Source organism: Kangiella marina (genome assembly GCF_039541235.1).
Classification (GTDB): Bacteria; Pseudomonadota; Gammaproteobacteria; order Enterobacterales; family Kangiellaceae; genus Kangiella; species Kangiella marina.
On sequence record NZ_BAABFV010000001.1, the window covers coordinates 691,912 to 922,597 of the forward strand.

At 44.7% G+C, this 230,686-nt stretch carries 203 protein-coding genes, 6 tRNA genes, 2 other RNA genes and 1 pseudogene (2 of these 212 running past the window's edge); 79 read left to right on the plus strand and 133 right to left on the minus strand.

All coding sequences use genetic code 11. The annotated features are described in order from the left end of the window. Together ABD943_RS02935 and ABD943_RS02940 are read right to left on the minus strand one after the other, a co-directional pair. Positions 1-1,902: the 5' portion of a TonB family protein gene (locus tag ABD943_RS02935; protein ID WP_345291693.1), read on the minus strand. Its footprint begins 240 nt before the window's first position; only the first 1,902 of its 2,142 coding nucleotides appear in the window; it begins with the start codon at positions 1,900-1,902; the stop codon falls past the left edge of the window. Further along, on the minus strand, positions 1,892-2,269 hold the full coding sequence (locus ABD943_RS02940; protein WP_345291694.1) for a BlaI/MecI/CopY family transcriptional regulator: 378 nt from the start codon (positions 2,267-2,269) through the stop codon (positions 1,892-1,894). The genes ABD943_RS02935 and ABD943_RS02940 overlap by 11 nt, the downstream gene beginning before the upstream one ends. Before the next feature lie 166 nt (positions 2,270-2,435). Here ABD943_RS02940 and ABD943_RS02945 point away from each other — a divergent pair, with 166 nt between their 5' ends. Both ABD943_RS02945 and ABD943_RS02950 read left to right on the plus strand, forming a co-directional pair. Continuing rightward, positions 2,436-3,758 (plus strand): dicarboxylate/amino acid:cation symporter, encoded by a 1,323-nt coding sequence (locus tag ABD943_RS02945; RefSeq protein WP_345291695.1) that lies wholly within the window; start codon positions 2,436-2,438, stop codon positions 3,756-3,758. A gap of 21 nt (positions 3,759-3,779) precedes the next feature. Then, positions 3,780-4,328 carry a hypothetical protein gene (locus tag ABD943_RS02950; protein WP_345291696.1) on the plus strand — a complete coding sequence of 183 codons (549 nt, stop codon included), beginning with the start codon at positions 3,780-3,782 and terminating at the stop codon, positions 4,326-4,328. Positions 4,329-4,401: 73 nt separating this feature from the next. Here the strand turns inward: ABD943_RS02950 and ABD943_RS02955 are convergent, their stop codons facing one another. The 16 genes from ABD943_RS02955 to ABD943_RS03040 form a co-directional block, all read right to left on the minus strand. Then, positions 4,402-6,318: a S9 family peptidase gene (locus tag ABD943_RS02955; RefSeq protein ID WP_345291697.1), complete on the minus strand. Its 1,917-nt coding sequence runs from the start codon at positions 6,316-6,318 to the stop codon at positions 4,402-4,404. Positions 6,319-7,213: 895 nt separating this feature from the next. Then, positions 7,214-8,329, minus strand: a complete 1,116-nt coding sequence (sohB, locus tag ABD943_RS02970; RefSeq protein ID WP_425559462.1) for a protease SohB — start codon at positions 8,327-8,329, stop codon at positions 7,214-7,216. A gap of 178 nt (positions 8,330-8,507) precedes the next feature. Beyond that, positions 8,508-10,658, minus strand: coding sequence for a hypothetical protein (locus ABD943_RS02975; protein WP_345291701.1), 2,151 nt, complete (start codon positions 10,656-10,658; stop codon positions 8,508-8,510). Between the two features lie 123 nt (positions 10,659-10,781). Further along, complete coding sequence (gene fadR / locus ABD943_RS02980) at positions 10,782-11,501, minus strand: fatty acid metabolism transcriptional regulator FadR (RefSeq protein WP_345291702.1); 720 nt, start codon at positions 11,499-11,501, stop codon at positions 10,782-10,784. Positions 11,502-11,845: 344 nt separating this feature from the next. Then, positions 11,846-13,537: a Na(+)/H(+) antiporter subunit D gene (locus tag ABD943_RS02985; RefSeq protein WP_345292678.1), complete on the minus strand. Its 1,692-nt coding sequence runs from the start codon at positions 13,535-13,537 to the stop codon at positions 11,846-11,848. Further along, positions 13,524-13,868, minus strand: a complete 345-nt coding sequence (locus ABD943_RS02990) for a hypothetical protein (RefSeq protein WP_345291703.1) — start codon at positions 13,866-13,868, stop codon at positions 13,524-13,526. Before ABD943_RS02990 ends, ABD943_RS02985 begins: the two co-directional genes overlap by 14 nt. Next, the gene (locus ABD943_RS02995; protein ID WP_345291704.1) at positions 13,861-15,351 is read right to left on the minus strand and encodes a monovalent cation/H+ antiporter subunit D family protein; all 1,491 of its coding nucleotides are present in this window, start codon (positions 15,349-15,351) and stop codon (positions 13,861-13,863) included. The genes ABD943_RS02990 and ABD943_RS02995 overlap by 8 nt, the downstream gene beginning before the upstream one ends. A gap of 8 nt (positions 15,352-15,359) precedes the next feature. Next, the gene (locus tag ABD943_RS03000) at positions 15,360-16,838 is read right to left on the minus strand and encodes a monovalent cation/H+ antiporter subunit D family protein (RefSeq protein WP_345291705.1); all 1,479 of its coding nucleotides are present in this window, start codon (positions 16,836-16,838) and stop codon (positions 15,360-15,362) included. After that, a complete protein-coding gene (locus ABD943_RS03005) occupies positions 16,835-17,203 on the minus strand; it encodes a cation:proton antiporter subunit C (protein ID WP_345291706.1) in 369 nt (122 codons plus the stop codon). The genes ABD943_RS03000 and ABD943_RS03005 overlap by 4 nt, the downstream gene beginning before the upstream one ends. Further along, entirely contained in the window at positions 17,200-18,267 is a 1,068-nt protein-coding gene (locus tag ABD943_RS03010; protein WP_425559463.1) for a DUF4040 domain-containing protein, read from the minus strand. The genes ABD943_RS03005 and ABD943_RS03010 overlap by 4 nt, the downstream gene beginning before the upstream one ends. After that, positions 18,212-18,616: a monovalent cation/H(+) antiporter subunit G gene (mnhG, locus tag ABD943_RS03015; protein ID WP_345291707.1), complete on the minus strand. Its 405-nt coding sequence runs from the start codon at positions 18,614-18,616 to the stop codon at positions 18,212-18,214. Before mnhG ends, ABD943_RS03010 begins: the two co-directional genes overlap by 56 nt. After that, the gene (locus ABD943_RS03020; protein ID WP_345291708.1) at positions 18,613-18,897 is read right to left on the minus strand and encodes an MrpF/PhaF family protein; all 285 of its coding nucleotides are present in this window, start codon (positions 18,895-18,897) and stop codon (positions 18,613-18,615) included. Before ABD943_RS03020 ends, mnhG begins: the two co-directional genes overlap by 4 nt. Further along, positions 18,897-19,385, minus strand: coding sequence for a Na+/H+ antiporter subunit E (locus tag ABD943_RS03025; protein WP_345291709.1), 489 nt, complete (start codon positions 19,383-19,385; stop codon positions 18,897-18,899). The genes ABD943_RS03020 and ABD943_RS03025 overlap by 1 nt, the downstream gene beginning before the upstream one ends. A 392-nt stretch (positions 19,386-19,777) precedes the next feature. After that, the gene (gene dnaQ / locus ABD943_RS03030) at positions 19,778-20,473 is read right to left on the minus strand and encodes a DNA polymerase III subunit epsilon (RefSeq protein WP_345291710.1); all 696 of its coding nucleotides are present in this window, start codon (positions 20,471-20,473) and stop codon (positions 19,778-19,780) included. Between the two features lie 10 nt (positions 20,474-20,483). Then, the gene (gene rnhA / locus ABD943_RS03035; protein ID WP_345291711.1) at positions 20,484-20,927 is read right to left on the minus strand and encodes a ribonuclease HI; all 444 of its coding nucleotides are present in this window, start codon (positions 20,925-20,927) and stop codon (positions 20,484-20,486) included. Between the two features lie 24 nt (positions 20,928-20,951). Continuing rightward, complete coding sequence (locus ABD943_RS03040) at positions 20,952-21,635, minus strand: methyltransferase domain-containing protein (protein WP_345291712.1); 684 nt, start codon at positions 21,633-21,635, stop codon at positions 20,952-20,954. Positions 21,636-21,739: 104 nt separating this feature from the next. Between ABD943_RS03040 and gloB the strand changes: the two genes are divergently transcribed. Continuing rightward, a complete protein-coding gene (gene gloB / locus ABD943_RS03045; protein WP_345291713.1) occupies positions 21,740-22,513 on the plus strand; it encodes a hydroxyacylglutathione hydrolase in 774 nt (257 codons plus the stop codon). A 16-nt stretch (positions 22,514-22,529) separates the two neighbouring features. Then, a complete protein-coding gene (locus ABD943_RS03050) occupies positions 22,530-24,068 on the plus strand; it encodes a lytic transglycosylase (RefSeq protein ID WP_345291714.1) in 1,539 nt (512 codons plus the stop codon). Positions 24,069-24,140: 72 nt separating this feature from the next. Here ABD943_RS03050 and ABD943_RS03055 read toward each other — a convergent pair whose 3' ends face one another. The 11 genes from ABD943_RS03055 to ABD943_RS03105 all read right to left on the minus strand — a co-directional run bounded on the left by ABD943_RS03055 (position 24,141) and on the right by ABD943_RS03105 (position 35,312). Further along, on the minus strand, positions 24,141-25,337 hold the full coding sequence (locus tag ABD943_RS03055) for an ABC transporter permease (RefSeq protein WP_345291715.1): 1,197 nt from the start codon (positions 25,335-25,337) through the stop codon (positions 24,141-24,143). Between the two features lies 1 nt (position 25,338). Beyond that, positions 25,339-26,136 carry an ABC transporter ATP-binding protein gene (locus ABD943_RS03060; protein ID WP_345291716.1) on the minus strand — a complete coding sequence of 266 codons (798 nt, stop codon included), beginning with the start codon at positions 26,134-26,136 and terminating at the stop codon, positions 25,339-25,341. Positions 26,137-26,150: 14 nt separating this feature from the next. Beyond that, on the minus strand, positions 26,151-27,230 hold the full coding sequence (locus ABD943_RS03065) for a YcjF family protein (protein WP_345291717.1): 1,080 nt from the start codon (positions 27,228-27,230) through the stop codon (positions 26,151-26,153). Further along, positions 27,227-28,651 carry a YcjX family GTP-binding protein gene (locus tag ABD943_RS03070; RefSeq protein ID WP_345291718.1) on the minus strand — a complete coding sequence of 475 codons (1,425 nt, stop codon included), beginning with the start codon at positions 28,649-28,651 and terminating at the stop codon, positions 27,227-27,229. Before ABD943_RS03070 ends, ABD943_RS03065 begins: the two co-directional genes overlap by 4 nt. Before the next feature lie 157 nt (positions 28,652-28,808). Beyond that, the gene (locus ABD943_RS03075) at positions 28,809-30,146 is read right to left on the minus strand and encodes a tetratricopeptide repeat protein (protein WP_345291719.1); all 1,338 of its coding nucleotides are present in this window, start codon (positions 30,144-30,146) and stop codon (positions 28,809-28,811) included. Positions 30,147-30,164: 18 nt separating this feature from the next. Continuing rightward, the gene (locus ABD943_RS03080) at positions 30,165-30,797 is read right to left on the minus strand and encodes an energy transducer TonB (RefSeq protein ID WP_345291720.1); all 633 of its coding nucleotides are present in this window, start codon (positions 30,795-30,797) and stop codon (positions 30,165-30,167) included. A gap of 3 nt (positions 30,798-30,800) precedes the next feature. Further along, positions 30,801-31,202 carry an ExbD/TolR family protein gene (locus tag ABD943_RS03085; protein ID WP_345291721.1) on the minus strand — a complete coding sequence of 134 codons (402 nt, stop codon included), beginning with the start codon at positions 31,200-31,202 and terminating at the stop codon, positions 30,801-30,803. 18 nt (positions 31,203-31,220) lie between these two features. Further along, on the minus strand, positions 31,221-31,733 hold the full coding sequence (locus ABD943_RS03090) for a MotA/TolQ/ExbB proton channel family protein (RefSeq protein ID WP_345291722.1): 513 nt from the start codon (positions 31,731-31,733) through the stop codon (positions 31,221-31,223). A gap of 10 nt (positions 31,734-31,743) precedes the next feature. Then, positions 31,744-33,090: a MotA/TolQ/ExbB proton channel family protein gene (locus ABD943_RS03095; protein ID WP_345291723.1), complete on the minus strand. Its 1,347-nt coding sequence runs from the start codon at positions 33,088-33,090 to the stop codon at positions 31,744-31,746. Further along, positions 33,087-33,863: a DUF3450 domain-containing protein gene (locus tag ABD943_RS03100; protein ID WP_345291724.1), complete on the minus strand. Its 777-nt coding sequence runs from the start codon at positions 33,861-33,863 to the stop codon at positions 33,087-33,089. The genes ABD943_RS03095 and ABD943_RS03100 overlap by 4 nt, the downstream gene beginning before the upstream one ends. A gap of 300 nt (positions 33,864-34,163) precedes the next feature. Then, a complete protein-coding gene (locus tag ABD943_RS03105; RefSeq protein ID WP_345291725.1) occupies positions 34,164-35,312 on the minus strand; it encodes a hypothetical protein in 1,149 nt (382 codons plus the stop codon). Positions 35,313-35,605: 293 nt separating this feature from the next. On the opposite strand from ABD943_RS03105, the gene ABD943_RS03110 reads away from it, so the two are divergent. From ABD943_RS03110 to ABD943_RS03130, 5 genes are read left to right on the plus strand one after another with little or no spacing between them, the layout of a single operon-like run. Beyond that, positions 35,606-37,318, plus strand: coding sequence for an ABC transporter substrate-binding protein (locus ABD943_RS03110; RefSeq protein WP_345291726.1), 1,713 nt, complete (start codon positions 35,606-35,608; stop codon positions 37,316-37,318). Beyond that, positions 37,319-38,278 carry an ABC transporter permease gene (locus tag ABD943_RS03115; protein WP_345291727.1) on the plus strand — a complete coding sequence of 320 codons (960 nt, stop codon included), beginning with the start codon at positions 37,319-37,321 and terminating at the stop codon, positions 38,276-38,278. Next, on the plus strand, positions 38,275-39,150 hold the full coding sequence (locus tag ABD943_RS03120) for an ABC transporter permease subunit (RefSeq protein ID WP_345291728.1): 876 nt from the start codon (positions 38,275-38,277) through the stop codon (positions 39,148-39,150). Before ABD943_RS03115 ends, ABD943_RS03120 begins: the two co-directional genes overlap by 4 nt. A gap of 9 nt (positions 39,151-39,159) precedes the next feature. After that, positions 39,160-40,137, plus strand: coding sequence for an ABC transporter ATP-binding protein (locus ABD943_RS03125; RefSeq protein ID WP_345291729.1), 978 nt, complete (start codon positions 39,160-39,162; stop codon positions 40,135-40,137). Positions 40,138-40,139: 2 nt separating this feature from the next. Further along, positions 40,140-40,928: an ABC transporter ATP-binding protein gene (locus ABD943_RS03130; RefSeq protein ID WP_345291730.1), complete on the plus strand. Its 789-nt coding sequence runs from the start codon at positions 40,140-40,142 to the stop codon at positions 40,926-40,928. Between the two features lie 80 nt (positions 40,929-41,008). Here the strand turns inward: ABD943_RS03130 and ABD943_RS03135 are convergent, their stop codons facing one another. The 6 genes from ABD943_RS03135 to clpX form a co-directional block, all read right to left on the minus strand. Further along, positions 41,009-42,922 carry a SurA N-terminal domain-containing protein gene (locus ABD943_RS03135; RefSeq protein ID WP_345291731.1) on the minus strand — a complete coding sequence of 638 codons (1,914 nt, stop codon included), beginning with the start codon at positions 42,920-42,922 and terminating at the stop codon, positions 41,009-41,011. A 108-nt stretch (positions 42,923-43,030) separates the two neighbouring features. Next, a tRNA-Asp gene (locus ABD943_RS03140) sits at positions 43,031-43,107 on the minus strand. A gap of 51 nt (positions 43,108-43,158) precedes the next feature. Beyond that, positions 43,159-43,234, minus strand: a tRNA-Val gene (locus ABD943_RS03145). Between the two features lie 13 nt (positions 43,235-43,247). Further along, positions 43,248-43,520 carry an HU family DNA-binding protein gene (locus tag ABD943_RS03150; RefSeq protein ID WP_046560743.1) on the minus strand — a complete coding sequence of 91 codons (273 nt, stop codon included), beginning with the start codon at positions 43,518-43,520 and terminating at the stop codon, positions 43,248-43,250. Positions 43,521-43,688: 168 nt separating this feature from the next. Beyond that, the gene (gene lon, locus ABD943_RS03155) at positions 43,689-46,091 is read right to left on the minus strand and encodes an endopeptidase La (RefSeq protein WP_345291732.1); all 2,403 of its coding nucleotides are present in this window, start codon (positions 46,089-46,091) and stop codon (positions 43,689-43,691) included. 76 nt (positions 46,092-46,167) lie between these two features. After that, a complete protein-coding gene (gene clpX / locus ABD943_RS03160) occupies positions 46,168-47,436 on the minus strand; it encodes an ATP-dependent Clp protease ATP-binding subunit ClpX (RefSeq protein ID WP_345291733.1) in 1,269 nt (422 codons plus the stop codon). A 350-nt stretch (positions 47,437-47,786) separates the two neighbouring features. Between clpX and ABD943_RS03165 the strand changes: the two genes are divergently transcribed. Further along, entirely contained in the window at positions 47,787-49,664 is a 1,878-nt protein-coding gene (locus ABD943_RS03165) for a metallophosphoesterase (RefSeq protein ID WP_345291734.1), read from the plus strand. Here the strand turns inward: ABD943_RS03165 and ABD943_RS03170 are convergent. From ABD943_RS03170 to ABD943_RS03200, 7 genes are all read right to left on the minus strand, one after another. Continuing rightward, the gene (locus ABD943_RS03170) at positions 49,661-51,298 is read right to left on the minus strand and encodes an ATP translocase (protein WP_345291735.1); all 1,638 of its coding nucleotides are present in this window, start codon (positions 51,296-51,298) and stop codon (positions 49,661-49,663) included. The two genes, ABD943_RS03165 and ABD943_RS03170, sit on opposite strands and share 4 nt — an antisense overlap. A 190-nt stretch (positions 51,299-51,488) precedes the next feature. Continuing rightward, complete coding sequence (gene clpP / locus ABD943_RS03175; protein WP_345291736.1) at positions 51,489-52,100, minus strand: ATP-dependent Clp endopeptidase proteolytic subunit ClpP; 612 nt, start codon at positions 52,098-52,100, stop codon at positions 51,489-51,491. Positions 52,101-52,179: 79 nt separating this feature from the next. Further along, positions 52,180-53,472 carry a trigger factor gene (gene tig, locus ABD943_RS03180; protein WP_345291737.1) on the minus strand — a complete coding sequence of 431 codons (1,293 nt, stop codon included), beginning with the start codon at positions 53,470-53,472 and terminating at the stop codon, positions 52,180-52,182. 122 nt (positions 53,473-53,594) lie between these two features. After that, a tRNA-Leu gene (locus tag ABD943_RS03185) sits at positions 53,595-53,679 on the minus strand. A 77-nt stretch (positions 53,680-53,756) separates the two neighbouring features. Then, positions 53,757-53,832, minus strand: a tRNA-His gene (locus ABD943_RS03190). 49 nt (positions 53,833-53,881) lie between these two features. Next, positions 53,882-53,958: transfer RNA gene (locus ABD943_RS03195), tRNA-Arg, on the minus strand. A 33-nt stretch (positions 53,959-53,991) separates the two neighbouring features. After that, positions 53,992-54,068: transfer RNA gene (locus tag ABD943_RS03200), tRNA-Pro, on the minus strand. A 177-nt stretch (positions 54,069-54,245) separates the two neighbouring features. Between ABD943_RS03200 and folD the strand changes: the two genes are divergently transcribed. After that, entirely contained in the window at positions 54,246-55,100 is an 855-nt protein-coding gene (gene folD, locus ABD943_RS03205; protein WP_345292680.1) for a bifunctional methylenetetrahydrofolate dehydrogenase/methenyltetrahydrofolate cyclohydrolase FolD, read from the plus strand. A gap of 145 nt (positions 55,101-55,245) precedes the next feature. Beyond that, positions 55,246-55,656 (plus strand): hypothetical protein, encoded by a 411-nt coding sequence (locus ABD943_RS03210; RefSeq protein WP_345291738.1) that lies wholly within the window; start codon positions 55,246-55,248, stop codon positions 55,654-55,656. 53 nt (positions 55,657-55,709) lie between these two features. Here ABD943_RS03210 and ABD943_RS03215 read toward each other — a convergent pair whose 3' ends face one another. The 4 genes from ABD943_RS03215 to ABD943_RS03230 are packed head-to-tail and all read right to left on the minus strand — an operon-like array spanning position 55,710 to position 58,517. Beyond that, positions 55,710-56,264, minus strand: coding sequence for a YqaA family protein (locus tag ABD943_RS03215; RefSeq protein WP_345291739.1), 555 nt, complete (start codon positions 56,262-56,264; stop codon positions 55,710-55,712). A 5-nt stretch (positions 56,265-56,269) separates the two neighbouring features. Then, positions 56,270-56,920, minus strand: coding sequence for a lysophospholipid acyltransferase family protein (locus ABD943_RS03220; protein WP_345291740.1), 651 nt, complete (start codon positions 56,918-56,920; stop codon positions 56,270-56,272). 14 nt (positions 56,921-56,934) lie between these two features. Continuing rightward, a complete protein-coding gene (locus ABD943_RS03225; protein WP_345291741.1) occupies positions 56,935-57,894 on the minus strand; it encodes a phosphatidate cytidylyltransferase in 960 nt (319 codons plus the stop codon). Positions 57,895-57,926: 32 nt separating this feature from the next. Beyond that, entirely contained in the window at positions 57,927-58,517 is a 591-nt protein-coding gene (locus ABD943_RS03230; RefSeq protein WP_345291742.1) for a CDP-alcohol phosphatidyltransferase family protein, read from the minus strand. A 156-nt stretch (positions 58,518-58,673) separates the two neighbouring features. Between ABD943_RS03230 and ABD943_RS03235 the strand changes: the two genes are divergently transcribed. Further along, positions 58,674-59,408 (plus strand): helix-turn-helix domain-containing protein, encoded by a 735-nt coding sequence (locus tag ABD943_RS03235; RefSeq protein ID WP_345291743.1) that lies wholly within the window; start codon positions 58,674-58,676, stop codon positions 59,406-59,408. 38 nt (positions 59,409-59,446) lie between these two features. Here ABD943_RS03235 and ABD943_RS03240 read toward each other — a convergent pair whose 3' ends face one another. Both ABD943_RS03240 and cysS read right to left on the minus strand, forming a co-directional pair. Next, on the minus strand, positions 59,447-59,758 hold the full coding sequence (locus ABD943_RS03240; protein WP_345291744.1) for a hypothetical protein: 312 nt from the start codon (positions 59,756-59,758) through the stop codon (positions 59,447-59,449). A gap of 39 nt (positions 59,759-59,797) precedes the next feature. Continuing rightward, positions 59,798-61,195: a cysteine--tRNA ligase gene (gene cysS, locus ABD943_RS03245; protein WP_345291745.1), complete on the minus strand. Its 1,398-nt coding sequence runs from the start codon at positions 61,193-61,195 to the stop codon at positions 59,798-59,800. 153 nt (positions 61,196-61,348) lie between these two features. On the opposite strand from cysS, the gene ABD943_RS03250 reads away from it, so the two are divergent. Next, positions 61,349-61,855: a peptidylprolyl isomerase gene (locus tag ABD943_RS03250; protein ID WP_345291746.1), complete on the plus strand. Its 507-nt coding sequence runs from the start codon at positions 61,349-61,351 to the stop codon at positions 61,853-61,855. 2 nt (positions 61,856-61,857) lie between these two features. Continuing rightward, positions 61,858-62,580: a UDP-2,3-diacylglucosamine diphosphatase gene (locus ABD943_RS03255; protein ID WP_345291747.1), complete on the plus strand. Its 723-nt coding sequence runs from the start codon at positions 61,858-61,860 to the stop codon at positions 62,578-62,580. 65 nt (positions 62,581-62,645) lie between these two features. Here the strand turns inward: ABD943_RS03255 and pepE are convergent, their stop codons facing one another. The 5 genes from pepE to ABD943_RS03280 form a co-directional block, all read right to left on the minus strand. Then, positions 62,646-63,359 (minus strand): dipeptidase PepE, encoded by a 714-nt coding sequence (gene pepE / locus ABD943_RS03260; protein WP_345291748.1) that lies wholly within the window; start codon positions 63,357-63,359, stop codon positions 62,646-62,648. A 22-nt stretch (positions 63,360-63,381) separates the two neighbouring features. Continuing rightward, complete coding sequence (locus ABD943_RS03265; RefSeq protein ID WP_345291749.1) at positions 63,382-64,017, minus strand: MiaE family protein; 636 nt, start codon at positions 64,015-64,017, stop codon at positions 63,382-63,384. A gap of 79 nt (positions 64,018-64,096) precedes the next feature. Next, entirely contained in the window at positions 64,097-66,061 is a 1,965-nt protein-coding gene (locus ABD943_RS03270) for a transglutaminase TgpA family protein (protein WP_345291750.1), read from the minus strand. Positions 66,062-66,075: 14 nt separating this feature from the next. Continuing rightward, positions 66,076-66,897: a DUF58 domain-containing protein gene (locus ABD943_RS03275; protein ID WP_345291751.1), complete on the minus strand. Its 822-nt coding sequence runs from the start codon at positions 66,895-66,897 to the stop codon at positions 66,076-66,078. A gap of 119 nt (positions 66,898-67,016) precedes the next feature. Beyond that, complete coding sequence (locus ABD943_RS03280; protein ID WP_345291752.1) at positions 67,017-67,934, minus strand: AAA family ATPase; 918 nt, start codon at positions 67,932-67,934, stop codon at positions 67,017-67,019. Between the two features lie 141 nt (positions 67,935-68,075). Here ABD943_RS03280 and ABD943_RS03285 point away from each other — a divergent pair, with 141 nt between their 5' ends. From ABD943_RS03285 to ABD943_RS03295, 3 genes are all read left to right on the plus strand, one after another. Then, positions 68,076-68,615 (plus strand): hypothetical protein, encoded by a 540-nt coding sequence (locus tag ABD943_RS03285; RefSeq protein ID WP_345291753.1) that lies wholly within the window; start codon positions 68,076-68,078, stop codon positions 68,613-68,615. Positions 68,616-68,733: 118 nt separating this feature from the next. Further along, positions 68,734-69,369, plus strand: coding sequence for a hypothetical protein (locus tag ABD943_RS03290; protein ID WP_345291754.1), 636 nt, complete (start codon positions 68,734-68,736; stop codon positions 69,367-69,369). Positions 69,370-69,577: 208 nt separating this feature from the next. After that, positions 69,578-69,736 (plus strand): hypothetical protein, encoded by a 159-nt coding sequence (locus ABD943_RS03295; RefSeq protein WP_345291755.1) that lies wholly within the window; start codon positions 69,578-69,580, stop codon positions 69,734-69,736. Positions 69,737-69,966: 230 nt separating this feature from the next. On the opposite strand, the gene fadJ is transcribed toward ABD943_RS03295, so the two are convergent. After that, positions 69,967-72,120 carry a fatty acid oxidation complex subunit alpha FadJ gene (gene fadJ / locus ABD943_RS03300; protein WP_345291756.1) on the minus strand — a complete coding sequence of 718 codons (2,154 nt, stop codon included), beginning with the start codon at positions 72,118-72,120 and terminating at the stop codon, positions 69,967-69,969. Next, positions 72,120-73,454 (minus strand): acetyl-CoA C-acyltransferase FadI, encoded by a 1,335-nt coding sequence (fadI, locus tag ABD943_RS03305; RefSeq protein ID WP_345291757.1) that lies wholly within the window; start codon positions 73,452-73,454, stop codon positions 72,120-72,122. Before fadI ends, fadJ begins: the two co-directional genes overlap by 1 nt. 217 nt (positions 73,455-73,671) lie before the next feature. On the opposite strand from fadI, the gene ABD943_RS03310 reads away from it, so the two are divergent. From ABD943_RS03310 to ABD943_RS03340, 7 genes are all read left to right on the plus strand, one after another. Beyond that, a complete protein-coding gene (locus ABD943_RS03310; RefSeq protein WP_345291758.1) occupies positions 73,672-74,631 on the plus strand; it encodes an AAA family ATPase in 960 nt (319 codons plus the stop codon). 17 nt (positions 74,632-74,648) lie between these two features. Continuing rightward, complete coding sequence (locus tag ABD943_RS03315) at positions 74,649-75,638, plus strand: DUF58 domain-containing protein (RefSeq protein WP_345291759.1); 990 nt, start codon at positions 74,649-74,651, stop codon at positions 75,636-75,638. A 2-nt stretch (positions 75,639-75,640) separates the two neighbouring features. Next, on the plus strand, positions 75,641-76,177 hold the full coding sequence (locus ABD943_RS03320) for a DUF4381 domain-containing protein (RefSeq protein WP_345291760.1): 537 nt from the start codon (positions 75,641-75,643) through the stop codon (positions 76,175-76,177). Next, positions 76,170-77,189, plus strand: a complete 1,020-nt coding sequence (locus ABD943_RS03325) for a vWA domain-containing protein (protein ID WP_345291761.1) — start codon at positions 76,170-76,172, stop codon at positions 77,187-77,189. The genes ABD943_RS03320 and ABD943_RS03325 overlap by 8 nt, the downstream gene beginning before the upstream one ends. Further along, the gene (locus ABD943_RS03330) at positions 77,182-78,945 is read left to right on the plus strand and encodes a vWA domain-containing protein (RefSeq protein ID WP_345291762.1); all 1,764 of its coding nucleotides are present in this window, start codon (positions 77,182-77,184) and stop codon (positions 78,943-78,945) included. The genes ABD943_RS03325 and ABD943_RS03330 overlap by 8 nt, the downstream gene beginning before the upstream one ends. A 6-nt stretch (positions 78,946-78,951) precedes the next feature. Beyond that, on the plus strand, positions 78,952-80,688 hold the full coding sequence (locus ABD943_RS03335; RefSeq protein WP_345291763.1) for a BatD family protein: 1,737 nt from the start codon (positions 78,952-78,954) through the stop codon (positions 80,686-80,688). 96 nt (positions 80,689-80,784) lie between these two features. Beyond that, entirely contained in the window at positions 80,785-81,543 is a 759-nt protein-coding gene (locus ABD943_RS03340; RefSeq protein ID WP_345291764.1) for an SDR family NAD(P)-dependent oxidoreductase, read from the plus strand. 44 nt (positions 81,544-81,587) lie between these two features. Here the strand turns inward: ABD943_RS03340 and ABD943_RS03345 are convergent, their stop codons facing one another. From ABD943_RS03345 to ABD943_RS03390, 10 genes are all read right to left on the minus strand, one after another. Beyond that, positions 81,588-81,755: a hypothetical protein gene (locus ABD943_RS03345; protein WP_345291765.1), complete on the minus strand. Its 168-nt coding sequence runs from the start codon at positions 81,753-81,755 to the stop codon at positions 81,588-81,590. Positions 81,756-81,923: 168 nt separating this feature from the next. Next, positions 81,924-86,762 carry an NAD-glutamate dehydrogenase gene (locus ABD943_RS03350; RefSeq protein WP_345291766.1) on the minus strand — a complete coding sequence of 1,613 codons (4,839 nt, stop codon included), beginning with the start codon at positions 86,760-86,762 and terminating at the stop codon, positions 81,924-81,926. A gap of 139 nt (positions 86,763-86,901) precedes the next feature. Continuing rightward, positions 86,902-89,523, minus strand: a complete 2,622-nt coding sequence (locus ABD943_RS03355) for an efflux RND transporter permease subunit (protein ID WP_345291767.1) — start codon at positions 89,521-89,523, stop codon at positions 86,902-86,904. Beyond that, positions 89,513-90,541 (minus strand): WD40/YVTN/BNR-like repeat-containing protein, encoded by a 1,029-nt coding sequence (locus ABD943_RS03360; RefSeq protein ID WP_345291768.1) that lies wholly within the window; start codon positions 90,539-90,541, stop codon positions 89,513-89,515. Before ABD943_RS03360 ends, ABD943_RS03355 begins: the two co-directional genes overlap by 11 nt. Before the next feature lie 64 nt (positions 90,542-90,605). Then, entirely contained in the window at positions 90,606-91,982 is a 1,377-nt protein-coding gene (locus tag ABD943_RS03365) for a DUF1329 domain-containing protein (RefSeq protein ID WP_345291769.1), read from the minus strand. An 18-nt stretch (positions 91,983-92,000) separates the two neighbouring features. Then, positions 92,001-93,902 carry a DUF1302 domain-containing protein gene (locus ABD943_RS03370; protein WP_345291770.1) on the minus strand — a complete coding sequence of 634 codons (1,902 nt, stop codon included), beginning with the start codon at positions 93,900-93,902 and terminating at the stop codon, positions 92,001-92,003. Positions 93,903-94,191: 289 nt separating this feature from the next. Next, entirely contained in the window at positions 94,192-94,383 is a 192-nt protein-coding gene (locus tag ABD943_RS03375; protein ID WP_345291771.1) for a hypothetical protein, read from the minus strand. 27 nt (positions 94,384-94,410) lie between these two features. Beyond that, complete coding sequence (locus ABD943_RS03380) at positions 94,411-95,370, minus strand: hypothetical protein (protein WP_345291772.1); 960 nt, start codon at positions 95,368-95,370, stop codon at positions 94,411-94,413. After that, positions 95,367-96,242: an ABC transporter ATP-binding protein gene (locus ABD943_RS03385; protein WP_345291773.1), complete on the minus strand. Its 876-nt coding sequence runs from the start codon at positions 96,240-96,242 to the stop codon at positions 95,367-95,369. Before ABD943_RS03385 ends, ABD943_RS03380 begins: the two co-directional genes overlap by 4 nt. Beyond that, entirely contained in the window at positions 96,235-96,609 is a 375-nt protein-coding gene (locus tag ABD943_RS03390) for a GntR family transcriptional regulator (protein WP_345291774.1), read from the minus strand. Before ABD943_RS03390 ends, ABD943_RS03385 begins: the two co-directional genes overlap by 8 nt. Positions 96,610-96,861: 252 nt before the next feature. Here ABD943_RS03390 and ABD943_RS03395 point away from each other — a divergent pair, with 252 nt between their 5' ends. From ABD943_RS03395 to ABD943_RS03410, 4 genes are all read left to right on the plus strand, one after another. After that, positions 96,862-97,803, plus strand: a complete 942-nt coding sequence (locus ABD943_RS03395; RefSeq protein WP_345291775.1) for a YeiH family protein — start codon at positions 96,862-96,864, stop codon at positions 97,801-97,803. A gap of 14 nt (positions 97,804-97,817) precedes the next feature. Beyond that, the gene (gene nudC, locus ABD943_RS03400) at positions 97,818-98,735 is read left to right on the plus strand and encodes an NAD(+) diphosphatase (protein WP_345291776.1); all 918 of its coding nucleotides are present in this window, start codon (positions 97,818-97,820) and stop codon (positions 98,733-98,735) included. 173 nt (positions 98,736-98,908) lie between these two features. After that, complete coding sequence (locus ABD943_RS03405; RefSeq protein WP_345291777.1) at positions 98,909-99,286, plus strand: hypothetical protein; 378 nt, start codon at positions 98,909-98,911, stop codon at positions 99,284-99,286. Positions 99,287-99,531: 245 nt separating this feature from the next. Further along, positions 99,532-99,885, plus strand: a complete 354-nt coding sequence (locus ABD943_RS03410) for a hypothetical protein (protein ID WP_345291778.1) — start codon at positions 99,532-99,534, stop codon at positions 99,883-99,885. Between the two features lie 4 nt (positions 99,886-99,889). Here ABD943_RS03410 and epmA read toward each other — a convergent pair whose 3' ends face one another. Both epmA and efp read right to left on the minus strand, forming a co-directional pair. Continuing rightward, positions 99,890-100,843: an EF-P lysine aminoacylase EpmA gene (epmA, locus tag ABD943_RS03415; RefSeq protein WP_345291779.1), complete on the minus strand. Its 954-nt coding sequence runs from the start codon at positions 100,841-100,843 to the stop codon at positions 99,890-99,892. 309 nt (positions 100,844-101,152) lie between these two features. Beyond that, positions 101,153-101,716: an elongation factor P gene (gene efp, locus ABD943_RS03420; RefSeq protein WP_345291780.1), complete on the minus strand. Its 564-nt coding sequence runs from the start codon at positions 101,714-101,716 to the stop codon at positions 101,153-101,155. Between the two features lie 26 nt (positions 101,717-101,742). Between efp and epmB the strand changes: the two genes are divergently transcribed. From epmB to ABD943_RS03435, 3 genes are all read left to right on the plus strand, one after another. Next, a complete protein-coding gene (gene epmB, locus ABD943_RS03425; protein WP_345291781.1) occupies positions 101,743-102,783 on the plus strand; it encodes an EF-P beta-lysylation protein EpmB in 1,041 nt (346 codons plus the stop codon). An 86-nt stretch (positions 102,784-102,869) separates the two neighbouring features. Beyond that, entirely contained in the window at positions 102,870-104,645 is a 1,776-nt protein-coding gene (locus tag ABD943_RS03430; protein WP_345291782.1) for a hypothetical protein, read from the plus strand. Between the two features lie 131 nt (positions 104,646-104,776). Continuing rightward, entirely contained in the window at positions 104,777-106,849 is a 2,073-nt protein-coding gene (locus ABD943_RS03435) for a GGDEF/EAL domain-containing response regulator (protein WP_345291783.1), read from the plus strand. 67 nt (positions 106,850-106,916) lie between these two features. Here the strand turns inward: ABD943_RS03435 and serB are convergent, their stop codons facing one another. Beyond that, positions 106,917-107,861, minus strand: a complete 945-nt coding sequence (serB, locus tag ABD943_RS03440; protein WP_345291784.1) for a phosphoserine phosphatase SerB — start codon at positions 107,859-107,861, stop codon at positions 106,917-106,919. 115 nt (positions 107,862-107,976) lie between these two features. On the opposite strand from serB, the gene ABD943_RS03445 reads away from it, so the two are divergent. Then, positions 107,977-109,101: a hypothetical protein gene (locus ABD943_RS03445; protein ID WP_345291785.1), complete on the plus strand. Its 1,125-nt coding sequence runs from the start codon at positions 107,977-107,979 to the stop codon at positions 109,099-109,101. Position 109,102: 1 nt separating this feature from the next. Here the strand turns inward: ABD943_RS03445 and parC are convergent, their stop codons facing one another. The 5 genes from parC to ABD943_RS03470 form a co-directional block, all read right to left on the minus strand. Beyond that, positions 109,103-111,340 carry a DNA topoisomerase IV subunit A gene (parC, locus tag ABD943_RS03450; RefSeq protein ID WP_345292681.1) on the minus strand — a complete coding sequence of 746 codons (2,238 nt, stop codon included), beginning with the start codon at positions 111,338-111,340 and terminating at the stop codon, positions 109,103-109,105. A 26-nt stretch (positions 111,341-111,366) separates the two neighbouring features. Then, the gene (gene parE / locus ABD943_RS03455) at positions 111,367-113,262 is read right to left on the minus strand and encodes a DNA topoisomerase IV subunit B (RefSeq protein WP_345291786.1); all 1,896 of its coding nucleotides are present in this window, start codon (positions 113,260-113,262) and stop codon (positions 111,367-111,369) included. A gap of 162 nt (positions 113,263-113,424) precedes the next feature. Next, a complete protein-coding gene (cpdA, locus tag ABD943_RS03460; RefSeq protein WP_345291787.1) occupies positions 113,425-114,249 on the minus strand; it encodes a 3',5'-cyclic-AMP phosphodiesterase in 825 nt (274 codons plus the stop codon). 42 nt (positions 114,250-114,291) lie between these two features. Further along, positions 114,292-114,747: a DUF1249 domain-containing protein gene (locus tag ABD943_RS03465; protein WP_345291788.1), complete on the minus strand. Its 456-nt coding sequence runs from the start codon at positions 114,745-114,747 to the stop codon at positions 114,292-114,294. 17 nt (positions 114,748-114,764) lie between these two features. Continuing rightward, positions 114,765-115,364 carry an NUDIX domain-containing protein gene (locus tag ABD943_RS03470; protein WP_345291789.1) on the minus strand — a complete coding sequence of 200 codons (600 nt, stop codon included), beginning with the start codon at positions 115,362-115,364 and terminating at the stop codon, positions 114,765-114,767. Between the two features lie 192 nt (positions 115,365-115,556). On the opposite strand from ABD943_RS03470, the gene ABD943_RS03475 reads away from it, so the two are divergent. Beyond that, positions 115,557-116,225, plus strand: coding sequence for a protein-L-isoaspartate O-methyltransferase family protein (locus ABD943_RS03475; RefSeq protein WP_345291790.1), 669 nt, complete (start codon positions 115,557-115,559; stop codon positions 116,223-116,225). A gap of 56 nt (positions 116,226-116,281) precedes the next feature. Next, a complete protein-coding gene (locus ABD943_RS03480) occupies positions 116,282-117,682 on the plus strand; it encodes a TolC family outer membrane protein (protein ID WP_345291791.1) in 1,401 nt (466 codons plus the stop codon). 34 nt (positions 117,683-117,716) lie between these two features. On the opposite strand, the gene waaA is transcribed toward ABD943_RS03480, so the two are convergent. Genes waaA through ABD943_RS03495 form a run of 3 tightly spaced genes read right to left on the minus strand, consistent with a single transcriptional unit; the run spans position 117,717 to position 119,812 of the window. Next, positions 117,717-118,985, minus strand: a complete 1,269-nt coding sequence (gene waaA / locus ABD943_RS03485) for a lipid IV(A) 3-deoxy-D-manno-octulosonic acid transferase (protein WP_345291792.1) — start codon at positions 118,983-118,985, stop codon at positions 117,717-117,719. Positions 118,986-118,989: 4 nt separating this feature from the next. Then, complete coding sequence (locus ABD943_RS03490; RefSeq protein WP_345291793.1) at positions 118,990-119,358, minus strand: RnfH family protein; 369 nt, start codon at positions 119,356-119,358, stop codon at positions 118,990-118,992. Positions 119,359-119,380: 22 nt separating this feature from the next. Further along, a complete protein-coding gene (locus ABD943_RS03495; protein WP_345291794.1) occupies positions 119,381-119,812 on the minus strand; it encodes a type II toxin-antitoxin system RatA family toxin in 432 nt (143 codons plus the stop codon). A gap of 139 nt (positions 119,813-119,951) precedes the next feature. Here ABD943_RS03495 and smpB point away from each other — a divergent pair, with 139 nt between their 5' ends. Then, positions 119,952-120,431, plus strand: a complete 480-nt coding sequence (smpB, locus tag ABD943_RS03500; RefSeq protein WP_345291795.1) for an SsrA-binding protein SmpB — start codon at positions 119,952-119,954, stop codon at positions 120,429-120,431. 89 nt (positions 120,432-120,520) lie between these two features. Beyond that, on the plus strand, positions 120,521-121,504 hold the full coding sequence (locus tag ABD943_RS03505; RefSeq protein ID WP_345291796.1) for a LysM peptidoglycan-binding domain-containing protein: 984 nt from the start codon (positions 120,521-120,523) through the stop codon (positions 121,502-121,504). A gap of 37 nt (positions 121,505-121,541) precedes the next feature. On the opposite strand, the gene ABD943_RS03510 is transcribed toward ABD943_RS03505, so the two are convergent. The 3 genes from ABD943_RS03510 to ABD943_RS03520 are packed head-to-tail and all read right to left on the minus strand — an operon-like array spanning position 121,542 to position 124,608. Beyond that, entirely contained in the window at positions 121,542-123,242 is a 1,701-nt protein-coding gene (locus ABD943_RS03510) for a serine/threonine protein kinase (RefSeq protein WP_345291797.1), read from the minus strand. Between the two features lie 7 nt (positions 123,243-123,249). Further along, positions 123,250-123,804 (minus strand): FHA domain-containing protein, encoded by a 555-nt coding sequence (locus ABD943_RS03515; protein ID WP_345291798.1) that lies wholly within the window; start codon positions 123,802-123,804, stop codon positions 123,250-123,252. A 12-nt stretch (positions 123,805-123,816) separates the two neighbouring features. Then, positions 123,817-124,608: a PP2C family protein-serine/threonine phosphatase gene (locus ABD943_RS03520; RefSeq protein WP_345291799.1), complete on the minus strand. Its 792-nt coding sequence runs from the start codon at positions 124,606-124,608 to the stop codon at positions 123,817-123,819. A gap of 139 nt (positions 124,609-124,747) precedes the next feature. Here ABD943_RS03520 and ssrA (ABD943_RS03525) point away from each other — a divergent pair. From ssrA (ABD943_RS03525) to ssrA (ABD943_RS03535), 3 genes are all read left to right on the plus strand, one after another. Beyond that, positions 124,748-125,097, plus strand: a transfer-messenger RNA (tmRNA) gene (gene ssrA / locus ABD943_RS03525). A gap of 239 nt (positions 125,098-125,336) precedes the next feature. Beyond that, positions 125,337-126,890 carry a serine hydrolase domain-containing protein gene (locus ABD943_RS03530; RefSeq protein ID WP_345291800.1) on the plus strand — a complete coding sequence of 518 codons (1,554 nt, stop codon included), beginning with the start codon at positions 125,337-125,339 and terminating at the stop codon, positions 126,888-126,890. A 139-nt stretch (positions 126,891-127,029) separates the two neighbouring features. After that, positions 127,030-127,379, plus strand: a transfer-messenger RNA (tmRNA) gene (gene ssrA, locus ABD943_RS03535). A gap of 193 nt (positions 127,380-127,572) precedes the next feature. On the opposite strand, the gene ABD943_RS03540 is transcribed toward ssrA (ABD943_RS03535), so the two are convergent. The 3 genes from ABD943_RS03540 to ABD943_RS03550 all read right to left on the minus strand — a co-directional run bounded on the left by ABD943_RS03540 (position 127,573) and on the right by ABD943_RS03550 (position 130,118). Continuing rightward, positions 127,573-128,712, minus strand: a complete 1,140-nt coding sequence (locus ABD943_RS03540) for a 5-(carboxyamino)imidazole ribonucleotide synthase (RefSeq protein WP_345291801.1) — start codon at positions 128,710-128,712, stop codon at positions 127,573-127,575. 10 nt (positions 128,713-128,722) lie between these two features. Next, positions 128,723-129,205 (minus strand): 5-(carboxyamino)imidazole ribonucleotide mutase, encoded by a 483-nt coding sequence (purE, locus tag ABD943_RS03545; protein ID WP_345291802.1) that lies wholly within the window; start codon positions 129,203-129,205, stop codon positions 128,723-128,725. A 262-nt stretch (positions 129,206-129,467) separates the two neighbouring features. Then, complete coding sequence (locus tag ABD943_RS03550) at positions 129,468-130,118, minus strand: 2OG-Fe(II) oxygenase (RefSeq protein ID WP_345292682.1); 651 nt, start codon at positions 130,116-130,118, stop codon at positions 129,468-129,470. 326 nt (positions 130,119-130,444) lie between these two features. Here ABD943_RS03550 and ABD943_RS03555 point away from each other — a divergent pair, with 326 nt between their 5' ends. The 4 genes from ABD943_RS03555 to ABD943_RS03570 are packed head-to-tail and all read left to right on the plus strand — an operon-like array spanning position 130,445 to position 134,727. After that, positions 130,445-132,040, plus strand: coding sequence for a DUF4331 domain-containing protein (locus ABD943_RS03555; protein ID WP_345291803.1), 1,596 nt, complete (start codon positions 130,445-130,447; stop codon positions 132,038-132,040). A gap of 15 nt (positions 132,041-132,055) precedes the next feature. Next, positions 132,056-132,565 (plus strand): Ig-like domain-containing protein, encoded by a 510-nt coding sequence (locus ABD943_RS03560; RefSeq protein WP_345291804.1) that lies wholly within the window; start codon positions 132,056-132,058, stop codon positions 132,563-132,565. Beyond that, complete coding sequence (locus ABD943_RS03565; RefSeq protein ID WP_345291805.1) at positions 132,552-133,625, plus strand: tetratricopeptide repeat protein; 1,074 nt, start codon at positions 132,552-132,554, stop codon at positions 133,623-133,625. The genes ABD943_RS03560 and ABD943_RS03565 overlap by 14 nt, the downstream gene beginning before the upstream one ends. Before the next feature lie 40 nt (positions 133,626-133,665). Beyond that, positions 133,666-134,727 (plus strand): HupE/UreJ family protein, encoded by a 1,062-nt coding sequence (locus ABD943_RS03570; RefSeq protein ID WP_345291806.1) that lies wholly within the window; start codon positions 133,666-133,668, stop codon positions 134,725-134,727. Between the two features lie 25 nt (positions 134,728-134,752). Here ABD943_RS03570 and ABD943_RS03575 read toward each other — a convergent pair whose 3' ends face one another. From ABD943_RS03575 to ABD943_RS03600, 6 genes are all read right to left on the minus strand, one after another. Next, positions 134,753-135,238, minus strand: coding sequence for an RrF2 family transcriptional regulator (locus tag ABD943_RS03575; RefSeq protein ID WP_345291807.1), 486 nt, complete (start codon positions 135,236-135,238; stop codon positions 134,753-134,755). A gap of 236 nt (positions 135,239-135,474) precedes the next feature. Continuing rightward, positions 135,475-137,487 carry an asparagine synthase (glutamine-hydrolyzing) gene (gene asnB / locus ABD943_RS03580; protein WP_345291808.1) on the minus strand — a complete coding sequence of 671 codons (2,013 nt, stop codon included), beginning with the start codon at positions 137,485-137,487 and terminating at the stop codon, positions 135,475-135,477. Positions 137,488-137,542: 55 nt separating this feature from the next. Beyond that, positions 137,543-138,601 (minus strand): aspartate/ornithine carbamoyltransferase family protein, encoded by a 1,059-nt coding sequence (locus ABD943_RS03585; protein WP_425559464.1) that lies wholly within the window; start codon positions 138,599-138,601, stop codon positions 137,543-137,545. 5 nt (positions 138,602-138,606) lie between these two features. Further along, positions 138,607-138,729: a hypothetical protein gene (locus tag ABD943_RS03590; RefSeq protein ID WP_345291810.1), complete on the minus strand. Its 123-nt coding sequence runs from the start codon at positions 138,727-138,729 to the stop codon at positions 138,607-138,609. After that, positions 138,726-140,153 carry a sodium:solute symporter family protein gene (locus ABD943_RS03595; protein ID WP_345291811.1) on the minus strand — a complete coding sequence of 476 codons (1,428 nt, stop codon included), beginning with the start codon at positions 140,151-140,153 and terminating at the stop codon, positions 138,726-138,728. Before ABD943_RS03595 ends, ABD943_RS03590 begins: the two co-directional genes overlap by 4 nt. Before the next feature lie 2 nt (positions 140,154-140,155). Next, positions 140,156-140,710: a hypothetical protein gene (locus ABD943_RS03600; RefSeq protein WP_345291812.1), complete on the minus strand. Its 555-nt coding sequence runs from the start codon at positions 140,708-140,710 to the stop codon at positions 140,156-140,158. A 112-nt stretch (positions 140,711-140,822) separates the two neighbouring features. Between ABD943_RS03600 and ABD943_RS03605 the strand changes: the two genes are divergently transcribed. Continuing rightward, on the plus strand, positions 140,823-142,052 hold the full coding sequence (locus ABD943_RS03605) for a Zn-dependent hydrolase (RefSeq protein WP_345292683.1): 1,230 nt from the start codon (positions 140,823-140,825) through the stop codon (positions 142,050-142,052). Between the two features lie 82 nt (positions 142,053-142,134). Here ABD943_RS03605 and ABD943_RS03610 read toward each other — a convergent pair whose 3' ends face one another. The 3 genes from ABD943_RS03610 to tcdA all read right to left on the minus strand — a co-directional run bounded on the left by ABD943_RS03610 (position 142,135) and on the right by tcdA (position 145,598). Next, positions 142,135-142,608: an Hsp20 family protein gene (locus ABD943_RS03610; protein WP_345291813.1), complete on the minus strand. Its 474-nt coding sequence runs from the start codon at positions 142,606-142,608 to the stop codon at positions 142,135-142,137. A gap of 193 nt (positions 142,609-142,801) precedes the next feature. Continuing rightward, entirely contained in the window at positions 142,802-144,757 is a 1,956-nt protein-coding gene (locus ABD943_RS03615; protein WP_345291814.1) for an alpha/beta hydrolase family protein, read from the minus strand. A gap of 67 nt (positions 144,758-144,824) precedes the next feature. Further along, a complete protein-coding gene (gene tcdA / locus ABD943_RS03620) occupies positions 144,825-145,598 on the minus strand; it encodes a tRNA cyclic N6-threonylcarbamoyladenosine(37) synthase TcdA (protein ID WP_345291815.1) in 774 nt (257 codons plus the stop codon). A 136-nt stretch (positions 145,599-145,734) separates the two neighbouring features. On the opposite strand from tcdA, the gene ABD943_RS03625 reads away from it, so the two are divergent. Then, positions 145,735-146,490 (plus strand): TIGR04219 family outer membrane beta-barrel protein, encoded by a 756-nt coding sequence (locus ABD943_RS03625; RefSeq protein WP_345291816.1) that lies wholly within the window; start codon positions 145,735-145,737, stop codon positions 146,488-146,490. A 38-nt stretch (positions 146,491-146,528) separates the two neighbouring features. Here ABD943_RS03625 and ABD943_RS03630 read toward each other — a convergent pair whose 3' ends face one another. After that, the gene (locus ABD943_RS03630) at positions 146,529-147,914 is read right to left on the minus strand and encodes an AmpG family muropeptide MFS transporter (protein ID WP_425559452.1); all 1,386 of its coding nucleotides are present in this window, start codon (positions 147,912-147,914) and stop codon (positions 146,529-146,531) included. A gap of 37 nt (positions 147,915-147,951) precedes the next feature. On the opposite strand from ABD943_RS03630, the gene msrB reads away from it, so the two are divergent. Further along, positions 147,952-149,211 carry a peptide-methionine (R)-S-oxide reductase MsrB gene (msrB, locus tag ABD943_RS03635; protein WP_345291818.1) on the plus strand — a complete coding sequence of 420 codons (1,260 nt, stop codon included), beginning with the start codon at positions 147,952-147,954 and terminating at the stop codon, positions 149,209-149,211. Positions 149,212-149,213: 2 nt separating this feature from the next. Then, on the plus strand, positions 149,214-149,732 hold the full coding sequence (locus tag ABD943_RS03640; protein ID WP_345291819.1) for a TlpA family protein disulfide reductase: 519 nt from the start codon (positions 149,214-149,216) through the stop codon (positions 149,730-149,732). A 10-nt stretch (positions 149,733-149,742) separates the two neighbouring features. On the opposite strand, the gene ABD943_RS03645 is transcribed toward ABD943_RS03640, so the two are convergent. Together ABD943_RS03645 and ABD943_RS03650 are read right to left on the minus strand one after the other, a co-directional pair. Continuing rightward, a complete protein-coding gene (locus ABD943_RS03645; protein WP_345291820.1) occupies positions 149,743-150,441 on the minus strand; it encodes an SPOR domain-containing protein in 699 nt (232 codons plus the stop codon). Between the two features lie 67 nt (positions 150,442-150,508). Continuing rightward, entirely contained in the window at positions 150,509-151,327 is an 819-nt protein-coding gene (locus tag ABD943_RS03650; protein WP_345291821.1) for an SEL1-like repeat protein, read from the minus strand. Between the two features lie 91 nt (positions 151,328-151,418). On the opposite strand from ABD943_RS03650, the gene ABD943_RS03655 reads away from it, so the two are divergent. Both ABD943_RS03655 and ABD943_RS03660 read left to right on the plus strand, forming a co-directional pair. Beyond that, on the plus strand, positions 151,419-152,030 hold the full coding sequence (locus tag ABD943_RS03655; RefSeq protein WP_345291822.1) for a malonic semialdehyde reductase: 612 nt from the start codon (positions 151,419-151,421) through the stop codon (positions 152,028-152,030). 10 nt (positions 152,031-152,040) lie between these two features. Next, positions 152,041-152,913 carry a BPSS1780 family membrane protein gene (locus tag ABD943_RS03660; RefSeq protein WP_345291823.1) on the plus strand — a complete coding sequence of 291 codons (873 nt, stop codon included), beginning with the start codon at positions 152,041-152,043 and terminating at the stop codon, positions 152,911-152,913. A 61-nt stretch (positions 152,914-152,974) separates the two neighbouring features. Here the strand turns inward: ABD943_RS03660 and ABD943_RS03665 are convergent, their stop codons facing one another. Continuing rightward, positions 152,975-155,401 (minus strand): prolyl oligopeptidase family serine peptidase, encoded by a 2,427-nt coding sequence (locus ABD943_RS03665; RefSeq protein WP_345291824.1) that lies wholly within the window; start codon positions 155,399-155,401, stop codon positions 152,975-152,977. A gap of 189 nt (positions 155,402-155,590) precedes the next feature. Here ABD943_RS03665 and ABD943_RS03670 point away from each other — a divergent pair, with 189 nt between their 5' ends. After that, entirely contained in the window at positions 155,591-157,327 is a 1,737-nt protein-coding gene (locus tag ABD943_RS03670; protein WP_345291825.1) for a M28 family metallopeptidase, read from the plus strand. A 91-nt stretch (positions 157,328-157,418) separates the two neighbouring features. Beyond that, the gene (locus ABD943_RS03675; protein ID WP_345291826.1) at positions 157,419-159,101 is read left to right on the plus strand and encodes a GGDEF domain-containing protein; all 1,683 of its coding nucleotides are present in this window, start codon (positions 157,419-157,421) and stop codon (positions 159,099-159,101) included. Between the two features lie 43 nt (positions 159,102-159,144). On the opposite strand, the gene ABD943_RS03680 is transcribed toward ABD943_RS03675, so the two are convergent. Beyond that, complete coding sequence (locus ABD943_RS03680; RefSeq protein ID WP_345291827.1) at positions 159,145-159,939, minus strand: SDR family oxidoreductase; 795 nt, start codon at positions 159,937-159,939, stop codon at positions 159,145-159,147. Positions 159,940-160,087: 148 nt separating this feature from the next. Here ABD943_RS03680 and ABD943_RS03685 point away from each other — a divergent pair, with 148 nt between their 5' ends. Next, a complete protein-coding gene (locus ABD943_RS03685) occupies positions 160,088-161,380 on the plus strand; it encodes a Glu/Leu/Phe/Val family dehydrogenase (protein ID WP_345291828.1) in 1,293 nt (430 codons plus the stop codon). A gap of 96 nt (positions 161,381-161,476) precedes the next feature. On the opposite strand, the gene ABD943_RS03690 is transcribed toward ABD943_RS03685, so the two are convergent. Beyond that, entirely contained in the window at positions 161,477-162,382 is a 906-nt protein-coding gene (locus tag ABD943_RS03690) for a transcriptional regulator GcvA (protein ID WP_345291829.1), read from the minus strand. 452 nt (positions 162,383-162,834) lie between these two features. Here ABD943_RS03690 and ctlX point away from each other — a divergent pair, with 452 nt between their 5' ends. After that, a complete protein-coding gene (gene ctlX, locus ABD943_RS03695) occupies positions 162,835-163,761 on the plus strand; it encodes a citrulline utilization hydrolase CtlX (protein WP_345291830.1) in 927 nt (308 codons plus the stop codon). Positions 163,762-163,827: 66 nt separating this feature from the next. On the opposite strand, the gene ABD943_RS03700 is transcribed toward ctlX, so the two are convergent. Then, positions 163,828-165,084: a DUF819 family protein gene (locus ABD943_RS03700; protein WP_345291831.1), complete on the minus strand. Its 1,257-nt coding sequence runs from the start codon at positions 165,082-165,084 to the stop codon at positions 163,828-163,830. A gap of 44 nt (positions 165,085-165,128) precedes the next feature. Further along, entirely contained in the window at positions 165,129-165,596 is a 468-nt protein-coding gene (locus tag ABD943_RS03705) for an Mpo1 family 2-hydroxy fatty acid dioxygenase (RefSeq protein ID WP_345291832.1), read from the minus strand. 168 nt (positions 165,597-165,764) lie between these two features. Between ABD943_RS03705 and mscL the strand changes: the two genes are divergently transcribed. Together mscL and ABD943_RS03715 are read left to right on the plus strand one after the other, a co-directional pair. Beyond that, positions 165,765-166,166 (plus strand): large-conductance mechanosensitive channel protein MscL, encoded by a 402-nt coding sequence (mscL, locus tag ABD943_RS03710; protein ID WP_345291833.1) that lies wholly within the window; start codon positions 165,765-165,767, stop codon positions 166,164-166,166. 64 nt (positions 166,167-166,230) lie between these two features. Next, positions 166,231-166,665: a hypothetical protein gene (locus ABD943_RS03715; protein ID WP_345291834.1), complete on the plus strand. Its 435-nt coding sequence runs from the start codon at positions 166,231-166,233 to the stop codon at positions 166,663-166,665. On the opposite strand, the gene ABD943_RS03720 is transcribed toward ABD943_RS03715, so the two are convergent. The 8 genes and pseudogenes from ABD943_RS03720 to ABD943_RS03755 all read right to left on the minus strand — a co-directional run bounded on the left by ABD943_RS03720 (position 166,662) and on the right by ABD943_RS03755 (position 176,415). After that, on the minus strand, positions 166,662-167,534 hold the full coding sequence (locus ABD943_RS03720; protein WP_345291835.1) for a 1-aminocyclopropane-1-carboxylate deaminase/D-cysteine desulfhydrase: 873 nt from the start codon (positions 167,532-167,534) through the stop codon (positions 166,662-166,664). The genes ABD943_RS03715 and ABD943_RS03720 overlap by 4 nt on opposite strands. Before the next feature lie 118 nt (positions 167,535-167,652). Continuing rightward, positions 167,653-168,615: a PstS family phosphate ABC transporter substrate-binding protein gene (locus ABD943_RS03725; RefSeq protein ID WP_345291836.1), complete on the minus strand. Its 963-nt coding sequence runs from the start codon at positions 168,613-168,615 to the stop codon at positions 167,653-167,655. 290 nt (positions 168,616-168,905) lie between these two features. After that, positions 168,906-170,201, minus strand: coding sequence for a phosphate regulon sensor histidine kinase PhoR (gene phoR, locus ABD943_RS03730; RefSeq protein ID WP_345291837.1), 1,296 nt, complete (start codon positions 170,199-170,201; stop codon positions 168,906-168,908). A gap of 11 nt (positions 170,202-170,212) precedes the next feature. Further along, positions 170,213-170,905 carry a phosphate regulon transcriptional regulator PhoB gene (gene phoB, locus ABD943_RS03735; RefSeq protein ID WP_345291838.1) on the minus strand — a complete coding sequence of 231 codons (693 nt, stop codon included), beginning with the start codon at positions 170,903-170,905 and terminating at the stop codon, positions 170,213-170,215. A 57-nt stretch (positions 170,906-170,962) separates the two neighbouring features. After that, positions 170,963-171,700 carry a phosphate signaling complex protein PhoU gene (gene phoU, locus ABD943_RS03740; RefSeq protein ID WP_345291839.1) on the minus strand — a complete coding sequence of 246 codons (738 nt, stop codon included), beginning with the start codon at positions 171,698-171,700 and terminating at the stop codon, positions 170,963-170,965. A 23-nt stretch (positions 171,701-171,723) separates the two neighbouring features. Beyond that, positions 171,724-172,464: pseudogene (pstB, locus tag ABD943_RS03745) on the minus strand (phosphate ABC transporter ATP-binding protein PstB); the annotation flags it as partial. 86 nt (positions 172,465-172,550) lie between these two features. Further along, complete coding sequence (gene pstA, locus ABD943_RS03750; protein WP_345291841.1) at positions 172,551-174,158, minus strand: phosphate ABC transporter permease PstA; 1,608 nt, start codon at positions 174,156-174,158, stop codon at positions 172,551-172,553. Positions 174,159-174,171: 13 nt separating this feature from the next. Next, complete coding sequence (locus tag ABD943_RS03755) at positions 174,172-176,415, minus strand: ABC transporter permease subunit (RefSeq protein WP_345291842.1); 2,244 nt, start codon at positions 176,413-176,415, stop codon at positions 174,172-174,174. A 249-nt stretch (positions 176,416-176,664) separates the two neighbouring features. Here ABD943_RS03755 and ABD943_RS03760 point away from each other — a divergent pair, with 249 nt between their 5' ends. Both ABD943_RS03760 and ABD943_RS03765 read left to right on the plus strand, forming a co-directional pair. Then, complete coding sequence (locus ABD943_RS03760; protein ID WP_345291843.1) at positions 176,665-177,792, plus strand: OprO/OprP family phosphate-selective porin; 1,128 nt, start codon at positions 176,665-176,667, stop codon at positions 177,790-177,792. A 176-nt stretch (positions 177,793-177,968) separates the two neighbouring features. Then, positions 177,969-179,060 (plus strand): mechanosensitive ion channel family protein, encoded by a 1,092-nt coding sequence (locus tag ABD943_RS03765; RefSeq protein ID WP_345291844.1) that lies wholly within the window; start codon positions 177,969-177,971, stop codon positions 179,058-179,060. A 91-nt stretch (positions 179,061-179,151) separates the two neighbouring features. Here the strand turns inward: ABD943_RS03765 and ABD943_RS03770 are convergent, their stop codons facing one another. The 3 genes from ABD943_RS03770 to ABD943_RS03780 all read right to left on the minus strand — a co-directional run bounded on the left by ABD943_RS03770 (position 179,152) and on the right by ABD943_RS03780 (position 181,804). After that, positions 179,152-179,859: a Bax inhibitor-1/YccA family protein gene (locus ABD943_RS03770; protein WP_345291845.1), complete on the minus strand. Its 708-nt coding sequence runs from the start codon at positions 179,857-179,859 to the stop codon at positions 179,152-179,154. A 76-nt stretch (positions 179,860-179,935) separates the two neighbouring features. Further along, on the minus strand, positions 179,936-180,400 hold the full coding sequence (gene ssb / locus ABD943_RS03775) for a single-stranded DNA-binding protein (RefSeq protein ID WP_345291846.1): 465 nt from the start codon (positions 180,398-180,400) through the stop codon (positions 179,936-179,938). Positions 180,401-180,433: 33 nt separating this feature from the next. Then, the gene (locus ABD943_RS03780) at positions 180,434-181,804 is read right to left on the minus strand and encodes an MFS transporter (RefSeq protein WP_345291847.1); all 1,371 of its coding nucleotides are present in this window, start codon (positions 181,802-181,804) and stop codon (positions 180,434-180,436) included. A 260-nt stretch (positions 181,805-182,064) separates the two neighbouring features. On the opposite strand from ABD943_RS03780, the gene uvrA reads away from it, so the two are divergent. Then, positions 182,065-184,896: an excinuclease ABC subunit UvrA gene (gene uvrA / locus ABD943_RS03785; protein WP_345291848.1), complete on the plus strand. Its 2,832-nt coding sequence runs from the start codon at positions 182,065-182,067 to the stop codon at positions 184,894-184,896. A 54-nt stretch (positions 184,897-184,950) separates the two neighbouring features. Here the strand turns inward: uvrA and ABD943_RS03790 are convergent, their stop codons facing one another. Continuing rightward, complete coding sequence (locus tag ABD943_RS03790) at positions 184,951-187,572, minus strand: ExeM/NucH family extracellular endonuclease (RefSeq protein WP_345291849.1); 2,622 nt, start codon at positions 187,570-187,572, stop codon at positions 184,951-184,953. 205 nt (positions 187,573-187,777) lie between these two features. Beyond that, positions 187,778-188,593 carry a TerC family protein gene (locus ABD943_RS03795; protein WP_345291850.1) on the minus strand — a complete coding sequence of 272 codons (816 nt, stop codon included), beginning with the start codon at positions 188,591-188,593 and terminating at the stop codon, positions 187,778-187,780. Between the two features lie 74 nt (positions 188,594-188,667). On the opposite strand from ABD943_RS03795, the gene ABD943_RS03800 reads away from it, so the two are divergent. Continuing rightward, on the plus strand, positions 188,668-189,147 hold the full coding sequence (locus ABD943_RS03800; RefSeq protein WP_345291851.1) for a GNAT family N-acetyltransferase: 480 nt from the start codon (positions 188,668-188,670) through the stop codon (positions 189,145-189,147). A 208-nt stretch (positions 189,148-189,355) separates the two neighbouring features. Here the strand turns inward: ABD943_RS03800 and ABD943_RS03805 are convergent, their stop codons facing one another. After that, a complete protein-coding gene (locus ABD943_RS03805; RefSeq protein WP_345291852.1) occupies positions 189,356-190,990 on the minus strand; it encodes a peptidylprolyl isomerase in 1,635 nt (544 codons plus the stop codon). Between the two features lie 70 nt (positions 190,991-191,060). Between ABD943_RS03805 and ettA the strand changes: the two genes are divergently transcribed. Both ettA and ABD943_RS03815 read left to right on the plus strand, forming a co-directional pair. After that, a complete protein-coding gene (gene ettA / locus ABD943_RS03810) occupies positions 191,061-192,731 on the plus strand; it encodes an energy-dependent translational throttle protein EttA (RefSeq protein WP_345291853.1) in 1,671 nt (556 codons plus the stop codon). A gap of 147 nt (positions 192,732-192,878) precedes the next feature. Then, positions 192,879-193,268 carry a PilZ domain-containing protein gene (locus tag ABD943_RS03815; protein ID WP_345292684.1) on the plus strand — a complete coding sequence of 130 codons (390 nt, stop codon included), beginning with the start codon at positions 192,879-192,881 and terminating at the stop codon, positions 193,266-193,268. Here ABD943_RS03815 and ABD943_RS03820 read toward each other — a convergent pair. Genes ABD943_RS03820 through radA form a run of 4 tightly spaced genes read right to left on the minus strand, consistent with a single transcriptional unit; the run spans position 193,265 to position 196,957 of the window. After that, positions 193,265-193,888 carry a class I SAM-dependent methyltransferase gene (locus tag ABD943_RS03820; protein WP_345291854.1) on the minus strand — a complete coding sequence of 208 codons (624 nt, stop codon included), beginning with the start codon at positions 193,886-193,888 and terminating at the stop codon, positions 193,265-193,267. The two genes, ABD943_RS03815 and ABD943_RS03820, sit on opposite strands and share 4 nt — an antisense overlap. A 12-nt stretch (positions 193,889-193,900) precedes the next feature. Then, positions 193,901-194,356 carry an MgtC/SapB family protein gene (locus tag ABD943_RS03825; protein WP_345291855.1) on the minus strand — a complete coding sequence of 152 codons (456 nt, stop codon included), beginning with the start codon at positions 194,354-194,356 and terminating at the stop codon, positions 193,901-193,903. 33 nt (positions 194,357-194,389) lie between these two features. Then, on the minus strand, positions 194,390-195,568 hold the full coding sequence (locus ABD943_RS03830) for an ion channel (protein WP_345291856.1): 1,179 nt from the start codon (positions 195,566-195,568) through the stop codon (positions 194,390-194,392). Positions 195,569-195,592: 24 nt separating this feature from the next. After that, positions 195,593-196,957 (minus strand): DNA repair protein RadA, encoded by a 1,365-nt coding sequence (gene radA, locus ABD943_RS03835; RefSeq protein WP_345291857.1) that lies wholly within the window; start codon positions 196,955-196,957, stop codon positions 195,593-195,595. Between the two features lie 374 nt (positions 196,958-197,331). Between radA and ABD943_RS03840 the strand changes: the two genes are divergently transcribed. The 4 genes from ABD943_RS03840 to ABD943_RS03855 all read left to right on the plus strand — a co-directional run bounded on the left by ABD943_RS03840 (position 197,332) and on the right by ABD943_RS03855 (position 199,978). Then, entirely contained in the window at positions 197,332-198,726 is a 1,395-nt protein-coding gene (locus ABD943_RS03840) for a 3-deoxy-7-phosphoheptulonate synthase (protein WP_345291858.1), read from the plus strand. Between the two features lie 86 nt (positions 198,727-198,812). Next, the gene (locus tag ABD943_RS03845) at positions 198,813-199,118 is read left to right on the plus strand and encodes a hypothetical protein (RefSeq protein WP_345291859.1); all 306 of its coding nucleotides are present in this window, start codon (positions 198,813-198,815) and stop codon (positions 199,116-199,118) included. Positions 199,119-199,176: 58 nt separating this feature from the next. Then, positions 199,177-199,467, plus strand: a complete 291-nt coding sequence (locus ABD943_RS03850) for a DUF2970 domain-containing protein (RefSeq protein WP_345291860.1) — start codon at positions 199,177-199,179, stop codon at positions 199,465-199,467. A 19-nt stretch (positions 199,468-199,486) separates the two neighbouring features. Further along, positions 199,487-199,978 (plus strand): PD-(D/E)XK nuclease superfamily protein, encoded by a 492-nt coding sequence (locus ABD943_RS03855; RefSeq protein ID WP_345291861.1) that lies wholly within the window; start codon positions 199,487-199,489, stop codon positions 199,976-199,978. Here ABD943_RS03855 and ABD943_RS03860 read toward each other — a convergent pair. Then, a complete protein-coding gene (locus ABD943_RS03860) occupies positions 199,975-200,781 on the minus strand; it encodes a DNA adenine methylase (protein WP_345291862.1) in 807 nt (268 codons plus the stop codon). The genes ABD943_RS03855 and ABD943_RS03860 overlap by 4 nt on opposite strands. A gap of 84 nt (positions 200,782-200,865) precedes the next feature. Here ABD943_RS03860 and ABD943_RS03865 point away from each other — a divergent pair, with 84 nt between their 5' ends. Then, positions 200,866-201,468 (plus strand): alpha/beta family hydrolase, encoded by a 603-nt coding sequence (locus ABD943_RS03865; protein WP_345291863.1) that lies wholly within the window; start codon positions 200,866-200,868, stop codon positions 201,466-201,468. On the opposite strand, the gene ABD943_RS03870 is transcribed toward ABD943_RS03865, so the two are convergent. After that, positions 201,449-201,820, minus strand: a complete 372-nt coding sequence (locus ABD943_RS03870) for a diacylglycerol kinase (RefSeq protein ID WP_345291864.1) — start codon at positions 201,818-201,820, stop codon at positions 201,449-201,451. The two genes, ABD943_RS03865 and ABD943_RS03870, sit on opposite strands and share 20 nt — an antisense overlap. 99 nt (positions 201,821-201,919) lie before the next feature. Between ABD943_RS03870 and ABD943_RS03875 the strand changes: the two genes are divergently transcribed. Beyond that, positions 201,920-202,324, plus strand: coding sequence for a hypothetical protein (locus ABD943_RS03875; RefSeq protein WP_345291865.1), 405 nt, complete (start codon positions 201,920-201,922; stop codon positions 202,322-202,324). Here the strand turns inward: ABD943_RS03875 and bioD are convergent. Beyond that, complete coding sequence (gene bioD / locus ABD943_RS03880) at positions 202,298-202,984, minus strand: dethiobiotin synthase (RefSeq protein WP_345291866.1); 687 nt, start codon at positions 202,982-202,984, stop codon at positions 202,298-202,300. The genes ABD943_RS03875 and bioD overlap by 27 nt on opposite strands. A 101-nt stretch (positions 202,985-203,085) precedes the next feature. On the opposite strand from bioD, the gene ABD943_RS03885 reads away from it, so the two are divergent. Continuing rightward, positions 203,086-203,802, plus strand: coding sequence for a hypothetical protein (locus tag ABD943_RS03885; RefSeq protein WP_345291867.1), 717 nt, complete (start codon positions 203,086-203,088; stop codon positions 203,800-203,802). A 135-nt stretch (positions 203,803-203,937) separates the two neighbouring features. Here the strand turns inward: ABD943_RS03885 and ABD943_RS03890 are convergent, their stop codons facing one another. The 5 genes from ABD943_RS03890 to bioB form a co-directional block, all read right to left on the minus strand. Next, complete coding sequence (locus ABD943_RS03890) at positions 203,938-204,471, minus strand: hypothetical protein (protein ID WP_345291868.1); 534 nt, start codon at positions 204,469-204,471, stop codon at positions 203,938-203,940. Between the two features lie 133 nt (positions 204,472-204,604). Continuing rightward, on the minus strand, positions 204,605-205,456 hold the full coding sequence (gene bioC / locus ABD943_RS03895) for a malonyl-ACP O-methyltransferase BioC (protein ID WP_345291869.1): 852 nt from the start codon (positions 205,454-205,456) through the stop codon (positions 204,605-204,607). After that, positions 205,453-206,229, minus strand: a complete 777-nt coding sequence (bioH, locus tag ABD943_RS03900) for a pimeloyl-ACP methyl ester esterase BioH (RefSeq protein ID WP_425559453.1) — start codon at positions 206,227-206,229, stop codon at positions 205,453-205,455. The genes bioC and bioH overlap by 4 nt, the downstream gene beginning before the upstream one ends. A 21-nt stretch (positions 206,230-206,250) precedes the next feature. Next, positions 206,251-207,396, minus strand: a complete 1,146-nt coding sequence (gene bioF, locus ABD943_RS03905; protein ID WP_345291870.1) for an 8-amino-7-oxononanoate synthase — start codon at positions 207,394-207,396, stop codon at positions 206,251-206,253. 51 nt (positions 207,397-207,447) lie between these two features. Continuing rightward, the gene (gene bioB / locus ABD943_RS03910) at positions 207,448-208,569 is read right to left on the minus strand and encodes a biotin synthase BioB (protein ID WP_345291871.1); all 1,122 of its coding nucleotides are present in this window, start codon (positions 208,567-208,569) and stop codon (positions 207,448-207,450) included. Between the two features lie 120 nt (positions 208,570-208,689). Here bioB and ABD943_RS03915 point away from each other — a divergent pair, with 120 nt between their 5' ends. The 5 genes from ABD943_RS03915 to ABD943_RS03935 all read left to right on the plus strand — a co-directional run bounded on the left by ABD943_RS03915 (position 208,690) and on the right by ABD943_RS03935 (position 212,687). Further along, positions 208,690-209,409, plus strand: coding sequence for a ComF family protein (locus tag ABD943_RS03915; RefSeq protein ID WP_345291872.1), 720 nt, complete (start codon positions 208,690-208,692; stop codon positions 209,407-209,409). 84 nt (positions 209,410-209,493) lie between these two features. Beyond that, the gene (locus ABD943_RS03920) at positions 209,494-210,207 is read left to right on the plus strand and encodes a ZIP family metal transporter (RefSeq protein ID WP_345291873.1); all 714 of its coding nucleotides are present in this window, start codon (positions 209,494-209,496) and stop codon (positions 210,205-210,207) included. Positions 210,208-210,281: 74 nt separating this feature from the next. Next, on the plus strand, positions 210,282-210,608 hold the full coding sequence (gene sugE, locus ABD943_RS03925) for a quaternary ammonium compound efflux SMR transporter SugE (RefSeq protein ID WP_345291874.1): 327 nt from the start codon (positions 210,282-210,284) through the stop codon (positions 210,606-210,608). Then, positions 210,605-211,279: a uracil-DNA glycosylase gene (gene ung, locus ABD943_RS03930; protein ID WP_345291875.1), complete on the plus strand. Its 675-nt coding sequence runs from the start codon at positions 210,605-210,607 to the stop codon at positions 211,277-211,279. The genes sugE and ung overlap by 4 nt, the downstream gene beginning before the upstream one ends. A gap of 79 nt (positions 211,280-211,358) precedes the next feature. Further along, complete coding sequence (locus tag ABD943_RS03935) at positions 211,359-212,687, plus strand: MATE family efflux transporter (RefSeq protein WP_345291876.1); 1,329 nt, start codon at positions 211,359-211,361, stop codon at positions 212,685-212,687. A gap of 11 nt (positions 212,688-212,698) precedes the next feature. Here ABD943_RS03935 and ABD943_RS03940 read toward each other — a convergent pair whose 3' ends face one another. After that, the gene (locus ABD943_RS03940) at positions 212,699-214,102 is read right to left on the minus strand and encodes a Na+/H+ antiporter NhaC family protein (RefSeq protein WP_425559454.1); all 1,404 of its coding nucleotides are present in this window, start codon (positions 214,100-214,102) and stop codon (positions 212,699-212,701) included. 193 nt (positions 214,103-214,295) lie between these two features. Further along, a complete protein-coding gene (locus ABD943_RS03945) occupies positions 214,296-214,769 on the minus strand; it encodes a GNAT family N-acetyltransferase (protein WP_345291877.1) in 474 nt (157 codons plus the stop codon). Between the two features lie 148 nt (positions 214,770-214,917). Here ABD943_RS03945 and ABD943_RS03950 point away from each other — a divergent pair, with 148 nt between their 5' ends. After that, complete coding sequence (locus ABD943_RS03950; protein ID WP_345291878.1) at positions 214,918-215,454, plus strand: hypothetical protein; 537 nt, start codon at positions 214,918-214,920, stop codon at positions 215,452-215,454. Between the two features lie 186 nt (positions 215,455-215,640). On the opposite strand, the gene ABD943_RS03955 is transcribed toward ABD943_RS03950, so the two are convergent. Both ABD943_RS03955 and ABD943_RS03960 read right to left on the minus strand, forming a co-directional pair. Then, complete coding sequence (locus ABD943_RS03955) at positions 215,641-218,022, minus strand: zinc-dependent metalloprotease (protein ID WP_345291879.1); 2,382 nt, start codon at positions 218,020-218,022, stop codon at positions 215,641-215,643. Between the two features lie 49 nt (positions 218,023-218,071). Next, complete coding sequence (locus tag ABD943_RS03960) at positions 218,072-220,612, minus strand: M14 metallopeptidase family protein (RefSeq protein ID WP_345291880.1); 2,541 nt, start codon at positions 220,610-220,612, stop codon at positions 218,072-218,074. 108 nt (positions 220,613-220,720) lie between these two features. On the opposite strand from ABD943_RS03960, the gene nfuA reads away from it, so the two are divergent. Beyond that, positions 220,721-221,299, plus strand: coding sequence for a Fe-S biogenesis protein NfuA (gene nfuA / locus ABD943_RS03965; protein ID WP_345291881.1), 579 nt, complete (start codon positions 220,721-220,723; stop codon positions 221,297-221,299). Positions 221,300-221,486: 187 nt separating this feature from the next. Here nfuA and ABD943_RS03970 read toward each other — a convergent pair whose 3' ends face one another. The 3 genes from ABD943_RS03970 to glnE all read right to left on the minus strand — a co-directional run bounded on the left by ABD943_RS03970 (position 221,487) and on the right by glnE (position 226,014). Continuing rightward, on the minus strand, positions 221,487-222,875 hold the full coding sequence (locus ABD943_RS03970) for an aspartate kinase (protein ID WP_345291882.1): 1,389 nt from the start codon (positions 222,873-222,875) through the stop codon (positions 221,487-221,489). 15 nt (positions 222,876-222,890) lie between these two features. Then, positions 222,891-223,037, minus strand: a complete 147-nt coding sequence (locus ABD943_RS03975; protein WP_345292687.1) for a zinc-finger domain-containing protein — start codon at positions 223,035-223,037, stop codon at positions 222,891-222,893. A gap of 94 nt (positions 223,038-223,131) precedes the next feature. Then, the gene (gene glnE / locus ABD943_RS03980) at positions 223,132-226,014 is read right to left on the minus strand and encodes a bifunctional [glutamate--ammonia ligase]-adenylyl-L-tyrosine phosphorylase/[glutamate--ammonia-ligase] adenylyltransferase (RefSeq protein ID WP_345291883.1); all 2,883 of its coding nucleotides are present in this window, start codon (positions 226,012-226,014) and stop codon (positions 223,132-223,134) included. Between the two features lie 220 nt (positions 226,015-226,234). Between glnE and ABD943_RS03985 the strand changes: the two genes are divergently transcribed. Together ABD943_RS03985 and ABD943_RS03990 are read left to right on the plus strand one after the other, a co-directional pair. Further along, entirely contained in the window at positions 226,235-226,822 is a 588-nt protein-coding gene (locus ABD943_RS03985; RefSeq protein ID WP_345291884.1) for a LemA family protein, read from the plus strand. A 9-nt stretch (positions 226,823-226,831) separates the two neighbouring features. Beyond that, positions 226,832-228,799 (plus strand): M48 family metallopeptidase, encoded by a 1,968-nt coding sequence (locus tag ABD943_RS03990; protein ID WP_345291885.1) that lies wholly within the window; start codon positions 226,832-226,834, stop codon positions 228,797-228,799. A gap of 24 nt (positions 228,800-228,823) precedes the next feature. Here ABD943_RS03990 and ABD943_RS03995 read toward each other — a convergent pair whose 3' ends face one another. Beyond that, positions 228,824-230,353, minus strand: a complete 1,530-nt coding sequence (locus tag ABD943_RS03995) for a CYTH and CHAD domain-containing protein (RefSeq protein ID WP_345291886.1) — start codon at positions 230,351-230,353, stop codon at positions 228,824-228,826. Between the two features lie 245 nt (positions 230,354-230,598). Between ABD943_RS03995 and ABD943_RS04000 the strand changes: the two genes are divergently transcribed. Then, positions 230,599-230,686 carry the 5' end (the start) of a TIGR00153 family protein gene (locus ABD943_RS04000; RefSeq protein ID WP_345291887.1) on the plus strand. It continues 587 nt past the right edge of the window, so 88 of the gene's 675 nt are visible here — the first part of the coding sequence; it begins with the start codon at positions 230,599-230,601; its stop codon lies off the right edge, out of view.

Consider the following 230,686-nt stretch of genomic DNA (forward strand, 5'->3'; position numbering starts at 1 on the left):
TGCTCTAGGCTGATGTATTGGCTCAACTGGACTTGATGCTTTAGGGGGCATGGGCGGTGTACGCGTCATTACTCGCTCGGAAGCTCTCACACGAGTTGGTGCGTTGGCTGCTTTAGGAGGCATGGGCGGTATACGCGTCATTACTCGCTCAGAAGCTCGCACACGAGTTGGAGCGTTGGCTGCTTTTGGTGGCTTAGGTGGATGCGGGATTGCTTTGAACTTTTTATCAAAAAACGCCTTTTCTTCGCTGGTCATTTCACGCTCTTTACCATCGACTTCAATAGAATACTGACCGTTCGACTTGATATAAGTTTTTCCATTATCATCAACTAGCTTGATAATATCGGTGGTACGGCTTGAACCATTTTTAATGATGTTTTCACTGACTACAACGGTTCGATGCGAATCGTTACCTGGGGCACGACTCCGCTGATAGATGCGTTGTTCATGGACATCCTTCTTAGCTTGTTCAAGGTCTTGTCTTGCGCGCTCAATATCAACTCTAATATTTTCTCTATCACGAGCTAACTGCTCTTTTGCACGATGCAAATCTTCTTTATAACGATGCATTTCCTCTTTAGAAAGATTGCCTTTTTCAAACTCAAGCTGAATCTCTTGTTGGGCTTTAGCTATCTCTTCGCGCGCGCTTTCCATTTCAACTTGAGCGAGCTCAATTTCATCAGCATGTAGCTCTAATACTTTATGGGCATCTTCAATTTCTTTTTCAATTTGAATCAACTCATCTTCCGAAAGCGCTAGTTCCTTCATAGCCTCTTCATGCTTACGTTCGAAGTCAACACGCTCAGCTTCGGTCATTTCACGACGCTTACCGTCTTCTTCAATATAAAACTTATCGTTTTCTTGAATATAAAGCGCATCATCATTGTCGTACTGAACCACAAATTGTGCGTGGCGATTCTCATCAACGGTCACATTTTCCGAAACGACAATGTGCTTTTCCGGGCTGTGTTTTACCTCTTTATTTGCGGCGTAAACTGCACAGCAACTTAGTGCGAGCATGGCGCCGAGTGTCATCGTTACCTTACCTTTGCGATTAATAGGTTTAGTTATATTCATAATGCGTTCCTCAAGTTGGTTAAAAACCTTCCATGAGCAAAGCAGACTTACAGAGTGAGTGGCAGAAACTGTTGAAAGCAGAGCATGACCATAGTCTTTCGTCCGTGATTCACTGGTTTTATTCAGCACTAAGTAGTCACAGAATAACTCTTGGTCATGTCGAAAATTTTTGCGGGCGATATAAATCAGCGGATTAAACCAACCGACGCAGACCAACACATCCCACAACAAATTGAGCCACAAATGCTTTTGCTTAATATGCTGTTCTTCGTGCTCAATAATGAGTTGGATTTGTTGTACTGACAGTTGTTTCGCAATGTGCGTCGGAAAATAAATGGTCGGTTTAATAAAACCATACACCGCCGGAGACATATCTTTATGCTCTACGGCAATAACTTGGTAACGCCGAGCTTTAAATAATTCCGCTCCAGGCAAATCATCAAGTGGACGACGAATATCCTTCAAGTTTTTGCGCAGTTCAATGTGCTGAATAATCAGTCGCAATAATAATAATGTCGTGCCTGATAACCATAAAGCGCCCAACCACCAATAATTCTGCAGAGTTTCAACAGGTTTAATGATCATAACGCTCACGGCTTGGCCGATATAACTGGAGTTGGCGCTGGAAAAATCAATGGAAGCAATGACTTTTGCCACCACAAACCCTAAAGGAATCGCCAGCCACAGTAAGTAGGAGTTGTAACTTTTCGTGGTTTTTCGGATAAAAAATCGAACCACTAAAACCGTTAATACAATAACGCTTAGGTCGAGATTAAATTGCCAGAAGGCATCTAACCAACCATTAAACTTTAAATCACTTAACATCGCTGCCTTCCTTGTCGTCAAGTAACCCTTTTAAATAATCCAGTTCCTTTTGTGACAACTGCTTATTTTCAACAAAGGTTGCCAGTAATTCTTTCATATTGCCTTTAAAGACCTTATCAAGAAAACCTTCACTTTCGTCGGCTAAGAACTCTTCTCGCTCTATGGCGGGAGAGTACAAATAACGACGACCATCTTTCTCGTAGGAGACAACACCCTTCTTAACTAAACGATTAAGAAAGGTTTTTACTGTTTTTTCGCTCCACTCTCGAGATTGTAGTTTTTCAACGACTTCAAGACTGGATAATGGAGATTCCTGCCACAGAACATCCATCACATTTTTTTCTGCTTCACTCACTCTGATTGTCATACTCGACTCATATCAGTTTAGGGTTGTTTAAATGAATACTGCATTTAGCAATCAAATTGATTACACATGTAATCCACAACTAAAGATTACACCTGTAATCATTAATAAGCAAGTATAAATTTGCAGTTTTTTTAACAATGACTTAGAGTTCATGAATCTTTAACAAATGACTAAAACAATGAACTTAAGCGTCAAAATTCTAATTTTCATGGTTCTCGGGGCCATCGTTGGGGTACTTTTCCTTCAGTTTGGCGACTATCAATGCGCCAAAAGTTTAGCAGAGGGCGAGTGTCAGGCTCTTCAGGAAAACAGTTGGGCATATACCTATTTCGTCGAAGGCCTGTTTAATATTGGCGGCAGTCTCTTTATCAATGCATTGAAAATGTTGATGGTGCCGTTAGTATTAGTGTCACTGGTTTGTGGTGTGTATTCTCTGGCAGATCCATCAAAACTCGGTCGCTTAAGTTTAAAGTCGATTGGCCTGTACCTTCTAACCACGGCAATAGCGCTTACTCTAGCGTTAACGTTAGCTTCAATTTTCCAACCAGGTGTTGGTATGCCGGTCGGTGAAGCAAATTTTGATGCCAGTGATAAACCACCCCTTTCAGATGTCATTATCAACATCGTGCCGACGAACCCTTTTGAAGCGATGGTCAGTGCCAATATGCTTCAAATCATTGTTTTCGCCATTTTGGTCGGTCTGGCAATCACTTTATCCGGTGAGCAAGGCAAACGCATCGGTAACTGGTTCGAAGATGCCAATAAAGTGGTTATGGAGCTGGTCAACATCATTATGCGATTCGCGCCCTACGGTGTCTTTTTCCTTATCGCTAAAACCTTTTCCACTTTCCCATTCTCCGATCTGGTGGGTTCGTTGGGCAGTTACTTTATTTTAGTGATCGTTGGCCTTCTGTTACATGCTCTATTAACTTACAGCGTTCTCATCACGCTATTTACGCGCCTCAACCCGATTAAGTTCTTTAAAGCGATGTGGCCTGCCATGCTGACGGCGTTCGGTACATCAAGCAGTAACGCGACGCTTCCAGTGACTATGCGTTGTGCAGAAGCTAATTTGGGCGTTCATAAAAACACCTTTTCGTTCACTTTGCCTCTCGGTGCTACCATCAACATGGATGGCACCGCAATCATGCAAGGTATCGCTACCCTGTTTATCGCGCAGGCTTACAGCGTTGACCTCAGCATGGCGCAGTTGCTGACGGTAGTTCTGACCGCAACATTAGCCTCTATCGGTACCGCAGGCGTTCCGAGTGTTGGTTTGATTCTACTCGCAGGAGTACTAACTCAGGTGAATCTACCAGTCGAAGCCATTGGTATGATTCTTGGTATTGACCGTTTACTCGATATGACGCGAACAGCGGTTAACATTACGGGCGACGCTGCGGTAACAACCATCGTCGCTAAATCCGAAGATGAAATTGATATCGAGACCTTTAACGATACTAACAACCGAAGCAATTTCGACGACTAAAAACCCAGACAAGGACGTTGTATGTTTAAAAAAGTTCTGATGATCGCAGCACTGGCATTCCTCGTCAGTGCCTGTTCCCACATTCCTTTATCAACCATGTTAAGCATGTCCTCTTTTGACGAGGAGGACTTCGCTCAAATCACACCAGAGACTATAAGAGCTAAAATTACAACGGATGTTGCTGATAAGTTTGCTGAAGAGAAAACGTCACTAAAGTTTGTGTTGGTCAGTCCGTCCAAAAAAATAGACAAAACACTACCGTTAAAAATTGTTTCTGAGACCCTCGGTAATGAAGAGCATTGGTTTCAAGAAGATTCCATCAAGCATGTCACGGTTTTCAAGCTTTCACCGTCAGCCATTGAGGATTTTAAAGAGATACAACAAACAATAGCCGAGAAGCATCCCACTGGAAGTCGTCAGCTGCATTTTTCAATTCGGTGGGGTATGGATAAACAGAATCCAGGGCCTTACAGATTAACCGCTGAGCTGCTTCTCGATGCAGAAGACGGTTACTTCACGCTCATTGATGACTTTGAAATTGACTATGACAAGATGAGCTCTTCGCCCTAAGCGTCTCATTACCAAAGCCTGCCCCCATACTCCTTTCACCATAGAACAGTATGAGTATGGGGAGATCTTAAGCCTAGATTAGATGTTGCTGGTAAAAAGACAATTCAGCCTCAAAAGCACGGATAATGGTATCGGGCTTCCTAAAGCCATGCCCTTCCCCCTCAAAAGTGATGTACTCGTAAGGCAAACCTTTTTCTTTTAGTGCCTCAACCATGGCTTCTGCTTGGTTGGGAGGCACCACCTTGTCCTCAAGCCCTTGAAGAATCAATATAGGGCAAGATAGCTGATCGGTATGATTGACCGGTGATCGCTGCTGATAAATATCAGCTTGTTCTGGATAGGAACCAACCACACTGTCTAAATAGCGAATTTCAAACTTATGGCTGTCTTGAGATAACGACACCAAGTCAGCCACACCGTAACGGCTCATACCCGCTTTAAAAACATCATGGAAGGTTAAGGCACATAACGTGGTATAACCGCCCGCAGAACCGCCGCGTATGGCCATTCTATCGCCATCAATCAGCCCTTCCGCGGCTAAGTAACGTCCCATAGCGATACAGTCATCGACATCAACTAAACCCCACTGTCCTTTTAGTTTATCCCTGTAAGCGCGACCATAGCCCGTGCTACCACGGTAATTTACATCCGCCACAGCAAAGCCTCGACTGGTCCAAAACTGTACTTTGGAATCCAAGCCACTGTCAGCCATCGCTGTTGGGCCACCATGACTCATCACAATAAGCGGCGGTAGCTCGGAATCAGGGCCTTGGAACTGGCTGTTCGTCGGAGGATAAAAGAAACCATGAGCCGTTTCGCCGCCAGAAGTCGGGAAGCTGACATGTTGCGCTTGGGAGATGTCGCGTTGATCCGTTTTGCTGTCTAAATCTGACAGTACGCACTCACTTATTATCTGGTATCGCTCATCAAGCACCACCTCAATCACTGACTCAGGCTGAGTAGGGTTAGCAGCCAAAAAGTAGACATGCTGCTGATGATTCTGTTCTTGCACCACCATTTGGCCACTAAAAGCCGTCCACTTATCGCTCAGAGTGGTTATAGACTGATCGTTCAAATCAATAAGATACAACGCCTGAGATCCCTTACGAGTACCAATGGCTAGCAATGTACTGGCATCCAACTCATGCCAAATACGGCATCCGAAAACCCACTGCGGCAGCGCAAACTCGATCTCTTCCGCTTTGTGCAGCGGAGCTTCGTGACCTTCCTTGTACAAGTGCCACCAGCCCTCAAAGTCAGCCGCATATACAAGTTCACTGTTGCTAGTCCATTCAGGCTGATACGCTGAGACGTTAGATTGCTGAATCACCGGCTTAGCATTCGTTAACTTGCCATTATTCAGTTCCGCAGACCAAACCTCCGTTTCATCCCACGGCATGTGGGGATGATTCCAGCAAAGCCAGCTAATACGTTTTCCATCAGGACTAATACGTGGGTTTGAGTAAAAGTCATAGCCCTCAGCCACGACATCAATATGTTGCGAGCCATCCAGAGGAACTTTAACTAACTCATTAATCACCTCATTTTCTTCATGACGCTCACGAACACAAATCGTGTAAGACGAGGTTTCATCAATCGTGCCATCGTTGTAACGCCAGCTACGCTTGCTAGGCGGCTCAGGTGTTAAAGCAACGACCTCCAGGGTCTTTAAATCTTGTCGATACAGTTGTTGCTGTTCATCATCGACAAACAGCAAGTAGCGATCATTCAGCCAAAAGTCGCAACCACCGTATTCGTGAACTCTGGTGCGAACATTATAGTCTGCTGGCGTAATATCCTGGCGCTTGCCATCCACACAACGGACAATAACACCACGTCCTTGTTCTTCTGGACGGCCTTCCAGCCAATAGATAGCGTCGCCGGTCGCTTGAATTTGCCCTAAGCGGGTAGATTTACTCGCAAGTTGCTCGGCACTGATAGGAGAGTCCCAAAGCCCGAAAGGTTGTATCGTTTTATTTTCTTGAGTCATACACTGATATCATTAATCTAAATGAATGTCATACAGCACCTCATCCAGACGGCTTAACTGAAGTTCACGCCACCTCGGATGTGAATCTAAGATGCTGATTCGATTGAGTTCTTTGATGCTAGAGTTTGGGAATAGTCGCTCGATTTCTGCGAGACCAACGAAAAATGGCGGCCCCGACATTTCATTTTGATCGTAACTCATAGTGACCAAAAGAATATGGCCCTTTGGCTTCAAAAAACTGAGTAGGTGTGCCGCATAATCTGTTCTGAGCTCTTCTGGCAGGGCGACCAAGGCAGCTCGATCAAAGATTCGCTCAAAGCCTCCCGTATCCTCAACCTTAAGCTCAAAAAAGTCAGCACACCACAGATCAATATTTGGCGCTGAATAATGAGTCTTACTGCTTGCTTGCTCGATGTTTGGTGCTAGACCACTATCGGTGAAAAAAGACTCTACTGCTTTGGGGTTGAATTCCACCCCTACCGCATTGATGCCCTGACTGGCAAGAAAGTTTAAATCTAGAGTCTTACCGCACAGTGGTAGCAGCACCTTTTTCTGATCCGAAAAATAAGATTCAAACTGCTCAACCAAAAAGTGGTGAGGAGCCGTTAAATGAAACAAGTCGGAGGCCAAGCGGTCTTAGGAAGACAAGCTTGACAGGCAACTCCTTGGCTCACAGAACGACATGGCTACGATCCGACTTCTGACTGGCAAGAAAGTTTAAATCTAGAGTCTTACCGCACAGTGGTAGCAGCACCTTTTTCTGATCCGAAAAATAAGATTCAAACTGCTCAACCAAAAAGTGGTGAGGAGCCGTTAAATGAAACGGTTGTGTTGGTCTTCCCCAGCAGTTATCCCAAAACTCAAAGTCCATACGACCTCTAACAGTTGGTCAAAATTACTTAAATAAGTCTTGCTTTGATGAACGATGGATCAGCTTTGTCAGTAATTTTTCAACGCCTCGTGACAAACTGACCGATAAACGTTCGCTGATTGGCTTTTTGATATTGTACTTAACCGCATACACATCTTTGTCTTTAAGCGCTGTCATGATCCAGTCATCACTGGTACCTAACGCATCGACCAAGCCCAGCTCTTTCGCCTGAGACCCATACCAATGTTCACCGGTAGCAACTTTGTCCAAGTCTAGCTGAGGGCGATTTTGATTGATAAAGGACTTAAACAGCACATGCGTCTCTTCTAGGTCCTCTTTAAACTTATCACGCCCATGCGAAGTATTTTCTCCGAACATGGTTAAAGTTCGTTTATAGTCCCCTGCGGTATGCTGCTCGTAATCCACATTGGCTTTTTTCAATAAGCGGTGAAAGTTAGGCAACTCAGCGACAACTCCTATCGAACCAATAACGGCAAAAGGTGCTGCTGTAATATTATCGCCAACACAAGCCATCATATAACCGCCGCTGGCTGCAACCTCATCCACCGCTATCGTCAGCTCATAACCCGCTTGACGTACACGTTGTAATTGTGAGGCTGCTAAACCATAGGAATGCACCATTCCGCCGGGGCTTTTAAGGCGCACCATTACTTCATCGCCTTTATTTGCCGCTGATAAAATGGCTGTTATTTCTTCACGCATTGATTCGACGTCACTTGCCTCAACATCGCCATCGAAGTCGATCACATACACTCTCGCCTTGTCATCAGCAGACGGCGTACTCTCTTCACGAGTGTCATCCGTTTCGGTGGAATTAGTATTTTGCTCAGATTTTTTCTTCGCTTTTAGCTGCTGTTTTTCTTCTTTGTCTTTTTTCTTATCGTCTTGTTTTTCTTGCTTCAGCGCTTGCTTGAATTGATGTTTAGACATCACCTCATTTTTTATCGCTTGGCTATGATCCTTAATCGTTTCACCAAGATTGGTCACTCTTATTTCTCCACGCGTAGCGGGGTGCTGCCTATGCCCAGCATTAATAATCATGGCCAAAATCACAATAATGCCAACAATAATAGTAGCCGTTTTAAGTAAAAACAAACCGTATTCAGCGATAAACTCTATCATAGTACCCTTCAATCAATGCTCGCCATAAACCCCGAAAGTCTTAGCGAAACCATAATGTAAGCAGTGATTCTACTGCAATTTTAGGCAAATTGGATCAGAAACCGTCGCCCATAAAAAAAGCCCTCGAAGTGAGGGCTTTTCATCCTAATGGATAAGCGCTTACGGTTCAATCAGCTTAGGGTTCAATTAGCGATGGATCCGTAATTTCAATCAGAACACCACCTGACGCTATAAACTTCGCGATAGCGTTCTGAATCAGGGTTGTCTGATCGATGAACTGAGTTGCTCCGCCAGGGCCCGCAGGCGTCAAAGGCGTTGCGTGGGTACCTGTAGATACCTTAATAGAGCCACGAGACTGCTGAGCGGTATCTGTCACCACAGGAAGGCCATATAAAGCCGCGTGAGGTGTATTACCCGCTAAAGGCGCACCACTAACAGTATTCGTCACAACCGTATCGCCTTGAACTTGAATACCCAGTGTAGGCTTGTTGTTTGCAATCGCGATCGCCGCATAGTTCACAGGATCTGCTGAGTCGACCACTGTTTGCGCTGCAAACATGAATGGCGCTAACACCTCTGGAACAAAGGCTGGGTCATCAACTGCAACGCCTGTTGAAGCTGAAAGACCGCCGCGAATTACTGGGCCAAACGTTGGCGAACCGTTCAATAACTGAGCGATGCTTCCTGATGTTGTCGCTAAAACGCCCTGTTGAACATTCGCGGACAGAGCCATATAGTCAGAACCTACGATTCCCCCTAACGAATGACCAAAGAAGCTGATGCTTGAAGCATCAAAGTCCGCCATCGTATCGCCATCAACATCCATATTGCCAATCTCAGCTTCTAACGCTAACAAATCAAGTACGCCCTGACGCACGTTGTCACGAGATACTAATAGGTTTTGTAAGTTGATAAAGTGAGCGCCGGACTCATCAACCATACCGTCTTGACCTGGCTGACTCGAAGCATTCACCACGTAATCCACACCGAAAGTACGCTCACGAGTAGCACCAGGAGAGTAACCTTCAAAGATACCAATAAGTCCGCCACTTGCCTGCTGTAAACCTAGGTGTACTTGGTTATCCTCGGCAATACCGTGTAACGGTAAATCCATAGCAACAACAGCCGTACAAGCGCTTGCCATAGTATCAGCGATACCTAACATCGCTGTACGATCACTCGTGATACCGTGTTGGAAAATCATCACAGGATACGGCTTTGGACATGCCGTGTTCTTAGGCAATGACACCAATAAAGGAACGGATTCTTCACCCGTTTTTCGTGGCAAAGGGTTTGCATAAGTAATGTTGCCACCGGCAAATGGGTTAGCCATAAAGCCACCCTGACCGTCTGGAACCATATCCGCACCCACCCACTGTGAATTTAGTGGTGCAATTGGATTTTCCATTGAAGGCGCTGACAATAAATAAGGCAATGAAAACTGACCTTTGTATAAATTCGCTGCACCAATACCAGTGAAAGGAGTGGTGTCCGTCATTAAGCTTGAAAAGCTCGACGCGCCAGCCGTTGCCAAAGGAGAGTCTACATATAAACCTTTAGAGGCAACCAAAGAGTTCGAAACTGACTGCACCGTAAATTGATAAGCAAGAACCACGTCCTCACGAACAACACCAGCACCTTCTGCAGCCGCTAACATGGCGTTAACTAATTGACGCACAGGCTCTAAACCAGAGGTAGGTGCGCCAGATGGAATCGGGTCAGTAGACTTAGCGATTGTAAACTGAGAGTCTGAGATAGTGGCATTACCATTTACATCAGTAATCCCATTAGTGACAACAACCATATAGCTCGCTTGTGGCTCTAAAGGCGCTAATGGCACAACACCGATAGCAGCTGGACCATTAGGCACTGCTACAAACTGACTGCCAGCGGCTAATTCTGCCTCAACACCGGTAACCGGACCTGTTGGGCCTGGGATACCTGGAGCAACTTCACCGCGCGCAGTGGTGACTTTAAAGACACGAACATTTTGGCCTGGTGCAATAGAGCTTGCGTCAATAGCACCACGGAACTCAATGTTAAACGGCGCATGAGTTGACCAACCATCAAGTCCGCTGACAGCGTTTTGAGGGTCAGACATATCCGTTGGGTCTTGTGTTGGGATATTTAGCGTTAAATCAGCTGAGCCACTGAATAACAAATCGTTTGGGACTGGGATTTCACCATCCCCAGGAGCATAGACTGGAGCAACAAATTTTGTACTACCATCGCCAGAGCCGGGTACTTTTGGTTCGGCAGGCCCATCACTACACGCAGTCAGCACGAGGCTACTGATTAGCGCGACTCCGTAAAATGCTTTTTTCATTTCTAACTCCCGTTTTGGTGAAACGTTTTATACGGTTTTAAACCGATAGTTATGTTTATATAAAATTGCTTTAATCCTACTCTGTAAAGCCCCCTATTGGCAAGTGGACTTACCAGCTGGACATTAACCGATTTCGCTAAAGGACTTCATTTCCCCTTTAGCTTTGCTCCATAAGTCACCGCTCTGATGCCCGTAATCCCATAAGATTTCTACGACTTTATCGGCGTCCCTATCCTTAATTGCGGCTGAAAGTTGGCGGTAATAATTGTGAGCAAGTCGACGTGTTTGCTCCCAGCCAAAATAGAAGCGTCCTATTTTGTAATAAATAGCTTCAAAGCCATTCAGCATCAATGTGTAGATAGGGTTGCCTGAAGCGCGCGTTGCTGAGTGGTGAAAGTGCCAATCAAAATCAATATACGCTTCGGCGGTATTGGCGACACTACTGAGGCCTTCCAATACTTCGAGTAACTTTTCAGGATCATTCTTAACCGCATCTCGTAAGAAGATGCTGGCTATTGAAGTTCGCGCTCGCAGCAAATTATCAGCCAGCGTCATGGAACCAGCATCATCCAGTGTCACCAAGGTATCAAGAACATTTAATGTCGCTGACTGCCAGATATCATTCACTTTGGTTGGTTTACCATGTTGAATGGTTAGCCATCCATCACGCGCTAGGCGCTGCAAGACTTCACGTAACGTGGTTCGAGTGACCCCAATAATTTCTGCCAACTCTCTTTCAGCTGGTAAAATAGAGCCTGCAGGAAACTTGCCATTCCAAATAGACTCAACAATGTATTGCTCAGCAAATGCAGCTGGCGTTAGTGCTTTAGCTGTAGAAGCCATCAGCCGTCCCCGTTTAATTTAGTATTGAAATAACTGGTAAGAGGTCAACTCTCACCTCGTTTTTAGCATATAGCGTGAATATTTTCCAGCAACAACAATAAATTGTTACTCCAGTAGGCCTTGGGTGTCCCTGCTCGGGCTTATCTAGCTCTTTTAAAGGCTTATTCTTTATTTATGCAATCGATGTAAAATACCCTAAAAAACAACAAAGATAAACCCTGATACAGTAAGGGTGCCAGCTCGATTCAAGCTGACCGTCAAGGCCTCCAACCCGAGGCTGAGCAACCCTGACGCGTTAGATATAAAAAAAGCTGACCGAAGCCAGCTTTTATTCATGAGTACATCTACCAAAAACTCAGTATCAAAAATACCGCCAATAAGATACTGACCCAAATCACCATACTACCTGATAGTTGTGTTCTAGATAGAATACCGTCTGGCTCATGACGCGCTACTAAACCAAGCACTCCATTCACGCCACGCATAAAGACGCCTCGAACAGCTCTATCGGCAGCCCAGAACATAGCAAAGAACGGTGTTAAGATTGCCGGGAATAATCGACGGTAGAACCAATCGATATCCAAGTTAACTGACGGCAACTCTGGTGGATACATGTTCTTCAAGTTCAGCCAGACAAAGGCCAACGCTGAGAAGAACAACAACTGTGTCTGTGTCAGAACGTGCGTCGCATCGTAAGGGTTATAGCCCGTATCGAATGGTAACAGGCTATACAGAGCCTGTGGATAAACACCTATCGCAACACACAATACAGCCGCAATGCTCATCGCGAACAACATGTTCTTCGGTGGCTCGGAGGTCCGAATACCGGAATCATGCGCAAAGAATGCAAAGTACGGAATCTTGATACCCGCATGGTGGAATACGCCTGCCGCCGAGAACAGCAACAGTAACCAAGCCCAACCATAACCGTTGTTTAGCGCTGCCGACATGACCATCGACTTACTGACAAAGCCGCTAAACAGTGGGAATGCAGAAATCGAAGCGGCACCAACCATACATAAGATCGCGGTTTTAGGCATGGTTTTATACAAGCCACCCAGTCGCGAACCGTCGATTTTGCCGGTCATGTGTAAGACGGCTCCCATCGACATGAACAACAGACCTTTAAACAGGATGTCGTTGAAAGCGTGAGATACGGCACCGTTGACTGCCAAGGCAGTACCGATACCAATACCCACCACCATAAAACCAATCTGGTTGATCATGCTGTAAGCCAACACGCGGCGTAAATCGTTTTCGATCACCGCGAAGAAAATTGGGAAACACGCCATGATAACGCCGATATAAACCAACAGCTCTGTACCAGGGTAAGCGCGAGCTAAAGAATAAACCGCCACTTTCGTGGTGAAGGCGCTTAAGAAAACCGTACCCGTTGGCGTCGCTTCTGGATAAGCATCGGTTAACCAATTGTGTAACATTGGGAAGGCACACTTGATACCAAAGGCGATAAAGATTAACCAGCTTGCGGTATCGTTCAGCCCAATAAACTCGAAGTTAATCGACTGGTGCTTATAAGCATAGAAAACGATGCCTACCAATAAAACCACACCCGACAAGACTTGAATGATTAAATAACGGAGACCCGCAATATAAGCGCGCTCTGTGCGGCGAGCCCAGATCAAGAAGACTGAGGTAACGGCTAGTAGCTCCCAGAAGATAAATAGAGTGATCAAATCCCCTGCAAACACCGCTCCAATCGCACTACCGGCATAGAGTAAACCACTGACTTGCTGTAGCGTGTCTTTAACGTGCAGAGCGAACAGCATGCAAATAAAGGCTGCTATGTGGAAAATATAACCAAATAGTAAGCTGAGCTTATCAACCTCAAAAACTTCGAGTTCAAAGTTCAAGAAACTAAAGCTTAGTACAGTACCCACTGGCACCGTCAGTAAATGCAAGCCGCTCAAGACTGGTGTAATCAATAACACCGCCTGACGAACCTTTCCGGTAGTGACTAAAGCAATCAGCGCACCGATAAAAAATGGTACAAACACTGGTAACTCAGGCATCCACATCATGGCCTCCTTGCGCTTGCTCAGCTTCTGTCTGCTTTTTGTTCGCTGGCTTAGGGTGTTGCTTGCTTTCTAACTTGTCGTAGTAATCTTCGTCACGCATTAAAAAGGTTCTCATCCACTTAGCGACCAACACCAACACAACACAGCCCACAAAACCATAGATTGGGTAAAAGCCAAACAGCTCTTCCCACGAATGGTAAATGTGACGGTGAATCACAAATTCTAGTAAAACCAATACCGCACAGCAGGCATACACAATATACAGCAAACGTTTGACGTTTTTAGGATTATCAAATAAGTACTGTTTCTCGTTATCGTTTTGCTTATCCATTAGTCCCTCCAGCGACGCTTGCAAGCGACTCAGCTAAGCCATAGAAAACTTGAGGCCAGAAAAAGAAAACCATTGTCATAATCGCAGTCATACTCAATGCTAATAAACTGGGCCAAGGGGCTTCTTTGATTTGGTCACGTTGAATAGTTACCACACTACGCTCGCCATCAAAGAAAGCGCGTAATGGAATCGGCAACAAATAAGCGATATTTAACAATGAGCTGATCATCAAAATAATCATCACCGCTAACTGATCCGCCTCCAACGTCCCCATGAATAAATACCATTTGCTCCACATACCCGCAGCTGGCGGTAAACCAATAATACTCATGCTGCCGATAAAGAACGCAATCATGGTAATCGGCATGGATTTACCAAGACCACGCATGTCACTGATCTCCGTTTTGTGCGCAGCGACCATAATCGCACCCGCACAGAAGAATAACGTGATCTTACCGAAAGCATGGGCCACGATATGCAACGCACCGCCTAAAACACCCGCCTGGGTTGCTAACAAAGCACCAATGGTGATGTAACCTAGCTGGCCTACCGTTGAGTAGGCTAAACGCTTTTTTAAGTTATCTTGGCGCATCGCCACCAGCGAGGCTAATAACACACCTGCCGTGGCCAAATACAACAACCAATCGGTCACGGCTAAATCAGCCAATAAGTCGATACCAAAAATATAGACACAGACTTTCAGAATGGTAAACACGCCGGCTTTAACCACCGCTACTGCATGTAATAAAGCACTAACCGGTGTCGGCGCTACCATTGCAGCTGGTAGCCAACGATGGAAAGGCATCACAGCGGCTTTACCGATACCAAAGATAAACAGTACCAAGAGCACCGACAACACTGTTTTGGAAGTCGTGTCGTCAAACACACCACCCGCAGTAAAGGCTAAGGTTCCGGTTTCACTCCAAGTGCCGATAATCGCGAATAGGAAGAATAGAATCGAGGTCGACAATAAGATCGACAAGTAAACGCGTCCACCATGGCGGGCTTTGTCTGTACCCGCGTGAGTGACTAGCGGATAGGTTGAAAGCGTCAACACTTCATAGAATACGAACAGCGTGAACAAGTTATCGGCAAAGGCCAAGCCCATCACGCCTGAAATCGCGATCGCGAAGCAGCAGTAGAATCGTGTTTGATTCGCTTCACCATGGCCACGCATGTAGCCTATGGCGTAAATTGACGTCACTAACCACAAAGAGCCTGCAACTAAGCTGAACAATACACCCAGAGGCTCAGCTCGAAACGCTATGTCCAAGCCAGGCATCAACTCCCACCAATGAACATATGGCGCTTCTCCAGCGTCAAAACCTTGGTAGAAAGCGATAACCGCGATTAACAAAAGCGCACCGACAATCAAGGTCGCTGCTTCTCGTAGATTTGGTTTTTTATGGAACAGTAGAATCCCGGGAATCGCCAATAACGGCAAAACAATGATCCACTGCATCAATACGTCTTGTGTCATCATTGCCCCTTTCATCGAACGCCCCCGAACAAGAGTTCAGCGGTTTTTTCCGAAATACCGGCGGTAAAGCTGGTATCAATACCGAAGTAAATATTCGCTATCACGAAAATCCATGCAGGAATTAAGATGGACAATGGCGCCTCTTTATACGACTGGTTATTTTGTAGCGCAGGCTTAAAGTAAGCGACTTCAACAATGCGCCAGATATATGCCATCGCTAGCAACGAGCCGATTAACACTAACACAGCAACTGGCCACATGTTGCTCTCTAATAACGCCAACACCAAGTACCACTTACTGACAAAACCAACCGTTAACGGCACACCAATCAAGCTCAAGCCACCGATGACGATCGCCGCCATGGTCCAAGGCATTTGACGCCCAAGCCCGGCGAACGCTTTAATATTCACGCTACCCACTCGATACACCACACCTGCTAACGCTAAGAAAATCGCACTCTTCATCAGGGCATGATTAAACAGGTGCAGCATGGTCGCGGTTAACCCTGTTTTAGTACCAATGCCTGTACCTAAAATCATGTAACCAATTTGGCTCACGCTGGAATAAGCGAAAAGACGCTTAACATTGGTTTGGTAAATCGCCACAATCGAAGCCGCAATAACCCCGAGCAAACCAAGGCTGACGAGAATTTCCGTCAACGGCAGGTGAGCAAACGAGAACTCGAAGCCGTATACCGTAAAGATAAAGCGTAGCAAAACGTAGATCGCAACCTTTGTTGCGGTCGCGGCCAGAAAGACGGTGGCAATCGATGGCGCATAAGCGTAAGCATTCGGTAGCCATAAATGCAGCGGGAACAGTGCTAATTTCAAGCAAACACCCACCAAGAAGAACGCGAAAGCCGTGAACACCGTTTTGGTGTGCTCAACTTCAGGCAAACGCTCTGCCAAGTCATTCATGTTCAAAGTACCCGTCATCATGTACATCAAACCGATACCGATCAAAATGAAAGTCGCACCGATAGTCCCCATGATCAGGTATTGATAAGAAGCCCATAACGAGCGGCGGTCATTACCCATAGCAATCATGGTGTAAGACGCCAAGGATGACACCTCTAAAAATACAAACACGTTAAACGCATCACCCGTCGCGACAATGCCGAGCAAGCCCGTAAGACAAAGCATGTAAGCAATGTAGAAATAGGTAATCTTAGACTCAGGAATTTCTTTGGTTAAGCTTTTTCCCGCCGCCATTAAGGTGATGGTGCTGATCGACGTCACCAGTATCAGTAGGTAAGCATTAAGCTCATCAATTCGATACTCGATACCGATCGGTGCTTCCCAACCCCCTAACGAGTACACCAGCGTGCCATGTAGATTGACTTGTTGAAGCAGCATGATACTGATGGCAAAAGCCATGACGTTGGCTATTAATACGAACCAACGCACCAGACGCGCTTCTTTTAGGATGAAACATATTGGAGCTGCAAGTAATGGAATAATTACCTGCAAAATAGGTAAATGTTGAATCACTCTGCAGAACCCTCTTGCTGTAAATCTTTTTCTTGAATAACGTCCTCTTCAACAGTGCCATAAGCTTCTTTTATGCGCACCGCTAAGGCCAACCCTAGCGCTGTTGTAGCAACGCCCACAACAATCGCCGTCAGGATTAGAACATGAGGCAAAGGGTTTGAGTAAATGGTGTATTGATCATCCAGAATTGGCGCGGTTCCGCCAATCACTTTACTGATACTGATGTATAGAATGAACACCGAAGTCTGAAAAATGGTCAACCCCATCAACTTTTTGACCAAATTACCGTGAGCAATCACGATATAAAATCCGCTCATCATGAGCAAAATCACAATCCAATAATTGTACTGTTCTAGAAAACTCATGCCGTCCCCTCCTTCGTACCAGAATTGGGGTTGGATTTGCCAATTCTTCTAGCAAAGGTCAAGAAGATCAAAATCATTGCTGTAGCTACCGTAATACCGACACCAAGCTCAATAATGATGATGCCGACATGCTGTCCGGTAATATCACTCTCAGCAAGCACACTGTAGTTTAGGTAGTTACCACCATTGAGCATACTGACGATACCGACACTGCCGTAAATCAAAACACCCAGCGCCGATAATATTTTGACCACCGGCATCGAAACGGCTTTACGCGTTTGCTCAATGCCAAATAACATCGCGTATAAGATAATACTGGAGGCAAAAATCACACCCGCTTGGAAACCACCACCCGGTCCGTATTCACCATGGAACTGCACATACATCGCGAATAACATGATCGGCGGAATCAAGATTTTACTGACAATACGCAAGATTTTGTGCTGGAACATCGGCGCTGGCGTATTAACCACCTCGTTTTCTTTCCGCGAAAACTCAAGCAATGCCAAAACACCGATCACAGCGGTAAACACCACCACAATTTCGCCAAACGTATCGAAGCCTCGATAACTCGCCAGCACTGAGGTCACGATGTTTGGAATATCAATATCCTCACCCGAATGTGTGATGTAGTAAGGTCCAACATGAACCTGTGCAGGGGCTGTATCAGAACCAAACGCCGGCATATCCATAGTACCGATGATCAGCATCACACCCGTCACAATAACCACACTCAGTGCGATAACAGGATGGTACAACTTACGATTTTCATAGCGGCCCGTTATGGTTAGGGTCGTCACCATCAAGATGGTCGATATACCCGCGCCCACAGCAGCTTCAGTAAAAGCCACATCGACAGCATCCATCAATACAAAAAATGCTGCTGATAGCAGGCTGTATATTCCGGTCAGCATCACCGAGGCGAATAAATCCTTAGTAAACGCTAAGGACAGAGCAGTAATTGCTAAGAACGCCAGCAGGATGACATTAATTAAAATCTCTATGGCTCTACTCCTTATTATCTGTATTGAAAGAACGGCTATCAGTGTCAGACGTCGGCTGATGCCCAAAGTTATTTAACACATCCGCGTCCTTTTCATCTTGCTTGCTTCCAAGTTTAGGACGCAAACCACCGTGTAATGCGGCTTTCGCCAATGCGTGGCTGCCGGTTGGACTGGTAATGAGAATGAACAAGAGCACCAATATTAGCTTCACTAACACCAAGTACTGGCCATCGGTTTGCAGCATCAATCCCATTAAAACCAAAGTCCCGCCAAGCGTATCCGTCACACTCGCCGCATGCATACGACTGAAAAAATCAGGAAAGCGATGCATTCCAATAGCACCAGAAACACAAATAAAGCCGCCGAGAATTAATAGCGCCCAGCTAAATCCGTCGAGAATCGCACTCATGATTGTTCCTCGCTTTCAGCAGGGCTAGGCTCAGCCTTTTTGTACTCAAAGAATCGTAAAATCGCGATCATGGCGATGAAGTTGATCAGGGCATAGACTATAGCAATATCCAAAAACTCAGGGCGCCCCATCAGAAAGCCGAGTATGGCGATAAAAAGCACTGTTTTGGTGCCAAAGACATTAACCGACAAAATGCGGTCGTAAATTGTTGGGCCAATGAATGCGCGCAATAAAGCAAGCACCATAGCCACTAAAATAGCGATAGCAGCAGCTAAAAACATTATTCCTCCAAACGCGAAACGCGACGATCCATCTCACCACCTTGAAGGTAGCTGATTCCCTCGTATGACAAGGCGTAAACAATCAGCGTATCGCCGTCAATATCGAGCGTGGTCGTCCCTGGCGTTAAAGTAATTGAGTTAGCGTAGATTGTCTGGCCCATTTCAGTTTTTTGGCTCGTTGGTATACGAGCGACAACTGGGTTAATTGAGTTAGGGCCGAGCCAAATGCGCTTAATCACGGTGATGTTCGACTGCACTAAAGTTTTCAGCAGCCATAACCAGTAAACGATAATTCGTCTGCTGACATGTAGAGGTTGGGATTCCTCATCGACAATCCCTAAACGGTATGTCATGAAAACGACAAAAGCCACCGAGACAGCGCCGAGCGAAAGTAACAAACCGTTAAAGTAGCCGGAGTTACCCACCCATATGAGCGACAACACAATTATCGAACTGATAATGTAACGAAGGCTGTTATTTTTTTTCATTTAAATTTAATGTACCTAATCTGAACAATAAAAAAGCTCCGCAACTAACAGGAGCCTTCACATCAAATGGTGTGAACTTCACAACAAACTCAAATGATTGTAGCAACCCCCAAAATACCGCGCAAGCAAAGCCCAGACCACTTTCTGAGCAAAAGCGAAGTCTCAATAACTACATAAATAAGCTGTCTAGAATGGCCATTTTTTTCAATTTTTTTGTTGGGTATAAACGATACGTATCGCTATCAACAAGCATTAAAGAAAAAACCGAGTAAAAGCTATAGCAAAGAAAGTGCTCAAGTTTGATTGTTTTTTGAGCGCATTTAAGGGGTGTTTTGCCCTCTTTTTGGCCAAGAAGCATCATTTTTCTTGGCCAAACCATAAGAAAAACTAATCTAACCTTGCTCCCATAAAGGGTCATTCAGGCTTTGTAACTTTTTATGGTGAGCATCAAGCTCCTGCTCAGAGGCTTTAATCACTTTCAAACTTGGTCGGTTAGTCGAAATTTTTCGAACGGGCAACTCACCGGTTTCTGCGCTCGGGCTAGATTGACGACCTAGGGTTAAATTGGTTTGACCGCCCGTCATTCTGAGATAAACGTCAGCCAAGATCTCCGAATCCAGTAAAGCGCCGTGCAGCTCACGGTGACTATTATCAATATCATAGCGCTTACATAAAGCATCCAAACTATTGCGTTGACCTGGGTGCATTTGGCGCGCCAAGACTAAGGTGTCTAATATGGTGCAATAATCCGCCGTTTTACCTTTAGTGGGATCCCATAACTTAAACTCATGATCCATAAAGCCAACATCAAACGGCGCGTTATGGATAACCAACTCGGCACCATCAATGTATTCTAGAAATTGCTCAGCAATATCTTCAAAACGTGGTTTATCTTCAAGAAACTCATTGGTAATGCCGTGGACTTCAATCGCGCCTTCATCAATCTCACGATCAGGCTTAATGTATTGGTGATAATGATTCCCCGTTAGCTTACGGTTAACCAACTCAACACACCCAATCTCAATGATGCGATGCCCATCAGCAGGCTCTAAGCCTGTAGTTTCTGTATCCAGAACAATCTGTCTCATGTTCACCCTATTATTGTTGGTTTAATGCTTTATCAACGCCTAAGTTGGCCAGTTCATCAGCAATCTCATTTTCCACATGACCACTATGCCCTTTCACCCAATGCCAACTAACTTGATGCTTCGAAACCTGCTCATCCAGCGCCTGCCACAAGTCTTGATTTTTAACGGGTTTCTTAGCGGCAGTCTTCCAACCTTTGGCTTTCCAACCTTCAAGCCATTGATTAATGCCGTTTTTGACATACACAGAGTCAGTAGTCAGCTCGACCTTGGATGGTCGCTTCAAAGCTTTAAGCGCTTCAATCGCTGCCGTTAACTCCATTCGATTATTGGTCGTCTCTAATTCGCCACCATATAATCGTTTTTCATGCTTTCCATAACGTAACAGAGCCCCCCAACCTCCGGGGCCAGGATTGCCTTTACAGGCGCCATCAGTAAATATTTCTATGATTTTCAAAACGTTGTGAAGCCTTATTGTTATTTAGATATTAGCTAATCTGCCACCTAAAGCTAATGCCTCTTGCTCAATTGGCCGCAGCGGTGTCATGGTTGACACTTTCTTCTGCGCCTTAACCATGTACGCGATAGGTGCCGATAACCAAGCATTAGGCATGTCTGATTTTCGCTCAAACTCTTTGAAACCACGCCACCAAGGGCAACCAACGACTTCAAGCTCAAGCGTTTTAAAGCCCAGTAAATTGAGCCACTCCTCATATCGATGAATGCCAATGGAGTGTGTAGGCAACTCTTTTCTATTAGCCGTCAATCGAGCCTTTGCTTTCAGCATCCAAGGGCTCAAAGGGGCGTAGAGTAACACGTACAGTATCCCCTGCGGCGCTAGTGAGCGATGGACTTCACCTAACAAAACACTGGGGTTTTCAGCGTATTCGAATACATTACTCAAAACCGCGGCTTGAATAGAGTCCGTCATTATCGGAAGTTCATCCGGTAACGCTTGTACCGAGTGGCCTAAGCCGTCACCTAGTTTGACATGATACTCAAACACATTGACGGGTAAGCTTAAACTTTGAGTCAAACTGTCCAATGTAAGTAAGTAGCCACCATGGTATTCCTCTAGATGCTGCTGCAACCACTCCTGCCACAAGTACCGTAAACGGTTACCTGCGGGTATGTTAGGCCAACTCAACTCAAATAATCGTTCCATTGCTACCTGTTCAGTTGCTAGGTTTTAGCCTGTCTTGTAGAGTATTCTCATGCTAACCTGAGTTATAGACTCAAGCAAACACTACCGACGACCAAGTTAAAACTATGATGAAAATTATTCCACTTAGTGCGTTTAGCGACAACTATATATGGGTCATTCATTCTAGCGACTCGAATACCGTTGCAGTCGTCGATCCGGGTGATGCCACGCCAGTGATTGACTATTTAGAGCAACACAACTTGTCGCTAGAAACCATTTTAATCACACATCACCACAATGACCATATTGGCGGCGTACAAACCTTGAAAAACCGCTATCAGTGCCGCGTTTTCGCGCCAAAACGTGATAACCAGTCATTTTCTGATCAGGATCTCGTCGAGGGTGATGAGGTGAGTATTCTTAACGATGAATACCAATTTTCAGTCATTGAGGTCCCAGGGCACACCATGGGACACATTGCCTTCTATGGGCATGGCTGTCTATTCTGCGGCGATACCCTATTTAAGGCAGGCTGCGGGCGCATGTTCGAAGGAACCCCTCCGGTATTCTTAGAATCGCTGCAAAAACTCGCGGCTTTACCCGCAGAAACAAAGGTTTATTGCGCTCACGAATACACCCTAACCAATCTCAAATTCGCCCTTTCTGTAGAGCCTGACAACCCTGCGATACATAAAGAAATCGAATATTCTCAACGACTTAGAGAGAAAAACAAACCCACTCTTCCTTCGACCATTGGCGAGGAGCTTAGCTTTAACCCCTTCCTGCGTTGCGACCAAGATGCTTTGCAGCAAACTGCTAGCCAAGCCTCAGAAACAAAAACTTTCTCCGATCCCGTGCGAACTTTTGCTACAATCCGGCAACTAAAAGATAATTTTTAAGCAAAATAAATTGTATATGAAGCGCATTGCCATAGTGTCACTACTTGCTTTAACCGCCTGTAGTAGTCTCCAAAAAAACGATTCTGAAATTACTGACAACCACAAAGCTTCCCGTAGCGAGCCTCTTCCAACGCCCGATTTAGCGCAGGATGAAGTATCGCCAGAAGTAGAGTTGGTGACTAAAGACTTAACACCAGCTCAGCCCATTAACTTATGGGATGAGCTTTCAAAAGAGCAAACGCTAACTCATATCAGTAATGCTCGTGTAGCATCGCATCAAAAGCGGTTTCTGCGCCGCACGGATCACTTGATTGAGCGTGCCAATAAAGCTGCGCCCTACCTTCACTACATCATCACAGAGCTTGAGAACCGCGGTATGCCGGTTGAATTGGCCTTTACTCCGATGGTCGAGAGTAACTTTGATCCGCTGGCACACTCGGTGGTACAGGCAGCAGGATTATGGCAGTTCATGCCACGAACAGCCAAAGGCTTTGGACTCAAGATCGATCAATGGTACGACGGTCGTCGCGATGTGGTTGCCTCAACACATGCCGCGCTCGACTATTATGAGTACCTCAACAAATTATTTGATGGTGATTGGTTGCTCACTGTTGCAGCATACAACGTTGGGCAGGGCAATGTTCTCAAGGCTATGAAACGCAATCGTCGCCAAGGCAAGCCAACGGATTATTGGTCCTTAAAGCTACCCCGCGAAACCATGCGTCATGTTCCGAAATGGATCGCACTGTCTAATATTTTCCTAAACGCCAAAAACTTTGGCGTGGATTTACCGTTTATTGAAAATACGCCAGCCTTTAAAGAAGTCACTATTGACGCGCCTGCCAACCTTATGGAGCTGACAAAGATAGCGAATATTGATAAGAATGTTTTTTATCGTCTCAACCCAGCTTACAACAAACTCTTCATTCCTGAGGAGCATGGCCAAGCCAAGATCTTAGTACCGACCAAAAACGTTCAACACTTCCAAAAAGGTATTATGGATATTGAGCCAGGCAAGGCTTTAGGCCTACTCACCTACACGGTTAAGTCAGGTGATAACCTGAGCACAATCGCTAAGAAGCATAATACATCCGTGACTTACCTAAAGAGCCTTAACAAGCTCAACTCAGACTTCTTGAAGATTGGCCAAATTCTAAAAATGCCAGGCTTCGCCAACGCCTCTGAGCATGAGCTTAACTTCATGGCCACGCTTGATAAAAATCGCCAGCGTCGTCGTTATCAAACCTACAGAGTCCGTAGTGGTGATAATTTATGGAGCATCGGCAAGCGTTTTGGTGTCAGCTCTGCACAGGTCGCTCGCTGGAATAACATTAATAAAAACAGCACATTACGCATTGGTCAGCGTTTAAAAGTTTGGCCTAAACGTTACTCGCAGTTTGCCTCAGCTAAGACCTCTTATAAAGTTAGGAGTGGCGACTCTCTCTCCACGATTGCACGCAAATTCAAAGTTAAAGTTAGCGATCTGACGAAATGGAACCGTCTTAACAAGCGTAGCATTATTCGTCCCGGCCAAACGCTAACCATTTATCACTAGAAATTGAACGAGCAATACCTACAAAAAAAGGGCCTCGAAAGGCCCTTTTTTTATTTCTACTTCCACGCCACACTAGCTACGGAACAATACTTTTTCTTTCTTGAAGAACTGCGTAGTGAAATATAATAACGCGCCAGCAATAACAACGGTTGATGCGAGTAAGACCATGATCATACCGTAGTCGACGGTACCTTTGACCAAGTCCTTCATAGCAAGAGCCACGTTAGTAATTGGAATCATCGCCGTCTGAACGTTTAGCTCCATACCCGGAACAAACGCCACAATCACAGGCATAAAACCAATCATGAAAATTGGTGACATGTAAGCTTGCGCTTCCTTCATGTTTTTCGCATAAATAGAAGCACTCAACATAATTGATGCAAATATACTGGTTAATGGCACCAGCAATACGGCAACCAATAATAGATCAAGCCCGGATATATTTGACAAGAAGTCAAGGCCACCCATCTTTCCACCCATGGTGAAAATATAAGTCCATACGAAATAACTGAGCAAGGTGACTATAACGGTAAAGAAGCTTGCTGTGAAAATCACACCAAACTTAGCCATAACAATTTTGCCTTTGGTCATCGGCGTTAACAGTAAAGTTTCGAGCGTACCGCGTTCTTTTTCACCAACACCAAGTTCTAGCGCAGGATACATTGCCCCAGAGACTGCCAACGCAATAAGAATGTAAGCAATAAGCGGCCCGACAAATTCCCCCATGCGCTCGCGCTCTGATGCAAAGTTTTGATTTTCCACGGCGATAGGTTTATTAAATGCCTTAATGTTATCCGTGGACAAATTAAAACGCGCACCTAGCGCCAATCGCTCAGTATTATTATAGGCTTCAATAATATCTTTAACGCGTTGGCTAGAAATGTTGTCTAATTTGGAAGAACCTTTGTAATAAAGATTGATCACTTCTTGCTTGCGACTTTCAGAGGGCAGCGCAGAACCTTCAGGAATCTCTACGATAAAGTCGACATTATCCTCTAAAATTTCTGTTTTATAATCGCTGCTATTGAGCTCAACTTTCTTGAAGTGTTTTTCAGCTGTAAATAACGACGAAAATCCCTCAAATGCAGAGGCATTAACAAACGCAACTTTTAACTCTTTTGTCTCAGCTTCTTCAGTTTTACTTTGTGTAAACTTACCGATACCAAAAAATAATACAGGAAAAATGATTGTCGGTAATAAAATCGAAAAGATGAGTGTTTTTTTATCACGCAGAATTTCTAGCAATTCCTTTTTATAAACTAACCACATATTAAGCCACCTCTTTCTTATTATTGACGTTATTTAAGAAGGCATCATATAAGTTGCCTGATGATGTTTGCGCTGCAAAGTCTTGAGTGCTGCCAAAAAACTTGGTTTCACCCAAATCAATTAAACAAACGTCATCACATAAGCGCTCTACTTCATGCAAGTGGTGGGTTGAGAAAATCACTGACATCTCAGTTTCTTTATAACTTTCGATAAAGTCGAGAACGGTTTTGGCTGAAATGACATCGAGACCGGTTGTTGGCTCATCGAAAACCAATACTTTGGGGTCATGAATGACTGCTCGCGCAATCGAGGCCCGCTGCATCATACCAGTTGATAAGTCATCTGCTCGTTTACCAGAGAACGTATGCATATCAAGCATAGAGAAAATTTTGTCAATACGCTCATCCATTACTTGCTTTGACAAGCCGTGCATACGACCAAAATACTCTACATTCTCACGAACCGTAAGACGATGGTAAAGTCCTGTTTTCCCCGATAAAAAGCCAATTAATTTTTGCGCATACCGTGGCTCTTTAGTCACGTCATGCCCATTAATTAAAATTTCGCCCTCTGTCGGTTGCAGTGCTGTCGATAGCATACGAAGGGTCGTCGTCTTGCCGGCACCATTAGGTCCCAACAATCCGAGTACTTTACCTTTCTCACAACTAAAGCTAACGTTCCGGACCGCGTGAAAGACGCCTTCTCCTTCGCGCGGATCAGTCGCAACCTTCTTTTTCTTCTTTTTTGCTTCTTTCTTATCGTAAGCAAAACTTTTGGCTAAACCTTTAATTTCAATCATTCTGAAATAGTCCCCTACTTTTTATTGTCTTCCGAATCTTTTTTGAGTTCGGATTTACCCGTTGAAACACTTTTGAGTAAACCCACAACTTTTTGGTAAACCGATTTACGAATCTGTCCCAGCCTTGGCTTATCATCCTTTCCAAATGGCACTGGACGACACAAACGCATTGTCTGTAAGCCCATACGAGCGATTAAAACCCCAACACCTATGCCTTGGGCAGCTTTTGCCGAGATCGTCGCTGTTAAGCTTTTCCCAAGCAGCTCTACGCCAGCATCTGCAACAAGTTCACTTGCCCCGGCCAACATCATATTCTTAAAAACACTTTTCGTCATCTCAAATCTACCGAGCGCGGTTTGGGGGCAGCCATATAACTGCGATAGCTGCTCGATCATTTTACTGCTACGCCAAGCCACTAATGCCATATCAGCCGCTGCGAGTGGACTTAAGGCAACCATAGCAGCCGCTTCAGTAGCGTGCTTAGTGATAACGTCAATCGCCATCTTATCTAATCCGCTCAACACGGTACTTGAGTAGATTTCGATCAATTCTTGGTCGTTATGAACTTGTTGTTTTTGTTGTTGATATTTTGACGTTAACCCAGATAAGTCGACATGCTCAGCTATTTGACTATTAACCGTATTGATTAAGTCTGGAGATTGGCCATAAGTGTTTCCGGCCATTAAGCTTGTAAATTCTTGCTGATGGTGTTGACGAGATTTAAACCGTCTGCGAGCTTTCCATCCTCTTATCAGCGCATAGGCCCCGCTTATGACGGCTGCGGCTCCTAAGGTCCCAACACCGAGCCCCAGCAACCAGCTTCTATCCCACAGGTTGGTCACAAACTGATAGGCTTCATAACCAGCCGCTGTCACAATAAACGCGGAAAATGAAGGCCAAAAAAGTTTCTTTAAGATTGATTTATTTTTTTGTTTGAACCTCAATTCTGCGGAACTGCCTGTTGTTAGCACCTTCTCTTCGCCAGACTGAGGTGACATATCTTTACCCGACTGAAGAATGTCTTCACGCAATAATTCTTCTGTACTTTGATGCGCCTTATCACTACTCGAGAATTTTATCGGTTTATCACTCATAAAAATTTATCTCCAATTAAGTATTGAAGCACTTTATCCATTCGAATGTGCGGCAACGGCTCGTCGGCATTAAGCTCAGGGATATCAAAGGGTGAAAAATCAATCTCTAGCTGGTTCCACTGGCTGCGACTGAGTATCGTCTCAGGCACTTTCCCAGGGTAATGGATAACAGAGTTTCCTGAACCCCGATCTTTTCCTTTTACACAATGTAGCTTTTGACCATCATGTTCCGTTATTACAGGTTCAGAAGTACTGATAGCACTGATTGCCATCGTCTCAACGTCCACCCCCTCATAACCAACATTGTTGCGCGCTTGAGCCACCATTTTTTGCATAAAAGACTCTAAAGCGGCATGTTGATCTGGAGGAACTAGGTCAACCTTAGAGGTCGCAATTAAAAGCTTGTCAATAGATGGTGAAAATAGTCGCTTGAGCCAGTTGGAGCGTCCATAACTATAACCATCCAGTAATTTCTCGATTGTTTGCTTGAGATCGATATAGGAGTCATACCCCGACTCAAGAACCGAACAGGTATCGATTAATACAATTTGGCGATCGACTTTTGAGAAATACTCATCAAAAAAAGGTCGTATCACTTCATTTTTATAGTAATTGAATCGCTTCTCTAACACTTTAATTATCGAGTTGGCAGGAACCGTCCCCCAATCCAACGACAAGATATCCTCATTTAATATTGGAAAAAACTCTAAGGTTGGAGCACCTTCAAACTCACCCGGGAGGATAAATCGACCTGGTAAAGCTAAGCTAAAATCATTGTGCTGCTCACGATACTTGAGCAGCGCTTCAGTGTACTTCTTGGCAACGACTCCGAGCTGATTACTGGTAGAGGTCTCATCAACTGCTTGGGTTACATCTAAAGCAGTTATCTCTGACTTTATACGACTGCAGAATGCTTCTCGTCTTTCGCTTGAAAGGTATTTTACGCAAGCTTGGCACCATTCTTTAAAGGACATTCCCAGTAGAGGCAAATCCAATAACCACTCTCCAGGATAGTCAATAATATCAATAGTGACAGTACTGTCGGCCTGCACTTTCTTAACCCATTTGTTTGAAACATGGAAGCGACATTTAATTTGTGCTTGTGACACACCACGCGTTGAAGCCGGCCAAACCGGATTGTTTCCTGTTAACCTATCTATCGCACCATGATAATCAAACCCGGGGATGTGGAGTTCTGGGTGCTGTGCTAATTTACTAGCAGTTAACCTTCCGTCCGCATTTGGCTTAAAGAAAGTCAGTTGATGATAAGTAGGCGCAGTTAAAAGTTGATTAATTAATGATGTAATAAAACCTGTCTTACCTGCACCACTTAAGCCGGTAACAGCTAGACGCACATTGCGATCTAGTCCACGCTCAAGAAGGTGTTGCGATTTTTTCAGTGTTGCATCAAGCCAGCTCATAAGATTCCTAATTTAGTCAACAATTTAGTATATCCCATAACTTTTGTAGCAAATATTAGAAAACGTAATAATTTATTAATGCGCACCTTAAAACCTGAATACAAACCATAAAAAAAGCGCTACAGAAGTAGCGCTTTTAAGATGAAGCTATTTTTGACTATTCGCCACCTTCACCAGGCGGGGTACTCTCTTGAAGTTCCATTGCAGCAATAGACTCTTTCATTTTCTTCAAGTCGCCAATGTACTTAATATAAGCATTAGCATTTCTTGCAACTTTAGGATATTTTGCGGCTTGCTGCATTGTTGCAACGGCGGCATCCTCTTGGCCTAGACGGAATTGAGACATACCTAAGTTCATATAAGCATAACCAAGGTCACCGTCTCTCAGGCCACCTTTGCGTATTGCTGCTTTATATTTAGCAACAGCGTTACGGTAGTCGTCACGGTCTTGATACATAATTCCAACTTTATAGTCATACTTACCAGATGAAGTAAAACTTGAAGCTTTATCATAAGCCTCAACAGCACCTTCTAGATCTTTAGCAAAGAAATAGTTATCGGCTACTCGCTTCCAGTTATCTTCGTTAGACTCAACAACACCAGCCTCAATTCCTTCTTTTAAACGATCTGCTGCTAATTGTGGAGTTTTATTGTTAGCGAAGAGTGCAGCGAGTTGTTTATAGTTAGTTTCACTTGTCCATACTCCATTCATACGGGCAAGTTCAGCTAAAGCCAACATATCTTCATGTTTCCCACGTCTGCTATATACAGCAAATAAATTGTTATAGACAGACTTCTCTGCTGGGAAAAGCTCTACCATTTCTTCACCCACAACTTCAGCACCCGCATTGTCGTTTAGCTTAATGTGGGCGCCGAACAACATACTATAAAGCGGTTTTTTTGAGCTAGAACCTAGTTGCAATGCAATATAAGCAGGGCATATAGACTCTCTAAGGTTACCATTGTTGTAATTTAAACTGGCAAAAGCCGCATACGAATTTGCTGGAGGTTTTATAACATCTTCAAAGTACTTTTTCATCCAGCTAATCGCTTGCGTAAAGTTTTCTTCGATAGTATATGTTTGCGCTATGACTCGACGCATTTGTACAACATCTTGTTTACGCAAAAAACCACTTTCAATCGCTTTCAAGAAAGACGCTCTTGCTGCCTTGTAGTTTTCAGTAGCTTGGTAATTAACACCCAACAGCTGATGAGCACGCCCAACAGCAACTTTGTCACCTGAATTCGCGATCAGATCCTTTAAGATAGCAATCGATTCATTATAATTTCCATCAGCATAAGCTTCATTACCTGCGGTAATCTTCTTAAATGCCGATTGTGAAGTGATTGTTCCAACGCCCTTTGATTCTTCATAATTGCCTTCTGTTGGAGCCAGAGGTTTACATGAAGATGTATATTTCGTTTGTGGTAGCGCAAGAGCACTACCAGCAAACAACAAACCTGTCACGCCTAAAACAATTGGTAATTTTTTCATATTAATCACACTTAAATGTTACTGGTCCAGCTCAAACTCCATTCTGTAACGCATGTTACGTTGTGGAATTGGCTGACCATTCACAATTCTTGGTTTGAATTTCCACTTGCGAATCGCTCGCAGAGCATTTCTTCTAAATACGCCTCGTGGACTTTCATCTTCTACAGAGATATTTGAAGGAGAGCCATCGGGCCCTATATCCATAGTAAACAGAACGTATCCCTCAATACCTTTCAGATTTGCCTGAACAGGATACTGGGCTTGAGGCTGGTAAACAGGTATCGCTTCACCATCACCCATGCCTGAAAAGTCTGTCTGACCTTGGCCTAAACCACCAATATAGATACCAGTCCCATCCATCGACGCATCAATATTATCAATTTTAATATCGACCAACGCGGTAACAACCTTCTGTTGCTTTTGCTGCACCTGTTGTTGAGGCGGTGGTGGCTCTTTTGGTGGTGGTGGCTTTTTAGGAGGACGGCGCTCTTTACGCTGTACCTGTTTGTCTTCTTCAACGAACGCTACTTCTACTTTGATATTTTCAACTTCGTCTTTCGTGCTATCTGTAGAAATCAAAAAGTTCATCAATAGAAATAAGCCAACCACAATACCAAAGGCAAACAGTGCACTTAATATAACTCTCAACATAGTTTACTGTACCTTGTCTGTTGCAACTGAAACCTTAGCGCCAGAACTTTTCGCAAAATCAATGACCTTTAAGACTAGCCCTGCTTTTGCTTCTTTGTCTGCCTGGATGACAACCTCACCTTCTAAGTTTTCAGTACGCAATGATTGGATTTTTGACTTAACTTCAGCAGGCTGAACAGTCGTTTTGTCAATCGTAATCGTGTTTTTTGCATCAATAGCGACAAAAATGTAAGCATTTTTGCGCTCTTCTGCAGTACTCGCTACTGGTTTGACAACATCTACGCCCGCTTGTTTCACAAAAACCGTTGTAACGATGAAGAAAATTAACATGATGAATACGATGTCGAGCATCGGTGTCATGTCAATTTCTACATCTTCTTGTTTTCTTTTGTCTTGAATCGCCATCTAGTCTTCACCCAATAATTAATGGTGTGAAAGGTTATCGGCTAACTGGTGAGTCTTAACATAAGTCGTTTGCTCTAAACGACTGCTGAAGAAGATACCAGATAATGCGGCAACCATTCCCGCCATTGTTGGAATTGTAGCTTTGAAGATACCGCCCGCCATTTGGCGTGCGCTACCTGAGCCTTGACCTGACATACCATCAAATACATCGATCATACCGGTTACAGTGCCCAGAAGTCCTAACAATGGACAAATAGCAATCAATGTTTTAATGAGCAACATTCTTTGGTTCAAAGCTTCCCGAGCTATAGAAACCCAAGCGTCACGGATTTGTTTAGCTTTCCATGACGTTTGGTCGTCTCGTGAGTTCCAACGTGCGATGATTGAGCGAGCTTCTTTTGGATACTGACCATAAATGTACCAGTAACGCTCAATCAAAAATGTCCACATTAGGAAGAGAACAAGTCCTATCCACCATAGGACCCATCCACCTTTACCGATAAACTCTAATATCGTATAGATTAATTCCATAAGGAAATTCCTATGCGTTATTCTCGTCGTGTTGAGCCATCAAACCTGTGCTCTGTTCTTCCAAGACATGAATAATGCTTTTACTTTTACCAGCTACAACAGCGTGCAAGAAGGTTAATGGAATTGCTGCTAACAGACCCCAAACAGTTGTTACCAACGCCTGAGAAATACCGTCAGCCATTAATCGTGGGTCACCAGTACCATGTAATGTAATAGACTGGAATACCTCAATCATACCAACTACTGTACCTAGTAGACCTAATAGAGGTCCCAGTGCAGCAATAACTTTGATTAGGTTAATACCACGCTCAATCTTAGGTGTTTCTTTCAACACAGCCTCATCAAGTTTCAACTCTAGGTTTTCAACATCTTCATCTTTATTCGCAAGATAAACTTTCATCACGCGACCAAGCGGGTTATTACCTGGAGTGCTTGATTTCTTCTGTGAAGCAACTTTCGGACCTGTAACCATGTATAGCGTAAATAGACGCTCTAATGCGATCAGAATACCGATAGCTAAAAGAATCATTACCGTCGAGCCAGCAAAGCCTTTAAACTTCCATAAACGATCTGGAAGGCTCATTTTAAGCTTCTCTAACTGCAAGATACCGCCTTTAGTAGGGTCAATGTAAAGACCTGCGTAGCCAGACGTTGCTGACTCATACTCAGACGCTAAACCACGAACTTCTGCCGATGGCTGAACTTGCAATGTTTTGATTTGGCCTTTTTCGAAGAACAAATAATCTTTACCCGATAGCAAGTTGAAAGTACCGATACGCTCTACAGTTTGAGTTTCAGTACGACCTTCCTCATTCACAACATCAGCAGCAAAACTTGCTGTGTTACCTTGCTCAGAAAGCTCTTGAAGCATAAGTACGTAGAATCCACGTAGATCGTCCATTTTTGGAAGTTCTTCAGCTTCAATCAACTTATTAAGTAATGCGCTACGACCTGGGTATTGTGCACTCACAAGCGATGATGCGATATCACCAGAAAGGCTGTTCGCTGCTTGACGAACGACACCAAACAACTCACCCAAGTTACCTTGCTTAATACGTAAATCTTCAGCAATTTGAGTCAATTGCTTTTCATTTTCGTCAAATGTAGCTTTTAAGCGCTCACTTTTAGCTTCTTCTGCGGCTAGCTTTGCTTTTGCATCAGCTAAAAGGTCAGCTTGACGATTTTTTTGGCGTTGGAACGTTTGAACACGCTGGTTGTTCACCTGCTCTTGGATACGCTCTTTATCTCTTACTTTCTTAAGTAGGTCAGAGTGCGACAAACTTTCAGCAGCATTTGATACCGCTGAAACACTGAACGCGAAGACGCCAGCTAGTGTTAATGCTAAAACGTTTCTCATTGTGCTGCCTCCGTAACTGGGACTGGTACTTTAAATAGTTCTTGAGTTGCGACACCTTTAGCCATGTTAATAGCGTTGCTCACAGAATCTAGATACTCTTCTGGAAGCGCTGCCCACTGACCTGATGTTTTGTCCCAATACGCACCATTTTTACCGTTTACAGTTAGGTAGACATAAGACAAACGACCAACACGTAAGAAGTCTACGTTTAGCTCTTCACCATCTTTATCAATTGTCCCAGAGCTTGCTGATACGGCGTTACCGTACTGCATTTCAATTTGATAAGCTTCTAGGATTTTACGATACTTCTCTGAAACCGTAACATCAGCAGTGTCCATCAAAGCATATAGGTTTTGTACACGCTCTTGACGCTGCTTGATGTTGAATGGAATATCCAATTGAACATATTCATCAAGGGTTTTGATCATTTCGTCCATAAGAGGAAGAACACCCTTCTCAGTTTCGTCAATGGTTTCCATCTCTTTGCTGCTCTCAGCAATCTGTTTATCCTGAGATGCAATTTGTCTTTCAAGTTGAGTGTTGTAGATACGCAAGCTGTCAACTTGTTGTAAAGTGTTTCTGTATTCTAATGCCAAGTCAGTGGTTTGCTCTGCTAGGCGATCTACAGATACTTGTGCGCTTGCTGCTTTGTTATCAATTCGCTTCTCTACTGTCATAGAAGAACCGAACTCGCCAGCCGCCATCGAGCTGCCCATCACAGCAGAGGCAAGAATGGCAACAGCCGTTTTCTTAAAAAGTACTTGTTTTTTCATAAACTTACCCAAATTTCTGTTCAGAAATCGTTTCATTAAAAAGTCGATGCTAAAGAAACTTAGTAGGTTCGAGACCAAAAATCAAGGAATTAAAGGTCCGAACTGTTAAAAGGGTCTCTTTCAGCTAAACTTTAACCAATTGGTGTTTCTCTGGTGAAAGAAATCAACTATAAAGGAGAAGGACTGTAACGGTCAACAAAACATTACAGTTAATTTACATTTAGAAATAGTTTCAGATAACTTTTATTTATCGCTTGATGCGGCAGTGACATTAGTCATAATTATTCCAATTATTAGTCACTAAAAATTGATACTTCCACTGAGCTTTATGTATTTTGGTGTCTCGAAAGTATAAGGGGCAAGACCATTGTTATCGAACGATTGTTGGTGTTCGCCGACAGACTCTGTTCCGAGCAGATTAACCAAATCAATCCGTATGACTAGACCAATATCCTGCCAGCGACCTTGGTATTTCACACCAATGTCTAGGGTCGTACTATCAAAATCTAAACGGTCAGTTTCTTCGCTGATAAGCGATACAATTTGCGGCGAACTTTCTTGGTAACTTTTGTGGCTCAGTCTCGTATCCATTGACCATTCAGAAGAGAAGTCAATTTGACTAAATAATGAAATACCAGTTTCTTTAAGCTCGCTGGCAAAAGACTCCAGATCATTAAACTGATATGGTTGCCAGTCAAACGAAGTGCTGCTTTGATAAAGACTACTGCCTACAGAAATGTAATCACTCACCTGTCGGGTTAAGCGAATTTCGATTCCATCCAGTGCTTTGTTATAGCCAGGAGTGGCTCCTAAGTCAGACATTAAATTAACCGCTTCGGGTAAACCATCCTTATTTAGATCAAACCAATATTGCTGGCTCACTGGCGAGCTGTTGCTGAAGCCGATTGTTGAGCTGTCTACATCCAGCCTTTCTAACTCAGACTTAGTATAACTAATACTTACTGCCCAGTTATCGTTTACATTTTGTTCAAAGCCTAAAGCAATGTCAGAGCCTTCCGCACCTGCTTGATTATAATCTAAGAACTCATCAACTTTGATCGATACGGGAACGCGTTTATTTCCATAGTTGATGTAGAAGGTCGAGTTATCACCCTCAGGAGTGTAACTTGCATTTAAGTGATACTGCTCTTCCGAAAAAAGTGACTCTGGCGACTGATTGAGATCCAACGAAAACTTCCAAAGACCTTCATTACCATCTTCAAGGCCGATCGACAGTTCGTTGTTACTGTTAAACGCAGCATCATTGAAACGTTCAGAATACAGAGGAATCACTTTTGAAGATAAAGGTGAATTTGACTCGCCAGCCCCGCCGTCAAAAAAATAGGGAGTCCAACTGTCGGACGCAGAAACATCTTGAGCCGTAGCAATGCCCGATAGCGACATTAGAACTAATGCAGTAACTACTTTTACTTGGCTGGTCAATTTCATTGTTGTCACTCAAGTCACTAGGCTTTGCCAGTGCTACTTTTATATTTTGGGCCAACTTGGCTTTTTTATGGTGTTTGTTAACGTCTTATTGATGTCACGCTGGCTTCTTAAACGAAGACATGAAACACCTAGAAGTAAACAATCATCGTTATTAAAGTATAGCAGTTTCCCCTGTCCTTTCAACTTGTTACGGGCTAAAGTTGGCGCTTGTTCACAGCTTGTTACAACTCGTCGATACTTGCTGAGATAGGACTTAGACAAAGCAACTCTAGGCACTAGGCAATAAGCTTGTTATGATTAAGAAATCTAACGAAAACAATGACCTGATGATAAATAGCAGTCTGTACAGAGACCTCTCTCGCCGAGCGCGGCTATTAATTTCGCTGGCCGCTTTAGCCTGTTGCTCCTGCGCTCCTAGTGATAATGAGAAGGCTGATGACGCAAAAGACCTCCTCGTCTATTGCTCCGAAGGAAGTCCTGATGGCTTTAACCCACAGCTCGTCACTTCCGGGACCTCTTACGATGCAACTGCAAATATCATTTATAATCAGTTGGTTACCTACAAACCTGGCACTACTGAAATCGCTCCCTCTTTAGCAAAGTCCTGGCACATCAGTGATGATGGTTTGCGTTATACCTTTAATTTAAGGGACGACATTACCTTTCATGGCAGCCAAATTTTCACTCCAAGTCGCTCAATGAATGCCGACGATGTTATCTTCAGCTTTAACCGGCAACGCCTAAGCAGTCACCCTTACCACGGTATTTCAGGCGGGCGCTACCCATACTTTACGGCACAAAGTATGGGTCAACTAATAAAAGATATCCGCAAGACCGGTGAGCACCAAGTTGAGTTCATCCTTACCCGCCCTGAGAGTCCATTTCTGTCAATCTTGGCAACGCCTTTCGCATCCATCTTATCGGCCGAATATGCACAGCAATTAAATCGACTTCACCGTCCAGAGTGGATTGACAGTAAACCTATTGGCACAGGTCCTTTCCGCTTTGAGCGCTACGAACCTGACGCTTATATTCGCTATAAGCGTTTTGATAACTACTTTAACCAGAGCAAGCGGGTGAAGAACTTAGTCTTTGCCATCACTCCCGATGCTGCTATGCGGTTTGCACGTTTCAGTGCTGGCGAGTGTGATGTCATGAGTTACCCGCTCCCCGTCCATTTGAGAGTCGCTCAGAAAAATGACCTTAAAGTAGTACAAACTCCTGGCCTCAATGTGGCTTACTGGGCTTTCAATACGGAAAAACCACCGTTTCACGACGCAAAAGTGAGACGCGCTTTAACCATGGCTATCGATCGTGAAGCGATCCTTCAAACCGTTTACGACCGCCAAGCGACCCTAGCGACCAACCCCATACCTCCATCATCATGGGCTTACAATAAAAATATCCAAAAAGTGACTTATAGTAAGCGCAGAGCGACTGAACTCTTGGCTGAAGCAGGTTATGCCAATGGCTTTTCCATTGATATCTGGGCCATGCCAATCCAGCGAGCATACAACCCTAATGCCCGTAAAATGGCTGAAATGATTCAGCAAGATTTGGCGGATATTAACGTTGACGCTCGAATCATCACTTATGAATGGGGTACTTTTTTATCACGCCTCGCTCAAGGACTTCATCATAGTGTGCTACTGGGCTGGAATGCAGATAATGCCGATCCAAATAATTTTTTCAGCCCGTTACTCAGCTGTAACTCTGCCATTAGTGGCAACAACTACGCCAAGTGGTGCAATAACCAATTCGATGACCTTATCTTAAAAGGACGAACATCCGCCGCGCAGAGCGATCGAACCGAGTATTACCTAAAAGCGCAAGAAGTGTTTAAGCGCGAAGCACCGTGGCTCACCATTGCTCACGCCAACAACAGCGTATTAATCCAACCTGAAATTAGTGGCTTAACCGTTTCCCCGATTGGTAACATTAACTTCGAAGGGGTCACGATTCATGAAGGAAAATCGAAGCCGGCTGAGACAAAGGAGCGCCAATAAATGTTTGCTACTTTGCTTAAACAAATCGGCACACTAATTATCAGTCTTTTGGGACTGACGGTTCTAACCTTTATTCTCAGTTTACAGTCAGACACACCGGTCCACACGTATCAAAGCAACAGCGTCTTTATCCAGTATTTTGAATATTTACAATTTTTACTGGATGGCAACTGGGGCACATCAAGCATTCATAAGCGCAGCGTGCTTAAAGATTTTTTACAGCACTTCCCTGCTACCATTGAACTGATTTTACTGGCCATGGTGTTAGCGGTAACGGCTGGGCTCGGGCTGGGAATTGTCGCCTCAACACGTCGTGGTGGCTGGCTTGATAATACTTTAATGACGTCATCACTGATTGGCTACTCCATGCCAATTTTTTGGTGGGGCATGCTATTGGTATTGCTCTTTTCTTTGACCCTTGGTTGGACTCCGGTCGCAGGACGTATCGACTTTGCCTACGATATTGAACCCTATACCCGTTTTATGCTGATTGACACCCTGCTTCACCACAATCAGTACGGCTTCAGTGCCTTCTTAAATGCGTTACATCACTTGGTATTACCTGCCATCACACTGAGTACCATTCCGATGGCGATTGTTGCTCGGATGACGCGTTCTTCGCTGCTGGCGGTGTTGAAGTCTGAATATATCCGTACGGCGCGCTCTAAAGGAATCAGCAACCAACGAATCATTTGGGTGCATGCCCTTCGTAACGCCCTACAGCCCATTTTGACCATTAGCGGTGTACAAATCAGCATCATCATGTCCGGCGTTATTATTACCGAGTACATTTTTGCCTGGCCCGGTATCGGCAAATGGCTACTCGAAGCAGTGTCTCGCCGTGACTTCGCCAGTATTCAAGGCGGGGTCTTGGCCTTGTCGATTATTGTGATCGCCTTTAACTTGGCATTGGACTTTATCAGTATTTACCTCAACCCACGCCTCAGGAGACCATCATGATAAAGCGGATGGTCAGCGCTAACCAAAAAGCGGCTTGGGTTATTTTCCGTGAAAATAAAGGTGCCATGATTGGCCTCTTAGTGCTCTGCTTAATATTGCTGATGGCGCTCATAGGCCCGTGGGTTGCACCACATGATCCAGCGCATCAGTTCAGCAATAAAGTGTTGATCCCACCCATCTGGGATTCGGCCGGTGACTTTAAGTACTTCTTCGGCACCGATGATCTGGGCCGTGACATGCTATCGAGGCTGCTTTACGGCGCCCGCCTATCGTTGCAGCTTACCTTGGTCGTTGTTTTGATCGCGGCCTTGACTGGGGTTGTGATGGGCGCTGCAGCAGCATTTTTAAACCCAACGTTACGCTCACTATTAATGCGTATCATGGATTTATTATTATCTTTCCCGTCATTATTACTGGCTATCGCCATCGTGGCAATCATAGGCCCCGGACTCCCCAATGCGGTTTACGCCGTGATTATTGTTTTAGTGCCTCAATTTGTGCGCATCACCCAGTCCTCCATTACCGAAGAGCTGAACAAAGATTACGTCATGGCGGCCAAACTGGATGGTGCTAAGCGGCTACGATTGTTAACTCACCATGTTTGGCCAAACATCGTACCAGCATTAATTGTGCAACTGACATTTAGCTTTTCCACCGCGCTTTTGGACATTGCAGCGCTCGGCTTTTTAGGGCTAGGCGCACAGCCACCTATGGCCGAATGGGGAACCATGCTTTCTGAATCACGCGCTTTTATTCAGTTTGCACCCTGGACCATGACTCTACCGGGTTTAGCCATCTTTTTAACCGTTCTTTCTATTAACCTTGTGGGCGATGGCGTACGTGACGCACTTGACCCGCGCTTGAACCGTTAGGTTAACCATATGGGCTTATTGCAAGTAGAAAATTTGAGCGTCGACTTCAAGACTGATAGCGGTATTATTCCCGCTGTCGACAGCGCAAAAATTTCGATTAACTCAGGTCAGGTTCAAGGCGTCATTGGCGAATCAGGATCGGGAAAAAGTGTCATGGCTTTAGCCATCGCAGGACTGCTTTCTCCTGCCGCGACAATGCGCGCCGATCTCTTTAACCTTGATGGTCACGATCTAACTCGAATGAGTCCGACTGAGCGGCAAAAGCTCATTAGTAGTAATATTTCTATCATTTTCCAAGAGCCGACTTCAAGCCTGAACCCCTCCTTGACTATCGGTTACCAGCTTGATGAAACCATCCGCTTTCATGCTGGCGGCACGCGCAAGCAACGCTATGACAAAGCTCAAGAGCTTTTAGCTCAAGTCGGAATTATTGATGGTAAAAGACGCTTTAAAGAATACCCGCATCAGCTATCCGGTGGATTGAACCAACGCGTCATGATTGCCATGGCCTTAGCCTGTGAGCCTAAACTGTTAATTGCGGATGAGCCCACCACAGCTTTAGACGTTACGGTTCAGTCGCAAATCTTGGACTTGCTGCTACGCCTTAACGAAGAACACAACATGGCATTGATGCTGATTACCCATGACTTCTCCATTCTGTCTGAAACGACCGATAAAGTTTATGTCATGTACGGCGGTCAAATTGTCGAGTCCGGTCGGACTTATAATCTTTTGAGCCAACCTTATCATCCCTATACTAAGTCATTGCTAGATAGCGTCCCACATTACGGGATGCACTATAAGAAAGGACGGCGTTTATTTAACCTGAAAGGAAGCACTCCATCTCTGGATCATCTACCGGTGGGTTGTTACTTGGGTCCACGCTGCCCTTATGCCAACAAGCAGTGCGTACAGGCTCCAGTTCTTCGCTCCATTAAAGGACGCAAAGTTCGTTGCCACTTCCCTCTACTGGAGGAGAATGATTAATTATGCCTAACCTTTTCAGCGCCAAAGATATTCGTAAGAGCTATCGAGTCTCCAATAACCCCTTACGCCAAGGGCAGCTTGAGGTTTTGCATGGTGTCGACTTTAGCCTGAATGCAGGGCAGACCCTTGCCGTTGTTGGCGAGTCTGGTTCTGGTAAGTCTACCTTAGCGCGCATTCTGGTCGGCGCTGATCGGCCTGATAGCGGTGAACTATTCTTTGAGGGAAAAGACATTCTCAAACGTAAGCATAAGTTTGAATGGTATAAGAATATTCGAATGATTTTTCAAGATGCTTCAGCTTCACTGAACCCCCGCGCAACAATCAGGCAAAGTATGGAGGAACCGCTGCATAATGGTACCCAGTACACAGCCAGCCAGAGGCGAGATAGAATTATTGAAGTGCTTGAGATGGTCGGTTTACGGCCGGAATATGCCGAACGTTACCCTCATACTTTCTCAGGCGGCCAACGTCAGCGTATCGCCATTGCTCGTGCTTTGTTACTGCGCCCTAAGGTCATTGTCGCCGACGAGCCAGTTTCGGCTCTAGACGTTTCAGTACAAGCCCAAATTATTAATTTACTGCTCGATCTACAAGATCAGCTCGATCTCGCCTACGTCTTCATTTCTCATGACTTAGGGTTAGTGCAGCACTTTAGCAATAAAGTCTTGGTTTTGAATAATGGCACTCAGGTAGAATACGGACGTGTGACTGATGTATTCAGTCAGCCAAAATCTCAGTACACACTGGAATTACTCAATGCTTCAGCAGGTTATAAAAAGTCTGTCACTTGATTAAGGTAAGTCTTTACCGAATAAATTAGCCGTCATAAAAAAAGCCACTCAAAAGAGTGGCTTTTTTGTCCAGCAATAAATTACTGTTTAACCTCTATAGAGTTTCTAAAGTGTTGGATGAGGTTGGCAGTATCTGCCTGCACATTTAGACTCTTAGCTGTTTGCTTAAGTTGTGTCATTGTGGCTTCATCCATCGATGAGACATCAGGGTAATTAACCTCTTTTAACTCAATCACAGCATAGTCGCCATTAAATAGCGGCTTAACTTGCAACTGAGAGTCTTCGCCTTCTGGAGCCGTCATTTGATACACCGCCGAGACCAAAGCAAAATCCATACCAGAATCACGACGCTTCAACGCATCATTTTCTTGCCACTCTAGGCCTTGCTCAGCAATCATAGCACCCGCTGACTCACCACTTTCGACTGCTTCTAACACCTTGTTTGCAAAAGATTCTGCATTTTTTGCAGCTTTCTCTTGGGTTAAAGTCGCCACAATTTGTGGCTTCACTTCTTCAAAAGGCTTCACTTTTTCAGCTTGATAATCTTTAGCGGTGACGTATACGATATCCTTACTGCTAAGGACGATTTTATCGCTGACTTGCTCAGAGTCGATAATTTTTGCAGTAAATGCTTGCTCCACCAACGCTGGCTCAGCAGCGATGCCTGTGCCATTGTCACGGCTAAACATACCCGTTTCCTGCACTTCCAGCCCTACCTGCTCTGCAAAGGTATCGATGTTGTCGCCATACTCAAATAAAACTTCTGCAAGCTTTGATTCTTTGGTATAGAACTCATCGTCCGCAGCTTCTTTCGCTAGACTCTGGACAATCTCATCGCGCATGTCTGATAGTGGTGTTTTTTCAGCTTCACGACGGTCCAATAACTTAATAATGTGGAAACCAAAGTCCGTTTCAACAACTTCTGTGACGTCACCTTTGTTCTCTAAAGCCAGCGCAGCTTTCTCAAATTCAGGAGCCCAACCCGTTCCGGCTGAATTTTCACTTTGTTCAACAGCGTCAACCCAGTCCAGTTGACCACCATCTTCGCCACTGAAAGTATCGCTTGAGTGCTCTTTTGCTAGCTCAGCGAAATCTGCACCACTATTGATTTGCTGTAATAACTCTTCCGCTTTAGCTTGTGCATCATCGACAGAGTTATCAATCAATATGTGAGCCACTTGAATCTCTGCCGGATCACTTAACAGCGACGACTGCTGCTCATAATACGCCTGAATGTCTTCTTCAGTGACATCTGCTTTTTTAGCTTCTACGAGCGCATCGGCAGACAAACGCACGTATTTAAGATTAATTTGCTCAGGCTGCATGAATCGACTTTTATTTTTGTTGTAATAATCTTCCAACTCATTGTCTTCAAAAGTCACGCTCTCAGAGAAGCTAGCCACTGGCACTTTCAGCACACGAACGTTACGCGTCTGCTCTTGCAAGCGGTAAAGGGTTTCGATCTCGTTATTCAAAGCAAAGCCGCTAGAATTCATTGCATTTTGAAGCTGCTCAGCTGCAATACGCTCTTGCGCGTACTCATTCAAGTAGTCTTCTGACCAGCCGTTAGCACGTAAAAATTCTCGAGCTTGAAATGATGAATACTCACCGTTTGACTGAAATGGTTCAAAAGTTCGTATCCATTTTTTGACCTGCTCATCAGAAGCTGTCATGCCGGCATTAGCGATACCCGCATCGACCACTTCTTGGCTGATAAGCTGCTGTGCGATGGATTGGCGCAATTGTTCGCGGCTGGCTTCTGTCGGGTAGCGCTTTTCGAATTCCGCACCATCACGTTGACGCATATTGTCAATACGGCGCTGAACAGCTTGCCCGCTAATTGATACGCCTTCAACTTCTGCAATCTTCTCCGGATCACCACCAAACATATTAGCGCCGAAATAGCCCGCTCCAATGAAAAACACAATAATGATGAACATCAACGCCTTCATTATTGGGCTTTGCATGCTCTGCTGAATTTTTTCCAACATCATGGCTGAAATTACCTTTGGTTTATCTTTTCTATGACTTTTAAACTGACTCTATAACCAGTTTCGTACCCTAGTTATAAAAAACGCGCCATTAAGGCGCGCTCAAAATAATGGCGGAGCGGACGGGACTCGAACCCGCGACCCCCGGCGTGACAGGCCGGTATTCTAACCAGCTGAACTACCGCTCCGAATTTTTGAGTCCTCACTACAAGCGTTCAACAAACTTGTAGTGAAAGACTTGGTGGGTGGTACTGGGCTCGAACCAGTGACCCTCGCCTTGTAAGGGCGATGCTCTCCCAACTGAGCTAACCACCCACAAAAAACGGCGCTAGTTTACCGCGTCTTTAAGCGCTTTACCAGCTTTAAAGCCAGGAACTTTTGCGGCTTTAATTTGGATAGTTTCACCAGTCTTAGGATTACGGCCTTGACGTGCTGCGCGCTCTTTTACAGAGAACGTACCGAAACCAACTAAAGAAACTCCTTCACCTTTTTGAAGAGAATCTGTTACTGCGTCAAGCATTGAGTCTAGTGCACGACCTGCTGCTGCTTTAGAAATATCTGCGCCTGCTGCGATAGCATCAATTAATTCTGATTTATTCACTCACTTTCCCCTTTAATTTTTAGAAAATCTGTGATTAAAAAATATACTGCGTTTCTTAGAGTTTTTATGCATAACTCAAGGTGCTCTGTTATATCAACTGACTGTTAAAACTGTCAAGATAATTTAGAGCAATATGGCTAAAAGTCTCTAAAAATCAGCATTTCCCGCTTAATGTGGTTGAATTTTGTTCGCTTCATCCTTTCCGGAAGAAGTAGATTTAGGGTCAGATTCAACCGGCTTACTGATGGGCTCAGGAAGTCTCTCAAGTGCAATATCAATCACTTCATCGATCCATTTCACCGCAACAACTTTTAGATCTTGTTTGATATTTTTTGGAATATCTTCAAGATTTCGTTCGTTCTCTTTCGGAATAATCACCGTTTTAATACCACCTCGGTGCGCCGCTAACAGCTTCTCTTTTAAGCCGCCAATCGGTAACACTTCGCCCCGCAGCGTAATTTCGCCTGTCATGGCGACGTCTTTCCTAACAGGGATATCGGTAAGGCAAGAAATTAACGCCGTACACATGCCAATACCGGCGCTTGGGCCGTCTTTTGGCGTGGCGCCTTCTGGAACGTGGATATGTAAGTCTTTGGTTTCGTAGAAGTCAGGTTGTATGCCTAAGGCTAGGCATCGACTTCTGACGACCGTCATGGCCGCTTGAATCGACTCCTTCATGACATCACCCAGTTGTCCCGTAAAGACAGGCTTACCTTTACCGTTCACCACAACCGACTCAATGGTAAGTAACTCACCACCAACCGAAGTCCAAGCCAAACCTGTAACCTGGCCAACCTTGTTGCTTTCGCCGGCACGGCCATAATCATGGCGCTGTACCCCAAGGTATTTGTCAATGTTATCTTCCGTAACCTTGATGGTCTTTTGCGCTTTTTTGGCTAACAGCTGCTCTTTGACCGTTTTACGGCACACTTTCGAGATCTCACGCTCTAAGTTACGAACGCCCGACTCTCGCGTGTAATAGCGAATAATGCTACGAATAGCACTCTCAGCAAGGTCCAGCTCATTTTTCTTAAGGCCGGCATTTTTAATCTGTTTTGGCAGCAAGTAACGCTTCGCAATTTCAACCTTTTCGTCTTCGGTATAACCCGGGATACGGATCACTTCCATCCGATCAAGCAACGGTGCAGGAATGTTCATCGAGTTAGAGGTCGCAATAAACATGACTTCAGACAAATCATAATCCACTTCAAGATAGTGATCGCTAAAGGTATGATTTTGCTCAGGATCTAATACTTCTAGCAATGCTGAAGACGGATCGCCACGCATATCCATCGCCATCTTGTCGATTTCGTCCAACAAGAATAACGGGTTTTTGACGCCGACTTTACTCATGCGCTGCATCAACTTACCAGGCATAGCGCCGATATAAGTACGACGGTGACCACGGATTTCAGCTTCATCACGCACGCCGCCAAGCGCCATACGTGTGTATTTACGACCGGTAGCGCGTGCAATAGATTGACCCAATGATGTTTTACCCACCCCTGGCGGGCCAACCAAACACAACACTGGTCCTTTTAGCTTTTTAACACGTTGCTGTACTGCTAAGTACTCTAGGATACGGTCTTTAATCTTCTCTAAACCATAGTGATCTTCATCCAAGACATCCTCGGCTTTGACTAAGTCGTGCTTTACGCGACTGCGCTTTTTCCAAGGAACGCCCAATAACCAATCAATATAGCCTCGAACCACTGTTGCCTCAGCAGACATCGGCGACATCATTTTTAATTTTTTCAACTCGGCCTCAGCTTTCTCCTTGGCCTCTTTAGTCATTCCAGCTTCTTCAATCTTTTTCGCTAACTCTTCATGTTCAGAAGCAGTCTCTTCTCCATCGCCTAGCTCTTTTTGAATCGCTTTGATTTGCTCATTCAAATAATACTCGCGCTGGTTTTTTTCCATCTGGTTCTTTACACGACCACGAATTCGCTTCTCGACTTCCAGCAAATCCATCTCGCTTTCCATCTTGCTCATTAGATGCTCAAGACGCTCAACCACAGACTCCATCTGCAGGATTTCCTGTTTGTCCTCAATATTCAATGACATATGAGCAGCGATGCTGTCCGCTAAACGACTCGGGTTCTCGATTCCCGCAAGCGTGGTCAAAATCTCACTCGGAATCTTCTTGTTCAGTTTGACGTATTTATCAAAGCTGTTCAGTGCAGCTCGAGCCAAAGCATCTTCTTGATCTTCTTCACCAGACTGGTTTTCAACAAAACTAACCTCTGAGATGAACATCGGGTCAGTTTGTACATAATTAACGACCTTCGCTCGCTGCACGCCTTCGACCAAAACCTTGACGTTACCGTCTGGTAATTTGAGCATTTGTAAGATGGTTGCGACACAACCGTAATCATAAACTTGGTCTGTATCTGGCATGTCTTCAGTGGCTTCTTTTTGCGCCACTAACATGACCTGCTTGTCGCCATTGGTTGCTTCTTCCAAAGCCTGAATCGACTTATCACGACCAACAAACAATGGGATAACCATGTGTGGGAACACCACCACATCACGCAGTGGCAATAATGGAAGTTGTTTCGTTTCTAATGGCATGAATTCACTTTTCCTGGGATTTTATGAATCAGTGGGATCAGGCTACGCCATCAAGCAGCGTAGCCAATCGTATTTATTACTCAGATGCAGCTTTTGATTGGTTATCGTAAATCAATAAAGGCTCAGCTTCGCCTTTAACCACCGCACCATCAATACACACTTTGCTTACCCCTTCTAACGAAGGTAAGTCGTACATGGTATCGAGTAAGATTTCTTCAAGTATCGAACGCAAACCACGAGCACCGGTTTTGCGGGCCATGGCTTTGTGCGCGACTGCGGTTAAAGCGTCTTTGCGGAACTCTAACTCCACATTTTCCAGCGAGAACAGCTTGCTGTATTGTTTGGTGAGCGCATTCTTAGGTTCCGTTAAAATACGAACCAGTGCGGTTTCATCAAGCTCTTTTAACGTGGTCAAAATCGGTAAACGTCCGATAAACTCAGGGATTAAACCAAACTTCACCAAGTCATCAGGCTCAACCTTCTGAAGCATTTCTCCAACTTTTACGCTGTCGTTCACTTCTTTGACATCAGCGCCAAACCCAATGCCGCCCTTTTCCGTACGCTCTTGGATAACTTTCTCCAGTCCAGCAAAAGCACCACCACAGACAAACAGAATGCTGCCAGTGTTAACCTGCAGGAACTCTTGCTGCGGGTGTTTACGCCCACCTTGAGGTGGAACCGATGCCACAGTACCTTCGATCAGCTTCAATAATGCCTGCTGAACACCCTCGCCGGACACGTCACGTGTGATTGAAGGGTTGTCTGACTTACGAGAAATCTTATCGATTTCATCGATATAGACAATACCGCGCTCGGCTTTCTCGACGTCATAGTCGCATTTTTGAAGCAGCTTCTGGATAATATTTTCAACGTCTTCACCGACATAACCCGCTTCCGTTAAGGTGGTTGCGTCAGCCATAGTGAAAGGCACATCCAACATCCGCGCCAACGTTTCAGCTAATAATGTTTTACCGCTACCTGTCGGACCGATCAGCAAGATGTTACTTTTACCTAACTCAACGTCCTGATGCTCGCTTGAATGCGGCTCATGTTCCAATCGTTTATAGTGGTTATAAACCGCCACCGAGAGGACTTTTTTGGCATCTTCTTGCCCAATTACGTATTGCTCTAAAAAGTCGGCAATTTCTCTTGGCTTTGGTAGTTTTTCCTTTGCTTCTTTTGAAGCAATGTCTTGAATCTCTTCAATGATGATGTCATTGCATAAATCCACGCATTCATTACAAATAAACACGCGTGGTCCTGCAATCAGCTTCTTAACTTCGTGCTGACTTTTGCCACAAAAAGAACAATAAAGTGTTTTATCATCGGAGTTTTCGTTACTCATCTTCTACCTCAAGCAGGCGCCTTATTTGGCAAGGCGGGGCTTTAGTTATGCTTTTAAACACTGAGTCGTGTAAAGCCAGTTCTCTCTAAATGAAGAAATGAGGCTGATTGTTGATTTTTCAAGTATAAAAGGCGCTTTGCTTTGCTTGCATACTGACAAAATCAGCTTCCCATAGCATAACAGTACCAAATATCTCAAACTAACAAAAGCAAAAAGCCTCGCAATCCCATAACAGCTCTAAACTTAACCAATTATCCTAGATTATTGCTCAAGCTATTTTGAGGTGCATGTCACTCACGATTTATCGCCTGTGGTATACTCAAAATAAGGTTTCCATCTTAATACAGCCCATGAAACTTCTAAAAGCTTACACTCTCTCATCTTTCCTGTTATTTGCTGGATTATTACTTCCTTGGACCAGTTCAGCGGAGCGAACGGTCGCGATTACAGACGTTCATGGCGCTTATCAAGATCTACTTAAGGTCCTTCAGCAAAGCGAAGTCATTGACCATAAGCTGCACTGGACGGGATCCACCGATTCGCTGGTGATTATTGGCGACAATTTAGATCGAGGGCCTGAATCACGAAAAGTCTTAGATTTATGGATTCGGCTTGAAAAAGAAGCTGAAAAGGCTGGCGGTGAAGTCATTGCATTACTCGGCAATCATGAAGCAATGAACATTATGCCCGACCTCCGTTATGTGGCCGATGAGGAGTTTGCGGCCTTCATTCCCGAAGAATCTCAGTCTTACCGCCAAAAGATTTACCAAGACTACCTAGACTACAGTGGCAAAGATGATAACCGCGACAGCAAAAAGGCGTTCTTAACAATGTACCCTCCAGGCTATTTTGGCCTAGTTGCTGCGTTTGCTCCAGATGGCTACTATGGCCGCTGGCTCTTGAGTAAAGATGTCCTTCGAACCGTAAACGGTCGACTTTATGTTCATGGCGGCATTTCACCTCAATTGCTAGCGTTGGAACTTAATGAACATGAGATCAACCAACGTTTTCGCCACGACTTAAAACAATATGCCACTTTATACCACGAGCTCATTGACGCTGGCTTATTTAAACATTACTTCGATAAAGGCGAACGTAAGCAAGTAGCTCAATTACTGCTTGATAACAAAATCAAATCCCGAGCCCTTAACCGCAGAGCGGTACGCGCCAAGGCGAAAGACTTTCTCCAAGTATCTGACTCATTGATGCTAACCACCTTTGGTCCAATTTGGTATCGTGGCAATATTTATTGCCATATATACTCGGAGCAAGAGACTCTAGACAAAGCGCTAGCGCACTTTTCGGCAAAGCAAATCTTGGTTGGCCACACGCCAGACGATAGTCGCATGGTACGCTCTCGATTTGATAACAAACTGATCCTGTTGGACACAGGAATGCTGCGCACTCACTATAATGGGCATCCCAGTGCTGTAGTCATCGAGGATGACGAACTGAACGTTGTTAATATTGATAATAAAAACGCTACTGCACCTTTACCGGACCCCGTTCGCAAGCCTCTCTACCCGAATGGTTATAGTGACGCCTATTTAGCTGACTTTTTTGCCCAAGCATCCGTGGTCAAAGAAAAAAACTTAGATAGTTTTTACAGCAAACCGTTAAAACTCACTTTTGAGTACGGTGGTAAGACTCATAACGCTATTTTTAAATATTTCGATAGCGACCCCAAAATGCAAGACAAAAAGTGGCACCGTCGTCTAGGTAATGTGTCCGACCGATATATTTATGATTTAGCCGCTTACAAGCTTGATCGCTTGCTCGGGCTTTATATGGTGCCTTACACCATGGAATATCAACACAATGATCAATCAGGAATTCTGCAGTACTGGGTCGAGGACTCTATTACTCGTACCGAGCTTATTGATAGTGGAGAATCGCTTTATAGCTTCTGTAGCACCCAGGATGTCGAAGATATTATGCACATTTTTGACTGGTTGATTTATAACGATGATCGAAATACTGGCAATCGTTTATACAGCAAAGATACGGGCTTTTTATGGTTGATTGATCATACTCGTGCATTTCGAGTAAAAAGCGAACTCCCAGAGTACACGCGCTCTATCCCAGGTTATTTATCTCCCAAATACAGAGACAAGCTAGCGTCACTGGATTCCGACACCCTAGAAAAAGTGCTTGGGCAGTATTTGCATAAAAGACAAATCCAGTCGCTCCTTATCAGACGAGATAAGCTCTTAGAGATAATGCGCTAAAGCTCTGCTTTAATAGTGATCTTCCAGTAAGTGCTGACTTCATAACCAGCAAAATCTTTTGCAATCACTTCAAGTTTGAGTTTATTGTCATGCCCGCTCGGAGGCGTTAATGACAGCGTCAGTCGCTCGTGATCAAACTGACACCAGGCCGGAAGTTTTACGCCATTTGCTGCGCGTAACTGGTAACGAATAATATCGCCTGCATCCGGCTCAACAAAAGTATCCTCAGGAATGGTGAGAATGCTTTTCTTGCCAGCCGCTATGGTATGTGGCTTTAGTCCAGAAGCAAGAATGGGGGGATGTCCCTGATCAACATCTCCGTATTGAATTTTATAGCGCTTACGGATTGCCAATGCTGTCCAACAGCAGAGACCCGCCAATAAAGCGTTAAACGTTATAAACTCAAATGTACCGAGCCCAAATACATTAACCCCGATAGCCACACTAGCGCCATACATCAAATCACCAAAACGGTAGAAAAAGGTGTCCATGGTATTTTTGCTAAGGTATTTGTCTTCCCGCGACACTGGCAAAAACAATGCGTGCCTGCTGGTATTCTGTATCGAATAGTTGACGCTGTTCTCCGCAATCAGCGCCCACTTCACTACCGCAAAGAACGGGAAGAATAGGATTAAGCTGTAATTAATCACCATCACGAAAGGCAAAATAAAGATTGAAGCGCCAACGCCAATCCAGCGAAACAAACGTGCCACAACAAATACCTGCAACAGCAGCCCGATTAGCGTAAACCATGCGATGTAATCCGAATAAAACTCTGTCATGAAGAGCTGCTCTTGATAACTGCCTCGCTCGGCGACTTGCCCGGCCTGCGCAATCACAAACTTCGCTAAGACATATTCTCCAACGGAGTTAATCCAGTTATAAAGTAAGATGAAAACGGCAATCAGTAATAGATAGCGGTTATGAAAAAACCTCGACAAACCACGCCACCACACTGGAGTCATACCCGGTTTGAGGTTGCTTTCGTCAGCGCGAGACTCAAGAGGGATCGCTCGATACCCTAACTGTGTCAAAAAGTTCAGGCTTAGTAACAGCACTGCCGACAGGATCATTAATCCAGAGACTCCAATTAATGGGAACAAATAACCACCAAGCTTTGCTCCAACCCAAGCACCGCTAGTACCGCCTACTGCAATCACCGCAAACAGTCGCTTACCACTCATGGCATTAAAGCAATCGGCACAAAAAGCCCAAAACAAAGCCACCATAACCACGCTGAAGACTCCCAGCCAAATATAAAAAGCAATTCCGATGGGCAAAGACAACTGATTAGCGATGATAAAAAGCGTCAGATTGACAAAGAAAAACAGTAACACTTTCCTCAAAAACAAAGACTTATCTTTGTTGCTTGAGTATTTGTAATAAAAGCGACTAAAAAAAGGGATCACAATTAGCAGAATGGTTGCTTGAGCGGCAGTGGTATAACTTTTTAATTCTGCACTACCGTCCGACAAAATCAGTGGGTCACGCATGACCTTAAGAAGGTAATAGGCAAGCATCAGGAGAAAAAGACTGAAGAACATCAGCAGAATGCCCACGCCTTCTCCGGCACGAATCCACACAAAGCGCGCCAGACATCGCTCAATGACATTATAGTGTTGGCGTTCTTCCATCTAGAACCTCCTAATACACTTGCAACAAGCCACCAAGAATCCAACAGCTATATCATTATTATATTTACGACAGACCTAGTCTTTAGACAAGCAAAATCACGAAAAGTGTTATTCTAGTAAGAAAATTTTTAGGCAAAAAAAAGCCACCCAACACTGTTTAGTCTTGGGTGGCTGACAACGCTGAGTTGCGCTATTTACGCGAATTGATAATAGAGTCAACTAGACCATAATCGACAGCTTCCTCTGCAGACAGGAAGTTATCTCGGTCAGTATCTTTTTCAACTTGCTCAATCGGCTTATCACAATGATGCGATAGGATGCTGTTAAGGCGCTTTTTCATCTGACCAATTTCTTGTGCATGGATTGCGATATCAGATGCCTGCCCCTGGAAGCCTCCAAGTGGCTGGTGAATCATCATACGAGAGTTCGGTAAGCAGTGACGCTTACCTGCTGCGCCGCCTGCTAACAACAAAGCTCCCATGCTCGCTGCCTGGCCAACGCAAACTGTCGATACATCTGGACGAATAAACTGCATGGTGTCATAAATCCCCATGCCAGCTGTAACGACACCACCAGGCGAGTTAATGTACAGGTATATATCTTTATCAGGATTATCCGACTCAAGGAACAACATCTGAGCCACGATAGAGTTAGCCATATTGTCTTCAACAGGGCCCACACAGAAAATGACACGCTCTTTAAGCAAACGCGAATAAATGTCGTAAGAGCGCTCGCCACGCGAGGTCTGCTCAACAACCATTGGAATTAAAGCATTGCTGATGGGTTGATCAATTTTGCTCATATTTCGATGATTCCTTCTTTTAAATACAAAAGAAGCGGATTAAATCCGCTTCTGATGTTTATGTGACTTGAGACTAAACTTATTGTTTATTCGTGTTTAGTAACTCGTCAAATTTAACGGCTTTCTCGGTTACTTTAGCTTTTTCTAGCACCAAGTCAACCACACTGTCTTCCAGTACTAGCGACTCAACTTCACGTAAACGCTGAGGGTCGCCATAATACCAGTCAATGACTTCTTGTGGCTCTTCATATACCGACGCCAAGTCTTCAACTTGCGCACGAACTTTTTCTTCGTCAGCTTTAAGCTCTTGAGACTTGATGATTTCCGCAACCACAAGGCCAAGTTTAACGCGACGAGTTGCCTGCTCTTCAAATAAATCCGCAGGAAGGTCAGGAGTTTGATCTTTTGGAGCATTCATACGCTGAGCCATTTCCTGACGCATACGGTCGATTTCTTGATCAACCATAGCCTTAGGCATGTCGAACTCATGCTTCTCGACCAGCTTATCCATCACGGCGCCTTTAACGCGTGACTTAACAGCATTACGAAGCTCACGCTCCATATTTTTCTTAACGTCAGCTTTAAGTGCAGACAAGTCATCAGCACCTAACTGTTCAGCTAACTCAGTCGCTGTAGGCAATTCTTTCTTATTAACAACATGAACGTGCGTTTCAAAAGTAGCTTCTTTACCCTTAAGGTCTTCCACATGGTAGTCTTCAGGGAAAGTGACTTTTACTTCAACATCGCTGTTCGCCGAAGCGCCAACCAGTTGCTCTTCGAAACCAGGAATCATGTTGCCAGCGCCGATTTCCAATGGGAATTCTTTCGCTTCACCACCTTGGAAAGCTTCGCCGTCGATAAAGCCTTTAAAGTCGATAACGATTTGGTCACCTTCTTTGGCTTTACGCTTAACTTCTACCCACGATGCACGTTGCTCACGAAGCGTGTCCATCATTTTAGACAAATCATCGTCGCTCACGTCTGAGGTTGGCTTTTCGATTTCTAGATCAGAAAGATCTGCAACGTCTACTTCAGGATAAACTTCGAAAGTCGCTGAGAACTTTAAGTTTTCGCCATCTTTATTCTCAATCAACTCAAGCTGAGGATAACCTGCTGGCATTAACTCTTCTTTTTGAATAGCTTCAAAATAGTTACGCTGCATCACTTCACCAAGAATTTCTTGACGAACCGCATCACCATAGCGCTTCTTAACTACTTTGAAAGGAACTTTGCCTGGACGGAAACCGTTCATTTTAACGGTACGTGTCATTTCTTGAAGGCGTTTTTGAACCGCGCCGTCAATATTTTCGGCAGGTACATCGATAACTAATTTTCTTTCTAGACCGTTACTGGCTTCAACTGAAACTTGCATTCGCTGATCTCCGATAGGCTACGTTTTCATAGCTATTAATAATATATGACCAGGTTTTCAGATGAAGACTATAAGGGAGGAACCATCTTTCTATACTAGTTTTTATAAACCTAGAAAAAAGATGGTGCGAAAGGAGAGACTCGAACTCTCACGCCTCGCGGCACTGGAACCTAAATCCAGCGTGTCTACCAATTCCACCACTCTCGCGTTTTAGATTGCGGGCCCTGAGCCCTCATCGAACCATATTGTAATTTCTAATTAACTGAATTTCGCTAATAGAAATCTGGGGTGGACGATGGGATTTGAACCCACGACAACCGGAATCACAATCCGGGGCTCTACCAACTGAGCTACGCCCACCATCAACCTTTCTCTTTACTGTTCTCCCCGACCCGCTTGCTCGAAGCAATGGCGCGTCCGGCAGGATTCGAACCTGCGACCCACGGCTTAGAAGGCCGTTGCTCTATCCGACTGAGCTACGGACGCATGTTTATCCTGACGTCGAGGCGAGAAAATAATTGGTCGGAGATGAGGGATTTGAACCCCCGACATCCTGCACCCAAAGCAGGCGCGCTACCAGACTGCGCTAATCTCCGAATTTTGTCGCTAGGGGCTTGCCCCTGCGAGACGCGCATATTACTGATTTCCCCTATACCCGTCAACACTTTTTGTCGCTTTTTTTCTATTTTCTTCGTCACTTACAAAAGCATTGAGTATGTTGCTCAATATTGCGACAATAGCGCCTTTCAAACAATCATTTGAATTTATTTAGCATGACCGCTCAAATCCTTGATGGCAAGGCCATCTCAGCCAAAGTTAAAGACGAATTAGCCCTAAAAGTAAAGGCTCGCCTAGACAAAGGCCTACGTGCGCCGGGGTTAGCCGTAATACTTGTGGGAGTCGATCCCGCGTCACAAATCTATGTTAACAAAAAGGTCGAAGCATGTGAAAAAGTTGGCTTCATTTCACGCAAAATTGTGATGGAAGCAGACACCACACAAGACGCTTTGCTGGAACAGATAGATTTGTTAAATGAAGACCCTGCTATCGATGGTATTTTAGTGCAGTTACCGCTGCCCGATCATCTCGACTCCAACGTCATTTTAGAACGCATTAAAGCGGATAAAGACGTCGATGGCTTCCACCCCTACAACATGGGCCGTTTAGCGCAAAAAATGCCGACCATGCGCCCTTGTACGCCTTACGGCGTGATGGTCATGCTAAAAGAAACAGGGATCGACCTTATCGGTAAAGATGCTGTCGTGGTTGGCGTATCCAATATTGTGGGGCGTCCGATGGGCTTAGAACTGCTGATGGAGCGCTGCACAGTCACCTTTACGCATAGTAAAACCAAAGACTTAGCAAAGAAAGTGTCGGAAGCTGACATCGTCGTCGTCGGGGTAGGAATCCCTAACATGGTCAAAGGCGACTGGATTAAGCCTGGTGCTATCGTGATTGATGTGGGTATTAACCGCCTTGAGAGCGGCAAGCTCGCTGGCGATGTCGAATATGATGTGGCTAAAGAGCGTGCATCATGGATAACCCCTGTTCCGGGTGGCGTCGGACCGATGACCGTTGCCATGCTAATGAGCAACACCTTGTACGCCTGTGAACATCTGCACGATTAAGTGATATTTCTCTAGCCATTCCTGCTTCTGCGGGAATGGCTCCACATAAAGTGTGAATCACCTCACTCTTTTTTAGCAAAAACCTATTTGAGTTCAATGACTTGCGCTAATCTTTAGAAAGCATAATCAATGTAAGGACTCGTAAATGGACATATTGATCCCGCTCTTAGCTATTGTTGGAGGCCTCTTAGCCGCTTCCAGCCTTATTGCACAAAAGTCACAAGATGCTGGCCAAGCACTGAAAAAACTCTCGCCCTACCAAGGCATCATTGGCGTCATTTTGTTAGTTCTTGGGCTTTACTACTTCTTATTTCATAGCTTGCCGCACTTAGGCGCCATGATGAAGTACACCGCAGGGCTTTTCGGTCTTATCATGCAAATACTGATGATTTTGGTCGGCTTCATCCTGTCTTACAACTTACTTTCAGACAAGCTGCTATCCAAAAACCAAACGGCCCAAGAAAAAGGCGCTCAAGCCGCGAAAAAACTCATTTCTATTCAGATTCCTTTAGGTCTCGCGTTAGCAGTTTGTGCATTTATAGTGTTAATTCTATAAAGCATTCATAGAAGGCGTTTCCATGAAAAGTGTACTTCGGTGCACTTTTTTATTTATGAAGGAAACGCCGAAAAGTAAGCCAAATACACGCCAAACCAGACCAAGCCCCACGTCATTACACAACCTCTTTGCTCAAAACCAAACCGCCGTTTTAGTAGATGGCTGATGCCTCTAGCTACGTAGCCAATCAACATAAAGCGCATCACCCGCGCAATTATCGAGATAACAACAAATACTTCTAAACTAATACCCGCATCATACGCTTGGACCGCATAAGTTTTATAGGGTAACCCCTGAAAAGGGCCAAGAATGATCGAAACAGCGCCCTGTGATGTTAGTTGCTGCTCTACGGTATACAACAGCTCAGCATTTATGGCCGGTACTCTCTCTACCCATTGCCAGCTGGTCTCTGGCGAAAGCGTTCCCCAATAATACATGAGCACACCACCAATAATGGCTCCGACCGTTGCCCAAGCAATCAGCGGCAATAAGCTCACTTTCCTTTTAAGCGCGAAGTAACTCAATAGCACGTCGGGTAAAATAAAGAATAATGTCGCTTCAGCAAAGCCCCATCCTCCGCAAGCAGCTTTTCTTGAGTATGGGCTCATGCGGCTTAATCCCATTTGGGCAATTTAATCGAATCTTGCAGCGTCGCGAAACGGTTTTTTACCTCTTCATAAAACGCTGAACCACTCTTGTCGTAGTTCACAGGCTCTGAAAACACCACATCGCAAAAGAACGGCACAAACAGCGCATCACCTTTAGGTAAGGTTTTTCCTAGCCCATGCATATAAATCGGGTAAAAAGGCACTTGGGGGCAGCGTTCGGCCAGCTTGACCACCCCATACTTCAAGTCGGTCATCTTTTCCGGCTCGCCACGCGAACCTTCTGGAAAGAAAATCAATATCTTGCCGCTATCCAATGCTTTTGCGCACTGCTCAATCGGGTTAACACTCTTGTCCTTTCCCTGACGCTCAATCGGTAAGATTCCGATAATGTTTAAAGCAAACCACGCCATAAATTTATTTTTCAGAAAGTAATCCGCTGCGGCCACTGGCTGTACCTTGTGTAGAATCTTTAAGGGTAATAGCGAAATCAACACCATCGTATCCAAGTGGCTGTTGTGGTTTGCGATTAAGACGGCGGGCCCACCCTGCGGGAGAATGGGCTCATTTTGATAACGCAAGCCAATCACAATTTTAACGATCGGCTTGATAATCACCGCAAAAAACAACCACCGTAATGCTAAGTTTATATACTTCATGTTGCTATCCTTCCTTAGAAGTAAAAATAACGCATGACATGGAAGAACAATGGCGCGGTAAAGGTCAGACTATCCAAACGGTCTAGGATACCGCCATGTCCAGGAATTAACTGCCCCGAGTCTTTAATACCAATATCACGCTTAATCGCTGATAAAGACACATCACCAATAAAACCGGCAATGCCAATACCTAAACCGACTAACAACCCCTGCCACCAGATCATTGGCGTCAGCAATCCTGCTAAGATCATTGCCAGAATACCCGTTGTAATCACGCCACCGATCAAGCCTTCACGTGTCTTGTTAGGACTAATGGTCGGCGCGATCGGCGTCGTTCCTAAAATCTTGCCCCAAATGTATTGCGCAACATCATTCAACTGCGTCAACACCACCAAAAACAATAGTAAAGCCGCACCATCACCCGACATGGTTAATGACTGGTACTCACCTTCGCTTGGCAACATCACTAGATACGCCAAGTGGCTTAGCGTAAACACCGTCAACATCAGCCCCCAATGAATGTTACCTACCGCGCGCAAATAGTTTTTTGTTTCGCCCGCTAACACCATTCGAAAAGGAATGAACAAAAAGGTATACACTGGAATAAAGATAATGAACATGCCGTACCAACCAGTGGCGACCCAATAATATTGCAACGGTATCGTCAGGTACGCCCAAAACAACACATTACGATCGACTAACCGAGTTGGCGTCATCGAGAAGTATTCTTTGAGTGCAACAAAGCTCAAAATAGCAAATAATAGTACAGTGACTAACGGCCCCATCAATAACGCTAGACCGAAAATACCAATCATGATCCACCACGAGTTAATACGTTGCTTTAGCTCGGTATAGTCTTTCTTTTTATTAAAAAGTGATAACGCTAGACCGACTAGAGTTGCGATAGACAGTCCAGCCAACAAAAACATAAAGACCTGGGTTACGGTTCGCATACTTTCAAAATCAAATAACATGGTGTTCTCCTTAAATTCTTATTGTTCAGTGCTTACAGCGCTGCTTTAACGCGATTAACCATAGTCACGACTGACAAAATAATAAGTCCCATAAACAGATAATTCAGATACGTACCCACGATCGGCCACAATGGGAGTGTCATTCCCAAAAGCCCCAATACTAACGCACGATCACTCTTCCCCATCGGCCCTTGATATTGACGTTCCTTTCCTACCATCGGAGCTATCACGCCGACAAACTCAACCATCATTGCCATGAAAATAAATCCAGCAAGTAACTCAATAGAAATGCCCGGCAATATCGCTAGCGGTAGCAGTAAAGCAACGTCCGAGATCACGTCACCGAACTCATTCAAATAAGCGCCAAGCGTTGACTTTTGATCATGTTCACGCGCCAACATGCCATCAATAGCATTCAGTGCCATTCGAATAAATAACACAATGGGAAGAAGGTAAAACCAAACCAGACTTTGTTGCCATAAGATCACTGCGCCTGTCGCTATACTCAATAACATCGCAACAACCGTTACCTGATTAGCTGTAACGCCTGCATTGGCAAGTCCGCTTACCAAGGGTCGCAGTAACTGCTGAAACTTGGGTTTTAATTGGTAGACTGAAATCATGTTAAATCCTTTAGCTCTATACTGAGCGATTGTTATCATTCGATGGGGTAAAGTTCCCATAAAGACGATAAAAGCGCCACCAAATATGCTATAGTTGCTTAAAACTAACTGTAAAGTATCAAATAACTATACTTTTAGCGCTCTTACGGAGTCGGGATGAGTCAACAAACCAGTCAGCTGATGGAAACCTTGAAGCAACATCTGCGCAGCCAAAGCATTACTTACAAAGGCTTGGCTGAGCACCTTTCCATGAGCGAAGCCAATGTTAAGCGTATGTTTTCACAAAATAAGCTTTCTTTGGAACGTTTAGAAACGATTTGCAACCTGCTTCACATGGATATTCTGCATTTAGCGCAAAGTGCACAAAATCAACAACATAAGATTTCAGAGCTAACTCTTGCTCAGGAAAAGGAACTTATAAAAGACTACAGGCTGTTATTGGTCGCTCAGTTGTGTTTGTCCGACTGGACCTTTGAGGAAATGCTCGACAAGTACCAGTTCACTGAACATCAATTGATTCAGTATTTAGCTAAACTCGATCGTGTAGACTTTATCGAACTCTTACCCAGCAACCGTATTCGAAAGCGCGTTAGCCCACACTTTAAATGGCAAACTGACGGTCCTGTTCGTCAATTCTTCGCGGAGCATATCCAAAGCGAATTCTTTAATTCACGCTTTGATCAGCCCACAGAGAAAATCCTCTTTATATCAGGCATGCTGAGCAATAAATCCAATAAGAAAATACAAGGCTTAATAGAAGAACTTGGCACCGCTTACCGACAACAGTTAAGAACTGACAAAAATGTTAAATTGGAGAGCAAAAAAGGCACCAGTTTAGTGGTAGGGTTACGCAATTGGGAGTTATCGGTGTTTAATGATTTACGGCGGTAGTCAGCCTGATATCTTTCTCACATAGATTTAACGCAATATCAGATGTTTGGAGAACACGAGTTACAGCGTACCATTACTTGGCCGAAATCACCTGAAATCAAATAGCCGCCATCCACCAAGTCAACATACTCAAACTCGCCAAGTGTTACTGAGTTATCATCAGAATCCCAAAGCAAGTTTAGATGAAGGGTTAAAAACTCCACTTCAACTTTAAGCCCATTACTATTAAAGAAGCGAGCGTTTAAAGTAGAGTACTCTGAGCTTTCTGGTGCTGAAACTACAAATTTTAAATAACTTTCATCAGCCGGTAACTCTATCGCAAGAATATTTTCTCCTTCTAACTCTTTCATCCTCATATTAACACTACCACCCAAAAAATCTCTTCCTTACTATTTCCGACGCCAACTCGTGCCGCCAGCACCATCTTCAAGCTCAATGTTGAGTGCAGAAAGTTGATCACGGATTTTATCGGCAAGTGCCCAGTTTTTGTCGGCGCGTGCCTGTAGGCGTTCTTTGATTAGCGCATCGATATCCTCATCCGACACATCGCTATCTTTAGCGCCCGACTTCAGAAACTCTTCTGGATCTTGCTGCAGTAGGCTCAACACACCTGCAAGTTCTTTTAATGTAACGGCAATGGTTGCTGCTTTGGCCATATCATTGGCTTTCAGACGATTTACTTCTTTAGCCAAATCAAACAGTACCGGCATAGCTTCTGGTACATTGAAGTCATCGTCCATAGCTTTAGTGAAGTCCGCTTGTGCTTTATCCATGATGTCATAAGAAGCATCGGTCGCAGCAGATAGGTCCACGCCACGCAGTGCCGTGTATAAACGCTCTAGGCTGGCGTCTGCTGACTCTAAGTTCGCTTGGGTATAACTCAGTTGACTGCGGTAATGGCCGCTCATTAAGAAATAACGCACCGACTCCGCACGGTATTGTTTCAATACATCGCGGATGGTGAAAAAGTTGCCCAATGATTTTGACATCTTTTCTTTATCCACTTGCACCATGCCCGTGTGAATCCAAGTATTGGCAAACGTACAACCGTTAGCGCACTCCGACTGGGCGATCTCGTTTTCATGGTGTGGAAATTGTAAGTCCGAGCCGCCGCCGTGAATATCAAAAGTTTCACCTAAGCACTTTTTGCTCATGGCTGAACACTCGATGTGCCAACCTGGGCGACCTTTACCCCACGGAGAGTCCCACGAAGGCTCGCTCGGTTTAGATGCTTTCCACAAGGCAAAGTCCATGGGGTCTTTTTTCGAGTCACGGACATCAATACGCTCGCCCGCATTCAATTGCGTTAAATCCTGACGGCTTAACTTGCCATAGTCATCGTAGGCTGGGACATGAAAATACACATCACCGTCTTCGGTGGCGTACGCCGCACCCTTTTCAATCAGGGTTTGGTTCATCTCGATGATTTCAGCCATGGTGGCTGTAGCACGAGGCTCAATATCTGGACGCTGTAGACCAATGGCATCGAAATCTGTGTACATTTCGGCAATATAACGTTTCGTTAACTCATCAAACGCTTCGCCATTTTCATTAGCACGGTTGATAATATTGTCATCAATATCCGTAATGTTACGGACATAAGTCACATCATAACCTTTAAATTTTAAGTAGCGGTTAATGACATCAAACGAGGAATAAGTTCTCGCATGTCCAATATGACACAGATCATAAGTTGTAACTCCGCACACATACATCGACACCTTGCCTTCTTCTAATGGCTTAAAGGGTTCTTTTTGACGGGTTAAGTTATTAAAAATCTGTAACATGCTCACTTCTCTTTTGACTTATTAATGTCGACTATTTTTCGCTAAAATCGCAATTTAATACTAAAATTAGTATCATATGCGCCAAACAGCCTAGCATTGTAACCAGCTACAAGCACTGAGGCTAGCGTAAACACTAATTTTGAGGAAATTCCCATGAGCAATCCTACGGTCACATTCACCACTAACCACGGCGACATCACACTTGAGTTATATCAAGACAAAGCACCTGAAACGGTAAAGAATTTCTTAAGCTATGTCGAAGATGGTCATTATGACGGTACGATTTTTCACCGCGTCATTCCTAACTTCATGATACAGGGCGGTGGCTTTACTGCAGACATGGAGCAAAAAGAAACCAAAGAATCCATCGCCAACGAAGCAAACAACGGCTTAAGCAACGAAGTCGGCACTGTTGCGATGGCTCGTACGATGGAACCTCATTCAGCGTCTTGCCAATTTTTTATCAACGTCAATGACAACGACTTTCTTAACTTCAAGAATGAGTCGATGAATGGCTGGGGTTATTGCGTATTTGGTAAAGTGACTGAGGGGATGGACGTGGTTAATGCAATTAAAGAGGTGCCGACAGGTAGCTACAGCATGCACCAAGATGTTCCTCAAGAAACGGTGTTGATCGAGAAAGCTGAGATTAACGGCTAATTATGACGTTAGTAATTTCAGACCTACACCTTTGCGAAGAGCACCCAGATTTGACGGCGCTCTTTGAGCATTTTATGCAAGAAATCGCGCCACAGTCCAGTGAGCTTTACGTTCTTGGCGACCTGTACGAAAGCTGGATTGGCGACGACGATGATTCAGCTTTTGTTGAATCAACCATCGCTTTATTCAAAAACTATTCTGATAGCGGTAAGCAACTATACTTCCAACATGGAAATCGAGACTTTCTACTGGGTCAGGAGTTTGCAGATAAAACCGGTGGAGAATTACTGCCTGAGGTGTACCCTATCCAACTCGGCGACAAACCAGCGATTATGATGCATGGCGACAGTCTGTGCTGGGACGATAAAGAATATATGCAGTTTCGTGAGATGGTGCGCTCAGAACAATGGCAACAACAGTTATTATCGCAGCCGCTAGAAGTACGCCGCGGAATTGCCGCTGATTTACGCGCCAAAAGTCGTCAGGCTCAAGAAAATAAAGCCAGCGCCATCACTGACGTCCACCCGCAGGCGGTAGAAGAGGTGTTACAAAACAATAATGCCCAAGTTTTAATTCATGGTCATACTCACCGCCCAGACTTTCATGACATTGAAGTCGATGGTAAACACTGTCAACGAATTGTTTTAAGTGACTGGGGCGAACAAGGGCACTATCTTACGATTGAGGGTGATTCGGTGTCAGAGCATTACTTTAAAGCCAGCTAATCGCTGGCTTTTTTATTGAAGGAAGAGTTTTTCAACAAATCCAACCACTTAAGTCATAATTGCAACTAAAGTAGCCAGCTTATGTCAGTGTTGCATTGAATCGAACGAGTTTTCTCGCCATCTCGGAAGACTAGCCCTGGTTTATCACCCATTAAGGTCAAGCGATTATCCTTAAGCTGGAGAGCCGTGCCTTCACGCGTTCCCACCACATAACGATGTGGATTAGCTCGAACATACTCGAACAATCGCTCAGCGCGCGTTTCACCGTTATGGTTTGGCGGCTGATAGTCGGTGTAGTGTGGATTAATCTGGAAATTAACCAAAGCTAAAGCTTTAAAACTGCGTGGCTCAACAATGGGCATATCATTGGTCGTGCAGATCGTTAACCCCGCTACATTAGAGCCAGCGCTCCAGCCCATATAAGGCACCCCTTCACCGACTCGCTTGCGGATGGCATCTATCAGTTCATTGTCATACAGCGCTTTTAAAAGGTGGAACGTATTTCCACCACCAATCGCTATGGCATCCGCTTCTTGTACTGCCTGTACCGGATCATCGAACCGATGGATCGACACGACCGTTTTCCCAATGGTTTTAAATGGCTTATTGACCTTATCTTCATAGGCGTCATAGCCCATCGCAAAGCCCGCATAAGGAATAAATAACACCTTTTTAATGCTGCTATCTAAAAAGGAATCAATGAGTGGTAACGCATGCTCTAAATAGTCAGTCTGCCCTTCACGAGACGAGCTGAGTAATAACAGTTTTTGATTAGCCATAACAAACCTTTAACTTTTGAATTTATACGGGGACACCCGAGTGAAAGCGGAACAAAGGATCCGTTGACTCGATAAGTTCCTGCTCTTTTTGCAAAAAGAACTCCAGCCGCTCATCAATGGGATCTTCTGAATACTGTTTTGCCAGCTCAATGTAGTCCATGAAATGGCGGGACTCGGACTTCAACAAGAAGCGATAATATTTGGCAAGCTCAGGATAATCTCTTTTTAGGTGCGGCACTAAAGCATGAAAGCGCTCACAAGAACGAGCTTCAATAATGCCACCAATAATTAAACCATCGATTAATCGCTGAGGTTCATCTTTTGAAGCAAACTGATGCAAGCCTGCAGCATAACGTGAGGGTTTAATTGCACGATATTTAATATTCTGCTGCTCAATAAACTCTAAGACTTGCTCAAAATGCAGCACTTCTTCTCGAATCAATTGTGATAACTTTTTAAGTAAATCTATGTGCTCCGGGTAGCGGAACATGAGCTTAACGGCTGTGGCGGCAGCTTTTTTCTCACAGTGCGCATGGTCGATAAGTAAGGTTTCTAAATCCGACAGTGCATATTCAAGCCATGCATCGGGCGTTCGGCAATAGAGAAATTGCTGAATAGGAGTGATATCGACGGCTTTCTCCGTCATTGTATCTGCCATAAATAGTACCAGCTTGTATCAGGGCCACTCATTGAATGGCGCACATTATAACGACTCATCCGGCGGATGTCAGTTGGCGCTAAACCCGAGATACTTGTTGCCTAAAGCGCTTCACAGCCTCACTGTCTAGCTGCTCGTTCTGATAACGCATAGCAATGTAGGTTTTGAGTGCTGGCGCAGCTCTCGAGTACACTTTCTGAGAAGTGGCACGCGTCAACTGCAAAACATCCCTTGGCCCCATGGTTCGATCACAGTCAATACCATGGTCACGCAGTTTTTTAAGCAATAACAAATAGTACTTGGTTACAGGCTCTAACCGCTGAGTGCTTCTCAGCACTAGATACCCAAAGATAAAGCCTGCCAACAAGATTGTCGCTAGCAAACCGTACCCTAGATAGCGATACTGATGGCGTTCAATTCCTAGCTTTCGCAACCAGCCAAACTGCATGTCACGGCTATACCCCATTACAGTTTCACTCCAGAAACTTTGCAACGCGTCCCAGCGCAGTGCGAGATTGTTCAAGAAGCCTTGTGGCGCTTCAAACCCGGTATCAGAACCAAACTCTTCCATCCAGCCATCACGAGAACTGGCGTCGCTTCTTAGATCCTCTTCCACTCTAGAGGGATGAATCGCTGCAGTGGGGTCAATTCTGCGCCATCCCTCTCCTTCAAGCCAAACTTCTGTCCAAGCATGAGCATCCGACTGCCTAACAATGTAATAATCACCGTAGGGGTTATACTCAGCCCCCTGATACCCCGTCACGACTCTCGCAGGAATACCTGCCGCACGCATGATATAAACAAAAGCCCCAGCGTAATGCTCACAATACCCCTGTTTAGAGTCCAGCCAAAAACCATCAACCGAATCAACCTCAATAACAGGGGGGGTCAAGGTGTAATAAAATTGACCCTGGTGAATATACGACAACACCCATCGAATAAAGCCTTCATCAGTTTGATGGTTTTGTCGCTGCTCCACTGACCACTCACGCGTATCTTCGTTACTATTATCGGGAAGCTGTAAATAACGGTTTAATTGAAACTCAGTCAGTGGCCTTTGACTAAAGTCAATCTCATACGCTTGTGCAGAGTAAATAAATCGCTGCGTCGTTTGGCGCCGTCGATTCCAAGTAAAGTCACTAAACAAATAAGCGCCATTAGGAGCTTCGGCAAGATCTTCTAAACCAAAAATCCAGTTACGATTGTTGGGCTCCATCTGAATACGATACTCGTAGGTTGGAGTCATAGGTAACTCTAACTCTTGCCTTATTGGACTGTGCTGCTCTTTAAACCAAGTGAACCCATCAAACTCTGAGAGCACTAAGCCGCGCCAATACATTTCAGAGCGCGGTGGAACGTCACCCTCAAAGTCCACCCTAAAAGCAATATCATCAAACGTTCGTAGCGCTCCAATACTACCCGGGTTCATAGTGTCATCAATACCGCTACCGGCTTGGGTATCGCTCGGCATTGACCACAAGGGTGCAGAGCTTCTGGGGAAAAAGAGGAACAACAGCACCATAATCGGTATGGCCTGTAACAAAGTTACTCCTGAAATTTTCCCAATGCGTCCAACCCCCTCGACGCCCTTGGGGCTATTTAACGCCACTAAACCTAACAAAATCATTAAGATGGCCGCTAGTAGGTACAACCCCATCCATATGGCTTCGCTGTAGAAAAAAGCTGTTACTACGATAAAGAAAGAGATAAATAAAATGAGGGATGCATCACGATAGCTTCTGGCTTCTAACAACTTAAATGCGTACATCAGTGTAATCAGGCCAATACCTGCATCGCGCCCATTTAACGTTTTAAATTGCCAAAAAACACCGCCAACACATAACAATACGACGATTAACAGTATCCAACGCGGCGCTTTAGCACCATGCCGATGCATAAAGTATTTGCCCAGTAGTAAAGCGATGGTGACTGCGCTGATCCAAGCCGGGATATAAAACCACAAAGGGAGTAACACAACCGCCTGAACAAGGACCAAGAGAGGAACAATGCCTGGGCGGGTGATCGGAAGCTCTTTGACATTCATATTAAATCACCCCATCACATCAAGGCTAACGCTTTTAAGCAAGAGTGCAAATGCTCAGCACCCTGCCCTTTAGCAATGGTTTGTTGCGGTAACTCAAGCCCATAGACATTCTGGCTATCTTCCGCAGCTAGCACCGCATCCGTTAGATAAGAAATCGCAAGCTCCTTGTCATAATGAGCGACACTGTCCCAAGTTAACGTATGATGTTCACCCACATAATCCTCAAACTCTTTACTATAAAGCCCCCGCTCCCGAGCATAAGCTTTCCACATCACCTGTTTTATCGGATCTCCAGCTTGATAATCTCTCAAGCTCTGAAAGTCTTCACTACCCTTTTCTCGAGTTTGCCCCTCTTCTATGCCTGAGCTCGAAGCGATTAAAGGCTCTGGGCAAGGCAACGGTTTAGGGTAGACCAATATTTGGTAAGGCGTCCTAACCCAGGACCAGGCTTCAAAGATGCCGAAAGGGAACATGGTTGTGCAAGCAATACGAGGCACATCTAGCAACCCTCTGCGCTCCGTAGACAAATATATCACCCCTTCAGATTTAGCCTGCTCGTCAACATCAAGATAAATGACACTCTTCTTCGCTAGCCCGACCCCCACTCCTAAGCGTTGACTTTTAGTGTTGTTGACCAGCTGCACCCGAACCACTGCGTCCTGTGTAGCAAAGACGGCCCCTGACTTTTGACAGCGCACCTCAATTCCTTTGAGATTACGAAAAGTATAAAAAACCGATAAAAAGCCGACAGCGAGCAAAATAAAGCCCGTCATAAACCCCATATTGTTTTGGTAATTGGTCGAGGCAATTAAAATTAATACAAGTATTCCAAGCATTAACCAACCATACCTCGTCGGCAAAATATAAATGTTGTTTTGCTTTAGAGGTGTCAACGTTTGCCTTGGGGAGCGCTTATCTACCCATGCAAAGAATTTTTGCTTAACCCATGTAACCATCAAGCAGGAACTGCCACGTCGTCCATCAACTCTTTAATCAGTTCAATGGTAGAGGCAGAAGACGTTTTAATGGATTGCAAACGATGACGCGCTGAAGCAACGAAGACCTGTTGAATATCTTCTGGTAGGACATAGTCGCGACCATCGACAAAAGCCCAAGCTTTAGCAGCACTAACAATCGCTAAGCCCGCTCGTGGAGAAAGTCCATGAGCAAAATCAGGGCTTTGTCGAGTGACTTGAATTAAGTCCATAACGTACTGCAACAAGTGCTCTGTTACGGTTAATTCAGAAACCTGTTGTTGTAATTTTTTCAGTGTCTCTAAATCCAGCAGCGATTCCAGCGTCGCCATTTTCGTTCGACCCGACTCACCCTTCAATAAAACTTTTTCTAACTCAGGGTCTGGGTAACCTAAATTGATTTTAAATAAGAACCGATCAAGCTGAGATTCGGGTAATGGGTAGGTTCCGATTTGATGCGTCGGGTTCTGTGTTGCTATGACAAAGAATGGATTTGGCAACTCGTAGGTATTCCCCTCTACCGTTACTTGTTGCTCCTCCATTGCTTCAAGCAAAGCACTCTGCGCTTTCGGAGTCGCCCTATTAATTTCGTCAGCTAGAACCAGCTGTGAAAAAACTGGCCCCGGGTGAAACTCAAATGCGGACTTTTCACGATCAAAAATATTGGCTCCAACAATATCTGCTGGAAGTATATCACTGGTGAATTGAATTCTCTGAAAGTCCAAACCAAACACTTTGGCCATGGCTTGTCCAAGCGTGGTTTTACCCATTCCGGGTAAGTCCTCAATCAACAAGTGGCCTTTTGCTAACAGGCAAACAACCGCAAGCTTTACTTGAAACGGCTTGCCTAACACCACTTTATTGAGCTGTTCTAGCACCGGTAAAATAGGAGAATTCATAGTTTTCCTTAGTTTATGGAAGGTTTTGTGAATGGCTTCTCATTAAGATAGAGCAATTAAAGTTTAATTCAGTCAGAATTCAGTTTACTAAAACCATAATACACTTGCATTATTTAACAATAAATTTATGAGGAGACGACAATGTCACTTAAAAAATTATTCATAGCAACAAGTATCGCACTATCTTCAGGTCTTGTAATGGCAAATGGCGTGAGCTATGACTATCTACAAGGTGGTATTCAGGATTATGACGACAACTTTGATGGTCTAGAGTTTGAAGGCTCAATGTCTTTCAACCAAAACTGGTACGGTAAAGCCGAACTATTCAAAGGTGAAACCGACAACTTCGACATTGATGTTGACCGTATTCGCCTAAACGTTGGTTTTCATACGCCAATCAACAACGCTGTCGATTTCGTTGCTGAAGCTGGTTACGAAAACTATGACACAGACGGTGGCTTTGATGACTCAGGTTTTAACGCGTTAGCAGGTCTTCGCGGCATGGCAAGCCAAAACTTTGAACTTGGTGGTTATGCTCAGTACTCTGACGTTCTAGAGTCTACCGACTTAATATTAGAAGGCCGTTATCACTTCAACCGTAACATGTCTGTTGGTGTTGAGATTGGTAATGACGACGAGCTAGACAACCACTTTGGTGCTAACTTCCGTTACAGCTTCTAATCGCTGCAGCACGAAAGGCCGCTTCTAGCGGCCTTTTTAATGCCTTGAACATTTCTCACCTCATAGCTTTGTAGTACACTAAGCTCAAATTTCACACACGAAAAACGACTTCGACATAATGAAAAAACATATAACACTTGCTGTAGCGACGGCGCTCACTATTGCTTTCACGCTATCCGCTCAGGCTAGCGACAAGCTCCGTTATGACTATATAGACTTTGGTTACCTTCACAGCGCAGGCGAGCGCACATCAGACAAAACGGGTTACCAGTTTAACCTTTCCTTAGCTTTTGATGACACCTGGTATGTTCGTAGCACATTGCAATCTCAGTCTGCCGATGTATGGACAGCAGACTCTAAAGGTGACGTAACCGCTACAGAGTACTCTATGGCCATTGGCTTTCACGTCCCGACCTCTCGTACGGATGACTTTTTCTTAGAGGCTGGTTATTTAAAGTTTGATGGTGATGGAATCATCCCTCAGTCCACGTATGGTAACGATGAAGACGGCTTTTTGGTGAATACCGGCTTTCGTGGTCGCTTATCAACCAGCTGGGAATATAAGGTCTTTGCAGGCTATAAGGACTACGACTACTCTGAGTATGTTAACGAAGCTCTTCACGAAGACTCTACCTCAACCACTTACGGTCTAGAAGGACGTTATTACTTGTCAAAAAACTGGTCGTTTGGGATCAAAGTTTCAGAAGAAATCACTGGATTAACGTCTGGGTTTGACTTTAGGTTCAACCTCTAATAGCATTAAAAACAAAAGGTTACCGGGTTAGTAAGAACAAACTTACGTTATTTTAAGACTGTAAGCGTTTCTGACACTCAAAATCCTCCTTTTGCAAACTTGTTCACACAAAATCAAGGTTCTGTGAGACTTATGACACAGAACCTTTTTTATATGTTGTTAAAATTTTAGACAGTCTTAAACGAATCCATTGCGAAAGGTAATAGTCATGAAATACGTGCTTGCTGTAATAGCTGGAGTAGTGGGCATAAAATTCTTAATCGAACAGCCCATGATTCTAGAAAGTGTTCAACAAAATAAAGAGTTATTGGGTGCTTTGGTGCTGACAATCTTAGCAAAGCCTCTATTAAAAAGAATTTTCGAATAACCATTCTACCTATAGTTAAAAGGTTATAATTCAAAGGTGGTTTTATACCACCTTTATTTTTGCCTGGAAGTTTTCTCCCAATACCACTCTCTTACCTTAAATAACCTAAACACCGACACTCTCAACACTGACTCCCAACACTGACTCTCATCGCCGACCGCTTAAATGTAAATGGGCAGAAAAAAAGCCCTAATGCCAAGCAGTTAGGGCTTTCAATGTATCAAGTTCATTTATGAGTGGAAAGACTCACCATTACTCTCCATTTTCACTAAGATGTCGGCTGGTGCAAACCGATCACCATGAAGCTTTTGATAATGCTCAAGTCTGGCCACAACATGGTCAATACCCAAGCTATCCATGTAACGGAATGGCCCTCCTTGAAACGGTGGGAACCCAATACCGAATATAGCACCAATATCACCATCTCTAGCACTTCTAATGATTCCCTCATCCAAACAACGTGCCGCTTCGTTGGCCATCAGTAACATGCCACGCTCAGCAATTTCTTTTCCTTCGACATGCTTGTCCGGGCTCACCCCCAATACGGCATAAACGCTTTCATCGACCTCTTTACTTTTAGATTTACCGTCGTACTTATAGAAGCCACGCTTATTTTTCTTACCCTTGCGATCATCGTCTTTTAACTTTTCGAAAGCTTTAGGTGTCGACATCCGCTCACCAAAAGCATCTTCTAGGATAGGAGCTACCTTGGTCGCAACATCTATACCAACTTCGTCCAATAAGGTAATAGGTCCAACCGGGAATCCGGCGTGTACCATGGCTTTATCCAGCTTTTCAATGGCACCCCCTTCATTGAGCAAAATACCAGCTTCATTAATGTATGGCGCCAAGATTCGGTTAACATAAAAACCAGCGCCATCATTGACCACGATAGGTGTTTTGCCTTGCTGTTTTGCAAGCTCAACACATGTCGCGATAACCCAGTCTTCTGTTTTTTCTGTTGCAATAATTTCTACCAGCGGCATTTTTTCGACCGGAGAAAAATAATGCAGCCCAACCACTTTTTCCGGCTTTTTAGCCCCTTCGGCAATCTTGGTGATTGGAATTGAAGAAGTATTGGTCGCGAAGATAGTCTTATCAGAGCAGTTCTCTTCCACATCCTTGACCATTTTGTGCTTTAGCTCTATATCCTCGAATACCGCTTCGATAACCATATCGGTATCTTTAAAGCCAGCATAGTCTACGGCTCCTGTAAGCTGCGACATGGTGCGACGAGCATCAGACTCACTGACAATACGCTTCTTCATCTTTTTAGCGATCAGCTTCCAAGAGTAATTCAAGGCACCGTTCACACCCTCTGGACTGACGTCTTTCACACGAACTTGTTTTTTCGCTTTATCGACGGACACATAGGCTATGCCAGAGCCCATCAAGCCACCGCCCAGAACGCCTATTTTGCGCAACGGAACGGCTTCGGCATCAGAATCAACACCATTATCTTTTTTCAACTCTGTGGTCGCAAAGAAAACACTGATCAGTGCTTTAGCTTCAGGTGAAACGACTAGTTGCCCAAAATTACGGGCCTCGATGGCCAAACCGGCCTTCATTCCCTGAGACATACCCTTATCGACACACTCGATAATCTTTTTCGGTGCTGGGTAATTGCCTTTGGTCTTTTTCTCAACGGTTTTACGAGCTTGATCAAAAATAATGTTGCGGCCCACAGGGTTAGACTCTAAAACGAGCTTTTGTAAGCCTTTAACACTAAAGTAGCTACCGAATGAGGTCTTCTTTTCTTTACCTTTACGCAAATCAGCAATGCGTTGGCGCGCCGCTTTCATCAAGTTCGCTTCGGGCACCACCTCATCCACTAACCCAAGCTTCTTAGCCTGCTTAGGAAACAGCTGCTTTCCGGTCAACATCATATCCAATGATGGCGCTATACCAATCAGTCTCGGCAAACGCTGAGTCCCGCCGCCGCCAGGTAAAACCCCCAACTGGACTTCCGGTAAACCGAGCTTTGTTTTAGGGCTGTCGGAAATAACGCGGCCACCGCAGCATAAGGCCAACTCCAAACCACCACCCAAGCAAGCACCATGAATCGCAGCAACAACCGGTTTATTCAGCTTTTCTAAGGTATTAAAAAACTGATGACCTTGAGCTGATAGTTGCTCAGCATCATCTGCTGTGTTCATCTTGCCGAACATGGTGATATCGGCTCCAGCAATAAAGCTTCCTGGCTTACCGCTTTTAATGATTAAGCCTTTAACTGAGCTATCCGTTTTAATCTGCTCAATCACTGGCTCTAACTCTTCAATAAACTCCATTTTGAGCACGTTTTGTGACTCTCCTGGAAGATCAATCGCAATGATAGCAATCCCGTCGTCTGAGTGCTCCAGTGTAAAGAATGTATTATCCGACATTATTCAACCTCCAAAATCATTGCTGCACCAATACCACCAGCGGCACATGCCGTGGTTAAACCTAAACCACCACCACGGCGTTTTAACTCATGTAATGTCTGCGTGATCATTCTTGAACCAGTGGCAGCAAATGGATGCCCGTAAGCAATAGAACCACCCAACACGTTAAACTTATCCATATCGATGTCACCAATCTTGGTACGCTGTCCGAGCTTTTCTTTGGCAAACTGTGTTGAGCCAAAAGCTTGGATATTGGAGATGGTTTGTGCCGCAAAAGCCTCATGCATATCAATCAAATCCAAATCACTCAGCTTCAGCTTCGCTTTTTTCAACGCTTTAGGCGTTGCGTAAGAAGGTCCCATCAGCATGTCATGATCCGCTTCAATGGCCGCAAAAGCATAACTCTTAATGTAGCCTAAAGGCTCATAACCTAATGCTTTCGCCTGCGATTCTTTCATCAAGACTACAGCCGCCGCACCATCGCTCAGCGGTGTTGAATTAGCTGCCGTCAAGGTGCCATACTTTCTATCAAAAGCAGGACGTAATTTGGCATACCCTTCTAAAGTAGAGTCATAGCGCACCACGTTATCGCGTAACAACGGTTCCTTGGTATAAGGCTCAACGTAAGCCGCCATCACTTCATCATCCAATTTACCCGCTTCCCACGCTTGTGCAGCTAAGGTGTGTGAACGATGCGCAAGCTCATCTTGTTCTTGACGAGTAATCCCACGATCACGCGCCATCTGCTCAGCATTCTGCCCCATGGTTAAACCCGTAGAGTATTCTTTAATCGCCGGTGGTACTGGCATTAAATCTTTAGGGCGAAGTGTTTTTAGAATGGACAGTTTTTGCCCCATTGTTTTCGCTTTTTGTAGATCAACCAGCGCTAGAGACAGTTTCTTGCTGACACCAATCGGCACGACCGAAGAAGAGTCAGCGCCACCCGCGATACCAACCGATACATCCCCAACCATGATTGATTCGGCTAAGCTAGCAACACTTTGAAAGCTTGTCGCACATGCTCGTGATACGGAATAAGCATCCGTATGCACATTCATTGGTGTACCTAAGACAATCTCACGAGCAATATTCGGTGCTTCCGGCATGATCACGACTTGTCCAAAAACCACGCGCTCAATCAGCTTTGGATCCAGTTCTGTCTTCTGGATGAGTTCATTAACCACCATTTTTCCCATTTCAATCGCATTAATTCCTCTGAAATGAGTAGCTTGTTTAGCAAACGGTGTTCTTAACCCTGAAACAATCGCAACGCGATCTTCCTTCTTGCTTCGCGCTGTCTTTTTCGTTGTTTTTGAAGCGTTTGATTCGCTCATGATGACTCCTGATAAAGTATTCTATTCTTGATTCTACCTAAACACTGCCATATTTCAAACACATGTTTGAATTTAATCCAAATCTTACCCATTTCGCCAAACAGTGTATAAAAGCTTCATGTGGTAACAATTAGTTGCAACTTTTTATGGTTTTCTGATACAAAACATCTTCTAGATCCTTTACATTGAACACACTTTTTCGTGCATCAAGGCAGACATGAGTATAAAAGAACAATTTATAGCATTAGATACATTCCTAAAATCACGAATCATTGGTCAAGAGAGTCTTGTCCATAAGATGCTCATCGCATTATTAGCCGATGGCCATATATTGGTCGAAGGCGCCCCAGGCTTAGCTAAAACTCGTGCCATTAAAGAATTATCGACCGCGATGGAAGGAAGTTTCCACCGCGTGCAATTTACCCCCGATCTCCTGCCTGCGGACTTAACCGGTACCGAAATTTACCGCCCACAGGATGGCAGCTTTCACTTCCAGAAAGGCCCGCTATTCCACAATTTAATTTTGGCGGATGAGATTAACCGTGCTCCAGCGAAAGTGCAGTCAGCGCTACTAGAAGCGATGGCAGAGCGCCAAATTACCGTTGGCCGCGAAAGTTTTGAGTTACCGCCGTTTTTCTTAGTCATGGCGACTCAAAACCCGATCGAGCAAGAAGGCACCTATCCATTGCCGGAAGCGCAGCTGGATCGATTCCTAATGCATGTTGAAGTGGGTTACCCAAACCATGATGCTGAGGCCCAAATACTGGCGGTTAATCGTCAAGAGGCATTGTCCGGCGGAGCTGCAACCGAATTAAGCATAAGCCAAGACAGTTTATTCCAAGCACGCAAAGAAGTTCTAACGGTTCACATGGCACCAGAAGTTGAGCAGTATTTGATTCAGCTGATCATCGCCACGCGTGCTCCAGAGCAACATGCGAGTGAATTAACCAACTACATTGAATATGGCGCCAGCCCGCGTGCAACCATTGCGTTAGATCGCTGCGCTCGTACCCAAGCATGGCTGGATGACCGTGACTATGTCACACCAGCGGATATTCAAGAAATTCTCGGCGAAATATTAAGGCATCGCATCATTTTGAGTTACCAAGCTGAAGCCGAAGGTGTCAGCACCAACGACGTCATCGCCAAGTTAATTGAACTTGTCCCCACTCCTTAGTGATAGCTTAGTGTTACATGACAGAGCATAACGTAACTGCAAAACAGGCACGTGAGCACAGTATTGAACTGAGCTTGGAGCAACTTATTGCTTGTCAATATTGGGCCAAGGAGTCTATCCCATTACCGCATAAGAAAACCCGCGCCCATCTTGTCGGTGGCCACTTATCACCGTTCAAAGGTCGTGGCATGGAGTTTGCTGAAGTTCGTCAGTATCAACCCGGGGATGATATTCGAACCATTGATTGGCGCGTGACCGCCCGTACCGGCAAAGTACACACCAAGATTTTTCAAGAAGAACGTGAGCGCCCGGTATTTATCGTGGCGGACTTACAAGACACCATGTTCTTTGGCTCAAGAAACCGCTTCAAGTCTACCCTCGCCTGCTTACATTCAGCACGAGCATTTTGGGCAGCTTTTAATAGCGGTAACCGAGTTGCAGGTTTGTTTAGCACCGCCCAAGAGCACATCGAGCTAAAGCCCTCAAATCGCCGTCAAAATGGTTTACGTTTGTTGCAACACCTGATGGAGCTGCACAATCAACGCTTAGAAGCCATCTATAGCGACGCTGATGCGTATCACGTCAATCAGCAATCGCTACAGGATATGCTGCTACGACTGCGCCACTTAGTCAAAGGCGGTAGTTTGATTTATATTTTCAGTGACTTTATGAACCTTAATGATGACTGCCACCAACATCTAAGCTACTTAGCACAGCACAACGATATATATGGCGTCATGGTTTCCGACCCTCTGGAAGCTTCTATTCCACGGCCGGGCCAATATACCTTAACCGATGGTTTGCGCCACATTCGTATCGATGCCAGCAATCAAAGAGATATGCAACGTCACCAACATCATTTTGAACAAAGAGTCGCGCGTATCCGCCAAGAGTTCGCTCAGACCCAGTCAGCTTTTGCGCTTTGCAGCACGGCCGATTCAATTACCGACTTATCACTTGATCCGGCGATACAGGCGAATATCGCTTTTGCAAAGGCTGGGGCTTAGCCATGAATATGACGTTTTTAAACTCGGCCCAAAGCCAGTTACTCGAACAACTTCGAGACATTCATACGCCGGAAACTGTGAGCTGGTGGCCGCTGGCTATTGGCTGGTGGGTCGTTATTGGGTTGGTTGTGCTTATTCTAGTTTTATTGCTGATCAAAACCTTAATCAAAAAGCACCACTACCGCTACGTCCGCTTTGCGACAAGCGAGCTCAAAAGTCTAGCTAACAGTGATGAGCCCAGATGGTTAGCCAAGTGCCACAATATCATGCGCCGACTATGCCTGTGTTATGGCGATGAAGCGCTAGTGAGCTCTTTGAGCCAAGCTGAGTGGTTACGCTTGCTTCAAAGCACCAATCAACAGCAGTTAAGCCAAGACACTTTAGATGCTGTTGTCGACTTACCCTACAAGCCCGTGGAAGCGAGCGAAAGTCTGAATAAAGCCCTGATTATTAACGAGGTTATAGGTTGGGCATCCGACTTGCCCGAACAAATACAACATTACCCACAGTCATCCACCGAGGAGTCGGCTCATGTTTGAGTTCCAATGGCCGTGGTTATTGTTACTGTTGCCGCTTCCTCTGTTCATATGGTGGCTCGAGGAGCGCAAGCAACGCCAACAAGCGTTACGTGCCCCTTTATTTCTATATTGGAAAATGCAACGCCAGCAAGGCAAGAAAATTAAAAGCCACTTCCCTTGGTATAACTTTTTATTGTGGTTACTCTTAATCATAGCAGTTGCACGCCCAACGTGGGTCGGCGACTCCGTCGCACTGCCGAGCAGTGGTCGCGATTTAATGGTCAGTATTGATATTTCAGGCTCCATGGAAATGGAGGACATGATGCTCAGTAATCAACAAGTGAATCGCTTAGTTGCGGTTAAAGCCTTGATGAAAGAGTTTATTGAACGCCGTGACGGTGATCGCCTAGGTTTGATTCTATTCGGCGAGCAAGCTTACCTACAAACACCACTCACATTTGATTTAAAAACCGTTCAACTGATGCTGGATGAAACCGAAATTGGTTTAGCCGGTTCCTCAAGAACAGCGATTGGCGACAGTATTGGTCTCGCCGTCAAGCGACTCAAAGATCGCAATGCTGACAATCGCGTGCTAATCCTATTAACCGATGGTCAGAACAACACAGGCGTTCTAAATCCTTTACAAGCTGCTGAACTCGCCGAGCATGCCGGGGTTACCATTTACACTATCGGTGTCGGTGCCGAAAAAATGGTGGTTCGTAACAGCTTTTTTGGTAACCGTACGATCAACCCATCGAAAGAACTCGACGAAGCAACACTTCAAGCGGTTGCTGAAAAAACAGGTGGGCAATATTTTCGGGCCAAAAACACTCGAGAGCTTGAGCAGATATACACCAAGCTTGATGAGTTAGAGCCCGTTGAAGATCTGGACCAAAATTATCGCCCCAGCAAAGCGTTATTTTTTATCCCATTATTAATGGCTATCACTCTAAGCTTTATCAAAGTGTTACTGCGAGTCCTAGTTGCTCGCAGAAAAACCAATACCGCTCAACAGGAGCTGCATAATGCCTGATTTGAGTCTATTTCATTTTATTCGCCCTTGGGCTTTATTGTTGATAGTTCCAGCTATCATCCTGTACTGGCTGTATCAAAACCAAAGCACCCAGCAAGAAGGATGGAGCGCCATCATTGATCAACACCTGCTGGATTGGATCATGCCTCGTTCCGACAAGGCTAGAGCACTCAAGTATTTACCCATCATGCTGCTGAGCTTCTGGATTATCGCAAGCGTTGCCTTAGCCGGCCCCACTTGGAAGAAAACACCTCAGCCAGTTTTCTCCAGTAAAGCCACTCAGGTCATCCTGCTCGACTTATCGCTGTCGATGGATGCGGATGATATTAAGCCCAGCCGCCTAGAACGCGCAAAATTCAAAATCAAAGATTACCTGAAACTGCATCATGAAGGGTTAACAGGCTTGGTGGTTTATGCTGGTGAAGGTTTTATTTTAAGCCCATTGACCAGCGATAAAGACACTATTGAAAATCTTCTTGGCGCTTTATCGACCAAAATCATGCCCGTTCTAGGGAGCCGTCCTGAGTCAGGTTTTGAACTTGCTATCGACTTGCTGGACAACACCGGATTAGCTCAAGGAAAAATCTTATGGTTCACCGATGGCGCTGACCAAGAGAGCCTCGACGATATCACCGAGCAGTTGGACGATACTCCTTATCAACTTAATATTTTGGCTATCGGCAGCGAAGATGGTGCTCCGATTAAGCTCTCTGACGAGGAAGGCTTTTTAAAAGATCGAAATGGCAATATTGTTATACCTCAAATTGATTACTCACTATTGACACAGTTTGCGCAAAATACTGACGCCCTGCTGACGCCCGTCACCGTCGACAACCAAGACGTCCAATTAATGGCCCAAGCCAGCAGCATCCCGACAACCGGTACGGATCAGGAAAACAAGTTTGCTGACGATTGGTTTGATCTGGGTTACTGGCTAATACTCTTATTACTGCCGATAGCACTTCTAAGCTTTAAACATCGAAACTTGCTCGGTTGCTTATGTTTCGTCACATTCGCAAGCATTGTCTCCACACCGATACATGCCGCCTCAGAGGCTAAGCCTAAAGTTGAAGCAGAAATCGGCACGGTCGAGAAGTTGTTTCTAAACAAGGACCAACAAGGCAAAAAACTGCTCGATAAAAAGTCGCCAGCTAAAGCTTACAGCACCTTTGAAGATCAACGCTGGAAAGCCGTATCGGCATATCGTATGGGCAGTTTTGATACCGCGCAAAACTTATTCAATAAGCTTCCCACAGAAACGCTTACCGCTGATGACTACTACAATAAAGCCAATTCATTGGCTCTTAATGGCGATTACGAGCAGGCGATCGACACTTATAATAAAGCGCTTGAAATTAACCCAAGTCATGCGGACGCTGAATACAATAAAAGTATCATTGAGCAAATGAAGCAGCAGCAAGACCAGCAGAATGATAATGGCCAGAATCAGGAGCAAGAGTCTGAGCAACAAAACCAAGATCAGCAGTCTCAGCAACAAAATCAGCAAAATTCTGAGCAAGACAGTGAGCAAGAGTCGTCGGAACAAAATGAACAGGCACAAGAACAGCAAGAACAGGAACAACAGCGATTAACTCCTGAGCAGCTTGAAGAGCAATTTAAAGAAGATGAAAAAGATCAAGAAATGGAGCAATGGCTTAAACGTCTATCCGATGATCCTGGAGGTCTGTTGAGACGCAAAATGTACCGTGAATACCAACGCCGTGGCCATAAGCAACATGTTGAAGAAAACTGGTAATAACCTATGACATTGATAACACGAATCTTATCTAGCCTGCTCCTATTAGCGAGTATTACCTTGAGCCAAAGCGCTAACGCTGAAATTACTCTATCATTAGATAGAAGTGATGTGCATGAAAATGAAACGTTTCATTTGCGAGTTCGGGTAGAAGACTCAAGCACCTTAAGAGCCGGTGCGAATGTCAATTTCATTCCAGAAGAAATCACAATCCGCAGTCGCCAAGAATACAACAACAGCATCGTAAACAATGGCAAATACATCACCCAGATGGGTTGGGATTTTGAACTTCTGGCAACCAGCGCTGGAACGTATACCATTCCAGCTTTGAGTATCGGGAACGAACGTTCAGAGCCCTTCACTATTCGCATTTTACCTGAGCAAAATGATCTTGGTGATACCACTAACGCCAAAATCAAGCTCCGCGCCAACCTCAGTGATACTGAGGTCTATGTACAACAGCAATTGATTTTCACGGTGAGAATCTATCGCTCAGTGGTCGCTCGAAACCAACAAATCACGCCGATTCGTGTGACCAATGCGCTGGTTGAGCAACTTGGTGATAGCAAAGCTTTTGATGTTGTCAAAGACGGTAATGATTTTCGAGTGGTAGAACAACGCTATGCCATTTTCCCTCAGCAAAGCGGCGAAATGACCATTGAGCCGATGACTTACAGCGCTACCGTTCTAGAAGAGAGCCAAGGGCGTTCACCCTGGCAGCGCTCACAACTCAAGCCATTAAGTTTAAGCACACAAAAATACACGGTGAATGTTAAACCCAAACCGCAAAATGCTGCTGAGCCTTGGCTTCCAGCGACTAAGTTGGAACTTGAGGCCGAGTGGCAACCAAAAAACCAAACATTTAGAGTCGGTGATCCCGCAAACCTCGACTTTATCATCAAAGGCACCGGGCTGCTTAAAACGCAACTTCCCTCGGTCACCTTTCCTGAGCAACAGGGCGTTACCATCTATCGTGACACGCCCCAGTATCGTCAGCGCATCAACCGCTTTGGGGTGAACAGCTACCATTTTGAAAAAATTGCCGTCATTCCCAGTGAGTCAGGTGAGATTACAATTCCTGAAATTAAAGTCCCTTGGTGGAACGTCAAGACGGATCAGCAGGAGTATGCGACTCTACCCGCTCAAACCATTCAAGTTCAGCAAAGCAGTAAGCAAATCACCAGTGATGACAATCAAACGGTGATTCCACAAGGTAAACAAATTGCTACACAGCAAGAGCCAGAGGCACAAGAAAAACAAACGCTACTGACCAATGAGCAGAACTATTGGAAATATATTACCTTCGCACTCGGTATCTTATGGTTGCTGACGTTGTTTTTATTAATGCGACAAAAATCACAACCGGCGTATCCGCAGGCTTCTGATCTAAATCAAGATCGATCCGGCGATGATGAAGCATTGAGTGCTAGTTTAAAGCGCGCCATTAAAGCTGCTAAAGCCAATGACCCTCGAGCGACAATCCAATGCTTAAGCGCCTGGTTACGGGGAGCGGCAACTAATGTTTCTGCCACCAATATCAGGCAGTTTATCGCTTTCTGCGAATCTCATGAGCTAAGTGATCTAGCCAAAGAGCTAGAGCGGTTACAGCAACATTGCTACTCTAAACAAGGAAACCAAAGCTGGAAGGGGCAGAAATTGGCTCACTTACTCGCAGGTTTTAAATCCTCAACAATGAAAAATACTCAGCAAAGATTACCTGAGCTATACAACACCGACCGCTAGCGTCGTTAAGTAACCACCCTGGGGTCAATTGGCATGTATCGCAGGGATTGGTACAATGCTTGGCTTTAAATGACGATAACAATGAGTACATAGACTATGGATTTTTCGCAATCAAAAGCGTTAATCAGTGGCGGCGCTTCAGGCCTAGGTTTGGCCACAGCTAAGCACATTATTGCAGCAGGCGGTAAAGTCGCTTTGCTGGATATCAATCAAGAGCAAGGTGATGCTGTTGCCAAAGAGCTTGGCGATAACGCGACTTTTATTGCTACGGATATCAGCAAAGAGAACGATGTCGAGCAAGCCGCAGACAAAGCAGCTGAGTTTATGGGCGGCATTAACCTCGCCGTTGGTTGCGCTGGTGTTTTAGGCGCAGGTCTTATTCATAGCAAAAAAGGCCCTATGCCTGCAGACTATTTCCAGAAAGTTGTCGATATTAATTTAGTTGGTAGCTTTTTGCTGACTCGAGCTGCTTCGCGTCATATGCAAGAAAATGAAGAGGTTAACGGTGAGCGCGGTGTCATCATCCATACCGCATCGATTGCAGCTTACGAAGGTCAAATTGGCCAAACCGCTTATTCAGCTACGAAGTCTGCCATTGTGGGTATGGTTTTGCCGCTAGCACGTGAGTTTGCGCGAATTAAAGTGAGAGTGATGGCAGTTGCTCCAGGCGTGTTCGAAACACCGATGATGGAAAAAATCACTCCAGAAGTGTGCGAGCAAATTGCTGCTGGTATTCCTAACCCTTCTCGCTTCGGGACTCCAGAAGAGTATGCAAATCTTGTTCAGCACATTACTGAGAACGCTTATCTAAACGGAACCACTATCCGCTTAGACGCTGCAGCAAGGCTGCAATAAAGCGAGGCTTCTAGCCTCTAGTTCAGTAAGAAAAAAGCACCAGCTTATTGCTTGGTGCTTTTTTTCACCATGTTTAAAAATGAGCGATCTTGACCGCGTTCGTCTGCAACTAATTCACGCTTATCTTTTTGCTGTTCCTGCCAATGGGTTTCAAACATTTCCGTATATTGCTTAGACTGCTTCATTTCATCCGGCACTACGAGTACGCACATATCTAACTCCTGAAATTGATATAACTTTTGTTTTGGTGAGTCTAGTAGAACAAAGGAATCTGAAGTTTCAATGAATCAATTATGGCGAATTATGGCAAATCACACTTTTTTGCTTGTCCAGATACCAAAAAGCCCGATTTCTCGGGCTTTTTGGTTTTGTGAGTACTATCACTTTATTAAGCGATGACTTCGTTGCACCAGAATTTGCAGCTCTCTTAATGCCACCGAGAACTTAGCAAACTCATGCGTATTGCTTTGTTTAAAGTCACTAACCATCTCACTCCAACGAGACAGTAAATCGTCGTGATCGGCCAAGAAGTGCTTAATACGCGTCTCAGGAGACTTGTATTTAGCCGTCAAAGGCAATACTGCTTCAATCAAGTTACGCTGCTGATAATCCAGTTCTTCACGGAAAGCAGCACGCGCAAACGCTTGCCAATGGTTGGACACCGGCTGGGCAATAATTTGATTCAAGAACCAATGCAAATCAATCTCTGCACCCAGTTTGTAGTAAACCTCTGCAACGCTAAGAATAGGCAGCTCATATTGCGTCGACAACTCAACGATATCCATTGATGAGAACATGGTACTGAGATAGCCGACCTGTTTCGCCAACTTCTCCGGAACACCCTGCTCGACCAACTCTTTAATGTCCTTTTCAATTCCTTGGGCTTCTTTCGCTTCAAGTGTCTTATGAATATTCTTTTGAAGCTCTAAAACGCCTTTTCTGAAGAAGTTAACAACCTCGTCAATCGATTGGTCTTTACTACGGTTACGAACGAACCAACGAGTCGCACGGCGAACAATACGGCGAGCCTGAAACATCATTTTCGTTTGAACTGCCGCAGGAACCTTATTATCCAACGCTTCGATGCTTTCACATAAACCCGTCAGGTCAAATGTTTCTTTTGCCATAACGTAGCACTGCGCTACTTCACCAATATTTGCACCGACCTCATCAATCACACGGAAAGCGAAGTTTGTGCCCATCAAGTTAACCATTTCGTTGGCTAAACACATGGCAATAATTTCATCCTTCAAAGGATGCTTAGTCATGTTGTCGACATAGTTTTTGCGAAGTGGCTTAGGGAAGTACTCCAGTAAATAACTTTCAAAATAGCTGTTTTCAGTCACTTCAGGAATACGCAACGAATCTTTCAGTCCCATTTTACCGTAAGCCAGTAGCACGGCTAACTCTGCACGAGTCAAACCTCGACCGTTTGCTTCCCGTTCCAGCAGTTCGTCATCAGAAGGCAAGAACTCAAGGCTTCTGTCTAAGCCAATATTTTTCTCTAAGCCATGGATAAATCGCATATGCTCTTTAACCATTGATGGCGCTCTCGATTCCGTAATACTGATCGACTGTGTTTGTCGGTAGTTGTCTTTGATGACGATATCCGACACTTCATCCGTCATACGAGCGAGTAAATTATTACGGCGTTTAACGGTTAATCCGCCATCAGCAACAATGCCATTAAGGAGGATTTTGATATTAACTTCATTATCTGAGCAGTTAACGCCGCCCGCGTTATCGATAAAGTCTGCATTGGCACGTCCGCCATGCTGCATATATTCGATACGACCTAACTGAGTACAGCCAAGGTTACCACCTTCTCCGATGACCTTAACCTGCATGTCTTTACCATCAACTCGCAAGTTATCATTTGCACGATCACCCACTTGCTGATTAGTCTCACTGGAAGACTTAACGTAAGTACCGATACCGCCGTTCCAGAACAAATCAGCCTTCATTTTTAGAGCAGCATGAATAAACTCATTTGGTGCTAACGATTTAGCTTTAACACCGAGCATCTCTTGTATTTCAGGCGTTAACTCAATCTTCTTAGCGCTTCTTTCGAATATGCCACCACCGCTAGAGATAAGCTTTTGATCATAATCATTCCAGCCAGAACGCTGCATTTTGAATAAACGCTCACGCTCTTTATAACTGGTTGCCGCATCCGGGTTAGGGTCAACAAAGATATGCATATGGTTAAATGCTACCTGTAAGCGGATATGTTTTGATAACAACATACCGTTACCAAAAACATCCCCGGACATATCACCACAGCCAACCACAGTGAAATCCTCGTTTTGACAATCAACGCCCATTTCGCGGAAGTGCTGCTTAACAGATTCCCAGGCACCTTTCGCCGTAATACCCATGGCCTTATGGTCATAGCCATTACTACCGCCTGAGGCAAATGCATCACCTAACCAGTGGCCGTATTCTTCTGAAATGCTGTTTGCAATATCCGAGAATGTTGCTGTACCTTTATCGGCAGCAACAACGAGGTACGCATCAGCCTCATCATGAACCACAACATCGCGAGGATGAACGAGCTTATCCTCAACATAGTTATCAGTGATGTCCAACAGTGCTCTGATAAAAGTTTTATAACACTCACCCCCTTCTGCAAAGAAAGCTTCACGACCGCCTGAATTAGGCAGCTGCTTACAAACAAAGCCACCCTTTGCGCCGACAGGAACAATCACTGAGTTTTTGACTTGCTGAGCTTTTACCAAGCCGAGAACCTCGGTACGGAAATCTTCTCGTCGATCTGACCAACGCAAACCACCACGCGCTACTTTACCGCCACGAAGGTGAACCCCTTCGACGCGTGGCGAGTAGACAAAGATCTCATACATCAGTACCGGCTTCGGCATATCCGTGATGATGCTTGGGTTGAGCTTGAATGAGATGTAAGGCTTATCTTTACCTTGCTCATCAGGCTGGAAGAAATTGGTTCGAAGAGAAGCCTCAATCAGTTCAATGTACTTGTTGATAATTTTATCCTGATCCAAACTCTCAACGTCTTGTACATCTTTCAATAACTGGCTTTTCTTGAGTGCGTATTTACGCTGACTGTATTCCTCATGAGGATTGAACTTCAGTTCGAACAATTCCACTAAGCCTGTCGCTATCTCGGGGTATTGAGCCAGCGTTTGCTCGATGTAAACTTGGCTGAAGGTGAAGTTGATTTGCCACATGTATTTTGCATAAGCACGCAATACCGCGACCTGACGCCAATCCAATCCTGCGGTAAGAATCAGGCGGTTAAAGCCATCATTCTCAGCCTGCTTATACCAGGCTTTGCCAAATGCTTTGTGGAACTTGTCACGCATAGTTTCAACATCAATTTCAGACTCTTCGTAACGAACATCAAAGTCTAAAATTCGGTAGTCGCCTAGGAACTCTGATGAAACTTCGTAAGGGGTCTCATCAATGACCGTTAAGCCCATGTTTTCAAGCATTGGCATCACGGCAGACAGCGGCAGAGGCGTATCCTTATGATAGAGCTTAAATCGTAATGACTGGTCATCTCCAGAACGATATAAAAACATACCCAGTGGCCAATCATCACTCAGGTTTTCAATGTTCTTAATATCGATCATGGCAGAGTCGACGCTCTGCTGATTCTGGAAGCTAGGTGGGAATGCCTCGCGATATTTCTTCAATAAAACCGCGGCCTCTTCACCTTCAAATTGCTTGTTAATCTCGTCAGATAACACCTCTTCCCAACTCAAGGCCGCCTTCTCTAACTTTGTCTGAAGCTGGTCTATGTCATACTCAATGGCTTCTGTATTCTCAACCGGGACACGGAAGTGTGTCCTTACAAGATTCGACTCCGAGAAGTATGTTGTAAACTCAATTTCACCTTTACTGTCGAATGTTTCTGATAGAATGTCCGTCATCTTCAAGCGAATTCTGGTGTTATAGGTATCTCTTGGAACGAATGTCAGAACAGAAAAATAGCGCCCAAAAGGATCACGACGAACGAAGGCTCTAACTTGGCGGCGCTCTTGGATATGTAAAATACCCATCACCACATTAAGCAGCTTTAAGGTTGGAATTTGGAAAAGCTCATCTCTAGGATAAGTCTCCAAAATATTTTTAAGTGCTTTATAGTCATGACCACCAGGCTTCAACTTAGACTCAGTCAGCACATTGTTGATCTTCTTACGCAATACGGGAATCAGCTGAGGATCCATGTTGTAAGCGGCAGAGGTGAAAAGACCGAAGAAGCGGTGCTCTCCAATCACTTCGCCTTTATCATTGAAGCGTTTAATACCGATATAGTCCACATGACTCGAACGGTGTACCGTTGATAAGGTACTGGTTTTAGTGAGCACCAATATATGATCGGTGGATAAAGCTAATTTCCTCGCGCCCTTCGGTGAGCGTGATAACTGATATTCTGAATACTTACGCTCATCAGCCAGGATACCAAGTCCAGAGCCTTTAACAGACTTCAGATACAAATCATCCCCTTCACCTTCAAGATCATAGGTTCTGGCTCCCATGAAGACAAAGTGATTTTCTTTTACCCAGCGTAAAAAATCTTCAGCTTCTTGAATACGGTCTTGGCGCATTGGTGGAGGGTTAGACTCCAACTCATCAATGATGCTTACCATCTTCTCCCGCATCGGCTTCCAGTCAGTAACCGCTGAGCGAACGTCTCGCAAAATCCTAATAAGGTCTTCTTCAAGCGCTTTCATGAACTTAGGGTCGATCATACGTTCGACTTCTATGTACATCGGCGTTTCTATATTCGCACCTTCTTTGGTGCCTTTATTATAAGAAACGTCTAGCTTTGAAATTTTGCCTTTATCGGTACGTCTAACGTACATCGGAACATGGATATGCAGTAACACATCAACACCGTGTCGATTGAGCTCCATGCGAATGGAGTCAACCAAAAACGGCATATCACGATGGTTAATTTCAATGATGGTATTTCGCGATTCCCAACCATCTTTTTTCAGGTCAGGATTAAATACTCTGACTTTACATGATCCATCAAACTCCTGAATAAAGCCCCATAGGCTATTTACGGAGTTAAAATACTCTTCAGCTCGTCTTTCGCTGAATTCATATTCGGAAACACTAGAGTAGATCAGTTCTGAGAATTGTTTTACAAGCTCTGCTTGGCGCTTTGAGAATTTTTTATCGCAGATTTGCTGGACGTTTTCCAACAATTTGGAAGTATTGCTTACACTGGCCATTGTCCTGTCCAAGAATAAATTATGAGTGAAATCACGTAACTTCAACGTTACCTAATTCTAGGACATTTACAACTGAAATGGCACCTTAATTTGCGATTAAGGTGCCATTTTTCACACTGCTACAACCAGTTAAAGATATTTAACGGCGATAGAATAATGCAGCTAATGCGGGTAATAAGAAAATTGCACCTAACATGTTCACTAAGAACATAAAGGTCAGCATAATTCCCATATCAGCTTGGTACTGTAAAGCAGAGAATATCCACGTGCTCACACCAATCGCTAAGGTTAACCCCGTGAATAGCACTGCATTACCCGTTAACTTCAGGGTTTCAAAATAGGCTTCCGATACAGAGCGGCCCTCGCGGATAAATCCGACCATACGCGAGAAGATGTAGATACCATAATCGACACCAATACCTACGCCCAATGCAATCACCGGTAAGGTTGCCACCGTCAAGCCGATTTCTAGCCACGTCATTAATGTTTGCGCCAGCAGAGACACCACGACCAGCGGTAACACCACGCAGATTGTACCTCTAACCGAGCGGAAGCTAATCAAGCATAAGAGAGTCACGGCTAAATAGACCCAAATCATCATGGGCACTTGAGCCGCTTCAACCGCCTCATTAGTCGCAGCCATCACACCGACCGCTCCTGTCGCTAAGCGGAACTTAACTGGTTTAAAACCACTCGCAGGCAGTTGTTCTTTGATGGTTGCTTTAATTTCGGTTAGTTGCTCTTGCGTAATATCAGTCGACTCTTGTAACTGTTGATCAACATACGTCTCAAGCGTGGGTCGGTCATTATCGTCACTGTAAGACAGGTCTGCGTATTCGGTCATCAGTCCGTCTAAGCGACTCTTAATGGATTCTTTTTGCTCTTCTTCAAGGTTGGCGAAATTAGCGTCAATAGCAGACAGTACATTCGACTTTTCTTGAGCAAGATAGTCTGCTTTAAATGATTTAACCGAGCTCACCACACGCTCAATGGTCTCAGCTTTATGGTCTTTTAAGAACACCATCACCGGCATCACGCTACACCCTGTGTTAAGCAATCCTGTACTGGTTTCAACTCGGGCGATGGTATAAGGCAAGACAGCCTCATCTTTCGGTAGCATTTTCCACTTCAAATTTCCTTCGCTAAGCAAACCATTAACGATTTTAGAAATTTGAGGCAAGCTTAAGGTCGATTGAACTCCATCAACATTGGCCATTTGCCACTGGAAGTCATCGATGGTTTCCATAATATTGTAGTAGGTACAACCATCTTCGCGTGTTTCCGCCAAGATTGAAATGACATCCGTTCCGATGGAGTATTTATCGGTAACGAACTTTGTGTCGATGTTATATGGCGAATCTTGCTTTAATGCTGGAGCACCCGCATGAAGATCACCGACCTTCATATTCTGTGATCCCCAGTAGCCCAGCAGTCCAAGCAAAATACCGACCACCACAACTACCGTCGCCATTGGCCGTTTAGCAAACACCGCTAGCTTATGCCAAATCACTTCGTGAGACTTTTCTCGCTTTTGAACATTACTGACAAACTTATCGCTGAACTGCGTGTACGAAATCAGCAGCGGCAACAGTATTAGGTTAGTCAGAATAAGCACGGCCACACCAATACTGGCTGTAATGGCAAGCTCGCGAATTATATCAATTTCGATCAACTGCAACGTCAGGAAGCCAATGGTGTCACTGAGTAGCGCGACGCCACCCGGTACAATCAAACCTGCACATGCAACGATAGAGGCATCGAATACTTTTAAGCCTTTGCCCACATTATGTTGCACGCCGTTGATCATTTGTACGCCATGACTGACGCCAATCGCAAAGATTAAGAATGGAATTAAAATGGACATCGGATCGATGCCATATCCCATGGCTGTCAGAATACCTAGCTGCCAAACAACTGCCACACTCGAAGTCAATAACGGCAATATTGTTAGTTTGATAGAACGCGAGTACCAGAAAACCAATAGCGCAGTTATCAAAAAGGCAATCAAGAAGAAGAAAATGACATTGCCAGCACCATCACTGACATCGCCAATCATTTTGGCAAAGCCGATGATATGAACTTCAACGTTAGGGTATTCTGCCTCGATATCCGTACGCAGCGTCTCTAGCTGGTGTGCAACTTTCACATAGTCTGTTTGCACCATCTGTGACAGTGCATTCCCATCAGCATCTAACTCTAACTCAGCATTAGGGTCGTTATACTCTGAAAACAACTGAGCTGAAATCATGGCTGACGTGAAGTCGTTAGACACTAAGCGTCCTCGAATCCCCGCTTTTAGGATATTTTCACGGACTTTGGCGAAAGCTTCGTCTTTACTCACCTGCTCAAACTCAGGTGGAATAACAGGTCCACCCTCTAAGCCCTGTTCGCTTGCCTCGATGTAACGAACAGACGGTGAAAATAATGATTGGACCTGAGACTGATTAACGCCTTCAATGCCTTCAACACGATCATCAGCTTTTCGTAGCGCTTCAAAGAAATCTTCGGAGAAAATTTCTCCCTCTTTGGCTTCTAAGGCGACAAATACTCGATTGGCACCGCCAAACTCTTCTTGGTACTGCAGATACGTTTGCATGTACTCATGTTTCAGCGGAATATTTTTTTCGAAGCTTGCATCAATTCTGAGTTGAGAGACGAAATATCCCATTACCACAGTTACGATGGCAAAAAGAGCAACCCATATCGCACGCTTGGAAAATAACAGGGACTTAACAAAAGGTTCTAATTTATTATTTGCCATCTTTTTGACCTTCTTTTACTGATTTTTTAGAGCTCACAGCGTCAAACGTTTCAACACCACCTTCTCCCACAATAATGAATCGATTGTCACCTAAGCCAACTAGCGCAGCGCGCCCCTTAAGATCGGTTCGCTTACGAATGGATACATCATTGCCTTTCTTGGTCACCAACACACCACCGGTACCAACCAGCACTAACTCACCTTGTGGCGTGATTAACATATCGTGTAAACCCGCTTCATTTTGTAAGCGGATCGACGTCCAAGTCACTCCATCATCATTTGAGTGGAATAAGTTCCCCCTCAAACCATAAACATAAATATCACTGCCATTAACCGAAATACCAAAGAAAGAACCCTCATAAGGCGAATCCAGCTTTTGCCATGTTTCACCAGCATCCTTTGTTACCGCAATCATGCCTTTACTAAACTCTTCACCCATCTCATCGGCTTCGGCAATATACTTCTCGCCAGCCATATACCAAGTGTCGCCAGACAGTTGTTCGAGGTCATAAAAGTGACTGAAACCATCATACACATCACTCAGACTGGCAATTTCTCTGTTTTCCCAAGTCTCTCCACCGTCTGTGCTCTCTAGATATAGACCATAGGAACCAATAGCCGTAATATTGTCTTCTGAGGTATAGAGAACATTAAATAATGCTGGCTGTAGGTTCGAGACCTCTTGATGACTGAGCACCCAAGTTTCCCCAGCGTCAGTCGTCAACAATACGGTTTGATCAAAACCAACTGCCACACCGCGCTTGTCATCAAGAAAGTCAACAGCTGTTAGGTTCACATCAACAGGAACAGGGACTTGTCGCCACGTCTGGCCGCTATCATCGGTGATAAGGATGTGGCCCCGTTGACCGACAGTAACGAAGCGCTCATCAGACACTTTAACGATGTCGAGTAGGAGCGAGCTTTTAGCTTTTGGAGCGATTACGGCAGGTCCTGCTTGAAGTATCATTGATGCCACTAGGACCAAGCCACTTATTAGAACTTGTAGGACAGTTTTCATTGTTTTGGTATTTTCTTGATAGTAATAGCAAAGCGGCCGGTGAACCCGACCGCTTGTGTAGTGTTTATCGACGACCGATTCTGCGCAGCGCCGATGGAGTAAAATGTGAGCCCCTGAAGTCTGCATTAAAGTTATACATATCTTCTTGGTTATCAAGGCCAATCACTAGGTAACGGCCAGAAGGAAGATCGTAGTAAGTTTCCAATGTCGACCATAAGGTTGGTACGTCATAGTAGTTGATAGGGTAAGCCATCGCTACACGCCACAACTCATCACGCTCGTCGTACATTTCTTCGGCTACGATCTGGTAGCTGTCTTCATCAATATAGAAAACACGTTTCTTGTACTGGTGACGAGTGTTCTCTTTCAAATTAGCTTCTAAGACCCATACACGGTGTTTTTCATAGCGCACTAAATCTTGGTTAATAACGCCAGGCTTAATGATTTCGTCATACTCGACTTGATCAGAGTGAAGCTTATAGTTGTTGTATGGAATATAAACTTCTTTTTTGCCCTTGATTGTCCAGTTATAACGGTCAGGAGCACCGTTGAACATATCAAAATCATCAGTAGTACGTAGGCCATCAGATGCTGTACCCGGTGCATCATAAGCAACATTTGGAGCACGGCGAACACGACGCTGACCCGGGTTGTAAGTCCAAGCTTTACGTGGCTCAGCAACCTGATCCATGGTTTCATGAACCAATAATGCTGTACCCGCTAGACGCGCTGGAGCTTCAACGATTTGGCGGAATAAAAACAGGACGTTACCTTCAGCCAATTGTTCCGGCGTCATGTCTGGCTCATTGTAGATGTGGTGTAATTCGTCTTTCAGCTTTACTAGAACATAATCACCATCAGCCAAAGGCGTTGCTTGGCCAACTTCACGCTCTACCGAAACCCCGCGATAACGCGTTATTGAGTTCCAAATTAACTGTAAACCATTTTCAGGAAATGGGAATGGAACACCAATAGAAGCGCCTTTAATACCATTACCACCTTCAATCAATTCTGCGCGCGGCGCATTTGCTTTGATTGCATCATAAATATTCTGTGGGAATGACGCTGAGCGACGAGTTTTGTAGATGTTCATCTTATAATTTTCAGGGTAGGTCTTGAATAACGCAACCTGACCTACCGTAAGAAAATCTTCGTACTCTTTATAATTTGAAGCCGTAATCGTAAATTCAACTTCATCTTCAGCAAAAGGATCAGGGTGGTGGTCCCCAACCTCATAACCCTCAGGAGCTTGCTGAATACCACCGGTCCAAGCTGGGATAGAGCCATCTGCATTACCTGCTCTTTCCGAGCCCATTGGGGTATAAACATCTCCACCTAACTGGGCAGCTTTTTCTTGTGTGACTTTTGCAGAAGCTACTCCCGAAAAGAGTACTGAAGCGACTGCACTCGCCAATAACCATTTATTCATAATCTTAGCCATAAACTGTTAATACCCTTATTAGAATGAGTAACTTAGTGCCAGAGAAACGTAATCTCTATCGGAAATTAGGTTTTTATCCCCTGCACCAAAGAATGAGTTATATGCGAAATCGACTTTCCAGCGGCGCTGGTAATCAAAACTCGTACCTAGCGCTATAGACTGACGATCTTCCAGGAAGTTCGAAATAGGCGCTGGTGTATTACCCTTTACGTCGTGCTGGAATACGATGCGAGGCTGCATGTTCCAACCGCTAAATACGTCGTTATAATCCCAGCGCATGGCGATACGGTAACCCCAAGAGAAGTCATCCGCGAAACCATCGGTCATGCCTTCACACTCGGTTGTTACACGTTGTCCAGTTGCTGGATTGGTAAAGCCACAAGGCGTACTGCCAGGAGGCGCTAATTCAAAAACACCACCAACTCGGCCATTACCATTAGCGTCTACAGCGCGATCCGGGTTGCCTGAACGGAATGTACCCTCAGCTTCATAACGTAGTTCGCTTTGATCTGGCATATCTAAAATCTGATTTAAGCCAAACTCAACTAAGAATACCGTTTGATCAGAGCCGAATGTAGGTCCAAGAAGATTAGTAATAGTCATCTGGGCCTGAATAGTGTCATGCAAGCGATAACCCGAGATTTCCTCTCCAAGACCAACGCCGTTAGCTACTTGGCTTGTACCGGGAGGGATTTGACCAATAGGCTCTAAAGTCGCAAAAAGCAACTCTACGTCATCAACCTGTAAAGGCTCATCTTTACGATAAGAAATCTCACCGGCTAACGATAAACCGCTGTCAGTTGCCGTATTGAAACTGATACCACCCATTTGAATATCTTCTGGATACTCTAGGAAACCACGAACGGTACCCGTGTTATCGGCAGCATTGGCAGAAATAATAGGACGACGGTTGTGGTAGTTCATGTAATAGAAGCCCCACTCGGTACCGCCTTCACTGAAATAACCCAATTTAAAACCATACTGGCCATTATCGTCTGCTTCACGCGTATCTACACGGCGTGCAACGGTACCAGGCTGACCTTCAGGGAATTGTGCAAAACCCAAGTGCACTTCCGAGCCCTTTAGGCCTAAGAAGTCACGAGTTGCAAAATAAGTACCAGGCTCATCTGTTCTCACTGGCTCCCACTCAAACTGATAAAACGCCTGAGCAGCCCAGCTTTCTGATAAATCGATCGATGCCCATAACATGCGCGATGGGATGAAGGCTTCTTTTAACTCTGCACCAGGGTTTCTTAGTGTTCTCAAGTCAACCGCATTGGCCTCAGACAAGCTGTGTTGGATAAAAGTACTTTCACCCCAACTAACAACTTGCTCACCTAAGCGAACTTGTAAAATACTATAGTCACCGACCTCAAAGTTAGCCCAAGCATACACATCCAGCATACGAGCATCATAACCTTGCTCTTTACGTGCTGTTGTCTCGCCGGCAGCATAAGCACCTTCTGGATAGGTATCTAGGTCACGGAATCGTAACTCCTTATCCATCAATACTCGGTCGTAGTACCACAAGCCACGGGCAAATAAACCATAATCACCGTCTTTATGACGCATATCAAATTCATGCGTGCCTTTGATGACTTGAGAGAAGAAATCGCCTTTGTTGAAATTCAGATTGCCGTCATCCGAGTTATTCGACCACGCACCATCGGGCACTGTTCCAGAGCCATAGAGGTTGGTAATCGACATCCCCGTTTCTTGTTGATAAAGATTTGCCTTACCAACCAAATTACGGTCGCGCTCTTCAACGCGCATACTTGCACCGACTGAAATCGTTGAGTCGAAGCTATATTCAAAGTTTTCACTTTCCCAACCTACAGCATTAGATGCAGATGCGGCTACAGCCATTGAGACACCAGCGGCAATCTTAGATAAGGTCATTAGAGGTTTCTTACTATTCATACAATTCCTTCCCCCATCGACAGGAATTAACTGTTTATAACATTATTTATTAAGCGGCTTTCCATAAGACGTCATACCACTTGTTAATTTGCATACTATCAATAATTTCTACTTTTAAGCAAGAAATATAACGGAGAGAAAAATTTAGACGTCTAAACGAAAGTATCAAATTGCGATTAGAGTCTTTGCTGGCTAGCTTTTAAGCCGTTTTGGTAGATTTTTGAATAACATTAAAGAAGAGCCCGTCGCAGACAAATCTGCTTCAGGGCTCATAGACTGGATCAGTTAATTATGAATCGAGACTAACGAAAATATTTTTCAGTCCTTTGTGAATGGTCTCGACCGTTTCCAAGCTATTGAGTACACCTACTTCAGGTTGTACGCGGTTCATTTTCGCAGCAACGATATAACCCATTGCGGCAATTGCTACATACAAACAAATTTGATTCACCCTTTTGCTTGTTTTCCTGTTGTAAGTCATCAGTTTCTCCTTTTAATCTGTACTCAATTAAAACGCTTCGTCACGGAATCGGCGAATGTAGATAGCTCCTGCAATCATCGCCGCACCAAGAATAATTCCAATCCAAAAACCGCTATCTTGGAACTGCTGACCAAAAGACATAAATTCAAGCTCATCAAAGATAGGAATGTCATCTTCAACATCGGCTCGCTTCTGCGAAAACTCTACCGCTAACGCGTTAAAAGGGGCCACGAGCGCTTGCACCACACCAAACATCTTTTCGCCCAGGAAGCTAAAGACGTGCGCTGTTTTAAAAATCATGCCTTCCGCGATAACCGTCAAGACAGGCGGAACCGTTGCGACTAAAAATGGGACTTTCTTGGTCCAGCTTGAGACTAATAAGAGGTAGCCCACAAAAGGTATTGCCCATAACATCGCCATATACATAGCGGCTAATTGATACACCGCAATTTTGAAGAACCCTGAGTTAGCCCACAAAGCACTCCAAGCGTTAACGTCAGATAACCAAGCAAAGACCGTTCCTATGATCAACATGGCTAGATTAGTCGATATAATCACTAACCAATATATAAATGGTGCCACGATAATCACTGATATCGCTTTAGACAAAACCGTCTGCGAATCAGACACCGGCATCGACTTCCAGAACAGGATACTTTTATCTTTGCGATCATCATATAAAGCACCAAGGCAATAGAAGAAGCCTACGATCGCGAGCACGATATAAAAGCTATACACCGCTGAATAAAGTGCACTCTGCGTGGCAAAGGCTTTGAAGTCAGCATCGACAGACACATCATATAGCTTAAATAAGCCGCCAAGATCATGAGAGCCGTATTCACCGGTTTGAATGCTTCCACTCGAGGCGATAATTAAGCCCAAAGTTGCAGTGAAGATCGTGATCCCCGTAATAACCAGCGGCACCCAGAAAAAGCTGGTTTTGTTTTCCCAGTACTCTCTCTTTAACAAGGTTACAAACGTATTCATGCTGCTTCTCCTTTCGCTTTCTCTTCTCCCCTCATTTTTGCCACAAACAGATCGGCAACACTCGGTTTTCTAACTTTGCCCATTTCTTCTAACTGACTTCGGTCCACGCCGTTAAACAAGCAGACCTTCTGTCCAAATACTTCTCGTACGTTCATGGGTTTCAGTGCCATAGCAGCTTCTTCAAACTCTTTCTCCACCATCACCTCGAAGTAAGATTGAGCAACAGCTTCCATGCTGTCATCCAACACAATACCGCCGTCTTGAATGAAGACTAGATCACTTAGAATGTGCTCAATTTCTTCAACCTGGTGAGTGGTGATGATAATGGTACGTTCTGAGTCGAAATAATCATTTAAGAGTTTTTCATAAAATGATTTACGGTACAGAATGTCCAACCCAAGTGTTGGCTCATCAAGAATCAACAAGTCTGCATCAATCGCCATAATTAACGCTAAATGCAGCTGCGCCACCATCCCTTTTGAAAGGGCTTTAACTTTACTATCGCGCTTAATCTTGGTTTCTGATAAATACTGCTCACATAACTCACGGTTGAATTTAGGGTGGACTCCCTCCACAAAATCTATCGCTTGGCTCACTTTGATCCAGCGCGGCAACACAGCCACGTCTGCCACAAAGCACACGCGTTGCATCAATTCATCGCGTTGCTTATGCGGATCTAAACCAAGTACTTTCAAATCACCGGAATAGTTAGTTAAGCCTAGAACCGCTTTTAGTAAGGTTGTCTTCCCCGCCCCATTAGGACCAATCAATCCAAGAATACGGCCTTTATCGAGCTCGAAACTTACTTCATTCAAAGCTTTAAAGTTGCCATAAGATTTATTGACATTTTTCGCCGAAATGACACTAGCCATTGTCAGATTCCTCCTTATCGAGCGCATCCAGCAGCTCTTCTCTTGTAATATTTAATCGTTTTAATTTTCTCAACAACGCAGGCAGCTCAGTCGTTAAAAATAACTCTCGCTCCTGCTGCAATAATTTACTTTTTGCGCCATCTACTACAAACATACCTAACCCTCGCTTCTTCTCCGCTAACTGATCATCCACTAACAACTGATAAGCTTTTGATACGGTAATTGGATTCAGCTTATATTCTGCTGAAACGGTCCTTACCGACGGCAAAGCTTCACCCTCTGCTAAGTTCCCTTCTAGAATCATGTTTTGAACACGATCCCTCAGTTGGAGGTAGATTGGTTGTGAGTCATCCCACTGTATCTGCATACCATCGTTACCTTTTACGTCTAAGCCTCAAATAAATTCCTATTTTTGGCCTGCTTATAGAGTCAATAAGACGGTTTTAATCTAACGATAAATCAAACTGTCATACCGATATGGTGTTATAGTTACATATAACACCTAATCAGTAAAGCACTTTTTTGAATAATTTTTATACTTTTCTCGAATTAGTGGGTGAATATCTACCCTCAGGCGCGTAAACTGTCGACCTAAGTTTAAGTTTTCCTAATATAAGCTATGGCTGCCCAAAGCAATAAAAATTTCCAGCTTGTATCCAATATCTTATTGATTATTCTGACTATTCTTTGCATCGCAGGCTTCTTAAAAGCGAGTTACGCCTTGGCAGCAGGGCTAGCATGGGGTTGGTTCTTCTCAGGTTCCCACCAACTTCCACTCAGCTCATGGGCTAGCCTCTTATTAAAGGTAGCGATTGTGATATTGGGCTTCACTTTGCCGTTTGGAGAACTCGTCAGTCATGCTGGAGACAGTTTTTGGCTGACTATTGCGGTCATTACTGGTGCGATTATTCTAGGACTGTTACTCGGCAAGCTCTTCAAGCTGGACAACCACCAAAGTTGGCTGATCAGCTCTGGAACGGCGATTTGTGGTGGTAGTGCGATTGCAGCCGTTGGCTCCTCGATCAAAGCCAACCAACAACAGATGGTTGTCTCATTAGCAATTGTGTTCCTGCTTAACGCTGTCGCACTCTTCGTCTACCCAGCTGTTGGCCATTGGTTAGAATTAAGCCAGCAACAGTTCGGCCTTTGGGCAGCCCTCGGTATTCATGACACCAGTAGCGTCGTTGGCGCTGCCGCCGATTATGGTGCTGAGTCACTCGAAGTCGCGACCACCGCGAAACTCGCCAGAGCCCTATGGATCATACCTGTTGCTCTGCTAGCATCTTTCGCCGTTAGCTCGGGCAAATTTCGACTGACCATCCCCTTATTTATCGTTTTCTTCTTATTAGCCAGCAGTATTGGCAGTTTCATCAATTTAGAAGCTTTGGCTGGCTACATCCAACCAGCAGCCAAAAATTTATTCGCACTGAGTCTATTATGGATGGGAACCAGTCTTAACAAACAAGCTATTAAGACCATCCCAATAAAAGCTCTGTGGCTTGGTGTGATACTCTGGTTAGTGCTATCTATGAGCACCTTATTCGCCGTCATTCATTGGTAGTTACGGATATTACAATGTTTGCTTTTCAAGAAAATCCATTAAACCGCCACGGCGATATTCGCCATACACCGGACTTTATCAGCAAAGTCATTGATCAAGCTCAAACTCGATTTTTGCCCGTATTTAAACAGTCCATCGCCTGCACAACGCAAGAAGATCATAAAAATCCTTTATGGCTAAGTTATGATCAACTCTCCACATCTTTTGGTGAAGTTAATGACAAGCACCTTATTTACCTAGGAGAACTTGATAGTAAGCACTACTTTACTTATCGCTTGAAATCAGCTCAACTGATAGACAATATTCAAAAAAGTCTCACCCATACCAAGGCAAAGCTATGTAACCTACGAGACTTGTTGCATTACATTGATACCAAGCAAGCTCATCTTTGCAATGTCGCAGTGGCTATGGAGCATTGGCATAACAGTCATCAATACTGCGGTCAGTGTGGAAGTGAAACCTACTCCACGCAGGCAGGATTTGTCCGAACTTGCGCGGACTCCGAGTGTCAACAATTACACTTCCCGCGGACAGACAGTGCAGTAATTTGCGCGATTACTTATGAAGATAAGTTATTGCTCGGTAGACAGAAAAACTGGCCAGAGAAACGCTACTCAGTCATAGCAGGGTTTGTTGAGCCTGGTGAAACATTGGAGCAAGCCGTAGCGCGCGAAGCCTATGAAGAAACAGGATTGGTCCTTTCTACAATTAACTATTACCAGTCTCAACCTTGGCCTTTCCCACAATCTTTAATGGTGGGCTTCACTGCCGAGTCGGCAACCTCAGACATTAAGCTACGGGATCAAGAGTTGGAAGAAGCTCGTTGGTTCTCCAAAAACCAGATTAATACCGCTATTAATAACGGTTCACTGGTATTACCTTTTGAATACTCGATTTCTCGAACCCTTATAAATCAATGGCTTACAAAGTAAATTTCAAAACAAAAATTTGTAAGACATAAAACACCTTGAAACAGTTCACAATTTAGCGTATCACTGTAAGGGTAGTACAAATAATAAACAAGATACAACTATAGCTGACTTAAGGAAAAAACGCCTTTCACTGTGAAAGGTTGGCAACATGACGTGTCAAGGAGGCTATGGCCATGTCAAAAGTAAATATTCTAGCAGGCGACTTTCCCAGAGGGACTGGGTACTTTACCTTTCGAAACTTTACTCTTCCTGGTGATCAAGATCACTACTTATGTGAGACCGTATCGGTCACACAAATTGAGTTTATCAATACCGCCAACCCTAAGATGGCGCTTCTCCTCAACAAAGATCCGGCGCTGGCGGAAGAGTTGCAGTTGGAACTCGAAGAGAAGATGAAGCTCGCTGATGATCATGAAATTTTCTTTATGGTTCGATTAGCCGATCAAAGACGCTTTATCGCCGAAACCGACGATGTGACTTTTCATAAGATAAAAAAGTCGATGAAAGAAAGTGCAAGCCAAGAAAACTCATCAATTGTCAGTAGCGCCTAACATTAACTAATTCAATTTTAACTTGTAGTTCAAGCAGTTATGCTTGAACTACAAGTCATATTTGCAAAAAATAATAACCCTGTCTCAACTTCTAAATAGAATCTCTCAATTCGTTTGACTGTTTATTTTATGTTCTATAAAAGTATATAAAACGCCTTTTAAATACATCTTTTAGTCAGACAAACAAAACATAGAAAGATGCACTTAAAAGCCTCCACTCAGTTAAGGAATATGAGGTAGTAACTATGTCTAAACTCACCATTATAGCTGGGGACTTTCCTTCGGGAGTTGGTCGCTTTACCATTAGAAATTTTACGTTGCCGGGAGATGAAAATCATTATCTCTGTGAAACAGTGTCAGCCCAGCAGGTGACTTTTATTGATGAGGCTACTGAAGAGTTCCTGTTACTTCTTGATATCGATGAAGACACTAAGCAATATGTTTCTGCCTCAGGCGATGACATCGTTTTTTTTATGGTGAAACTGAAAGATAAAAGACGTTTCATCGCTTCGTCCGATCAGCGTACTTACCAAAAAGTTATTAAGGCAGTAGAGAAGGAGGCAAATATTTCACCAGTGCTTACCTCGACGGCAGCCTAAGGGCTTAAGCCCTATCTGCAGGGAAAGCAACCACCTCGGTCAGGTCACTTAGCTCTAACAAAATCATAATAAGTCGATCGAGACCTAAGGCTACGCCAGCACACTCGGGGAGGCCAACATTTAGGGCTGCTATCAAGCGTTCATCTATGGACACTTTGGGCAGCCCATTTTCTTTTCGCCATTGATTGTCAGCGACAAAACGTTGACGTTGCTCATCTGAATCAGTCAACTCATAAAAGCCATTGGCTAATTCTACTCCGCGCCAATACACCTCAAAGCGGCATGCAGCTGCGGGGTTATCCGTATCGACTCTTGCTAAAGCAGCCTGACTCACTGGATAACTGTGAATAAAGGAAACCTCATCACCCAGTCCTAATACCGGTTCTATACGATCCTCAAACAAAAGCGCGAGATAATCATCCCTCTCCAAGCCGTCAGGCAACTCACCCAAAAGCTCGCGTCCGAGAACTGCCAGGTCTTGGTTAGAAATAGTGAAAGGATTAATCTTGAGATGCTGCTCAAACGCTTCTTGGTAGCTGAAACGGCTCAGTGTTAGTGGCTTTTGCGATAGGAAGTTAAGTAACTCAAAAACCTGATCGAACAGCTGGTAATGATCAAAGCCTTCAACATACCACTCCAACATCGTAAACTCAGGGTTGTGCCGAGTCCCCAGCTCATCCTGACGAAAGGCCTTACAGATTTGATAAATCGAACCAGAGCCCGCCGCCAGCAAGCGCTTCATCGCATATTCCGGCGACGTCTGCAAATAGCCATCACCACCCATGAAATCCTTTACCTGAAAAGACTTCATGTAACGATCCGTCACACTATGCTGACTAAGTAACGGCGTCTCAACCTCAAGAATATCCCGCTCCGCAAAAAACTGACGCACCCGCGCCATAATCATTGCACGAGCTTTTAGGGTTTCGATTGAGCTTGTGGGTTTCCAGTTAGGCATCTTAATTACGAATTAAAAAGGGGTGAGCATTAACTAGGAGATTGCATCCCTAGCACAGGGAAAATATTCTTAGGCGCGGCATCAGATTTGATTAGTCGCGGAACCAGTTCCAACATACCTGCCAAGCGACGGAAAACTATTGCTAGACAAAGCAGGCTCACATTTAAAACAGGTATCTTACCAATTAAATCTAATGGAGATAAAATTTGCTTGGACGCGGCGGATAATAATTATTTTGCGGAGTTTACGAACAGTAAATGAGCAAAAAATAATTATTATCCAACAAAGTACCAAGTTAATTTTAGCCCATTAGGCGCGTGAAACGTACTCGCCGTTTCGTGTATCCACTTTCAATTTATCGCCAATATTCACAAACAAAGGCACTTTCACCACCGCACCTGTGTGCATCGTCGCTGGCTTTGAGCCGCCACCTGAGGTATCACCGCGAAGGCCTGGGTCTGTATCTGTCACTTCTAGCACCACAAAGTTAGGCGGCGTTACGGCGATTGGACTACCGTTCCATAAAGTCACTTGGCATTTATCCTGTTCGATCAAGTAGTTTTTTGCTTCGCCTACAGCATTGGCGTCGGCTTGCACTTGCTCAAAGGAGTTTGGATCCATGAAGTACCAGAATTCGCCATCGTTATAGATGTAGTCCATATCGGTATCAATCACGTCGGCCGTTTCGATGCTTTCGCCCGATTTGAAAGTTTTCTCAACAGTTCGCCCTGTTAGTAAGTATAATACTTTCGTTTTACTGAATGCTTGGCCTTTGCCGGGACGAACAAATTGATTGTCGACTACCGTGCAAGGTTCGCCATCGAGTATCAATTTGGTACCATTGCGGATGTCGTTTGTGGTAATTGTTCCCATGAGTTCCTCTAACACTTGATATATTTATGATTCAAAACTTGCAGATTTTAACGCGAAATGACTCTTATTGGCAGGACAATGAGTGGAAAAAGTTACTTTCTGGGGCATTTTCCTCACCTTCTGCGCTTTTAGAGCACCTGGAACTTGATGTAGAGGGCTTACCCTACTCGATTCTTCCGAATCATGCCTTCGCGCAAAGAGTGCCGGAGCCATTTGTTTCGCGTATGCAAAAAGGCAACCCAACCGATCCGTTACTGCTGCAAGTACTCCCTATCGCCGAAGAAAACCGCGTGGTTCCTGGCTACGTCTCTGATCCGCTTGGAGAACACGACAGCACTTTACCGGGATTATTGCACAAGTACAAAAGTCGGGTGTTGGTCATGTTGTCTACAGCGTGTGCGGTTAACTGTCGATACTGCTTTCGGCGTGAATTCCCTTATTCGGACAATCAGCTAGGTCGTTCTGGCTGGCCGCAAATCAAACAGTACTTATTACAACACCCTGAGATCAACGAAGTTATTCTAAGTGGTGGCGACCCATTAGCAACCAGTGATAATTATTTATCCGACTTTATCAACATGGTCGAAGATATTAGTCACATTAAGCGACTTAGGATTCACAGCCGATTACCGGTGGTTATCCCGCAGCGCATTACCTCTAGCTTGATCCAGTCATTGAGTAACAGCCGCTTGCAAACCGTCTTCGTGACGCACATCAACCACCCGAACGAAATGGATGCTTTGTTTGCTCAAGCCATGCAACGGCTGAGCCAAGCTGGGATTACCCTATTAAATCAAACGGTGTTATTACGCGGTATTAACGACCATGCAGCAACACTGGCCGAATTAAGCGAAAAGCTCTTTGCACAGAGAATTCTTCCCTATTATCTTCACCTTCTGGATAAAGTCACTGGCGCTCATCACTTTGATGTTGAAGAGTCAGTTGCCATTGATATTATGCAGCAACTTCAGGTGGAACTTGCTGGATTCTTAGTCCCAAAGCTGGTTCGAGAAGAAGCCGGTAAGCCGCATAAATCATGGATTAATTTAGACAAGGATAATCAATAACTTACCTCTAGAAATAACTAGCGCAGGCGCCTACTTTTCGCTAAGATGGAAAGTAACAAACTGGCTAGGACTATAAGGGGAGTATAGTGGCGCTTACGAAAGGAGCCTTAGGGCTGACCGTTAGAGTCAAAAATGGTGCAATGGTTGCGGACATTCCTGCCTCTGTAAAAGCAGCTAAGCAGTGGATTGATGATTTGCCTGTTGCGGATATGGGAGAAACGGCATCCAAGATATTTCATTACCTTTACGATCTCAACCAATCCCCTTTAGACCCCAAAACGCGCTTACAAATTCTTGAAGCAATTAAGCCTTCTTGTTTAAACACCTTAAACTCTCTTGCCACCGTCTACATTCATAGTCCTTTAAAGTATTCACAAAAGTTACAATCCGCTTCTGAGCTAGTACACGCCATTGCCTCTGAGACTGTGTTTGGCTTTAACACGGTTATCGAAGATTTAAACGAAGACCCGCCTGAGCTTGAAAAATATCAAAAGACCATTTTGCCAGCGGCATGCGCCAATAGCTTACAATTCCAAGGTTTTATCCAGCTACAGCGCTACCAGCTGTATAAAACTGTAGGTTCAAAGCTATGGGTACAACAAAACGTTATTTTTCAATTAGCGAAAGCATTCGACTTACTTGAACATAAACTTCGCAAAGACTCCATGTCATTGGGCACCATAAAAAAACAGTTGCTTATTAATTTGATCCTACCGGTCTCTAACCCTTACCAGTTAAAGCACGGTGAGATTAACGAGGTTTACAGCAATCTAGAAGAGATGGCTGACCTTGCAGAGCTTCAAATGGACAGTATCAAAGGTTGTCTATTCGCTTACTTACCCGATAGTGACATTCCGCCACAGCCTGTTAACTCCATTGAGCATGAAGGGCAAACGGTCGTAGGTCTCAACCTTCAGAAACTCAGTGAAGCTGTTGAAAATAGCTTAAAGTCTTCTTCAGATGGCTTCTTCAGTCGTTTTAAGAAAAAAGGCCCTGACATTGAGCTGGATAAGGATCTTGCGGAACATTTAATCACGCACTGGAGCAAACAGCTCAATCGAAACTTTATTCGCATGAACTCTCAAGCCACCACAGAAGTCTGTGTTGGTCTTGCAGCATCCCACCATTTTCTAGTGGAAAAGCTCGGTCAAGACGTTCAGCAACGCTTTTTTGGTCAGAAAAAAACCAGCTCCGTCAATATTGAGCCTGACTCATTGCAACTAGAACAAGAGGAAGATAGTCAACACAGCTTTGTCTGGAAAAACCGTTCTAGCAGTAACATGGGCACAAATGCAGAGCAGGAAACGGATGCCTTCGCTTCTATCTACAAGCCAATGAGTCATAAAGACAAACAGCATAAGATGGAAGATAAGCCTTTTAAGGACATTAAAACTAAGCAACGCTACCAGTGGACGCAAGGTATCGTTAGGGACGTCAGTCCAGCTGGGTTTTGCTTAGGTTTTGAAAAAGCTCCGTCCAGCTATGCTGAGGCTAATGAACTTATCACTATCCAAAACATCAAAAATGGTCAAGAACAGTTCAACTTAGGCATGATTCGTTGGAATCGCTGGCATAAAGACTCGGTATTCCTGATTGGTGTTGAAATAATTGCTCCAGAGGCAATGCCTATTCGAGCAACCCTCGACTGGGATTATGCTAAGCCAGCTTATCATCATAATGGTCTGTTATTACCTGAAATGTCGAACGTTGGTATTGATGCCAGTATCATCTTACCCCCCCTCGGTTACCGCTCAGGTCAAATAGTCGCCATCATGACTCCCGACGAAGAGTTTAAAGTTGAGTTAAACAAAAAAATAATCGAGACTGATAACTTTATCCAGTTCCAGTTTCGACGAAAATAACGCTTACTAGGCAATGAGTTACGATTGTATCAATCACTAATTATTGTAGAATTTGTGGCCTAGTTACATTTAGTTCCAAAGAAAATCGATAGAATGATCTTTGGAGATCAATAAATAAAAAACAGATAGCAATGATGAAAGAAAAGGTAAAGCAGACACCCATAAACACGCTCATCTTCTCCTCGTCGCCCAACGACAGCGAACAGGTAGCGAGCCATCTGAAAAATATGGGGCTGCCTGTCAGGCATCAAGTGGTTACTGATAGTGAGCAACTCAAAGAAGCGACGGATGCAAAGCATTGGCAACAGGCAATATTTATTGATGTACTGGACAACCTGCCCATCAAGCAGGTACTGAGCCAGCTGAAAAAACAGCCCATTACGGTACCCGCTGTAATGTTAGCCAATGAATATGATGAAGAAAAACGGTTAGAGTTCTTAGCTCAGGGCCTAAAAGATTATATTCCAGCAAAATCTCTCGATTTATTGACGATGGTTGTTAAACGCGAACAACAACTTGTCACGTCCCTACAGTCTCTTGAACAAGCAAATAAGCTGGTTTACGAAACGAACAAAAGAAACGAGCTATTACTCGATAGTTCAAAAGATGCCATCGCTTACATTCATGAAGGCATGCACATCTATACCAACCCAACGTATATCAAGCGTTTTGGGTATGAAGAAGATGAAGTTATCGTCATGAGCATCATGGATATGATCAGCGACGAAGATAAAGATAAAGTAAAAGCCCTGCTCAAACGACAAGCACAAGAAGGCACCGAAGTTAGCGAAGTCTTAAAAGGTAAAACCGCTTCTGGTGAAGAGTTTGAAGCTGACTTCATTATCAGTTCAGCGATTTATGATGATGAAGAGTGTGTTCAGTTGCTGGTTAGAGACATCGGCGATCAGCAAGAACTCATGAAAAAGCTTAAAGAAGTGAGCCAAATTGACCAAGTCACTGGCGCGCTGAATCGACCAGCTTTTATGGAGCATTTTACCAAATCCGTAGAGGCCGCACGCGAAGCGAAGCACAACGCCGTTCTCTACATGATCGAAATTGACAAGTTCACCAATTATCGAAGTAAGTTTGGTATCGCTGACTGTGACGTTTTACTGAAAGATGTCGCGACATGGCTACGCGATAGCTGTGACAGCAGCGATGTCATTGGCCGTATCAGCGACAGCAGCTTCGGCCTGATGTTAAGCGCCACTGATAAACCGCCAACCGAACTCCCAAAGAAGCTATTAAAAGATGTTGAGTCACAGTTGTTTGAAGTGTCTGGACAAACGCTTAAAGTAACCTTCAGTATAGGCGGTGTGCCATGTACGGATAATGAAGTTGAGCCCAGCAAATTACTGTTGCATGCAACAACGGCTGCGCACAACCTTCAAGAGCAAGGCGGCAACAACTTCCAAATTTTTAACCCATCGATTGATAGCTTGCTGAATGATGAAGAACGCAAGATCTACGAAGAGTTTAGTCTTGCTCGAGAAGAAAGTAACATGACTCTATTCTATCAACCAATGATGAGTCTCAAAGGTAGCCCTAACAAGCAATACATGTGTTACTTCCGCTACAAACTGAAAGATGGCAGCTGGGGTCTGGGCGAGGATATTTTCCCTATCTTTGAGAAAGTGGGCATCGACGCGGACATTGATAGAGTGACCATTAAGCATGCGCTTAAAATGCTAGCTAAGGATAAAGCGGAAAATAACAGTAATAAGCTTTACGTTGCCTTGAGTCCTAACAGTCTACTCCGCGATGACTTGCATAAGTGGCTAGAAAAGTTAATTGGTGTGGCCGGAATCGATAGCGCCAATTTGGTACTGGCCCTCAAAGGACACACCGCTCAGACTTACCTGAAGAAAGTTATTGAGTTAAAAGCCAGCTTAAGAAAGTTAGGCGTACCCTTCTGCTTATCAGGGGTTGAAACCGATAACGCCGAGTTAGTACGCTCCATCAAACCTAACATTGTTTCTTTTGCGCCGAACTTTATTGATACGCTAAAAGAGCACGGCGCTGACAAAGTACAGCAAGTCATAAAAGCAGCGGCAGATATAGAAGCCAAAACGATTATTAGTAACCTTGAAGATGCATCAACTCTAGCCCAAATTTGGCCACTAGGCATCGACTTTGTCATGGGTAACTATGTCTCTAAGCCGATTAGTAAGCTGAACTATGACTTTGCAGACAGTGATTTTTAAGCGTTAACCGCGAACGAATCCTAACAGAGCGAAACAAAAGCCCGGGTAATCTGGGCTTTTTTGTCTCTTAATTGTGTGCGCATAGTAATTCAATCACATCAATTAAACCGTCCATTTCTCCAAATTGAATGACGCAGTCAGCTTGCTGTCGTAAATAAGGCTTAGCTTTGTAAGCAACACCGAGCCCCGCCGCTTTTAGCATCAAGCTATCATTGGCACCATCACCCACCGCTAAAATCTCCTGCTGTTCAATAACAAGTTCACTCTGCCACACTTTGACTTGCTCGGCTTTACCGGCAGCATTGAGTATCGGTTTCATGGCATTGCCCGTTAACCTTCCTTGTTCAAAGTCCAGTGTATTAGCATGAATCTTACTGATCGGGACTTGATGAGCTAATGCTTTAGCGAAAGGAATAAACCCGCCAGAAGCTACGGCAACCGTTGCTCCTTGATGGGATAAGTAGCGAATACATGTTTCTACACCAGGGTTAAAGGTTAATCTCGCTTTTACCTGATTAACGGCATCTACAGGCATACCTTTCAACAACAATAATCGCTTCTCAAAGCTTTGATCAAAATCCAGCTCACCTCGCATTGCCGCTTCGGTAATCTCAGCTACTTGCTCCTTGACCCCAGCTTCCGCCGCCAACTCATCAATCACCTCCATTGGAATTAAAGTAGAATCCATGTCAAAAACAGCAAGTTTAATTGCCTTTAGCGTGTCTAGTGACTCTTTAACTAAACAGTAATCACATTTGAAATGCTCTGAAACTCGCTCTATAAGAGGTCTAGAAACTTCAACTGAGCAGGGTAACTGTATTTGACAGGCAGACTGATAGAATCTGAGCTCTGCCGAACCATAGTACTGCCACCCTCTAGTAGACAGTTCTGATTGATCGTGCGATCCCTTATTACCGTCTAGGGTAAATTCAAATTCTGCAAAATGCTTTTTTATTGCGTCTAGGTTAATAACCTCAGGAGAGAGTAATAGCCAGCTTGAAGTATTGTCCATAGTTGTTATATCACTTGTTGTATTCTTAGTTGCTCGTTCCATCATCATTATACAGTGCTACTCAATCGATTAATCTATGATATATTACCAACAAAGCAGAACTCTACGAATTTTTGTGAGTAAAGATAAAAAGTTCCAACCTAGCTTCCGGCAGACAACTCGCCTACCGATTTTGATATCCGCCGCGATAGCAATCATAGCGCTTTGTTCATTAACCTTCTATTGGCATCAAAATGTCCAAGACTATAAAAAAGGTGAGTTTAACACTAGCTATAATCAAGGCATGGCAGATCTAGGCGCTGCTTTTCTGGGCCACTTAATCGAAGATGAAAACACCGAAGCTATCGAATCAATCGGACAACGACTGGCGAAAAATCCTTCCATTGAAAAAATAGCGATTTATCGACGTAGTGGTGAACAGGTATTCCTTAAAGACAGTGATAACACGTCCTTGAGTGAGCCCGTTATTGCCAATATCGCCTACGAGGACAGCTTTAACGGCTACTTGGTCATTTATTTTGCAGACACACTAAACACCGCAAACAGCGTGACAGCCTTTTGGCTTAATCCTTATTTCATATGGCTCTTTGGTGGTGCCACCTGGTTCCTTATCTTTTTCGTATTACAGCTCAGGCACCGAGGTCAGAAAAGGCAGCTCGCAGATAAGCGCTCTATTGAACCTGACGATAAACCACCGCGGAATCATAGTAACGGACATCAACTGAAGAGTTTAATTAAGCATAACCGCCAGCAACTCCAGCATAAAACGATCAAACAGTCTTTAGTTATTAGCGCTAACTGGGGCAGTCTTGATGAACCGCGTAATGCATTGTTACTTCGAGTCCTAAGCCGGTGGTTGCCGCAAAATGGTTTACTGGCTACCCAGTTTAGCCGTGGGTTATTAGTTCTCGGTGTGGATGCCGAGCATACGCCTATCGGCCGCAACCCACTTTATGCGTTAGAGCGATGTCTATTGAATATTCAATTAAGGCCAAAGATCTTACTGCACCATTTAGACTTCGAGCACGAAATGTATCAAACCTTCTTCAGAATTATTGAGTCGGGAATATGGTTTGAAAAATCATTACAAGCCAAAGATGATTTAAACTGGACGGTAAAGAAAGTGATCGATATCGAGCTGGATGACCATGACGTGATAGAGCTTTGTCAATTAAAAGAACCTGACGCCGAGCAGCTGGGCTTGATTGCACGCCAGGTTCGATTCTTGAGCGACGAATAAGTTACTTTGGTTCGACTTCCATAGACTCTACGCGCTGGAATCCTCGTGGCAATTTACTGCCTCGACGCCCACGCTCGCCACGATAATGCTCTAAATCTTTGGGTTTCAAGGTCAAGTGTCGTTTGCCAGAATGAATCACCAGACTATCATCTTCGGACACGACAGCCACCGAAACCACAAACTCTTCACGACTCTTTGAACGCGCAGTCGGAATACTAATGATTTTATTGCCTTTACCTTTTGCTAGCTCAGGTAAGTCCTGTAGCGAGAATACCAGCATCCTTCCCTCGTTAGAGACAGCAACACAATACAGTGATTCTTCTTTAGGCAAACGCTTGGGTTTCAGTACCTTAGCGCCCGATGGCAAGCTTAAGAACGCTTTACCGTTTTTAGTTTTTGAAACCAAGTCACTAAATTTAGCGATAAATCCGTAGCCTGCATCAGAAGCAAACAGGAACTTATCGTCGTCTTCACCCATGATTGTTGATAAAAATTCAGCACCGGCAATAGGATTAACACGCCCTGTTACAGGCTCTCCTAACCCACGGGCTGAGGGCAGCGTATTAGCCAGTAGTGAAAAGCTACGGCCTGTGGAATCAAGAAATACCGCATATTGATTACTTTTACCTTGTGTCGCATCAAGGAAAGAATCCCCAGAGCGATAATTCATACCAGCGGCATCAACATCATGCCCTTTGGCACAACGCACCCACCCTTTTTCAGAAAGCACGACAGTAACCGGCTCTGTAGGGATTAACGCTGTTTCCGATAAAGCTTTCGCTTCTTCACGCTCAACGATCGGCGAGCGGCGCTCATCACCGTGCTCTTCAATGACTTCCTTAAGCTCGTTTTTAATCACCGTTTTCATGCGCTGTTTTGAACCAAGGATCAGTTGCAGTGAATCCGCTTCATCTTCCAGCTCTTCCTGCTCACCTTTGATCTTCATTTCTTCAAGTTTCGCCAAGTGACGTAACTTTAACTCTAAAATAGCTTCGGCCTGAGTATCCGAAAGCTTGAAGCGCTCCATCAGTTTCGGTTTTGGTTTATCCTCAGTGCGGATAATATGAATCACTTCATCAATATTTAAGTAGGCAATTAATAAACCGTCCAGAATATGCAAGCGATCCATCACTTTATCCAAGCGATACTGTAACCTGCGGCGAACGGTTTCTAAGCGGTAATCAAGCCACTCTTTAACAAACATCTGCAAGTTTTTAACTTGCGGACGTCCATCAAGACCTATCATATTCATGTTAACGCGATAGGTCTTTTCCAAGTCGGTAGTCGCGAACAAGTGCTTCATCAACTCATCAGTGTCCACTCGATTCGAGCGCGGCACTATCACTAGACGCGTAGGGTTCTCGTGATCTGACTCATCTCGCAAGTCGCTGACCATTGGCAGCTTTTTCGCCTGCATTTGTCCTGCAATTTGCTCAAGAACTTTCGAGCCAGAAGCTTGATGAGGCAAAGCCGTGATGACAATCTCACCCTCTTCTTTCTCGAAGTGGGCACGCATACGAATCGAGCCACGCCCCTTTTTGTACATCTCAACGATATCGTCTTTGGAGGTAATAATTTCAGCATCGGTAGGAAAGTCCGGGCCTTGCACATACTCCATCAAGTCTTCCACCGTGGCCTTTGGGTTTTCCAGCATATGAATGCAGGCATTCGCCACTTCCGTCAGGTTATGTGGCGGAACGTCAGTCGCCATACCGACAGCGATCCCCGTAGTACCATTAAGTAGCAAATTAGGTACTCTCGCTGGCAAAACTGCCGGTTCTTTCATGGTACCGTCAAAGTTTGGTATCCAATCAACAGTTCCCTGCGAAACCTCTTTTAGTAGGACCTCAGAATAAGCCGCCAGCCGCGACTCTGTATAACGCATGGCGGCAAACGATTTAGGATCGTCCGGCGCGCCCCAGTTTCCTTGACCATCAACCAAAGGGTATCGGTACGAGAATGGCTGAGCCATTAAGACCATCGCTTCATAACAAGCAGAATCGCCATGAGGATGGAACTTACCCAATACATCACCCACCGTTCTAGCCGATTTCTTGTATTTAGACGTTGCCTTTAAGCCAAGCTCGCTCATGGCATAAACAATTCGCCGTTGCACAGGCTTCAGGCCATCACCAATATGAGGCAAGGCACGATCCATAATGACGTACATCGAATAGTTTAAGTACGCCTGCTCAGTAAATTCGGCTAGAGAACGTTTCTCAATACCTTCGTAATCTATTTCTTCCACGTTAGCTCACTATTCGTTTAAATTTCGATTTCGGCTTTATTGCCTTTTTCTTCTAACCAGATCTTTCGATCGGCAGAACGTTTTTTGGATAGCAACATATCCATCACTTGCTCAGAGTTATCGCCATTTTCAAGCGTTAACTGTACTAGTCGTCGAGTTTCACGCGCCATGGTGGTTTCGCGTAACTGCTTAGGGTTCATTTCACCCAAACCTTTAAAGCGCGTTACTTGAATTTTGCCGCGCTTTTTCTCCGCTTTAATACGATCAACAATCCCCTGTTTTTCGTCTTCGTCCAGAGCATAAAAAACTTCCTTACCAATATCCACACGATACAGTGGTGGCATGGCAACGTAGACATGACCGGCTTTTACCAGCGGTTTAAAATGACGAACAAAAAGCGCACACAAAAGCGTCGCAATGTGTAGCCCATCGGAGTCAGCATCCGCCAGAATACAAATCTTTCCATAGCGTAATTTAGATAAATCATCCGTGTTTGGATCTAAGCCAATGGCGACCGAAATATCATGCACTTCTTGTGAGCCCAAAATTTGTTCGGGTTCCACTTCCCAAGTGTTCAAAATTTTTCCGCGTAGCGGCATAATGGCCTGGTATTCTTTATCACGGGCTTGTTTAGCAGAACCGCCCGCCGAATCACCCTCCACCAAAAATAGCTCACTACTCATACTGTCTTGGCCCACACAGTCCGCCAGCTTGCCGGGTAATGCAGGTCCTTGGGTCACTTTTTTGCGGACCACTTTTTTGCTCGCCCGCATTCGCTTATGAGCATTACTAATTGCTTTTTCGGCTAACGCATCACCTATCACTGAGTGTTGATTAAGCCATAGACTAAACGCATCTTTTACCGTACCAGCGACGAAAGTGGCGCACTGCCGAGAGGATAGACGCTCCTTGGTTTGCCCCGAAAACTGAGGGTCATCAAGCTTTACGGATAGAACATAACTGATGCGGTCCCACACGTCGTCAGCCGTTAACTTAACGCCACGAGGCAGTAAGTTTCGGAACTCACAGAATTCACGCATAGCTTCAAGCAAACCATTTCGCATACCATTTACATGGGTACCGCCTTGAGCAGTCGGGATCAGGTTAACGTAACTCTCAGCAAGACATTCACCACCTTCCGGCATCCAGAAAAATGCCCAATCAACCGCTTCCGTATCGCCCGCCAACGAACCAACGAACGGCTCCTCAGGAAGCTTTTCAAAATCACCCGCTTGCTCCAGCAGGTAATCGGTTAGGCCGTCTTCATAATGCCACTCATCCTTTTCGGAGCTTGGTTTATTATCAAAAACAACCTTTAACCCAGGACAGAGAATGGCTTTCGCTTTTAGTAAGTGTTTCAGCTTCGAAATTGAAAACTTAGGACTATCAAAATACTGGGAATCTGGCCAAAACTTAACGCTCGTTCCTGTGTTGCGTTTCCCAACGTCACCAGTCTCTTCGAGGTCCGAGACTTTATGCCCGTTTTCAAAGGCCATTTCATACTGCTTGCCATCACGCTTAACAGTGACCTCTACTCGCTTTGAAAGCGCGTTCACCACAGAAATGCCGACCCCGTGTAAACCGCCTGAAAACTGGTAGTTCTTGTTTGAAAACTTACCACCGGCATGCAGCTTGCTCATGATCAGCTCAACACCCGGAATGCCTTCTTCAGGGTGAATATCCACTGGCATACCGCGTCCATCATCCTGAATTTCTAGGGAATTGTCTTTATGAAGGATAACTTGAATAGTCTTCGCATGTCCTGCTAAGGCTTCGTCCACGCTGTTATCAATCACTTCTTGCCCTAAATGGTTAGGACGAGAGGTGTCGGTATACATGCCCGGACGTTTTTTAACAGGGTCTAGTCCACTGAGGACTTCAATATCATCAGCGGTATATTGGTTTTTTGCCATAAATTCTTATGTTCTATGTGATTTAGTGCTGTGTGAGTCTAAAAGACGCTATATATTGTTATATCGCCTTATCCTATAAAGGCAGATCTTTTTGTGCAAGCAAAATATTTTTTCTGCGAAAGAAGAGAGGAATGACGCTAAAACTCAGAAAGTTCAGGTGCTTTAGTAGCCTGAAATGGCCATATTCACAGAAGGTAAATAACTGTCTACCCGGAACATTTCCACTTCAACCAAACCGCTTTTGCTACAGTTGTACACATTATAGCCAGGCTTCTCTTGGCTCGCCGAGAAATCGGCTGAGTGTTTTTTGAACTGTACGCAGGTCGAAGGTACGGAGCGATAGTGGGTGTGTTTATGAGTTCGGTCTGTGGACTGATGGACATGGCCAAAAGCACACATTTTCACCTGCTGGTGTCGCGCTAACAAATCAACCAGCTCTTGCCCATTATCAATACCAATTTGATCCAGCCAGTGACTCCCCACAGGAATAGGATGGTGATGAGTAAACACCATCGTCGGCAAGTCTTGGTTATCAACTAAACAAGATTCAAGCCAAGATAATTCCTCATCGGACACACAACCATGAACCTTGCCCGGAACATGGCTGTTCAACATCAGTAGTTGCCAATGTTCAGTAATTAATTGCTCAGCTGGCAAAAATGGTTGCTGCGACAGGTATTGCAATAATTTGGGGCGCTCGTCGTGATTGCCAGCTAAACTCAAAACGGGCTTCTTAAAAGGCGCTAGGTACTCAACAAACTTTTGATACGACTCTGGAGTGTAATCTTGAGAAATATCCCCGGTGACCACAAATAGGTCAGGGTTAATGTTACGGCTTTTGATATCGTCAATCACCGCCAGTAAGCTTTCATTGGTATTGACGCCCAGCAGGGTTGAGTGACCATCCGCAAACAAGTGAGGATCGGACAGGTGAAGAACCTTCATCTCAGAGCGTCCGATAAAAAGTCGTGCTTGCTGTTTGTTCAAACCATACCCTCTTATTGCTTAGGCTTTATTATTACTGTATTTTTACTCAAAAAAAACCAATTGGGTCGTGTTTAAACTGTGAGATTGCCCAAATTCTAAACAAAAATTTAACCATTCGGCTAAAAAGCGGTTCAATTGAATTTTTTCATCGGGTTGTTTCATCTCATCATTCGGGTAAGCAAAGACTGGTGGTAGCATACCTTGATTGAGGCCAGTCAAAACCTCAGCAACTTTAGCATCATGATACATTCGAACAAGATATTGTCGCTTCAGGCTAAAATGGTGGGACTCTTGCTTAAGCTCGTAGGTCGCCGTATGTTTACTCTTCTGCTTCAATGTAATCAAGAGGTTAGGTTGCCCCTCAATGGGAATAGAAAAGGACTGATTAAGCGCAAGCTCGGTTAGCATCGTTAAACGGGCAAGCTTTGCATAGTTACTCGCGCAAAGCGCCATAAACTCTTTTAAATCTGGAATGTACTTTCGTTTAACTCGTGTCATATCAGTCTTTAGTCGGGTTAATACTCGATACTGTTCTCGTGAATCAGGAACCATTGTACCGCAATTATCGCCATTGCGTTGTTAATCCGTCCCTGTTGCAGCGCTTTCAATAGCTCCTCTCTATCCATGACCAGCACTTTAATGTCTTCATGCTCCGTGTCGAGACCTGCATATTGGGCTACTTCATCGCTATCGACTAGACCTAAGAATAAGTCCACATACTCAGTAGTGCCGCCTGGGCTAACCCAGTAACCATTCATCGGAATGAGCTTTGTAATCTCACTACCGGCTTCTTCTTGCGCTTCACGAAGGGCGACCTCTTCTGGCTTTTCTCCAGATTCAACCATGCCTGCAACAACCTCAAGCAGCCAAGGTGAAGACTCGCCCGGCATAGCTCCGGGGCGACATTGCTCGACCATGACGAACAGCTCTTTCGTTTTATCGTAAAGCAAAACGCCAACAGCATTTCCACGCTCAAAGATTTCACGCTCGACCACGGGACTCCAGTCACCTTGGTAGCGGCGATGCTGATAACGGTACTTCTTCATCGAGAAAAAGCCATCGTACAATAGCTCTTCCCCCAGAAACTTCACATCATCTTGTGTAAACTGCGGCACCAGTCACTTACTCCTCTATGCTATATCCCACGCCTTTACGCTGGCTGAACTGAATTGAGGATAACACTCTTTCATAATCTGTTACACTTAGCGTGTTGTTTGAAATGTCAGAAATGACTATTCTTTGAACCTATTGCTAGGTTTTCTATTCGCAATATTAACGTCGAAAGACCTTAACTAGGTGAGGTATTGATGACAAGCGCGGCAACCGACTTTGAAACAGCCCGTCATAACATGGTTGAACAGCAGATTCGACCTTGGAATGTTCTCGATCAAAGAGTGCTAGATAAGATCCATGGCTTGGCTCGTGATCGCTTTGTGCCAAAAGAATATCGGCCCATCGCTTACGCTGACACTCAAATTGATATTGGCCACAGCCAAATTATGATGACACCCAAAGAAGAAGCAAGAATGCTGCAAGCTTTGGCCATCAAACCGACGGATGTCGCGCTAGAAATTGGTACGGGAACCGGCTACTGCACGACCCTTATCGCCAGCCTCGCAAAGCAAGTCTACAGCGTTGATATTGTAGAAGAGTATATCGAATCTGCGCGCCAGCTAACCGACGACTTAGGGCTGTCCAATATTGAGTATGAGGAAGGCGATGCGGTCAACGGCTGGCCACATCACAAGCCCTATGACGTGATTGCGATAACCGGTAGTTACTATCAACTACCTGAGCAATACTTAAATCACTTAACCATCGGCGGACGGTTATTTTGTGTGACTGGAGTAGAGCCCGCAATGCAGGCGCAGCTGATCACTCGTGTTTCAGAAGATGAATGGCATAATGAAAGCCTTTATGAAACGGTGATCCCAAGTTTAATTAATAGTAAACCTAAGCCCCAATTTGATTTTTAATGCTGCGATAACAAACCCAATTGCAGCCGAAAACAACTTTGAAGAGACAATTTCAGATGAAGATGACAACAAGCTATAAACTTTTAGCGGCAGTGCTAATCGGTAGCATGACTAATTTGAGCATGGCCAGCACCGACTTAATAAGTGTCTATAAAGACGCGCTGAATAACGATACGCAGTACAAAATTAGCGAAGCTTCGTTAAAGGCCACCGAGCAAGACTACCGTATTTCACGCTCAAGCTTACTGCCACAGATTGGCGGAAGTATTAGCCGTGACCGCAGAGACTTTGATATTGAAGGTCAAGGCCTTGACGGCAGTCCATCTGATCCGTTTACTAACGAGGTCAACTCAACCACTTACGCAGTACAACTCGATCAGGTGTTATTTGATTGGGGACAATGGGTTGCACTCGATCAAGCTGAAATGCGGGTTCGTGCTGCAGAGTTAACCCATGGTGCGAATCTTCAAAGCTTAATGATTCGTAGCTCACAAGCTTATTTCAATGTGCTAGCCGCGGAAGAAACCTTAGCGATTACACGCAATGAAAAGTCCGCATTACAAAAACAATTAGACTTAACCCGAGAGCAATATGAGTCAGGGCTAGCGAATGCTACCGACTTCTTAAATGCCCAAGCAAACTATGACCAAGCGGTGGCAAATGAGATCAGTCAAGAAACCAACTTGGTGAATACCCAAGAAGCATTAAGAGAAGTTACCGGGCAGTATTACGCAGAACTCGAAGATGTCGGCAATAATATCACTATGACACAACCAAGCCCGGCTAATATGGATGACTGGATGCGCGTTGCGACAGAGTCAAACTTGGGTCTAAAAGCGCAACAAATGAGCGTTCGAGTAGCGCGAGATGAGGTCAAACGTAACCGAAGCGGTCACTATCCTAGCGCTAACTTCCGTGTGACTTACAGTGATCAAGACAGCGATACAGACCGTTATTTCCCACAAGGAACCTCGGGTGTACCAGCACTGCCTCCAGGTACCACCACTAGCTCAAGCCAGCTTAGCCAAGGCTACAATGCCGCTGTCACGGTGTCAGTACCTTTATTCTCTGGCTTCAGAACATCAGCGCAAACAGAAAAAGCCAAACAGAATTACTTACGAACCACCCATGAGCTCGAGCAAAATGCCCGCCTAGTTCAAAGAAGTGTACGCTCTGCGTTTACCACACTGGAAGCATCCATTCAGTCTTTCGAAGCGAACAAGCGCGTTTTACAATCAAGCCAAAGCTCTCTAGAAGCGACACAAGATGGTTACCAAGCAGGTACACGGAATATCATTGATGTACTACAAGCGACACGCGCTGTGTATGCAGCGGAGCGTTCGCTGAGTCGTGCTAAATTCGATTATTTAATTAACGGCTTAAACCTTAAGCAGGCTGTTGGTACTTTGACTGAAGAAGACTTAAAGATAGTCAATCAGTGGTTACTTAACAACTAAGCCATCACTTAAGCATCACCCTGCGAGGAGTCTTTCATGCTTTATCCAGCAGGAAAGACTCCAAAGCTTCAACCGTTCGGTTTAAAGCTCCACGGCTTCTTTCCACCACCATTTTCGCATTTGCACCCATCGCCATTCTCTGCTCAGGACTTTGTAACAACTCAACCACTTCTCGGCAAATGTCCTCCGCGCTGTCAGCTTGTCTGATTCCTGCGTGTTCTTTGAGTTCGTTGAATATTTCTTGGAAGTTATGAACATAAGGACCTGATAAGACAGGCTTTCCTAACATAGCTGGCTCTATCATATTGTGACCACCGATGGGCACCAAACTGCCTGCTACAAAGGCAACATCAGAGAGCTCATAAGCCTGCATTAACTCCCCCATAGTATCACCTAGCAGCACATCACACTGACCGTCCCAACTGCCAGGCTGTGACCGTCTCGCTAAACTTAAGCCATACTCCGAAACCAAGTTAGCCACCTCATCAAACCGCTCAGGATGCCTTGGCACTATGATTAACTTAGCTTTTGGGCAGCTTTTTAATACTTTTTGGTGCGCCGATAAGAGAAGCTTATCTTCTCCTTTGTGGGTACTAGCGGCTAGCCAGATGCAACCTTTCGAGTCATCCTTCCATGGTGGAAAGTATTCATTAATATCACTTGGCACAAAGTGCTGGTCAAACTTGATGTTACCCGTAATTAGGCAGTTCTTTTGTTTAACACCTAAATGAATGAACCGCTCCGCATCGTTTTCACAAACGGCCAAAACTAATGAGAGTGACTGCATCATCTGCTCGCTTAGTGAGCTTATTTTAGCGTATTTATCTGCCGACTTTTGAGACATTCTTGCATTCGCTAATACGACAGGAAGCTTAGCTTTACGCATATGATATAACCAGTTAGGCCAAAGCTCGGTTTCCATGATCACCAAGCCTAAGGGGCGAATACGCTTAACAAAACGCTTGATGGTTCCTGGCAAATCGCAAGGAGAGTAATGATGCGTGACCTTATCTCCAAGGCCTTCGATAATTTGCTTTGCGCCGGTAGGGGTTGTCGTGGTAACCACGATATTAAGGTGTGGTCTAGCTGCTAACAGCTTGCTAATGATAGCTTTGGCTGCGATCGACTCTCCCATGGATACCGCATGAAACCATAGTGATGGTCGATCTTGCTTTTTCACGAAACCAAACCGTTCGCGCATTGGCTCTCGATACTGGGGGGGCTTAAAGCTTTTGTAGATCCATCGCAAACAAAGTAATGGCGCGCATAAATAATAAACAAATGTGTAAAGGTATCGAAGCACCTAATTATCCCTTTTTTTTGTGTCTTACGTTATTTTTATTGGCTTGCTCAGCTTCTTGCTTCGCTTTTAATGCCCGCTCTTTTCTGACCTCTTTAGGGTCAATCAGAAGTGGACGATAAATTTCTATACGGTCACCATCATGAACGGTATCAGTCAACTTTGCTAGCTTACTAAATACACCTACTTTTGTCTGAGCCAAATCAACGTCCGGATACAACTCAAGGATGCCTGATTGCACTATAATTGACTCGATGGTTGCTTCAGGCATGACTTGCAACGACAACAAGGTCTGTTCTTCCGGCAGTGCGTAACAGACCTCTACATCAATCTTATCCGTACCATTATTATGAACGGGTTGCTTATCAGAGGACATAGTAGTGTTGACCTGTCATAGTTTATCCGTATACCGATTTAGCCCGTTGTGAAAATGCCTCGACAAAAGACTCGGTCAAGTGATTAAAGATTGTACCGAAAGCCATGCTGGTCAGCACATTTGAAAACTCGAAGTTGACCTCTAATTCAATCTTACAAGCATTTTCATCCAAAGCTGTGAAAGCCCATTGTCCCGTCAAGTGCTTAAAAGGACCGTCCACGAGCTCCATAACAATAGTATTATAAGGGTTGTTTGTGTTTCGTGTTGTAAAACCTTTCTCAAAACCACCCTTGGCCACCGCCAAATTCGCAATCACCAGATTTTCGCTTCGCTCAATTTCTGTCGCACCAGCACAATTTGGCAAAAACTCAGGGTACTTCTCGATATCATCGACCAACTCAAACATTTGCTGAGAAGAATAAGGGACTAGCGCTTGTCGTTTAATGGTTTTCATACGATTTAAGCTCAAATAAGTTGTCGCAATTGTAACATTGGGCTTTTAAAAAATCCTAGCCTATTGAGAGATTAGGCTATGACGCCTATAATCCAATGTAGATTGAATTTCATACATTATAACTTTAAGAGATTACTGAGTGGCTAAAAAAGGCAAGCAAAAAAGCTCAAATAGCGCTATTGCGTTAAATAAAAAAGCACGTCACGACTATTTTATTGAAGAAACCTTTGAGGCAGGTTTGGCTCTTCAAGGCTGGGAGGTAAAAAGTCTCAGAGAAGGTAAGGTAAATCTGTCGGAAAGCTATGTCTTACTTAAAAATGGTGAGGCCTTTCTATTTGGTTGTCATATTTCCCCACTAAAAACGGCTTCAACTCACGTAGTGGCGGATCCTTTAAGGACTAGAAAGCTTCTCTTAAACAATCATGAAATTGCAAAGTTATTTCGTGGCGTTGAGCAGCAAGGTTACGCCGTAGTAGCACTTAAAATGTATTGGAAAAAAGCATTCATTAAACTTGAAATTGGCTTAGCCAAAGGTAAGAAGCAACACGACAAGAGAGCTACTGAGAAAGAGCGTGAGTGGAATAAAACCAAAGAACGACTGATGAAGCACAGTGTGTGACACAGTTCTAATTATGAGTGGCTAACACACTGATATTTGGTGATACCTGCTACTATTATTTGTCTGTCATTTATAGGAATCTAAGCGGTTTGAATACAGTAAACATACTATCAAGCACTATTATAACAAGTTCCAAGCTAACAGCCATTGCCGTCGCTTTAGCTTTGTCAGGTTGTTCGTTTAAAGAAGATAGGCAAGATGTTATCGTACCGATTATCGATGCGACTCCTACAAAAACCTCAAACCTTAAAACCGCAGAAGAAACAAAACCTAGCTCAATCTCAGCCTATATCTACACTGTTCGCTCAGGGGATACACTGGGCATTATAGCCCGAAAATACTTAGGCTCTTCAGAGCGATATAAAGAGTTACTCAAGCTTAATAACTTAAAGCAAAGCGACTCGATTTATGTCGGTCAAAAGCTGAAGTTGCCGACAAAAGGACTCGTTACTCCAAAAGAAATACCGAGTAATGTAGTGTCTAATAGTGCACCTGAGAAAACAAAGACTTACCCTGAGCTTGACGCTTTGATTGAGCAAAAAAAACACAACCAAGCTATTGAGTGGATAGTCAAGCAACCTGATTTAAGTGATGAAGACTACTTACAAGCTACGCTGGTCGAGCTCGCCCTTAAACAGTCAAAAAGCTATAAAAGACAGCAAAAAACGAGCGACGCCGAAACTCTGCTTTCTGGCCTGATTAGCGAATCACCTCTGGCAGCAACAAACCGGCAGCGCTTAATCGCAGAATTAGCGACGCTTAAAGCTGAGCAAGAACTGGTTACTGCAAAAAGATTTGCCGAGCAATCCAAATTCGATCAGTCCTATAACATTTTACTGCTATCTTGGGATCAAGTCGGAGAACCACTGGAAGAAAACATTCTTTTCACCACAACTAGAAGCAAAGTTTCTGAACACTATCATCAACAAGCTCTAAGGCTTTACCGGAATCAGGAGTTAGATAAAGCCTTGTCATACTGGGATAAAGTTCTGGCGATTAACCCTAATGACGACTTAGCGTTAGTTTACCAAGATAGAGTAAAAGCCCTACAAAACAAACTCGAAAACCTATAGCAAGCAGTTAGAGTTTCTGGCTTTGTGGCTTCTGTATTCAGTCTGTGTTTTTCTCGGTGTTAGGGTGATCGAGTAATACGGTCTGATCAATTTCGGTTAGATCACTTAACGATGGGTCGACTTCTGTAACCCCTCCCCCCATGTGCTGAGTCTTTGTAAGACCTGCAAGCTTATGGGTTAAGTCGTTGACCTCTTGTTGAAGCCGCCCTACTTCGTCATGAGTATCAATTTTGATAATATCAGCCTGGCCATGTGAGCGAATATCTTTTATCACTTGGCGAGTTTTATTGATTTTCCGCGTAAACTTATTGGCTAACCAATAAACTCCGGAAAATACCGCTAACATAATTACGAACATCCAAATGATCATGGTCAAGAGCGACGACTGGGTTGCGCTGATAAGTTTGTTTCGACCAATGGCGATGGTTGCAAAGCCGATTTCCTTATCCTGAAAAGAAATAGGCATTTCAAAGATAAAAGCTTCCTGCTGATAGTCGTTCAAGTTTTCAAAAATACGTCCTTCACCTCGATTACTGATAAGTTTACTGGATTCAGAGGCCCTATGTTTCTTACCTACCTGCTCTAGGATACTACTACTTTGAACCAACTCATCTTTGTCACGAATGGATAAATACAGAATTTCCGAGCTTTCTACGATGTCAACTGTAATGGCTTGTAGAGCGACATCCTCACCAAGCAGTAGCGGCTCAGCTGTCTCGCTGGAAATAATCTGAGCCATGGAGCTGCCATAATCATAAACCAGTTGGTTCATCAGACTATTCTGCTTTTTATACACCCAAACCATGCCCAAAACCATGACCACTAATACTAGTGACGATAATGAGATTGCCCAGCGGGCACGCATTGAAACAAAGCGAATGCCACCAATCCCTTGCCGCTCTTGCTCAATCTCAGTTTCAAGGGCGCCTAACTCCTCTATCAACTCTTCCGTTTGGGAGTAACGGAGGTCGGGGTTTTTCTGCAGCAACCGAAATATAATACTTTGCCAAATAAAGCCCTGCTCAGAATACGCGTTCAATGGCTGTGGGTTTTGATGCAGCACTGCTTTCATCATGGCTCCATAGTTCGCAGCCTGAAAAGGTAACTCCCCCTTGGTAACTTTGTAAAGAATTACCCCTAAAGAATATAAATCGGTTTTGAAGTTGGTATCTTGGCCTGAAATTTGCTCTGGAGACATATAAGCCGGAGTCCCCATAACCTTGGCTTGATTTTCTTCACTCTCTCCCTCTAAAAACTGATGCTCTATGCGCGCGATACCAAAGTCAGTTATTTTGAAGCGCTTACCACCATCGAGGACTAGAATGTTTTCAGGCTTGATATCCCTATGGATAACACCTTTACTATGCGCGTAATCCAAAGCATGGGTTAATTGCAAAGCAAGATCTAAGGCTTCAGTGATAGAAAAAGTACCGTGCTCCTGTAAATAGTCATCCAAATTCTGTCCTTCGAGAAGCTCCATCGCAATATAAGGTCGATTTTGCCAGATTCCTACGTCATATATGGTAACGATTCCAGGATGGCTCAACCCCCCAGCAGCTCGTGCTTCTCTCAGAAATAAGTTGCGATACTCCTCTTCTTCTACCAAGTCATGCTTTAGAAGCTTGATTGCCAGAGAGCGGCCTATTTCAGGATCTTTCGCTAGATAAACAACTGACATAGCGCCACGACCGATCTCCTCGATCAGTTCGTAGCGACCTATGGTTAACTTATTAGACATTTACGAATTAGAGGAACAACCAAACCAGAACACCAATTAAGATTACAGCTGCAATACCGAGAGAGCCTACCAGCATCCAGTTTATTTCAGCTTTATCTTCTTCGTCTTCTTCTTTAGCATCAATGAGTGTAAATAGAAACTCGGTGTGTCCTACTTGAATTCTGTCACCAAACTTTAACTCTCGCTCGGTGATTTTTTCACCGTTAACGATGGTTCCGTTAGAGGAGAGTAAGTTTAATATCTTCCAATGCCCATTGTAGTAAGTGACTTGAGCGTGTGTTGAGGATGCCGCTGGATCATAGATAGTAACGCTATTCCCCTTGCCTCTACCGATGACATTCTTTCCATACTCTAAGATATATGCTTCACCTGCATGAGGCTTTGTGGTCGCTAACAAAGCTGGAATTTTAGTCCCATCATCTTCTAACTTTTGAATCTCAGCAGCTATCATCCTATCGACTTCTTTTGAGTCAAAAACAAGTGTTCCTTGTGGCCCGGCCTTATCTTCTCTATACCCCTTCTTAGGGTCGGGTTTGTTTTTTGACGAATCTTGTGACGACATACTTACCTCACGTTAACCTATTTTTAGTAATTCTTTAATTTGTTCAATAATGCTCTTCTTTTTCTTTTTCTTCGGTTTTTTAACCGGCGAAGAAACAAGAATCACAGAGACATTATCGCTACCCCCATTTTCACATGCAAGCGTAACCATATACTCAACTTTCGCTTGGTTATCACGCTGCATGCGCAATGCGCCAATCAGCTCGGTCCGAGATAACTCATCATATAAACCGTCACTGGCTAGCAACAAATGCTCACCATAGTTCCACTCTCTACTCAGAAAGCCAATATCCAGCTGGTTATCATTTTCAATCCCCAAGCACTGGGTAATAACGTGACGCTTAGGATGATGTTTAACCTGGGTGGCCTCTAGCAAACCAGCATTTAAAAGCTTTTGCACTAGAGTATGATCTTCTGTTAATTGAGTCAGCTCTCCGGTTACTTCATTCCATAGATAGGCACGACTATCACCCACCCAAGCGATCTCATAACTATCATCTTTAGAGTGGACAGCGACTACAGTAGCCCCCCTATCTTCCTCTTCATGACGATTATAAGCTTTAATAACAGAATGAGCAGAATGGACAGCATTGAATAAATTCGAGCCATTCGCAATCGACTTACGTATTTCTTTAACGGTATACAGGCTCGCCTGCTCACCCTGCTTTAAGCCGCCGACACCATCAGACAGCAACCACAGACCAAGCTCTGAGGAACCATAAACCTTATCATCATTATTTTCACGAGAAACGCCTTTATGAGTTAGCATTGCCGACTCAAGCCGCTTATTATTTTGTTCTGACATTGACCCTCCTACTCTAGCCCGTAAAGTGTAACCTTTTGTTAAACCTAGCGATGTTAACCAAGCCACAAATTACTTTTAGCAATATCGCACTTGAAGTCTATATACACAAGCCTTATATCAGTTATAATGAAATTTCCACGGGGACGAAATGGCTTCGACGTGGATTACAAAACTTTAAGTGCATGTCGAGATGTTCAGCGAATCTCGTAAAATCAAAGCTGAAAACTTATAGTTGCAAACGAAGACAACTACGCTTTAGCCGCTTAAGGCTAACTGTCTACTCTGAGCGTTCTTGGTAGGGGATAGACAGTCATATACAGGAACTCGCAGGTAACTGTGCTCGGCAGCCAACTGTTAAACTTACCTCGAGACCGCCTTTGAAAGCCTGACCATTGGCTCGTCACTGGTTAAATTAAAGATGGTTCTAAGCATGTAGATCTTGAAGCGGAGGATTCGCGGACGCGGGTTCGACTCCCGCCGTCTCCACCAAATCACCTATACATTTGATTTATAAAACATTTTTAGCTTTGCGCCACATAAAAGTGATACATAAATCGGGTGGGTTATGATAAAAAACTTCTGGTACCTAGAGTACAAATTAAAATCCCTTATTATTATTTATTTTTAATACCTTTAAAAAATACCTTTCGTTGCAAGACTTAACTAAACCTTTTTAGTCTTTTCTGAATCTAAATTTATTTATGAGATAACAACAAGGTTAGAAATCAATGATGATCATTAATAAATTTTCTATTTTTTTTATATTTTCACTTTATCTGACTCTTTTTTTGTGTTCACCCGTAAATGCAAAAGAAGGCCACCCAAAAAGCATATCTAGTTTAGAACAAACAATTGTCGAGCAAGATAAACTCTTATATGACGCTATTTTCAATAGTCAAGATGAAGAATACCTGAAGGATTTATTTGAAGTTGATTTAGAGTTTTATCACGACAAAGGTGGTCTGATGTTTAAATCGGGGGAAGCGTTTTTAAATGGATGGTTGCGTATTTGGGCACTTCAGGAAACTGGAAAGAAAAACTGGCAAAGAAGAGAGTTACTAAGCACTGAAGTATATCCACTAAATAATTATGGTGCATTACAAATTGGTACGCACAGGTTTTACGAAACACGACCTGATGGAATAGAGTTTGCTATGGATGATGCTAAATTTGTTCACCTTTGGAAAGTAAAAGATAAAAAATGGAAGCTTGCGAGAATTGTCAGCTATGATCATCAACCTATTACTACGCCACCGCTAGAGATAACCGAAGAAACTGTGTTAAAACTTAAAGGTTGGATGCAAGAATTGAATGTCCCTGCCGTTGGAATAGGCCTTATTAATGATGGAAAAACTACCTATTCTAAAGTATTCGGCAATCAGTCTGAAGGAGTCAAGGCGAGCTCAAACACTATTTTCAAAGTAGCATCTATAACGAAGCCTGTATCCGCTTTAGTCACTCTTAAAATGGTCGATCAAGGACTATGGGATTTAGATGAACCACTTGCCAATTACTGGACAGATCCTGATGTAGTGAATGATCCTAGAAATAAAAAACTAACAACTCGACATGTATTAAATCAACTGTCTGGGTTACCTAATTGGAGGTTTTTAACCGATAGCGGAAAATTAAATTTCCTTTTTGATCCAGGTGAAAAATTTGAATATTCTGGAGAAGGATTCGAATATTTGAAAAAAGCTGTAGAACATAAGTTTTCCCGTCCATTTGAATCTATCGCTCATAAAGTTTTATTTAATAAAGCAGAAATGAACAACACCAAATTTTGGTGGGATGAAACAGTTGAACAATCAATGTATGCAGAGAACTTTAATGAAGATGGTAAACAATATAAAACGGAAAAATATTATAAAGCCCTAGCTGCAGGCAATATTCTATCCACTACAGATGATTATTTGAAATTTGGAGAGCATGTATTAGCAGGAGCAGGACTAGAGCCAGAATTGTTTGCAGAAATACAAAAGCCACATTCGTCGATGATTGATGATTTACTCACTTATGGCTATGGCTGGATGAACCTCAAGCTCTCGAACGGAAACCACGTAATTTACCACGATGGCCGAGATCCAGGCGTCCGCACTATTATTATATTTATTCCCTCTACTAATCAGGGCATCGTAATATTAACCAATGGTGACAATGGCGACTTACTTTATCGCAAATTGCTAAGCGAACTATCTCCTTTAACAGCAGATTTTGTGTCGCAATTTAATAAAGCCGTAGAAATCTATCTTGCTCGTCAAAAACAGAGTGAACACAATTAAACTAGGGATAGATATCTAATACTTTATTTAAATCACAATAAAAAGGAGGCGTAAAGCCTCCCTCGGGTTATCAGGATATCCGTATCTCATTTTTTGCCACTTGCTATGGCAGCCATATAGCCTATAATCCAAAAATTCTGGGGGCGACTTGGCTTCGACGTGGATTACAAAACTTTAAGTGCATGTCGAGATGTTCAGCGAATCTCGTAAAATCAAAGCTGAAAACTTATAGTTGCAAACGAAGACAACTACGCTTTAGCCGCTTAAGGCTAACTGTCTACTCTGAGCGTTCTTGGTAGGGGATAGACAGTCATATACAGGAACTCGCAGGTAACTGTGCTCGGCAGCCAACTGTTAAACTTACCTCGAGACCGCCTTTGAAAGCCTGACCATTGGCTCGTCACTGGTTAAATTAAAGATGGTTCTAAGCATGTAGATCTTGAAGCGGAGGATTCGCGGACGCGGGTTCGACCCCCGCCGTCTCCACCAAATCAAAAAAGCTACCGTCAGGTAGCTTTTTTTGTTTTCACATGAATAAAGTTGAGTGACTGCAATGAAAAGGGCTTTCCTAAATGATTAGCGAAGCTAGGGCTTGAGTGCGCTCTCAGCTCAATAGCCCAACCTAGCCATTCTCCACCAGCTTTCAAGCTCCTGCCAAACCAGCAGGATTCATCAAGAAAACTTATTGCGCCATCAACAGACGAGCACGGGACTCAACGCCTGGATAGTCCTGCTCACTGAGATGTTCATGCAGCTCATTAAGACGCTCTCCAAGTTCGTGCAATGTATCAGCACTAACATTGATGTGGCCCATTTTCCGTCCTGGTTTTACAGTCTTACCATACCAATGACTACGCGCACCAGTGGTTGCTAAGACTTGCTTCGGAATAGCGGCCTGCCCCAGTACATTAATCATCACACTGGGTTGCAATAAATCGGTGCACCCCAGCGGTAAATCCGCTACGGCACGCACATGATTCTCGAACTGACAGCAATAAACGCCTTGCTGCGTCCAGTGACCTGAGTTGTGCACCCGAGGGGCAATTTCGTTAACCATTAACTCGCCATCAACATCGAAAAACTCGATGGCTAATACGCCAACATAATCCAACGCATCAGCAATTTTATGGTATGCATCAATCCCTTGAGCTTGAATGTCTTGGCTGACGATACCTGCTACTGACAAGCTCAACACGCCATCGGTATGCTCATTTTCAGTAACCGGATAGACTTTTACATTGCCTTGTGCATCGCGTGCACCGATGACAGACACCTCACGGTCAAACGGAATCATCTTTTCGCAAATAATGCTATGCGCCGTATCTTTATCTAAAAATGCTCGCATTTCTTGCCAAATGTCGTCAGCTTGCTGAATGTTTTTTAGACGCCACTGACCTTTGCCGTCGTATCCTGCCTGACAGGTTTTGATCACCAACGGTAAGCCTAACTCATCGATAGCTTGATCAAGATGAGTACGCTCGGTAACCAGTACATAAGGAGCGCTGGGTACACCCGCCCCATCCAATAAAGCTTTCTCTTTTGCACGATCGCCACCGCATTCGATGGCTTTTTTACCAGGGAAAAATTTACCGCTTTGCTCACATAGCGCCAGCACATCTGCCGGGATATGCTCAAACTCCGCAGTAATACGGTCGCTAGCGGCGATAGCTTGCGCCAAGTTTTGCTCATAGCGCTCACCGGTCACCGGATGCAGTACTTGCTCACTGACAACGTCGTAAGCTCGAATATGAATATCTAAGGGAGCCGCCACAAGCGCCATCATGCGTGCAAGCTGTCCCGCTCCGAGTACTAACATTTGCATATCAAGCTCACTATTCAGCTGGGTTAGGATTGGCCAAAATGGTCTCCGTTTGCTCGCTACGGAACTGATCAATTTTTGCAAGGAGTTCTGGTTGCTGGCACCCTAATATTTGTGCAGCTAACAAGCCCGCGTTTGCAGCGCCAGCATCACCAATGGCTAATGTGCCCACCGCGACGCCTTTTGGCATTTGGCAAATTGACAGCAAAGAGTCTACCCCATTTAGGGCTTTGGACTTGACCGGTACCCCAAGCACCGGCAACGACGTAAAGGCCGCAGCCATACCGGGAAGGTGCGCAGCACCGCCAGCACCAGCAATGATGACCTTAATCCCGCGCTCTGCAGCAGAAGAAGCATAATCAGCGAGTAGTTGAGGAGTGCGATGAGCTGAAACGACCTTAGTTTCATACTCCACACCAAACTTATCAAGCATGTCTGCCGCATGCTGCATGGTGGGCCAGTCTGACTTTGAGCCCATTATAATACCTACTTTCATTGCCACTCCTCATGAAAATGATACAAATTTAAATAACGCAGTGCGATGACAGTACATCAGAGCTGAGCATCGAGGGGGTGCCGCGCCAGCGATTTCTATCTCGCTGTAAAATTGTTGCGCAATTATACAAAAAACCCCGATAAAAAGCATGGCTAAGTTTCTTGTCTGCCAGTCTATGCGTCAAACAACTCGTAACTTGCTCCTTTCAGGCTAACGAAGCGTTTTGAGGGCTAAACCAAGCTACAGCGATAGCTCATAGCTACTACCTAGGAGGGTCAACCCGATCCATGTGGCTTGTATTAAGGCGAAACCAGCCAGCGATAGAGTAACGGTCTCTAGCTGCAGGCAACACTTCATGGGGGAAACCTTCACTCAAAAATGCGACGACAGTGCCAAAATTTGGAGTAACTTTTACTCCCTCCCTATCATCAGCATCGCTATATAGCACTAGCTGCCCTTCATCTTCAGCCTTCCAATCAGGGTTAAGGTAAACAACCAAGGACAACACGCGGTTGGACTCTCCTTTAAAGGCATCCAAGTGTCTCTTATAAAAATCGCCAGGCGCATAATGAGCAAAGTGACTCTCAAAAGAAAACAACCCCAGAAACAGCTGTAAATTTAAAAACTCACGCAACTCAGAGGACCACTCTAGCCACTCCTGCCCCGCCTTGGAGGTACCATCGATCCAGCAAATCTCATCTGTTCTGACGACATCACTGACCCTATGGTTCTGTTTACGACCAATACCAGCAGTATCAAACTCACTGTCTTTCATCGCTTTTAGCTGCTTATAAAGCGCGCTAGCCAACGACTTCGGTAATCCGTCGGGAGTGACGCTATACCCCTGGTCGCTTAAATCTTTAGCGATTTTAGTGAATAGCAAGCCATTGCCCGACTCCTTTATAGGCTTTATTACGGCATTGTCTAAATATAACTCATCCAAAAACACAGTCCTCTAAGATGTATCAAGCATACTTGCTCGACGTTATAGGCTTATTTTTTGCACAAATCAATAGTTTCCCTTTGTTGCTGATACTGTCTATGAGTTCAAATTATAAACAGCTCATCGGATGTGTCTCTCTACATAACTTTCACATACAAAGGCTTAGGGTAGTTGTCAGGTACAAGATAGCAAGATTTGTACTGCAATTAGACGGGGGTATCAGTGTTGTTTACGACTTCACACACAACATACATCGTAATACAACAAAAATACCCCACAAAAACGAGGTATGAACAATGAAGAAGCATATTATAACAAGTGCAGTTTGCTTATGCATAACAGGCGCTTACATAGCACAGGATGCGGCGGCTTCAAGTCACCGAGAAGCACCCAATATTACACGATATCCGACCTTGGACTCCACCGATTTTTATGTATTCAACAGTTACGAAACTGGTCGGGAAGATTACGTTACTCTGATAGCAAACTATGTGCCTTTACAGGACGCATACGGTGGCCCTAACTACTTCGCACTCGATCCAGCCGCTCATTATAACATTCATGTTGATAGTGATGGCGATGCCGTCGAAGACATGACGTATCAGTTTAAGTTCGATAATACTCTTGCAGGCGGCGGCGCTGGCATTCAGTTAGCCATTGGTCCTGATGGCGCGAAAAAACAGATTGCCATTCCTTTAAAAAATGCAGGTGGAATCTCAGCTGGTGACAACTCAGTTTTAAATTTCATCGAGCAGTACACGCTTGATGTGGTTGAAGGCCCTGTAAAAACAGGCACGAGCTCTTCGGTCACGTCTGCTGGTGGTGAGTCAACATTTACCAAACCTTGGGACTATATTGGTGACAAAACCTTTAGTTCTGCTGCCGACTATCAAGCTTATGCCAATCAATACGTCTATGACATCAGTGTTCCTAACTGTTCACTGCCAGGCAAGGTGTTCGTTGGACAGCGCTCTGATGCATTCGCGGTTAATCTTGGCGAAAGTTTTGATTTAGTCAACTATGTTCCTGTCGAAGGTGATAGTTCACCGGGTGCCGGAGATGGTAATGGTTTCCCAGGTGGTATTACTCAAGACACAGCTAACGATGATTTGCTTGATAAAAACGTAACTACGATTGCCCTTGAGCTACCGAAAAGCTGCTTAATTGGTGATGGTAACGGCGTTATTGGTGCTTGGACAACAGCTTATGTACCACAAGCTCGTATCCAAAACCCAAATGCAACCTTCGCAAAGCCTGAAGTTAATGGCGGTGCCATGGTGCAAATCTCACGTTTAAGTAACCCTCTCGTTAACGAGGTCGTTATTGGTTTACCTGACAAAGACAAGTTCTCAACGTCTGCACCAAGTGGTGATGGCCAGTTTGCGGATTATGTCACGCACCCAAGTTTTCCAGAACTTCTGAACATTTTGTTTAGAGATGCGGTTAACTCAACGCTCGGAACCAACTTTGAAACTATCGCTCCAACCAACTTCCCTCGTGAAGACTTAGTTGCAGCTTTCTTAACAGGTTTCCCAGGAGTGAATCAACAAGCAACGGTCACGGCTTCTGAAATGCTGCGTTTAAACACAGCCATTCCAGCAGTACCAGCATCACAACAATCACCTTACGGTGTCGTTGGTGATGACTTAGCAGGCTTCCCTAACGGACGTCGCCCAGGTGATGATGTGGTCGATATTGCACTACGTGTAGTTATGGGTCGCTTATGTTACGACTTCCCTGTTAACGGCAACCCTACCAACCTAGGCTACTGCTCACCTTCAGATGCAAACGTTGGTGATGCACCATTTACGGATGGCGCGCCTTTATCGGCAAGTGACGTTGACGAAAGTTTCCCTTACTTGAAAACGCCAATCGCTGGTTCACCTAACTAATCATAGGAGTCATTCATGAATACTTTTAAACTATTAAAGTATCTGGCCCTATCGTCAGTATTTGTCTTAGCGGCATGTAGTGACAGTGATTCGTACTCAGATGAGGAGAATCAACCTCCGGTAGCCAGTAAACTTTCCATCATGACTGTGACAGATACACCAGTGATGGAGCAGCTTGAGGCAGACGACCCTGACGGTGATGCGTTAACCTTCACCGTCATCAATCAGCCTCAATCGGGAACGGTCGAGCTGAGTAGTGATGGTAGCTTTACCTACACGCCTGACAATGAGTTCACGGGAACAGACTTGTTCACTTTCGTAGCCAGTGATGGTGAGTTCAACAGTGCGACCACAGAGGTCGACATTACGGTGAACGTCAAGCAGGAAGTGTTTAGCTCATACAGTCGTGAGTCATACCAACGCTCACCGAGTGACGACCCTTCCGGCGTTAACGGACGTGAGTTTATTTTCGATGTCACAACAACTGATACTTATCAGGACTTGGTACAAGATGGCGAACAATAAACTTCAACCTCTAACATCAGCAGCGCTTTCGCTGCTGGTGTTTTTTTATGCCCCTTCAATAAATGCTGAAGAGTGGGTTCCAAAGAATCCTGACGACATTATTTTAGAATACCCTGTCAATAAATCAGCTGTAACAGGAGAGCTTGACCAGACTCCTGAAACCGTTCTGGACAGTGTAGAGACATTAATAGAAGAGTCACAATACCCAGGTAAAAGTAGCCGTTTGATGGTTGCCGAAAACCAGCTCGCAACTATAAAGCCTGGCGAACTTAGCAAAGAATTAAGCAACCAGTACTATCTGGCTAAAGCCAATATCGCACAAAGTAAACATCAGTTTATTTCAGCACTTGCTCACTTATCAAACATTGATCCTAACAGCCGCTACCATCCTCAGCGCCTTTTAATTGCCGCTAGGATACACATCATTGAAAACAACCTCAGCGAGGCTGAAAAAAAGTGCCGAGAGCTTATCAAAAGTCATGTTTCTGCAGCTGAGCTGTGTTTAATTGAAACTAAAGTTCATCAAGGGAAAACTGAAGAAGTATTACGCTCGGTAAAGCTGTTAGTAAGAAAATATAAGGACACTGAAAGTCCTTTAACTCGATATTACCACCAGGTTAAAGGCTCCATGTTCAGAGTGATGGATGACTTTGCACAGGCAAAAATAGAATTCCAATATCATTTAGAAAAAGCCCCTGTCAGCCAGTGGTACCAATGGTCCGATATGGCTTTTGCTTCGGGCTCTCCTAAGGAAGCTTACACACAACTGTCTAAAATAGCTGACCGTTATTCGACGATCGAAGATGGCTTGTTAGTAAGATTAGCTCGCGCTGAAAAGCTCAGTGACACAGGTACACAGTACCAGAAGCTGGCTAATGAAAAAATTGCTTTAAGAATACTTCGCAAAGACGATATTCATGCTGCTGACATCGCATATTACTACACTTATGTTTCGCCAAATCCTGAAGTTGCATTAACCTGGGCTCAAAAAAATTGGCAACATGTTAAAGAACCGGCAGATCGCGAGTTGCTTGAACACGCACAACAACTAAATAACTGAGGGAACTATGCGCATACTGATTCTATTCGCGCTGTTTTTCATGATAAGCGCAACCCAGGCTCATGAGTTTAGCACTGCAAATTTGACTTTAAAGCAAACAGCGGATGATAGACACGAGGGCTATTTGGCCATCGCTTTAAGCGATCTTCAGCAGACCTTGAATCTTGATCCGACTCATGACGGCAACCTTACTTGGGCAGACCTAAAAAGCAGCCACCCCAAAGTTATTAACTACTTTCAAAAGAGTGCTGATTTTAATAGCAGCGATGAAAGCTGTGATGTCTCTTGGGGCTCTGACATATCATTGCAGGACAGTTATGGCGAAACATTATTAAAACAACCTGTGACCATCACTTGCTCACAGCCAATAACCGTCCATTACACGGCATTTTTTAATACTACCTCAGATCATAAGCTCTTAATTAACTGGGAGCTTACTGAGGGCCAAACACAAGCCATTATTCAATCTCCTGAGCAACCCTTTGCAGTGAGTACCTCAAGTCAGTCCGCTTGGGATACCTTCTTGTTTTATCTGTATCAGGGCATGATCCATATCTGGATTGGTTTAGACCATGTGTTATTCGTGCTCACTTTGTTGCTGCATTTTGTGAATAAACCGGCGTCTCAAAACACTAGTACATTAAAAACAGCGAACGCTTTTAATCTAAAGTCTATGGTTTGGCTAGTCACTGGGTTTACGATAGCCCATTCGATTACCTTAACTTTAACGGCTCTCGACTGGATATCCGTGTCTTCTAAATGGGCAGAAGTCGGGATCGCTATTTCAGTAGCCTACTCCGCTTTAAATGTGGTCACTCATTGGATTAAACGTTTAATGCTAATGACGGTAGCTTTTGGTTTATTACACGGACTAGGGTTTGCTGGTGCATTGAGTGAACTAGGTCTCTGTAAAAGCCACCAATTAACCAGCATCATCGGCTTTAATTTAGGTGTGGAAATAGGGCAAATCGCAATCATTCTGGCTGCGCTGCCAGTATTGTGGTTACTTAAAGCCAAAGAATCTCTGCGCAAATTTGTTGTTCCAGCGTCATCACTGGCAATTTTTGCTCTCGGAATGTTTTGGGTTTGGGAAAGAATCTAGTGTTTATCGTTCTATGGTATAAAGACTAACTAACACGACTGACCGGGATGAGGGTGCTTTTGTCACCCTCCTTCTCGCTCAACCCAAGAAGCTCAGTAGCTTTATTCTCGTCACCCTTTATGATGACGTCAGCCAGCGTATACTCGCTTAATTTGCGCACGAACTCACTAAGCGCAGCCGCTAAAATAGACTTCAGCTCACAGACTGGCGTTATGACGCAGTTACCGTTATGGGAAAAGCACTCAACCAGGTTAAAGTCTGGTTCAAGCTCTAATACCAGCTTTCCTATGTTAATATTTTCAGGGTTTTTACTGAGGCGCATGCCGCCGTTCTTTCCACGCAGAGTTTCAACATAACCGCGTTTATTAAGATTATGAACCACCTTCATCAGGTGGTTTTTAGAAATGCCATAGCTCTCAGCTATGTCTTTAATCCTCGAACGCTTATCCTGATTCAAAGACAAATATATCAGTACACGCAATGAGTAATCCGTATATCTCGTAATATGCATAGACATTCCCTAAATCGATCAAGCCATTAAGTAGCCATGTTTTTATAGTGACGTTTTGACCATTCGTTACTTTCAGTATACTCCAACAGTCCTCAATTTGTAGTGCACAAGCAATAATTTTACATATCCGTGAACGCGTCGAAGTCAGATATGCTTCAACTCATCGATAGTTACCCAACAGTTACTTGTAGAAGGTTGCGCCCCAATCAGGGTAAAAAAGGGCGCATTGCGATTAGTTAAGCAGCCCAGCCTAACTCGTGGGCCTTAGCAGCGGCTCTTTTCGGAATATCCTGCTTAACAAAATGATGATGAAGAAGCTGTACTCCTAATACATGGTTCAAAATCGCATCCATTTGAACTTTATGATCACGAGGCACCGTTGGGTCATCATGGCTCCGAAGCATATCCTGCAAAGCAGCATAATCAATCAGTCCAGCTTCTTTAATTTTCTCTTCACTGGCAAACTCGTCCATCAACTCCATTAAAGCACTCCACTTTTTCTCATCGGTATGAGCTGGTGGCGCCATAAACGCAAACTTCTGGCGTTTATACAGTGTTTCTGGCAGTAGGCCTTTCATCGCTTCTTTTAGAACGTATTTTTCTACCGGGCCTTTAATCCGCATTTGCGGCGGAATATTAACCGCATAGGCGGCTAGGTGATGATCCAAAAACGGCGGACGCGCCTCCATTGAGTTAGCCATATCCACTCGGTCACCACCCCAAGTCAAAATTTGTCCCTCGAGCATGGTTTTAATCCATACGTACTGGGCTTTATCAAGCGGGTGTCGTCCTTCTAATTGCGTTTCATCAAACTGCTCAGCCATCGCTGTACCCGGATCATAATCCTTAATCTCATCGACGTGGTCTTTAGCCATTAAATTACGCGCGAACCCATCACAGCCCATCCAGCTTTGAATACACGTTGGGGTAAACCCGACTTTTTGATCGATCGCTTCGGACTTAAACTCTTCTCGCGGTAACATGGCGCCTTTAAACAGTTCATTAGACTCTGCTAAGGTGGACTGCAAATCACTTTTCAAATTGTCCGGTAGATCAGACAAGCCATAAAGGAACATGTCTTTGCGGAAGGCGGGATAACCAGCAAACAGCTCATCACTACCCTCACCCGTTAACACCACCTTGTAGCCTTGTTCACGAACTTTTTGGCTCATCAGCAATTTAGCCACGCCCAAAGTATTATAAATCGTACGCTCTGTGTGCCAGATAGTTCGCTCAAAGTGATCATAAAGGTGCTCTGCCGAGAGCGCTAAAATAATTTGCTCCGCGCCAGTCATTTCAGCCATTTCAGTGGCAATAGGCGTTTCATCATAGTCCGCATCGTCAAAGCCAATGGTAAATGCTTTTACAGGGTCTTGTCGCACCGAGGCCGATAAGCCAAGAATGGAGCATGAATCGATACCACCGGATAAATAAGCACCAACGGGAACGTCTGCATTGAGTCGCAAGTGAACAGCTTCAAGCAATTGCTCACGAACCCCTTCAATATACTCTTGCTCTTCTTTAACTTTTAAGTGCTCTTCTGCTTGTGGGAAGTCGATGTCCCAGTATTTATGTTGCTCTATGGTCAACTTGCCATCTTTACGCTGTATTTTAATCCAGTGGCCTGGCGGAACCTGATGAACGCCCTTAAAAGCTGTGGAACCTGGTACCATCACCTGGATCAACTGGTGGTACAAACCTTCGGAATCAATCTCGCGCTTAACGTCGGGATGAGCGAACAACACTTTTAATTCAGAACCAAACACAACGCCGTGCTCAGTTTCAGTCCAGTAAAGCGGTTTAATGCCAAAACGATCTCGAACCAAGTACATGGTTTCTTCTTCGCGATCGTAGATAGAAAATGCAAACTCGCCGCGTAAGTTCTCGACCGTTTTCTCGATCCCGTAATGCGGATACATTTGCAACACTAGCTCAGAGTCACTCTTGCTCTGGAAGCGAGCACCCTGCGCCGTCATTGAAGCTCGAATACGCTGGAAGTCGTAAAACTCGCCATTGTGAACCATCATGTAACGGCCGCTATCACTCACATGCGGCTGACGTCCGCGCTCTTCGTCTAAATCAATAATTGTTAGGCGAGCATGACTTAAGCCCACGCCAGCGCCTTGTGGGTTATGGTAACCAAAATTATCAGGGCCACGATGATATTGAATCGCCGCCATATTAACTAACGTTTGCGAATCTATTGCTCGGTTCTTATCACTATGTATAACACCCGCGATTCCGCACATACACTAAATCTCCTCGGATTTAAGTTAAAATAATAGAATATTGCTTTAAAAAATACTAAACGACGTCAAGTACCCGCTCGGTCCGTTCAACCATACACGTCAGTAATGCCATGCGTAAAAACACCGCGCCACGTGCTTGAGAGAAATACCAGTTATGAGGGGTTTCATCCAAGTCGGTCGATAACTCATCGCCTCTTGCTAAAGGATGCAAAATAATGGCGTCGTCTTTTAGGGGTGAGTCTTTATCCAGTTTGAACTTAGTACCATGCTCTTCATACGAATCGCCAACCCACGCAATGGCGTTGATGTAAACCACATCCAACGTTGGCAAAACATCATCAAGGCTTCTGCTAACGGTTAAATTCAAACCTTTTGCTTCCAGTTTTTCGCGCTGACCAGGCGTAAAGATTTCGTCCTTTTCACTATCGTGAATCAGCACCACTTCCTCAAAAATATCAGGAAACAATGCAAACAGTTTTAACAAGCTACGTACAGTCCGCATAAAGCTCGGCACGCCGATAACACCAATCTTTATTTTGGTTCCGTTATTTTCTAGCAACTCTGGTTTCCACTTAAAAATGGTGTAGAGGTCAGCCATCGCCTGCGTGGGGTGTTCGCGGGTTCCATTTCCGGCATTAATAATTGGAATACGAAGTGTCGAGGTCATTTCTGTAACCGAGTCTTCGTTCGATTCGCGCAGCACAACACAGTCGCCATAATTATTAAACATCTCACCAACATCCGCTAAGGATTCACCCTTAGCGATCCCCGTTGTAGCCCGGTCAGTAATCGACATAATATCACCGCCTAAACGGTGCCAAGCACTTTCAAAAGACAAACGCGTTCTGGTGCTGGGTTCATAAAATGCGCTGATCAGAATTTTACCTTTAAGCGGATCATTAAAACGAAGCGGATTGCTTTCGTATTTACTGGCCAGTCGGAAGAGTTGCAGAATGGTATCTGCATCAAACTGCTCCGCAGAAACAATGTGTTGATTCGCCAGTACCTGTAGCTTATCGCCATCTTCTTGTATACGCTTCAAAAGCGCTTTGGGGTGTGCGTCGCCAAACACATCCGGTTTAACGCGCGAGAACTTCATGCTGCCATCAACCATTGGGTTCACCATAGTTCATCCTTCCACCAATCCTTGATCAATAAAATAATTAAAATCACTGGCGATAGGCACGTTACTGCCATGGCCGCCAGTACTAATGTTTCTAATACGTCTAGAGAAATGATCATTGCGGTTTCTCCATATTCTTCAAGCGCTGCCAGTCAAAGTTATCGTTTTTGACCATCAGCCCAATCATACAAATCACAAAGGATACGATACAACTAAAGAGTGCGGCCACATAAAAGCCTATCGTGTGGAAGCCAATCAGTCCGCATGTGGTACCAAGGACTAAAGCAGCCGTCACAAAGTCTCCTGACAAGCGACGCTGATAAAGACCTAATACAATCGGCCAAATTGTGCTTGCGACAAAAGCGCCCGTAAAGTTCAGTAACGCACCTAATGTTGCTATTTTAGGTAAACAAATTAACCAAGTTACAAACCCAAGTCCCAAAATAACTAACTTACTTATTTTGTGCAGTTTTTCTTTGCTGGCTTTCTTATCGATTAACCCGTTATAAATATCACGAGTCACCAGATCACTGGTTGCAGCCAATAACGAATCCAGACTCGACGCCAAAGCCGAGAACACTACGATAAATACAAAAATCGCACCGATATCACCAAGTAAGTTGGCGGCGACTAACGGCCCCACCATGTCGCTTGAATCGGGGTACAGCCCTAAAACCGGTGCCGATAGTGCAATAAATCCTGTCACGATAGGAATCGGCAACCATAAAAGGCCAGACATTAAATAAGCTTTTTTACCTATACCAGGCCTAAACGCCAATGCTCGTGACCACCACACATTGGAGTGAAATATTTCCCCGATCCCAAAGAAAATGTTATTGAAGAGGAACATCATTGCAGCTGGAAATAGCAGGCTTAATAATTCAGGATGGTTGGTTTTATTAAACTCATGAACCTTCTCTAAGCCCACATTTTGATAACACACGAAACCGATAATCAGGACACCAACAATGATGATAATTGTCTGTACATAATCGGTGGCGATAACTGCTTTAAGGCCTCCTAGCAAGGTGTAGCCGACACAAATAACCAGTATAACCGTCATGCCAACGTGGTAACTTAATCCACTGAGGGTATCGAGTAGGACACCACCAGCCATACCAAGACTGACGAGCCAGCCCATGGCATAACAGAACGAGACCACTAAAAAAGCAATCCAAGCAGCTTTGCCGTAACGCACCCGAATAAAGTCACCGCAGGTATAACCCTTTGGCATCAGTTCCTTAATGCGCTTCGCCATTGGCGCGAACAAAATAAGTCCAAGCGCCGCCAACGAGTAACCCACCATGCCCCAGATGCCTAACTCGTAGGTTAGCTGTGGTGCAACTAAGGTCGTATTACTGGTGATCCAAGTAGCCATCGCTGTAGCGCCAGCAAATGCCAAGCCGACATTTCGTCCAGCCAGCATAAAGTCATCAAGTGATTTATTTTTTCGACCTAACCACCAGCCGAAAAAGATCCACACAACACCAAAGACAACTAACAGTACCAGTGCTGTGGTTATTGAGATTGGATTATAGCCCATAGTTATGCTTCTTCTTTATGACGAAAAACTTTAACCACCATATAGCCAATAAGAATTAAGAATAATGTGGCTCCCGAAATAAAAATCACCCAAACTTTAAACATGGAGTGATGCTCGACCTTTACCGAAACGATATTACTTACTGGCTGGTCGTCAGCATTAAAGAGCTGCGCGTAGTAAACGCCATTAGAAAAGCCGGTGAGGCTAATAGCCCGCTGAGTCGAGTGAATTCTTATGGTGTGGCTAACTTGAGAAAAAGATTGTTCCGAGGAGAGTTTAAGTTGTGTCGCAGAATGGTGCTCATCATCAACCAAGACATCTTTGATTGCTGAAGATTGATCTCCCCTATCACCCTCAGAAACCTGATGCTCTGAAGTGGTCGAGTCATCCTCCGACACTGGCCAAATTAAATTAAAATGCCCAGCAGGGATCACCTCATCCTTGCCTTCTTTAAGTTGCAAATCCAATGAACACTGCTGTCCCTTGCATTCGCTGCCTATTGCCCCGCTACTAACCATCAGCAGGAACAGGAAGACCGATACTATGTATTTGGTCATAACCTAAGGTTGCTGTCTCTGCGAAAGACAATCAACCTTAGCAAAGCTTTGAAATCAAAGCAAACAAGTGGTTATAATTTAGTCAAGACTTACATTAACTAAGGAAGTCATTATCACTTCAATCAATATTGAGCGTATCGAGAACGATTTATATGAACTGTCTAAGTTTGGTTTTAACGAAAAAGACAAAGGTATCTACCGACAAGGTTTAACGGAGGTTGATATGCAAGCCCGTCAATGGATGATGGATAAATTCAAAAGCTACGGCCTGACCACACACATGGATGGTGCGGGTAACGTCTGTGGACGCTTAGGCGATCCAGATGAGCCAGCTATTTTAATCGGTTCTCACCTCGACTCAGTTCCAGCCGGAGGCATGTTTGATGGAACACTTGGAGTGATAGCAGGACTTGAGTGTATTCGAGTCATCCAAGAAAACGATATAGAGATTAATTGTCCTATTGAAATTATTGGCACCAGTGAAGAGGAAGGCCGGTTTGGTGGCATGCTGGGTGCGCAGGCATTGAGCGGTCATTTAACACTCGACTGGCTCGAGTCCGCGCGCGATCCCAAGGGAGAATATCTAAAAGATGCGCTTAAAAATTGCGGCCTCGATATTCATGACACGCTGCGTGCACGTCGCGATCCATCCAGCATGAAAGCGTTTCTTGAGCTGCATATTGAGCAAGGTCCAGTGTTAGAAAACTCACACAAATGTATTGGTGTGGTTGATGGCATTTCTGGCGTGTTTAAGTGGTTAGTTAAGCTTAAAGGCAAAGCCGATCACGCTGGTACCGCACCCATGGATATGCGCAGTGATGCCTTTATGGGGCTCGCTGATTTCGCTCATGAAATTCATCGCATCATTGACGAAGAAGGTACTGACAAGAGTCGCCTTACCATTGGTCGAGTCGATCTTAAACCTGGCTATGCTCATACCATTCCAGGCGAAGCTCACTTTACCATTGTCGGTCGTGATATGCAGGAAGACGTTATGCACCAGCTAGCAAATAGCTGCCGAAAAGTGCTTTCTTCCATTGCTCGAAAACACAAACTCTATTTCGAGTACGAACAAATGAGTTGGCTTGAACCTAAATACTTCAGTCCTGAAGTCGTGGACTTAATTGAAGAAGAAGTTCAGAAGTTAGATTATTCCTACATGAAGATGCCAAGCGGCGCCGGACATGATATTCAATTCTTTACTGAACTGACTCCGACCGGCTTAATCTTTATTCCGAGTGTCGGTGGCGTGAGTCACGCCCCAGACGAATGGTCACACTGGCAAGACGTCGAAAAAGGGACCCAAGTTCTACTCAACACCTTGCTCAGATTGGCACAATAAACGTTAATTTACACAACCATAAAAATAGGGGCTCGAAAGCCCCTATTTTTTATCTATAAGCAAGATTTAAGGTTAACTTAAATTATGCAGCTTGGTCTTTATCGTCAGACCGATGTTCAATGGTCGTTTTGTTACCATGGCCGATGGAAATCTTTTTAGGTTTCATCGCCTCTGGAATTTCTTTGACCAAATTAATGGTCAATAAACCATTGTTCATCGTAGCGTCTGTAACCTCAACATAATCGGCTAGGTTAAACTTACGCTCAAAGGCACGATAAGCGATCCCTTGATGCAAAAAATTACGTTCTTTATCGCCGTCGGCCTTACGACCGCGGACGGTTAAAACGCCTTTTTCGGTTTGGATATCTAGCTCATCCTGCTCGAAACCAGCTACCGCAATCGTGATTGCGTACTGATTTTCGTCAATAATTTCGATGTCATAAGGTGGGTAACCACCTGTGCTTTGTTCACCACGTAACGTGCTATCCAAGAGCGACGCTAAACGGTCGAAACCCACACTACTACGGTATAAGGGTGACAGATCGATTCTGTTCATAAGGTATATCCTCCAATAGAAGCAATATAAAGTTAATATTTCATTGTTAAAACACAGCGTTAATCTCTCAGAGACTTAACGCTCACAATAGATATAGGAACGAATCACTTTTTTTCAAGGCTTATTGTTTTCATAATTTTTTGCTCATAAAAAAAGCCACCCGAAGGTGGCCTTTTCATTCACTACAACAAAACTACTTACCAATATGCTCTTCTAAGAAGTCAAAGATCAACTCAAAAGACTCAATACGGTACTCAACTTTTTGGAAGCCATGACCGTCTTCTTTGTAGTAAGTTTGAACTTCTTTACCAGCTTTCTTCAAAGCCTCTTCCATCACATAAGCATTCTCAATCGGTACACGAACATCGTCTTCACCATGAATCAAGAATACAGGCACCTTAACTTTATCTGCATGGAAAGCAGGAGAACGCTCTTCAAGAACTTTTGAGTCAGAAGAACCAAAAGATTGTCTTAAGTAGCTATTCTTATACTCTTCGCTTGCATTACGGAATGAGTCAGCTTTATCCCATTGCAATTCAGCATCATACAAACCGGCCTCAGGAATAACGCACTGGTATAAATCAGGATGTCTCACTGCAGCCTGCATCGATGCGTAACCGCCATAACTGATACCATGCATACAAACACGATCTTTGTCGGCATAGCCTTGTTTAATCGCCCACAGGGTAGCATCAGCTAGGTCGTCCTGCATTTTAGTTCCCCACTCGCCATATCCAGCTTCTTGGAAGTCTTGACCATACAGACCTGACCCCCTGTAATTTAACTGGATGACCAAATAGCCTCGGTTCGCCATCAGTTGTGCACGCCAATCAAAGCCCCACCGATCCGCTACGCCATAAGGTCCACCATGGGGGAAAATCACCAGTGGTAAGTTTTTCAACTCTTTGCCATTAGGTATCGTCATTTGACCATACATTTTCAACCCATCTCTAGCTTTCATTGCAAACGGCTCTACAACCGCCATTTGCTCAGGCTTGATGTGTGGCATCGAGCTGGCAATATACTTTGCTTTATTGGTTTCACGGTTAAATAAATAGAAGTCACCAGGATTTTTATCACTAGAGACGTTAACCACCGTGAGTTTTCCGTCAGCGCTGTAATTGCTCATATCGATCTTAGAGCCATTAAAACTTGCTCTCAGCGATTTATGAAACTGAACTTCCTTTGCAACAGAATCATTTTGCAAATAGAAATAACTTGGGTACCCCGGTTCATAATATGCACCAATAACCTCTCCATCAGCACCATAAATACCTCCCAACACATCAACATCCGCGTGTCTAAATAACAGTTTAATCTCTCTAGTTTCTGTATCTAAGACAAACAACCCTCTAACACCGTCGTAATCAAGGTCATGATTAGAGGTAAAGTAGAACTTATCATTATCTTTGTTAAAGCCCACGGCAGCTACTGATGGAAAGTCTTCTCGCTTTCTCGGTAAAATTAAGGTTTCCCAGTCGCCATGTTTATTTTTAATATGCAATCGCTGAATATCATCAGTTGTATCATCCTCATCAACGGGATCAAACTCGACAGCAATCCTAGGCACATCGTTTAAATCAACGTCAATCGAGCGAATCATACCGTCTTCACCCTCAGGTCGAGGAGAGTCAGTGTTGTAATACATATTTCCGTTATAAACATCCATCCGGTGTAACTTTACATCACTATCCTGCCAATGATATTTACCCAGTAGGATTTTATCCGAATCATTTTCTAGCCTAGAAATAGGACGTATGCCAGAGCGTTGATAATCCCATAGAAGCACACGGTCTGTGCCATCAATATTGCCAGCCACCAACTCAGGATATTGTCTAGCACCATCTAGCCAACCCGTAATTTTTCTCTGTAACATCACGATTCTTTCGTCATTAACCCAGAAGAACATTGTGACTTCGCGGTCCTCACCAGCCTCAAAAGAAATCTTTATTTCCTTATTTTCGAGGTCCATAACGGCCAGCTTTACCTGATTTCCGTCCTCATAGGTAAAAGCTACATGCTTACCATCGGGAGAAATTCTGGTTTCTTTAAACTGAGACTTTTTCGCAAAGTCTTCAATAGGTATATTTTTGGATTGCGAGACAGTGACGAATAGCAAGCCAAAGAGGAATACGATTGCGCTTTTCATTTTAAGTCCTTGTTTTTACGTAAAATTAAATTTTCGAGGTGATTTTATAGGTTATGCCACTATATTTTTAGTGTTTTTTTGTAACGAGTTTCTTTAACAATAACCCCACAGCAAAGTAACCGAAGGTCGCTGTAATGTGGGTCGCCGAGCCCAAGCCGACATCACAAGCCATCCGCATGGCCCTGTCAGAGTCAGGTTTTTGCTGAGTCATGGTGCCATCTGGCAAGGGGTAAGACAACTGCTCTGTGGAGTAGACGCAGGGAATCTGGTACTTGCGTCTCAAATTGCTCGAAAAGCCATAGTCATAGCGCAGGATTGACCGCGTTTTGGCTAAGAGAGGGTCATTATGGGTTCGGGTAATATCCGCGACGGTGATTTGCTGTGGGTCAATCTGCCCTCCGGCACCACCAATACAAACCATGGGAATTTTATTCCGCTTACAATGGCGTATTAATGCTGCCTTGCTGCGAGCGCTATCAATCGCATCCACCACATAATCAAACTCAGTACCTATTAGCTCGCGAGTATTCTCAGGCTTCAGTAAATCCTCAACCACCGTCACTTCACACTCAGGATTAATATCTGCAATACGCTCAACCAAGACGTCGCATTTCCCCTGACCGATAGTACTGTCGAGAGCAACCAGCTGCCGATTGATGTTGCTTTCACTCACTTCGTCCGGATCAATCATGGTGATTTTGCCAATACCCGAACGAGCCAACGCTTCCGCGACCCATGAGCCGACGCCACCAACACCAACCACACAGATGTGTGATTGTTTAAATTTATCTAGCCCAGCCTGACCATAGAGGCGAGCAATACCACCGAAACGAGTATCCAAAACGAAGAGTCATTGATTGAAATTGTCACAATTATAACAATTCATTCGTTATATCGTTAGGACTGATAACGAGTTAGGTATTTTTTAGCACAAAAAAACTATAAAATGATGGCAACCATAACACTGAGGAATGCATATGAAACTATCAAAAATAATCACAGCCACAACCTTGCTCGCGGCTTCTAGCGCAGCAAGCGCTGATTTTTTAGGTATCTACGTTGGAGCTGAGCGCTGGAATTATGACATAGACGGTTATATTAGCTCAGGCAGTGACAGAGTTGATCTGAATCAAGACCTTGGCCTTCAAGATGACGACGATAATGTGTATTACCTAGCGTTTGAGCATCCCGTTCCTTTTTTGCCTAATGTCAAAATCCAACAAAATAACTTAGAAGGAAGCGCCATTGGCACAGCGTCACAGACCTTCAACTTTGATGGCGTTACTTTCGTAGAGGGCAGCGAGCTGACTTCAAGCTATGATTTATCACACATCGACTATACGCTTTACTATGAACTGTTAGATAACTGGGTCAACCTAGACTTAGGTCTTACCGGCAAGGACTTCGATGGCTTTACTGAAATTAATTACACAGCAACTACAGGCATCGTTGGTAGTAGCGTAGAACTTAAAGGCACCATTCCAACAATCTACGGTAAAGCTCAGTTTGACTTACCTTTCACCGGCTTGAAAACGGGTGCCATTGTTAACATCGGCGAAAAGTCAGGTGATAAACTGTCAGATATCAAAGCTTATATTGCTTATGAAGGCGAAAGCGGCTTTGGCGTCGAACTAGGTTATCGTACTTTTGATTTTGAGTTTGATGACTTCGACTCACTATCAAGCGATGTCAAAATTGATGGTGTGTACGCAGGCTTTACTCTTCACCTGTAAAACCCAGCATACAATCTCCATCATTACAAAGGCGCTTTTTAGCGCCTTTGTTGTTTATTTAGGATTCGCTCTCGATAGAGTAAGGCTAAGATCAACAGCAGTGCCGGAATGCCTAATGAGGCTGCATAGGTGAAAAACATGGGGTAGCCCCAGTTATCGATATTGACGCCGCTATAACCACCCAAGATTTTTCCGGTTAGCGTCATTAGCGAGGTGTACAAAGCAAATTGAGTAGCTGTGAACTCTTGATTAATCAAGGTCGCAAAATAAGCCATTAAAACTCCCATCGAAAAACCACCCGCCATATTATCGGCACTGATAACCGCTATCAGAAAACCAACATCCTTCGGCTGAGTCGCCATATAAGCAAACAAAAGATTGGTCAGGATCACCAGAATAATGCCCCATAACAGGCACCAAAGTATGTTCACTTTATTAACAACGTAACCACCAATAAAGGCACCTAAAATGGTCATGATCACGCCATATATTTTCGAGTAATCAGCAATTTCATCTTTGGTGAACCCCATATCATCGTAGAACACATTGGTCATAACACCGAGAACAATGTCGCTTACTCTAAATGACAGAATAAATGCGATGATGACCAAGCCCCACCATTTATAACGTTGGAAAAAATCGACGAAAGGCGAAAGGATCGCTTTTACAAAGTATTGGAACGCAGGAAGCGACTCAATTTTCTGCTTTAGCTCAGCTCTTCTGCTGGCTAATGGGCCTAGTACTTTTGCCGAAATATCTTGCTCAAGTTGAGTTTTCCCTAGCTCCACCTTTTTATGAGGCGGCTCTGGTGATAACAAGCCACCTAAAATTCCCACCCCCATACAAACAGCCATGATCTGGTAGCTAATCTCCCAGTCAAAACTCGCCGCGAGCTTTAATGCACCAGCACCCGCAACGATCATTCCTATTCGATAACCCATGATGTAAGTTGCAGCAGCGGCGCCTTGCTTCTTATCGTCATTAGACTCCACTCGAAAGGCATCAATGACAATATCTTGGGTGGCCGATAAAAAAGCAGTGATTAGGGCAAAAATCACCAATCGCTGCGTGTCCGTTCCTGCATCGGTTTGCGAAATCATGTACAAGCCGATGGCTATGCCGACCTGAGCAAATAGCAACCAACTTTTCCGTTTGCCAAGCAGTCTGCTTAGTAGGGGCAACTTAAGGTTATCGACGATGGGCGACCAAAAAACTTTGATCGAATAAGCCAGTCCGATCCAAGAGGCAAAGCCGATCTCACTCCTAGAGATACCGGCATCTTTGAGCAATAGCGATAAAGTTCCGAGCACGAGCAGTAACGGAAGTCCCGCTGAAAAACCCAAAAATAACATTCTGAATACTTCAGGCTGGAAGTAGACAAAGTTAGTAATACTTTGGGGGAGTTTTATTCTTTTCAAAATCACTATAAGATATTTCTCAATTCATTAATTATGGTTGTGCATGATTTCAATACTTGGTGCTGGCGCCATAGGCCAACTACTAGCCCATAAACTAACCGAAGCGTCTATCGATTGCCAGCTAATTGTCAGAGCCGGTACTCAGTATCGCTCGGAATGGTTGATGATCCAGCAAGAGCAACAAACTTACCATGAAATCCCCACAATAACGGCTCAAGATTGTGATGAATTAGGGCAAGTTTGGGTCTGCGTGAAGGCCAACCAGTTAGAAGGTGCGCTAAAAAGCGTGAGCCACGCCATACAAGACACGACCAAGGTGGTGTTTTTTCAGAATGGTATGGGCCATGACAAAGTCGCTGCCAAGTATTTGCAGCCTGCTCAAATGTACTTCGCCAGCAATACCCATGGCGCTTTCAAGAAAGCCGCTCAGTCGGTGGTTTATGCTGGAGTTGGGCAAGTTTCATTCGGTCATCTTGAGCTATCTCAACAGCCTGACTTCCTTGACCCCGAGACGCTGAATGCTGTGAATGGCTCTTGGCATGAGCACATTCAAACCGTGTTATGGCAAAAGCTTTTTATCAATGCAGTCGTTAACCCCTTAACGGCTATTTACCAATGCCGGAATGGTGAGTTGCTTGACGCCGACAAAAAAAGTAACGTTCTGTCGCTCATAGCTGAAAATCAGCGTTTTGCAAACACACTAAAACTGGGCATCAGTGATCATCTTAAAGACGCTACCTTGGCTGTGATTGAAGCAACCGCAAAGAACCAGTCATCCATGTTGCAGGACGTTCTCAACCAGAAAACCACTGAAATTAACGCGATCAATGGTTATTTACTGGATCAAGCAGCCAAGCATCAGTTTCCAACACCGCATAACTGGCGATTGTGGAGCGACTTTCACATTGCTCACCCGCCCTTAAAATCCATTGCCGATGACAAGGCCAAGCAGCTGGATGCATTGAGTTATCAGGTCACTCAGCAACACGGCACCGAACCGCCATTTTCCGGCAGTTATAACCTGCATCAGGAACAAGGTACCTACCACTGCGTATGTTGTGACTCGCCTTTATTCAAAGATACCTCAAAATTTGATGCCGGTTGCGGCTGGCCTAGCTTTGATCAGGCAAAAGATAACAAGTCTATAGCCTATAAGATCGATACCAGTCACGGTATGACTCGTACCGAAATTCTTTGCGCCCAATGCGGCTCACACCTAGGCCATGTTTTTGATGATGGTCCTACCGAAACGGGCCAACGCTTTTGTGTCAACTCCGTCAGCTTACAATTCGAACAGGAATAATCATGAAGTTTATCGCCACGATATTAATCGCTCCCCTCAGCCTTGCTTTAACAGCGTGTAAGACGACCACGCCTACGCAGGAGACCAATCATAAGCCCAGTCGGTTTGAGCAACACTTGGACGCTGAAGGGCCACTGACTGCTGATCAACTTCAAAGTCGCTACCCGATTTTTGCGGTAAAAAGAAACCACGACATTAATGCCAATGCGTTAGCAGCATTGAATGAAGTCACCACGCCAACTCAGATCATCGCATTTTTCGGAACTTGGTGTCATGACAGTCAGCGGGAGATTCCGAATTTACTTAAGCTCAAAGAACAGCTTAACAACCCCAACATCCAATTACAGCTAATCGCCTTAGATAGAACCAAGTCTGATAAGCAGGGGTTGGCAAAAAAAGCTCAAGTACAATACACACCGACTATTATCGTGTATCAGAATCAAGTGGAGTTAGGGCGTATCGTTGAAACAACTTCTCAACCGATTGAGTTAGAGCTACTGAATATTATCCGTAAGAATTAATCAGAAATGATTAATCAAGCAAGACATTTTCAAATGAGGCGCCACTTCTGACCCAAGGCGACAAATCGAGCTGGCGCTCTTCCAGCGCCGTGGCAAACTGTTCGGCATCAGACTTTTGGGAAAACCCAGTAACCGCGACCGTGAAGTATAAATTCCCTCTGACTTGAGTCTGGTATACCGCTGCTCGCTCAACCTGCTCAGCCAAGTCGTTTGCTGCAGTCGCTGTACTGTAAGCCGCTAACTGCACGACCCAAGTTGACATCGCCTCAACAGGTTTAACCTGACTGCTTACTTCGACACTGGTGGTTGGAGCAGGCTCAGACGCCACGTTCTTCTGAGTCTCTGGCTGCCGAGTCTCTGGTCGTTCAGTCTCCGTAACCACTGTGGGTGATTGAAACTCTTTGCCTTGCTGTTCATCAGCAACAACCGGGGCTAATTCTTCGGACGTGACCTGAAGCGTTGGATCCGTCGTTTTATCTGAGGGGGGCGTAGCTGCTTCTAATAAGGTCTGTTCACGCTTAGCTAATAAATCGTACTCATGCTTGGATTCTTGACAGTTCCACTCTTCCTGCCCTTTTGGGGTACAGAACCAAGGGCCTTCCTCACCTTTTACAACCGTGACACCTGACGTGTTCGAGCAACCAAGCAGGCTAGTGGATACAAGGCCAAAAGCCGACAAGCTGAGGGTCACCATTCTGGAGTTGGACATAGTTTTTCCGTTAAGTGCTTTTCCGTTAATAGACTCAATAAACAACTTATTGATTTATTTAACAATATTACTTAACTAAATCTTCTTCAAGTGATTTCTTCTGGCGGTAAAGGTTGAGGTGTTCTTGATAGTACTCAAGCAAATGCTCCGAGCAATGTTCACACTGAGACGGTTCGGCCAGTGCCAAGACTCGCTCTTGAGTCTCTACCGCTTTACCAAAGTCCCCCTGAGCGGCATAGGCTGCGGCTAAGGTATCTAAATAACCATGGCTCTTAGGGTATTTTGCCGTCACTTTTTTCGCTAACTCGATCGCTCCTTCAGGATCGAATAGGTCGCTGTCTCTGGCCAATGCTTTGATCCAGGCTAAATTATTCATCGCTCTGTGGTTACCTTGATCCACAGCAAGCTGATACCAATAAGCGGCTTCATTGGGGCTGTTCTTTTGCCCGGCATAGCCGAAGAGAAACACATTCCCCATCCAATACTGGGCAACATCATCACCAGCCTCAGCGAATGTCTGCATCTTTTTAACGGCTTTACCGGCTGACCGCTCATCGACCTCTTTGGATAATAAGGCGCCCACCGTTTGGTGGAACACGGCTTTTTTATAACCCTCTGCCGCAGAGCGCTCAATCCATTGATGCCCTGCTTCAGCCTTACCGCTCTCAAGGAACATTTTTCCCAAGTAGTACTGCGACTCGCCATGATCATTGTCGGCCGCAACTTTGCAGTGCTTCATGGCGACTTGGTAGTTACCCGTTTTGAAATGCGTGTGACACAAGTTAGCGTGCTGATCGTCTTCACCACAAGCACTCAGCATGGCTAAGCATACGCTCGCTATGACGGCAACCTTCGCGGCAGTGGTCTTGTAGAGGTTAAAAATCATGGGGATTTATTAAAATTCACGCTATAGATACCTTTATTATGGTAAAACAATCGGTAAAATGCACCATAATTTCATAAATATAGAGGAAAACATGTCTGAACATAGCAAAAAACATGCAGAGCCGTTGAACCAAGAAGCCTTAGATACCTTGTTCAATGATGCACGCACCTATAACGATTTTGAAGATACAGACGTCTCTGATGAGCTTCTTCATAAACTTCATGATTTAGTCGTGATGGGCCCAACTTCAGCAAATTGTCTTCCGATGCGTGTCGTTTTTGTTAAAAGCGACGAAGCAAAAGCCAAATTAAAAGACTGCCTAATGGACGGTAACGTCGATAAAACCATGGCGGCGCCAGTCTGCGCGATCATTGGCATGGACATGGAGTTTTATGAGCACTTGCCGAAGCTATTCCCTCATACCGACGCTAAGAGCTGGTTTGTTGGCAATGACAAATTCATCGAGTCAACGGCATTCCGTAACAGTTCACTGCAAGGCGGTTACTTCATCATGGCCGCTCGTGCGCTAGGTTTGGATTGCGGCCCTATGTCTGGCTTTAGCCCGAAGAAAATTAACGAAGCCTTTTTCGATGGTACGAAAACCAAAGTTAACTTCTTATGCAACCTAGGCTACGGCACTAAGAAAGACTTATTCCCACGCAGTCCGCGTTTTGACTTTGATGATATAAATACCATCATTTAAGGAACTACCAATGGATAATAATAACGAGTTTATTCACGAGGACGAACAAAAGGCGAATGACGTAGAGCCAGCACAAAGCCAAACAGTGTCGCCACTGCGTGGCTTTTTCTGGTTGGAGCGAAGCCTCAGTGATATCTATGCGCCAAATTTTAAGAGCTGGTTTGTTGCAGCACTGATTTACTCCGCGATTACAGGCATTATTCCAGCGTTAGTACCTGCGACCGCTCTTATTATTGCGATCGCTAACCCACTTCTTGTCGCGGGCTTATTGATTGGTGCGCATAATGTCTACAAGCAACAAGGCGATATTAAGCCGCTACAAATGTTTGAAGCCTTCAAGCACAAAAACATTGCTCAGCTGGTTATTTATACGGTGGCCGCAATTGCTTTAGGTCTCGGCATTATCTTTATTCTAATGTCGATAGTAGGCATGGAGGTTTTAAGTGGTATTGACGCTGCTCGAATAGAGTCCGGTGATGAGGCCTATTTTACGTCGGTATTAAAGACCATCTCACCGGCTATCCCATGGGCAGCGTTACTGATTATCCTGTTCTCGCTAGCAACTTGGTTTGCGGTTAGTTTGATTTTATTTAGTGACCAAAAAGCCGTTCCGGCCATTGGTAATAGTTTTGTCGGCGGTTTAAAGAACTTCTTCGCAGTCTTGGTATTTATCATTGTATTAATTGTCTGCGGTTTCGTTCTAATATTAATTTCATCACTGGTATTAGCCATGTTTGGTAGCTTACTGGAAAACCCTTTTGTGGATGTCCTTTTCAATGTGTTAATTAACGCACTGGCACTACCGATATTTATTGGCGTAACTTATATTGCTTATCGTGAAATATTCTTAGGTGACATTACTAAGTCAGACAAAAGCCTGTAAGTTTGCAGTGACGAAAAAAAAAGAGGAGCCGAGGCTCCTCTTTTTTTATAAGCACTTTTCATTAATCTTTTAAATGTTCTTCAAACAAATAATAAATACGTTTGTATTCATCCAGCCAGCTTGATGGCTCTTTAAAACCGTGCGGCTCAATCGGATAAATCGCAGTCTCAAAGTACTCGGTCTTTTCTAACTCAATTAAACGCTGCACTAAACGGACCGTATCTTTAAAGAACACATTGTCATCGACCATGCCGTGAGCAATTAACAACGGCTTATTCAAGCCTTCCGCAAATTCAATCGGCGAGCTGCGCTCATACGCAACAGGGTCAACCTCTGGTGTGTTCAAAATATTCGACGTATAAGGGTGGTTATAGTGTACCCAATCAGTCACAGGACGCAGTGAAGCACCTGCTGCAAACTCGTCTGGAGCAGTAAATAACCCCATAAAGGTTAGGAATCCACCGTAAGAACCACCATAAATACCCACATTTTGACGATCGATATTTGCGTTAGCTTCCATCCAATTAGCACCGTCAATTAAATCCACCACTTCCGGCGTTCCCATTTTACGGTAAATAGCGGTTCTCCAGTCGCGGCCATAACCTGCCGAGCCACGATAGTCGATATCCAATACCACATAGCCTTGCTGGTTTAAGAAGGTATGGAACATAAATTCACGGAAGTAACCTGACCAGCCTTGGTGAGCATTTTGTAAATACCCAGCACCATGAATAAAAATCACTGCAGGGTATTTGTCGGCACGCTCGGCATCAAAACCTTTCGGTTTATACAAGCGTGCATAAATAGGTTGATCCACTTCACGCGAAGGAATTTCAACATACTCAGGCTTAGACCAAGGTACCGATTGAAACTTTTCTGATACCGTAAAAGTCAATTGCTTAGCATTACCGCCAGCTGCCGGAACGAGATACAACTCAGGCGGCGTTAGCGCTTCGGAGTGGCTGATGATCAACTGCTCACCTTTTGGCGATAACACATAATCGTTTTTACCGCCTAGATTGGTTACAGCTTGCGAGTCGCCGCCCGAAGCTTTGACGCGATACACTTCGTAAATACCAGGGTGCTTTTTGTTAGCTCGGTAGTACAAGTAGTCACTGTTAGGATCTTTGCTGACGCTATCCACCACATAACGACCTTTGGTTAACGCATCAGGACGATCACCCAACTCTTTAGTATAAAGATGACTGTAACCGGTAGTTTCTGCGGTGAAGTAAATTGTATCGTTGTTTACCCAACCAAAATCGTTGAAGTTCCAATCATTCACCCAAGCCGTATCACGCAAATGATGCTCTGTGTCTAATTCTTTATCTTCAGTATCGACACTCACCAACCAGCGATCTTTGTTGTCATCGGAGTACAACATAATCAACGCCGAATCACCTTTCGCGTTCCACTCAATACCGCCATTAGCGATCCAATCAAACACCGCAACACCGCGCGGTTTTTTATCGGCTTTATACTTTTCACCATTTCGCTTGGCTGTCGCGCGCTTGATATCTGCTAATGGATCATCATCCAGCTCAGGCAAGTCATCGTACTTCAACTCTGTTTTTTCTCCGCTGACTAAGTCCAGCAAGTACAAGGTTTCGTTACGCGGCGTATAAGTGCCAACTAAAGGACGAACCTCTTCGTTCTTAACGTAACCATCTTCGGTCACGAAGCGAGGCATGTTGTCGTTCTTGCCTTTTTTATCCGACTTCTCATAAGTTCCGACAACTACAAACTGACCATTCGGCGATAAGCTTAAGGTATGAATGTCTTTTTCGCCTAGGTACCAAGGTTCGCTTACGGCTCTTGGACTACTTGCATCAATGTCTTTCTGACGTTGCTTATTGTAATCACGCTCCTCTTGCTGGCTGCGGATATAATCGAAATAACGAGTTTGCTGCTTTTCTAAGTAGCCCGTATCTTTTTCTTTATTCGGGTCATCTTTTAAGCGGATATCCACCAGCTGTGATACTAAGCCTGATGATAGCTCAATGGTGTAAAAAGAGTTCTCATTACGATAAGCCACGGTATCGTTTCCGAGAAACTGAGGACTGCCCTCATTAGCATGCGTTTTCGTTAACTGGCGGACTTCACCTGAATCCAAATACTTAACGTATAAGTCACCACGAAGGTTATAAGCTTTAACTTTTTTATTAGGGCTAATATCACCACCACGGCTGTCCACTTCGAACAACTCATCATCGGTGACCGCCTGCAAGTCATTCGCGTCCACATCCAAGCGCCAAAGTTTACGCTCGTTATGACCTTTAACTTTTTGTTGGTAATAAATCGATTGACCATCGTCTGACCAGTAAGGTGACTCTGGTGCGTTGCCGATCCAATCTGGATCCGCCATAACTTGCTCAAGGGTCAGTGCCGTTTTGACTGTCTCTTTAGCGTTGACATTAGCGGTAAAAGATACCGCCGCAGCCACACCTGCCGCCACAACCCATGATTGAATTGATTGTTTTATGACCACTTAACTACTCCACTGATAAGATTTTTACTTAGCTTACCCCCCTCGCTAGCACAGTCAAGTGATGCCGGACACAACCTACCAGTAGCGGTTGAACTGATCGGATTAGCCCTGCCTTTTTACCGCCATAGCATTGAGATTCGTTGAAGCCATGGGTAATATGAGCCCACTAATCACATAAAAGGTAGCATCATGAAAAAAACAACCTTGAGTTTATCGATTGCTGCGCTATTGTTGACGGCCTGTGGGGATAACGAATCAGCTTCTAACAATGAAGCCGCCCAAGCCGCCGAGAAAGCACCAGCAAAGATGGAGCAGTCTACACAAGAAGCCGAGCAACTTGCTGGCAAGCATCAAAATAACTTCCTTACGGCTTACGACAATATTGATTTAACCCAATATAAAGAGCGCGTTAAAACTTTATCAAGCGATGAGTTTGAAGGTCGAGCTCCAGATACCGATGGCGGCCGTAAAACATCTGAGTACCTTAAAGAACAGTTCAAAGCCATTGGTGCTGAACCGGGTAACGGCGACAGCTATTTCCAACAAGTGCCGCTTATCAGCATCGAAGCCGACGCTAACATGCAGCTTCAACTGGGCGATGCCACCCTTGAATACAGCAAAGATTTCGTAGCAGGTACGTCGCAAACGGTTGAATCTATCAGCCTTAAAGATTCTGACTTAGTTTATGTTGGATACGGTGTTGTTGCTCCAGAATATGACTGGAACGACTACGAAGGCATCGATATGGAAGGCAAAACGGCGGTGATCTTGATCAATGATCCTGGTTTCGCGCAACCTGATGCAGGAGTCTTCCAGGGCAAAGCCATGACCTACTATGGCCGCTGGACCTATAAGTACGAAGAAGCAGCTCGCCAAGGTGCTGCAGGTGCTATTATTATTCACGAAACAGCACCGGCCTCTTACGGTTGGAATGTGGTTTCAAGCAGCTGGTCAGGCCCACAATACCACTTACCGAGCACCGGCGATGTACCGAAGCTGGATGCTGAAATGTGGATTACGCTGGATCAAGCACACAATCTGTTTAGACAATCAGGACTAGACTTAGCAAAGCTACAACAAGATGCCTTGAGTAAAAACTTCAAGCCGGTACCGCTTGATAGCAAAGCATCTGTTGACATCAAAAACACCATTAAAGAGTCGCAGTCTGCCAACGTTATCGCGACCATTCCTGGCAAAAAACGTCCAGATGAACACGTCGTTTACATGGCACACTGGGATCACTTAGGTTCTCGCGAAGGTATGGAAGGTGACCACGTTTATAATGGCGCCATCGATAACGCAACCGGTACTGCTGGCATCATCAGTATCGCGCAAGCATTCAAACAGCTTCCTGAAGCTCCTGATCGTAGCGTGACCTTTGTTGCCGTAGCCGCAGAAGAGCAAGGCCTGTTAGGCTCAAAATACTTCGCAGCCAACCCTATCGTGCCACTAAACAAAATTGTGGGCGCTTTCAATATCGACAGCATGAACGTTAGCGGTCGTATGAAAGACTTTACGGTTGTTGGCTATCCGAAATCAGAAGTTGAGTTGTACGTCGAACAAGCTGCAAAGCGTCAAGGCCGTGAGTTACGCCCTGAAAGCGCACCAGAGCGTGGCGGTTACTACCGCTCTGACCACTTCAGCTTAGCTAAATTTGGTGTTCCTGCTGTTTATGGCGGCGGCGGTACCGAGCTTCGTGATGATGCTGATAAAGAAGCCGCTGAAAAGTGGAGCAAAATGCGTGGCGAGTGTTATCACGCTCTATGCGACGAATACCAAGAAGACTGGGTATGGCAAGCCGCTCTTGATGATGTCCGCATCTTCTTTGAAGCAGGTTACCTGCTGAGCAACTCTGAAAACTTCCCGAACTGGTACGAAGGTACTGAGTTTAGAAGTATTCGTGACCAAAGCATGAAACAAAAATAGTAAGACTTGTCAGTGAGGGAATCTTCTCTCACTGGCACTCCCTATAAGCCTTAAAACAAAGGCTTTGCAAAGCACAAAGGATTGACATAGTATGCCATTAGGAGGGCGTGTTATTAAAAACCTACGATCATTATCTCTAGTATTTATTGTCAGCCTTCTGTTCGCTGCACAGCTCTTTGCGGCTTCAAGCTCACTCTCTCCTATTATTGAACTCAACAATTACTGGACGCTATGCATTAAGCATGATGATAAAAGTGTCGAGTGTGATACACAAAATACCGTTGGTTCGATTGAAAGTAATTTTGAAAATTTTGATGGTATTGCCATCTACAAAACCGACTTTAGTCTTGAAGAGTCGCACCAAGATACCCCATTAACACTTTATATTCCTCATCTTCGAGATGCCGACATTGTGTTTCTCAATGGTTATCACATTGCTCAAACCGGCCAGTTTCCTCCAGAGTTTGAGAAAGCGACGTTATACTCTCGCGCCTATCCACTGCCGAGCTCAAAACTTAAGTATGGCAGCAACCGCAATAACGAGCTTGTCATTAGCGTCTACAACCACGCCCGCCAAGGTGGCCTAAGTAGCGGCATACCTGTAATCAAAAGTTCTCAGACGATTACTGATGAGCAGGTTGCAGCTGAAGGCCTACTGATGTTTTACGTCGGCATCATGTTAATCATCGCCGCAGTACAAGGATTTTATTTTGCGGCCCAACCGCAGAATAAAGACCATTTATACTTCGGCTTGTTCTGTGTTTTTGAAGCCATATATATTATGACGTACTCGCACTTCGCGTTTACCTCAGGCATTCATCTCAACATTATTTTTAGAGCCAATATATTGCTATTTGGGTTATTAACGCTGCTCTTCTTTATGTTTATGACCGCTTTTTTCAAACGCCGCGTTTCACCCTGGTTTAAAATTCCTCTCATCAGCTTTCTAGTACTTTACTGCTTAAGCTCGGTCTTCATTAATATTGACTATATCTATCACCTAGTACATCTATTACAAGCAGTCAGTGTTCTCGTGTTGATCCCTTTTTATGTGTTCTTGTTTTATCGGGCTATCAAAGAAAAGCTTCCTTATGCAAAGCTTATGGCAACGACTTTGGCCACCTTTATCCTCGCCGTACTTTTTGATTTCTTAGTGGACTTACAGTTACTGCCCGCGTTTATGAACCAGCTTGAAGGATTGGTCTCGCCAATATTTTTAATCGCTATTTTTACAGCGCTAACACTGATCCTGATCCACAAGCACTGGCTTTATTATCACAACGCCACTTACGACTACTTGACCAATTGTTTGCGACGCTCTGCCTTCATTGAACGACTGAATGAAGAGCTGCACCGCATCCACCGCAGTGATAACACACTGGTTCTCGCGCTACTTGATTTAGATAACTTTAAACAAATTAATGATCAATATAATCACATCATGGGTGACAATATCTTACGAGCAGTCGCCACACGCACCAGCGATGCACTAAGAGAGTTTGACTTACTTGGACGCTATGGCGGTGATGAATTTATTCTTGCCGCAGAGGTATCAGGGCAGCGTGATGCAGCTCAATTACTTAAACGGGTTCACTCAAGCATCACTGAAACACCTATTGTTGATAATGGTAAGGGCGCTTTATCAGTAATGGTAACCATTGGTGGCGTAACAACCGATCCGAATATTCCGGTAACGGCAGAAGAGTTAATCGAAGCGGCCGATGAAATTTTAATAAAAGGTAAAGTGAAACAAAAAGGCCGAGTGCATATCTAATCGGTCATGCCCTAGCGCTGCATAGCATCAAGATACTTTAGGGCTATGTGACCTTAGCTTTCCTAACGATTCTCGCGAACAATCTTGGAAAGAAACGTTTGAGTAATACAGCTTTGGTTTCTCGACCACCGATATAAACTTCTGCTTTGCCTTTCTCATAAGCTTCAATAATCTTTTTGGCACACTTCGCAGCGGGCATTCCTTCTTGTTGCGCTCTATCCATAGAGTTTTGTTCGTCACCATTTCCTAGCAATGCTTTATAGGTCAGATTGGTATGAATAAAACCGGGATAGACGGTCGTAAACTGTACCCCCTTACCGTCCAGCTCTGCTCGCAAACTATCCATGTAAGCTGTAATGGCATGCTTCGAAGCTGAGTAAGCAGACCGAAGCGGGGTGGTAAATTTTCCAACAAGCGAGCTGACAGTAATGACACCGCCACTGCCTTGCAGTAAAAAGTGTGGCAGTAACGCTTGAGTTAAGGCTACAGTGCCGAAATAATTCACTTCCATAATCCTTCTGTGCACGTCCATCGATGTTTCCATAACTAAAGCTCTTTGGCTGATACCAGCGTTGTTGATCAATAGGTCAATGCCACCTGAGTCTTGCCAAGTCTTCTCGACAACCGCATCAAAAGCCACACTTTTGCTTAAATCCAGCGCGACGATGCTATGAAGCTCAGTATTAGCACAAGCATGTTTGACGCGTTCAAGTTCATCAGTTCGACGTGCCGACAAAATCAACCTAGCACCCTGAGCAGCGAGTTCATAAGCCAGCGCTTCACCAATTCCTGACGAGGCTCCAGTTATCCAAATTGTTTTATTTACAAATTTTCGCATTTGATTTCTACGTTAAAACTTTCCTTTGTTATAACCAAAAATCAATGCTCCGACCAGGCCTTTCTCACTTCAAGCAATTTTATATTCTTCGCTACTCGTGTTATAACCTTGACCACATTTCCCTACACACTTGATCAAGGAATACATCATGTCCGAACAAATTTATCAGGATGCGTTGGCTCGTGTTCGTGAAATTGGTGAAAATGCAGGCGTTAACGCCGAGGTTATTGAAAGCCTAATGCACCCGATGCGCACCATGATTGCCTCGCTACCGGTAAGAATGGATGATGGCTCAACCGAATACTTTACAGCTTACCGTTGCCGTTACAATAACGCCTTAGGCCCGACTAAAGGCGGTATCCGCTACCACCCAGAAGTGAACCAGCCTGAAGTCCAAGCTTTGGCTTTGTGGATGACCATTAAATGTGCCGTCGTTGGCTTACCTTACGGCGGTGGTAAAGGCGGTATCACCGTCGACCCTAAAAAATTATCACGCATGGAACTAGAGCGCTTATCACGTTCGTATGTTCGTCAAATGGCGGACATCATCAGCCCTGATCGCGATATTCCAGCACCGGACGTTTATACCAATGAGCGTATCATGGGCTGGATGATGGATGAGTATGAACATATTACTCGCCAAAAAGCTCCCGGTGTTATAACGGGCAAACCGATCAGTTTAGGCGGCAGTCTGGGGCGTGATGATGCCACTGGTCGCGGTGCTTACATGTGTATTCTTGAGCTTGAAAAGAAACATGGCTGGAATCCATCGGACATCAAAGTTGCCGTTCAAGGTTTCGGTAATGGTGGTTATCATGCCGCTCGCCTACTTCATGAGCGCGGTTATAAGATCGTTGCCATCAGTGACTCGCGTGGCGGGATTCACTCTGACAGCGGCTTCGATGTACCGAGCATTTACAAAGAGAAGCAACGTTCTCGTCAAGTCAAAGCGGTTTATTGCACCCAGTCTGTCTGTGAGCAAGTTGAACACAACACCATTTCTAATGAGCAATTATTAGAGCTGGACGTTGATATTTTGATCCCAGCAGCACTCGATGGTGTCATTGGCAAACATAACGTTGACAAGATTAAAGCAAACTACATTGTCGAAGTTGCGAACGGTCCTGTGCTGAGTGATGTTGACGCAATCCTTCATGACAAAGAAATTCATGTAGTTCCAGATGTACTCGCTAACGCGGGTGGCGTTACCGTTTCGTATTTCGAGTGGGTACAAAACCGTTCAGGTTACGCTTGGGATTTGGATACCGTCCAAGAACGTCTCGGCAAGATTATGTCGAAAAGCTTCAATGAAGTTTGGGACCTTGCTAAGTCGGAAAACCGAAGTATGCGAAATGCAGCCTACACACTGGCTTTCCGCCGAATTGGCGAAGCAGTCGGTGCTCACGGCACTCGCGATTACTTTAACTCAAGCGACGCTTAAAGCCTCCAACGAGTGAAAGTCAGTCAATAAAAAAGGCGCTGGAAACAGCGCCTTTTTTTCATCGTTCAACCACCATTGAATTCATACCATGAGCCGTTAATACAGAACCTCATCATCAACGTCTTCATTAACTTTCGATAACAACCACTCTCTGAAGGCCACAATTTTTGGTCGATCATGAGAATTCTCTGGGCAAACCAAATCGTATGAGTGCCCACTATCAACCACAATATCAAATGGCGCGACCAATCTCGCTGTGTCTAAATCCATTTGCGACAACACACTGTGTCCCATCGCAACACCCTGCCCGTGACGCGCAGCCTGTAGCACCATTCCTGAGTGACTGAACACTGGGCCTTGATCAGGATTAACACCTTTTACATCGGCATGCTTAATCCACGTACGCCACTCTTCAGTCGTGGCATCGTGAAGTAGCGTATGGTTTGCCAGATCCTGTGGTGAATTCAGCGAGCCAGAGTCTGCTAAGCCCGGAGAACACACTGGGGTTAAGTGCTCTTGGAACAACTGATCGCAGTGCAAACCAGAATACTCCCCTTTACCATAATAGACGGCGATATCGACGTCTTCACGCACAAAGTCTACTTCCGTATCGGAAGCTTTAATTCGAACATCAATTTCTGGGTACAGCTGACTAAACTCTGCCAAACGCGGTACCAGCCATAAAGTCGCAAAAGTCGGAATCACACTAACCGTCAATGAACCTGTTGCACCCTGAGCTTTAACCTGCTCAGTCGCATTCACCAGCTTTTCAAAAATATCACGTATCTTCGGCCAATAAAGCTGGCCTTCATCAGTCAATAAGAGTTTCCGATTCCTTCGGATGAACAATTCAACACCAAGATAGTCTTCTAAAGCCTTGATTTGATGGCTAATTGCAGCTTGGGTTACAAACAACTCTTCAGCCGCTTTAGTAAAGCTTAAATGGCGCGCAGCAGCCTCAAAAGCTCTTAGGCTATTCAATGGGGGCAACCGTCTAGGCATCACCGCTCCTTAACATTAGTTTTTTTAATTTGAACCATGAAAATATATCGTTTGAATCTGGTCATACTACTGTATATTATTTGACCTGCCTTGAGGGGCAACACCAAACCAGCTTTTAAGGTTGGCTTGGCCTAGACAAATATTTGCCAGATGCCTCTATTTTGTCAAATCCCCTTATCAAAAGGCAAACACTTTGTTAATTTTTTTAATGATTAAAGAAATTAACATTGCTGGTTTTACAGAATAAGCTCTGCTTATTCTACCCAGAAGTTTACTTCTGGTAAGTTGGTAACTTTTAGTTTCATAGACTGACTCCTTTAGTTAGCGAGCGGGACATAATTTATATACCTACCCCCATTTGGTCCTAATGACCCGCAGATTGCTAATATATGGCTTGCACATTGCAAGCCTTTTTTTTATCTTAGCGCCACGTCTGACAAATTCCGCGTCCTATGTCTCATACCACTAGCTCAGTAATCATGGTTCCGCCAAGCGACTTTTGCTTCAATGCAGAAACCGCCCAAGATAATGAATTTCAACAAAAAACTGACCAGCCCCACTACCTCGTCAAAGAAAGCGCGCTCGAAGAGTTTACCCTGATGGTGAATCAACTGCGTGATCATCATGTGGAGGTGTTGTTACTCAACAAGCATCACGGCGATCCCGAAATGCCTGACGCGGTATTTCCTAACAATTGGTTCTGTACGCGCCATGACGGCACGATTGATATTATGCCAATGAAGACGCCTAATCGCCGTCTTGAAGCCCGTCCAGAGGCCTTGGCTAAGCTGTTAGAGCATAATGGCTATCAAATTAGAGAAATTAATCAACTTCAAGATTCCGGAGAAGCCTTTCTAGAAGGCACTGGCGCTATGATTTTTGATCATCGCCATACAAAAACTTATGCGGCGCTTTCCGAGCGTTGCGACAGCCAGCTACTCGCTGATTACAACCGTCAACGTGGCTATGAGACCATATCTTTCAATAGTTTTAGTCGCAAAGCCACACCGTTTTACCACACCAACGTCATGATGAGTGTGGGCGAACAGTTTGCGGTGATTTGTCTTGACTCTATTACAGATCCGCAGCAAAGAGCTAGCGTAGAAAGTCAGCTTAAGGCAGATAAAAAGCAGATTATTGATATCAGTTTAGCGCAAGCCGAAGAGCACTTCTGTGCCAATGTGATTCAGCTAAGAAACCTCAGGAATGACCCTGTTATCGTCTTATCTGGATCTGCCTACCATGGCTTTACTAAAGAACAGCGGCAACAGATTTCAGCCCATGGAAAGCTTATTCCGTGCGACATACACACTATCGAAAGCATTGGTGGCGGAAGCGCTCGCTGCATGATTGCCGAAAACTTTCTGCCTAGACAGTAATTAATATTAGACACAAAAAAGCGGCCCGAGAGCCGCTTTTTTTATAACATGATGGGTAACCAGGAATTAGCCGGTAACAATCATCCGCATCATCTCAGCTGTCAAGTAAGCACCGAAGGTACCCACCGCATAACCAAGAATCGCGAGCAATACGCCCACAGGCGCTAGAGACGGGTGGAACGCCGCTGCCACGACAGGTGCTGAGGCAGCACCACCAACGTTCGCTTTACTACCAACTGCAATAAAGAACGCTGGCGCTTTAATCGCCTTCGCCACGATGAACAGTAGAATAATATGAATCATCATCCATACCGCACCGACAAAGAATAACTGCCAGTTATGGTAAATTTCACCCAAGTTCATTTTCATACCGATACTGGCAACGAGAACGTAGATAAATACCGAGCCGATTTTCGAGGCACCCGCATGCTCATATTCACGCGTTCGAGTAAAGGATAAACCAATACCCGCGAAGGTTGCCGTCAGAATTAACCACAAGAAGTGACTGTCCAAGCTGTACTCTTTCGCCCACTCGAACTGACCAAAGAAAGGCCCTAACCAGCTACCGATAAGATGGCCAAAGCCCACTACCGCAAACGCAATACCCAGAATAATCATATAATCATTCAAGTAAGACACGCGCTCATTTTCACGAGTATACTTCTCGACGGTCAGCTTAAGGTCTTCAATTTTTGAGTTATCAGCACCCAGCATTTTATCCATGCCATCTGATTTCTTGGCCATGATCAACAGACCGATCATCCAAATCTCAGCAACCAGAACGTCAACCGCAATCATGGTGCCGAACAAGCTTTCTTCAACGTTATACAGTTCTTTCATCGCGGCCTGATTCGCGCCACCACCAATCCAGCTACCTGCAACAGTGGACATACCTTTCCAAACGTCGCCCGCAACCCACTCTGGGCTGATTACGTGGAATAGCCAAATGGCTAATGGTCCACCGATAATAATACCCACGGTCGCCGTAAAGAACATCGCAAGCGCACGCCAGCCAAGACCAAAAATCTTTTTAAGATCAATACTTAAGGTCAATAGGAACAAACTCGCAGGAAGCAAGTAGCGTGATGAAATGTGATAAATGTTGTCACCCGCATCAGCGGTGAAAAAACCTAAAGAGTTCAGAGCTCCAGGCACAAAATAACACAACAATAACGCTGGAATGTGTTTATAGAATTTGTGCCAAAAACCGTGTTGACGGCTCGAGGTGTAAAAAATAAGTCCCAATACCGCCATAATCAAGCCAAAGGCTACGGCATCAGACTGAATCAGTGCTACTGTCTCAGTAGTTTCGGATACTGCCATGAGTCAATCCCCAAAATTGCAAGCGAGTTAAAAGTTTATAGATATTAAGAAACAACGTGGATTTTACGCAAGAAATAATTTACCTCCCACGCTGGTCCCACGAGTAAAAATAATAAATCTTTAAAAAATGAAGGCTTTTTACCTTCAATTTTATGTCCGATAAATTGCCCAATCCAGGCGAGCACAAAGACCGCCAGAGCAATTTGCCACAGGGCAAACGGTGCAACCTGCTCAAGCCAGGATGCCAAGCTGAGCATACCAATACTAACCACCAGCATGACGCCGAAAATGGCAATGCCGAAAGCAATATAAAAGAGTTGCGCCAGAAAAACAAAAACTGTCGCCCAATTCAGCCAAGGGTGAAACTGCAAGGACTCGGGTACAGGTACTGCCCACAACAAGGCTAACACAGACCACATAATGGCTGGAACACACATCCAATGCAGAAGCTTGTTTGTTGGATTTCGGTGGCTCTCGCTGTACTCAGCGATCCACTCCTGACCTGTTTTCATCCTAACCCCTTCGCTGAAAAAAAGTCATCATATCATACAAGATTGTAAAATTAGTCGTAAATGAAAACCTTTACCGCTGTCACTGCTCATATTTTGTGCTATTAATAAATAGTTTAGCCCTATCGGCTTAAACATAACAATTATCTAAACTAATAGAGGGGGTCTATTATGGGTATGATGAGTGAATTTAAAAAGTTTGCGGTAAAGGGTAATGTGGTTGATATGGCGGTCGGTATCGTCATTGGTGCAGCTTTTGGCAAGATTGTTAGCTCTTTCGTCAACGACGTTTTAATGCCGCCAGTTGGCATGCTTATTGGTGGCGTTGACTTTTCAGACTTAGCCTTTACCTTAAAAGAAGCCGTTGGTGAAAAAGCTGCTATTACTATCAATTACGGCAGTTTTATACAAACAGCTCTCGACTTTATCATCATTGCGTTAGCTATCTTCATGGTGGTCAAAGGCATGAACAGCTTGAAAAAGAAAGAAGAAGCAAAACCTGCAGAACCGCCAAAACCGTCTAATGAAGAGTTGTTACTGACAGAAATTCGCGATTTATTGAAAAAAGACTGAATCTCGATATACACTAACCGGCCCGCTAAGCGGGCTTTTTTTATGACATACTAAGAATCATGCAATGGATCATTTAGAAGCAAAACTTCTCGAAGAAAAAAATTACCTGTGGGAACACTTTAAGTTTAACGCCGAGCAGCGGTTAAGAGCCTTTAACTTCTTCGTGACCCTTTCCATGTTTACCGATGGCGGTGCTTTTGCCGCATTTGAAAAGAACGTCCACCCTGTTGTGCTCCTGCTTATTGGTGGCTTAATTTGTATTTTAGCGGTAGCTTTTATGGTGCTGGATATTCGAAGCCAGGTTTTACTCAGACTCACAGTACCAGGGCTAATTCGATGTGAGGAAGAGTTCTCAGAGCCATCACGGCTGTTCGCGCTGGATGAAGCCAACTTGAGTAAGTACCTTAGGTACACTTTTATCTTTAGAGCTCTGTTTATACTTCAAGGGATTTTTGGGGTTGCTATTATCGGCTATTCCCTCTATCAGTTGATGAATTAGGGGCTGCGTGTTCCTTGCAGCCCGCCCGTATGGATCACCAGAACCTTACTTCCCGACGGAATTTTGCCTAAGGCGAGCCAAGATTGTAGTGCCAGAAAGGTTTTGCCGTTATAGACCGGATCAAGCTTAAAGCTATTGGTCAATTCCAGTGAGCTTATCACCTCATCAAGATCGGCGTTTCTTTTTGCAAAACCACCACAATGATGCTGCGTATCCAATGACCAATTAGAATCGCGCGGCCCAATGTGCTTGCCCAACGACTCTTGTAAATAGTCAGCGCCCGAGAAAGCTGCCACACCAACAACATGGCTATGGTTAAAAGTTTTGCTTAGGCCACATAAAGTCGCCCCTGAGCCGCAGCCAACAAAAATATAGTCATAATGCTCATCGACTTCCTGAGCAATATCTTCAACACCACGGATCGCCAGCTGGCCAAAGCCGCCCTCACTCAGCCAATAACTGTCGGGGGATTGCTCGGAAAAACGACTCCAATGGTTGTCTTGACGCAAAGCCGCATACTCTTGGCGAGAACAAAATTGCAACCTCATGCCCCAACGCTGACAATCCTCTAGGGTCGGTGTTATGGCTTGGTTTGGATGGGCACGGACAAAACCTCGGGTTCTTAAATTTAACGCCTTCCCTACATACGCTAATGCATGCAGATGATTCGACCAATTTCCGCCCATAGAAATAAGCTCAGAACACCCTTTCTCTTGCGCATCGCTTATCAAATACTTCAACTTACGCCATTTATTGCCTGAGATGACTGGGTGCAGCAGATCATCGCGCTTAATATCAACGTTGACAGATTTCTGCTCGGCTAGCGACCACTTGACGACTTGGGTGGGCGAGTGATTCAACTCAATCATTGGATTCTCTTGAATGATAATCCATGCATTGTAGCTGAGGCGGGTTCAAATATAAAAAAAACCGGCTAACCTTTTCAGGCAGCCGGTAAAGTATTACTAAGAGGTAGAAATTTACAACTTATTTAGAAAGTTTCTTCAATTGCATTTCAGCAATTTTAGCAGGTAGTGGGATATAACCATCTTTCACCACAACTTCTTGACCAACTTTCGATAGAACCATTTTCAAGAACTCAAGTTCAATTGGAGAAAGTGGCTTGTTAGGGTGCTTGTTCACATATACAAACAATTGACGACCTAGTGGGTAGTCACCAGAAATTGCGTTTTCTGGAGTCGCTTCTACGAAGTTTGTGTCGTCTTTCTTTGTTAATGGAACAGCACGAACGCCCGATGTTTTGTAGCCGATACCAGAGTAACCAATACCGTTTTTCGATAAGCTGACTGACTGAACCACAGACGCAGAACCTGGCTGCTCGTTTACTGAGTTCTTAAAGTCACCCTTACAAAGTGCTTTCTTTTTGAAGTAACCATAAGTACCTGATACTGAGTTACGACCATAAATTTGAATGTCGCCTAAACCATCAATACCGATGTTGCTCCAATCAGAAATATCACTATCCGCACCACATTTGCGCGTTGACGAAAAGATTGAGTCAACTTGTGAAATGGTTAAGCCTTCAATTGGGTTATCTTTGTGTACGTATACAGCCAATGCATCAATCGCAACCGCAACAGGAGTAGGCTTGTAACCATGTTTCTTTTCAAAAGACTCAAGCTCTTTATCCTTCATCATGCGGCTCATAGGGCCGAAGTTTGAAGTACCTTCAGTGAGTGCTGGTGGCGCAGTCGATGAGCCAGCTGCTTGAATTTGGATATTAACGTTTGGGTATTGACGCTTGAACTCTTCAGCCCATAAAGTCATTAAGTTAGCCAGCGTGTCAGAACCAACGCTAGAAAGGTTGCCAGAAATACCGCTTGTTTTTTTATACGTCGGTAAGTTTTGATCAACTTTCGCTTCAGCAAACGCGCCTAGTGAGAAAGTTGAAACTGCTGCCGCTAGGGCAACTTTTTTGAATAAATTCATTAGAATTCTCCAAGTGAGTATGATTAACAGACGCTGTCATTATGGGACTCTAATGTTAAGGCCTTGTGACTAGAATATGACGCTTTTGTGACAAGTCGCATTTGCTTTATTAAACAATTTTTTTGGAACGAAAATATAGAAATATTACATTGCAATCAGTAAGTTAAGAGCGACAAGTTGTATTATCAAGAGGTCCTAGACTAAAGCCTAATGGTAACCACTATTCGCCACTGTCACAGGCGATATCGCTGATAATGACGGTCTATATGACAGGAAATTCAATCTTAAGGTTACTGGGATTTAGGGAAGTAACAGGTAAAGTCAGAGCCCTTTCCAACGGTACTGTTTATATCCAAGTAGCCACCATGACTTTCAAGCACATGCTTCACAATAGCCAACCCCAGCCCTGTTCCGCCTTGCGAGCGATTGCGTCCCGAATCGACTCGATAAAAGCGTTCGGTTAAGCGAGGGATGTGCTCTGGCTCAATTCCGGGACCATTGTCACTGACCGTCATCATGTAACTTTGATCCGACTCTTTCCAATAGATATCGATGCGCCCTGCTTTGTGTGTATACCGCACAGCATTAAATACCAAGTTAGAAAAAGCACTGCGCAGCTGTTTTTCAGATCCGGTTAGGGTTGCATTGCTGTGAGAGTGGAACAAAATGGTTTGGTTCTTTTCGCCACTGAGCACTCTCGCTTCGGCACAAATGCTATCCAACATTATATTGATATCGATATCCTTCGGCTTACCATTTTGCGCAGAATCTTTAGCATCTAGTCGCGATAATAATAATAAGTCGTCTACTAAATGCCCCATATTCAGCGCTTGCTGTCGCATCATCTGGAGCGGCTTCTCCACGTTAGCCAACTCAGGGTACATTTCAGGATCAAGCATTTCCAGATAGCCGTGAATTACCGTTAAAGGGGTTCGTAGTTCATGCGAGACGTTAGCCACAAAATCTTGACGCACTCGCTCAAGGTGATGCTTCTCAGTGACATCGCGAATCATCACTAAGCGCTGATCATTGTTATAGGGCGTGATATGAATGTTAAGAATTAAATTTTCATCAGCCGGGGAATGAATCGTCAACGGCTTTTCATAATCGCGCGCTTGTTCATACTCAATAAAGCTCGGATGACGCAGCAAATTAAACAAACGCTGACCAATGTCGGTACTGGCTTTTAAGCCCAGCAATTTTTCGGAGGCTTTATTAAACCAGCGAATCTCCCCCTGATTACTAATAATAAGTGCACCCTCTCGCAAAGCGGAGGTTGATGCCCTAAACTCAGAAATAATCCCTTTGAGTTTTTTCAACTCTTTACGATTTTTTCGCTGTAACACATAGAGATGATTGAATATTTCTCCCCAGATCCCCGGGGCTGCGGGCGGGTATAACGAACGAGATTTAACTAACCACTTATAGAGTCTAGACAGTTGGACGAGATTCCAAACGAGATAGCCAAAGATGATGACCGCAATAGATGCTGCGGCTCGATCGAATAAAGATCCAATCAAGCCTACTACTAGAATAACAAAGGCTAACGTCCAAAACTCAGTTTGCCAGTAACGGTTAGTCCACATCGGCTAAAGCCTTATCTGCTTGATAAACGGTAACCAGAGCCTCGAACCGTCTGAACATAATTTTCGACCTCATATTCTGCTAAAGCTTTACGTAAACGTCGAATATGCACATCCACTGTCCGCTCCTCTACCACCACTTGTTGTCCCCAAACCGAGTCCAACAACTGACCTCTGGAAAAAACCCGCTCAGGATTACTCATAAAGAAATGCAGAATTTTATACTCAGTTGGGCCGAGGTGAACTTCCGAGCCTTTAATAATAACTCTGTGACTGGCAGTATCAATTTGGATAAAACCATGAGACAGCTTTTCATCAGCTTGAGCTGCTAATCCACTACGGCGTAAAACCGCTTGAACCCGCGCCAACAACTCTCGTGGTGAAAATGGTTTCACCACATAATCATCAGCACCAACGTCAAGTCCCTGTACGCGGTCATCTTCTTCGCCACGAGCGGTCAGCATGATGACTGGCACTGATCTCATGTCAGGATCTTTTTTGAGCTTTTTTGTTAACTCAATACCTGAAGCTCCCGGTAACATCCAATCAACTAAAAATAAATCCGGCTTGTAACCATCTTTGATCAATCCAAACACACGTTCAGCAGTAGCAGCTTGTTCCACCTCATAGCCAGCCTGGGTCATGCAAAAGGCTAACATTTCGCGGATATCACGTTCATCTTCTAAGATGAGAATATTGGCACTCATGTATTCTAAAGACTCCTTTTTAAACGGATAATAGCTCTAGTTTCCTGTTATTACCAGTTAGTTACGTGTTTTTACCAGCCTATGAATCTCATCCCACGTCAAATGCCTTACATCTTGACCTTGAACAAGATAGACAATGTACTCACAAATATTATGAGCATGATCACCAATGCGCTCCAATGCACGCGCTGCCCACAAGAAATCTAACACCTGTGTAATACTGCGCGGTTCTTCCATCATATAGGTCATGAGCTGACGCGAAATTGCATCGTACTCATCATCCGCTTTTTTATCTTTTTTAGCGACTTTAACAGCCGACTCAGTGTCCATACGCGCAAAAGAATCTAGCGCCTCATGTAGCATATTCTTGACTAAGCTGCCTAAGTGCTGCAATGCACCATAATGTAGCTTTCCGCTAAGCGGCGATGTTTCCTTTGACTCAGCAATATCGACAGCCATTCGAGCAATTTTTTCGGCTTCGTCACCAACACGCTCTAAATCTGTAATGGTTTTTAGAACCGTAGACACCAGTCGCAAGTCACTCGCTGCCGGTTGGCGTTTAGCCAGAATCTTAACGCATGCTTCATCGATGTTAATTTCGAAGTCATTCACACGATCATCGTTATCAATCACTTCATTAGCTAACTCAATATCATGCGAGTTTAGCGCTTCCAAAGCCTTTGTTAACTGTTCTTCTACTAAGCCGCCCATCGCCAAAACTTCTTCACGAATATTTTCCAAGTCTTGGTTAAACTGCTTAGAAATATGTTGCCCTAAGTTTTCAGTATCCATCATTCGTTACCTCAAGTTTAAATAGCTTAACCGTAGCGACCAGTAATATAGTCTTCGGTTTTCTTCTGCGATGGGTTGGTAAAAATGGTATCCGTTTGATCAAACTCTACCATATCGCCCATATACATAAATGCTGTGTAGTCTGAAACACGAGCTGCTTGCTGCATGTTGTGCGTTACAATGACAATGGTGTAGTCATTTTTTAACTCGTGGATCAGCTCTTCAATTTTTAAGGTTGAGATTGGGTCCAATGCTGACGCTGGTTCATCCAACAACAACACTTCTGGTTGTACAGCAATCGCTCGCGCAATACACAGACGTTGCTGCTGACCACCAGACATACCCAGTGCGTTCTCATGCAAACGATCCTTAACTTCGTCCCAAAGTGCCGCTCCTTTCAAAGCCCACTCTACAACCTCATCCAAGACACGACGCTTGTTAATTCCTTGTAAGCGCAGTCCGTAGGCAATATTTTCATAAATAGACTTAGGGAATGGATTAGGTTTCTGAAATACCATCCCAACATTGCGTCGTAACTCTGCAACGTCTACGCCAGGTTTATTAATGTTATTGCCATTAATATTAATATCACCCTGAACGCGCGCGATATCAACCAAATCATTCATTCGATTAAAGCAACGCAGCAACGTCGACTTACCACAACCCGAAGGTCCAATAAAAGCCGTGACCTTTTTCTCAGGGATCTGCATGTCGATGTCATAAAGCGCTTGTTTTTGACCGTAGAACAAGTTGAGCTTTTCAACTTCAATCGAAATTTTCTCTTCGGCTAAACGCTGTTCAATTGTCTTTTCTTCCAATACTTGTGTCATTTCAATTACCTCAATGGAATTCTTTACTGCTCAAGCGACTTATATTTTTCGCGCAAGTTATTACGGATCTTAATGGCCGCAATATTTAACAAGATGATGATTAACACTAATAATAGTGCCGTCGCATAAACTAATGGGCGTGCCGCTTCAACGTTAGGACTTTGGAAGCCTACGTCGTAAATATGAAAGCCCAAGTGCATGAATTTTCGCTCCAAATGTAGGAACGGCGCATTACCGTCGAGCGGCAACGTTGGCGCAAGTTTCACCACTCCAACCAACATCAAAGGCGCAACCTCACCAGCGGCTCGAGCCACTGCCAAAATCAAACCCGTCATCATTGCTGGACTCGCCATAGGCAGTACGGTTTTACGCAAAGTCTCAAACTTGGTCGCACCTAATGCCAAGCTTCCTTCGCGAATTGACTTAGGAATACGTGCCAGACCTTCCTCAGTAGAAACAATTACCACTGGCAAGGTTAATAAAGCCAACGTCAATGATGCCCAGATTAAACCCGGCGTACCAAACATCGGTGAAGGCCCCACTTCCGGATAGAACAATTCATCAATCGAGCCACCCAAGAAGTAAACAAAGAATCCTAAACCAAACACACCGTATACAATCGAAGGGACGCCCGCTAAGTTGTTCACCGCAATACGAATGGTTCGTGTCAATGGCCCCTGCTTCGCGTATTCACGCATGTAAACTGCAGCAACGACGCCGAGCGGAGTCACAATAACGGACATAAGAAGTACCATCATGACAGTACCAAAAATCGCCGGGAACACGCCGCCTTCTGTATTCGCTTCTCGTGGCTCATCAAAAACAAACTCACCAATCTTTGAGAAGTAGTGTCCTAGCTTCGACCAGAAGCCCATTTTGTTTGGCTGAAAGGCTCTAACAATATTGCCTGCCGTTAGCGTCACCGTTTCGCCGCCAATCAAATTAAATTCAGCGGTATCGCGTTTAATATCCGTATAAAGGTTTTGCAGTTCTTCTTGGTAACTTAAGAACTCCTGCTGCAACGCTTCTTTCTGTTGTTCAATGTTAGCCTTGGCTTCGTCAGTAAATTCGTTCTCAAGCTCTAAGCGACGCTGCTCTAGTCGTAATTGTTCCAGCTCGTAGTTAATACTACCGATGTCATCGGTTTCGATGTCACGAATTTGACCGTGAATCTCTAACGCGCGGTCGACAATCTCATGCAAAGCCTCAGTATCTTCCTGGTAAACCGTACCGTCCTTAGTCACCGAGCTTAAGAAGCCGTAGAGGTTGCCCCACTCACGTCGCTCAACAACAATCACATCTTCGTTAACGCGAGTATCCTTGATATTTTTTACATCCAGCCATTTAAAGTCCAAGCCATAGACGTCACGATTCCCCATCTTCAGCAGGTACTGCTTGCGCTCTACCCCACCTTGGATGTCATCTTCGATGTTATGTATTTCGCCCATCACCTGAATGTTTTGTTGGCCTTCAGTAACCTCAAAGGTTTTAACTTCAGCGGGCCAGAAGTGGCTTAACCCTCTGACGGCAATCAGTAATAACAAGCCAACAACCATGATGATTGAAATACTGATGGCGCCGGCATTTAACCATACCCAGTGCTGTCCACTGTTAAAGAATTTTTTACTCATCAGTCATTCCTCCTTACAGTGAACCGTATTTATTACGCAAGCGCTGACGCACGACTTCCGCAATGGTGTTGAAAGCAAAAGTAAATAAGAACAATACAAATGCCGCTAAGAACAGTACTCGATAGTGTGAACTACCTACTTCAGACTCAGGCATTTCCACCGCAATATTGGCTGAAAGCGTTCGCATACCTTCAAAGATATTCATGTCCATCACTGGTGTATTACCCGTAGCCATTAACACGATCATGGTTTCACCCACAGCACGCCCTAAACCAATCATCAAAGCAGAGAATATGCCCGGACTTGCTGTTGGTAGAACAACACGCGTTAGTGTCTGCCACTGGCTGGCGCCAAGTGCGAGCGAGCCGTTAGTTAAATGTTTAGGGACGCTAAAAATCGCATCTTCTGTAATCGAAAAGATGGTAGGAATCACGGCAAAGCCCATCGCTAAGCCAACGACTAACGAGTTACGCTGGTCGTAATTCATGCCATGATCATCTAACCAGCGAGGCATGTCGCCATTAAACAACCAACCTTCAACTGGCTCACCAACCCAGAATGCAAAAACAGTACCCAGAACAATCACTGGTAGCAACAAAGCCGCTTGCCAACCATCCGGTACTTTATGCTTAATAACATCTGGAGCTTTATTCCAGGCCAGACCAAATAGTACTGTAAAGACTGGTAGCAAAATTATAGTTAGCAGAAAACCAACCAGCGTTTCTTCAATAATTGGCGCTAACCACAGTCCCGCCAAGAAACCTAAGATCACCGTTGGCAAAGCTTCCATGATTTCGACGGTGGGTTTGACCATCGAGCGCATTTTTGGCGCCATAAAGTAAGCGGTGAAAATAGCACCGAAAATGGCTAATGGTACCGCGAAGAGCATGGCGTAAAAGGCCGCTTTCAAAGTACCAAAGCTTAGTGGCACTAGAGAGAACTTAGGCTCATAATCATTGGTTGAGGCTGATGATTGCCAAGTAAATGTTGGCTCTGTGTAACCCTCGTAGAACACTTGATTCCATAAGGATGACCATGAAATCTCAGGGTGCTCATTCTCTACAAAAAAGGTGTTGGCTTGACCGTTTTCTCCCACGATCAGCAGTTTATTACTGCGTGAGTTGATCGCTAAATCCTGTATTGGCTGACCAAAACTTAACTCTTTAAGCAAACGCTCAGAGGTGGTGTAGAAAATACCAATATTGCCTTTAGCATCACCCGCAATGAACCCTTTACGACGTGTTTCTGGCACTAAATGCTTAATCGGTGCATCGGCTAGTTTGAAGTCTCGAATTCTGGTTAACTGACTGACGCCACCTTCCTCATGAACCTGGAACCATTGACTGACAACACCGTCAGACGTGCCAATCATTAACGACACCTGGCCTAGTAAGAATTGAGCCTCCGTGATTTCTGCACCATTCTCCGTCAACTGCTTCGTTTCTTGCAGTAGCCACTCACTGTCCTCATAGCGATAAGCACTCATTTGCCCTTGCTGACCAATAGCATACAACCAGTCAGGGCCTAGAGTTGCTAGTAGATAAGCAGGCTCGAAAGCGGTTTCAAAGGTTGCCGAACTTGCCTCTTCCAGCTCTAGCTCTTCGCTCAGAAAAGACTGCTCAACATCAAAAGCTTTGGTCACAATCTGGTTATCAACGGTCACACCGGTTAGCAGTAAGCCGTCTTCCCACAACTTAGCGTTTAACAACTTTATCTCGCTATCAGCAAATGACACCGCATCTTCACCAAACGGATAGATGATGCTTGGCGTCAACTTTCGCTTATTCTCAGGATAGCTGACGGCATAATCCTGTTGTAAAAGCTGCACACTGCCATCAGCGTAAGCCACAGCCATCATACCTTTAAGGTCGAGCTGTGCAGCCGCAGTAATAGGCTGCGACTGTGGCAACTCAAACGTGGCTAACACTTGATTGCTTTCAACGTCGGTAAACTGCATGGAACCGTTTGCACCCAAACCAAAAGCAATTTCACCGTATTCTTCAACTTCCAAGTGTAATAATTGCTGCTGTGACCATGAATAATCCTTTTCCAGTTCAATCGATGCAGGCTTAAAAATAGGTAAAACCACCCATAGAAGGTAGAAACAGATAAGAACAACGGCAACAATAACCGACATGCCGCCAAAGGCAATACCGTAGCGAGCGAGTATGTCGTTTATCTTGCGCCTTTTGTGCTTCCCACTTTGCGTTTGCTGGTCTAACAGCTTACGCGTGGTGTCTTTTATCGAGGTACTCATGGCAAACCAATTCTAGAATCATGCGCAGATTATAAGAAAGGAATGTGACACTATTGTTAAACCTCTGTAATATTAGCCCTGAAATATGACAGCCGAGCTGTAAGCTATTGATGATTGAGGAATAAGGATAAAGTTTCTGTAATATTACCTGTTTCACAAACCCTTAGCGTTTCTGTCATGTAACTGTCATAAATTAATCGTAGAATTCACACCGTCTTTTAATAAAACCCTCTTTTTTTGGAGATGACAATGAAATTAAAATTATTAGCAGTAGCAGTAGCAGCTGTAATCTCTACTCCAGCTTTCGCAGAAAGCGAAGTAAAGGCTAAAGCTGGCGGCGGCGCAAAGTTCACAACTGACGACGTAAGCATCAAAGTTGGTGGTCGTTTAATGTATGACATCGACTGGTTCGATGATGAAGCATTCACTGGTAACACAGGCTCAGGTTCTGACTCAGAACTACGTCGTGCTCGTATCTATGTCAGCGGTGAGTTTGGTGACTGGGAAGCTAAAGTACAAGGCGACTTCAAAGATGACGGCGATACAGCTTTAAGCGACGCTTACATCCAGTACAACGGATGGGATGACCTTGAGCTAGTTCTTGGTAAACACAAAGAGCCATTCGGCCTTGAAGAGCAAACGTCTTCTAAAGACATCACAGCTATCGAGCGTACAATGATTACTAACGCATTGGCTCCAGGCAAAAACTACGGTGCGTCTTTAGGTTCATTCAGCGATGAATTCACTTGGATGGTTGGTTTATATGACCACGGTGAAGAAGGTGGCAACATTGCTACTGGCGTTACCGGTCGTATGACTTTTGCTCCAGTAATTACTAAGAACCAAGTATTACACTTTGGTGCTGGTGTTCGTCAAAGCCGTTTAGCGGGCAACGAATACAAAGACGCTGACCAGCGTTTAGAAATCCACACAGCTGACGAGAAAGTTGGTGCGGGTACTATCGGTGGCGAAAGCATCATGGCTTACAACTTCGAAGTGGCTTACGCTGCGGGACCTTTCCACGCACAAGCTGAGTTCTTCGACGCAGAAGTAGATGGCGGTGTTAACGCTGATACTGATATCTCAGGCTACTACGCTCAGTTCGGTTACGTTCTAACTGGCGAATCTCGTCCATACAGCAAAGGCAAATTCAAGCGTGTATCGCCAAAAGGTGAAAACGGCGCTTGGGAAATGTTTGGTCGTTTCAGCCACTATGAGCCAGGTTCAGACGAAGCTGACGCTTTCACTCTAGGCTTGAACTACTACGCAAACAAAGCTGTTCGTGTAGGTGTTAACTACGTTATGGGCGACATGACTGAGGGCGGCGTTGATAAAGACGGTAACGCTATCGCAGTTCGTTTCCAGTACGTATTCTAAGACTTCTCTGAGTCTTTGGATGTCAAAGGGCGCTTACAGGCGCCCTTTTTTATGCCTTCTTGTTAATTTCTTCGGTCCTAAGCAATGAGCTTTAAATTTGTGCTTAATGGTATTTAGACACTTGCATGATTTCTGCGATTCTCTATGATTGAATGACACTTACAAAGGGATTCACCATGCTAGACTCATTCGACTTCAACCTTGCCGATATCCTGTGGCCTGTGGCAGTTTTAGTGATCGGTTTCTTTGTTTACCAAGGTTTACAAAAAGCATTTAATCTCAGCAATAAAAAAGAAAGCAACTTGGTGTTACAGAAGCAAATCACCAACATCGTTTTTATCTTATTGTTGATTATTATTTTCGTCATCGCTCTGCCGATAAAAGACAGCATCAAAAACCAAATCATTTCGCTGATTGGTATCGTTTTATCCGCATCAATAGCCCTAAGTTCCGCCACATTTTTAGGCAATATCATGGCTGGTATTTGGCTACGTTCAGTACGCAATTTTCGCATGGGTGACTTCATTAAAGTTCAAGACATGTTTGGCCGTGTATCAGGGCGAGGCTTACTGCATACCGAACTACAAAGCATTGATCGAGACTTGATTACATTACCCAATTTATTTTTAGCGACAAACCCTGTAACAGTGATGCACAGCGACGGTACCATTATTTCCACGCAACTTTCTTTAGGCTATGACGTAGATCATAGCGTTATTGAGCCTGTGTTAATTAAAGCCGCTGAAGACGCCGAGCTGGATAAGCCCTTCGTCTATATCGACAGCTTAGGTGATTACTCCGTGGTTTATAAAGTTCACGGCTTAGCCAAAGATTTAAAGACGACCCTATCTTCACGTTCTGCCTTGAACCGCTGTGTGCTCGACGCGCTGCATAAAGCAGAAATTGAAATTGTATCGCCCACCTTCATGAATCAGCGCCAGGTCAACGAGCAAGTCTTCATCCCTAAAAAACGCAATAATCACGCGAAAAAGGACACGGACAAACCTGAAGACGTTATCTTCGATAAAGCCGATAAGGCCAGCAAGCTTGATGAGATGAAAGAGCAACATAATGACTTATTGCAACGAATGGAAAAAGCCAAAGAAGCTATCAAGCACGCGGAAAATGATGATGTCGAGCAGGAACTCAAGGCAAGTTATGAAAAGCTCCAAGCACGAGAGCAACAGATGGCTCAATTCTTAGAAAGTAAGCTCGAAGAAATTAGCCGAGAAGGAAAAGAAGGCTCCTCAGAAAAGCCGTCTGACTAGTCGTTCTGCGATCAGCCCTACAGCAATCAGCAAGCACAAAAAAAGCGGCTAGTTAGCCGCTTTTTTGATGCTTATTCAGACGATATTCTGATTATTCATCACTCGCCATAAATAATCTTAAGACGTACCAGAACATCATGGCCACACTGGCAAATAACTGTAACGCAGCACCAACGTAACGATCTTCAGGGTAATGATGTAAAACATTTGATGTATCATATAGGATTGCTGCACCAGCTAATCCAATCATACCTACACTAAACCATGTTCCTAGCTGGAAGCCGAAAATAAAAGCCGCGCCGATAGCTAATAATGCTAAACCGCCAGCCCACATTAAGATACCGCGTAAGAATGAAAAATCTTTACGTGTGTAAAAAACGATAGCAGTCAAAATACCAAAGCCAACTAGGGTCACCGTCGCAGCACTTTGAATAACGCTACTTGCGTAATTGGCTGCGATTAGCAGCATAGGGGCGAAAATAATCGCTTCCGCAATAATGAAACCCACCAAGCTCGAATACTGAGTCGCTTTAGATTGAGATGTGTGGGCTAAATGTGTTGCCGCCCAACTTGCCGCAATAAAGCCACCTAATAAAATCATCCAACCAGCGCCGAACGAGAATACCCATTCTGCGATAGCCTGGGAAATACCAGACTGGTAGAAGTAGAAGCTAATGGCGACAAAAGCAAAAATAGCCCCTAGCAAATGGTTATAGGTTTTTGTAATAAATTTAGCGCGATCACCTAAGCCTGTTCGGTTTACCGCTGCTTCTTGTTGTCGAATATCTTGGTAGCTCATTCTTATCTCCTTAACTCAAGCTAATCTTACTTATATTAATTCTATCGTGAGAATATGTTATTGGGATGACTTCCGACTAGAACGGAATATCATCGTCAAAATCATCATCCATCGCTGGTGCTGGCTGAGGCTGTTGATTTTGCGGCTTCTGCTGTTGCTGACCACCGAATGATGTATCACCACCGCCGCCACCACGGCCGCCCAACATTTGCATCTGACCATTAATATCAACCACCACTTCAGTAGTATATTTGTCTTGACCGGATTGGTCCTGCCATTTACGCGTTTGTAGTTTACCCTCAAAGTAAACTTGCGAGCCTTTGCGTAAGTACTCACCTGCAATTTCAGCTAATTTGCCGAAAATAACCACTCGGTGCCACTCAGTTTTCTCTTGTTGTTGACCTGAGCTTTTATCTTTCCATGTTTCAGAGGTTGCAACCGTGATATTAGCGATTGCACGCCCATCCGCTGTGTAGCGAATTTCTGGATCCTTACCAAGATTACCGACTAAAATAACTTTATTAACGCCACGACTGGCCATGTAATACTCCTATCTTTATAAATTCTTTAACAATTAGCCTTCAATTTGGCCAAGACTCAACAAATCCTTTTGCTGGATTTTAGATTTATCAACTTGTAAATATACCTTGCCTTCACCGTCATTCGCAATCGCTTCGAGCACTCCTGGCATCTTTAATGCCGATATTTGGGCATTCTTGCTCGAATTTTCTTCATTTGAGTCCAACTTGACGATAACTTTCTCAATCTCAGGTAACTTGCCTAAAAAGGCCAATGCAACTCCCGCCATCACCGCTAACACGATATTCATGGCCAAAATGCCATCAACACCCAACTTAGGGAGCAGATAGCCAGTCACGCTTCCGCCAAGAAAAGCGCCTAAAAACTGGCTGGTGCTAAAAACCCCAAGGGCGGTCCCACGATACTGAGAGCCAAAAAGATTCGATACCGTAGACGGCAGCTTTGCTTCTAGCAGGTTAAATCCTGCGAAAAATAATGTCAGCACCACTAACCAAAAAGCAATATGCGTAAAGCCGGTAAATAAGCTCGCTAAGGCTAATACAATCACCGCAAAGGCTAGCTGCATAATTTGGCGATGCATTTTCTTACGCTCTGCACCAAGCATCATCGGCACCATCAAGACGATGGATAACACTAAGACCGTTAAGTAAATCCACGAATGCTGCGCTAACTGATAACCGCTTTGCTCAAGCTTCTCAGGCACAATCATAAACACGGCAACTAATGACCAGTGAATCACGAATACGGCCAACGCTAAAACAAAGATTCGTCCTTTCGCCGTCACATGGCGCCAGCGCTCGCTGAAACTTAAATTCAGGTGAACTTTACTCGCTTGCTCACCCCGAGGAACGACTGTCATCGCTACGATGAGAGCGATAAAAGCCAAGGCGGCTATGACAAAGAATAAACCTTGTAGCGATAACCATTCACTTAAAATCGGCCCTAAAATCAATGAAATAGCAAAAGCTAAACCAATACTACCACCGATCATGGCCATCATTTTTGAACGTTGCTCGGGGCGACTTAAATCAGCGGCTAAAGCCATCACAGCACTAGCAATCGCGCCAGCCCCTTGTAACGCACGTCCCGCAATCAGTCCCCAGATAGTGTCAGAGAAACCCGCCACCAAACTACCAGCGATAAATACCACTAAGCCACCATAAATCACTGGTTTACGGCCGATCTTGTCGGACAATAACCCTAAAGGGAGCTGGAGAATCGCTTGCGACAAACCGTAGATACCCAAGGCCAAGCCTAATAATGGCAATGTCGCGCCTTCTAAATCCTCACCAAGAATACGAATGACAGGCAATAGCATGAACAACCCTAACATGCGTAGGGCAAAGATACTGGCTAGGGAAACCGCGGAACGACGTTCTACAGAGGTTAGTGGTGAGGACTTCATAGTTGAATCAGTTAATAATCTCTAAAAGGCTTTTCGCAAGGCCTCATTTCACGCTATAGTTAACGGTTTGTGATTCTCGCATTTTATGGCGTAAAGACCAAATTTATTTTACGAGCAACTAGAACCAAGGTTCAGTTCAATCGAGTAGCAAAAAAGCAATTTTCTACGTCATTCCCGCGAAGGTGGGAATCTAGTTAAATACACATACTTCATAAGATTCCCGCCTTCGCGGGAATGACAAGCAATCTGATAGGAGCTTGATGGATACCATAGACGTCCGCGGTGCAAAAACCCATAACCTCAAGAACATTGATATAACCCTTCCACGTGACAAGCTGATAGTGATCACCGGCCTTTCTGGCTCAGGTAAGTCCTCACTAGCCTTTGATACGTTGTATGCCGAAGGTCAGCGTCGTTACGTTGAATCTCTTTCTGCTTATGCGCGCCAGTTCCTGTCGTTGATGGAAAAACCCGATGTCGAACACATCGAGGGGTTATCACCAGCAATCTCTATTGAGCAGAAATCCACGTCGCATAATCCACGCTCAACCGTCGGTACTATCACGGAGATTTATGATTACCTGAGGTTATTGTTTGCTCGTGTCGGTACACCACACTGCCCTGAGCACCAGTTACCGCTGCAAGCCCAGACCATCAGCCAAATGGTGGATTTGGTATTGGAACGTGAAGCAGGTGAAAAATTAATGTTATTAGCGCCAGTGGTTCAAAACCGCAAAGGCGAGCATATCCAATTGATGCAAGAGCTTCAGGCCAAAGGCTTTGTGCGCGCTCGCATCAATGGCGAAGTCCACGAGTTAGCCAGCCCGCCAACGCTAGAACTTCGCAAAAAGCATACGATTGAAGTGATCGTAGACCGCTTTAAAGTCAAGCCTGACTTACAGCAACGTTTAGCAGAGTCATTCGAAACGGCACTTGAGTTAGCGGACGGTATCGCCCGAGTCGCCGCGATGGATAACTCAGACAAAGATGCTGAAGAAATGGTCTTCTCGGCGAAATACGCTTGTCCAACGTGTGGTCACTCGATTCAAGAACTTGAACCTCGTATCTTCTCCTTTAATAATCCAGCGGGCGCTTGCCCGACGTGTGATGGCCTAGGTGTCGATCAGTTCTTTGATCCCGAAAAAATTATTACCAACGAAGATATTTCAATGGCCGGTGGCGCGATTCGTGGCTGGGATCGTCGTAATGTTTACTACTTCCACATGCTTAAGTCTTTGGCAAAGCACTATAAATTCGACATTGAGGCGCCGTGGAGCAGTCTTGATGCGAAAACTCAGAAAGTCATCTTATACGGCAGTGGCACTACGCAAATAAATTTCGAGTACACCAACGACCGCGGTGACAACTACCAGCGTAAGCATCGCTTCGAAGGCATTATCCCGAACATGCAGCGTCGCTACCATGAAACAGAATCCAGCGCAGTGCGTGAAGAGTTGCAAAAATACATGACGACGCAAAGTTGCTCAAGCTGTGACGGCACTCGCCTGAACGAAAACTCGCGTAACGTCTTTATTGAAGGAACGGCGCTTCCAGAGATTACTCGCTGGTCGATTGAAGACAGTCACAATTACTTTAATACGCTCGACCTTCCAGGTCAGCGTGGTGAAATTGCAGCAAAAGTCCTAAAAGAAATTTGCGATAGACTGGGTTTCTTGGTCAATGTCGGCCTCGATTACCTAACGCTAGAGCGCAGTGCGGACACGCTTTCAGGCGGTGAAGCCCAACGTATCCGCCTCGCCAGCCAAATTGGTGCGGGTCTAGTGGGCGTGATGTACATTCTGGATGAGCCGTCGATTGGCTTACATCAGCGGGATAATGATCGACTGCTAAAAACACTGGTCCACCTACGCGATCTAGGTAACACCGTCATCGTAGTCGAGCATGACGAAGACGCCATTCGTGCCGCAGACTATGTAGTAGACATTGGTCCTGGCGCTGGTGTTCACGGCGGCGAAGTCGTGGCGGCAGGTCAGCTGGAAGACATCATCAAGAAAAAAGATTCGCTGACAGCGAAATATCTAACCGGTGAGCTAAAAATTGAAGTTCCTAAAGAGCGTACCCAAGCAGATAAAAAGAAATTTATTTCACTCAAAGGCGCTACTGGCAACAACTTGAACGAGGTCAGCCTCGACTTACCTGTCGGTCTTTTGACCTGTATTACAGGGGTTTCAGGTTCCGGTAAGTCAACCTTGATCAACGATACGCTCTACCCTATTGTTGCGCGCAAAATCAATAAATCGAGTTTACAGCCGAAAGCTTATGACTCGATTGATGGCTTAGACAACATCGACAAAGTGGTCGATATTGACCAAAGCCCTATCGGTCGTACGCCACGTTCTAACCCAGCAACTTATACGGGTATCTTCACGCCAATTCGTGAACTGTTCTCTGGTACACAAGAGTCACGCGCTCGTGGTTATAAACCTGGCCGCTTTAGTTTCAACGTCAAAGGTGGCCGCTGTGAAGCTTGCCAAGGCGATGGCGTGATCAAAGTCGAAATGCACTTCTTGCCGGATGTGTATGTTGCCTGTGATGTCTGTAAAGGCAAACGCTACAACCGCGAAACACTTGAAGTGTTATACAAAGGCAAAAACATTCATGAAGTGTTAGAGCTGACGGTTGAAGATGCGCGCGAATTTTTCGACGCGATTCCAGCCGTAGCGCGCAAACTACAAACCTTAATGGATGTTGGTCTGTCGTATATCAAACTTGGCCAAGCCGCGACCACACTTTCCGGCGGTGAAGCGCAACGTGTGAAACTTTCTCGCGAGTTATCGAAACGCGACACAGGGCAAACGCTATACATCCTTGATGAACCAACAACAGGTCTACATTTCCACGACGTTAACCAGCTGCTCAAAGTCCTACATCGCCTGCGCGATCATGGCAACACCGTCGTCGTCATTGAACACAATCTAGATGTGATAAAAACCGCCGACTGGATTGTCGACCTTGGCCCTGAAGGCGGTAGTAAAGGTGGGCAAATTATCGCCACCGGAACGCCCGAAGACGTCGCCAAAGAAAAAGGCAGTTACACCGGGAAATACCTAAAGCCTATGCTTAGCAATTAACTCTCATAAAAAAGCCCGCTAAAAAAAGCGGGCTTTTTATTCTAACCCAACAAATTACTTTACGATGTTCGCACTCAACTCCACACCCACATAAAACCAGCGTGGTTTAACGACGATGTACCAAGTGCCAGACTTCGGATTAGTCATCACGCATTGCTCTTGGTTACCGTGTTTATTTGAACGGCATAACGGTTTATTACTATTGCTGTTATATAAAAATAGATCAGCGTTGCCCCAGCCCCCATTCAGGTTAACCTCTAAGTTGTTAACTTCATCAGGCAATCCGACAGAATAAACGCGAGGGAAAAACGGCAAGCCCCACAATCCATCTAAAGCCATAACTTCAGAGTGTGATTGTGCTGCTTCGAAGTTAAACTCTGCGATAATAGGATCGTGATCCGAAGAACGATACGCATCCGTTGAGTAATAGTTTTGAATCTGTGCCGGTGTTTTATACTCGACGTTATAGTCCAAAATACGTGGCTCGTCAGCATTGATATGCCACTCAGTAACATCTACCAGCTTATTGGCTAAGTCACCTGTTGCTAATGCGTGATCTAAGCTGCCTGACCAACCTTTGAATACATAGCTATAGTCCGTTGGTTGCGTTAAATTAACATAACCATTTTGCTCTAACTCATGCACAGGGTCTTCTTTGGCGTAAGCATTCAAGTCACCCAATATCATGATATTTGAAGTCGAGACACCTGTTGGGTTGGTCGCTAACCAGCTCGCTAAATAGGTCGATGCTTCCGTGCGGCGCTCGTTCCAACAGCCTTGAAAGTCACCTTGATCTTCATTAGCACTGCCATCGCTTGGGCAGCTCCCCTTTGATTTAAAGTGATTAACCGCAACCGTGATTATTTCGCCTGACTCACTGTGCTTAAAGGTTTGTACCAGCGGCTGGCGATTCTTGTCATCGAATGGATAAGCATTCGTGGTAACCGCAGTACCTTCTTCTGTTACTGAGCTTGAGCGATAGATAATACCCACAGCGATGGCGTCAGTACCCACTTGTGATGCGGCAGGTTGCGAGAAAGCGTACTGTTCATTTGCTGGAGCTAGCGTATTCAATCCATTAACCAAGTCTTGAATCGCGCTATCGCTATCAAAGCCATCATTTTCAACTTCCATGATACCGATAATATCGGCGTCCATGGCTATGATAGCGTTGATGATTTTATCACGCTGACGCTGGAACTCCGCAAAGGTATCGGCACCGCGAGCAGTTGGGAAGCCACCACCTTGCCCGTCACCGTTGAAGTAATTCAATACATTGAAACTAGCGACACGAAGGTTGCCAGTGCCAGCGAGCTGTGGCGCCGTTGTTCTTGTATTAGTTGAACTAAAACTTGGCTGTTGCGTTGGTTGTAATCGATAGACACCGAAGCCGTAATCAATGACCCCGACTAAGTTGGTAACCGTATCGCCAGTACGAACCGTATTATAAAACGATAAGTCACCCGTTGGGTAAATAACGGTTTCAGGATTTTGCGCCGTGCTGTAATCATCAAGCACTATGGTACTGAGCGCGTTAGCATCCGCCAGCTGTTGAGCGTCAATGCCAGGACGATGTAATTGAGTTGGCTGGAATAGACGTTCAGTCGCTAAGACTAACTCGCCATAACGTCCCAGATTATAATTCTCAGTGACTTTTAATGATTGCTGAAACTCGACGAGCATACCTTCTTTAGCTTCCAAATCATTTTCAGACGTTAGAGGTAACTGAATTACCGTCGGAGCAGGAACTGGCGACGCGCCACAATTAATTAAGTCCGTGATATTGGTCAGTTGGGTTTTGTCATAATACTCATCAACGGTACCCGCGATACGGACGCGATCGCCAACTGATAAGTTATAAGCGCCAGAACCCAGCCATACCATTAAGCCTTCAGAAGTTGCAGAGTCAGTATCTTGCTCTGTCGCTGTTTCTTGTACGAAGTAGCTGTTCAGCTGTCCTGATGCTGAAAAATCCGCCGTTACAACCGCTTCGATTACCACACCCTGACCATCCAATGGACTGACTAAACCATTACCTTGGATTTGATGGATAAAGGTTTTGCTGTCGCCACAAGCGCCGATTTCGCCAACAGGATCACTGCCACCAGCGTATTGACCTAAGTCTGAAAAATCGTCTTGCGCCAGCGTATCCCACTGCGTAGCCACGTCATAAGCATCGCCACTGTTGGTGTCTGCGCTTGAAGTTGGTTTACGCAATAAGGTCATGTTTTGCGTCTTAGCAGTGCTATCTCCCCAGTAACTTCCGGGGTCAGTTCCTACTTGACCAATACTATCGACTAGACCTGAACTATTCACTAACTCAATGGCATCATCGCCATTAAACCAACTCGAACCATTGGTTAAATCAGCCACATTTAAAATCGCTGCATCAGCACGATTGTTGGCAATGACAAATGTCTGCTGACTGGCAATAGTCCCCGACAAGCTGACTGTCGTCGAAGCTGAGGTATTCCCATTGAAGTAAAATTTAAGTTGGTAATCGTCTAAAGAAATCGCGTTGTTAGAATTATTGTAAAGCTCAATCGCTTTGTTATAACTACTGCCTTCAACATACTCTGAAATGATCACACCTGCTTTTGCATTAGCTGTCACTAACGTACCCAACGTTAAAGCTACTAAGCTAGGCAACAATTTTGTATTCTTGAAATTCGACATATCCCCTTCCACACTTTGTAATAAAAAAATGCATTATTCGTGTGGAATGTTTCAAAACGCAGACGCTTTTATGACAAATAACTAACGCATATTCAATTTGAGGATTACCGCATAAATAGGCTCAATGTCATGCTTTCTTCATTATTTTGAAATAATGCAGGATCAAAAAAGCCCGCACGTAGCGGGCTTCGGTACACAATGAATACTACAGAATTTCTTCTTGCGCTTCTTGTTCGGCTTTGGCCTTAGCAGCGGCTTCTTTCTTTTTCATCAAGGTCTTTTGATATTTCGACTGCACAATATCACTCAGTACCATCACCGCAATCACAAAGTAGAAGGTCGCTTTGTTCATTGGCTCAATCGGGTAACCGAAGAAGTGTAACTCAGACTTATGGCCGCCATCAGCAAGCAGCATAATGCCGACAACCAGTAAGATAAATAAACCTAACACTTCAAACATACGGTTCTTTTGCAGAAATTCCGATACCGTATCTGCCAGCCAAATCATGGCGATACCGCTTAAGATAATGGCAATCGCCATAATCCAGAAATTATCGGTCAGCGCCATAGCACTTAGAATGGAGTCAAACGAGAATACCAAGTTCATCAGCACGATGAGGAATATAATCTTACCCGCTGACTGAGGCTTGCGCTCTTTACCATCACCAACTTCTAGCGCCATCATGTGCCAAATTTCTTTAACGGCCGTGTACATAATGAAAATACCACCGAATAAGACGATAATACTTTCAAGATTAAATACCCCTGTAATGACGCCTTCCCACTGGATCGTAAACAAAGTGTCTTTAACCTGATCAATCAGTTTGACCAACAGGAACAACAGGACAATACGCAGAACAACCGCTAAGCCAATACCGAACCAACGGACTTTCTTTTGCTGCTCCAGTGGTGCACGTTTCGACTCAAGGGAGATATAGAGTAAGTTGTCAAAACCTAACACGGCCTGTAACACGATCAACATACCTAAAGTAAATAGGTTTTCGATAGTAAATAGTTCCATTCTTTGTTCTCTTTAATTATGATTTACTGAGTGCATCTTAGCATAGCCGTTTGATTTTTCGAGATCCATACATAATGAATAATACTAACATCACCATCCTTCCATTCAGTCCAGAACTGGCCGACGATTTTAGGCAGATCAATCAAGCTTGGATTGAAAAGTACTTTGAAGTTGAGGAAGAAGATCAACGCGTTCTTAACAATCCTGAGAAATACCTAATCCAAACGGGTGGACAAATACTCTTTGCTCACAATGATACGACTAACACAATTATTGCCGCCTGTGCTTTAAAGAAATGGACCGATGATGAATACGAGCTATCCAAGATGGGCGTAATCGAAGGATATCAAGGTTCAGGCATTGGTAAGTTACTCGCCCAAGCCATTATTGAAGAAGCCAAAAATCGAGGTTGTAAACGTCTATTTTTAGAGTCAAACCGTAAACTCAAATCCGCGATGAAACTTTATCAAAAGCTTGGGTTTAAAGAGTTTAACAATCACGAATCGCGCGTAGATTATCATCGATGTGATATTGTGATGGAGATGTTTTTGTAGGTTTTTCCTCTTTTGGCATTACTTCTTACGGTCACTGGATCCCGCGGTCAAGCCGCGGGATGACAGCTTAGAGCAGCCCCAAATGCCTTGTAACAAATGTCATGAAAAAGAAACTTTTCTCCTTCAACTTCACTGCTACACTCAAACTCTTTTACAATCGTCATCCCGCGGCTTGACCGCGGGATCCAGAACCTTCTCTAGCAAGAACTCAATCAGTTAATACTTCAGCCTTAACCACTCTATCATTCTGTTCTAGCAACATTGCAACGCCCATGCCTTCAATAACTTCACCGAAGATAGTGTAGTTGCTGTCGAGGTGTAAGTTTGGCGCTGTGTTGATAAAGAACTGGGCGCCGCCAGTGTCTTTACCTAGGGTGGCCATCCCGACAGTACCGGGCAAATGCGAACGGTAGGAGAGCTCTTCTCGAATGCTATAACCGACCGAACCAGAACCATCACCGATATTACTGCCGCCTTGGGCGACGAAGTCGTGAATCACGCGATGGAAATAGCTGTTGTCGTAATACCCTTCTTCAACCAGCTTGAGAAAGTTTGCCGATGTATAGGGCGTGTCTTCGAACAGTTTTAACTTGATGATGCCCTTTGTTGTGTTCAACACAACGGTGTGTAATTCAGGCAATCTATCTGGTGTAGCGGCCGCACTGCTCGCTGTTTCAGCCTTCTGATTAAGGGCTTGCTGAGCGCCTTTGGCGATGATGGCTCTATCGCTTTTCGCTAACGTCTCCAATGTTTCATGGTCTTTTCGTTTAGTGAAGTACGCAATTGCTGCCCTTTGTAAGTTCGGATCGTCGCTTTTGCTCCATAACGTCACGATTTTACGGTCAGCTTTATCGCCACGAATCAGTGCCATCATGGCTTCATATTGAACCCATGTATTGTCACTGTTCAATTGATTTGCTACTGCGGAATGAACATTGTCTTTTTCTAACCAAGAGTTATTCATGGTTTGTAAGGCTGTTACTTGGCTCATGACATCTTTTTGCTTTAATGCGATTAAAACGCCGGCTAACGCTGCTGGATTTTCTTTAAAGTTAGCCAGTCCCCGAATCGCACTCACACGAATCCCAATATTCTCTTTTTGGATATGAGTTAGTAGCATGGGTAAGACTTTGTTCAGTTGCGTATTAGCAAGAGCGCGGATCATCTTAGCTTGCGCTCGTGGTTCTAGGGTATCAAGCTGCTGCAACACCTGATCAACCTGCTGCATCTCCATCAAGTTTCGGCGCGACATCAAATAGCTGGCTTCGAGTTGAGTTTTCGGGTCCCACAAGGCTTTAATGAGCTGGCTTGAACTTAGATGTTCAAATGAACCAATCAAGGAAGGATGGAAAGAGCTGAGATTTACCAGCCCCTGAAGAGCGCCACGAATTTTCTCAGGACTGTCTGACTGATTGATAATATCGGTAAGGACTGGTTGTGCCTTGGGATAGCCCATATTGCCAATCGCCAATGCCATGCGGTATTGGACGGAAGGTTCAATTTCGCTATCCAGCGCCTTCACCAAGTGCTCACCAAGCGTTGGCACTCCACCAATCCCTAGCGCAAAAGCAGCAGCCTGACGAACGTGCGCTTGCTCATGAGTAAGGTACGGCAGCACTTTATTCATGGCTACCTCGCCTCCTACTCGACCAAGTGCAATCAAAGCAACTTCTAGCGTATCAGCCGACAAAGACTCGCAGCCAAGGGCCTTATTGAAGTTAACATGCTCTGCATCACGCTGATCGGCAGCTTGGTACAACTGAGCAGGCGTAACGCAGGCCAAACTGATACTGCTAAAAAGGCCGAATAGCGCCCCGAGCGCCCATAAAATCAGGTGTTTCATGACTCCTCCTGTAGCCTAAGCCGTTCTGGCAATGTAAAATGCCCGCAACATTGATTAAGGTATTATTTTAATGGCTCAATACATCTACACCATGAATCGGGTGAGCAAGATTGTTCCCCCCAACAAAACCATCTTAAAGGATATTTCACTATCTTTCTTCCCTGGCGCGAAAATTGGCGTTTTGGGTCTAAACGGTGCAGGTAAATCGACCTTATTACGCATCATGGCTGGCATCGACCAAGATCATGATGGCGAAGCTCGTCCACAACCCGGCATTAAAATTGGGTACTTGCCGCAAGAGCCACAACTCGACGAAAGCAAAACCGTTCGTGAAATCGTCGAAGAGTCAGTCACTCACGTCAAAGAAGCGTTGGCTGAGTTGGATCAGGTTTATGCCGCTTATGCCGATGAAAATGCTGATTTTGATGCGCTGGCCAAGCGCCAAGGTGAGCTGGAAGCGATCATTCAAGCGGCAGATGGCCATAACCTTGAAAATACACTTGAGCGCGCTGCTGACGCACTACGTTTACCGGTATGGGATGCTAAAGTTGGCAACCTATCGGGCGGTGAACGTCGTCGTGTAGCCATTTGCCGATTATTGCTTGAGCACCCTGATATGCTACTTCTCGACGAGCCAACCAACCACTTGGATGCTGAGTCTGTCGCATGGTTAGAGCGCTTCTTAGTCGATTACAACGGTACCGTTGTTGCCATTACCCACGACCGTTATTTCTTAGATAACGCAGCGGGCTGGATTCTTGAGCTGGATCGCGGCGAAGGCATTCCGTGGGAAGGTAATTACTCGTCTTGGCTAGAGCAGAAAGCGAAACGCCTGGAGATTGAAGAGAAACAAGAAGCATCTCGCCAGAAGACCATGAAAGAAGAGCTGGAATGGGTGCGAGCAAACTCGAAGGGCCGTCAGGCCAAGTCAAAAGCTCGTATGTCGCGTTTTGAAGAACTCTCAAGCAAAGAGTTCCAGCAGCGTAACGAGACGCGTGAGCTGTATATTCCACCCGGGCCACGCTTGGGTACTCAAGTCATTACCGCAAAAGGTTTAACCAAAACGTTTGGCGATAAACTGCTGTATAACGACTTAAACTTCAACCTACCGCAAGGTGGTATCGTCGGTGTGATTGGTCCGAATGGTGCGGGTAAATCGACCATGTTCAAGATGATTACCGGTCAAGAGCAGCCTGACTCAGGTGAACTGCAAGTGGGTGAAACGGTTGATCTAGCTTACGTCGATCAAAGTCGTGACTCTTTGGACGATAGTAAAACCGTATGGCAAGAAATTTCCGACGGTTTGGATATTATCACCGTGGGTAATTATGAAACGCCTTCACGCGCTTACGTCGGTCGCTTTAACTTCAAAGGCTCGGATCAGCAAAAATTAATTGGCAACTTGTCAGGTGGTGAGCGTAACCGAGTGCACTTAGCCAAACTGTTGAAAAGTGGCGGCAACGTCTTGCTACTGGATGAGCCGACCAACGACCTGGACGTAGAAACCTTGCGTGCGCTTGAGGATGCTCTACTCGCATTCCCAGGTTGCGCCGTCGTGATCTCGCACGACCGCTGGTTCCTCGATCGTATCGCGACGCACATTCTCGCGTTTGAGGGCGATAGTGAAACGGTATGGTTTGAAGGTAACTATCAAGAGTATGAAGCGGATCGTAAGCGCCGCTTAGGTGCAGATGCTGATCAGCCGCATCGTATTAAGTACCGCAAGATTACTAAGTCATAACCTTTCTTAGAATCGTAACCTTCCTTAAAATACAGACTGGTTCACCGACATGGCGTGGACCAGTCTTTTAAATCAAGTATTTACCGTCGACAACCCATACCTGCTTTGATAATCTAAGATTAGGTTTTTAATCTAAGGGCAAGTGTTATAGACACTGAGCGCAGACAGTTCACTCGAGTTCCTTTGTCAGCTAAGGCGCTGATTGAATTGAATGGAGACAAGTATGTTGCCAAGGTGATAGACATATCGCTGAACGGCGCTCACCTTTATTGTGATCAAGCTGAAGCCGATGGAAATCTTAAACAAGATAGCTATATCAAGCTTCAAATCATCTTCGACGAACTGACCCCGCCGATCAATATCAAGGCTCAAGTTGTCTACCATAAAGATCATGATTACGGCGTAGAATGCCAAGAAATTGATATCGATAGCATGCTGCAACTGAGGTCAATACTGACCTTATACAATAACGATCCAGAAACCATTCACCAAGAGTCTCAAGCGTTATGGGAGCGCAATAGTCAGGATAAGGATTAAGCGAACCAATCGTCAAAACGCGTTTGATAACCCGCCGGCTTTTCGAGATTCAGTTGGTAACAAACCTCTCCACGCGCCAAGTATTTCACTTCAAAATGAGTCCGAGCACTGTCCTTAGACACTTCGATTCTTTTAACGTTTAATGCCCAATCTTTTCGCGCCAATACTTCGGCTTCATCCACATACTCTTTAATATTTGTCGCCAAAACCAACGTTGCCTTGGGTTTCATTCGGGACAGCAAGAACTCAAAAAATGGCATGTTCAGCCAACGCTGACTCGCGTTCTTCGGCTCTGGATTTGGGTACAACAAAAACACCCCATCCAAAGACTTAGGCGGAAAACCATGCACCACCCAAGGAATCGCATCCGCATGAACAGCCGACAGATTTTCCAGTGACAAATCTTTTGCTCTTGATGCAAACACATCAAACTTAGCACGCGTTCGCTCAACAGCAATAAGGTGTTTTTGAGGATTCGCTTCGGCAAACTTCATCGCATGCATCCCTTTGCCAGCGCCAATCTCTAAAAACTGAGTGCTTTTAAGCTTAGGGGCTTTGAAATTTCGAGGGGCGAAGAGTTTTTCGGGTTTAAACACTCGCTCTTTGGTTGGATTCATCATAATCGATTGTCGCTAAGAGTCATTGTCACAGCGGTCTTCATTTTCAGGAACTTTGCTTTTCACTTTGGACATCACCTGAAGCGTGATAAAGGTGACGATACTCAGCAATAACGCAATCTCAAGACGATGTGTACCCACAGCAATACCAATCGCTGCCGTCCCCCAGATACTTGCCGCCGTTGCTAACCCGGTAACGCTGCTACCATTTTTTAGAATAGCACCGCCACCAATGAAGCCTATTCCGGTAATGATGCCGTCAATAATTCTTGCTTGTGCTCCTGGCTCGTTAAAAATATCCATCGCAATCAATACAAAGCCACAAGAAGCAATACTGACTAGAGGGAAAGTACGAATACCAGCACTTTTTGTTTCGCTTTCACGATTCCAAGCAATCGGAAAGGCCAAGACATAAGCGACCATCATGGTCACCGAGTGATTCAAAACTACAGACCAGTTGATATCAATCATAAAGTTCTCCTGCCACCTTTGTCCTACTCAGAATTAATGTTGAAACAATCGCTTCATCAAGAAGTCAGAAGAAACCTCTTCCCCTTCCAAGTGCATCGCAACCAATTCTCCGCCTAAAATTTGCGGCGCTATCACAATATCCGGCTGCACTAACTTCACGCGCTTAAGGTTATGCGTATCGTTAACCGCAGTCACCGTTTTTACATCGTGACTCACTTCCTTAACCGCCAAAATAACAAACGCATTTTCTGAGTCATCATCCAAAAGTGAGATCACCCCTTTTGCATTTTTCAAACCACACTCTTCTAAAATATCAATCTCACTCGGCTCTCCAAACACAACGTCATCGCCCGACACTGTGTCTTTGTCAATGTGAGGCTGGACAATTCTAGTGACATGATTCCCTCGGTCTTTTAATTCTTTGCAGGTATTAATTGCTAAAGAGTTATTACCGATAACAATATAGTGGTTGTCTCTTTTCATAGAATTACCTTTGTGAACCATAATCTTAGCTAAACTACTCCGAACCATCGGTGCGATGACTGCGGTTAGAGAGGTTGCAAAAACCGCCACTCCTAAAATAATTACCGATATTGTGAATAACTTAGCTTCAGTAGTAACAGGATTAATATCACCATAACCGACGGTGGTCATGGTAACGATAGAGTAATAAAACGCCGTGACCCAATCATCGATATAAGGGTCAAATTCTTTGCCTAAATAATAGCTGCCTATGATCGAATACAGTAGCAACATCACCATTGAGGTTAGTGCAAATAACGAGTTTGCAGCGACGCTTGATTTATAGAATGACTGTCGAAACAACGACAAAGAAGTAATAAGAAATACAAAATATACCAACTGCCAAATACTTCGATCAGCCCAGATGATACTGATAAGGGCCAAACTGGCGAGGAATAGCGACATCGACCAAGCGACACGGGAATGCCAAATCAAACCAAAGGACATCAAAATCATACCACCACCTAGTACTAGAGGCGGCAAATTTTTCGGCGACAGTTCTATTTGCCCTGTAAATAGCCCTTCAAGGTAAGGTAACCATTTATCCCCTAAGTCGGTTTGGAATAACCAAATTCCACCCAGGATAAACAACACAGCCATGATCCAATGAGGAAACCAATACTCAGCCTTGAGCGCCTTACCCAATGACTTCGTTTTGCTATTCCAGCGTTCTCTCAGTGTCGAAAACATCGCTCTCCCTACTCCATTAATTCATCACAGCAAATCAATCATTTCCTGCAAACGACTAACGCCGTGAATTTGCAGTCCTTCAACCGACTTTGAAGGCATATTGCCTTTAGGAACAATCGCCTTTTTGAAACCATGCTTGACGGCTTCTTTTAAACGCTCTTGACCATTAGGTACTGGGCGCACCTCGCCCGCCAAGCCAACCTCACCAAAAATCACCAAGTGCTCTTCCAGCGGTCGGTTGCGTAAACTTGATATTATAGCTGCAATTAACGCGAGATCAGAACTGGTTTCCATGACGCGGACACCACCGACCACGTTAGCAAACACGTCTTGATCAAAGGTTGCAACACCACCATGCCGGTTTAAGACAGCCAGCAACATCGCAATACGTTGATGATCCAAGCCAACTGCCACGCGTTTCGGTTGTGGTGCATGCGAAGTATCCACCAGTGCCTGAATTTCCACTAACATTGGCCGCGTCCCTTCCCAGGTCGAAACAATGGCGCTGCCCGCAACAGGATCGGTGTACTTGGATAAAAATATCGCCGAGGGATTTTTAACTTGCTTCAAACCTTCATCGGTCATGGCGAAAACACCTAGCTCATTGACCGCACCGAAACGGTTTTTAACCGCTCGTAATAAGCGTAAACGACCGTCGCGCTCGCCTTCGAAATACAATACGGCGTCAACCATATGCTCTAAAACACGAGGTCCAGCTAAAGCTCCGTCTTTCGTCACGTGACCAACCACCAACAAAGTCGTGCCCGTTTGCTTGGCAAAACGAACTAATTGCGCAGCACTTTCACGCACCTGAGCCACGCCACCAGGCGCTGACTGTAGCATTTCGGTGTAAATGGTCTGAATCGAATCCACCACCATGACTTTCGGCTTTTGCATCAGTGCCTGTGTGGTGATTTGCTCGACTTGGGTCTCCGTCAGCAATGAGAAATCACCTGTTTGCAGCCCCAAGCGCTGAGCGCGCATGGTCACTTGCTGCATCGACTCTTCACCAGTGACATACAGCACCGGCATTTCTTCGCTGATCTTGCACAAACTCTGTAGCAGGATGGTTGATTTACCAATACCCGGATCGCCTCCCATTAAAACTACCGAGCCAGGAACCAAGCCGCCGCCTAGCACACGATCCAACTCAGATAAGCCAGAGCCCATGCGTGGCACTTCGGATAAGTCCACTTTGTTCATTTGAACAACTTTACTCTGCTCACCCGCATAACCTGTAAAGCGCGAGCTTTTCTCGCCCTTCGACTGCTTAACATTAGCCTGTTCGACCAGCGAGTTCCATGCTTTACATTGCCCGCACTGGCCTGCCCATTGCGGTGTTTCAGCGCCGCACTCTTGGCAGACATAGATTGTTTTTACTTTCGCCATAATTTTTATTTCCCGAAAAGCTGATATTTCCGCTACTCATCGTTAAAATGTCGCTCAATCTGCTCACTTATCAAACAACAAGCTCCGCTATTTCGCTCCATTTTGTCTTGATTAGCGTCATCTAAACCTTTCTAATCTTTTGCTTTCCCAAGCGCTCAAACCGTTTTCTAATTGATCTCCTGACACATTAATGCGGTTCTTTGACACACTAACCATCTCAACTTTTCTAACTTCTATTTTTGTCGAGCATCCAGCTCGCTTTCTAGTTGCTTCGCCATCTCGTTTATATCGTTACTGCTTTCTTTTCGAGTTCTTTGCTCGCCCTTATCTTATGGGATAGAATAAGTTTATTGAAGTAATTAAATAGATTTCTCATGGTTGACCACACTGCTGGTAATAAGACGGCTGCCAATTGGCGTCCAGATAGCTGGAAAGACAAACCCGTCAGCCAGCAAATAAAATACGGCGATAACGATGCCCTAGCTCAGGTCACAGAGAAGTTGTGTCAGTTACCACCTCTGGTCTCTACTTCAGAAGTCGATACCCTCAAAGCTCGAATTGCTGAGGCCCAAGCGGGTGAGCGTTTTATCGTGCAAGGCGGCGACTGTGCAGAATCCTTTTCGGATTGCAATGCTGACGCTATCTCTCAAAAGGTTCGCAGTTTACTCAGTCTAAGCCTGTTGGTCAGTCAAAAAACACGACAACCGATTACTCGTATCGGCCGAATAGCTGGCCAATACGCCAAACCTCGTTCCGAACTGACAGAGACTCAAGGTGATACCACCTTAACCAGTTACCGTGGCGATCTGGTCAACCATGTTCACTTTACTGAGTCGGCCAGAACGCCAGACCCTGCTCGTATGCTTGAAGGATATAGCTACGCATCGCTGACGTTAAATTATATTCGTTCGTTACTCGAAGGTGATTTAGAAGAGCTCTTTAATCTTGATGAAGAAGTGAATTCGTTAAAAGCCTTGGCGCAGCACAAAGAGTTACACCAAAGCCTCAGTAACTTTCGCCAAGCCATTAACTTATTTCATCAATTTAATGGACGCCAAACTGCCCATAAAAACCTGACCGAGTTCTATACCAGCCATGAAGCGCTTCATTTACACTACGAGCAGGCGTTAACCCGCCAAGCCTCGAATGGTCGCTGGTACAATTTATCAACGCACTTTCCTTGGGTCGGAATGAGAACAGTGCGTACCGACAGTGCTCACCTAGAATACCTACGAGGAATCGCCAACCCTATCGCTATAAAGGTCGGCCCGACAGTCGCCGCTGATAATTTGATTGATTTATGCCAGTGGCTCAACCCAACTAATGAGCCGGGTAAATTAACGCTGACTCAACGCTTTGGCCACCAAGATATCGCCAAAACCTTACCCGAGATGATACAGGCCATTCAAAAAGCTGACTTAAAAGTGCTCTGGAGCTGCGATCCGATGCACGGCAATACTCACGTCAGCAACAATGGCTACAAAACGCGAGACTTTCAGCATATCCAATCAGAGTTGCAGCAAGCCTTTGATATTCATAAAGAATACCAGTCACACTTGGGCGCAATTCATCTCGAAATGACGGGGCAACCAGTAATGGAATGCATCGGTAGTCGCTACTCTATACACCCCCAAGACTTAGGGAAGGCTTACACCAGCCTCGTCGATCCGCGTCTTAACCTAAGCCAAGCCTTTGAATTGATTGATAGTTTATTTATTAACCAGTCTCAGACTGCCCCCAACCAACAAAAAAACACTTCAAACTCTTGATCTACCAGCATATTTTGTCGTATATTCGTTAGATACTCTAACCGGGGAGTATGTATCGGTGCGAAAAATATGGTGAGGAGATAACCATGTTGTTCAAAAAAAGCATTAAACAGCTATTTATCACAGTTGGTGTTGCGTTAAGCATACTAGGTGGTTCTAGTGCTATGGCGAAAGCTCAAGTCTGCTCTGAGAGTAACCATGTCGGTTACAACAGTGATGAACTTCATATCATCACATCAATCGAGCCAGAACTTTTAGAGCCAGCCTCCGCTCAGCTGGGAAGCGTTAATGCGACGAAAAAATCGGCAAGCTGGTATTCGTGGTTAACAGAATCGCATAACATGCCAAGTTTGCACTTCATCCAATTCTTGGAGTTGTTTGAAAAGTCTTAATTTTAAGTGAGGGTTGAGTTATATTAACCCTCTCTCAAGTCTGATTTAGTATCAAACAATGAATCAAGAACCGTCTAAAACCAATGATTCCTCGTTGGAAGAAACCTCTGAGTCACAAGAAAACTCCAACCACACTGAAGAACCCCAAAAAGGCACTGGCTTTTGGTCTACCGTACAAAGCGTGTTAGGTGCGATGTTTGGCGTTCAATCTGAAGAACAAAGACACAAAGATTTTGAGAAAGGAAGCGCTGTGCAGTTTATTGTAGGCGGCATTATTTTTGTGATTCTTTTTATACTGACCATACTTTACTTTGTAAATTCAGCGCTAGAAAACTCGGGCGCAAGTTAAATCTTAAAAAGGAAAAATTATGAATGGAAATCAATATTCAGACTGGGTTGCAAATTACATTGTTTATAACTTCTCTGATAGAGGGCTTACTGTATATCGCGAAGTGCCTATAGGGAAAAGTATAATAGGAAAAAATAGAAGAGTAGATATTCTTCTAGTGGACGAAGCGCAAAACAAAGCAATCTCAATAGAGTGTAAGTTTCAGACCATTAATGGTACTGCTGAGGAAAAGATCCCATATACTCTTAACGATATAAGGGCAATGCAAATGGATGCCTATATATCTTATGGAGGTGATGGTTTTTCGAAAGGTGTTAAACACATGCTAGAAGCATCTGAGCTTGCTGTTCATGCTGAGCCAGAAGATCTTAGCCATGTAAACTATTCGAGAACGCCAAACACATTAGAGCTAGATCAAGTTCTAGCCATGAGATTTAACTGGTGGGATATATTCACATCAAACAAATACCCAGTCAAACTACAAAATGAGTTAGATATTAAAGCAGATTAACCGATCCTTTTAATCGACATATTCCTTATAGCTAATACCTCTTGAGCCCTTGTTCTGTTGCCATCACAACTTATCATTCTCGGCGCGTCGATCAAAAATACTTTGTAACCGTAATCTTTGTAAAGTTCAACCACTCTTTCAGTGGCTTGATTTGAAATAACTAAAGGACAGTCATACTTATCAAAGTGGTTAACGACCCTCTCTTGTTCTTTCCAACCAAATTCATTACCAGAGTAGCTAGTAAACTGGACATCATAGGGAGGATCAATATATACAAAGTCTGATTTGTTAATACGTACTTTACTGTAATCCTTAGATGAGAAATTCCAGTCCTTTATTACACTTTGAATATCCGAGAACTCTCTTCTGTAATTAATTTTTTTATATCTCCCGAACGGGACATTATACAAACCAGATCTGTTAAACCTAATTAACCCGTTATAACCAGTTCTATTCAAATAATAAAATAGTGAAGCTGCAAGCTCAGTATTCTCCTCTTCTCGCTTAATTAAATTATTAAACCTCTCCCTAGCTTTATAATAATATGCTTCATCATTAATCATTTTAATATTTATTCTTAAGTCATTCTTAACACAACGATAAAAATTAATAACATGCTTGTTTATATCGTTTATTAGAGCTTTGTCAGGAGAAATTCCTAAGGATATAGCCATGCCACCTGAAAATGGTTCTACAAGCCTTTTCTTCTCTGAAAGCTTCCAAAGTACCTGCATCTGGTCTACTAAAAACCGCTTCCCTCCTGGGTACTTTATGGGAGGAACTACTTTCTTGTTTATTAACATTTTATTATGTTAGGTGATATCCTAGGCTGTAGATGCAGTGTAACAAAACCGATCAAGATTGAAAGCTTTATCTAATAAACACATATGAAACAAATAGCCTTGATTCTCGCTCACGGCGCTGGAGCCGACTCGCAATCCGAGTTTGTGCAGTATATGCAGCGCGAAATTGCCGATGACTTGATCAAGGTCATTACCTTTGACTTCCCTTACATGATACGCCGCCAACAAACGGGTAAAAAATCACCACCCGACCGTATGCCTACATTAATTGAATGCTATAAAAAGCAGATTGAAGCAGTTACCGGAGATATTATCATCATTGGTGGTAAGTCGATGGGTGGGCGTGTCGCCACGATGGTGGCTGATGATATGCCAGTCGATGGCGTTATCGCTATGGGCTATCCGTTTCATCCTCCGGGCAAGCCCGAAAAAACACGCACAGAGCACTTGGCTGATTTAAAAACGCCCTGCCTTATTCTCCAAGGAACGCGCGATCCTTTTGGTAAGCCTGACGACGTCGCGAGCTACTCACTGAGCAAACAGATTGAGGTTCAGTGGCTAGAAGATGGCAATCATAGCTTTGAAACCCTAAAGCGTTCAACAATAACCACTGAACAAAGCTGGGAACTCGCAGCAGCGCAAGCGCGACACTTTATTCACAAACGACTCAAAGCAAATAATTCTTAAAGAGAATAACGCCCCAAACAATAAGCAAGTTGAGGATAGCGACTGCGACAGCCGCTGAACCGATATCTTTTGCACGCCCTGAAAGCTTGTGATGTTCACCGCCGAACCGATCTACCACCGCTTCGATGGCTGAATTAATCAACTCAATCAAGATGACCAGCAACACGGACATCGCCATCACGGCAATTTGCACTGCCGTTTGCCCAACTAGGAAGGCTAACGGTATTAATAGGAGCGCGACAACGACCTCTTGTCGGAAAGCAGCCTCATGCCTCCAGGCGGCCTTCAAACCAAGCCATGAGTAGTGGCAAGCGTGAATTATTCGTGTTATACCAGTCTTTCCGGGCTTCATGCTGAGATTCTCTTTACAATTTGTGAGCTATTAGGAAGAACAAAAACCTAATAGAATTATAGTCTTATATTATTCATTAAACGACACAAGGATCGGGATATGTTTTCAAAAAAATCGTTACTGTTGGCCGCAATGATCGCCACATTAGGCTTCGTCCAATCATGCTCACAAGCTAACAGTGAAAGCACTTCCGTTACTCACGAAGATTTATACAGCCAAATCAAGCAAGTCGCCAGCATCGAAGGCTGCACGACTCACTCAGACTGTGCGCTACTACCAATAGGTCATAAACCGTGCGGTGGACCAGAGGCTTACATGCCTTACTCGAAAACCAACAGCGATGTCGATAGACTCGAATCACTGGGACAAGCATATAGCGAGCAGCGCCGTCAGTACAATCAAGACAACCAAATCATGGGGACTTGTGTGGTAACGCCTAAGCCGAAAGTGAGCTGTATTCGCAACCAGTGTATGGCATCAGAGCAAAGTACTCACATCCAATAACTGGGCAACATCATCCGCGCTTTTTGACTTGTCTTGGTACGGCACAATACCAAGGCATGGCGCGGGCATATTGTCTTTTAACCACTTTAAGTTATCTTCAGCCATATTCATTTTCCCCTGAGCAAAGTTAGCAACCCAACCTGCCAGCTTCAAGCCTCGGCTTTCGATGTTTCTGACGCTCAACATGGCATGATTCAAACACCCTAGCTTCATGCCAACCACTAAAATCACATCCAGCTTTTCCTGCTCAACCCAGTCCGCGTAAGTCTCGGTTTGATTAAGCGGTGTCAACCAACCTCCAGCGCCTTCTACCAAAACAACGTCTGCGTCATCCGGCATCACCACCTTGTTCGCTAACTCCTCAACATTGAGCAGCTGCCCAGCTAAATCAGCGGCGATGTGTGGAGCAATAGCAGGCTCAAAACACAAAGGGTTAATGTCCCTGTAACTTAGCCCCATATTCGATGCTTGTTGCAACTGTAGCGCATCCTCATTTTTTAAAACCCCTTGTACTGGCTCAGCACCCGAAGCAATAGGCTTAAGCCCAGCGACAGCGTGCCCTTTAGCCACGAGCCCACGAATTAGAGCCGCAGAGATGAAGGTTTTTCCAATTTCTGTGTCGGTTCCGGCGACAAAGTATTTCTGATTAGCGTTACTCAATTTGTTATACCTCGCACAATTAATCGAGTATGATTACTATATACTGTTGTATTAATAGGTTACTGTAAATTCAAGCAATTCACTTTAATAGTGATTCATGTATGGATAATTTTTTAGGCGACAACACTATCATATTAGTTTTAGGCATCCTAGCGCTGGTCTTGCTGCTAGGCGCTGTTGTTACGGCTACTTTAAAGCACGCTCTGGTTCGCCAACTTGAATCTAAGAATGAAGAGCTCAAGCAGGTTAACAAAGAGAACACTCAAAACATTGCCAAAAAGAAAGAAAAGATCGAGGATCTTGAAGCGGATTATAAGAAGCTACAAGAATCCCTAACCAGTCTTTCTGAGCGCAACACAACTTTAGTCCAAGAGCATCGTCAGCTTAACGCCAAACACGAAAAAACATTAGCCAGTTACGAAGAAGCTCGTAAAGACTACATGAACGCTTTGCAATCCATCGCAGATACCAAACAAGAGCTTGAAACCGAAATAGAGCAGCTGAAAGATTCCTATGAAGAAAAGCTGCAATACGTTCGCAAAGAGTCTCAAGATGAAGTTGAGAACTTCAAGTCAAACCATCTTGCGGATTACGAGCACATCAAAAAAAGTCACCAGCGCTTAATTTTGTCGAACCAGACACAAAGTAAAAATATTGACAACTTACGCGATGAGCGAGACTTTTATCGCACCGAGTTCGAAACACTTCGTGACTTTTTACACGACGCTCAAATGAAGAATGTTAAAGACATCCTAAAAGCGAAACATGAAGAACTCGAGGAAAAAGTGGTTAAGTTCGAGAACAAAAAAAACTCGTAATACGTTATACAAACACCTAGAGCTTATTGAAGTCTATTACTGGCACAGTTTGACTTACCCTCTCACTTCCAAGCTCACATCAAGTGGCCTTACGAGTACTACTGATGCAAATCCTAATCTCCCTTTATTATTACCTTATTTTTGCCTCTTCGTTTTGATATATTCGCTTAAAACTTCACTGTCATAATAAACTTCAATTGTTTTATTACGTAGCCTAATGTTGGTTAGTGGAACATCAAGCTGATAAATTGTAAACAAATCTTGATCTTTATTAAAAAGTTGTACCGCATCAATTTCATCATAGGTATCACCATAACAACTCTTGGTTAGGTAATTATTCACTTTGGTCCATAAAGTTGAGTTGCTAAAGTAGTTCGAGTTTATCATTGCTGTGTATTTAATATTCCCAAATGGTGCAAAGTGGTCAATTTTGTATATGTTTGTATTCAGTTTATAGCCTTTGTCATTCATTTGCCCAAACCACTCCTTGTAAGAGCTAAGGCAGTGCTCAGGTAAGATAAAGTTAATTGTTCTGTCTTCCTGAATTATATTAAATCCTTTTATTTTAATTATTTCTCTTTCCTTTTCTTGTAACCCACAAGAAGTTAAAACTAACGATATCAGTATAAAAATTACTTTTCTTCCTATGTGATACTTATTTTGTCGCATTTTATAATTCCTAGAATATTTTTTTAAAAATCTTACCTAGAAGGACATTTAAGAAATCGAGGTTATACTTTATGAATAAAGAAATCTGGCATTTGGCGAGCTAATCGCCAAATATCTGTTTCCGCATAAAACATCATACGTCTCTTTTCCCTTCCGCTAACTCCACAATATACTCATGATAATCCAGCGTTGCTTTTTGCTCTGAGCCAAAAGCTTGCCCGTAAACCAGTTCATAAGTCGCGGGGAGTTGCCCGTTACCTAGCGCAAACTGTTTATAAGCCTTTTCTACCGCCTTTAGCTTTCTCGGACTCATAAGTCCTAAGCTGCGCCGGCTATTCACATTGTGCGCACCGATATCTTTTAAGTCTCGCATCAGCTCGATGGCCTTGTCGTAACTAATGACAACCGGTTCTGCATCGACCACCGGATCGAGCATCTTGGCGTGTAACATGGCATCGCCCACATTGTGCATGTCAATAAAATCATTCACATGCTGATAGGCATCAACAGCGGCGAAACTTTGCTTTAACTCGGTTAACGTATCAGGGCCTAAGGTCGTGAATAACAGCAATCCTTCTGGCTTCAACACACGGTTTAACTCTGCAAATAACTGAGGTAAATCCTCGAGCCATTGAATCGCCAAGTTGGAAAAGATTAAATCCAGTGAGTTGTCCTCGAAAGGAAGCTTCATCGCGTCAGCACACAGGTAATCTTCTGATTGTGACTGCTGTTTGCACCAAGCAATCATACCCTCTGCTATATCCACGCCCGTTACTTTTGCTTGTGGAAAGCGTTGCGACAATTCGCGCGTAAAGACTCCCGTTCCACAACCTAAATCGACAATACTCTTTGGTGCCAACTTAAAATAATCCAAACGCTCAAACAGTCGCTTTCCAGCTATGCGCTGAAAAAAAGCCGCCGCATCATACGAGCGTGCTGCTTGGCTAAATGAACGTGCGATGTCACTGGAACTTAAATGACTCATGCGACTAAAAACTCATTAACTTTTTCAACAAATTGGTCGGTATGCGATAAGAAAGGCGCATGGCTTGCTTTAGGGAAGACATGATGCTGACTCTGTGGCGCTAACGCTTGAATGTCCTCAGCCGCTTTTGCTGGTACTAAAGAGTCGAGGCGACCGTATAGTCGTAAAAACGGCACGTCGATATTCTTTAACTGTTCGCGTAAGTCAACATCATTCAATAAATTCAAGCCTTCACGCAATGCTTTCGACGCAGGCATACCATGAATAAATACCGTATCGCGCAACTTCCGAATGTCGTCTTTTTGTGTCTCGCTACCGATTGCTTGTATGGCTAAAAAGCGGATGATAGTCCCTTGATAATCTTCTTCAAGGTAGCGACAAAAACTATCCATGATATTAGGCTTCATTGCATGCTGCCAGTCATCGGTTTGCACGAAACGCGGCGAACTAGATACGGTTATCAACGACTCAACACGCTGTCCGTGATTAACAGCGATATTGGTCGCCACTAAGCCCCCCATCGACCATCCAATATAATGCGCTGTCTTAGGCGCAACCTTTAATACTTGCTCGGTTAAAAGCTCTATCGAGTAATCACCACCCGGGAGCGGCGAACGCCCGAACCCAGGCAAGTCGATTAGGTGTAAGGTGAACTTTTCAGCCAGCTGCTCCGTAATAAGCTCCCAAATGCCTGAGTGCAACCCCCAACCATGAAGAAGTACTACATCAGGACCTTGGCCAACTGTCTCTACAAAAGGTTTCAACTCGCTCATGACGTATCACTTACTCTCTTTCTATATAGTCGAAATCGCTTCGACTAGCTGTTCAATGTGTGTCTTCCGATGATTTGACGTTAACGTGATTCGCAAACGCGCGCTATTTTCCGGTACCGTTGGCGGCCTGATCGCCACCACCAATAATCCTTTCTCCCTGAGACTGTTGCTAACAGCAACCGCACGTTCATTAGTTCCTAATAACACCGGCTGAATGGCCGTATCCGATGGCAAAAGAGGTAATCCTTTTTCATCCGCCAACTGCTTAAAGTAAGCAATATTATCCTTAAGTTGTTGACGACGCTCAGGCTCGCTTTGAATTAGCGCTAACCCCGCCCGGTTAGCCGCGGCAACAGCAGGAGGAATGGCCGTGGTATAAATATAGCTTCGAGCAAACTGCACCAAGCTTTCGATCAACACCGCTTTGCCTGCAACAAAAGCACCATATCCGCCAACAGATTTCCCTAGCGTTGCCATATAGATATCGGCATGTTTTTGCTCTAAACCAAAGTGCTCCAAGGTACCTTTACCAGAGGCACCCAAGACTCCAAAACCATGAGCATCATCGACCATCAACTGTGCTTTATAAGTGCTACTCAGCGCTAATATCTCAGGAATCGGAGCAACATCACCGTCCATGCTAAAGACGCCATCGGTGACAATCATTTTAGTCTCTACTTTATGTTTCAGCTGTCGCTCTAATGAGTCCATATCATTATGCGCATACCGAAGCATTTTCGCCTCACAAGCACGCCCGCCATCAATTAACGATGCATGGTTCAGCTTGTCCTGTACTAACAGGTCTTTGCGATCAAATAAGCTACTTAGTACACCGTAGTTGGCCATAAAGCCCGATGAAAATAACAGTGCTCGCTCAACGCCTAGAAATTCGGCCAGCTCTTCTTCGAGGCGATGGTGCTCTTCGCTATGCCCCACAACTAAGTGAGAAGCACCGCTGCCTGAGCCATAACGTTGCACAGCTTTCTGCGTTGCTTCGCTTAATTTGGGGTGGCTTGCCAAACCGAGGTAATCATTACTGCTGAAGTTAATAAAGTGCTCACCTGCAATACTGATCTCAGTGTCTTGGCCACTCTCTAAGGTCAAACGGTGACGCATCATATCCTGCGCCCGCCGTTGTTTAAGACGAGTTTCGAGCTTACTCCACATAGGTATCCTAGCGGTTGATTCAGTGAATAGTTTTGAGCTAAAGCTCGTCGACTAGTTCACTTCGGTCGCACCACGGGCATTCCCTACGGTCGCATCATAAAACAACGGCTTTTTGCTAGACGTTGTTTCCTCAGCCGCTTTGGCGACACCTTTGGCGACGATCTCTGCAGCTTCCTCTTCAACCTGCTCTTTAGAGTGATGACGCTGTTCTGGCTGAATGCCTAAGCGCTTAAACAAGATAGAATCAGCCTCAGCTTCTGGGTTAGCCGTGGTTAATAGCTTTTCACCGTAGAAGATGGAGTTAGCACCCGCAAAATAACACAACGACTGCGTTTGCTCATTCATATCTTCACGCCCTGCCGATAAACGCACGTACGAGTTAGGCATAACGATACGAGCTGTTGCGATCATGCGAATGAAGTCGAACTCATCTAACTTCTCTACTTCGCCAAGAGGGGTGCCTGGAACCGCGACCAACATATTAATCGGTACACTTTGTGGGTGCTCCGGCATGTTAGCTAGCTGCTTAATCAAGCCATAGCGATCATTAATCTTTTCGCCCATACCAATAATACCGCCACTACAGACGTTAATGCCGGCGTCACGAACATTTTGTAGGGTATCAAGACGATGCTCATAGCTGCGAGTGGTAATGATTTGCTCGTAGTATTCAGGCGACGTATCCAAGTTGTGGTTATAGTAATCCAAGCCCGCCTCAGCAAGTTTGCCCGCTTGCTCATCGGTTAACATGCCAAGGGTCACACAAGTCTCAAGCCCTAAGTCTTTAACCTGACGTACCATTTCAATCACCACATCCAAATCTTTTTCACGCGGTGAGCGCCATGCAGCACCCATGCAAAAACGTGTGGCGCCATTTTTCTTAGCTTGTTGCGCTTTCTCGATGACTTTTTGCACCGCCATCAGCTTTTCTTTAGACAACCCTGTATTGTAATGGCCTGACTGTGGGCAATAAGCACAATCTTCAGGGCAAGCGCCCGTTTTAATGCTTAATAGCGTACTGGTTTGAACTTCATTAGGATTAAAGTTTTGGCGATGGATCAGCTGAGCAGCAAACAATAAATCGTTAAATGGTTGATTATAGATGGCTTCTATCTCAGCCAAGGTCCAATCATTGCGAATCTTACCACTATTTAGATAATCTAGATTGCTCATTGTTTCATTAACCCTTATAGTATATTTTTTGCACGCTTTGCATAAGAAATTCGGAATCTGCGTGCAAGTTTACTTCCCAAGAATACACTGTCAACCAAGAAAAGGGAATTTAGGTTTACAATGAGTTTTTTCGATAACCTGCGTCGTGCAGCTGAAAATACCCTCCAATCCAGCAACTGCTCCTTTTGTGGCCTTGCCCAAGCGGATCTCGGCATTTGCGAGCCTTGTTTAACCTCAATAGAGCCGATGGGCTCGACGTGTGGTATTTGCGCTAGCGCGATTAATGACGCTACTCACGAGCAACTTAATGACTCGTTGCAATGCGGCGAGTGTGTCACTAATCCGCCGCTTTACACTAAACTGGTCGCCGCCACGCGCTATCAGTTTCCTGTTGATAAAGCTTTGAGTGATCTTAAATTCAATAAACAGCTGCATTATGCTCGGAGTTTGACCAGTGTTTTAGAGCGTCGAATTAGGCTGAGTTATGAGGAAACGCCCTATCCGAAGGCACTCATTCCAATCCCCTTACATCCCAAAAGACTCAATGAACGAGGCTTTAACCAATCGGACATCATTGCCAAGCACTTGTCCAACGCGATGGGAATCCCACCGAATAAAGCTTTGAGCAGGGTCAAGGATACGCCTCACCAAGTCGGCCTTAGTGAAAAACAACGCCGTCAAAACCTCAAAGATGCTTTCCAATTAGAAGAGGGGTTGCCGAAGCATATAGCTTTAGTGGATGATGTGGTGACCACAGGCTCTACGGTTAATGAAGCAGCTAAGTTATGCCTCTCAGCTGGCGTTGAGCGCGTCGATATTTGGTGTCTGGCTAAAACCTAACGCTTTGACAAGTAACGAAATATCCCTAGTATAAAGTAACAACACTTTTTACAGCTAGACGATGCTAAAGCGCTAGGAAGTTTGATGAGTGAATGGTTATTGATTATCGTACTGACGCTTGCTGCCGGGCTCTCCATGCCTTTAGGGGCGTTAATCGCGCGCTTTGAAACCATCCGCCCACAATGGTTAGAGCAAGAACTTCGACACAGTATTATAGCCTTCGGCGGCGGCGCTTTATTATCAGCAATCGCCCTCGTCCTCATTCCCGAAGGTAGCGCTAAACTGAGTGTTACCGAGACCGCGCTTTACTTTGCGCTGGGTGGTGTCGCCTTTATGGCACTAGATCAGTTGCTTGATTACCTCCAAAGCCCCGCTAGTCAACTGGCGGCGATGTTATCCGACTTTATTCCTGAAGCCTTAGCGCTTGGCGCTGCATTTGCTGAAGGCGGCACTGCTGGTCTGTTGTTAGCAGGCCTAATTGCGTTACAAAACCTGCCCGAAGGCTTTAATGCGTTTCGTGAAATGGATGCCGCTAAAGCGTTCAAACCCAGCGTCATTATTATCGCCTTCTTGCTGATGGCACTTTTAGGCCCGATAGCGGGTCTCGCAGGCTATTTCTGGCTATCAGCTTTTCCAACAGCGGTTGGAGCCATTATGGTATTTGCCGCTGGTGGTATTCTCTACCTCACCTTCCAAGACATTGCCCCACAAGCAAAACTCGACAACCATTGGGGGCCGCCGCTCGGTGCCGTTGCTGGTTTCCTACTCGGCTTGATCGGACAGCTTTTGATTCATTAGGATTAACCTTTGCGGGTTCGAGTGCTAGACTAGCCCCAAAGTTTTACTGGCACTATTTTCCATTGGAGTCTGTTATGGCATGGCTATATTTATTTGTTGCAGGCCTCTTTGAGTGCGCCTGGGCTATCGGCTTAAAGTACACCGAAGGGTTTAGTAAGCCCTTACCCTCCGTGCTTACGGTTATCGCTATGGGTATTAGTTTTTGGCTACTATCCGCCGCCATGAAAACCATCCCCGTCGGTACTGCTTATGCTGTGTGGACCGGTATTGGTGCTGTTGGCGTCGCTATCATGGGCATGCTCTTGTTTAATGAGTCTAAAGACATTCTCAGGATACTATGCTTATTACTTATCGTTAGCGGTATTGTTGGCCTTAAACTCGTCTCGAAGGGGGAAGCATGACCACTTGGAGCGATGTGCTTGGGCAAGAAAAGCAAAAGCCCTACTTTATTGACATGATGAACTATGTCGCGGGTGAAAGAGCCTCAGGTAAAATCATCTACCCCCCGAAAGAGCAGGTGTTTAGTGCCTTCAAAGCGACCGAGTTTGATCAGGTAAAAGTGGTCATTCTGGGACAAGATCCTTATCACGGCCCTCACCAAGCTCATGGCTTATGCTTCTCTGTGCTACCCGGCATTAAGCCACCGCCTTCACTGGCCAATATGTATAAAGAGTTAGCGCAGTCGATCCCTGACTTTGAAGTTCCGCAGCATGGCTTCTTACAAAGCTGGGCCAAGCAAGGCGTCTTATTATTAAATACCGTGCTTACGGTTGAGCAAGGCAAAGCTCATTCGCATGCCAAAATCGGCTGGGAACGCTTTACCGACAACGTGATTCAAGCTTTGAGTCAGCATGGGGAAGGTATCGTGTTTCTGCTCTGGGGAAGCCATGCCAAGAAAAAAGGACAGGCCATCGATCGCCACCGGCACTATGTTTTAACAGCGCCCCACCCTTCTCCTTTGTCAGCGCACAGGGGTTTTTTCGGTTGCAATCACTTTGCAAAAGCCAATGAGATTCTGATCGATGATGGCCAGAAACCGATAGATTGGAAGTTACCGGCCGAGGTCAGCTAAATCCACTTTTAAACGGACACAATACCGAAAGAACTGCTACAATGCCGACAATTCTTGAAATACACTTCAGGCGCTCAGTTTGCTAAATAAAGACCGCTCCCGTCAGGTTCTCGAAATCTCCTTACCCATTGTCGGTGGGATGGTTTCACAAAATATCCTGAACCTTGTCGATGCCGCTATGGTTGGCACACAAGGTAGTGCAGCGATTGCCGCCATCGGTATTTCCGGCTTTATTAACTTCATGGCAGTGGCTTTTTTCACAGGCTTTGCTGCTGGGGTACAAGCCATGGTCTCGCGTCGAATTGGGGAAGGCCGTAGCGAAGAAGCTGCCTACCCGATGAACGCTGCTTTAGCGATTATTACTCTACTCGCACTCCCGACCAGTATTGCGCTCTTTTTCTTAGCACCCAAAATTTTACACCTGCTGAATGACGATCCTGAACTGCTTAAAGAAGGCATCCCTTATTTGCAGGCTCGCTTCGTAGGTATTGTGGCCGTCGGTTTAAACTTCAGCTTCCGCAGTTATTGGAGCGCGATCAACCAAACTCAGTACTATTTGAGAACGCTGTTGATCATGCATACCATTAATATCATTCTCAACTACGCGTTGATCTTTGGTCATTTTGGAATGCCAGAGCTAGGCACTTTAGGCGCTGGAATTGGCACCACCATTTCAGTCGCTCTTGGCACCATGTATTACCATTATCTCGCCACAAAGCACACCAAAGACTACGGTTACTTATCACAGCTGGCGCGTTGGCCTACCGTTCGTGGCATTTTGAAAATTTCGATTCCATCCGCTTTGCAACAACTGTTCTTCGCTGGTGGTTTCACGGCACTTTTTTGGATTATCGGCATGGTCGGTACGCATCAGCTAGCCGCAGTTAACGCCATCACTAACGTTATGCTGGTTGCTATCTTGCCATGTATCGCGCTTGGCATAGGAGCAGCAAGCTTAGTCGGTCAGTCTTTAGGGCGTAGTGATCCGCACAATGCTTATTTATGGGGTTGGGATGTCGCAAAAATGGCGATTATCTTTGCCATTGTTCTTGGCACCATTTTCTTCTTCTTTACGGATCCGATCATGGGCATTTTCCTTAAAGAACCGGAAGCGTTACGACTGGCTCATTGGCCCTTCAAATTATCAGCTTTAATCATTGTTATTGATGCGGTCGGATTGGTCTTCCTCAATGCTCTGAATGGCGCTGGCTCAACCAAATCGACACTCTACGTTTCAATTATCTCGCAGTGGATGTTGTTCTTACCCGTAGCATGGTACTTAGGCCCTTACCTCGGCAAGAGCCTAACCATCATTTGGGTTGCCTACTCGGTCTACCGCGTACTACAGACTGGAGCCTTTGTGTGGCTTTGGCAACGCCGTAACTGGAGTCGCATCCAGTTCGATTAAACCAATCCCTCTCAAGAATCACTGGTGACGGTTTCAGTAGCAGGCTGTTTTGCTTTGACTGTACCGACTAAAGCGATAATCAATAAAATTGGTAAATACCAAGCATATTGCCCCGGCGCCAACGGTGAAATGGAAAAGCTCGCGCCCAACAATAAACACTGAGCACCATAGGGTAAGACGCCCTGAATACTACAGGCACCAATATCCACTAAGCTCGCACTCTGCTTCGGCTCAACATTACTTTTGTTTGCTAGCTCGTGAGTAACGTCACCGGTCAGTACGATGCTCACGGTATTATTGGCAATCGCCAGATTGGTCACGGCTGTGGTGCTTAAAATCGCAAGCTTAGCTCGTAGCTGGGACTTTGCCACATTGAACAGACTACTGATTTTACGCACCAGCCACTGCAAGCCCCCCTGGGCCTTGATTAAACCTCCAAGCCCCCCTACCAACATCGACAGTAAGAAGATTTCCTGCATACTGCTGAAACCTTGATACATGGTTACCGCAACACCAGCCTCTTCGCTAAAGCCACCACCGAACAAGCCAATCAGTATCGCCACCACAATCCCAATGGTTAAAATCACGAATACATTCCAGCCAATCAGCGCCAGAACCAGAATAAAGGCGTAAGGGATTAAGTTATACCATTGGTAATCACCAATCGTCACAGCCTCACCCTCGCCCGCAAAGATACTGTATAAAATCACCGTGAGTAAGGCCGCAGGAATCGCCCAACGTGCGTTTTGCTTTAACTTATCCGTAGCGGTCGCGCCCTGCGTCCGTATCGCGGCAATGGTGGTGTCTGAGATCACCGACAAGTTATCACCAAACATGGCACCACTTAGCAAAATCCCCGCCACCAAAGCTGGTGAAACTTGCAGGCTTTCCGTCAGACCAACACCGATAGGAGCAAGCGCAGCCAAAGTCCCCATCGAGGTTCCCATGGAGAACGACACCACCGCCGCTATCAAAAACAAGCCGGGTAAAATAAAGGATGCCGGGATCAGGTCGAGACACAAGTTGACCACTGCCGAAACAGCGCCAATCTGAGTGGTTAACGCACCAAAAGCTCCAGCCAGCAAATAAATTAAGCACATAGCGATAATGTTGCTGTCGCCCATACCCGCCAACAAGTGCCCAATACTCTTTTCAATAGGCTCTCTAGCTAACAATACGGATAAAGCAATCGCTGGCAGAATCGCGATAGGAGCTGGCAACTGGTAAAAAGCGCTTTCCACGCCAATAACGGTGTAATAAATCCCCGTACCTAAAAATAAGGCGAAAAAGACCAGCATAGGAAGCAACGGTATATAACTCGCAGCCACAGAATCAGCTTGTTGGCTCAGGTGGCTTTGTCGAATGTTAGGGTTGGCCGTGGTCTTGTCGCCGGCAGGAATTGTCTTTTCTGTCATAGCATTACTTTACCTAGTTCAATAACTTAGCGTTCAAAGCTTGCGGACAGAAACAACTTATTCAGAGGTTCTCTTTAGCAGTTTTTACTCTTTCCACTTTGAAAAAGAGTGCGCCCGCAAGCGGAACAAATCAGCGCGAAGAGCAACTATAACTAAGTTACCCTGTAAGTTCAACAAATAGAAGTTTAGCAGTCTATTTCAACATGGTTGATGAAGGTTCATCTTTCGACATGCGTAAAAAGTAATAATCGTATTTGTAGTCTTTTTCAAAGCCGTAATCACGGTAAATCTTGTGAAGCCTATGATTTTCTTTGCGTGTCGTCACTTCAACCCGCACCGCTTTGCTCGCTTCACATAGCATTTTCGCGGCATCTAGCAGCCCTTTTGCAATTTGGCGTCTATCCGAACCACCAAAGATAAAAAAGTCATTCAACACCCAAATTGGCGCTAATCCTATGCTTGAGAATGACGGGTAGAGTTGAACAAACCCTGTTAGCTCATCATCTTCAAAAGACAAAAAGATTTTCGATTTTTCCTCTTCAATCAATGGCTTAAGAAAGTTTCGAACTTGTTCAGGTTGTGATTCCTGACGATAAAATTGGCGATACTGATCGAAGGCTGGTACTAACAGCTCCAAATCATCAGCAGTACAGGCTCGAATATCCAAGATAACATCCTTACACGGTGTTTAAATAATGTTCAGTAATAATTCAGTTTACGTTTTATATAGTAGCTGATAACGAATGAGCAAGGTCATCATAACAAGCAAGCCTCTCACTCGTAACCGTATTATAGTGTTTTTCGAGGAGTTAGCCATGAATAAAGTCATCATATCTGCAATAACCGCGTCCCTGTTACTGGGCTTTTCACAGATAGGTGAAGCCAAAGAACATAAGGGCCCGAAAGCAGATAGAGGGTCGAGCTACAGCTCACACAGCGCCCGAGATCGTGGTAACCACCAACGTGGAAACAGACAAGGCTTCAACCGCAGAGCGGATGATGATCGTCAGCGTCACCGAGGTGACCGTCGTGAAGCGCACCGTGATGATCGTAGAGAGCATCGCTCTCGTGATCACGACCGTCGCCGTCATGTTTCTCATGATCGCCATCGTTATCATGATCGTGACCGCTACCGTAACCATGACCGTCCGCGTTATAAACATCGCCACTATAGGTACTATCATCCTAGAACCTATCCAAGCAATGTCTATTACCTAGGTCAGGACTGGTACTACTACGGTGGCTACTACCACCCGTTCCCTAGACACCATATCCATACTAGGCACTGTCACCACCGTTACTGGGAACCTTTAGCCGTTGGCATCATTCTAGGCTCAGTGATTGGATGGTAAAGAAATTGTAGACATAAGTTTTCTGGTCTTGAGAGGTTCGGATACCAGTTCCCCTAACACATACCCCCTAGTGTCATCCGACTCCCCACTCTCAAGATCAGCTTTTTCTCTCCTGACATTATGACTAAACCATAGTGTCATTTAAAAAGCCGCTTAACGCGGCTTCTTTTTTTGTCGGTCGAATATTTATTGCCCGATGGGGGAGCCCGGTGGGATCGCCAACGGTTTAACGTAATCAACTTCAAATTCACCCGCCTGGTACTTTTCAACCAAGTCTTTTAACCACAGGTAGCGAACTGGATTGCGTTTAGCTTGGGTTACTAACCACCCGGAAAGTTTGCCAATTTCACTATGCAAGTGAGCGCGTACTTCTGCTGAAGCATTCGGATCTGATGCAGCCATTAAAATATGTTTCACCGTCAAGTAATCCACTCGTTGCTGAATTAATGCGCCCAGCCCTTTGCTTTCGGTACTGCGTAAGGTGGTCACTAATAATTCACTCAGCATTTCCTCTAAGCCTAACTGCTCAGGCGACTGAGCTTTTTGTTGCAGCAGTCGAGCTAATCGCTGCGGGTTCAACATTAGAGTTAAGGTGTGTTGCGCCGAAACATCAGCCATCGCTACGGGATCAAGGCTCGAACCGAGCTGACTAGGGAAGCTTTCACGATTTTTGTAATACCCGTAAGCCTTCGGTGGAATCAACTTTACAATATGATCAGGTAGCTGTAGTTGCTCTACCGTCAAGGTCGATAACAGCATCTGGAGTGCGGCATCCTGCTGCTCTTTACTGACCGCACGAACAGGCTTATAGCTATCGCCTTTAACACTGTATTCAAAGTGAACGCCACCCAGCAACTTCACTGCCGCTTCAACTTGATAACGATGGAATAAGTACAGTGGTACTAGGGTTTCAGCAAGCTCCGAATAAGGCTGACCATCTTTAAGATTGGCATGCCCAAAGTTTTGTAGCGCCTGTTGACGAACCTGCAATACTCGACTTAACTCTTGAGCAGCGTCAGCGCCATTATCCCAAAGGTGTGCTTCAGCCTGCGAGCCCCCTTGTGGACGCGCATCAGCATCGGAAATAAAGAAGAGCCCCTTAGAACTGGTATCGCGTACAATCTCACGCAAAGCTTCAGCTTCCTTATCCGCATCAAACTCGGCATAACCATAGCGCACAGCCTCAATATCCCAGCGACCGATACCTTCTGCGTAGGCTTTGGCCAGCGATACTTGGCCATTATGTAAGGTCACATAAGGATGCGGGTAATCCATCACCGAAGCACGGTTGTTGACGCTTGCAGCAAAATTATGGGCTAAGCCCAGCGTATGCCCCACTTCATGTGCCGATAACTGACGGATACGCGCTAACGCCATATCCAAGGCTTTTTGTTGCTTCTGATCGTTGGTTGCTGAACCTGTTAGAGCGTTCGCGATCAATAAATCTTGACGTACACGCAGCGATCCTAAAGTAACGTGCCCTTTAATGATTTCACCGGTTCTCGGATCGGCTATTGCCATGCCGTAAGACCAACCACGAGTGGCACGATGAACCCACTGGATGACGTTATAACGCACATCAAGAGGATCGGCGTTCTCAGGCAACATTTTGACCTCGTAAGCCCCCTCAAGCCCCACCGCGTCGAATGCTTGTGCCCACCACTGTGCGCCCTCTAGTAAAGCGGTTCTAACCGGCTCTGGCGCGCCAGGATCTAAGTAATAGGTGATTGGCTTGATGGCATCGTCTTTGTCGCGAGTAATGCGGTGGCGATAAATCAATTTCTTTTCAATGTTCTCGGTCAGAGGCGTTGCATAATCCGCATAGGTCAGCTCGAAAAAGCCACTCTTTGGATGAAACTCACGCGTTTGATAACCGTCATCAGGGAGAGCCACAAACTGAACCTGTTGTTGCACCGTAATAGCGTTAGGCGCTGGCGTCACTTGCCGCACATATTCGCCAGGATTTGAGCCAGTGAAGGTCAAGATCGCTTCGAAAACTGTATTATTCGGGAAGTTTTTACTGTGTTCAGTGACTAACGCTGAACGCGAACCATCAACACTGTAAGAACCTTGTTCAGTTGCTTGCAAACGCTGACTAACGCCATGTAAATCTTGTAACAGGAACGGCGTCATATCAATAAGATGTCGCTTGCCTGAGCGTGCTTCGACCTTGAAACCATAAAGCACGGAGCTGGCAAATGCCTGCTCGACTGAGGAGCGCTCGGCCTGATTCTCAGTATCAGCGCGGTATCGAGTGTTCAACTGTTTGAGTAGAATTTTATCGCCATATTTTTCAAATTGAACCAAGCGGCTCTCACCCAGCTGACCGCGATCAAGACCAATATCATTCGAGCCAATGCCATAGGGTAGGCCGGTATACATGATAAAAGGCTGCTTGAACTCACTAATCTCAAGCCAAATTTTGCCCTGACTGTTACTGACCTGATAAGGAATAAAGCCGTTGGCACGATTCGACTGGTTACGAATTTCTGACCAGCTAGCAGCATTGACGCTCACGCAAACAAGGCAAACTAGCGCAATAAAAGTAGACTGAATAACACGTCGCATGAGCGATTCCCTTTATATTTCTTAAATTTGAGACCTTTATAAGGCCTGACTAAAAGGCTCTATTAAAAAACAAACTATTGACCATCAAACGCGCTGAACCAAGCCAATAGCCCCTAAAGACAGGATTGTCGTTGAACACTATGATACTGCCACGTTCTAAGCGCTGAGCCAAGACAGCTGGAGTATTTTTTATGCGTTCTACGTTTTCTTTTGACGAATACCCTGCCACAAGCGGCTTGTCGGTGTAAGTTGCCACCGTAACAAAGTCCTCTGTTGCAGGTTTTAAGACCTGAGTTCCCGCTTTAGTGAAAGCAATGGTGTCTTTGGTTAAACCGTAAGCCAGCGGGTGACTATTATCAAGATCAGCTTGATAAATCGCCCCACCAATAATGCTCTTCGCTACAACATCGTCACGGTGACTGAACTCATGTCCCTGAGGCTCCGGCAGTTCAGGAATATCAACTTCATAAGTTATAAGCTGATTACGATACGCCCACTCGACCGCTTCTCTTGTCACGACCAAAGTACCGCCTTTATGAATCCACTCGATCAGTGCTTGATGTTCTTCAGGTTTCAAGTCCGCATAATAACCATTCACTAAAGTTAAGTGGCTATAACGCTCCAATGTGCTGAAATCAATATAGTTAGCATGCTGCATCGATAGCGGAATCTCCAAGCGAGTATCCAATAAATGCCACATTTCCCCAGCTTCATAGGAAGACACCTCGCCACCAATCAGCAGCAAGGGTTGCGGCATGGTTAGAGGCTCCATGCTCGGGCTGCCCAAGTCGATACCATTTAACGCTAGACCTGACTCAACCGCATAGACATCAACGCCTGCGGCAATAAATGCATCCCTGACTGCTTGAATCACGCGCTCTTTACGCTTCGTATCAGCAGGAAGCTGCATCACTAAAGCACCAGGTTTGAACTGCCGAGCTTGATTGTTAACCGCTAACGTGAAGCTATTGGTACTCACTTTTGTAGGGATACCCTGTTTTAACAGTCGGCTTAACCCTTTTGCGGCATCAAAGTTATCCCAAGGGACAATTAAGGCCACAGGATCACTGCCACCAAACCAACGCCCTTGCGATGCCCACTCGATAGTGCTCGACGTAACATCCGATAAATCGCCTCGATCTAAGTGGTTAAAAGTGACGTTAAACGCTAACGGCAAGGTCCAGGCTGACACATCATAAAACGTATTATCTTTAAACTGAGTTCGCGTTTCGAACATGGCTTTAATCAAGCCATACTGTGTTTGTTTAAAATTGACTAAGTACGACTGCCCTGCTTTATAGCGCTGATCATTGATTGATACATCCTTGGTGACTTGCTCCACTTCCACTTGATGGCTGTTCAAAATACGCAGAAACTCTTTTAAACGCCCCTTATCCTCAGAGCTGAAGATAACGCCTTTAACCGAATCATCATTCGCCGCTTTGCTTCGACTGGCAAAAAACTGCTGCTGATAGTTTTGCAGCTTATCCTTCATCGCCATTGACGCTTTCAAAGTCGAAAAAGACGTCGCTATTTGGTTTCGGATAGCGAACGGGAAGCTTAGGTTGCCATTAACTGACTCCTGCAAATGTCCCCGAGAGCTGGCTTGCTCAAATAAAATCCCGATGCCACCGTTGATATCTGGAAACGTTGAACCTTTACCATAATAAAAGTCGTCGAAACTCTCTTTACTGTAATAAGCCGAACCTAAATCGTCGAGTGCTTTGGCGTGAAACTCTGCAATATCAGCGGTTAAATCAAAGTTCTCTTTTGAGGTTAATGGATTCTGGCGACTGGGCACACCCGGCTGGAAAAAGTAGGTCGAATTGGTGCCCATTTCATGAAAGTCACCCACAATGTGCGGACGCCATTGATAAAAATGCTTTACTCGCGCTTGGCTTTCAGGATGTTGTAACAACAACCAATCACGGTTTAAATCAAACCAATAATGATTGGTTCGGCCCATTGGCCATTCCTCGTTATGCTCAATCGAGTTAGGGTCGCTAACCAGCTGTTGGCCTTTATAACGATTAACCCAGCCTGCAAAGCGATCCAAGCCATCAGGGTTTAGCATAGGGTCAATCATCACCACCGTATTCTTCAGCAGCTCTTCGACCCAAGGCTCTTTTGACGCCGCTAGTCGGTACGCCACCAACAAGGCAGCATTGGCGCCACTGGCTTCATTACCATGAACCGAGTATCCCAACCAAACCAAGTTCGGACCTTGGTAGTTCTCAAGATTCTCGCGGGACGCTTTGATCGCATCCAAACGCGCAATATTCTCAGGCGAAGAGATATAAGTCGTGATTAGTGGTCGATTTTCATGAGTGCGGCCTATCTCTTTCAGTTCAACTTTGTCCGAGAGATGCGCCAATGACTGAAAGTAAGCCAAAGACTGATCAGGACGTACATGCCAGGTTCCGACTTGATGCCCCAAAATATCTTTTGGTGTTAAAACATCATCAGAAAAGTCTATCGATTGATCGAAGTAATACTCTAAAGTCGGCTCTTTGGCTTGTGAAAGTACGGGCCATGCTACGCAAGCTATTAATAATAAAGGTAAAAATATCGTTTTCTTTAAATTAGGCATCTTCTGCAATTTTTAGTCGTTTTCTTCATTCTAACGGTTGCAATCATCGCTGCAAGCCCTCACATCAGTTATAATAGATTTATAGATAGCAAAACGGTTTAGTTGTATATGATTAATGTTTCAGAAGCAGCACAAGAACATTTCCGCCGCTTACTCGCTGGACAAGAAGACGAGAATACGGGCATTCGTGTTTTTGTGGTTAACCCAGGTACAGCCCATGCTGAGTGTGGCGTTTCATACTGCCCACCCGATGCGGTTGAAGATAACGATACAGAGCTTAAGTTTGAAGGCTTCTCAGCATTTGTTGATGAAGACAGTGCGCCTTATCTCGAAGAAGCCGAAATTGATTACCAGAAAGAAACCACGGGTGGTCAGTTAACGTTAAAAGCACCCAATGCCAAAGCGCGTAAGGTCGATGATGACGCGCCAGCAGCCGATCGTATTCGCTACTACCTTGAATCAGAAATCAATCCAGAACTCGCGAATCACGGTGGCCAAGTGGCTTTAACAGAATTCACGAATGATGGCATTGCGGTTCTACAGTTTGGTGGTGGTTGCCAAGGTTGTGGCATGGTCGACGTCACGCTGAAAGAAGGGATCGAAAAAACTTTGATGGAAAAAGTCCCTGAAGTCAAAGGCGTTAAAGACGTTACCGAACACGCCGCCGGTGAGAACCCGTATTACTAATTTCCATTAGTTACTGATGAAAAAAGGCGCTTTTCAGCGCCTTTTTTAATGACCGTATTAAATAAATTCTTATGCTGCTTTCATAGGTTGGGTTAGAAGCTTGTCTTCGTAACCCAACACATTGTCTGATGGGTTACGGGTAATCCCTAACCCATCCTATACAAAATTTTCTAACACTTTTTCTGCTTTAGTGGATTAAATGTTTATGCAGTAACTTTAAAATATCCAGAGCTTCATCGTCGCTGACGAGGAAGGATAAATGCTGATCACTTGAGGTATGTCCAAGCAGTAACCATTGCTCAGGGAGCTCGGCGTCAATTTGCAATAAGTGCCACAAGGCTTGGCTCGACTGGCAGCCGACTAGCGTAATGATGGCGCTGTGTGACAATAAAACGCTGCGACACATTTCAGCCAGCTTCACCGAAAGATCATTTAATATCTCTTCGCCGTGAACGCTATTGCTGGTTTCAACCGCCATCACCAATGACTCTTTCGTTGAGGCTAATAATTCACAGCCCAGCTCTAATTGATTAAACACGGTAAACACTTTCTGTAACGTTTCAGGCTGCTGCCCTCTTCGCCCCAATAGCAAAGTCATCACCGGAACTTTTTGCTTAATGGCTATCGCTTTTACCCAGCGCGAGTCGCTACCTTCGCCATTAATAACTGTGCCGCTTTCCAGCGGTTGATGCGTATTTTTAATCTCAATCGGTATGCGGTAAGGCATGACCGTACTGAGACACCGTGGGTGTAAGACTTTAGCACCGGCTTCCGCCATTTCAAATGCTTGAGCGTAACTGATTTGTTCTAACTTTTTCGCTTCATTTAACTTATTCGGATCGGTAGTGAACATGCCCGCCACATCGGTCCATATCTCAAGCTTTTTGGCTTCCAATAATGCTGCCACATAAGAGGCAGAGGTGTCCGAGCCTTCGCGTCCTAAAAGCACCGTTTCACCATCGTCATTGCTCGCGATAAAGCCCTGAGTCAATACCACATCGAAACTCTCTGACCAGTTTTTAGCTAACTGGTGGTTAGGCCGAGGATGGCAAACAGCATTAAGGTACTGATCATTAACATTGTTATTGGCTTCGGCTTCTGACACAAATAACTCTCGCGCATCGAGCCATTGAGTCTGGCGATCGTCGCCTAACTGTTGCGCTAAAAATTCAGCCCCCAACGTAGAGGATAGTAACTCGCCATGTGCGACTACCGCAGCTCTCAGTTTAGAGGTTAATGTCCCATGGTCTGAAATTCGTGACACCGATGCTTCAAGAGAGTCTAACCAAGGAGTTAACAAAGACGCATCCAGCTTCAGTTGACTGGCCATTTTCTGATGATAATCCGTTATCTCATTCAGCAATTCCTTAGACGAGTTATCAACCGCGAGTTGTGCTAAACGCTCTAGCTGATTGGTCACATTTTTAAAAGCGGAATGAACAATCGCGACTTTAACGCCCTGCTGCAAATTATCTTGCACGATTTGTACAATATTGTCCCAGTCTTCTCTGCTAGAGACACTAGAGCCGCCAAATTTTAAAACAACCCAAGAGGGTCTTTGATTATCATCTGTCATGAGTAGAAATTCGATTTAAGACTTTAAAAGGAAAGTATTTCCACAATAGGGGCAGTGGCCTTCGCCATCTTCTATTGGGATGAACACTCGTGGGTGCTGACTCCATAGGGTCATTCCGGGAGTCGGGCAACTCAAAGGTAAGTCATCCGCAGTAATGTGAATTGGCTGCTGTTTGTTGACGTTTTGCTTTGCTGGTTCAGCTTGCGTTTTATTGCTTGAATGACTCACTGTCAGCTCCCTCTAATGATTGATTGATTCATTGTACCTCGACATTTTTAAATGTCGAATGCCACAACTCAGCGACTTGTTGCCGTTCTTGAACCAGCTCACTATTTGCAATTAATTGCGGTTGGCTTTGGAGTGAACTGTGATTACCAATGTCACGAAGCACTCGATAATTCATCATTAATTGATCGCGTACCTCCTGCGAAATCAATCCATGCTTGGCCAATAACTGTAGCCAGTCGACGTTATTGAACGGCAATGCTTCTTGGTTAGGGTGCTGTATCAAGGTGCCTGAGTGGCTTAGCGCCCAGTATTGCACCAAGAACTCAATATCAACAAGCCCACCTTCGCCCTGCTTAATGTCCCATAATTTGCTATCAGACTTATTCAGGTTATCACGCATTTTCTTTCGCATAGCAACAACATCAGCAGCCAAATCTTTATTTTCAGATTGCGGCGAGTTTGGCTTGGCTAAAATATCTGAGCGAAGTTCCATATATCGTTGACGCAAGGTGTCATCGCCAGCAACCGGTCGCGCGCGCACCAATGCTTGATGTTCCCAAGTCCAGGCCTCGTTGTGCTGGTACTTTTTAAAAGCTTCAATGTGACTCACCAACATCCCTGAACGTCCTGAAGGCCTTAAGCGGGTATCAACCTCATACATGATGCCTTGCTGAGTTCGAGTCCCTAAGTAATGGACTAAACGTTGCGCTAATCGGGTATAAAATTGATGCAGTTCTAACGATTTTTCACCTGAGTTATCTTTGCCAGAAGTTTCAGATTGCGGGTCGCCTTGGTAGAGAAAGACTAAATCTAAGTCAGAACCATAACCCAGCTCATCGCCACCAAGCTTGCCATAACCTAAAACCAAAAATCCGGAAGCTAACCCTTCCTCACAGTGAGGCGGCACTCCAAATTTCGCCACGGTTTCACGCCACGCAAACTGCAATAAATACTCGACAATCACTTCTGCCAGATCGGTTAACTGCTGCGACACAGCACTGATGTCAAAACGCCCCGTTAAGTCGCCTGCGGCAATTTTAAACTGGCTCGATTGTTTAAAGCCGCCTAATGCTACCAACTGCTCCTCAATATCATCAGCCTCAATGCGGATCAGGGCTTGTCGTAACTGGCTCGCTAAATCGCCCTTGTTTAATTGCTTTCCAAAATTACTGGGGAATAACAACTCGTCCAACAGCGATGGGTAAATTGACATCTGTTTTGCTAACCATCGAGAGCGGGACACTAGCTGCACCAAGTACTCTAGTACTGGCAAGTTTTCCGCTAACATTTCAAAGTAAGCGGTACGTCGTCCAACCCCTTGCAATAATTCAATACAGCGTTGCAAAGTCGTCTCAGGCTCTGGCTGCGTTCCTGCTTCTATTAATAAGTGGGGTAACAACTGATCCAGACGGGTCAAACCACGACTTCCAATTTTTCGCTCCGAAAATTCACTTCTAAACTCGCTGACCATCGCGATCATTTTCGGGGAGATATTAAGTTTTTGCTCTAAGTCGGCTTCGCTATTTTGCTCAAGACTTCCTTCCAACCACTTTCTAACCCGCTCACAATCTTCGTCGATTTTTTCTTCATCATGTGGATCATGGAACAAGCCTTTAAAAAAGCTGGCGACATAATCCTGATGTTGACTAAGCTCTTTAACCAGAGCATCCCAAGTTTCCGTACCGAGCATCGCTGCCACTTGAGACTGCTCTACAGTATCCTCTGGCAATTCTTGCGTTTGATCTTCATTGCGGATTTGGATGGCATTTTCCAGCTTACGCAAAAACTGATAAGCCATTTTTAATGGTGATGCTTCTTTGGCTGGAATAAACTCTTTCGCCTGTAAGGTATCTAAGCTGTGCCACCAATTTTTCGTTTGTAACACCGGATGACGACCACCGCCAATTAACTGTAGTGACTGAACAATAAATTCCAACTCACGGATTCCCCCTTCCCCAAGCTTGATGTTACCTTTAGCATTTTTACGCAGTAATTCGCTGGCGATTTTTTGCTTCAACTGTCGAATAGAATCGAGCACACTAAAGTCAATGTAGCGACGATAACTAAAAGGTCGAATGATTTGTTCTAAGTCAGCTTTAAACTCGTCACTACCGTTCACCACCCGAGCTTTAATCATCGCGAAGCGCTCCCACTCCCGACCTTGCTCTAAGTAATAATCTTGCAGCGCGTTAAAGTTAGTGACCAATGCTCCGCTTTGACCATATGGCCTTAGCCGCATATCCACCCGGTAAACAAAACCATCATAAGTAATGTCGGATAATAAGCTGATGAACTTTTGCCCGAGACGCATAAAAAACTTCTGGTTTTCGACTGGCTTAGATTCTCGGTCAGTTTCACCTTCTTCCGGAAACGCAAAAATCAAATCAATATCCGAAGAGAAATTAAGTTCACGACCACCGAGCTTACCCATAGCAAGGATTAACATTTGTTGTAACTCGCCAGTGACCGACCGGGGCTTTCCATAGTGCTGATGACCATGATATTCAGCCCAACGATATGCGGCTTGAATCAGAATATCGGCCAGCGTTGATTGGTAAAAAGTAATCGCCTTGATATCTGCTCGCTGAAACAGATCCTGAGTGGCAATGACGATCGACCAATAGTGCCTTTCTAGCCGCAGCTTTTGCTTCATATCGAACTCTGACAAGGTCACATCGAATTGCTCCGGCAATCGGTTCAAACCCTGCTCAATTGAAACGCCATTAATCGCATCCAACAACCATTCTGGTTTTTTCACAGCCCAGCGCGCAATGTAATCGCTGGAAGCTAAGACAAGCCTCGCTTTATCCTCGTCAAACCTGTCTTCAGACACCAGAGCGTCGCGCCACTCGTGGTAGCGTTTATCGGCGAGTTCTGTAAGCGACGCTGGTGGTTTAAAATCTGTTCTCATGGTCGTTGTTTTGGGTCAATAACAGTGGTGATCAAGAAGCTATGACGATACGTTGATATGGGCCATAAATCAATTGATGACGCCAATTTGCGCACGCTACAAATGCTTTGTAAGTCATTGATTATAAGCAGATTACAGTTGTTTACAAAGAAAAAGTAGTTTACATTATGCTTCACTGCTAGGATTAATTGATTAACTTGGAAAAGGAGTCTCTCTGATTATGGGCACAATAATTACATTAGCGGTCATCGCCGCCCTGGTGCTGTTCTTTGTCACCATTTATAACAAGCTCGTTACACTGCGTAACCGTTTTAAAAATGCCTTTGCACAAATTGATGTTCAGCTGAACCGTCGATATGACCTGATCCCGAATCTGGTTGAAACCGCGAAAGGCTACATGAAGCACGAAAAAGAAACCCTTGAAGCCGTTATCAGCGCCCGAAACAGCGCTGTTTCAGCGAATCAAGCGGCCGCGGCTAACCCTGATGATCCTGATGCCATTAAACATTTAAACCAAGCAGAAGGCCAGTTAACTGGAGCGCTAGGACGTTTATTTGCACTATCAGAAGCTTACCCGGACTTGAAAGCCAACCAAACCATGGAACAGCTGATGGAAGAGCTGAGCACAACTGAGAACAAAATCGCGTTTGCTCGTCAGGCTTACAATGACTCTGTGATGGAGTACAACACCTACCGCGAGCAAGTGCCTAATAACTTTATTGCTAATCCTTTTGGCTTTAAAGAAGCGGAACTGTTCGAGGTTGAAGATGAACAAGTTCGCGAAGCAGTTAAGGTATCCTTCGACTAAACTGCTGATATGGATTTCTTTGAGCATCAAGCAGCAGCTCGGCGCAAGACCAAGCTGCTGGTCTTTTACTTTCTTTGCGCTGTCGTACTGATCGTTGTCGCCTTAAATTTCGCCCTCTGGGGAATATTTAACGCCAGCGGTTATGCTTCTAATGGCGACAGCCAAGGTATCTCCTTCGTCCAGTGGCTGAACGAAAGTTGGTTCTATTACATTACTTTCGGCTCGATTGGGTTGATTATACTCGGTAGCCTCTACCGTTGGATTACGCTGGCGGATGGCGGTAAAGCGGTCGCTCGCATGGTTAATGGCCGTGAAATTTTACCCGACACTAACGATCTGCTTGAGCGCCGTCTATTGAATGTGGTCGAAGAGATGTCGATTGCTTCTGGCACCTCGGTACCAACCGTTTACGTCATGGATCAAGAAGATGCGATTAACGCCTTTGTCGCGGGTATTGAAAGCGCTGATACCGTCATGGTGGTGACGCGTGGTGCGCTTGAACAACTCTCTCGCCAAGAGCTACAAGGAGTCGTGGCGCATGAGTTCAGCCACATTTTCAACGCCGACATGAAGATTAACGTCCGTTTGATCAGTATTCTCGCCGGTATTTTGATTTTAGGACAAGCCGGTTACTTTATGATGCGCGCCTTCCGTTATGGAGGCTCAACGCGCAGCAGTAAAGAAAGCGGTGGTTTTGTGGTCGCGATTTTATTAATCGGCTTATCGGTTTACATTATTGGATCGATTGGACTCTTTTTTGGGCGACTGATTAAAGCGGCCATTTCACGCCAGCGGGAGTTTTTAGCGGATGCCTCAGCCATCCAATATGCCCGTGACAACGAAGGTCTAGCCGGTGCTTTTATTAAAATTTCTCGCCAAGGTTCGCTTCTCAATAATTCTCACGCGGAAGAAACCAGCCACATGTGTATCTCTGAGCCAATAAAGCTGAGTTTTAATAGTCTTGCAACTCATCCTCCGATTGAAAAGCGACTGTCTGCCATCATGCCCAACTGGAGACAGTTCAAAGAGCAAAAAGATCAAGAAGCAGAGCGCAAGGCTGAACAAAAAATTCGTGATATGGAACGCCACCAGGCAAAAGCCGAAGCTGGAGAAGCAGATAAAGGCTTTGATATCGGTGGCTTAGCGGACACCGTTGGTAAACCGACCACCATGCACTTACATGCTGCTGGCGAATTACTGATGGCGTTACCCGCCATCATCACCAACGCCGCTCATGGCCATCACTCCAGTAGCCACGCCATGCACTTGGCTTTCGCGTTGCTATTGAGCGATCATGGCCAAGTTGACGACTCCTCATTACAATTAATCGAAAACGTCTATGGCGACAAAAGCAGTGAAAAAATATTAGAACTCGCCGCTCACATTACTAAAGAGCAACGCCAGCTGCGCTTGGCCATTCTGGACTTAGCCATTCCAAGCTTACGTCGTTTATCCAAAAGTGAACGCGAACAGTTCTTTAGTTTACTGCGCAAATTAATCCATCAAGATCGCCATGTTAGCCAGTTTGAATATGTGCTTTATTGCTTAATTCATAAGCATTTAATAGGCTCCGGTCAACAAAGCCAAAAGTCCATTATGCGCTTTAGCAAAGTTGAAAAAGAGTTGCAGGTTTTATTATCAGCAGTCATCCATGCAAGCGGCCAAGATCAAGCTACTAAAGAAAAGGTATTCCATCAGGTATTCGATGGCTTTAGCTCAAACCAATTATCACTTCTAGAGAAAAACTTTGACGCCGAAGCTTTCCACCAAGCCCTCAACAAACTCCGTCGCTTATCCCCGATGCTGAAAAAGCCGTTGCTGAATGGTCTTGAAGAAGCGATTGAGCACGATGGCGTCATCGAACATCAAGAAATTGAATTATTACGTGCGATTGCGGAGTGTTTGGATTGCCCTATCCCACCGATGATTGAAAACATACAAAAAGAAGCAGCAAGTTCACTAAGCTCAAAGCAGTAAGGTAGTGCTCTGAGCTTGATGACTTTAATTCCAATACGGATTTCTTGCTAGCGCTTCTTCGCGCATACCTTTAAGCACCACTAGCGTTTCCGTTTCTGTGTCATCGATTAAAGGATCTTCGACGCCTTCGGCTTCCAATGCGTTTTCCAAATAGATCAGCTGCTGTAACAGCTGGATATTTGCCACAATGTCAGCCCAACCACGACGGTATTCACGTCGCGCGCGGTCATCAAACAGGCAGCCAAAGAACAAGCCAATATCCAAGGTGCGCGTCATTTTCGGTAAGTAATTAATGTAATCCTGCTTACTCAAGGTCACTTTATCGGATAAGTGACGCTTCATATCACGCAATAAATGCTGCAATTGCTTAGTCGCGTACGGGTACACTTCTTTTTTCTGGATCTTCTCCGCATTGGCCTCACCGATAGTTTCGCGCCACTCTTTTAGGTAAAGCCAGCGTGAAAAACGTAACAGTCGGAGGTTATACGACGGCGTCATCAAGTAATCGACGAACACTTGATGCTCTTCAACAAAGGCTTTCTCTAAGGCCTCTTCCTGAGGCACTAACTCTTCATAGTGAAAACCATATAGCTTACTATTTTTTAACCAGTTAATTTCTTCAGCAATAGTAAACAGCCTAGAAAAATTCTTAGTAATTTCACGCCAATCTTTTCGTAGATGAATCAGGCTGTGGCGAGGAATGACTGCGGCAAAAACTGAGTACATCGTTTGCATAAACATTAAAGCTCGGTTTAACTGCAGCACTGCGTCAAGACTGGCTTCACGCTTGATCTTCTTAATATGGTACTGCCAATGTCCTAGCCCTTTATGAGCAACACTTTCAAAGGCAGCTTCAGCAGAGGTTTTAGAGGTTAGATTCACCAGATCGAGATATTTAGTGTATTCTGGCGCAGAATGGCACAAGCGATAACCACGCTCAGCTTTACTCTCACTGTCCAGAACCAAATCAAACTGCTCTATCAGCTTCTGGCCTAGATCAAATAAAACACTCGCATCACCGTCTTTTAACTCCAACTCAACTTCACACAAGTCTTGAGAAGTATCTTCGACATCAGAGCCGACACAGTGGATCTGACCTTGATCCAGAGCTATTTCGACAGAAGCCCCTTCATAATCAATCGTCACCACATCTCGAGTAAAGTTAGTGGTAAAAATAGGAGCCAGAGGGCCATCTTCCTCTTCAGCTTCCTCCAGCAAGATGATTAGGTATGGCTCATCAACCAGTTCCAGCTGAAGCTTATGTTCAGGTATGTCATGCTCCGACTCATTACGCTGGTATAAACCACCAACCACCCGCCCAGCTGACTTCACTGACTGGATAAAACGTTGATCATCTTTGCGAATTCTCAGACCGATATCAGTCGCTCTAAGTCTGTGGTTCTTAGTATCGTAATAGGTGTTACTGAGGCATTTTTGCTCCCACTCCAACTCTGCAGAGCTGTCCTCGGGGTGTCCCACGTCCTTTAACCACGTTTTAACTTGGCGTATTTTATCGGCGCTTGCTGATAGCTTTAATTCTACTTCAATCGACATTGGTTATTGTGCTTAATAGCAAACTCATGGCCTCAGTTTACAGCGCTAATTCTTTCTTGCCAAACCAAAATTAGGGCACGCCTACTGTGTAGCTAAACAAACAAATAGACGATAAGGCCTCTAGCCGTCTACACTTTTATCGCTACTCTGTAAAACCCTCACTTTTATTGTTGTAGCCAGTCCAGTCCATCTTCACTATAATGTGGCATTAAATTTCACTAATGATTAACCTTTCTGGGGTAGATATGGCCAATTCGATACTCGATATGTTTGCGTCATCACCGATTCGCCCGATGCAGGATCACATGGGCAAGGTGCACCAATGCGCTAAAC

What these genes read in the sequence shown, in the direction of transcription:
- ABD943_RS03860 (WP_345291862.1), bottom strand. Translation starts at nt 200,781, where the DNA reads ATGTTAATAAACAAGAAAGTAGTTCCTCCCATAAAGTACCCAGGAGGG.
- pepE (WP_345291748.1), bottom strand. Translation starts at nt 63,359, where the DNA reads ATGGCTAATCAAAAACTGTTATTACTCAGCTCGTCTCGTGAAGGGCAG.
- ABD943_RS03805 (WP_345291852.1), bottom strand. Translation starts at nt 190,990, where the DNA reads ATGAAACACCTGATTTTATGGGCGCTCGGGGCGCTATTCGGCCTTTTT.
- bioC (WP_345291869.1), bottom strand. Translation starts at nt 205,456, where the DNA reads ATGAGTCATTTAAGTTCCAGTGACATCGCACGTTCATTTAGCCAAGCA.
- asnB (WP_345291808.1), bottom strand. Translation starts at nt 137,487, where the DNA reads ATGTGCGGAATCGCGGGTGTTATACATAGTGATAAGAACCGAGCAATA.
- ABD943_RS03170 (WP_345291735.1), bottom strand. Translation starts at nt 51,298, where the DNA reads ATGGAAGAACGCCAACACTATAATGTCATTGAGCGATGTCTGGCGCGC.
- ABD943_RS03875 (WP_345291865.1), top strand. Translation starts at nt 201,920, where the DNA reads ATGTTTTCAAAAAAATCGTTACTGTTGGCCGCAATGATCGCCACATTA.
- ABD943_RS03755 (WP_345291842.1), bottom strand. Translation starts at nt 176,415, where the DNA reads ATGAGTACCTCGATAAAAGACACCACGCGTAAGCTGTTAGACCAGCAA.
- ABD943_RS03020 (WP_345291708.1), bottom strand. Translation starts at nt 18,897, where the DNA reads ATGTTTTTAGCTGCTGCTATCGCTATTTTAGTGGCTATGGTGCTTGCT.
- ABD943_RS03950 (WP_345291878.1), top strand. Translation starts at nt 214,918, where the DNA reads ATGAATAAAGTCATCATATCTGCAATAACCGCGTCCCTGTTACTGGGC.
- ABD943_RS03795 (WP_345291850.1), bottom strand. Translation starts at nt 188,593, where the DNA reads ATGGAACTATTTACTATCGAAAACCTATTTACTTTAGGTATGTTGATC.
- ABD943_RS03885 (WP_345291867.1), top strand. Translation starts at nt 203,086, where the DNA reads ATGGATAATTTTTTAGGCGACAACACTATCATATTAGTTTTAGGCATC.
- ABD943_RS03480 (WP_345291791.1), top strand. Translation starts at nt 116,282, where the DNA reads ATGAAGATGACAACAAGCTATAAACTTTTAGCGGCAGTGCTAATCGGT.
- sugE (WP_345291874.1), top strand. Translation starts at nt 210,282, where the DNA reads ATGGCATGGCTATATTTATTTGTTGCAGGCCTCTTTGAGTGCGCCTGG.
- ABD943_RS03340 (WP_345291764.1), top strand. Translation starts at nt 80,785, where the DNA reads ATGGATTTTTCGCAATCAAAAGCGTTAATCAGTGGCGGCGCTTCAGGC.
- ctlX (WP_345291830.1), top strand. Translation starts at nt 162,835, where the DNA reads ATGTCTCATACCACTAGCTCAGTAATCATGGTTCCGCCAAGCGACTTT.
- ABD943_RS03365 (WP_345291769.1), bottom strand. Translation starts at nt 91,982, where the DNA reads ATGGCTAAGATTATGAATAAATGGTTATTGGCGAGTGCAGTCGCTTCA.
- ABD943_RS03800 (WP_345291851.1), top strand. Translation starts at nt 188,668, where the DNA reads ATGAATAATACTAACATCACCATCCTTCCATTCAGTCCAGAACTGGCC.
- epmB (WP_345291781.1), top strand. Translation starts at nt 101,743, where the DNA reads ATGATTCAAAACTTGCAGATTTTAACGCGAAATGACTCTTATTGGCAG.
- ABD943_RS03640 (WP_345291819.1), top strand. Translation starts at nt 149,214, where the DNA reads ATGAAGTTTATCGCCACGATATTAATCGCTCCCCTCAGCCTTGCTTTA.
- ABD943_RS03715 (WP_345291834.1), top strand. Translation starts at nt 166,231, where the DNA reads ATGGATCATTTAGAAGCAAAACTTCTCGAAGAAAAAAATTACCTGTGG.
- bioB (WP_345291871.1), bottom strand. Translation starts at nt 208,569, where the DNA reads ATGAGCAATCTAGATTATCTAAATAGTGGTAAGATTCGCAATGATTGG.
- ABD943_RS03565 (WP_345291805.1), top strand. Translation starts at nt 132,552, where the DNA reads ATGGCGAACAATAAACTTCAACCTCTAACATCAGCAGCGCTTTCGCTG.
- ABD943_RS03650 (WP_345291821.1), bottom strand. Translation starts at nt 151,327, where the DNA reads ATGATTTTTAACCTCTACAAGACCACTGCCGCGAAGGTTGCCGTCATA.
- ABD943_RS03435 (WP_345291783.1), top strand. Translation starts at nt 104,777, where the DNA reads ATGATGAAAGAAAAGGTAAAGCAGACACCCATAAACACGCTCATCTTC.
- ABD943_RS03625 (WP_345291816.1), top strand. Translation starts at nt 145,735, where the DNA reads ATGAAACTATCAAAAATAATCACAGCCACAACCTTGCTCGCGGCTTCT.
- mscL (WP_345291833.1), top strand. Translation starts at nt 165,765, where the DNA reads ATGGGTATGATGAGTGAATTTAAAAAGTTTGCGGTAAAGGGTAATGTG.
- serB (WP_345291784.1), bottom strand. Translation starts at nt 107,861, where the DNA reads ATGGACAATACTTCAAGCTGGCTATTACTCTCTCCTGAGGTTATTAAC.
- ABD943_RS03790 (WP_345291849.1), bottom strand. Translation starts at nt 187,572, where the DNA reads ATGTCGAATTTCAAGAATACAAAATTGTTGCCTAGCTTAGTAGCTTTA.
- ABD943_RS03385 (WP_345291773.1), bottom strand. Translation starts at nt 96,242, where the DNA reads ATGGCTAGTGTCATTTCGGCGAAAAATGTCAATAAATCTTATGGCAAC.
- ung (WP_345291875.1), top strand. Translation starts at nt 210,605, where the DNA reads ATGACCACTTGGAGCGATGTGCTTGGGCAAGAAAAGCAAAAGCCCTAC.
- fadR (WP_345291702.1), bottom strand. Translation starts at nt 11,501, where the DNA reads ATGGCTTCTACAGCTAAAGCACTAACGCCAGCTGCATTTGCTGAGCAA.
- ABD943_RS03165 (WP_345291734.1), top strand. Translation starts at nt 47,787, where the DNA reads ATGAAACTTCTAAAAGCTTACACTCTCTCATCTTTCCTGTTATTTGCT.
- ABD943_RS03240 (WP_345291744.1), bottom strand. Translation starts at nt 59,758, where the DNA reads ATGAAAGAGTTAGAAGGAGAAAATATTCTTGCGATAGAGTTACCGGCT.
- ABD943_RS03085 (WP_345291721.1), bottom strand. Translation starts at nt 31,202, where the DNA reads ATGGCGATTCAAGACAAAAGAAAACAAGAAGATGTAGAAATTGACATG.
- fadJ (WP_345291756.1), bottom strand. Translation starts at nt 72,120, where the DNA reads ATGTCGGATAATACATTCTTTACACTGGAGCACTCAGACGACGGGATT.
- phoU (WP_345291839.1), bottom strand. Translation starts at nt 171,700, where the DNA reads ATGATGGATACTGAAAACTTAGGGCAACATATTTCTAAGCAGTTTAAC.
- ssb (WP_345291846.1), bottom strand. Translation starts at nt 180,400, where the DNA reads ATGGCCAGTCGTGGCGTTAATAAAGTTATTTTAGTCGGTAATCTTGGT.
- ABD943_RS03095 (WP_345291723.1), bottom strand. Translation starts at nt 33,090, where the DNA reads ATGAGAAACGTTTTAGCATTAACACTAGCTGGCGTCTTCGCGTTCAGT.
- nfuA (WP_345291881.1), top strand. Translation starts at nt 220,721, where the DNA reads ATGATTAATGTTTCAGAAGCAGCACAAGAACATTTCCGCCGCTTACTC.
- ABD943_RS02940 (WP_345291694.1), bottom strand. Translation starts at nt 2,269, where the DNA reads ATGACAATCAGAGTGAGTGAAGCAGAAAAAAATGTGATGGATGTTCTG.
- msrB (WP_345291818.1), top strand. Translation starts at nt 147,952, where the DNA reads ATGATTTCAATACTTGGTGCTGGCGCCATAGGCCAACTACTAGCCCAT.
- ABD943_RS03840 (WP_345291858.1), top strand. Translation starts at nt 197,332, where the DNA reads ATGGTTGACCACACTGCTGGTAATAAGACGGCTGCCAATTGGCGTCCA.
- ABD943_RS03760 (WP_345291843.1), top strand. Translation starts at nt 176,665, where the DNA reads ATGAAATTAAAATTATTAGCAGTAGCAGTAGCAGCTGTAATCTCTACT.
- ABD943_RS03540 (WP_345291801.1), bottom strand. Translation starts at nt 128,712, where the DNA reads ATGCAAATGTTAGTACTCGGAGCGGGACAGCTTGCACGCATGATGGCG.
- ABD943_RS03060 (WP_345291716.1), bottom strand. Translation starts at nt 26,136, where the DNA reads ATGATTGAAATTAAAGGTTTAGCCAAAAGTTTTGCTTACGATAAGAAA.
- ABD943_RS02985 (WP_345292678.1), bottom strand. Translation starts at nt 13,537, where the DNA reads ATGTGGATGCCTGAGTTACCAGTGTTTGTACCATTTTTTATCGGTGCG.
- ABD943_RS03685 (WP_345291828.1), top strand. Translation starts at nt 160,088, where the DNA reads ATGTCCGAACAAATTTATCAGGATGCGTTGGCTCGTGTTCGTGAAATT.
- ABD943_RS03315 (WP_345291759.1), top strand. Translation starts at nt 74,649, where the DNA reads ATGACAGAGCATAACGTAACTGCAAAACAGGCACGTGAGCACAGTATT.
- ABD943_RS03285 (WP_345291753.1), top strand. Translation starts at nt 68,076, where the DNA reads ATGTCACTTAAAAAATTATTCATAGCAACAAGTATCGCACTATCTTCA.
- ABD943_RS03960 (WP_345291880.1), bottom strand. Translation starts at nt 220,612, where the DNA reads ATGCCTAATTTAAAGAAAACGATATTTTTACCTTTATTATTAATAGCT.
- ABD943_RS03845 (WP_345291859.1), top strand. Translation starts at nt 198,813, where the DNA reads ATGTTGTTCAAAAAAAGCATTAAACAGCTATTTATCACAGTTGGTGTT.
- ABD943_RS03055 (WP_345291715.1), bottom strand. Translation starts at nt 25,337, where the DNA reads ATGTGGTTAGTTTATAAAAAGGAATTGCTAGAAATTCTGCGTGATAAA.
- ABD943_RS03515 (WP_345291798.1), bottom strand. Translation starts at nt 123,804, where the DNA reads ATGTCGTCACAAGATTCGTCAAAAAACAAACCCGACCCTAAGAAGGGG.
- ABD943_RS03380 (WP_345291772.1), bottom strand. Translation starts at nt 95,370, where the DNA reads ATGAATACGTTTGTAACCTTGTTAAAGAGAGAGTACTGGGAAAACAAA.
- phoB (WP_345291838.1), bottom strand. Translation starts at nt 170,905, where the DNA reads ATGAGTGCCAATATTCTCATCTTAGAAGATGAACGTGATATCCGCGAA.
- ABD943_RS03995 (WP_345291886.1), bottom strand. Translation starts at nt 230,353, where the DNA reads ATGTCGATTGAAGTAGAATTAAAGCTATCAGCAAGCGCCGATAAAATA.
- ABD943_RS03295 (WP_345291755.1), top strand. Translation starts at nt 69,578, where the DNA reads ATGAAATACGTGCTTGCTGTAATAGCTGGAGTAGTGGGCATAAAATTC.
- ABD943_RS03825 (WP_345291855.1), bottom strand. Translation starts at nt 194,356, where the DNA reads ATGATTGATATCAACTGGTCTGTAGTTTTGAATCACTCGGTGACCATG.
- clpP (WP_345291736.1), bottom strand. Translation starts at nt 52,100, where the DNA reads ATGAGCAAAATTGATCAACCCATCAGCAATGCTTTAATTCCAATGGTT.
- pstA (WP_345291841.1), bottom strand. Translation starts at nt 174,158, where the DNA reads ATGAGTAAAAAATTCTTTAACAGTGGACAGCACTGGGTATGGTTAAAT.
- ABD943_RS03250 (WP_345291746.1), top strand. Translation starts at nt 61,349, where the DNA reads ATGAGCAATCCTACGGTCACATTCACCACTAACCACGGCGACATCACA.
- ABD943_RS03820 (WP_345291854.1), bottom strand. Translation starts at nt 193,888, where the DNA reads ATGATGAATCCAACCAAAGAGCGAGTGTTTAAACCCGAAAAACTCTTC.
- ABD943_RS03615 (WP_345291814.1), bottom strand. Translation starts at nt 144,757, where the DNA reads ATGAAAAGCGCAATCGTATTCCTCTTTGGCTTGCTATTCGTCACTGTC.
- ABD943_RS03075 (WP_345291719.1), bottom strand. Translation starts at nt 30,146, where the DNA reads ATGAAAAAATTACCAATTGTTTTAGGCGTGACAGGTTTGTTGTTTGCT.
- ABD943_RS03595 (WP_345291811.1), bottom strand. Translation starts at nt 140,153, where the DNA reads ATGGGCTATAATCCAATCTCAATAACCACAGCACTGGTACTGTTAGTT.
- ABD943_RS02995 (WP_345291704.1), bottom strand. Translation starts at nt 15,351, where the DNA reads ATGATGACACAAGACGTATTGATGCAGTGGATCATTGTTTTGCCGTTA.
- ABD943_RS03680 (WP_345291827.1), bottom strand. Translation starts at nt 159,939, where the DNA reads ATGCGAAAATTTGTAAATAAAACAATTTGGATAACTGGAGCCTCGTCA.
- ABD943_RS03645 (WP_345291820.1), bottom strand. Translation starts at nt 150,441, where the DNA reads ATGTCCAACTCCAGAATGGTGACCCTCAGCTTGTCGGCTTTTGGCCTT.
- glnE (WP_345291883.1), bottom strand. Translation starts at nt 226,014, where the DNA reads ATGAGAACAGATTTTAAACCACCAGCGTCGCTTACAGAACTCGCCGAT.
- ABD943_RS03310 (WP_345291758.1), top strand. Translation starts at nt 73,672, where the DNA reads ATGAGTATAAAAGAACAATTTATAGCATTAGATACATTCCTAAAATCA.
- ABD943_RS03690 (WP_345291829.1), bottom strand. Translation starts at nt 162,382, where the DNA reads ATGCCTAGACGGTTGCCCCCATTGAATAGCCTAAGAGCTTTTGAGGCT.
- ABD943_RS02990 (WP_345291703.1), bottom strand. Translation starts at nt 13,868, where the DNA reads ATGGATAAGCAAAACGATAACGAGAAACAGTACTTATTTGATAATCCT.
- ABD943_RS02955 (WP_345291697.1), bottom strand. Translation starts at nt 6,318, where the DNA reads ATGACTCAAGAAAATAAAACGATACAACCTTTCGGGCTTTGGGACTCT.
- ABD943_RS03720 (WP_345291835.1), bottom strand. Translation starts at nt 167,534, where the DNA reads ATGATTGAGTTGAATCACTCGCCCACCCAAGTCGTCAAGTGGTCGCTA.
- ABD943_RS03865 (WP_345291863.1), top strand. Translation starts at nt 200,866, where the DNA reads ATGAAACAAATAGCCTTGATTCTCGCTCACGGCGCTGGAGCCGACTCG.
- ABD943_RS03850 (WP_345291860.1), top strand. Translation starts at nt 199,177, where the DNA reads ATGAATCAAGAACCGTCTAAAACCAATGATTCCTCGTTGGAAGAAACC.
- ABD943_RS03655 (WP_345291822.1), top strand. Translation starts at nt 151,419, where the DNA reads ATGTCTGAACATAGCAAAAAACATGCAGAGCCGTTGAACCAAGAAGCC.
- ABD943_RS03585 (WP_425559464.1), bottom strand. Translation starts at nt 138,601, where the DNA reads ATGGTTGATGGCAGCATGAAGTTCTCGCGCGTTAAACCGGATGTGTTT.
- ABD943_RS03570 (WP_345291806.1), top strand. Translation starts at nt 133,666, where the DNA reads ATGATAAGCGCAACCCAGGCTCATGAGTTTAGCACTGCAAATTTGACT.
- ABD943_RS03700 (WP_345291831.1), bottom strand. Translation starts at nt 165,084, where the DNA reads ATGGCAGTATCCGAAACTACTGAGACAGTAGCACTGATTCAGTCTGAT.
- ABD943_RS03780 (WP_345291847.1), bottom strand. Translation starts at nt 181,804, where the DNA reads ATGAAGTCCTCACCACTAACCTCTGTAGAACGTCGTTCCGCGGTTTCC.
- ABD943_RS03135 (WP_345291731.1), bottom strand. Translation starts at nt 42,922, where the DNA reads ATGATGTTGGAAAAAATTCAGCAGAGCATGCAAAGCCCAATAATGAAG.
- ABD943_RS03355 (WP_345291767.1), bottom strand. Translation starts at nt 89,523, where the DNA reads ATGGCAAATAATAAATTAGAACCTTTTGTTAAGTCCCTGTTATTTTCC.
- ABD943_RS03600 (WP_345291812.1), bottom strand. Translation starts at nt 140,710, where the DNA reads ATGACCAAATACATAGTATCGGTCTTCCTGTTCCTGCTGATGGTTAGT.
- ABD943_RS03110 (WP_345291726.1), top strand. Translation starts at nt 35,606, where the DNA reads ATGATTAAGAAATCTAACGAAAACAATGACCTGATGATAAATAGCAGT.
- ettA (WP_345291853.1), top strand. Translation starts at nt 191,061, where the DNA reads ATGGCTCAATACATCTACACCATGAATCGGGTGAGCAAGATTGTTCCC.
- ABD943_RS03410 (WP_345291778.1), top strand. Translation starts at nt 99,532, where the DNA reads ATGTCTAAACTCACCATTATAGCTGGGGACTTTCCTTCGGGAGTTGGT.
- ABD943_RS03770 (WP_345291845.1), bottom strand. Translation starts at nt 179,859, where the DNA reads ATGAGCTACCAAGATATTCGACAACAAGAAGCAGCGGTAAACCGAACA.
- gloB (WP_345291713.1), top strand. Translation starts at nt 21,740, where the DNA reads ATGATGAAAATTATTCCACTTAGTGCGTTTAGCGACAACTATATATGG.
- ABD943_RS03115 (WP_345291727.1), top strand. Translation starts at nt 37,319, where the DNA reads ATGTTTGCTACTTTGCTTAAACAAATCGGCACACTAATTATCAGTCTT.
- ABD943_RS03210 (WP_345291738.1), top strand. Translation starts at nt 55,246, where the DNA reads ATGGACATATTGATCCCGCTCTTAGCTATTGTTGGAGGCCTCTTAGCC.
- ABD943_RS03530 (WP_345291800.1), top strand. Translation starts at nt 125,337, where the DNA reads ATGATGATCATTAATAAATTTTCTATTTTTTTTATATTTTCACTTTAT.
- ABD943_RS03575 (WP_345291807.1), bottom strand. Translation starts at nt 135,238, where the DNA reads ATGCATATTACGAGATATACGGATTACTCATTGCGTGTACTGATATAT.
- ABD943_RS03510 (WP_345291797.1), bottom strand. Translation starts at nt 123,242, where the DNA reads ATGTCTAATAAGTTAACCATAGGTCGCTACGAACTGATCGAGGAGATC.
- ABD943_RS03335 (WP_345291763.1), top strand. Translation starts at nt 78,952, where the DNA reads ATGACATTGATAACACGAATCTTATCTAGCCTGCTCCTATTAGCGAGT.
- ABD943_RS03350 (WP_345291766.1), bottom strand. Translation starts at nt 86,762, where the DNA reads ATGGCCAGTGTAAGCAATACTTCCAAATTGTTGGAAAACGTCCAGCAA.
- efp (WP_345291780.1), bottom strand. Translation starts at nt 101,716, where the DNA reads ATGGGAACAATTACCACAAACGACATCCGCAATGGTACCAAATTGATA.
- ABD943_RS03130 (WP_345291730.1), top strand. Translation starts at nt 40,140, where the DNA reads ATGCCTAACCTTTTCAGCGCCAAAGATATTCGTAAGAGCTATCGAGTC.
- ABD943_RS03215 (WP_345291739.1), bottom strand. Translation starts at nt 56,264, where the DNA reads ATGAGCCCATACTCAAGAAAAGCTGCTTGCGGAGGATGGGGCTTTGCT.
- ABD943_RS03590 (WP_345291810.1), bottom strand. Translation starts at nt 138,729, where the DNA reads ATGATCATTTCTCTAGACGTATTAGAAACATTAGTACTGGCGGCCATG.
- ABD943_RS03520 (WP_345291799.1), bottom strand. Translation starts at nt 124,608, where the DNA reads ATGTCAGAACAAAATAATAAGCGGCTTGAGTCGGCAATGCTAACTCAT.
- ABD943_RS03375 (WP_345291771.1), bottom strand. Translation starts at nt 94,383, where the DNA reads ATGACTTACAACAGGAAAACAAGCAAAAGGGTGAATCAAATTTGTTTG.
- tig (WP_345291737.1), bottom strand. Translation starts at nt 53,472, where the DNA reads ATGCAAGTTTCAGTTGAAGCCAGTAACGGTCTAGAAAGAAAATTAGTT.
- ABD943_RS03220 (WP_345291740.1), bottom strand. Translation starts at nt 56,920, where the DNA reads ATGAAGTATATAAACTTAGCATTACGGTGGTTGTTTTTTGCGGTGATT.
- ABD943_RS03955 (WP_345291879.1), bottom strand. Translation starts at nt 218,022, where the DNA reads ATGCGACGTGTTATTCAGTCTACTTTTATTGCGCTAGTTTGCCTTGTT.
- ABD943_RS03660 (WP_345291823.1), top strand. Translation starts at nt 152,041, where the DNA reads ATGGATAATAATAACGAGTTTATTCACGAGGACGAACAAAAGGCGAAT.
- ABD943_RS02950 (WP_345291696.1), top strand. Translation starts at nt 3,780, where the DNA reads ATGTTTAAAAAAGTTCTGATGATCGCAGCACTGGCATTCCTCGTCAGT.
- ABD943_RS03270 (WP_345291750.1), bottom strand. Translation starts at nt 66,061, where the DNA reads ATGAATGTCAAAGAGCTTCCGATCACCCGCCCAGGCATTGTTCCTCTC.
- ABD943_RS03230 (WP_345291742.1), bottom strand. Translation starts at nt 58,517, where the DNA reads ATGATTTCAGTCTACCAATTAAAACCCAAGTTTCAGCAGTTACTGCGA.
- ABD943_RS03855 (WP_345291861.1), top strand. Translation starts at nt 199,487, where the DNA reads ATGAATGGAAATCAATATTCAGACTGGGTTGCAAATTACATTGTTTAT.
- ABD943_RS03765 (WP_345291844.1), top strand. Translation starts at nt 177,969, where the DNA reads ATGCTAGACTCATTCGACTTCAACCTTGCCGATATCCTGTGGCCTGTG.
- ABD943_RS03890 (WP_345291868.1), bottom strand. Translation starts at nt 204,471, where the DNA reads ATGCGACAAAATAAGTATCACATAGGAAGAAAAGTAATTTTTATACTG.
- ABD943_RS03125 (WP_345291729.1), top strand. Translation starts at nt 39,160, where the DNA reads ATGGGCTTATTGCAAGTAGAAAATTTGAGCGTCGACTTCAAGACTGAT.
- ABD943_RS02945 (WP_345291695.1), top strand. Translation starts at nt 2,436, where the DNA reads ATGACTAAAACAATGAACTTAAGCGTCAAAATTCTAATTTTCATGGTT.
- ABD943_RS03705 (WP_345291832.1), bottom strand. Translation starts at nt 165,596, where the DNA reads ATGAAAACAGGTCAGGAGTGGATCGCTGAGTACAGCGAGAGCCACCGA.
- ABD943_RS03370 (WP_345291770.1), bottom strand. Translation starts at nt 93,902, where the DNA reads ATGAATAGTAAGAAACCTCTAATGACCTTATCTAAGATTGCCGCTGGT.
- ABD943_RS03990 (WP_345291885.1), top strand. Translation starts at nt 226,832, where the DNA reads ATGGATTTCTTTGAGCATCAAGCAGCAGCTCGGCGCAAGACCAAGCTG.
- ABD943_RS03675 (WP_345291826.1), top strand. Translation starts at nt 157,419, where the DNA reads ATGCCATTAGGAGGGCGTGTTATTAAAAACCTACGATCATTATCTCTA.
- ABD943_RS03120 (WP_345291728.1), top strand. Translation starts at nt 38,275, where the DNA reads ATGATAAAGCGGATGGTCAGCGCTAACCAAAAAGCGGCTTGGGTTATT.
- ABD943_RS03345 (WP_345291765.1), bottom strand. Translation starts at nt 81,755, where the DNA reads ATGTGCGTACTCGTAGTGCCGGATGAAATGAAGCAGTCTAAGCAATAT.
- ABD943_RS03040 (WP_345291712.1), bottom strand. Translation starts at nt 21,635, where the DNA reads ATGGAACGATTATTTGAGTTGAGTTGGCCTAACATACCCGCAGGTAAC.
- fadI (WP_345291757.1), bottom strand. Translation starts at nt 73,454, where the DNA reads ATGAGCGAATCAAACGCTTCAAAAACAACGAAAAAGACAGCGCGAAGC.
- bioF (WP_345291870.1), bottom strand. Translation starts at nt 207,396, where the DNA reads ATGTGGAGTAAGCTCGAAACTCGTCTTAAACAACGGCGGGCGCAGGAT.
- lon (WP_345291732.1), bottom strand. Translation starts at nt 46,091, where the DNA reads ATGCCATTAGAAACGAAACAACTTCCATTATTGCCACTGCGTGATGTG.
- epmA (WP_345291779.1), bottom strand. Translation starts at nt 100,843, where the DNA reads ATGCCTAACTGGAAACCCACAAGCTCAATCGAAACCCTAAAAGCTCGT.
- ABD943_RS03065 (WP_345291717.1), bottom strand. Translation starts at nt 27,230, where the DNA reads ATGAGTGATAAACCGATAAAATTCTCGAGTAGTGATAAGGCGCATCAA.
- mnhG (WP_345291707.1), bottom strand. Translation starts at nt 18,616, where the DNA reads ATGAGTGCGATTCTCGACGGATTTAGCTGGGCGCTATTAATTCTCGGC.
- ABD943_RS03050 (WP_345291714.1), top strand. Translation starts at nt 22,530, where the DNA reads ATGAAGCGCATTGCCATAGTGTCACTACTTGCTTTAACCGCCTGTAGT.
- ABD943_RS02975 (WP_345291701.1), bottom strand. Translation starts at nt 10,658, where the DNA reads ATGAAAAAAGCATTTTACGGAGTCGCGCTAATCAGTAGCCTCGTGCTG.
- ABD943_RS03555 (WP_345291803.1), top strand. Translation starts at nt 130,445, where the DNA reads ATGAAGAAGCATATTATAACAAGTGCAGTTTGCTTATGCATAACAGGC.
- ABD943_RS03870 (WP_345291864.1), bottom strand. Translation starts at nt 201,820, where the DNA reads ATGAAGCCCGGAAAGACTGGTATAACACGAATAATTCACGCTTGCCAC.
- ABD943_RS03475 (WP_345291790.1), top strand. Translation starts at nt 115,557, where the DNA reads ATGACAAGCGCGGCAACCGACTTTGAAACAGCCCGTCATAACATGGTT.
- purE (WP_345291802.1), bottom strand. Translation starts at nt 129,205, where the DNA reads ATGAAAGTAGGTATTATAATGGGCTCAAAGTCAGACTGGCCCACCATG.
- ABD943_RS03090 (WP_345291722.1), bottom strand. Translation starts at nt 31,733, where the DNA reads ATGGAATTAATCTATACGATATTAGAGTTTATCGGTAAAGGTGGATGG.
- ABD943_RS03390 (WP_345291774.1), bottom strand. Translation starts at nt 96,609, where the DNA reads ATGCAGATACAGTGGGATGACTCACAACCAATCTACCTCCAACTGAGG.
- phoR (WP_345291837.1), bottom strand. Translation starts at nt 170,201, where the DNA reads ATGTGGACTAACCGTTACTGGCAAACTGAGTTTTGGACGTTAGCCTTT.
- ABD943_RS03275 (WP_345291751.1), bottom strand. Translation starts at nt 66,897, where the DNA reads ATGCTTGGAATACTTGTATTAATTTTAATTGCCTCGACCAATTACCAA.
- ABD943_RS03465 (WP_345291788.1), bottom strand. Translation starts at nt 114,747, where the DNA reads ATGACACGAGTTAAACGAAAGTACATTCCAGATTTAAAAGAGTTTATG.
- ABD943_RS03080 (WP_345291720.1), bottom strand. Translation starts at nt 30,797, where the DNA reads ATGTTGAGAGTTATATTAAGTGCACTGTTTGCCTTTGGTATTGTGGTT.
- folD (WP_345292680.1), top strand. Translation starts at nt 54,246, where the DNA reads ATGACCGCTCAAATCCTTGATGGCAAGGCCATCTCAGCCAAAGTTAAA.
- ABD943_RS03330 (WP_345291762.1), top strand. Translation starts at nt 77,182, where the DNA reads ATGCCTGATTTGAGTCTATTTCATTTTATTCGCCCTTGGGCTTTATTG.
- nudC (WP_345291776.1), top strand. Translation starts at nt 97,818, where the DNA reads ATGTTTGCTTTTCAAGAAAATCCATTAAACCGCCACGGCGATATTCGC.
- ABD943_RS03005 (WP_345291706.1), bottom strand. Translation starts at nt 17,203, where the DNA reads ATGAGTTTTCTAGAACAGTACAATTATTGGATTGTGATTTTGCTCATG.
- ABD943_RS03235 (WP_345291743.1), top strand. Translation starts at nt 58,674, where the DNA reads ATGAGTCAACAAACCAGTCAGCTGATGGAAACCTTGAAGCAACATCTG.
- ABD943_RS03725 (WP_345291836.1), bottom strand. Translation starts at nt 168,615, where the DNA reads ATGAATTTATTCAAAAAAGTTGCCCTAGCGGCAGCAGTTTCAACTTTC.
- ABD943_RS03985 (WP_345291884.1), top strand. Translation starts at nt 226,235, where the DNA reads ATGGGCACAATAATTACATTAGCGGTCATCGCCGCCCTGGTGCTGTTC.
- ABD943_RS03490 (WP_345291793.1), bottom strand. Translation starts at nt 119,358, where the DNA reads ATGTCCTCTGATAAGCAACCCGTTCATAATAATGGTACGGATAAGATT.
- ABD943_RS03360 (WP_345291768.1), bottom strand. Translation starts at nt 90,541, where the DNA reads ATGAAAACTGTCCTACAAGTTCTAATAAGTGGCTTGGTCCTAGTGGCA.
- ABD943_RS03610 (WP_345291813.1), bottom strand. Translation starts at nt 142,608, where the DNA reads ATGAACAGAATCGATCTGTCACCCTTATACCGTAGTAGTGTGGGTTTC.
- clpX (WP_345291733.1), bottom strand. Translation starts at nt 47,436, where the DNA reads ATGAGTAACGAAAACTCCGATGATAAAACACTTTATTGTTCTTTTTGT.
- ABD943_RS03405 (WP_345291777.1), top strand. Translation starts at nt 98,909, where the DNA reads ATGTCAAAAGTAAATATTCTAGCAGGCGACTTTCCCAGAGGGACTGGG.
- uvrA (WP_345291848.1), top strand. Translation starts at nt 182,065, where the DNA reads ATGGATACCATAGACGTCCGCGGTGCAAAAACCCATAACCTCAAGAAC.
- dnaQ (WP_345291710.1), bottom strand. Translation starts at nt 20,473, where the DNA reads ATGAGACAGATTGTTCTGGATACAGAAACTACAGGCTTAGAGCCTGCT.
- ABD943_RS03265 (WP_345291749.1), bottom strand. Translation starts at nt 64,017, where the DNA reads ATGGCAGATACAATGACGGAGAAAGCCGTCGATATCACTCCTATTCAG.
- bioH (WP_425559453.1), bottom strand. Translation starts at nt 206,229, where the DNA reads ATGAGCGAGTTGAAACCTTTTGTAGAGACAGTTGGCCAAGGTCCTGAT.
- ABD943_RS03290 (WP_345291754.1), top strand. Translation starts at nt 68,734, where the DNA reads ATGAAAAAACATATAACACTTGCTGTAGCGACGGCGCTCACTATTGCT.
- ABD943_RS03320 (WP_345291760.1), top strand. Translation starts at nt 75,641, where the DNA reads ATGAATATGACGTTTTTAAACTCGGCCCAAAGCCAGTTACTCGAACAA.
- ABD943_RS03025 (WP_345291709.1), bottom strand. Translation starts at nt 19,385, where the DNA reads ATGAAAAAAAATAACAGCCTTCGTTACATTATCAGTTCGATAATTGTG.
- ABD943_RS03970 (WP_345291882.1), bottom strand. Translation starts at nt 222,875, where the DNA reads ATGACAGATGATAATCAAAGACCCTCTTGGGTTGTTTTAAAATTTGGC.
- ABD943_RS03255 (WP_345291747.1), top strand. Translation starts at nt 61,858, where the DNA reads ATGACGTTAGTAATTTCAGACCTACACCTTTGCGAAGAGCACCCAGAT.
- ABD943_RS03495 (WP_345291794.1), bottom strand. Translation starts at nt 119,812, where the DNA reads ATGAAAACCATTAAACGACAAGCGCTAGTCCCTTATTCTTCTCAGCAA.
- radA (WP_345291857.1), bottom strand. Translation starts at nt 196,957, where the DNA reads ATGGCGAAAGTAAAAACAATCTATGTCTGCCAAGAGTGCGGCGCTGAA.
- ABD943_RS03830 (WP_345291856.1), bottom strand. Translation starts at nt 195,568, where the DNA reads ATGTTTTCGACACTGAGAGAACGCTGGAATAGCAAAACGAAGTCATTG.
- ABD943_RS03940 (WP_425559454.1), bottom strand. Translation starts at nt 214,102, where the DNA reads ATGACAGAAAAGACAATTCCTGCCGGCGACAAGACCACGGCCAACCCT.
- ABD943_RS03105 (WP_345291725.1), bottom strand. Translation starts at nt 35,312, where the DNA reads ATGAAATTGACCAGCCAAGTAAAAGTAGTTACTGCATTAGTTCTAATG.
- ABD943_RS03225 (WP_345291741.1), bottom strand. Translation starts at nt 57,894, where the DNA reads ATGTTATTTGATTTTGAAAGTATGCGAACCGTAACCCAGGTCTTTATG.
- ABD943_RS03920 (WP_345291873.1), top strand. Translation starts at nt 209,494, where the DNA reads ATGAGTGAATGGTTATTGATTATCGTACTGACGCTTGCTGCCGGGCTC.
- ABD943_RS03070 (WP_345291718.1), bottom strand. Translation starts at nt 28,651, where the DNA reads ATGAGCTGGCTTGATGCAACACTGAAAAAATCGCAACACCTTCTTGAG.
- ABD943_RS03280 (WP_345291752.1), bottom strand. Translation starts at nt 67,934, where the DNA reads ATGAATTCTCCTATTTTACCGGTGCTAGAACAGCTCAATAAAGTGGTG.
- parE (WP_345291786.1), bottom strand. Translation starts at nt 113,262, where the DNA reads ATGGCAAAAAACCAATATACCGCTGATGATATTGAAGTCCTCAGTGGA.
- ABD943_RS03915 (WP_345291872.1), top strand. Translation starts at nt 208,690, where the DNA reads ATGAGTTTTTTCGATAACCTGCGTCGTGCAGCTGAAAATACCCTCCAA.
- ABD943_RS03325 (WP_345291761.1), top strand. Translation starts at nt 76,170, where the DNA reads ATGTTTGAGTTCCAATGGCCGTGGTTATTGTTACTGTTGCCGCTTCCT.
- ABD943_RS03560 (WP_345291804.1), top strand. Translation starts at nt 132,056, where the DNA reads ATGAATACTTTTAAACTATTAAAGTATCTGGCCCTATCGTCAGTATTT.
- ABD943_RS03100 (WP_345291724.1), bottom strand. Translation starts at nt 33,863, where the DNA reads ATGAAAAAACAAGTACTTTTTAAGAAAACGGCTGTTGCCATTCTTGCC.
- ABD943_RS03395 (WP_345291775.1), top strand. Translation starts at nt 96,862, where the DNA reads ATGGCTGCCCAAAGCAATAAAAATTTCCAGCTTGTATCCAATATCTTA.
- cysS (WP_345291745.1), bottom strand. Translation starts at nt 61,195, where the DNA reads ATGTTACAGATTTTTAATAACTTAACCCGTCAAAAAGAACCCTTTAAG.
- ABD943_RS03670 (WP_345291825.1), top strand. Translation starts at nt 155,591, where the DNA reads ATGAAAAAAACAACCTTGAGTTTATCGATTGCTGCGCTATTGTTGACG.